We start from the raw sequence: 230,686 nt of genomic DNA, 5'->3' as shown, positions 1-230,686 counted from the left end.
TCAGCGGTTGGGCAGGTTCGCCTGCCGAGGCCGAACGACGGCTCCTCGCTGCCGGCATCGAGCCACAGACGCGTGGTGAGATGCTCGACGCAGCAGCCTTCGTTCGGCTGGCTGGAGGCGAATAGCCCCGTGCGCGGTTAAGGAGTGCAGGGACTCCCTAACCGCGCACAGGGGCTTGCCCCCTTATTTGAACCGCCGCAACCTCAGGCTGTTGCTCACCACGAACACACTGCTGAATGCCATTGCGGCACCGGCGAGCATCGGGTTGAGCAGGCCGGCCGCAGCCAGCGGGATCGCAGCCGTGTTGTAGGCGAATGCCCAGAACAGGTTGCCCTTGATGGTCTTGAGCGTCTTGCGGGACAGTCGAATTGCATCGGCTGCCGACCGCAGGTCACCTCGCACCAGAGTGATGTCGCTGGCCTCGATCGCAACGTCGGTACCCGTGCCCATCGCCAGGCCGAGATCGGCCTGAGCCAGGGCTGCCGCGTCGTTCACGCCGTCGCCGACCATGGCCACGACGCGTCCTTCCGCTTGCAGTTTCTTGACGGCGTCGACCTTGTCCGCAGGCATGACCTCGGCGAAGACGGTGCTGATCCCGACCTGATCCGCGACAGTGCGAGCAACGGTGGCGTTGTCACCGGTCAGCAGAACCGGTTCGAGGCCGAGTGCTTTCAACTGCGCGATTGCTTCGGCGCTCGTGTCCTTGACCGCGTCGGCGATCACGAGGATGCCGTGCGCCTTGCCGTCCCAGCCCACCGCGATTGCGGTGCGCCCGGCCTTCTCTGCTGCAGCCTTCGCCTCGCGGAGATTTTCCGGCAACGGCATCGACCAGTCGGCGAGCAGCGCGTCTCGGCCCGCGACGACGGCGTGACCGTCGACCATTCCCTGCACGCCGCGCCCGGCGACGTTCACGAAATCCTCGACCGTAGGCAATTCGCCCACAGCTTCGGTCGCACCCTTCGCGATCGCTGCGGCGATGGGGTGCTCGGAGCGATGTTCGAGTGCGCCGGCCAGCCGAAGGACCTCGTCGACGGTTGTTCCTTCGCCCACCACGGTGTCCAGCAATGTCATCTGACCGGTGGTGACGGTTCCCGTCTTGTCGAGCACGACGGTGTCGACTGCGCGCGTCGATTCGAGCACCTCGGGTCCCTTGATGAGGATTCCCATCTGAGCTCCGCGACCCGTGCCCACCAACAGGGCTGTGGGCGTTGCCAATCCGAGGGCACAGGGGCACGCGATGATCAGCACGGCGACCGCAGCGGTGAAGGCCATCTCGATGGGGTTACCGGTACCGAGCCAGTAGCCCAGTGTCGCAACGGCAATCGCGATGACGACCGGCACGAAGATACCGGCGATCCGATCGGCGAGGCGCTGAACTTCGGCCTTGCCGTTCTGGGCGTCTTCGACCAGTGCCGCCATCTGGGCGAGTTGGGTGTCGCTCCCGACCCGGGTTGCCTCGACGGTCAAGGTTCCACCGACATTGACGGTGGCGCCGACGACAGTGTCCCCGACACCGACTTCCTCCGGCACGGATTCGCCGGTCAACATGCTCATGTCGACGGCTGAGCGGCCCTCGGTGATGATGCCGTCGGTGGCGATCTTCTCGCCGGGCCGGACGATGAAGGAGTCGCCCGCTGCCAGTTCTTCGGCGGGGATTCGTACTTCGACGCCGTTGCGCAATACCGCGACGTCTTTCGCACCGAGTTCCATGAGTGCGCGTAGTGCGGCGCCGGACGTGCGCTTGGACTTGTGCTCGAAGTAGCGTCCGGCCAGCACGAACGTGATGACGCCCGCGGCAACTTCGAGGTAGATGTTGGCGCTGCCGTCCATCCGGTCGACCGTCAGCCGGAAGGCGTGCTTCATACCGGCTTCGCCCGCAGTGCCGAAGAACAGTGCGTAGAGCGACCAGACGAAGGCCGAGATGGTGCCCAGCGAGATGAGCGTGTCCATCGTGGCCGCGCCGTGACGCAGGTTCACCCAGGCAGCCCGGTGGAAGGGGAGGGCCGCCCACACGATGACCGGTGCGGCCAGTGTGAGGGAGAGCCATTGCCAGTTGTCGAACTGCAGCGCAGGAATCATTGCCATAGCGATGACCGGCACGGAGAGAAGAGTCGAGATGATCAGGCGGGTACGGAGCTCGCGCAGATCACGATCCTGCGGGGTTTCCGCATCCGGGTCGACGGTGTCCGGCGCGCTGGGCGGCTTGGGGAGCGCGGCGGAATAACCGGCGTTCTCGACGGCAGTGACCAGATCTTCGACGGGTACCCCGTCCGGGAAGGTGACCTTGGCCTTCTCCGTCGCGTAGTTGACGGTGGCTGTGACGCCGTCGATCTTGTTGAGCTTCTTCTCGATTCGTGACGCGCAGGAGGCGCAGGTCATCCCGGTGATCGCGAGTTCGACGCTGCTCGAGTTGGCAGCATTGTCGACCGCAGTCGGTGACGTCATCAGTGCCCTCCCTCGTGATTGTCTGGAACTGAAGCCGTGGAAGTGCCTGCATCAACAGTGAATTCGGCGGTCCGAACCACGCCTTCGTGCTGGAAGTCGAGGAACAGTCGGTATGTGCCTTCGCTCGGTGCCTGTGCGTGGAAGGAAATGTCCGGACCAGGAGCTGTGACGCCGTCGCCTGGCTCGCCTTCGGGGTGCACGTGCAGGTAGGCGAGGTCGCCGGTGCGCAGGGCAACGAGGTGACCGAAGGCACCGAGGTACGGATCGAGATCGGTGACCGGGGCTCCGTCGCGAGCAACGCTCAGCGTGATCGGGCCGCCGGCAGTGGTCAGATCACCGTCGAGAGTCACGGTGTATCCGTCGACGGTTGCGGTCGCGCTCTTCTCAGGTAGCGGCGCAGGAGTGAATTCGCCTGCCACGTCGAAGTTTCGGCCGAGTGTCAGTTGGGTGCCGTCGGTGGGATCGAAGTCCGCGAAGACTCGGTAGGTGCCGGCGGCGGGCCAGGCCCAGTCGATCGACCAGGTGCCGTCTGCAGCGAGGGACGGATGTACGTGGCGGAATTCGCTGGTGTCGTTTCGGACGACAATGAGGTGGAGTTTCTTCTCGTGCAGGAGGTCGAAATCGACGACGGGCGTGTTGGTGTCGTCGAGAATCCGGAAGGTCAAGGTTCCCGGCTCCCCAGCTCGACCGGGTGCGGTCACATCGGTGAGTGTGTATCCGCCGGAAGAGACTTCGAGACCTGCAGGTGTTGCCGAATCCATGCCTGGCATCGATTCGGTGGTTGATTCGTGGGTGCTGTGCTGGGTGGTGGACATGTCTATCGGGCTTCCGATTGCGGCCCCCACGCCGAGGGCGGCGCCGAAGACGGCGACCAGCCCTACGGCGTAGGCGGCAAGTGTTGTCGAGGTGCGCACGGCTGACTCAGCTTGGTACGACTGCGTAGCCGGCTTCGTCGACTGCTGCGACGACGTCGGCTGCGGAGACGGGAGCATCGCTGGTGACAACGACGCGTCCGCTCGCCAGTTCGACATCCACCGCGGTTACTCCCGCGATGTTGCCGATCTCTTCCTTGACGGATCCGACGCAGTGTCCGCAGGTCATTCCGGAAACGGTGTATTCGGCGGTGGTCATCGCAGATCCCTTCGGTTGTGGAAAGCTTATTTTACGGATACCCGGTGTAGGTATCGCTCTGCAATCGAAGGTACCCCCAGGGGGTATGCCTGTCAACGGGCTGGGCAGTGATGAAGGCCTCAAGGAAGACAACACGGCGGATGTGTGGTCTACTTGTGTTGGTCGTAAGTGTTTGTGTTTGTGTTTCCACGCTCGCAAATGGTTAGGTTGCGAGCGTTTGGACATCCTCCACGGATTTGTCTCAGAACGGTCGTAGTAAGTGACCCGGGCGGTCGAAGCGACTGCCTGTTGACACTGTGTTAGAGGAGATTTACATGGCAGAGGGCATCGTGAAGTGGTTCAACTCCGAGAAGGGGTTCGGCTTCATCGCTCCCGAAGACGGCAGTGCTGACGTCTTCGTTCACTACTCCGAGATCCAGAGTGGCGGCTTCCGCACTCTCGAGGAGAACCAGCGCGTGGCGTTCGAGATCGGTCAGGGCAACAAGGGCCCGCAGGCCACCGGCGTTACCATCGTCTAAGACGTCCATGCGAGTCGGGCAACCGACGCATGACGTACTGACAAGACCCCAACTCTTCGGAGTTGGGGTCTTGTTGTATTTGGGTGAAAAACGCTGTCATGCATCGAGATACCGCTGAGTGGCGACTGCCGTTTCCGCCGCGATCGTGCGGCATTCCTCGCGGAGTTCAGGTGGATTCACAACGGTGAAATCGACGTCGAAAGCTCTGAGCCAGTGTGCGATCGATCGCAGAGAAGTGCCCGAAAGCACTATGACGCAACGCCCTTCGTCGGTGGACTCCACCGATCCCCACTGTTCGTTGACCATCGGTGCTATCTGCTCGATGGGTGCATGCAGTAGAACGGTTGCGCGCGTGGAGGAATAGGCCCGAGCGACACCGCGGGAAACGAAGTCTGCTGCACCACCGGCGGGTAGTTCCCGCGGCACGAATCGTGGGCCGGTGGGGATCTTGGGTTCCATTCTGTCTACGCGAAATGATCGCCAGTCTTCGCGAGCGAGATCCCAGGCCACCAGATACCACCGGACACCCGACCGTACGAGCCGGTACGGTTCCACCTCGCGCCGGCTCTGGGTGCCGTCGTGAGTGCTGTAATCGAATCGCAGGCGTTCGTGGTTGTGGCACACCGACGCGATGGCGGACAAGACCGACGCATCGACTGCGCTCGCGGCGGGCTCGCGTGGCACGACATCGATCGACAGCGACTCCAGACGGTGTCGCAGCCTCGACGGCATGATCTGCCGCAGCTTCGCCAGCGCGCGCATCGAAGCCTCGCCGATGCCGACCACAGAGCCGGTCGCTCCGGACTGCAGTGAAAGTGCCACCGCGAGCACTTCTTCGTCATCGAGCTGTAGCGGGGGCATCTCCGCGCCGGCACCCAGGCGATATCCGCCACCGACTCCGACTGTCGCGTCGACCGGATAGCCGAGATCGCGGAGGCGGTCCACGTCACGTCGAACCGTGCGCGGGGTGATCGCGAGTTTGTCTGCGAGTTCGGCACCGGACCAGTCTCGACGCGTCTGGAGCAGTGACAGCAACCGCAGTAGGCGAGCCGATGTCTCCTTCATGGCCAGAAGTCTGCCAAACATTTAGGACCGTATGAGTCCTCAATTGAATTTAGGTTGGTCCACATCCGACCAGTCGAGAAGAAATTGGGGCCACGTCATGAGTCGCATCAACGACGGCAGACCGATGATCGAGACGAAGGCGCTCACCAAGCACTTCGCTCAGGGCAAGAAACTCGTGGAAGCAGTCAAGGGAGTCACTCTCGACGTAGCGGAGGGTGAGTTGGTTGCCTTGCTGGGGCCGAACGGCGCCGGGAAATCGACGACGTTGCGCATGTTGACCACCTTGCTCGAGCCCACGTCCGGCAGCGCGCGAATCGCAGGATTTGACATCGCTGCGGCACGAAACGAGGTGCGATCGAGCCTCGGATACGTCGGACAGGGGAACGGAGCCGGCCACAACCAGCGAGTTCGCGACGAGTTGGTGACGCAGGGGTTGTGCTACGGAATGCCCAAGGGTGACTCGCAGGTCCGGGCCGACGAGCTGCTGCGTGATCTCGAACTCACCGAGTTGGGCACTCGAAAGGTCAGTACGTTGTCCGGCGGGCAGCGACGGCGGCTCGATATCGCTCTGGGCCTGGTCCATCGCCCACCGCTCCTGTTCCTCGACGAGCCGACCACGGGCATGGACCCGCAGAGTCGGGCCAACCTCTGGGACCACATCCTCCGGCTGCGGCGCGAGATGGGCACCACGATCGTGCTGACCACGCACTACCTCGAAGAAGCGGATTCGATGGCAGAGCGGGTCATCGTCATCGACGAGGGCACTGTTATCGCGGACAACACCGCCGCTGCACTCAAAGCGGATCTTGCGGGGGATCATCTTCTGCTCACCTTCGACAGCGTCGAGGCGGCCGCCGTCGCAGCGTCGGTGGCCGAGCGACTTGTCACTGTGCGTGACGTCACCGTCCAGGCGAGTTCGGTGAGTATCCGTGCCGGCGAGGGTGATTCGACGCTACCGGTGTTGCTGCGTGAAGCCGATGCCCGTGGTGCCCGCGCACTCACTGCCGACATCACCAGGCCGACTCTCGACGACGTCTTCCTCACTCTCACCGGCCGCAGCCTGCGCGAGAGCGCCGCCGCGGTCGCTTCCTGAAACACGACAAAGAACTTCGACGAACAGGAATCCGCCATGACAATCACACTCGATACCCCACGTACCGTGCACGGCAACATCGTTCGAGACAGCGCAATCGTGATGGGCCGTGAGCTGCGACCGATGTTGCGCGACCCGGTCAGCGTCATCTTCAGCCTCATCCAGCCGCTGATCCTGTTGGCGTTGTTCGGGCCTCTGCTCAAAGGGGTTCCGGGTACCGGTGACGGCGTATGGAATTGGTTCATTCCCGGTGTGTTGGTGATGATCGCGATCTTCGGAACGACGATGACCGGGTCCAACCTCCTGATGGAGATGCAGCAGGGATCGCACGAGCGAATGTTGGTGACTCCGCTCCGACGCTCGTCCTTGTTGATCGGGCGAGCGTGCAAGGAGATGGTTCCGCTTGCCGCGCAGGCGATTCTGATCATTCTTGTCGCACTTCCGCTCGGATTGGACGTCAATGCAGCGGGAGCCGCGCTCGGGATAGTCCTGCTGGGAGTGTTCGGCGTCGGACTCGGTGCGCTCTCGTACGCTCTCGCTCTGGCTGTGCGGGAGCAGGATTGGATGTTCTGGGTCGTTCAGCAGACGCTGATGTTCCCGCTCCTGATCCTGTCGGGAACCATGCTTCCACTCGAGGACGCACCAGGTTGGATGAAGGTCCTCGTGAACATCAATCCGCTCGGCTACGTCGTAGACGCCGAGCGGGCACTCTTTGCCGGAGACTTCGCGTCGAGCAGCGTTCTGGCAGGAATCGTCGCCGCCTTGGGCGTGGCGGTGGTCGGTCTGGGCGTAGGTGTGCGCGCGGTGAAATAGCGTGGGTGTGCTGGCTGTCGGACGGGCTGCTGCGGTCGCAGGTTTTCGCCCAGGTGTTCGCAGCGCCTATTGTTGTTCCTTGTGCTCTCCGTCGTTCCACGCCCCGTAGTCGTCCGGGCCCCGTCCAAGGTGAATCTCCACCTTGCCGTCGGGGACCTGCGAGACGACGGCTATCACGAGCTGACGACGGTTTTTCAGGCATTGTCGCTGGCAGACACCCTCACGGTGGCGCCTGCGGACACCTTGACCGTGCGGGTGATCGGCGACGACGCCGCGGCCGTGCCGACCGATCGCACCAACCTCGTGTGGCGTGCCGCCGAGATGCTCGCCGTCGAGGGTGGCGTGGCCCCGAACGTCGAGATAGTCATCGAGAAAGGCATCCCCGTCGCAGGCGGAATGGCCGGCGGGAGTGCCGACGCAGCCGCCGCTTTGGTTGCGCTCAACGCTTTGTGGAAGCTCGACTTCTCGCGGCCTGATCTCGACGCTTTTGCGGCACGCCTCGGGAGTGACGTTCCGTTCTCGCTGCACGGTGGCACTGCCCTCGGAACCGGCCGCGGCGAACAACTTGTCCCCGTGTTGACCCGCCACACTTTTCACTGGGTGTTGGCGCTGGCCAAGGGTGGCTTGAGCACACCAGTCGTGTTCCGCGAGCTGGACAAGCTGCGGGCAGAAGGCTCCCCGAAACGGTTGGGGAGCGCCGATGCGTTGATCCAGGCACTGACCACGGGTGACGCTCATCTGCTTGCGTCGCTGCTCGGCAACGATCTGCAGGCTGCGGCACTCTCACTCAACCCGGATCTACGACGGACGCTTCGAGCGGGCGTCGAAGCCGGAGCTTTGGCCGGCATCGTCTCCGGCTCCGGACCGACATGCGCCTTTCTCTGCGCCGACGCACAGTCCGCGGTGGAAGTGAGCGCAGAACTTGCGGGAGCGGGGGTGTGCCGCACCGTTCGCGTGGCGAGCGGACCCGTTCCCGGAGCACGAATACTCGACAATGCGGCAAAGGGACAGCACTGATGGCGAATCTGATCAATCTGGAAAACGTGTCGAAGTCTTTCGGCGTCAAGCCGTTGCTCGACGGGGTCTCCCTGGGCGTCGAGGAGGGCGAGCGCATCGGCGTCGTCGGCCTCAACGGTGGCGGTAAGACGACCATGCTCGAAGTCCTCGCGGGTGTGGAGCAGCCGGATTCGGGACGCGTCAGCCGCGTCGGCGGATTGCGTATGGCCGTCGTGACGCAGCGCGGTGTGCTGCCTCCCGGCTCCACTGTCGGTGAAGTGGTCCTGGGGCCGCTCGGAGTGGCGCAACACGAATGGGCCGGCGACGCGCGCATCCGTTCGGTGCTCTCGGGTATCGGCATCGACAACCTGGGCGCCGGTGGCGAGCGGTCCGCATTGGACGCCAAGGTCGACGGCCTGTCCGGCGGTGAGCGTCGCCGCGTGGCTCTCGCTGCGGCCCTGGTTCAGGACCTCGACCTGCTGGTGCTCGACGAGCCCACCAACCACCTCGACGTCGAAGGTGTTCAGTGGTTGGCCGAGCACCTCGTCTCGCGTCGCAGCGCGCTTGTCGTCGTGACCCACGATCGCTGGTTCCTCGACACCGTCGCCACCCGCACCTGGGAGGTTGTCGGCGGCGGCGTCGAAAGCTACGAGGGTGGCTACAACGACTGGGTGTTCGCTCGCGCCGAGCGTTCGCGTCAGGCTGACGCTTCCGAAGAGCGTCGACGCAACCTTGCACGCAAGGAACTCGCATGGCTGCGCCGCGGTGCGCCGGCCCGTACGTCCAAGCCGAAGTACCGCATCGAGGCCGCGGAGGCCCTGATCGCCGACGTTCCGGCACCTCGTGACGCGGTGGCACTTGCGTCCTTCGCCCAGCGTCGACTCGGCAAGGTTGTCATCGAACTCGAAGACGCGCGTCTGGAGACTCCGGACGGCCGTGTACTCGTCGAGGATCTGACCTGGCGTCTCGCTCCAGGTGAGCGTGTCGGCCTGGTCGGTGTCAACGGCTCGGGCAAGACGACTCTGCTGCGGACTCTGGCCGGCGAACTCGAGCCTGCCGCCGGAAAGCGCATTCAGGGGCAGACCGTCCACATCGGTTGGCTCAAGCAGGAACTCGACGATCTACCGACCGACATGCGCGTACTCGACGCGGTCAAGGATGTAGCCGAGCGAATCACGCTGGGAGACAAGGAAGTATCGGCGGGTCAGCTGGCTGAGCGGTTGGGCTTCACACCGGCGCGTCAGCGCACCCCAGTCGGTGATCTCTCCGGTGGTGAGCGCCGACGTCTGCAGTTGACGCGTGTCCTCATGGCCGAGCCCAACGTCCTGCTTCTCGACGAGCCGACCAACGATCTCGACATCGACACGCTTCAGCAACTCGAAGATCTGCTCGACGGCTGGGCGGGCACCATGGTGGTCATCTCGCACGACCGGTACCTGATCGAGCGCATCTGTGACACCACCTGGGCTCTCTTCGGTGACCGCAAGCTCACCAACCTGCCGGGTGGTATCGAGGACTACCTGCGTCGACGCGCAGCGATGGGGGATGGCGACAACCCGTCGGTGGCCTCGACGGCGAGTGGTGCGTCGAAGAGCAAGCAGGTCCGCGACGGTGCCGCGGATCGCGCTGCACGCAAGGAACTTTCGAAGCTCGAGCGGTCAATTGCGAAGTTCGACGACCGCGAGAAGAAACTGCACGCTTCCCTCGCCGACGCGGCCACCGACCCGGACAAGCTGCAGAAACTCGGCGCAGAACTCAAGCAGGTCATCGCCGACAAGGAAGCCGCCGAAGAGCAGTGGATGGAGCTCTTCGCCGAGTTGGACGGCTAGGGGAACTTCGCCCCGAACCTCTTGAAGGTTTGCTCTGGATCCAGGGTTTCCGGCGCCTGCCTGCACAGCAGTGCGTCCAGAACGAGCCCGTCCAGTGCTGCGACCAACTCCGTTGCATCGGACGAGGTCATGCCGCGTTCGACCAGGATGTCGACAAACCGATCCCGACCACGCACCAGTTCCACTGCGAGGTCGGGATCGTGGAATGACGCGATGATCAGTTCGTAACGCGCCCGAGTGCGGCCGGATTCAGGCCCCAGCCACCGGGCCACCTGTTGCTTCGGCGTCTCGCCCGGGCGAGGAAGATCACCGTCCAGAAGGTGTCGCACCACCTCGACTATCAGTCCACGCGCGTTTTCGAAGTAGTGCCGTGCGCTGCCGTGTGGCACGCCCGCCTCGTCTTCGACGCCTCTCATCGACCAGGCTCGAAACCCAACCCGGCCCGTCTTTTTCGACATCCTGCTCGTGCTGTGCGTTGTTGCGATTGCGTGTTTTGTGGGGTATGTCTTCTATCGCGTGATATTGGACGACTAGGCGAATGTTTATGTACTTCAACAGGTCTCAAGTCTTCATGTTCCCGAAGTTGTCCGGTTTGTCTCTGGTTATCGAAAGTATGTTCTATTAAACTTTGAGCATGGACAGTCGGGAAGCGTGGCAGCTGGATGGCGAGGACCTCAAGGGTGAGGTTCTGGATCTGGTGCGCGCCCGACACGAGTTGCAGTCGCGGATGGTGTTGCTGATCGTGGAGATGTTTTCCCGGGAGGTTCTCGGTGGGAAGGGTTTTCGGGCGATCGCGCAGTGGTTGCATGGGTCGACGAATCTGGAGATCGGTGAGTGCAGTCTGCTGGTCGGGTTGGCGCGGTTGCTGATGCTCGAACCTGTTGTCGCGGATGCGTTTCACCGTGGTGACGTGGATGCGTTGAAGGCGCGGCAGGTGGCGTCGTTTTGTCAGCATCCACCCAAGAACATGACCCTGGCGGATGTGGACAAGGCTCGCGGGATCCTGCTTGGCCTGGCGTCGAAGAACATCGCCGATTGTGATGCAGTGCGGGCAGCGATCCGGCGGATCGAGAAGCAGTACGGCAAACGCGAAGACGGCGTTCCGGTGGGTGAGGATTCGGAGCGTAACGAGTTCTACGCCTCGAAAGGCTTGTACGGGCGGGTGACCGTGAAGGGCGACCTGGATGCTGTGAACGGGGCACGTCTGATCACGTTGCTGTCGAGCCTGTCGGCGCCGACGCCGGAGAAAGACGGCGTCAAGGACGCCCGCACGCCGGCATTACGACGGGCGGATGGGTTCTGCGAATTGTTGCGGCGGTACGAGCGGGCGGGGCTGGGTCCGATCGAAGGCGGAGTGAAACCGCACATCACAGTCACCGCCAGTGCAAAAGACATGACCGACCTCAAAGCATTGAAGGATCTACTGCCGTCGACTCAGGAACTGGGTTTCGCGTGGGCGGATTGGGTAGGTCCGATCAGTATCGATACTGCCCGGATGCTGGCGTGCGACTGCACGGTCACCCGGATTTTGTTGGACGAGAACGGTGTTCCGCTCGACTGCGGCAAAGAAGCAAGGACCGCGACGCTACCCCAGCGGCGGGCGTTGGCGGTTCGTGATGGTGGGTGTGCGTTTCCGGGATGCGGGACACCGTCGGGGTGGTGCGATGCCCATCATATTGTTCACTGGAACGATGGTGGCCCAACGGATCTCGACAATCTGATCTTGTTGTGCGGTCATCATCATCGGACGATGCACCACACCGAATGGCGGGTGGAGATCGGGCCGGATCGCAAATCGGTGTTCTATCCGCCGATGTCTGTTGATCCGTATCAGCAGCCGATCGGCGGGAACAGCCCACCCACCGCGGCGTGAATCGCGACAACTGAAGACGTGAGCACCGGGGCACAACCATGCCCCGGTGCTGACGGCTGTCTACTGTCAGAACGCTACTGTCAGAACGTGAGCGTGAGTCGCCCGTTCTCGTCGCTGATGTGAACAGTTCGCCCGATCGACGGAGGGTTGTCACCGCGAAGCTGGGTCAGTTCGGCGGCATTCTCGGGACCGGTGTGACCGGCGACGCGGCCGCCGTCCGGCGTTGCCGCGATCACGAACCCGATCTCAGGCTCCCCGGTGCGGCCGTATTCGACAGAGGCCGTAACTATTTCCGCCGTGCCCGTGTAATCAGTGATCAGTTCCGGAACCTCCGCAGTTAGCGCGCGTGCGTCGGGATCACCGACGTACCCGCCAGCGTGAGCGGCGGACGACAGCAGTACGCAGTGCTGGTAGGTGAGGAATCCACCGTTGCCGTGGACGAGGGCAAGGTTCGCGCCGTCGCGAATTCGCCTGGTGACTTCAGCGACGGAATGCAGGGTGTAGCTGTTGAGCGGTCCACCGAAGAACGAGTGTCCTCCGGTGACGCTTGGGATCGCGGTATCGCGAAGTCCGAGTTCGCGGATCAACAGCTTGGGCACGATCGGGAAGCAGCTGTAGGCATCGACGATGTCGAGTGCGTCGGCGCCGACTCCGGCACCGTCGAGTGTGCGATGTACGGCGTCATGCATCGCGGCCGAGCTGTCGAAGCTGTTGCGGCTGAGTATGTCCAACGGATCACTCGCACCTGCGCCGCCCCAGAGGTACACCAGCTTGTTTTCATCGATCCCGAACTCGCGGGCCGTCGACAACGAGCAGACGACAACGGCCGCAGCCTGATTGACGAAAGGCATGGCGTTGAGCATCAGCGGGTACGGCTCGGCGACCATCCGATTGCCGGGGCCGACGGTGCCGATCTCGTCTGCCGATCGGATCTCCGACGTCCAGGAGGCGGGATTCTTCGAAGCCAGTTCCGAGAACGCGGCGTACATCCGCGCGGACCAGTCGAGCGATTCACGGGCGTCATGGCCCTCGGCAGCACTGAAACAGTTCTCGAAGAGCGGGTAGACACGAGTCGGCACGATGAAACCGGCGCGCTGCATTTCGGGGCTTCCCAGGTCGGTCGGATCGAATCCGGGAGGCCCACCGGGCGCGGCTGTCCACCCGATCGAGTCGGGGGCGACTCCGGACTTTCGCAGCGCGGTGCTGCTGGCGTGCGATTCGCCGCCCACGAGCAGAGCAGCCGAGGATTCACCGCGAGCGATGGCCGCGCCGATCCGATCGAGGAGCGCCGCGGGCCAGTGGCCACCGATCGGCGAGGTAGAGGTGACCGTGGGGGTCGCGCCTAATCGTGAGGCAAGCAGCCCGGGGAGATCGTCGTACGACCAGCTGACTGTCTTGATCGCGAACACGGAATCGATCTGTGTTCCCAGTTCAGCGTGGCCACTGTCGTTCAACGCGGCGACGGTGGCGTCGTGAATCAGATCGAGGGGTTCGCGGTGCCCGTCGGCAGGATTCCAGCGCAGATCGCCGACGCCGACGATGACCGGGATTCGTGATGCGTCAACCATCATGTACCTCTCGTTGCCGACCCGTAGCCGGGAGTTGCAGTCACGATATCGGGGACCCTGGTATGTGTAACTCTGAGGTCACAGTCAACGATTTTCGGGTTCCTATTTAGGTATGCCTAACGAAAGTCCTATACTCGTCTTCATGACAGCTGTGGCAGAGAGAATTTCGGTGCCCGTGGGGCCGCGTTCCATCGATCACCCCTACTCGATGACAACGGTGACTCTGAAGCTCTCTCATCAGCGGCAGTGGGCCCCGCATCGTCATCCTGAACATGAGCTGATCTGGGGAAACTCCGGTGGAATGCTCACGGTTGTCGCTGACGGCATCACTTGGGAGGTGCCGCCTTCGGCCGGACTGTGGCTGCCTGCCGGGGCGTTGCATGCCGTGAAGGCCGGTCCGGGTACGGAGTTCTTCTGCACCTACTTCCGGCCCGAGGCTCACGAGGCGCCGTCGGGTGTTCCGGGCTTGTTCGGTGTCAGCGCTCTCCTGCGTGAGGTACTCCTGCACATGCATCGGCGGAACATGCCCGACGAGGCGCGCAGTCGCGCCGAGCGGGTGGCCTTCGACATGTTGCAGCCGCTCGAAGTTGCTGCGGTGGAGGTTCCGATGCCGACCGATCCGCGAGCGTTGTTCGTCGCCGAAGCGTTGGTCGCCAATCCGGCAGACCAGCGGTCGCTGTCCGAATGGGCGCTGACGGCTGGCGGTAGCGTCCGTACGCTGACGCGTGTGTTCGCGCAGGGCACTGGAATGACTTTTGCGCAGTGGCGAATTCAGGTACGTGTCCGCGCAGCATTGACGTATTTAGCTGCTGGAGTGCCGGTTTCGGTTGTCAGTAGGCGGGTCGGATACGAAACTCCGAGTGCCTTTGTCGCGGTGTTCCGCCGGGTCACCGGCCGCACACCCGGCAGCATGATGAACAAGCGGAGTGTGGCGCCCGAATCGGTGCCGTACCTTCTGCACGCATGAGTTGGGTTGCACCGGGCGGAAGTGCTCGGTGCAACCGTCGCGGTCAACTCCGCGGAGCGGACCACGCTTCCCACAGCTCCGCGTACCGACCCCCGAGGTTGACCAACTCGTCGTGAGAGCCGTGCTCGACGACGCGGCCGTGGTCCATCACCAGGATCTGATCGGCGTCGACGGCCTGTGAGAGTCGGTGTGCCACTGTGACAGCAGTGCGACCCCGGGTCAGAGCGAGAGCGGCATCGTCGAGGACCCTGGCTCCGGCGCTGCCCGCTTCGGCGGTCGCCTCGTCGAGAATCAGCAGCGGCGGATCCAGTAGTTCGATTCTTGCCAACGCAAGTTGTTGGGCCTGTGTTGCGGTCAGCCGGTGTCCACCGTCTCCGACCACGGTTTCGAGTCCGTCCGGGAGAGCCCGCAGCCAATCCGACGCGCCTACGGTATCGAGCGCCGCGGTGATGTCGTTGTCGGTTGCCGACGGGTCGGCCAGCCGCAGATCCTCGGCCAACGTGCCGGCGAAGACGTGGACCTCCTGAGTCACGAGGGCCACCGCGCTCCGAGATGTCGACGGTGGCAGTTCGTTCCGGGGCACCGTCCCGATCTTCACGACGCCTTCGGTCGGTTCGTAGGTTCCCGCGATCAGCTTTGCGACTGTAGATTTTCCGGCTCCGGTAGCGCCCACCAGTGCGGTGACGGTTCCTGCCGGAATGGTGATGTCGATGTCTCGCAGAACAGGAGCGTCGCCGCTTCGGTACGAGAATGTGACGCGTTCCAAAGAAGCTGAGCTGTCGACAGGTTCCTGCGGATCGGTCGGTGCGGATGGCACGGGCGCAAGCGTGACTCCGACCAGGCGAGCCAACGCGATTGTGCCTTCCTGCAATTCGTCGAACACGCTGAGAACCGCGCCCACCGGATCGAAGAGGCGGTGGAAGAACAGGGCTGCGGCGGTGGCGGCACCGATGCTGATCTGACCGTCCTTCACCAGCCAGAAGCCGGTGATCAGCACAGCGGACAGGCCGATGAACTCCGCGATGTTGAGCCGGCCGAAGAACCTGGTGCGTAGACGCGTGGTCAACAAGCTCAGCCGGACGGCCGTCATCGATCGGGATTCGATCTGTTCGAGATGCGGCTGCGCCAGGCGAAGCGATCCGACGGTGTCGGAGTTGCTCAGCGAGTCCAGGAGCTGTTGCGCACGTGCACCTTCTGCCTCCCGCTCCTCGCGGTAGACCGGTGCCGACCTCGAGAGGTACCAGCGCAGCGCCTGGATCTGGATGGGTTCCGCGATCACCGCGGCGACGGCGAATCTCCAATCGAGGCTACCCAATCCGATCAGGGTCAACACGATGGTCAGTGCCGCGGTGGCAAAAACCGGAAGTGCTTCGGATACGGCCCGGGTCACCAACCGCACGTCGCCGGTGATGCGGGAGACGAGATCTCCGCGCCCGGCCCGTTCGACGTCGCTCTGCGGAAGGTCGAGAACCCGGACGACAACTTCTTCGCGAAGGTCGGCGACAACGCGCTCGCCGACGCCGGCGAGCAGGTAGTTGCTCACTCCGACGAGAAGGGATGAGGCAACCGCGATACCGACCAACGCGAGAGTCAGTGTGCCGATGCGAGAGACAGCGTCGCCGTCTGCGTCGGTCACGGCGTCGACCATGGCGCCGAGGACCAGCGGTGTGAGCAGACCGATCGCGGTCGCGGCGGTCAGGGTGACGACTGCTGCGATCGCGGAAATCCGGTGGGGTCCCATCAACCGAAGTGCCGCGCGCCGCGCTTGTTTCGGTGTTGCGGTGGGGAGTAGTTCGTTCACAGCTCGATCACCCGATCGCAGATATCGAGCAGCACGGGGCTGCTGGTCAGAAGTATTGTGGCGTGCGCCCCGCGTACCTCGGCGATCCCGCGAGCAATGCGCGCTTCGGTGACGGAGTCGACGGCAGTGGTGGGATCGTGCAGGACCAGGACGGGAGCTTCGCTCGCCAGTGCCCTCGCCAACGCGATGCGCTGACGTTGACCGCCGGACAAAGAATTCCCTTGCTCGGTGACTCGGGTTGCGAGGCCGAGCGGCAGTGCCGAGATCACTTGATCTGCCGCAGCAGCGGCGATGGCCTCGTCGTTGCGGCTGCCGATCGGTGCGAGGGCGTCGATGTTGTCGCCGACTGTGCCGATGAACAGTGCCGCGTCGTGCGGTGCTGCCAGAACGTGAGTGCGAAGTTCGTCGATGTGCAGCTCGTGAATGGCGTTGTCGCCGAGATGAATTGTTCCGCTCGAAGGCTCGATTCGACGCGCCAGTGCGTCGACCAACGCATCCGCCCAGGCGGCATTCTCGGTGACGATGCCGATGATCTCGCCGCGTTTGACGTCGAGATCGACTGGTGACGCTCCGGCCAACACGACGTCGCGCAGCGTCAGGAACTCGGAGTGATTCAGGGACACAGGTTCACCCGCGGGAGTGACAGCCTCGCCGGTCCCGAGAAGTGCTGCGACGCGGTTGGCCGAGGCGCGTGCCCGTGCCAGGCCGGCGCCGAAGTAGATGATGTCGATCAACGGACCGCGAAGGAACTGTGCCAGACCAACCACGGCAACGAATTCACCGACCGAGATGCTCCCGGACGCTGCCATCCGTCCGCCCACGTACGCGATGACGGCGAGGAAAGCGCCGGCGATCGCAACGTTGGCGGCGGAGTACATCGCTTGGTATCTCTGTGCGCGAAGGGTTGCTTCCAACGAAGTCCGGCTGGCTGCCCGATACCGCTGCGCTGCAGCATCTCCGGCGCCGATTCCGGAGAGGATTCGGAGTCCGGAGAGTAGATCTGCGGCTAGCGCGCCGGCCTTGGCGCCCTGCCACTGATCGGTTTCGGCTCGGCGTTCGAGCGGCCGACTGACCACCTGCATGAGAGCCAGCACCGGGGGAGTGCCGAGGATGACGAGCAGGCCAAGTGGCACCGAGATCACCAGTAGCGAAATCGCGGCGGTCAGCACTCCGCAAGCGGCCGCAAGTTTGGTGCTCAGCGTGTGCGTGAATCCGGCCACCGAACCCGCGTCGGATGTTGCAATCGAGTAGACCTCGCCCGGCATACGCCGCGGCGACATGCCGTGCGGATCGAGGCCTCGGCGCGCGATGTCCATCCGCAAGCGATGTGCTCCGTGCTCGGTGACGGAATCGGAGATGCGCGCCGCGAAGCGCCAACTGAGCAACAAGCCGGTGAAGAGAATTCCGAGAACGAGGATCCACTTTCCGAGTGCGGCGGCATCGTTGGTCGCCACAGCACGGTCGATGACCGCACCGATCACCACCGGCACCAACGCTTCCGCGACCTGGTGGCCGGTGAAGCCGACGGACGCGGCCGCCAGCTTGGCTCCGCGACCTTCGGAAGCGATCGCGCGTGTGATTACCTGACGCGGCGTGATCGCCGGGCTGGTTGGGGGACCGTTTGTCTCGGCCGAAAGAAGTGGTGTCGAAGGCACTGGGTCCACGCTAGGGATCGTGGGCGGTAGTCAGAAGTCACACCGGTGCCAATACTTGTCGTGAACAGGCCATACGTATTGCGTTGGCCGAATTGCGATAGTAGTTGGCCCCGTTGCAGCGGAGAAGGCATCGACTCATCGACGACACTGCAATAAATTAAGGTCTACCTTACTTAGCACGGGTTAACTATGTCCGGAAGTCGGATGGATCCTCGTGTTCGGGTCCGGTTCATGTTCCATCGATGTTGGAGATTGTTGTGAGTCTTGTGTTCGGCGAGGTACTTCACAAGGAGTACGTGACCCCGGGAATGGTTCGTATCGTGTTCGGTGGGGAGGAGCTGACCGCCTTCGAAACCACCGGTACCGGTGACGAATACCTGCGCCTCCACTTCCCGGTCCCGGCTACAGGCAAGTTCGTTCTTCCGGCGGAAGATCCGGATGCACCGCGCGGTTGGCGATACCCGGAGGGAGAGGAACCGTCCCCGTGCCAGCCGTACACCGTGCGACGGTTCGATTCCGAAACCAGCTGCATGACGATCGACTTCGTCGTTCACGAGGGTGGTATCGCCAGCGACTGGGCGCAGAAGGCCGAGATCGGTGACAAGTTGGCGATCGGCGAGTCTCGTGGCCTCTACGAGCCCCCGGCCGACGCACGTTGGCAGGTGTTCGTCGCCGACGCGACTGGACTCCCCGCACTCGGGCGCTTGATCGAACAGTTGCCCGCCGGGATGTCGGCCAAGGCGATCGTCGAGGTGGTGGACGAGTCTCACAAGCAGCAGATCACCTCGTCGGCCGACGTCGAGTTCATCTGGCTGGTCGGCAGTGGCAACGGTGTTGCACCGTCGAAGTTGCCGGACGCGGTTCGCGCGATGAACCTGCCCACCGAACTCGGATACGTGTGGGTTGCAGGCGAGAGCACGATGCTCCGTGACATCCGCAAGTACCTTCGCCACGAACTGAAGTTGCCGGGTGAGCAGTACAAGGTCATCGGCTACTGGACGTACAAAGCCGAGGTGTGGAACGCGAAGTACGAGGCCCTCGACGAAAGTGTCCGCGCGGCACTCGATGCGGCCTGGGAATCGGACCGCGACGAGGAAGAGATCCGCGACGAGGTCGAGAAGACTCTAGAGAGCGCCGGCTTGTGACCGTTGGATTCGACAAGAGTGCTGTCGACAGCGGTGCGGCGGACAAGAGCGCAGTCGACAAACACACCGAAGAACTGATCGACGAGTCGCTGCACGAGAAGCAGAAGCAACCGGACGGGCTGGTATCGACCAACTCTCGTCGTATGGCGGGTCTTCTGGTGTGCCTGGTGGTGCTCGCCGCCGTGCTCCTGCTGAGTATCGCGGTGGGATCGAAGACCATTCCGTTCGGCACCGTGATCGACGCGCTGGTGAACTACGACGATTCCAATGATCATGTGATCATCCGTGATCTGCGGCTACCTCGTACTCTGCTCGGTCTGATAGTCGGTATGGCACTGGGTGTGGCCGGTGGCCTCATCCAGGCGATGACACGAAATCCCTTGGCTGATCCCGGAATTCTCGGTGTCAATGCCGGCGCGGGCTTCGCGATGGTCGTTGCCGTCGCGGTCTTCGACTTGACCAGCATCTGGTCGTACATCTGGTTCGCTTTGCTCGGAGCGGTGATAGCCACGGCGATCGTCTACACGCTGGGCTCGATCGGTCGAGGTGGTGCGACGCCCATTCGGCTGACGCTTGCCGGTGTTGCCATCGGCTCCGTGCTCGGCGGTATCTCGTCCGGGATCACCTTGCTCAACCCGACCGCCTTCGACCAGATGCGCCAGTGGAATGCCGGCTCACTCAGCGGGCGTTCGTTGGAAATCGTTCTCGCCGTCGCACCGTTCATTCTCATCGGGCTCTTCCTGGCGCTCGCGTTGGCGCGCCAACTCAACGCGGTGGCCCTGGGTGACGATCTGGCACGTTCGCTCGGTGCCAACATCACTCGTACTCGCATCCTCGGTGTCATCGCGGTGACATTGCTGTGCGGCGCGGCGACAGCTGCGGCCGGGCCGATCGGATTCGTCGGATTGATGGTTCCGCACGTCGCGAGATGGTTCGTCGGACCGGATCAGCGATGGATTCTCCCGTACACGTTGGTGTGCTCGCCGATTCTTCTTCTCTTCTCCGACGTCGTCGGCCGAATCGTGCTGCGCCCGGGTGAACTTCAGGTCGGCATCGTCACGGCCTTCATCGGCGCTCCGGTGCTGATCATGCTGGTGCGTCGAAGCAAGGTGAGCGGTCTGTGAGCATCGATTTCGGGCGCGCCACCACGGTGGTGCGCTCACCCAAAGAAGGCTGGTCCGCGCGGATCGACGTCCGCACGGTCACAGTCTGCCTCGTCCTCGTTGCGCTTGCATTGGCCATCGGTGTCATCGCGCTCGGTAGTGGTGACTACCAAGTGCCGATCGGGGACGTCCTCGGTGCACTGTTCGGCGAAGCCCCCGCGCGTATCCACATGGTCGTCGTGGAATGGCGTCTGCCCCGAGTTCTGTTGGCGCTGATGCTCGGTGCGGCGCTCGGTATGAGCGGTGCGATCTTCCAATCGCTGACCAGGAACCCGTTGGGTAGCCCGGACATCATCGGCTTCAACTCCGGTGCGTACACGGGCGCTCTGGTGGTCATCCTCCTCATCGGTGGTACTTACTACGAGATCGCAGTCGGTGCTCTGGTGGGCGGAATCGCCACCGCAGCAGTTGTTTATCTCCTTGCGTACAAGCGAGGTGTGCAGGGATTCCGGTTGATCATCGTCGGTATCGCCATCAGCGCGATGTTGGGCTCGGTCAACACCTGGATGATCCTCAAGGCGAAACTTGACGACGCCATGGCTGCCGCAGTGTGGGGTGCCGGTTCGTTGAACGGACTCGGCTGGACTCAGGTGTGGCCGGTGGTCGTCGTGCTGGCCATCCTCGTTCCGCTGATCCTGGTGTTGGGCAGGCGGATGCAGATGCTCGAGATGGGCGACGACGCCGCCAAGGCGCTCGGCGTCCGGGCCGAACCCACGCGGCTTTCCCTGGTTGTTCTCGGCGTCGCCCTGACGGCCATGGTGACAGCAGCGGCCGGTCCCATCGGGTTCGTCTCGCTGGCGGCTCCGCAGTTGGTGAGGCGATTGACCGGTAGTGCCGGAGTGACCCTGCTGCCGTCGGCAGCAATGGGTGGCGCGTTGCTGATGGTCAGCGACTGGGTGGCGCAGCGAGCTTTCGCGCCGACACAGTTGCCGGTCGGCGTCGTCACCGTCTCCATCGGTGGCATCTATTTCGTATGGCTTCTCGCGCGAGAGGCACGTAAGCAGTGATCGGTGAAGGAACGAGGAACAGCGTGAACGAGACAAGTACGGCCGCCGTCGTGGTCGAAAGGACGAATCGGCTTCGCGCCGAGGACGTCACGATCGGTTACGACAAGCGCGTCATCTCGGAACACCTCGACGTCGAAATCCCCGACGGTGGCTTCACCGTCATCGTCGGTCCCAATGCCTGCGGCAAGTCGACGCTTCTGCGTGCGCTGTCCCGGTTGCTCAAGCCGACCACCGGCAAGGTCCTTCTCGACGGCAAGGCGATCACGTCGTACCCGGCAAAGGAAGTTGCGAGGCGACTCGGGCTTCTGCCGCAGACGTCGATCGCGCCGGACGGAATCAAAGTCGCCGATCTGGTTGCGCGAGGGCGTTATCCGCACCAGAAGCTGATCCGCCAGTGGTCCCGAGAGGACGAGGCCGCCGTCATCAAGGCGATGGAAGCAACCAAGGTCACGGATCTGTCGGCCAGGCCGGTCGACGAACTGTCCGGTGGTCAGCGCCAACGTGTCTGGGTAGCTATGGTTCTCGCGCAGCAGACTCCGTTGGTGCTACTGGACGAGCCGACGACGTTCCTCGACATCGCGCACCAGATCGAGCTGCTGGAACTCTGCCGCGATCTGAACGAGAACGACGGACACACGCTGGTGGCGGTGCTTCACGATCTCAATCACGCGTGCCGCTACGGAACTCACATCATCGCGATGAAGGACGGCGCGGTGGTCGCCGAGGGCCCGCCCGCGGAGATCATCACCGAAGAACTGGTGCAGGAGGTGTTCGGCATGGCGTGCCGCATCATCGACGATCCGGTTTCCCACACACCGCTGGTCATTCCGCTGGGACGCGAGCGTCAGCGAAACATCGAAGGAGCAAAGGTATGACACTCGTCCTGGATGCGCAGGTTACCGACACGGAGTGGGCTCAGATCGTCGACCGCATTTCGCGACGCCGATTCTTCGGTGGCGCAGCTGGTGTGGCTGCAGCATTGGCGCTGAGCGCCTGCGGAAGCTCCGATGGCGAATCCGACTCTGCCAGTGACACTCTCCCGTACACGTGGGCCGAGTTCAGCGGCGACGTTCCGCGCGACCCGAGGCGTGTGGTGGTGCTCGACGGCCGCGTCGACCTCGAATTCGCGATGATGATGGACTACCCGATCGTCGGATCGGGCAACTTCTGGTTCCCCGACGCCAAGGCAGGATTCCAGTTTCCCGGCCGCACCATCGAGGACGCGAGCTTCGTCAACGTCGCCGGCGACTTCTCCACCAACTTCGAGGCTCTGCTCGCTCTCGAGCCCGATCTGATCGTCATCACTGCGATCGGATACACCAGTGACTGGTACGGCACCGAGCGCTTGTCTTCCATCGCGCCGCTGTTGGTCGTCGGCGACGACGTCGAACCGATTGCCGGGCACCCGGTCGACTGGCGAGGTGCTCTGATGGCGCAGGCGAGCCAGCTCGACCGGGTGACGATCGCCGAGGCTTCCATTGCGGGGTACGACGACAAGCTCGCGAGACTGCGACCGATGTTGCAGGAGAAGCTGGGCGGAAAGAAGATCGTGTTCGGCGTTCAGACGCCGACGGGCTTCCTTGTGCATCAGCGGAATCTGCGAATCAGTGTTGCACTCGATGCCGGCCTGGACGTGCTTTTCCGTGACGACGACAATGCAGAGAACTCGTTCGAGTTGTCGTTCGAGCAACTCGACACCTTGGCTCCGGCGGATGTGATCATCGCCCAAGCACGCGATCAGGAAGCGCTCGACGCGATCAAGTCGCAGCCGACGTGGCAGCGGTTGCCTGCAGTTCAAGCGGGCAACGTGTTGACCAGCGACGCGCGATACAACCAAGGATTTGCGCTCACCGCGGCCATCTTCCTCGACGTTCTCGAGGAAGCGGCCGGACGAATCACTGCTGGGCAGTAATTCAGGCGACGTTGCGGGCCTGGTCGAGTAGTTGTGCAACCTGCTCGAACCAGGCGCCGTAATTGGCGTAGGTGTTGGGACGCTTGTCGTCGAAGTCGATCACCTGGTTCGCGGTCACCGCGGGCAGCTTGACGAACACGGGTGATGCCGCGAATGCCTCTGCCGACTTCGCGAACTGGAACACGATGTCCGCCGGATAGTCCGGTACCTGTTCCCAGCTGAGATCGGCCCAGCCCTTGTCGCCTCCCGGACCGGTGAACTTCACGCCCAGTTCCTTCAGGTACCCGAACTGAGCGAGCGCCGTTGTGCCTGCGTACAACTCGGAGCTGTCACCGTTCAGGGCGAGGACTTCGATGTCGTCGACCTTGGCCGCAGCAGTTCGGATGCGCTCTGCACCGGATTCGAATGCTTCCTTGCCCTCGCGTGCTGCGGCTGTGTCGGTGTTCCCGCCGAGTGCTTCGGCGAGTGAGGCGTACTCGTTCAACACGTCCGGTGTCGAGGCTCCGGAGAACTTGACGCCGACAAACGGTGCAACATTGTTGACGGTCTTGCCCATCGGCTCGTCCCACCAAGTCCATCGTGTCGGGTCGTCGCTGTTGCCGTACCCGATGACCAGGTCTGGGTCCAGCGCCGCAAGAGCTTCCGCGCTGAGTTCACCTTCACGGCCGACGACGGTCATCGTCGACTCGTCAGCGCGATCGGTGACGTCTGGATTGCCGACGCCGTAACCGAAGATGCCGACCGGCCGAATGCCGTAGTCCCACAGAGCCGCAGCGGAGTACGCGTCGACGACGATCCGCTCCGGGGCGTGGTCGAGGGTGATCGTGTTTCCGTATCCCGTTGTGTAACTCCAGGACTGGTCGGCAGACCTGGTCTCGGTAGAGGGCGCTGCGTCGCTACTTCCGCAACCGGCGAGTAGGAGCGTGGCGACGGCGGGTAGTGCGGCGAAGCCGGCGAGCCGGCGATTGATTTTCATGAGAACCTTCCGAACATGGCGAAATAAGCTAGGTAAGCCTAACCTGACATGTCATTCGGGTGTTCTCGGGGTCAGTTGCCCTGCCACATCTGAAGCCATTCGCTCCAGGACGGGGGAGTGATCGTTGGTCGAGGTGTTCCGCCACGAAGTCCGTCGAGCATGAAGTCGAGATAGCGCGTGTGTATTTCGGTGGCTCGATCACCCTCGATCGGCAGAGTCGGCCGCAGATGCACTGTCATGAGCATGACGTCAGCAGCAGTGAAGTCGGGCGGGACTTCGCGAGCGTCGATGCAGACGTCGACCATCGATTGCAGTGCGGCCTCCAATTCTTCGGCGGCACGAGTGACTTCGGCGTGTTCAGGTAACTTGCCGCCGAGGACCGGAATGAGCGGTCCCACTGATTCGGTGAGATATCGCGAGAAGAACGTCTTCAATACGGCTTCATCGGTTTTCGCGGTGCTCATGCACTCTCGGGCGAGGGTGGCGAGGTGGTCGATCGCCCAGACGCGCAGGGATTGCGCCAGTTCCTCCTTGCCTCGGTATCGGCGATAGATGCTGCCTACTCCCACTCCGGCCCGGGTGGCAATTGCCGATACCGGTGCATTCCAACCCTGTTCGGCAAAAATCTCGCGCGCTGCTCGCAGTACGGTGACGTCGTTGTCTGCGGCTTCTCGGGCGCGTCCGGGGAGGCTCGCATTCTCTTTCGCCATTCCCACAGGCTAGCAATGCATGGTTTACTCAATCGGAACGGAGTGTTCCGTTCCGATTCGATTCATGATTGGAGGAAGGTGTCGATGACAACCTTGGCGGAGGCGCCCACGCGATCCGGGAGCCGGGTGATCGCCGCGCTTGCGGGGGCGGTACTCGTCTACTCGCTCATGCAGACCATGCTGGTACCGGCGTTGCCGGTGTTGGGTGAGCATTTCGACACGTCCGTGGCGGTGACCGGCTGGATCCTGACGGCGTACCTGTTGGCGGCCGCGGTGATGGCTCCGATAGTCGGCGCGATGGGTGACCGATTCGGCGACAAGCGAGTCCTGGTGATCGTCCTGATCATCTTCGCTCTCGCGACATTTGCCGCGGCAGCCGCCCCGAATATCGGGGTGCTGCTTGTCGTTCGAGCTGTCCAGGGAGTGAGCATGGCGAGCTTCCCGCTTGCGATGGCAGTACTGCGGAGAACGGTAGTAGGTCCCGAGTTGTCTTCAGGGATAGGTTGGCTCGCTGGGACTTTGGGAATCGGTGCCGGAAGTGCACTGGTGATCGGCGGTGTCATCCTCGAGTATCTCAGTTGGCAGTGGTTGTTCGTGATCACCGGGATCTTGATCGTGCTCGCATTGGTCGCAGTGGTGGCCGTGGTTCCGGGCTCGCATCGCCGCCCGGGTATGCCGACGGACTGGGCCGGTGCCGGCGCTCTGGCGTTCGGATTGGTGAGCCTGCTATTGGCGATCACGAAAGCCTCCGACTGGGGAGTTTTGTCGCTCGGATTCTGGGGTCTGGTGGTAGTCGCGTTCGTTTCGTTCGCGACACTGATTGCCGTCGATTCCCGCCACGACGCGCCGATCGTCGACATGCGAGTTTTTCGGGACAAGCCGATGATGATCACCAGCGCACTCACCCTGGTGTTCGGGTTCGTGCCGTACATTTTCTATCTCTGTCTGCCGCGGATCCTCCAGGCGCCGGAAACGTCCACGTATGGAAGCGGATTCACCGTTGTGCAGACCGGCTTGGCGCTCTTGCCCGCCGCTGTCCTCGTCTTTCTCGGTGGCCGCTTGACGCCGGCTCTCGCGCGGCGATTCGGGCCGCGGGTGCCCGCTGTCATAGCGCTGGCCCTCATGGCGGCGGGCGCAGTCGGACTCGCGATCTGGCCGAGTTCGGTGGTTGCGATCGTGGCGTTCTTTTCCCTCGTCGGATTGGGGAACGGCGTGGGGTTCGCGGTCTGTGCTCTGTTGGTTGCCTCGATCGTCCCGCCATCGGAAATGGCAGCAGCCAGTGGAGTCAACAGTGTGATCAGAACCGTCGGTTCGGCGGTGGGCGCCCCGGTGACCACAGCGGTCCTGGCGATCGGCATTTCCGGCGACTCGTTCGCGCTGGCGTTCGTGATGGGTGCCGTCATCAGTGTTGTCGCCTGTCTGCCGGCGATTGCACTTCCAGCGACGAGGACTGCACAAAAGGCGTGACTTATTGTAGGCTCCCCTAATCGAGACAGCGTGTAACTAAAGCGGGGAGAGAAGGATGCGGCAGCAGTGGGGCCTGCGAGCAACGGCACTCGCAGCGACAGTAACGGCGCTTGTCGGTTGCTCCGTGGGCGGCGATGACGCAGACGCATCGGAAACAGGCGAGTCGTCGGCCGTACCTGCACCTCAGAAACTGCTCGCACTGGACGAGTTCGCAGCGCTCAACGCACTCACGCTCGGGGTCAAGCCCGATACGGTCTTCGCCACGCTGCAGTCGCAGGCGGCGAAGGAGATATTGCAGAGTGAGGGGATCGAGGTCGTCGACAAACCGACGTTCTTCCAATCACCAGATGCGGAGCAGATCGCGGCCGTTCATCCTGACCGAATCCTGCTCAGTGATGTCGGCTCGTTGACGTCGATCACCGTGCGGGCCAACGAGATTGCCCCGACGACGGTGCTCGCCTATGCGGCGCCGTGGCGCGAAGTTCTGAATACCGCGGCGACTGCACTGGGTCGAGAGTCCGAAGCTCGCGAAATCGTGTCGAGGCTCGAGGCCAAATTTGCCGAAGTATCCGGAACGGTCGAGGCGCAACCGCAGACACTGTCAGTGCTGGTGGGATTCTCCGGCGGCATCTACACCGTCATCCCACAGTCGCCGATGTCCTCGATCATCGAGGAAGCCGGTTTCGGGCGCCCGCAAGCCGAACTCGACGCGAAGATCGGCCCCAACACAGGTGTTGCCACGTCTTCGGTGTCAGGCGAGGAGGTCGGACAGCACGCGGCGGACGCGATGGTCGTGACCTCGGGCAACATCTACGACGGCGCTCTAGTTCACGCAAATCCACTGTTCAACGAGATCTCCGCAGTGAAGGCCGGACGCACAGTGGACGTGAGCGGTGAACTTTGGTTCGGCAGTTATCCTTTCGCGGTCTACTGGATCCTCGAAGACCTCGAGGCTCTTGCCGATCTCACTCTCACCGGCGCGGAACTCCAAGGCCGCATCGCATCCGACGCCGACGCAGTAACCCGATGGAAGGCGTTCTCGAAATGACGACGACACAGGCTACGAAAGCAGACATTTCATCTGAAGAGGCCGACGCATCACAAGGAGCGACGGCCGAAGCCTCGCAAGCCAAAGCTGAAGCGGCGGCGCACAAGAGCGCGCTTCGCGAACTCCTTGCGCCAGTTCGTACACGGACCACCATCGCGATGGTGATGCAGGTGATCGCCGCGGTCGCGGCCATCGTGCCGTACGTGGCCATCGCCGAGTTGGGTAAGACGCTGATCGTGGGCGGCGACATCGACTCGTCTCGCGTCTGGACGATCGTGTGGGTGGTCGTCTTCGGTCTGGGTATGCGCGCGTTCTTCGGAGGCGGTGCATTGATCGTGACGCACTTCGCCGATGTCAATCTTCAGGCTGTGCTTCGGCGTCGAATCGCAGCGACACTCGGTCGACTTCCACTGGGCTGGTTCACCTCCCACTCGTCCGGAACCGTGCGAAAAGCCGCGCAGAACGACATCTCCGATCTCCACTACCTGGTTGCGCACAGCGCCGTCGAGACCACCGGCGCCATTGCGGTGCCGCTCGTCGGGCTCGGCTACGTGATCTCGATCGACTGGCGTCTGGGACTGGTCGCGATTGCCACCCTCCCGATCTACATGATCGCCTACGCGATGATGACCAAGGACATGGCCGTCAAGTTGAGCCGGATGAATGAGGGCATCGCGGCCATCAGCAACACCATCGTCGAGTTCGTCACCGGCATCGCAGTGGTCAAGACCTTCGGTCAGGACAAGCAGTCACATTCTCGATACCGCGACGCTGCCAAGGCGTTTGCCGTCTCGTACGAGGGCTGGGTTCGCCCGATGCTCCGGACCGAGGCGCTGGCCTCGATTGCGTTGAGCGCACCGGTTGTGCTGGTGGTCAACCTTGGCCTCGGCTCGTGGTTCGTTCACTCCGGATGGGTGTCACCCATCGATGTGCTGACCAGTTCTCTTGTCGCGATGGTGATTCCGGTTTCGGTGACGACCATCGGTTTCGGTATGCAGGCACGCCGTGAGGCAGCCGCCGCTGCGGCGCGACTGATCGCGCTGTTCGCAACCGACGCTCTGCCGGAAACCGATCATCCGAAAAAGCCTGTGGGGAACGAAGTTCGATTCTCCGGAGTTTCCTTTGCATACGACGACGGCGCCGACGTTCTGACCGGCATCGATCTGACGCTGCCGGAGGGCACGGTGACGGCGTTGGTCGGACCTTCGGGTTCGGGTAAGTCGACGCTGGCAACGCTGGTTCCGAGGTTCCACGACGTGCGTGCCGGATCCGTGGCCATCGGTGGTGTCGACGTCAGGGAAGTCGCTACCGACGAGCTGTACCGCCACGTCGGATTCGTTCTGCAGGACGTGCAGCTGGTCGAAGCGACCGTGCTCGACAACATTCGGCTTGCCCGACCGCAGGCGACTTCGGCCGAGGTGAAGGCCGCTGCCGCAGCCGCGCAGATCGACACCCGAATCGAAGCGCTCCCGAGGGGGTACGACTCGGTGGTCGGGGTCGACGCCAGATTCTCGGGTGGTGAAGCCCAAAGAGTCTCCATCGCGCGTGCGATTCTCGCGGACACTCCTGTTCTCGTGCTCGACGAGGCAACCGCTTTCGCCGACCCGGAGTCCGAAGCCGATATCCAAGAAGCGCTGTCGCGTTTGACGGTGGGGCGCACCGTGCTGGTGATCGCGCACCGGTTGGCTTCGATCGTGAGTGCCGATCAGATCGTGGTCCTCGACGCCGGACGGATCGTGGAGAAGGGCACGCACGATCAGCTCGTGGCGAGTGGTTCAACCTATGCCCGGATGTGGGCGAGTCACAGTCGGGCCGACTCGATTGAGCACAGTCGGGCCGACTCGATTGAACGCAACATCGCAGGTAAGTCTGACGCAGCAGGAAAGGCCAACTCATGATTCGCGACCTCTTCCGGATACTCGGCCCGCAGAATCAGGGCCGCTATCGCGAGTTCCTGGTGTGGGCAGTGTTGTACGGCGTGATGCAGGGTTTGGCAGTGGCGCTTCTGGTCCCTGCGGTGCAGGCACTGTTCGATCAGAGCTGGGGCAGTTTCGTTCGGTGGCTCGCCGCCATGGCCGTATGCGCTGTGATCAGTTCGATTGCGCACTACCTGCAGGCGATGAAGGGCTTCGAGTCGGCCCTCACTCTGCTGCGGACGATGCATCTTCGTCTGGGAGATCATCTCGTCACTCTGCCGCTCGGCTGGTTCGGCGCCGGCCGACTCGGGCAGGTATCGCAGGTTGCCAGCAAGGGCACCATCTCGGTGATGGGGGCGGCTGCACACCTGATGACACCGATCATCTCCGGAATTGCCAGCCCGGCAACCATTGTCGTGTGCATGTTGTTCTTCGACTGGCGGCTCGGGCTCGCGCTGGTAATCAGCGTTCCGATTCTCTTCGCGGCAGCACGATTTGCCTCGACGATGACTGCCAAGGCCGACGATCGGGCCCATGCAGCGGCCGTCGAATCGAACAATCGAGTGCTCGAATACGCGCGTTGCCAACCGGTCCTGCGTGCTTTCGGACGCACCCACGGGGTGTACGAACCGCTCGACGACGCGATCGAAGCGCAACACACTGCGGGTCGTTCACAACTGTGGTTCGTGGTGATCGGGTCCGTGGTCAACGGGATCGCCCTGCAATTCGTGTTCTCTGCCGTGATCATCTTGGGCGCGTTCCTCGCGCTCGGCGGCGACATCGATCCGGTCACGTTGATCGCGCTACTCGGACTGACCGCACGGTTCATCCAGCCGCTGGGTGAGATCGGCGAGTTCGGCGGTGCAATCAGAATGGCACGCAATGAAATCCGGCGAATGTCCGAGATCCTCGAAGTTGAACCAATGGTCGAACCCGATACCAGCGGGACGGCGACGGGGGAGACGGCAGTGCAGTTCGACGCCGTCGACTTCGGATACGCGGACGGTGGGCAGGTTCTGCGAAACATCTCCTTCGACGTGCCACGGAAGTCGTTGACGGCGTTGGTCGGTCCGTCAGGGTCCGGCAAAACCACCGTCACCCGGTTGATCTCGCGCTTCTACGACGTCGACTCCGGTGTGGTGCGTGTCGGCGGCGTCGACGTGCGGGACCTCACGAGTGCCGACCTGATGTCGCAGCTGTCTCTGGTCTTCCAGGACGTGTACCTCTTCGACGACACGTTGATCGCGAACATCCGCCTCGGCCGCCCCGAAGCCACGGACGAGGAAGTCTTCGACGTGGCTCGGATCGCGGGCGTCGCGGAAATCGTCGAGCGGCTTCCGCGGGGTTGGGACACCCGTGTCGGTGAGGGCGGGACGGCACTGTCCGGTGGAGAGCGGCAGCGGGTCTCCATTGCGCGCGCACTCCTCAAACGCGCACCTGTCGTTCTGCTCGACGAGGCGACGGCCGCACTCGATCCCGAGAACGAGGCACACGTGCAGCGTGCGATGCAAGAACTCGCCAGGGAAAGCACACTGCTCGTGATCGCTCACAAACTGTCGACCGTCGTGGCCGCAGATCAGATCATCGTGCTCGGTGACGACGGATCGATCGTCGAAGTGGGAACCCACGAAGTTCTGCTCGCAGCCGGTGGGAACTACGCCGCGTTCTGGAACCAGCGCCACCGTGCGTCGGGATGGCGGTTGGTGGCAAGCTGAGGAGAATGCAGACCGGAAAGAAGACGGGGCGGCCGCCGACGTTGTCGACAACGGACATCGTCGAGGCCGCCCTGGCCGGTGATCTGAGTGAACTGACCATGCCGAGCGTGGCAAAGCGGCTGGGCGTCAGTCATTCTGCACTTTATCGCTACTTCGCAGACCGCGAAGCGCTGCTGCGTGCCTGCTCGGATCATGTTGTGCGTCAGACTGTATGGCCCGATACGAATCGTCCGTGGCGCGAATTCCTGAAGGATTTCTGCGACGTTCTGTGGTCCTCGTTCGAGCGCTATCCAGGTCTGGCCCAGGTCGGTCTCGCAGTTCCGGGCACGCCGCAGGCGATAATCGAGATCGTGGAGAAACTGGTCGGTTCGTTGACTGCGCAAGGCTTCACACCCCACGATGCGATATTGGCGGTGGACTTCATCTCCGAGGTGACCATGACGCAGTTCGCAATGATGGCGGCGATGGACAAGACCGTCAGCTCCGCCGATTCACGTTCCGCGCGACAGGCGTATCAGGAAAGTTGGAATGCATCGGAGTCGTTGATCGAGGGAATCGGCGACGAATCGACGTGGCACGGGCGAGGTTGGTTGGACGAGAAGATCACGATCATGCTCGACGGCCTGGAAAAGCGTGTTATCGGCTGACATTTCTACTAGCTTTGAGAGTAATGCCCGTTTCGGCGTGTTACAGGCTAATGTGCACACATAGGACGGGTGGTTGCTGCACCGGGAGGCGGGGATCATGGATCTCGAAGCGATTGTTCTCATCCAAAGACTCAAGTACCGATACGCACGCGCCTTGGACACCAAATCGTGGGTCGAATTCGCCGACACTCTGACCGTCGACGCCACCGCGATCTACGGAGAACAACTCAGTTTCGATTCCCGAGATTCGTTCGTCTCCTTCCTCGAGAACACTCTCGGATCACACATCATCACCGAACATCAGTGCGGGCAACCCGAGATCGACGTCGACGGAGACACTGCAACCGGGATCTGGTGCCTCGCGGACACAGTGGTCATCCCCGAAGACGGCATGCTGCTTCGCGGATCGGCCTTCTATCACGACAGATACACCCGCTGCAGCGACGGTGAATGGCGAATCTCCCACACGAGCTACGAGCGGACCTGGGAATCGGTGGTGGCGCTCGCCGACATGCCGAGTTTCCGATTGACGTCCAACAAGTGGGCGCTGCTGCAGCAACCGTCGTTCGGCGACTCGGTAGTTCGCAACGTCTCCTGAGGCCACCCGCGATTAGAGTCGGCTCATGGTTGATGCAGATTTTTCGCTGCCTGACGTACGGACGTGGATTCGCGGTATCCCCGCGCTGACCGGAACTCCGCCGCCCGCGCCCGAGTGTTTTCCGGAAAAGCCGGGGGAGTTGTTCCTCGACTGGCTCCGTGCGGCCGTGGCCTTCGGCGTCGTCGAGCCACACGTGTGTGCGCTCTCGACCGTGGACGGCGACGGTATGCCTGATTCTCGTTTCCTCATCCTCAAGGACGTGACCGAGGGTGGGTTCTGGTTCTCTGGTTCAGCTGCTTCGCCGAAAGGTGTTGAGTTGAAAGAAAATCCGCGAGCATCGCTCGCCTTCTACTGGCGCGAAACAGGCCAACAGGTCCGGATTCGCGGAACGGTTCGCGAGGGCGACGACGCACTTCGACGCCGAGACTTCGTCGAACGCTCCGTCACGGCGAGAGCGGTGGCGACGGCAAGTGAGCAGAGCGAGGTGCTCGAAGACTTAGGGGCGTACGACACGTCGGTGGCCGCTGCGGAAGCAAGAATCAGCGACGACCCAGGGTTCGTGTCGAAGGACTGGCGTGCGTGGTGCCTCCAGCCGGAGTCTGTCGAGTTCTGGCAGGCAGACTCCGGGCGTCGGCATCAGCGGTGGTTGTACCGGCGCGGCTCGGACCGAGCATGGACACGAGCAGTGCTGTGGCCCTAAGGGGCAGCTGGGCCCAGATCAGCTCGCGCTGATCTCCGGCGATACGAGGTTGACGACGATCGACTGTCCGCCCAGCTTGGCGTGGATTTCGGGATGTTCGAACCCCGAGGACAACAGGTAGCTGCCGAGCATCGTGAGCAACTCGTCCAGATCCGTCGTGGGATCGGAGGAATGTGCGCTCGAGGGTGAGGCCTGATTTGCGATGAGTTCGGTGTGGGTGAGTCGACCGGCCACTCGAACGGCGGCTACGCCCATCGCGTCGCGACGTACGACGGTACGACTCCGAGTTTCGAGCGTCCTCGATGATTCGCGTGTTGAAGCTGGCACTGAAAGGTCCTCTCCGCTGCTGTGTGCGGCCGTGGTTCGGGCAGGAAGCGGAAACGTGAATGCATCGGATTGCTTGGGTGCGGTCGACAGAAAATCCGCTGTGGCGGTGGCACTGCTGGAACCGTTGCTGGTGGAAAGGTTGCTCCCAGAACCATTGCTTGCAGAACCATTGCTTGCAGAACCATTACTTGCGGAACTATTGGCTCTCGATCCGTTGCCGGAACCGTTGGGGCCCGCTATTCCGTGAGAATTCTTGTCTTCCATTGTTTCGCTCCTGATGCCCGTAAACAGACCGCCGGTTTGCTTAATCGACGCAAACATACCAGGAGTTGGTTTACGGTCACACCCCTTGTGGAGTTCGGCGTTGAATGCGCAGCCACATTGCGAAGCCCCACAGTACGAAGAATGCATAGACCAGATAGAGGATCGCCGAAGGGTAATAGCCGGCTCGGAAAAGAAGCGGAACACCAACGGCGTCGACGCCGATCCAGATGAGCCAGAATTCGGTCCAGCCGCGCGCCATGCCGTATGTCGCGAGGATGGAGCCGGTGAAGATCCAGGCCTCCGCCCACGCTCCGTACGAGCCGAGGAGGTCGAAGATCCAGGCGAAAGCGATTGTGCCGCTGGCCATGACGGCGATCATGGCGACGCGCTCGCGAGTTGTCGCCCAGTGGGGCAGGACTGCGCGACCGGAGTCGCGTGCCCCGCGTCGCCACTGAGTCCACCCGTAGACGCTGACGGTGATGAACAGCAACTGACGGCCGGCCTGGCCGTAGAGATTGAGCTCTTGCGGAGTGTGGAAAAGTGCGCCCATGAACACCGTGAACAACAAGGCATTTCCGGCTATACCGACGGGCCACGCCCATACCGAGCGTCGCGCGCCCGCGATCGCGGAGCCGATTCCGAACGCGTTTCCGATGATCTCTCGCCAGAGAATCGTGGCGCTGCCGATGTGCAGTTCGGCGTCGAACAGCGCCTCGATCAGGCTCATCAGTCCGCAGCAGCGACGAGGGGTTCGAGCGTCAGATCCGGGAGTTCCTTCTGGATGTACTGCAGGCGCCACTTGTCACTGACCAGGGCGAGCAGAACACCGTCGGATCGGGTGAAGACCTCCACACCGCGCTGACGGTTCAGTTCGACCTCGGACGCGGCGTCGGTACGGCGAGCCAATGCGTAGCCGAGCGGTTCCATCTTGGCCTCGACGTTGAACTCGGCCTTCATGCGTGCTGCGACGACCTCGAACTGCATCGGGCCGACGGCCGCCATGACGGGGGAGGCGTCGCCGCGGATGTCGTTGCGGAGAATCTGGACGACGCCCTCGGAATCGAGTTGGTCGACAGCACGGCGGAACTGCTTGTACTTGCCGGCGCTTTCGGCGCGCAGGATCGAGAAGTGTTCCGGCGCGAACGACGGGATCGGCGGGAACTCCACCTTCTTCTCGGTGTACAGCGTGTGGCCGGGTGCGAGTGCGGTGGCGTTGACGAGGCCGACGACGTCGCCGGGGAACGCGGATTCGACGGTGGAACGTTCACGTCCGAATACCGTCTGGGCGTACTTGGTCGTGAAGGGCTTGCCGGTTTGGGCGTGTGTGACAACCATGCCGCGCTCGAACACGCCGGAGACGATGCGCATGAACGCCAGACGGTCGCGGTGCGCGGTGTCCATACCGGCCTGCACCTTGAAGACGACCGCACTGAACGGATCGGTGACCTCGCGCGGCTTGCCGCTGAGGTCTTCGCGCCCACGCGGCGGCGGCGCCAATTCGACGAGGGTGTCGAGGATCTGGCGGACGCCGAAGTTGAGCATCGCGGACGCGAAGATCACCGGGGAAGTCTGACCGGCGAGGAACATCTCCTGATCGTGGTCCTGGCCGGTAGCGGAGAGCAGTTCACTCTCCTCGGCCGCGGTCTCCCACTCGGAGCCTTCCTTGGCGAGCGCCGCGTCGGCGTCCATGACCTCTTCGGGGGCGATCTTCGCGCCGCCTGCGGTACGGGTGAAGCGGACGTACTCGCGAGCCTCACCGTCTTCACCGCGCCGCAGCAGTCCGCGGAAGTCGCCGGCGATGCCGACCGGCCAGTACAGGGGGGTCGGTGTGAGGCCGATCCGTTCGCTGATCTCGTCGAGCAGTTCGAGAGGAGTCTGACCGGGACGGTCCCACTTGTTGATGACGGTGATGACCGGAATGCCGCGGTGACGACACACCTGAAACAGCTTGAGCGTCTGCGGTTCGAGGCCCTTGGCAGCGTCGATGAGCATGACCGCCGCGTCGACGGCGGTCAGGACGCGGTACGTGTCCTCGGAGAAGTCGGAGTGACCGGGGGTGTCGACGAGGTTGATGACGTTGATCTGCTCGTCCGGGGTCTCGGACGAGTGGTAGTTGAACTGCAGTGCGGTGGAACTGACGGAAATGCCGCGGGCCTTCTCCATCTCCATCCAGTCCGAGACCGTCGACTTGCGGCCTGCCTTGCCGTGGACGGCTCCTGCCTCCGAGATCTTCTTCGCGTGCAGTGCCAGCGCTTCGGTCAGCGTCGACTTTCCGGCGTCGGGATGCGAGATGACGGCGAAGGTTCGGCGACGCTCTGCCTCGGCGGACAGGCCCTTGGTCGTCGTCGTGACCGCGACCGACCCGCTCTCGGTTGAATCGGGGCCTTCGGTGTCGGACTGGACAGTCGAGTCGGAAGGGACGGTCGAGTCGGACGGGGTAGTCAACGAAGAACCTCTCGAAGTGGGCGTCGGTGCCGGCGACGTGCCGGTGCGCGGACAGGTGGAGAGTGCGGCAGCACAACAGAGAAAGGATACTCGCAGACCACGATGCGATAGCCACTGCGGCGTAACACTCGGCGAACGATCGCTGATTATCCATGTATGTGTGTGTTCGAACACACAGCCATTTGTGTCCTGCGAAGAGTTGCACTGATCGAAGAGTGACACTGACCGAGGAGTTGCGTTGAGCAAGTTCACCGAAGAGATGTATGCGACCGCCGCAGTCACCGACCGCGGCCTGGTGACGGGAGAGCCGGACAACGCTTTCCGTCAGACCTGGGGCGACATCCACCAGGAGGCTAGGCGCATGGCCGGCGGCCTGGCCGAGGTCGGTATCGATCGCGGCGTCGCGATCGGCATTCTCGCCGGACAGCCCGTCGACATCGCACCTGCCTGCCAGGCGACGTGGATGCGCGGTGCGTCGGTGACGATGCTGCATCAGCCGACCCCCCGAACGGATCTGGGCGTCTGGGCTCAGGACACCGAGACTGTGATCGACATGATCTCCGCGAAAGCCGTCATTCTGGGTGCGCCCTTCGACGCGGCCAAGCCGCTCCTCGAAGAGCGTGGCATCACCGTCGTGACGGTGGACGAGCTTCGCAGCGGAACGTCGATCGATCCCGTGGAGACGGCCGAATCGGATATCGCACTCCAGCAGTTGACGTCCGGTTCCACCGGTTCGCCCAAGGCTGTGCAGATCACGCACGAGAACTTCTACACAAATGCCTACGCCATGATCAACCGCATCAAGTTCTCCATCGAAGACGACGTGATGGTGAGCTGGCTTCCGCTCTTCCACGACATGGGCATGGTCGGTTTTCTCACGGTTCCGATGCAGGTGGGCGCAGAGGTCATCAGCATCACGCCGATGGATTTCCTGCGCACCCCGGTGCTGTGGGCCGAGCTGATGGGCAAGTACGGCGGAACCGTCACCGCCGCACCGAACTTCGCGTACTCGCTCTTGGCTCGTCGACTCGCACAGGCGGAAGACGGGGCAGTCGACCTGTCCAGCGTCCGATACATGTGGAACGGCGCCGAGCCGGTGGATCCCGACACGATGGATGCACTCGCCGAGGCAGGTGCGCGTTTCGGTTTGAACCCGACTGCGCTGGCGCCCGTGTACGGAATGGCGGAAACCACGCTCGCCGTGTCGATTCCGGATCCCGATCAAGGTCAGGTCCTCGACTACGTCGATCCAGACTTTCTCGAATCGATGTCTCGAGCGGTGCCGTCCAATCGCCCCAACGCTCGTGCCCTCGCCACACTCGGCAAGATGGTGCCTGACCTCGAGGGACGCATCGTCGACCGTGACGGTCAGGTGCTTCCGGCCCGCGGTGTCGGAATCATCGAGGTTCGCGGCAAGGCAGTCACTCCCGGGTACGTCACGGTCGACGGACACAAGCCGGCCCAGGACGACGACGGTTGGCTCGACACCGGTGACGTCGGGTACTTCACCGAGGAAGGACTGGTCGTGGTGTGCGGGCGTGTCAAGGACGTCATCATCATGGGCGGCCGGAACGTGTACCCCACAGACATCGAACGGGCGGCCGGAACCGTTGCCGGTGTGCGTCCCGGAAACGCCGTCGCGATTCGTCTCGACGCCGGCCAGAAGCGTGAGAGCTTTGCAGTCGCCGTCGAGACCAACGCTTTCGAAGATCCGGAAGAGGTCAAGCGTATCGAACGCGAAGTGGTCCACGCCGTGGTTGCCGACGTCGGTGTCCGACCTCGCGCCGTTGCGGTCCTGGGTCCCGGCAGTATCCCGAAGACGTCGTCGGGGAAGCTCCGCCGCGCGAATTCGGCTGCACTGCTGGGTAACTGACCGTCAGTGCAGGCGGTTCTGTGCGGCTTCCAACCCGAGTTCGAGCAGTAGCTCCACTGCATCCGCAGCCTCTTCGCATACGAGATCGAGTTCTTTTCGCTCCGTGGACGAGAACGGCTTGAGAACGTAGTCCGCCGGGTCCATGCGGCCCGGCGGACGACCGATCCCGACGCGCGTGCGCAGGTAGTCCTTGGTGGTCAACGAACTCGAAATGGACCGCAGGCCGTTGTGGCCGCCTTCGCCGCCGCCGAGTTTGAGTCTGATCGTCCCGAAATCGAGATCCAGTTCGTCGTGGACGACGATGATGTTCGCGGCGTCGACCGAGAAGAACCGTGCGAGACCGGCGACAGCGCCACCCGAGAGATTCATGTACGAGCGTGGTTTTCCGAGAATCACGCGCCGGCCGGCGAGGCGACCTTCGACGATTTCGGCACCACTCTTCTTGTGTACGTTGAACTTTCCGCCCATGCGCCCGGCAAGGGTGCCGGCGACCATGAAGCCGACGTTGTGCCGGGTCTTCTCGTACTGGGGGCCGGGATTACCCAGGCCGATGACGAGGGCGGTATCTGTGCTCAACGGACGCTACTTTCTGGCTTGATTTTTCCTGCTACGCACGAACGGCGCGTCACTCCGAATCGGAATGACGCGCCGCGCGCAGTGAGTTCTGTTGGAACCGAGAGGATCAGGCCTCTTCTGCAGCCTCGTCGGCGGCGGGAGCTTCTGCGCCCTCTTCGAGGTCTGCCTCGGTGGGTGCAGCAACGACGTTGACGATCAGGGTGTCGGCGTCAGCCTGCAGGGTCGAGCCCTTGGGCAGTTCGAGCTGGCTGGCCAGGATCTGGGTTCCGATCTCGAGACCCTCGACCGAAACCTCGATCTGCTCGGGGATGTGAAGCGCGTCGGCCTCGATGGAGATCGTGGATGCGTCCTGCGCGACCATCGTGCCTGCAGCAGCATCGCCGACGACGATGACGTTCACGTCGATCGTGACCTTCTCGCCCTTCTTGATGACGAGGAGGTCGGCGTGCTCGATGTAGTTGCGGATGGGGTGCACGACGACCGACTTGGTCAGTGCAACCTGCTCCGTGCCCTCGATGTCGAGGGTGAGGATGGCGTTGGTGCCGTGTGCACGGAGGATGGCGGCGAAGTCGCGAGCCGGCACATTGAGGTGGCGGGGATCTTCACCGTGGCCGTACAGAACCGTGGGGACCTGGCCGTCACGACGTGCGCGGCGAGCTGCGCCCTTGCCGAATTCGGTGCGGACGACGGCGACGAGGTTGTTTTCTTCAGACATGATGAAACGGCTCCTACAACTCACGGGGTTCGTGCTCGGTTTACTGACGTGTGGTTTTGCCTGCGGCAAGGCGGACAGGCGCGCACACGGCCAGGAGCGAAACGCTCGAGCTGAGCCGTAGCCGCGTCAATCACGGTAAACCTGCAACGTGTGGAACTGCTGCGATTCACCCTCGCCGAGACAACTTTGGATACGTTACCGGAGTTTGCTCCCGGCCGCTAATCGCAGGTGGTGGGGACCTGGCCGTGTGGACGTGGTTCGCGTCACATCGAAAGCGGTAGCCTGACGGAGTGACCATCGTGGGGAACGCTCCCGAAGGCAGTCGGCTCGGTGCCGTCGTGCCGGGTACCGACCTGTCGCAGCATGCTCGCCTACTCAGTCGGGTGCACGACGCAGTTCTCTCCGGCCAGGAACCACCGGCGCAGCCGCGGACCGTCGTGGCGCGGTCGTGGTCGAGGGTGGCCGCCGGCGGGCTCACGCCGGATCACTGCGGTGCGTCTACTGTTGCCGATTTCTCCGAGTTGGAGGCGAGGCGTTCGCGTACCGCGCTGCGAAGCGTTCTGCCCGAACTGCGAACCACGCTCACCGAGGTCGCCGAGGACGCGGGCTTCATCGTGGTCGTTGCCGACGCCGACGGTGTCCTGCTCTGGCGCGAAGGGGCGAAGACCGTCAAACGTGCGGCGGACGCTCTCGGGTTCGCGGAAGGCGCACGCTGGTCGGAGCAGTCGGTGGGGACCAACGCGATAGGTACCGCGCTGATCGAAGACTCTGCGGTGCAACTCTTCTCGGCCGAGCACTATGCGCCCACGCATCACAATTGGTCGTGTACCGGCTCGCCCGTGCACGACCCACGGACGGGCGAGATCCTGGGCGTGGTGGACATCAGTGGATCCGCAGCTTCGGTGCATCCCACCACCGTCGCGCTGGTGCGCACCGCGGTTCGCCTCGCGGAGGCGACGCTGTGGCGCGAGCACGCGGCTTCGCTCGAGCGCCTGCGCTCGCGGGCGGCACCGCTGTTCGCGGCAGGAACAGGTCCGGCATTGGTGGTCGACGAATACGGCTGGGTGGCCGGCGCCAGCGGGATTGCCGCGCCCGACCGCGTGGCAGCACCCAGTGCGGGAAAGCCCGTCATCGTGCCAGGTCTGGGGATGTGTCTGCCTGAGCCGCTCGGAGACGGTTGGCTGTTGTGCACCGGCGTCGGCGGGCCGTTGATCGAGCTGGAGCTGGCCCTCGGCGCATCGCCGCAGGTGACGGTGCGTGGTGACGCCAACTGGACGCGCGCGCTTTCGCCGCGTCACGCCCAGATCTTGCGGGCACTGGCAGCCGTCGGTTCGGCAGGTGTGGATGCCGCAGGCCTGAGCGAAGTGCTCTTCGGTGATCGCGAGCATGTCGTGGCAGTGCGCGCCGAGGTGTCCAGACTGAGGAAACACCTCGGCGCGGTCCTGCAGACTCAGCCGTACCGCTTTGCCGAGGGCGTGCGAGTTGTGGTGATCTAGCGCGCCGCGCTGATTCCGGCACGACGTCCGAAGAAGCTGCCGTCGCCGAGACTTGTCCCGCTGGCGTAACCGCCCGCACAGACACCGGACGTGCAGCGACCCGCTGCGAAAAGTCCGGGGATCGGCGCACCCGAGACGTGCAGAACCTCGGAATCGACGGTGGTCTTCAATCCTCCCAGCGTGAATCCGCCTGTGCGGCCACGGAGATCGATTGCCGCGAACGGGCCGACGATCGGCTTCACCCACTCGGACTTCTTGCCGAGCACCGGATCCGAACCTTCAGCCGCGTGCCGGTTGTAGAGGTCGACGGTGGATTGCAGCGATCCGGCGGGCAATCCCATCTCGCCTTCGAGTTCCTCGACGGTCTCCGCCACCCAGCTCGGCTGCGCCCGCAACTGTGCACTGGACGATTCGGCATTCATGCCTTCCTCGTACGCAGCTTCGTCGATCACGAGGAATGCCTGGTTGTCCTGCTGGAACAGCGTTGCCTGGCCGACGCGGCCGGGGTAGGTGTCCTCGGGGATGTATCGCTGACCGCGGCCGTTGACAAGAATGCCGCGCACCATCAACTGCGGGTCGCAGAAGAACGCGACCTCGGTGGCGTCCATGTGTGCGGTGTCGGCGCCGAGTGCCTGACCGATCTGGATTGCGCGGCCGTCGTGCGCCTCGATGGAGGCCGCCGGGTGGCCGAAGATGCGCGGTGCGTTCGAGCGCACCATCTCGTTGTTGTACGCGAAGCTGCCCATCGCCAGCACTACGCCTTTGCGGGCACGAATCGCGACATCCTTGCCGTAGCGCTTGGCGACGACGCCGACAACCCGATCGCCGTCTACCACCACAGTTTGGACGCGCAGATCGTATTCTGCTCGGACGCCGAGCTTTTCGGCCGTCTCGACGAGTGGCTTCATCAGCATGTAGCCGCCGCCCTTCTCGCCGGTGTTCTTCTCGGACATCTGCGGAACGTGTCCGCGGGGCGCGGGATCGACGAGGGTGTTGAACGGCGCGGCGTTCTCGCCTCCCGAGTACATGAGGCCGTCGTCGTACGGCGGTTCCCAGCCGGGCTGACCCCAGAACGATTCCTTGAACGGGACCCCGGCGTCGACGAGCCAGTTGTAGTGATCGACGCTGCCCTCGCAGTACGCGTCGATCTTCGTATCGTCGGTTCCGGGGCCGAGCGCTGCCTTCATGAACGTCTTCATGTTCTCGACCGAGTCCTCGAACCCGCACGCCTTCTGCAACGGCGTTCCACCGCCCAGGTAGATGAATCCACCAGCCAGTGACGCGGCTCCGCCCCAACCGCCCGTCCGCTCCAGGACGAGCACCTCGGCGCCGGCACGCGCTGCTTCGATCGCAGCGGTGACGCCGGCGATGCCGTATCCCGCGACGACGACGTCGGCCTCGTAGTCCCAGGTGGTGATGTCGGCAGCGGAGATCGGTCTGACGGTGGGGTCGGCCATGCGAATAGTCCTCTCGGAAGGCGAAACTGCTGATCACCCCACAGTTGCAGTTTCGACTTCCGCAGATCAGGCATGGTCCCGGTCAACGGGAGGTTTGTAATCCCCTGACCGCGCCCAGAAATGTGTCCAGGTCGGCTTCGTCGACGAAGTAGTGCGGCGATGCGCGAACCACGGCATCGAGCCCGCGGGCATCCATGTCGAGGAGGGTGGACCCGCGACCGCTGACGGTGACGGTGATGTTCTGTGCTGCAAGCTGATCCCGAACCAGGTGCTCGGAAATACCGTCGACGGTGAAGGAAACGATGCCGCTCAGATGGGTTCCTCGATCGCGGACTTCGACTCCGGAAATCGCTGCCAGACCTTCCCTCAGCGTGACTGCTCGGGATTCGATCTGCTCCCACGCCGTGTCGGTGCCGATCGAGAGCAGATAGTCGGCGGCGACGCCGAGACCCAGGCGCGCAGCGACACTCGTTTCCCAGAGCTCGAATCGTGTTGCGTCCGGTGCGGGTACGAAGCTGTTCTCGCCGGTCCATTCCGCTCCGTGCAGGTCCATCGCAGCGGGTTCGAGTGCGTCGACGAGTCCGGGGCGGACGTACAGGAATCCGGTTCCGCGTGGCCCGCGGAGCCACTTGCGGCCGGTTGCGCTGAGGGCGTCGACGCCGAGTTCGGTGACGTCGATGGGCAATTGGCCGACGGACTGGCATGCGTCGAGCAGAACGAGCGAGCCGTGGGCCCTCGCGAGTTCGACGACCTCGCGGACGGGGTTGATCAGGCCGCCGTTGGTGGGGACGTGGACGACGGAGACGACGCGAACACGATCGTCGAGCATGTTCTCGAGTGCGTCGAGGTCGATGCGTCCGTACTGATCGCTCGGGATGATCTCGACGTGGGCACCGGTCGAACGCGCCCGCCCCAGTGCAGCGATGGCGTTGCTCGCGTATTCGACTCCGCTGATGAGAATTCGATCACCGGGTCCGAGCGGAACGGCAGCGAGGAAGTCGTTCCACGCGCGGGTCGCGCTGTCCGTCAAAGCGATATCGGTTGCCTGAGCACCGATGACCCGGGCCAGCGAATGGGGAACAGCAGCGAGGGCGCCGCTCTGACGAGCAGCTGCGACGTATCCGCCGACGTCGGCTTCACGTCGCAGGTGCTCGATCATCGTGGCCGGCACCGGCTCGGGCGGGAGCGAGGATCCCGCGCTGTCGAGGAACACCTTGTCAAGGCATCCGGGAGTGTCGCGGCGGATCGTGTCGAGATCGAACATGGCACCTTCCGTTCATGTCGGTGTGGTTCAAACTACCTGTGAACGAAGCTGTCCCGATGGAGCGAAGACTGGGCACGGCCGATGCCGTGGTGATCGGCCTCGGCGCGATGATCGGCGCCGGAGTCTTCGTGGTGTTCGCGCCCGCTGCCGCAGTAGCCGGTACCGGGTTGCTTGTGGGCCTGGCGATTGCAGCGTTCATCGCATTCTGCAACGCGACGTCGTCGGCGCAGCTTGCGGCCAGATACCCCACTTCAGGTGGGACCTACGTCTACGGACGTGAGCAGCTCGGACCCTGGTGGGGGTTTGCCGCCGGCTGGTCGTTCGTGATCGGGAAGACCGCGAGCTGCGCGGCAATGGCTCTGACTTTCGCGACGTATGTTGCGCCTACGGCCTGGCGTGTCCCCGTCGCGGTATTGGTGGTGGCAGCGCTGGTTGCAGTCAACTACCGCGGAGTCACGCGGACGGCGCACATGGCCAGGGTGATCGTCGCCGTGTCGACGACGGCGCTGTGTGTAGCGCTGGTGGTTGCCGTCGTCGGTCCTGGTGCGGTGCGCGAGTTCCCGGATCTCGCATTCGGGTCGTGGTACGGAATTCTGCAATCGGCGGGACTGCTGTTCTTTGCCTTCGCCGGGTACGCCAGGATCGCGACGCTGGGGGAGGAAGTGCGTGATCCGCGTCGAACGATTCCGCGGGCGATCCTGATCGCACTCACCGTCGCCGTCATCCTCTATGCGCTGGTAGCGGTGGTGCTGTTGGTGACGCTGGGACCTGATCGGCTGGCGAATTCGGCGCGACCACTGGCCGATGCAGTGGGCACGGCCGGGTGGAACTGGGCGGTTCCCGTAGTGGTGATCGGTGCCGCGGCGGCGTCGGCGGGGGCGCTGCTGGCTCTGATCGCGGGGGTGAGCCGTACGGCAATGGCGATGGCCCGCGAGCGCGATCTGCCAGTGGCCCTCGCTGCAGTCCATCCACGGTTCGGGGTCCCTCACCATGCGGAACTTGTGGTCGGTGCCGTTGTGATTGTCTTGGTCTCGACGACCGATCTTCGTGGGGTGATCGGCTTTTCGTCGTTCGGAGTGCTGCTCTACTACTTCGTCGCGAACGTGAGTGCGTACAGCCAACGGGGTGTGGACCGGTTGTATCCGAAGTGGCTGCAAGCGGTCGGCGCGGCTGGTTGTGTCGTTCTGGTGGTCACACTTCCGTGGATCGCGGTTGTTTCCGGGGCAGGTGTGGTTCTGGCCGGTTGTGGGTACCGGTGGATACGACTGAAGAAATTCAACGACACGTAACACCACAAAGGGTGCATCTCGGACGTTGGCGTTCTATCGTCGGTAGCGACCGCGAAGACCGCCCGAAGGGGAAGTCGAATGGTGACAGCAGCGTTGACAGCAGCACAGACCACGCAGGTGGATTCACGTCCTGCGGCCGAGGCCTACGTCGGTGGTGTGTGCTTCAAACAGGGGCCACCCCGTTTGGTCGGAGCTGAGCTCGAGTGGCTGACCAGCCAGGTTCCCGGTGGGGAGCGGCCGTCAGCAGCGACTCTGGCAAAGGCACTCGGGCGACACGCACCCACCAGTATCGACCCGGATTCACCAGCGGTTCCGCTTCCTCGTGGCAGCCTCGTCACCGTAGAACCTGGCGGACAGATCGAACTCTCGTCAGCGCCGCGGACGTCCGCCCGAGAACTGTGTGACTGTCTCGACGAAGACCGTCGTACTCTCGAAACACTCCTCGCGTCGTACTCCATCGAAATCAGTTCTGCCGCGGCCGACGTCGCCCGACCACCTTCCCGGATTCTCCGGTTGCCACGTTATTGCGCAATGGAATCCCGCTTCGCCGGGATAGGACCGTACGGCACCTTGATGATGTGCAATACAGCAGCAGTGCAGGTCAGTGTCGATGCCGGCGGCAGCCCGGAGTCCATTGCCCAGCGTTGGCGGCTCCTCGGGGACATGGGGCCGGCGCTCATCGCTGCGTTTGCGTGTTCTCCACGCTTGCAAGGGGTTCCGAGAGGGGATTGGGCGTCCCAACGCATGCGGACGTGGCTCGAACTCGATTCCTGGCGAACGGTCGCAGTCCCGGAAGTGCAGGACTACGCCGGCTGGGCGCTCGATGTTCCGCTGATGTGTGTGCGAAACGAGGGCGACGATTGGACGGCTCCGCGGGGTGCCACTTTCGGGGACTGGATAGACGGCGCTGTGGATGCCGAGATCGGACGCCGACCCGTCTGGGCGGACTTGGACTATCACCTGTCCACGCTGTTCCCGCCGGTTCGCGCTGTCGGCCATCTGGAGGTTCGCTACATCGATGCGCAGCCGGGAGATCTGTGGCGAGTACCGGTAGCAGCGATCGACGCGTTGCTGTCCGGGCCTGCCGTGATGCGTGAGGCGAGTGATGCCGCAGCGTCGACGGCCGGGAGATGGCGGGATGCGGCAGAGTACGGTTTGGACGACGTCGAACTGCGTTCGGCGGCAACCTCTCTGATGTCGCTTGCCGCGTCGTACGCGCCGGAGCCGCAGTTTGTCCGTCTTCTCGATGCCGCAGCCGAACGGTGTTGTCGCGCAATTGTGCCCGGTGAGAGCGACACATGACGGGGGAGATCACCAAGGAAGCGGTCGAGGCCGTACTTCTGCGAGCGCGTGAACGGTCGACGCTACTCACCGACTGCGTCGACGATACCGAATTGGTCGCTCAGCATTCTCCGTTGATGAGTCCACTCGTGTGGGACCTGGCGCATATCGGCAATCAAGAGGAACTCTGGCTGGTGCGAGATGTCGGTGGCCGCGATCCGGTGCGTAGCGACATAGACGAGCTGTACGACGCGTTCAAGCATTCGAGATCGTCGAGACCCACACTTCCCCTGCTCAACCCGGCCGAGGCGCGCGAATACGTACGTACGGTTCGCGGGAAGGTCTGGGATGTGCTCGAAGCCAGCACCTTCGGACGCACAGAACTCGACATGGACGGTTTTGCCTTCGGGATGATCGCGCAGCACGAGCAGCAACACGCCGAAACCATGCTCGCAACACACCAATTGCGTTCGGGACCCACGGCACTCGTTGCCACACCCGCTCCGCAAGCGGCCCGCATGCCGGAACTCGACGAGGTCACGATCCCCGCCGGCCCCTTCGTCATGGGGACCGACGACGAACCGTGGGCACTCGACAACGAGCGCACTGCGCATCAGGTCTATCTCACCGACTTCGCGATCGACAGATTCCCGGTCACCAATGGGCAGTTCGTCGAATTCATCGAGGACGGCGGCTATTCCCGACCGGAACTGTGGTCTCGAGACGGTTGGCGGCATCGCGTCGACGCGAAGCTCCGTGCACCACTGTTCTGGGAACGCGACAGTTCGGGTTGGTGGCACGAGACTTTCGGCGTCGAGGCTCCGGTCCCACCGGACAAGCCCGTCGTGCATGTGAGCTTCTACGAAGCCGAGGCCTACGCGTGCTGGGCAGGCAAACGGCTTCCCACCGAGGCGGAATGGGAAAAGGCCGCGCGGTGGGATCCGGAATCCGGAAGATCGCGACGATTCCCGTGGGGGGACGTGTCCGCAGACGAGAAACTTGCCAATCTCGGTCAGCGCCATCTCGGTCCCGCCGGCGTCGGCTCGTACCCGGCGGGTGCATCGGCAGCAGGTGTCGAGCAGTTGATCGGTGACGTGTGGGAGTGGACGTCTTCGGGTTTCCATCCGTATCCGGGTTTCCGGGCCTTCCCCTACCGGGAGTACTCGGAGGTGTTCTTCGGCGGCGACTACAAAGTGTTGCGAGGGGGATCGTTCGGGACCGACAGCGTTGCCTGCCGGGGGACGTTCCGCAACTGGGACCACCCGATCAGGCGCCAGATCTTCTCGGGTTTTCGCTGCGCCAGAACGATTTCGGGTAGATCCTGACATGTGTCGGCACCTCGGGTATCTCGGGCCGCCGCGTTCGGTTCGTGAACTCCTCCACGACGGCGAGAACTCACTGATGCGACAGTCGTGGGCACCTCGCGAGATGCGTGGCGGCGGGACCATCAATGCCGACGGATTCGGCGCGGTGTGGTGGAACGGTGGAAGGCAGGGACGGTACCGCAGTATCTCGCCGATCTGGTCGGACCCGACAGTCGACGAGACGTTGTCCCACATCGTTTCCGGATCCGTTCTCGCCGCCGTACGTTCCGCGACGGAGGGGATGGCCGTCGAGATCGGTGCCTGCGCACCGTTCGTCGACGGAACCTACGCTTTCAGCCACAACGGAGCGGTATCCGGTTGGCCTGGCTCACTCGCCGACTTGGCAGCAGAAGTTCCGGCCGTCGAATTGCTGAAGATGCCCGCGCCGACGGATGCTGCCTTGTTGTGGACAGTGCTTCGGCATCGGTTGAAGTCGAAGCCCGCGGAAGCCGCCGTGACGAGCCTCGTTCACGATGTGGCTGCGGCGGCACCGGATTCACGATTGAACCTCCTGTTCGGCGACGGGCAGGAACTGTGGGCCACGGCGTGGGGCCACACGTTGTACACGCGGGTCGACGAGTCGCGGGCACTGATCGTTTCCGAACCGTCCGATCGTTCACCGGACTGGGAGCAGGTGCCGGACCGGCACATCGTCTGCGCGCGTCCCGGCCATTTGATCATCACCCCGATACCGATGGGAGAACAATGAAAACCCCTACGCTCGAGGTTTATCTGACACCGGCCGAATCGGTCGACGCATTGCGAGCCGAGGCCAGGGAGGGCTTGACCGCTACGCCGAAGTGGCTCTCGCCCAAATGGTTCTACGACGCGCGTGGAAGTGAACTGTTCGAGGAGATCACGGCCTTACCCGAGTATTACCCCACCCGTACCGAACGCGGCCTGCTCGCTCGGTACGCCGACGAGATCGCTGCGTTCACCGATCCTGAGATCCTGATCGAACTGGGTTCCGGTTCCTCGGAGAAGACGCGGTTGCTGCTCGATGCAATGACTGCTCGTGGAACTCTGCGAACGTATGTACCGCAGGATGTTTCGGTGACAGTACTGGAAGGCGCGGCGCAGCAAGTCGGTGCCGAATTCCCCGGCATCGATGTGGTCGGGGTGGTCAGTGACTTCACCGGTTCGCTGCATCATCTGCCAGGTGGTGGACGGCGGGCGGTCGCGTTTCTCGGTGGAACTCTCGGCAATCTCGTTCCGGCAGAACGCGCCGAGTTCCTCTCGGGCATTGCAGCGGTGCTCGATCCCGGTGAGAACCTGATCCTGGGCGTGGGATTGGTGATCGATCCCGCAGTCCTCGTGCCCGCCTACGACGACGCTGCCGGTGTGACTGCTCAGTTCAATCTCAATGTTCTCTCGGTCCTGAACAAGCAACTGGGAGCGAACTTTCCCTTGGAGGACTTCCGTCACGTCGCGCTCTGGGATGCCGAGAACGAGTGGATCGAGATGCGCCTGGAAGCACTTCGTGAAGTCTCGGTGCACATCGACGACCTGGATCTGGAGATCACCTTCGCAGCGGGCGAGCAGCTGCGCACCGAGATCTCGGCGAAGTTCACCGAGGAGGGGATTGCCGCGGAACTCGCGTCCGCGGGCTTCGGGGTGCGGAAGGTGTGGACGGATCGGGATCAGCGCTTTGCGCTGTTGTGTGCGCAGCGGGCGTGAAGTGGGCGCTTGTCAGAGGATGCTGTCTCCCCCTAGAAGTGTCTCAAAAGTTCTGTAGGCGGCAATATTTGAGAAGTGTCGAGAGTAGAGATCTGCGGTGCCGGTATGGACAGCGTCCGACACCGGCGCAAGATCCACGAGATGCGCGAGTTTTACATAGGACTGGTCATCGCTCGCGCCGAGCGGATACTCCTGCTCGCCGGCCTTGCGCTCGAATTTTGACTGCGCCTCAGCGGGGTCGCCAGCCCAGATGAGATAACAGTCCTCTCGGTGGAAGCACCCGACCCCGTCATTCTTCCCCAACTCGAATATCGCTATGCCGAAGTACGGTTGATCTCGTGTCGGATGCTGAGTCATGCGATTGAACGTAGTGACATCGGAGCGCAAAAGGTATCGGTGAATACCCCGGGATTTCGCAAAAACTTGTCGGTGGGCGCCCGTAGAATCGCTCATATGTTCGAATCGAAGACTTCCGCGGACGCGCTGTTTCGGCAGCATGCGGAAATCGCGCGCGCCCACTTCCTCGAGATCGACGCGGTCACTGCGCTGTACTTGGACCGTTGTGAGGAGGATGCCGCGGTTGGAGTCAATGAGGCTTTTCGGGGTCAATTCGCGCACGTGGAGATCGCGTCGATACTGAGCATTACGGAGTACGCCGCGCAGAAAATGATTGCACTGGGATGTGACCTGCGCTGGCGACTTCCGCGGGTGGCGGCCGCATTTGCTTGCGGTGACATCGATCTGGCCAAAGCGATGGCGCTGTCCGAAGCTCTCGCCAACGTCTCCGAGCACGCGCTCGATGACATCGAGCGACTCCTCGTGGACGGTGCCTGCCGTGTAACCGGTAACAAGTTGAAGGCGCGCGCACGAGGTCTCATTGCTCGGCACGACCCTGATGGGGTGCGTGCCAGGCGAGTTCGTGCGGAGGCGGATCGGGACGTTCGGACGTGCGCGTCGCACGACGGTATGTCGACTCTGGACGGAATGCTTCCAGCGGTCGGCGCTCAGACTTTGGCCACGAGGCTCCGTGCGATGTCGATGCAGGTCTGTGGTTCCGATCCGAGAACTTTCGGGCAACGGCGTGCCGATGCACTGATCGCATTGGCGGAAGGAAAGACGTCGTTGGATTGTCAGTGCGACGGCGATTGCACCCGTAGGGATGATACGAAGACCTCCGCGCTCCCGATTGCGACAATTCTTGTGGGTGTCAACGCCTCCACCCTGCTCGGATTCGACGACCTGCCAGGCTATTTGCAGGGGTACGGCCACATCGATGCCGACCATGCGCGCGCGATCGCCGCGGACGCCACGTGGCAGAGAGTCCTCACCCTTGCACCGTCCGAGGTGCAACATTGTTCGACTGCGGGGGCAGTCGGACCGGTGCTCGGCGTGGGTCGGTCGATGCGCTCACCGGAGATATTGCCCGCTGCGGCAAGGGATAATCGCTCGAGAAGGAACAGTGGTTCGCGGCGCGGTGAATCCACGTACCAGCCGTCCGCGGCGTTGGTGACGATTGTAAGGACGCGAGACGGTACGTGCCGCTTTCCGAATTGTGTTGTGCGTTCTGATAGTTGCGATATCGATCACACGGTGCCGTTCGATCACGGCAACCCCGCTCAGGGAGGGCCTACTGCAGAACGGAACTTGGCCTGTCTGTGTCGAAAACATCACCGACTGAAGACGTTTGGCAGGTGGACAGTGAAGCAAATCGGAGGTGGTCTTCTGGAGTGGAAAGATCCGTCAGGACGACGAACGGTTACCGCGCCCGTAGGCCCATTCTGTGACCCCGAACTGAGAGTGCCCGACGCGGCGAGACTGCATTTGACGGACGACGATGCGCTGGAACGACGTTTCGGACTTCGGGACAGGGGAGTGGAAGCGGATCTCGAATACCTCCTGGACTGGAGTGTGCCCGGCTGGCGGAAGGCACGATCTGCATCAAGACGTAACGCATCCCCGCTGGCGAACGCTTTGCCGGAGTTTGCCGACTTCTGAAGGGGTTTCGTTTCTCCTGTGGCCTGCGGGTATAGCGAGAGGGCCCGAAAAATGGTGTTTGTCTGTTTATAGTGAGGCGCAGAACGGTTTCCGACCCGAGGAGAACGCGTGCGTCATCCGAAGCTCGCCGCATTGACCGTGGCCCTGACTGCAGTACTGGTGATGCCGGTAACGCAGAGCGTGGCTCAACCATTCCCCTTCGACCCCGGCAGTTTCGGCAACGGAAGCACCGGATCGTTGGGGAGCGACGACCCGGACATACCCATCGAGGACACCCTCCCGCAGTTGTCGGTCACCACACTGGTCGACGGACTCGACCACCCCCTGGGACGTGGTGGCGGCCCCGGACGGTGCAATCCTGACCGGACAACGATCCGGCGGATTCTTCGTTCGCCGAGGCGACAACACGACAGGTCCAGTCGCTGCTGACCTTTCGGATCTCTACGCGCAGTCCGAAACCGGGCTCATGGGCATCGCGCTTGCTCGCGACTTCGCTCAGTCGCGCACCCTGTACACCTGCCAAGGATTCAGTGCTGGGGGAGTCACGGACGTTCGAGTGATCGCGTGGACCGTCGACGCCGGATGGACCGCACTCACGCGAACCGGAACCGTATTGCCAGGAATCCCGGTCTCGTCCGGGCGTCACGGGGGTTGCCGAATTCTTGCGGCGCAGGACGGAACGCTGTTCGTCGGGACGGGTGACACCGCGACGCCGAGCGTCCCCCAGGATCCGAATTCGCTGGGCGGCAAGGTCTTGCACATCAACGCCGACGGAACTCCGGCGGCGGGGAATCCGAATGCTTCCAGCCCGGTCTACACGCTCGGGCACCGCAACGTCCAAGGCTTGGCCGTGCAACCCGGAACCGGCCGGGTGTACTCGGTTGAACAGGGCACAAGCGTCGACGACGAAGTCAACCTGCTTACCCCCGGCGGAAATTACGGCTACCGCCCGGATCGGCTTCCCGGAACGTACGACGAATCCGTGCCGATGACCGATCCCGTGCGAGTGCCGGGAGCGATTGCGGCGGTGTGGCGTTCGGGTAGCTCGACGTTGGCTACCGCCAGCGCTGCCTTCACCGGTGGAGCTGCATGGGGTGCCTGGGACGGTGCGCTCGTAATGGGTGGCCTCAAGAGCAAGGAACTGATCTTCCTCCGCCTGAGTGCCGACGGACGCTCGGTCGACGCGCAGACCTTCGGGTTGGAGAACCAGTTCGGTCGCTTGCGGTCGGTGACCCCGACGCCCGACGGCTCGCTCCTGGTGACCACCGACAACGGCGCCGGCGACACGGTGCTGCGGGTGACGCCTACGCCCTGATCTTCAGTACCAGGCGATGACCCGGCACGGACCACCCGAACCACCCGCATGCGTCGGCGCTCCCACCATCACCGTGGCGCCGACGGCCGGAAGTGCGGACAGGTTTGCAAGGGCTTCGACTGCGTACTTTCCTGAGCCCAAAGCGCTTCGGTGAGCCCCGTGGGTGGTGCTTCGGCCCGCGTCGATGCTGAGGGTGTCAGAGCCCACGGCGACTATGTTGCGCTCGCGGACGAGAAAGTCGATCGCCTCGGGGTTGAATCCCGGTGTGTGTTGCACGCCGAGTGCATCTCGATTCGTGAAGGCGCCACCGGCACCGGCCCGGGTATCCCAACCCGAGTTCATCGCAACCAGGCTGCGGGGAGCGATGGTCCCGTGGAGGGACTCCCAATCGAGGATGTCCTGGCGGGTGAGCAGTGTGTCGGGGTCGACGGCGGCGCGGGCGCTGATGTCGACGACCGCAATCGGTACGACGAGGTCGGCAACCGGAATCTTCTCGACGGTGATCCCGTCCGCACTGGCGTGTGCGGGCGCGTCGATGTGAGTACCAGTGTGTTCCTCGAGGCGGAGTTCGTTGAGGTAGAACTTTCCACCTGACCCGGCGGAGCCGAGCGAGCCCAGAGACCCGCCGGCGTCGGCGATCTTCGCCAGGTTCCTCATCTCGAACGAGCGCGCGCCCGGCCACACCGGGAAATCCGGCGTCAGTACGTGTGTCAGATCGACGATGGTCCGACCCGATGGCGTTGCCGACGCAGCGGGCTGTACAGCGCCGGCCATGACGGTCGCGCCGAGGGCACCGGTGCCCAGCGCCGCGAACATCGATCGACGGCTGATCTTCCTGCCCTCGCGTCCGATTGATTCGTAGACCTCCGACAAGACCTTCGGTGAGCACATCAGAAACTCCAGATCACTGGGATCAATACCGTTGCAACTATCAGGAACCACAACAACATCGGGAGTCCGAGCTTCCAGTAGTCGCCGAACTTGTAACCACCAGGGCCCATCACCATCATGTTCGCGGGAGTGGCTACAGGTGTCAGGAAGGAGGCCGCGGCAGAGACGGTGACCGTCATCAGAAGGGGCAGCACCGAGATGTCGAGTTCGATGGCGACCGAGATCGCGATCGGCGTGATGATCAACGCGGTTGCAGTGTTGCTGATCAGCTGGCCCAGAGTCGCCGTCACGACGAAGAGTCCCGCGACGACGACATACGGGCTTGCCCCACCGACGACGTCGACAAACGCATGCGCGAGCTTTTCGGCCGCGCCGGTCTGCTGGATTGCGGTCGACAGCGGGATCATTCCGCCGACGAGAATCAACGTGGTCCACGAGATGGACCGATGCGCCTGCTCGACGCTGATGACTCGTAGCAGCACCATCGCACATGCCGCGAGGAGTCCGGCTATCGCGGACGGCACCAATCCGAACGTCAGCATCACTACCATCGCCGCGACGACGACGAGAGCGATGACCGCGCGGGTTCCCAACGGGGCTGCCTGCTTACGGATCTGGGCAGGTGCGTCGACCACGAGGACGTTCGGATCGACGGCGGTGTGGGTGTCGAGATCGTCCCAGCTTCCTTGCAGGAGAAGCGTGTCACCGGCCGCCAACTTGACGCCCTTGGGGCCGCAGTCCTCACCGGCGCGCTGGACTGCGAGTATCACCAGATCTCCACTGTCGGTCACCATGCCCGGAAAAGCCCTGTCGCCGATCATTTCCGAGCGCGGCGGGATGATCACTTCGACCACGCCGTCGTGCTTGGTGATCAAGGGCTCTGCGGACGGCGCATCCTTTCCCATGAGCTGATACTGCTTCGCGAGGGTCTTGGCATGCCGGCTCAGGTCAGGCGACATCGACGTCCCAGCACGATGGGGGAGGACGTGAGGACCGAGAAGTACGGCGATCGCAATCGTTCCCAATACGAGCGGCGCACCGACCAAGGTGAAACTGAAGAACCCGAAAGCACCGGCCCCGGATTCCTCGGCGGCTTCGGAAACGATGATGTTGACCGGTGTTCCGGTCAAGGTGAGCATCGATCCGGCATGGGCGGCAAATGCCAACGGCAGAAGCAGTTGTGACGTCGATTTACCGAGACGTACCGCCAAGACGACCACCATCGGTACCAACGCGGCTACGGCCCCGTTGACGCTGATCAATGCGGTCAACGCGGCAACCAGCAACATGATCGCACTCACGAGACGGACTCGGGATTCGCCGACTTTCGCCAGCAGTTTCTCGCCCGCCCACGTGGTGACACCGGTGGCGTCGAGGGCTTCGCTGACGACAAAAAGCGCGGCGATGAACACCACCGTGGGATCGCCGAATCCGGCGAGCGCCTGCTCCATCGTGATCACACCGGTGGCGTACAGCGCCAGGGCAGTGCCGATCGCGATGATGCCGACCGGGATTCGGCCGATCACGAACAGCGCCACGACCAGTGCAAGCACGACGAAAGTGATGGTGATGTCATTCACGATTCGTAAAGGTACCTGCTCATACAGAACGGCCCCGTCTCGCAAGTGAGACGGGGCCGTGGGACGGACGCGAGGGGAATTAGTTGGAGGCGGCGATGCGGGCCTTCTCGAGAGCGGCCAGCGTGCGAAGAACCGTGGCCTTCTGCTTGTTCAGATCGCTCAGTCGTGCGCGAGCCGGCAACCCTTGTGCGAGTTCGGCGACCTTGATCTGCTCGTCGATCGAACCGAGCTGATCGAGAAGCCCTAGGACGCGCGTCTGGAGCGTGTCGATGTCCACGGTGTCGGTCTTGACCGGAGCGGCAACACGCGTCGCTGTGCCCGTGCTGGCGGGGCGGGAAGCGCGTGCGGGTGACGTGTCGGCGACAACCGTTGCGGCGCGGGGCCGAATTGCCTTGCGAACAGCGGCCGCATCAGGAAGGACGTCCATACGGATCTCGTTCAGGACTCGGCGGGCCTCGCGTGCGTTGACGCGGTACTCGCGCTCTTCGTCGTCGTCGGACTGCAGCGTGCCGCCGAGCGGGCGCAGACCGTACATGCCGAGGAAGCGCTTGGCGTCGTCGATGATGCCTTCGTTTTCACGGCATTTTCCGCAGCGGGGTTCGTTGCGGAACATGTCCACGGAGTTGTCGTCTCCGCACCAGACACAAGATCCTGGGCGCCACCGCCGGATCGTCGGAACTGATGAATTCAGGGAATGAGATTCGGGCCGGGATTCCAGGGTTTGCGCGTCGATCACGACGAGCCACACTAGGCGAAGATTGCGGCGCGGTGAACACCACCCCAACATCGACCTGGGTTTCTCGACGGTAGCGTGATCAAGATCATGTCAATCGTCGCATTCGGCGGTATTCGTGTGTCCCACAGGTGGTTTCATGATGACCGGGTGGTCTGTTTCTGAGACCTTCACGAAGACGACGACGGGCGCGTACCGGTGACCGTGAAGTCACAGGTACGCGCCCGTAGTGCGGCGCGAGACTAGGCGCTGCCGTTGAACAACGAAGTCACAGAACCGTTCTCGAAAACTTCCTTGATGGTGCGAGCGAGCAGCGGTGCGATGGACAGCACCGTCAGCGTCGGGAACTTCTTCGACTCGTCGATCGGAAGTGTGTTGGTGACAACAACTTCCTTCGCGCCACACGTCGACAGACGCTCGGCCGCAGGGTCGGAGAGGACGCCGTGGGTTGCAGCGATGACGACGTCACCTGCACCGGCCTCCTTGAGCACCTTGACCGCGCCGGCGATGGTTCCGCCGGTGTCGATCATGTCGTCGATCAGGATGCAGGTGCGACCTTCGACCTCACCGACGACGCGGTTGGACTTGACCTGGTTGGGTACCAACGGGTCGCGCGTCTTGTGAATGAATGCCAGCGGTGCTCCGCCGAGCGAGTCGGCCCACTTCTCGGCGACACGAACGCGGCCCGAGTCGGGGGACACCACCGTGATGTTCTCGAGGTTGTAGCCCGCGCGAATGTGGTTGGCCAACTGGCTGTGTGCGTGCATGTGATCGACGGGGCCGTCGAAAAAGCCCTGGATCTGATCGGTATGCAGGTCGACCGTGATGATGCGATCGGCGCCGGCGGTCTTGAGCAGGTCGGCAATCAGGCGAGCGGAGATCGGCTCGCGTCCGCGATGCTTCTTGTCCTGGCGGGCGTACGGGTAGAACGGAAGAACGGCGGTGATGCGCTTTGCCGATCCACGCTTGAGAGCGTCGATCATGATGAGCTGCTCCATCACCCACGTGTTCAGCGGTGCCGGATGACTCTGCAGGACGAACGCATCGGAGCCGCGAACCGACTCTTCGAATCGAACGAAGATCTCACCGTTCGCGAAGTCGCGCGCGGTCTGCGGGGTGACGCGGATATCGAGTTCCTTCGCCACCTGCTCCGCCAACTCGGGATGTGCGCGACCCGAGAACAACATCAGGTTCTTCTGGTTGTCGATCCAATTCGCAGTCACTGGTTCATGCCATCCTTTTGTACTTGCCGGTCGATCTGGTGGTGATCTGTGCTGTCTGTTGTGCAGGGCTGTCAGGTTGTTGCAGGGCTGTCAGGTTGTTGCAGGGCCGTCAGGTTGTGCAGCTGCTGCAGCGGCATCGGCCGCGGGTGTGCCGGGACGATTCTTCTGGACCCAGCCCTCGATGTTGCGCTGCACCCCACCCGAGACGGCGAGCGCCCCAGGCGGTACGTCGTTCTTCAAGACCGTGCCCGCACCCGTGTATGCGCCGTCTCCCACGACGAGAGGGGCGACGAACATGGTGTCGGAGCCTGTTCGGACATGCGACCCCACCACAGTACGGCTCTTGTTCACCCCGTCGTAATTGACGAAGACGCTCGAAGCTCCGATATTGCTGTGATGGCCGATGGTGGCGTCGCCGACGTAGGTAAGATGCGGAATCTTCGAATGCTCGCCGATATCCGCGTTCTTGGTTTCCACGTAGGCGCCGATCTTGCCGTGTGCCCCGAGGCGGGTACCAGGCCGGAGATAGGCGAAGGGGCCCACAGCCGCGTCCGCGCCGACAACGGAGTCGGTCCCGTGCGAGCGGACGACGACTGCGCGCTCACCGACGGTCACGTTGTCCAAGGTGGTATCCGGGCCGATCACGGCGTCTTCGCCCACCGAGGTCGTGCCGGTCAACTGAACTCCGGGCAGGAGCGTCACGTCCTGTGCGACGTGCACGTCGCAATCTATCCATGTGCTCGCAGGATCGACGACGGTGACGCCGGCACGCATCCACTTCTCGAGGATCCGACGGTTCATCTCGCGGGCGAGCGTCGAGAGCTGCACGCGATCGTTGGCGCCCGCGACGAGAACCGAATCCGCGATGTGCTGAGCACGAACACGCTTGCCCGCGCGACGGGCGATCATGATCACATCGGTGAGATAGAACTCGTGTTGTGCGTTGTTGGAGTCGAGGGACGCCAGCGCGTCGCGCAGAGTTTCGAAGTCGAAGGCGTAGACCCCTGAATTGACTTCGGTGATCGAGCGCTGCGAATCGGTGGCTTCCTTCTCCTCGACTATGGCGTTCACCTCGCCGTCCGTCGTACGAAGGATTCGCCCGTAGCCGGTGGGGTCGACGGCCGTCGATGTCAACACCGTCACCGCGGCCGCGGGAGCAGCCGTGTGCTGGGCGAGGAGGTCTGCGATGGTCTTGCCGTCGAGCAGAGGCACGTCGGCGGCTGTGACGAGTACGGTCCCGGAGAAGTCGGCCGGCAACCCCTCGAGCCCACAACTGACAGCGTGCCCGGTGCCCTTCTGCTCGTCCTGAACGGCGACGGTGACGGAACGGTCCAGTTCCCCGGCGACTGCGTTCACGGCTTCGGTGACACGCTCACGATCGTGACCGACGACGGTCACCAGGTGCGTGGGATTCAGTGAGGTTGCCGCGTGAAGCGAATGTGCCAGCATGCTGCGTCCGGCGAGAGTGTGGAGGACCTTGGGAGTCTTCGACTTCATTCGTGTACCGGCACCCGCTGCGAGAACGATCACGGCGGTCTGCACTGGTTTGAGCTCCCTCTGTCGATCAAACTGTCGATCAAACTGTCGATCAAGACATACATTTCCGCTCGGGAAAGCATGTTGTTCACCAGCTCCGCCGCCAGGACTCGAACCTGAACTATCTGAACCAAAATCAGAGGTGCTGCCATTACACCACGGCGGATTGCCACGCATTGCCGAGCCTTGCGGCCGAACGCGCGAAAGAATAATCGCATGCCGACCCGCCGTAGGTCGAACCGCTCCTCCGATCGGGCCCCTGAAGTCCCGATAGGCTGAGCGTCCACAGCAGTGATTTGTGTGTCGGCGAGAGGAAGACAATGGCGACGGTGTCCGGTTCGGGTGGCGGGGATCCAGTTCCCGAACGAGTGACACGGATCCGGATGACCGGTACCCAACGTCGGCAACAGCTGATCGAGATCGGGCGGGCATTGTTCGCCGAACGGGGATACGAAGCGACCTCGATCGAGGAGATCGCCCAGCGCGCGAACGTGTCCAAGCCTGTCGTGTACGAGCACTTCGGCGGCAAGGAGGGGCTGTACGCCGTCGTAGTGGACCGGGAGATGTCGCGACTCCTCGAGATGATCACGTCTTCGCTCTCACAAAATCGCTCGAGAGTTCGAGTCGAGCGGGTTGCGTTGGCTTTGCTCACCTACGTGGAAGAGCACACCGACGGATTTCGGATACTCGTGCGCGATTCGTCCGTTGTCGCGCCCAGTGGGACATATTCGAGCTTGCTCAACGATGCGATCAGTCAGGTGGGCTACCTGTTGGCGGGGGACTTCTCCAGACGCGGTTTCGACCCCGGACTAGCAACGATGTACGCACAGGCGCTTGTCGGCATGGTGTCCACTACGGCTACTTGGTGGCTCGACGAACGGACTCCGTCGAAGGAAGTTGTCGCCGCTCACCTCGTGAATTTGTGTTGGAATGGGCTGACGAATCTGGAAGCCGATCCACAATTGGAGGGTTAACCAGGCGCGCCTGCCGCGCAGAGATGGATCGCGGTCTAAGCTGTGTTCGCTGTATCACGATCGTTTGATGGGCAAATGTCTCATTTGTTTGCAGGGTGGGTTGAATGCCGAACCGTGCCATCCATTTTGACGCTGTGAACGGGTAAGACCAAGAATTCGTTCGATGTGTGGTGATTGGAGGCCGGATCGATGGTGAGGCAAGAGCGGGCAGAAGCCACCCGTGATTCGGTGCTGCGCGGAGCAGCGGGTGTGTTCTTGCGCCTGGGCTATGCCAATGCCAGCTTGAGCGAGATCATCGCCGAGTCGCAGGTGACCAAAGGCGCCCTGTACTTCCATTTCGGGTCCAAGGAAGAACTCGCGCGGGCCGTGATCGACGAGGGTTCGGCACGTTTCGACGCAAAATGTGAGCTCTGGTTGGACCGTCGAACTCCCGCGCTCGAGTCACTGATCGGTATTTCGTCGGTCATCGTCGACATCGGTGCGCATGACGCCATGGTTAGAGCTACGTTCCGCTTGTTGGTCGAGATCGGGGACTATCGGGGCTCCGGGCCGGCGACTCTGGACGTGTGGCTCGACATTTACCGTGAACTTGCCAGCCGTGCGGCCGACGAAGGTGATCTGCGTTCGGACGCGGATTCTGCTGACATTGCTCGTTTCCTGTTGGAAGTTGCGTCGGGAGTTCGGCTGATGGCAGCCGCGACCGGGACCGTTCGTGAGCTTTCGGACTCTATGAAGGCATCGTGGAACCTGATACTTCCGATCGTGGTCCCGGAATCGAAAGTGGAGTACTTCAGGCAATTCGCGGCCCGTCGCCTTGCCAGTGATCACTGAAATCACTGGCTCTCCGCACTGCTCCTTTGGTCAATTTACTGCAAATGTCCTGGTAGGGACATTGTTCTCTTTGTTCTGCATTCGAAACAAACTAAGAGTATGTTTATAGTATTGATGGGAATCTGAAAGTCCGATCTTGCCGTCAATCTTCGGATTGCGGTATGTTCTATCGGTAGCTGAAGAATTGCTGAGAATGAAGGTTTGTCAGGGCAGGGTGACGGCGTCGGCGCACCGGGCAGCATAGGGGGCTGCCCGGCGTGTACGACCCCAGATGGGGAGTCAACAGATGGGTGACACTGCGCCGACGCCGATGCTCGACATCGGCCCGCGGATCGGCTGTGACGTAGTGAACGTCGTGGATGTCACTCGAAGTATCGAACTCTTCGGGCGGAGGTATCTCGATCGGACCTTCACCCCGCACGAATTGCAGACCTGCGCCGGGCCGGCGCGGGATCAACGATTGGCTGCACGTTTCGCCGCCAAAGAGGCGGTGGTGAAGGTACTGCGGCCTGGTGACGTTCCCGTTCCGTGGAGTTCCGTCGAAATCACTCGGGCCGAGTGGGGTGGCTGTGGGGTGACGCTGTCCGGTAATGCCGCGGAACTCGCGCGGGCCCAGGATCTGCACGATTTTCAAGTATCTATCTCGCACGAAGCGGACGTGGCCATCGCAATGGTGATCGCAACACGCTCGGGCGCTCGCATCGAAAAGAAGGACGACATCGCTGATGATTGATCAGGCAATTCGGAAAGTGCTCGTCGAGCACGGTCGGCTGGCAGTCGACGTGAGCACGATCGACGGAGAGGCCGATCTTTACGAGTTGGGTTTGACGTCGCACGCGAGCGTGAATGTCATGTTGGCGCTGGAGGATTCGTTCGACATCGAGTTCCCTGACGAGTTGTTGCGGAAGAGTACTTTCGCAAGCGTCAAGGCGATCGAGGGTGCGTTGACGGAGTTGGGTGCTGCATGAACGCTCCGCAATCGCAGTGCTCCACCGGAACGGCCCTCGAGCGGGCCGCACGGTTGGCCGACGAAGTTGCAGCGGTGTGGGCCGACGAAGTCGATGCAGAAGCAAGGTTTCCGCGTGAAGCTGTCGACGCCATGCGAAGCGAACGGCTGCTGTCCGTAGCTGTGCCGAGGGAACTAGGCGGCGAAGGGCTCTCGCTGCAGGAAGTGTCGCAGATCGCCCGTGTGATCGGAACACGCTGTGCAGCAAGCGGAATGATTTTCGCGATGCATCAGACGCAGATATACTCGTTGGTCAAGCACGGCAACACCGAAGCACTACGCGAGTTTGTCGAAGAAACGGTCGACAAGCAATTGCTGTTGGCATCGGCAACCACTGAGCTGGGAATCGGTGGTGACGTCAGCCGGAGTTACTGCGCGGTGGAAGACTTGGGCGGTCACCTGCTGTTGATCAAGAACGCGCCTGTCATTTCGTACGGTGAACACTCCGACGCGATAGTCGTGACGGCTCGGCGAACCCCGGAGAGTCAGCCGAACGATCAGGTTCTCGTGGTGTGTCGTACCCCAGACCTGACGCTCGAACGCACCACCGAGTGGAACACGCTGGGGCTGAGGGGAACTTGCAGTCTCGGTTACATCCTTCGGGCCACCTCGACGCCGGAGATGGTCGCCGGCGTACCGTATTCCGATATCTCCACCCACACGATGCTTCCGGTCTCGCACGTCGTCTGGAGTTCGGTGTGGTTGGGAATTGCCGACGCTGCGGTCGAGAAGGCGCGCAAGTACGTGCGTGCCGCCGCCCGCAAGCAGCCCGGGGTCACTTCCCCCGGAGCGCTGCGGCTCGCCGAAGTTGCCGCTTCGGCACAACAATTCGCCGATCTCGTCGGCGCCTCTGCACGCAGGTACGACCGCGCAGTCCACGCGGAGGAAGGCGTTGCCGATTTCGAGGCGACGGGAGCGGTGGGATTTTCGCTCGCAATGAACAACCTGAAAGTCACAGCGTCGACAGCGGTGGTGGAAATCGTGGGGCAGACAATGTTGATCTGTGGAATCTCGGGATATCGCGAGGACACCGAATTCTCGCTCGGTCGGCACCTTCGTGACGCGCACGGCGCAGCGGTGATGGTGAACAACGATCGAATCATGGCAGGTTCAGCGCACATGGCTATCGGATACCGGGGAACGCTATGACGAACGAGACTGTGACGACCGAGACTGTGACAGGCGGGACCGATCTGGATCGGGCCCGGGCTGCATTTCAACGTGAACTGCTCGTCGAAGGACTTCTCGTCGAGACGGAGGTGCCGGGACTCTACGGGCGTTCCGGAGTGTTCGAGGACATCGTCGACGGTATCGACCGAGTGGTGATTGCAGCGGGGCCAGGCGACGCCGCGACTCGGCTGCGGTTCCCGCCGGTGTTCCCGCGGAGCAGTTTCGAGCGCACCGACTACATCGCTTCGTTTCCCAACCTCACCGGCGCCATCAACACCTTCGCTGGTTCCAATCGCGATCACGCGCGACTGCTGGCCGATCGCGCCGACGGACAATCGTGGGACCGCCACCTCGAGCCGACCGAGACCATGCTCGTGTCCGCAGCGTGCCATCCTGCCTATGCGCGGTACACCGGAGTTCTGCCCGAAGGCGGCGTGCTGCTGGACATCTACGGTTTTTGCTTCCGGCACGAACCGGCGATCGATCCGGCTCGCATGCAAGCGTTTCGGATGCACGAGTTCGTGACGATCGGTGACGCCGCGGCAGCGCGAGCGCATCGCGAGCATTGGATCGAGCGGGGGCTCGAGGTGCTCGGCCGGCTCGAACTCGACGCTACCCCGGTGATCGCCAATGATCCTTTCTTCGGGCGCGCCGGAAAGATGCTTGCAGCCAACCAGCGTGAAGAGAATCTCAAGACGGAACTGACAGTTCGGCTCTACGGAGATCTCGACGAGGGCACGGCGATCGTGTCCTCGAACAACCATCTCGACCATTTCGGTATCAACTTCGACATCCGAACGGCGGAGGGGGAGGTGGCACACAGCTCGTGCGTCGGCTTCGGGATGGAGCGAATCGCGTTGTCCTTGTTGCGGACTCATGGTCTTGACGTGGCTGCATGGCCAACCTCCGTTCGTGAACGAATGGGCATCTGATGTCACGGCTGATCGACATTTCACCTGATCGCTACCGGCCCCATTCGTTGCACCAGGACGACCGCGTGTGGGCGCAGACCAACTGCTACACGGATCTGTGGATCGAAGTGTTGCATTCGCTGGGATTGGACCCCGTCCCGGCATTGGCATGTGCCTTCGCATCGCGGTTCGACGGGACTCAGTGGACGTTCCTCAAGCTCAAGGCCGAGGACATCTACGCGCTGTACGGAATCGAAGTCGCCGAGATGAACGTCTGGCGGGCACCGCTGATCCACGTCGAGGACAACCTCGCGGTTGGGATGCTGTCGACGGTTGAAGTGGACGGATACTGGCTTCCCGACACTCTTGGAACGAGTTATCACGAGGGGCACACCAAGACCACGATCGTGCCCAATCGGATCGATCGCGTTGCCGGCGAGCTCGAGTACTTTCACAACAGCGGGTACTACTTGCTGCGAGGCGACGATTTCTCCGGCGTCTTCGATCTCGATCGTTCCTCACTTCCTTCGTTCGTGCCCTACGTCGAACAGATCAGGTTGAATCCGGTTCACGCGACCAACGCCGGAAACATCGCCGAAGTGGCTCGGCGGAATGTAGCGGTTCGAGCGGTGGGTAATCCCGTGCGAGAGCTGGGACGCAAGGTGATCGACGACCTCGAATGGGTGCAGGGGGCGGGTATGGATGCCTTTCACCTCTGGTCCTTCGGGCTACTTCGTCAGTGCGGGGCCAGCGCGGAGCTGGCCGCCGACGCCAGCGAGTTCTTGGACACTGCAGGTTTCTCCGGGACAGGCGAAGCTGCGCCAGATTTCCGCAAAGTGGCATCCGGTGCCAAGAGCGTGCAGTTTCAGATGGCGCGTGCCTCCAGGGGCCGCGCGGTGGACCCGCGTGAGCAACTCGACGAGATGGCCGTGTCGTGGAAGAGGGCGATGGAAATCGTTGCCGACACAGTCGGCGTCGACTCGCATCGACACCTGAGGTTGGTCTGACAGTGCCACGTTCGTCAGCAGACCTGCTGGCCGGCGCGATATGGCGATGCGCTGCAACCGAACCCGGATCCATATCTGACCCGGATGCCCTCGAAGCCGTGACCGAGTGGGTCGCAGCGTCCGTGCCTGGAACAGTCGTCGGTGCGTTACGTGCGGCGCAAACGGACGCCGGACGCACAAAGTCCGTTTCGTCGTCTGTTTCAGAATCATCCGTTTCATCGTCGGACTGGTGGTTCGTGACTACCGTGGCCACGACTGGTGAGGGGTCGTGGCTGCTCCAGTTCGACGGTATGACGGCGTTTGCGGATGTCTGGATCGGCGGTGTCCGTGTCGCGTCCACTGAATCCATGTTCGCACCTGGGGAAGTGAGCATTCCGGCCGGAGTCGGCGCTGGTAAACGTGTCCAGGTGGCTGTTCATTTTCATTCTCTCTCCGCGATTTTGAGATCGAGGCGTCCTCGAGGACGTTGGCGCTCGTCGATGGTCCGTGAGCAGGGCCTTCGGTGGATCCGAACCACGATGCTCGGTATGGCTCCCGTGTTCAGTGGTGTGCCGGTACCGGTGGGTCCGTGGCGGGGTATCCGCTTGTTGGACAAGGGGATTGTCGCCGTAGTCTCTGCTGTCAAGCATGCGAGTGTTGACGGCACAACCGGTCGCGTTGCCGTCAGTGCTCGGCTCACCGGATTGCCGGCCTCGCTGGAGTACGTGACCGTGCGTGTCGGCGAACACTCGCGGCAATTGGCTGTATCCGCCGGACCGGATGGATTTCTCGAGGTGTCCGGCGTCGTCGAAGTGCCGGAAGCGAAGTTGTGGTGGCCGCACACTCATGGCACCCCGCGCACTTATCCGGTGACGATGGAAGCGGTCGGAGTCTCCGAGCATCTCGGTTCAGTTGGCTTCCGGACGGTGGAGGTCGACAGATCCGATGGTGGATTCCGTTTGTATGTCAACGGCATCCGGGTGTACTGCCGTGGTTCGGTGTGGGTGCCGACCGACCCGATCTCGCTTCAAGGCGACGCCGGCACCACTCGCGTCTTGGAACGCCTGGCAGAGGCCGGCCTGAACATGATTCGAATCCCGGGGACGATGGTCTACGAGAGCGACCACTTCTGGGAGGAATGCGCGCGACTGGGCATTCTCGTGTGGCAGGACATGATGTTGGCGACGCTCGATCCGCCCGACACCGACGAATTCTTCGAACTCGTTGCCTCCGAGGTCACCGAGTTCTTGCACAGAGTGCGCGGAAATCCCGCTTTGGCAGTCTTCTGCGGCGGCAGCGAGACCGAACAGCAGCCGACCATGCTGGGCTTGGTCGATCAACACATCCCGCTCATTCATTCGAGACTGCCGGAGTTGATCTCGACGGTGGCACCCGAACTCGAGTACGTGACGTCGTCCCCCTCGGCGCCTCGCGGGGGCGAGCAATTGGCAACGCATGTCGGAAGCGGGGTCGCTCACTACTTCGGGGTGGGTGCCTATCGTCGTCCACTGGCCGACGTGCTCAGCGCGCGAGTACGTTTTGCGACCGAATCATTGGCATTTTCGATTCCACCGTCGAATGCCGTGATCGAGAACGAATTCGGTTCACTCGCCGTCGCGGGGCACCACCCGGCATGGAAAGCCGCGGTGCCTAGGGACAACGGATCGTCGTGGGATTTCGAGGATGTTCGGGACCACTACGTCTACGCGCTTTTCGGCGAAGACGCTCGTGAAGTCCGGTGGTCCGACCCGGAACGCTATCTCGACCTGGGGCGAGCAGCTGTATGTGAGGCGTTCGCATCGACGCTCGGATACTGGCGTCGCCCGGACTCTCGGTGCGACGGCGCCTTGACACTCGCACTGCGAGACCTGGAGCCCGGACCGGGATGGGGGGTCCTCGATTGGAGCGGCAGCCCCAAAGCTCCGTGGTTCGTGCTCCGTAGGAGCGCCAAACCGATTGCGCTCCTCGTCACGGACGACGGTATGGACGGATTGAGGCTCGACGCGATCAACGAGACCGCCGAACCTGTCGTCGGCGAGATCAGGTTTCGAGCGCACAGTCGGTCAGGTGTCGTCCCGGTCGACGTCGCGCTACCGGTCAAGGTGGAAGCGCATTCAAGTCTGACCTGGTCCGTGGACAGCCTTGTCGGCCGTTTCACCGACCTCACTCACGTCTTTCGGTTCGGGGCGCGGACATACGACGCCGTCACCGTCACACTCGAGGACGAAGACGGCGAGATGGTGGACGAAGTGGTCCACCTCCTGGGTGGCTCGGCGCGGCCTCGCGAGCGATCGGTCGGACTTGTTGCCACAGCGCGCAACGTCGGTGACTCGGAGTGGGTAGTCGACGTCTCGACGGATGCTTCAGCCCAATACGTTGCCCTCGAACTGCAGGGCTTCGAGCCCGAAGACTCCTGGTTCCACCTCGCGCCGAACGGTCGCAGGACTGTACGCCTACGGAGAACCGGTCAGGCGACGAAAGTGATCGGTCGCGTTCGGGCGCTCAACTCGCACGTGAGTGTGGCCGTGGCGCCGCCGATCACTCCGGTCACACAATCCTCGCCGTCCAAGCGGACGTCGAAGAAGACGAGTGCTACGGGAAACTGAACGGATCGGACTGCGCTGCGAGATCGCACACCGATAGAATCGAACCGGCGCACAACTCTGCCTCGGTGGGGATATTGCGCTCGGGCTGTGCGTCCGCAACCCGTCATTACTGTTCAGGAGCGCGTTCGTTGACTTCCTTGTCCTCTGCCCAGACTGCGCTCGCTGGACTCGCCGAGGTCGCCCTCGCAGATGCCGCGTTCACTCCGGTGATCGAATCCATCGGCTCGGCCGCCTTGGACATCGTGGCTCCGAAGCCGGCTCGGCCGTTCATCGCCGCTGCACTCGCCGCTCGCACGCCGGTGCTGCTGGTGACGGCCACCGGTCGTGAAGCCGACGATCTGACTTCGGAACTCACCGAGATGCTCGGTGGAGGCGTGGCGCAGTTTCCGTCGTGGGAAACATTGCCGCACGAGCGACTGTCGCCGAGCGCGGATACCGTTGGGCGACGGGTGGAGGTACTGCGCAGACTCGCCAGACCAGACGACGCCTCGTACGGATCGCCACTTCGGGTGATCGTCACCACGGTGCGCTCTCTCGTTCAGCCGATGGCACCAGGCCTGGGCGAGATAGAACCGATCACGTTGCGCGTCGGCACCGAGATCGATTTCGATTCCGTTCTGGTTCGTCTCGTGGAGATGGCGTACAGCCGCGTCGACATGGTGGGAAAGCGTGGTGAGTTCGCGGTCCGTGGTGGCATTCTCGACCTGTTCTCGCCGACGGCGGATCATCCGGTCCGTATCGAATTCTGGGGTGACGAGGTATCGGAGCTTCGCTACTTCTCAGTTGCCGATCAGCGTTCGCTAGCGGACGTCGACGTCGATTCCGTGATCGCGCCGCCGTGTCGTGAACTGATTTTGACAGCTGATGTTCGTGATCGAGCTGCCGCACTCGCTGCTGAGAACCAGGCTGACGCGTCGTTGGTCGAGATGCTGGACAAGATCTCGGCAGGTATCCCCGTCGAGGGGATGGAAGCTCTGCTCCCGGTTCTCAAACCCGGTGAACTGCAGCTACTTTCCGATGTACTTCCTGAAGGGGCGCACATTCTTCTGTGTGATCCGGAAAAGGTGCGCACCCGCGCCACCGACCTGGTGCGCACCGGCCAGGAATTCTTGGAAGCATCGTGGACGGCGGCGTCGATCGGCGGCGCTGCACCGCTCGACACGTCGATCCTCAACGGCGGAGGAGTCGATCTCGGTGCCTCCGCGTACCGGTCGCTTCGTCATGTTCGCGAATCTGCCGAAGCTGCCGGCAGACCCTGGTGGACAGTCAGCCCGCTGGCGTCGGGAAACGGTGAAGAACTCGAACTCCCGGTGCGTGCGGCACCGCAGGTGCGCGGTTCCGACGACCTGTTGGCCGAGCTGTTCGTCAGCCTTCGGGCGCACGTGAGCACGGGCGGTCGCGCGGCGATCGTGGTGGCAGGTGCCGGAACCGCAAGCCGCGTCGTGGAGCGACTCGGTGAAGCCGAAGTGCCCGCCAAGATGCTCGATGCCGGCGCTACCCCCGCCCGTGGACAGGTCGCGGTGCTCCGCGGATCACTGCATGACGGACTGGTACTCGCCGGCGACGACTCGACGCCTGGGATGGTGATCGTCACCGAGTCCGATCTGACCGGCAACCGCGTTGCTGCGGTCGGCGACGGAAAGCGCTTGCCGGCCAAGCGCCGCAATCAGGTTGATCCCCTCGCGCTGTCGGCAGGGGACATGGTCGTGCATGATCAGCACGGTATCGGCCGGTTCGTCGAAATGGTCGAACGCACCATCGGTGGGGCGCGTCGTGAATACCTGGTCATCGAATACGCGCCGAGCAAGCGCGGTCACCCGGGCGATCGTCTGTTCGTCCCGATGGAATCGCTCGATCAACTCTCCCGATACGTCGGTGGGGAGTTGCCGGCGCTGAGCAAGCTCGGTGGATCCGACTGGGCAAACACCAAGCGTAAGGCCCGCAAGGCAGTTCGTGAGATCGCGGGCGAGCTGGTTCAGCTCTACGCAGCGCGTCAGGCTGCTCCCGGGCATGCGTTCGGCCCGGACACACCGTGGCAGAAGGAACTCGAAGACGCATTCGCGTTCACCGAGACGATCGACCAGTTGACCGTTATCAGTGAGGTCAAGGCCGACATGGAGAAGCCGGTTCCGATGGACCGGGTGGTCATCGGTGACGTCGGGTACGGCAAGACGGAGATCGCCGTCCGCGCCGCGTTCAAGGCAGTGCAGGACGGCAAGCAAGTGGCGGTGCTGGTGCCGACGACTCTGCTTGCACAGCAACATCTTCAGACCTTCACCGAACGAATGGCGTCGTTCCCGGTGAAGGTGCGAGGGCTGTCCCGGTTCACCGACGCCAAGGACTCGAAGGAAATCATCGCCGGCATGGCGGAAGGTGAGATCGACATCGTCGTCGGTACTCACAGGTTGCTGCAGACCGGTATTCGCTGGAAGGACCTCGGGCTTGTGATCGTCGACGAGGAACAGCGATTCGGAGTCGAGCACAAGGAACACATCAAGGCGTTACGCACCCACGTCGACGTCCTGACGATGTCGGCTACCCCGATTCCTCGTACTCTCGAGATGAGCATGGCCGGGATCCGCGAGATGTCCACGATCCTCACACCGCCGGAAGAACGTCATCCGATCCTCACGTACGTCGGCGCGTATGCGGACAAGCAGGTTGCCGCGGCCATCCGGCGTGAACTTCTGCGCGACGGCCAGGTCTTCTACGTACACAACCGTGTCAGCTCGATCGACAAGGCAGCCAAGAAGATCCGTGAACTCGTCCCGGAGGCTCGCGTCGTCGTCGCGCACGGTCAGATGAACGAGGACACTCTCGAAAAGACCGTGCAAGGATTCTGGGAACGCGACTTCGACGTGTTGGTCTGTACCACGATCATCGAAACCGGTCTGGACATCTCGAACGCGAACACACTGATCGTCGAACGTGCGGATTCGCTGGGCCTCTCGCAGTTGCATCAGCTTCGCGGACGCGTCGGGCGTAGTCGTGAACGTGGATACGCCTATTTCCTGTACCCGGCCGAAAAGCCTTTGACGGAAACGGCATACGACCGACTGGCAACGATTTCGCAGAATTCGGACCTCGGCGCGGGTATGGCCGTCGCGATGAAGGACCTCGAAATCCGTGGAGCCGGAAATGTTCTGGGCGCAGAGCAGTCCGGCCACGTCGCGGGGGTCGGGTTCGATCTGTACGTCAGGCTGGTCGGTGAGGCGGTCGAAGCCTTCCGGGCTGCAGCCGACGGCAAACCGATCACAATGGACGAGGGCACGAAGGAAGTCCGGATCGACCTACCGGTGGACGCGCACATCCCGCCCGACTACGTCACCAGTGACAGGCTCAGGTTGGAGGGGTACCGCAAGCTCGCTGCGGCAACTGATTCCGACGGCATCGCTGCCGTAGTCGAAGAACTGGTCGATCGCTACGGCCCACTGCCCGAAGAGGTTCGACGGCTGATCTCGGTGGCCAAGCTTCGACTGCTCTGCCGCGAGTATCAACTGGAGGAAGTCGCCGTCACCGGAACTCAGCTCAAGATCTCGCCTATGTCACTGCCCGATTCCAAACAGATCAGGCTCAAGAGGATCTATCCGAGCGCGCAGTACCGGGCAACGACCGGGCTCGTGCAACTCCCGCTGCCTCGCACCGGCGGAGTCGGCTCGGATCGCCTGCGGGACGTCGAATTGCTCCAGTACATCGCGGACTTCATCCTGGCGATTGACGGGCGCGCCGCCGGTGCCGTCCTGGTCGAGGCGTGAGCACACGGTGAACGAATCGCCCGTCGTCGTACTGCTCGATCCTTTGCGGCCGCATGTCTTTCCGCTGGAGGCGCTCCCGTTCCTGTCCGGCGCGATCGATATCGACCCGGACGTCCCCGACTCGGTACGCGGCGCACTGCCGGCCACGACACCCGGCGCCGCGGTGACTGTGATGATGGACACCGCCGAGCCGAAGATCGCGGCGTTGTCTGCCGCTGGGGTAAAGATGATTCGCGCCAAACCCATTCACGGCGATCGACTGGTGGAAGCGGCGTCGATCATGGACCGGTTGTGGAATCGCGGCGGTTGGGAGTCGACCCAGACGCACGAGAGCCTCTCCGTTTACCTCGTCGAGGAGACCTACGAGGTACTCGACGCGATTCGAAGCGACGACGAGAGCGATCTTCGGGAGGAACTCGGAGACCTGTTGCTTCAGGTGTTGTTCCACTCGCGGATCGCTCAAGCACACGGTGTTTTCGAATTGGACGACGTGGCCGGTGCATTGATCGCGAAACTCGTGCACCGCAGCCCGCACCTGGTCAGTTCCGGGGCGGTCGACATCGCTGAGCAAGAGCGGGCGTGGGACGCTTTGAAGGCTGCCGAGAAGGCTCGCGCGTCATCCATGGACGGCATCGCTCGGTCGCAGCCGCCGTTGCTCCTCGCCGAAAAAGTACTGAGCAGGGCCGCCAAAGCTGGTGTGATCGAAAGCGCCGATGAAGCTGATCTGGAAGCTCTGATCGAGCAGTGCCGACGCGCCGACACTGCACTCCTGGGCGCCCTGGACATGCTGATCGCCGACATTCGGATTCGTGAGGGAAGACGTCTCGAAGACGTGGAGGATTAGCCCACTTTGACGTAATTGCCCGGTAATCACCTGGCAATCGGAAAATAGCTTGGGCTTGGTGAGTGCAGTTGAAACAAACCTAAGGTATGTTTACGTACGAAATGAGCAACACTGGGTCGTTTTCTTGCATGTATTGGCCTTTGATCGGCGGTTATGTAGGGGGGTCCGATGACGGTTCATTTCTGCACTGCGAGCAGCGAGGTACGGCAACCGGCGGGGTGTTGCCGTACCTGGACGCTCGCGGTGGCTACCGATCAGCGATCCCCCAAGCCGTTCGATCCGCTGACGCCGTTCGTATGACAAGAAAGACTGATGGCAAATGAGCGTTCATGCTGAGGTGGAGAGCCGGTCGGCGGTATCGCAGGATTCCGCTCATGTCGGAACAGACTGGCGCCGGGCATACCGGAAGCGGATCGCAGTGAGCGATTCGATCACGGTCCTGTTCGTGATCGCACTCGCTCAGATCGGCAGTATGTGGCCGCATCCCATCGAGTGGCTGACACCACTTAAAGTGATCGCGTCTGCAGCGTTGGGCGGACTGTGGATGATCGCCCTCGCACGGGGGCGTAGCCGTCATCAGGCGATGCTGGGCGAGGGCAGTGACGAGTACGAGAAGGTACTGCTCGCTACCGGCCAGGTCTTCGGAGTAGGCGCATTGGCCGGGATCATTCTGGGCGTGGGAATTGCGCGAAGCTACCTCATGATCGCACTGCCCGTCGGACTCGCTGCGCTGCTTCTCGGACGCTACCTCTGGCGACGCGACATTCGAAAGAAGCGTGCGATCGGGGATTGCCGTAACTCGGTGCTGTTGGTTGGTGGACATGCGTCCGTCGTTGCTACTACGCGTGCCTTCGTGCGGGAATCCTCGGCAGGCTACGACGTTGTGGGAGCGTGCATTCCGCGTCGGGCGACCGCGTTGGACGATCACATCGTTGTCGACGGAGCAGCAGTCCCGGTAATGGGCAACGAGTTCGAGGTAGTCGAGGCGATGCGCGCAAGTGGCGCAGACACCGTCATCGTAACCGGGACCGAAGACCTCGGACAGGTGGGCATTCGCAAACTGATGTGGGACCTCGAAGCCGAGGGCGTCGACATGGTGGTTTCACCGGTCGTGGCCGATGTGTCGAAGGCTCGCTTGATGTTTCGCCCTGCGGCGGGACTCCCGTTGATTCACGTTGCGCGGCCGCGCTACCATGGCGCGAACCGGCTTGAGCCCGCTGTTTTCGACGCGGTGTTCTCGATGCTGATGATCCTCCTCGTGGCGCCGGTCATGCTCGCCGCTGCCGCTGCAGTCAAGTTCACGTCCAAAGGCCCGGTGTTCTACAAGGCGGAACGCATCGGCCTCAACGGGAAACCGTTCCCCATGTTCAAGTTTCGTACCATGGTGGAAGGCGCCGATCAGCAGGTTGTCGATCTGATGGGGGACAACGAAGGCGCCGGAGGTGTGTTGTTCAAGATGCGTGAGGATCCACGAATCACGTCCGTCGGCAAGATCCTTCGTCGATTGAGTATCGACGAGCTACCGCAGTTCTTCAACGTCATTCGCGGAGAGATGAGCGTTGTCGGCCCGCGGCCGCCATTGCGTCGCGAGGTCGAGATGTACGACGACGAGGTTGCCCGGCGCCTGCTGGTCAAGCCTGGCATCACCGGTCTCTGGCAGGTAAGTGGTCGCAGTGATCTCTCCTGGGAAGAATCTGTTCGTCTCGACTCTTCCTACGTGGAGAATTGGTCTGCGGCGCAGAATATCTCGATCATCACCAGGACCGTATCCGCAGTGCTCAGGAGCGACGGAGCGTACTGACCGGACAGAGGCAGTCAGCATTCCTGGAACTGGGCGCGAACATACCCGGCGGTTTGCCACACATAGTTCGCGGCCCAGACCCAGACCGGAAGTGGTCGGGGGTCCGCGACTACGTCGATGTCACCGTCCCAGCAACGGTTGATGATGTAGCGACTGCGAGAGACATGGGGAACGAAGGTCACAACGATGACACGCTTCCATCCCTGTGCCTCGGCGCGACGCCGAATCTCCTGTCCTTCACCACGCGTGGTCGACGGATCTGGCTTGAAACAGCTGACCTCGAAGTCGTAGGTGCCCTCGCATATTGCGGTGATCCTCGGATCATTGCTTCGATACGGATTCGAAAAGATGATCTGGGGCGCGTAGCCCTGCTCGGCCAAGGACAGTCCGTATTCTTCTCTGCCGTCGTGATCACCGCCGAGAACAACTATCGCGTCGGCCATTTCGGGTGTGTCGATCACCGGATCGACGTAGACCGGCCAGCCGGCGGCAGTGATTGCAGTAAGTCCGCCGACAATCCCGCTGAGAACGAGTACGCGTCGACGGACCTTGGGGCGAGTGGATTTCACAATTACTTCCTGTAGTGCAGATGTGGGAGCCGCTCAGAGCCCGTACTGGGTTTCGAGCACCGCACGAACGGCAGGCATTCCTAGTCGTTCGCGAGCAACATTTCGCGCGCGGGCGCCCATCTCTGCAGCGGCGACGGGATCCTTCAAGAGCGACGAGATCGCCGCGGTCACTGATTCGGTGGCGTCATCGGTCACGAGGCCACACCGACCATCCCGGATCAGTGGTGCGAGGCCGCACGTGTCGGTGACGACTACGGGCAGTCCAGCGGCCATCGCCTCGAGTACAGACATCGGGAACGGTTCGTTCACGGAAGGCAAGACATATACAGCGGCTTGACGAAATCGTTCGGGAGACTTGTCGAACGGTAGTGGGCCTTCGTACTGGATGCAATTGCTATGTCCGGAGCGTTCGATCAGTCGGTTGACGGCTTCTGCTTCACCCTCATCCGGTCCGACTATCGAAAAGCGCGCCGTGTGTCCGCTGTCCAACAACTCTTTTGCGGCTTCGACGAAGACCTGGGGTCGCTTTCTTGCCTGTAGTCGTGCGAGGTAGAGGACCTCGGGCGGGTCGCAACTGTTGACTGGCCGTGACTCGAGGTCTTCGGCCTCGGGGATCCCGTTGTTGAGTTCCACCAAGTTGACGCGACTGTCTCCGACAACAGACTGCAGGTCTGTGTGCTCTCGTTCGGTCAGATAGAACACTGTCCGTGCTCGTTTGAGGACCGGGATCGTGAAAGCAGCGTCCAACGGCCTTGCCAGCAATTTGTCTGTCTCGTCGATCATCCCGTGAGTTTGTGCGAAAACTGGAATACCGTATGCAAGAGCCAATTTCGCGGCAGGAAGGGTCACCAGGTCACGCGCGAGATGAATGTGCACGACGTCGAATTCTCGGACGTGCTTGCGAAGCCACACAAGCATCGACGGCGCGCCGATTCCCGCGTACCCGATTTTGGGGATCACGGTTCGCGCCGGAAACAACTGCAGAGCGATACCCTGCTCGCGTGTCGGTGGCACCGCGTATCCACGCTCACCCGCGGCGATAGTTACGTCATGCCCATTGTCCTGCAATGCTTTCGACTGATTTAGGGCGACCCTGATAGGCCCTCCGTAGGCGGCGTCCGGTGAGAAGAGAGTGACGATCTGCAGTATCTTCATCGTGCAGCGCCGGCCCGTGGCGCCAACATCGTGGCTCCGGCGGAAACATCGGACGTCACCAAAGCCGTCGCGCCGACGATTGCGTTGTCCCCGATCGTTACACCGCGGAGTATCGTCGCACGGGCGGCGATCCATGCTTGGTCACCGATGGCGATGGGAGCATTGTCGAACTCGAATGTGGGACTTCGGTGATCATGACTGCCCGTACACAGGAGGACATCCTGCGAGATAGCCGTATTCGCCCCTATCGTGACGGGTTCGAGATTGAGTATCCATGTTCCCTCGCCGATCCACGAGTCTGCTCCGACCGTCAGTTTCCACGGCCAGTGGATACGGACGCGGTGTCGAATCAGGACCCCGTCGGCGATGTCGGCACCGAACCGCCGGAGAACTGCAACGCGTACTCCATTGGGGCACCACCAATGAGAAAGCAGCACACCGGAAATCGCGAGCCAGGAGATTTGAACCAGCGGGCCGCGTCCCTTGTCGTATCCTGCACCGGTGAACCCGGACAGAGTGCGGTTTGTGCTCACAGTCGGACCGCTGCAGACGAATCCCGTACGTGCTCGCGATACCAGGCTACGGTCGACTCGATGCCCTCGCGGGTTGAGATCTGTGGTTTCCAACCGGTGGCCATCAATGTGGACACGTCGAGTAGTTTGCGCGGTGCACCATCGGGCTTGCTTGTGTCCCAGTCCATTCGGCCTTCATATCCCACTGCTTCGGCCACAATATTTGCGAGCTCTTTAATGGTTTCGTCGTGACCGGTACCGACGTTGACATGCCCGGACTCGTCGAAGGTGTCAAGTAGGTGAAGGAGTGCATCGGCCAAGTCGTCCACATGGAGGAATTCTCGACGTGGGCTCCCCGAACCCCAGTTTGTGACTGATTCAATTCCCTCGTTCTTGGCTTGGTCGAGACGGCGGATCATCGCAGGAAGTACGTGCGAAACATTCTCCGAGAAGTTGTCGCCGGGTCCGTACAGGCTTGTCGGCATCGCCGAGATCCAGGGCAACCCGAACTGCCTACGAACAGCCTGGACCTGGATGATTCCCGCAATCTTGGCGATCGCATATGCGTCGTTGGTCGGTTCGAGATGGCCGTTCAGTAATTGATCTTCTCTGATCGGCTGTGGCGCCAGGCGCGGGTAGATGCACGAGGACCCGAGGAACAGCAATCGGCGCACGCCGTGCCGCAGCGCTGCGTCGAGCACATTGGTCTGGATCTGAAGGTTGTCGGAGATGAAATCGACCGGATACGTGTTGTTCGCGACGATTCCTCCGACCTTCGCGGCAGCCAAGACGACGCACGACGGTTTGGCGGCTTCGAAGAAGGCGAATACGTCTGCTCGGTTTCGCAGATCGAGTTCGGCAGATGTGCGGCCGATCAGGTCGGTGAAGCCACTCTGTTCGAGCTTGCGCCAGAGCGCGGATCCCACCAGTCCCTTGTGTCCGGCGATGTAAGTCGGGGCGCTGCGATCAAGAGGTGCAATCGATTTCGTTGTGATCATGAGAGCGAGATCTTCCAATCAGGGAGATGCGGCGTGTCGATCCACGGTGTGCCGGCATGCGCCAATGCTGCGATGTCGGCGTCCATCATGATTCGAGCCAATTCTGGGGTCTGTACTGTCGCTTTCCAGCCCAGTTTGTCCTCGGCCTTGCCTGCATCGCCGACCAGAGCGTCCACCTCTGTGGGGCGAAGGTAGCGAGGATCGAATTTGACGTACTTCTGCCAGTCGAGACCCACATGTTCGAATGAGGCCACGACAAAATCTTGGACCGTGAAGTTTCCTCCAGTGGCCAACACGTAGTCATCTGGTTCGTCGACTTGAAGCATCCGCCACATACCCTCGACGTACTCGGGTGCGTAGCCCCAGTCCCTGACCGCGTCCAAATTGCCCAGGTACAGGGAATCTTCGATCCCGGCCTGGATTCGCGCGACTGCACGCGTGATCTTTCTCGTGACGAATGTTTCACCGCGGCGGGGTGACTCGTGATTGAAGAGGATCCCGTTCACCGCGTGAATTCCGTAGGCCTCGCGATAGTTCCTGGTGACCCAGTACGAGTACACCTTTGCAGCGCCGTACGGCGACCGCGGATAGAACGGGGTGTCCTCGTTCTGTGGAGGCGGACTGGCTCCGAACATTTCTGAACTCGAAGCTTGGTAGAAGCGGCACTGCAATCCCGTCATGCGGACTGCTTCGAGCAAACGAATAGACCCGATTCCGGTTGTGTTGCCTGTGTGTTCGGGCTCGTCGAAGCTGACCCGCACGTGCGACTGCGCAGCGAGGTTGTATACCTCGTCTGGTGCGATCTTCGACAGGAGCGTGACGAGTCGTGCGCCGTCGGACAGGTCACCGTAGTGCAAGAACAGCCGTGCGCCCAGTTCGTGAGGGTCCTGATAGAGGTGATCGATGCGTGACGTGTTGAAAGTTGATGCGCGTCTGATCAATCCGTGAACTTCGTAACCTTTGGCCAACAACAGTTCTGCCAGGTAGGAACCGTCCTGTCCGGTGATCCCTGTGATGAGTGCGCGTTTGGTCATCGAGCGTCAGCTGCCTTGTCTATGTTCGTCGTCTTCAGATCCGAGTCGAGATGTGTGAGGTTTTGTTCCGAGCAGCTCGCGTACTAACTGCGGCCGGCCACCAGCTCGCGGATCCACTTTTCGCATTTGTCGATGGACGCGGTTTTGCCAACCGAGGTGGCGCAGTAATGGACCCCGGCGGCACCAAGTCTGGCGGAAGTCTCCGCGTCGCCCGCGAGTTGTAGGGCTGCAGAGAGCAGGCCTGCGGGATCACCGTTCTGAGTGACGACCCCAGCACCGGAGGCACGGATCTCGTCGGCAGTCGTAGATGCCACATCGGTTGCGGCGACAATCGGGGTACCGCTGCTGAAATACGACGTCAGCTTGCTCGGCACTGCCATCCCGACGATCCCGGGTGCCTCGTTGACCAGTAAAACGTCGGCGGCGGCCATGGCAGTGCGGAAATCCTGGTCGTCGAGTGGGCGGACGAAGTCGATTCGATCGACTCCGACTGCCGCGGCTTCGAGGTTCGGTCGCTGATTGCCGTCACCGACCAGAACGAATCGGATTGGCAGACTCTGCTCGTCGGCGAGTCGAGCGGCCTCGACGACATTTTCCAGACCTTGTTTCACGCCCATGTTTCCGGTGTGCAGAACAATGGTTTCGTCAGGCGACCAACCGAATTTGGTGCGTGCGGCGGTGAGATCGTCCACATCGATCGGCGTCACGTGCGTCCAGTTCCGAACCACTGTGACTCGTTCGCGTGGGACGTGAAGTTCGTTGACGACATGGTCGACGAAACGGTCATGGACGACGGCGATTCCGTCGGCGGACTTCACGACAGCCGCCTCGAGCCTGGACGTTGCGCGGGCACTGCGGCCTGTCATCGCACCGGTCTCCACGACGCCTTGACCGTACAAGTCGTGTACCCAGACCCCGATGGCCGGACGTTTGGGTGTCAGCCGAGCACGTCCGAGAACCATCGCAGTGGCCAGCAATGCCGGACTGGTGCACACGATTACGTCAGGTGTGTTCCATCCGGAACTGGCGGCACGTGCGCCGAAACTCAGCTCCATCTTGATTCGTCCCAAGGCATTCGGTGGGCTGGGCACGAAGTGGCGGCGTCGGTGAACGTGAACGCCGTTCACGACCTCGTCGATCGACCGTCCATGGTAGGAAGCGTCGATTTCCCACGCCGGATAGTGCGGGTACCCGGTGACGACGTGCACCTTGTGCCCGCGCTCGCCGAGGGACTCGGCAAGGTCCGTCATGTACGGGGCTATCCCCGTGGTTTCCGGCGCGTAGTTGATGCCGAGAATCGTGATGTTCAGCGATTCGACGGGACCACGATTGGATAACTCGAAAGTCGCGGAGACGTCACCAGGTTTGTCGTGCATCTGGTCGATCTGGGTGCTGATGACGAACCTCCAGTTGGTAAACTGCGCTTCAAACAGTCAAATGGTTTGGTTTACGCTATTTAAGCCCTATTTCCACGGTTTATCAACTGGTCTCATGTCGTGCTTCGATCGCCGGGAGCGATGTTGCTGCATCAGATGGAGGCGAGCCTGTGCGCGCGTAGTGTTAACCAGCAGGTTGCAACAGGGTGATGGATGGACTGGCCTCGTTGGGCAATTTCGAATGTGGCGGAGCGCACTGGCGAAAGGCGGAGATTTCGATCCGGCCGCGGGTTCCCTCGGAGGTTCTGCAAACTCGCTGAAACCGGCGCACGGTTGTTTTGCCGCGAACGAAGGGAAATTGGTCGGTGAGGATTGAATTTCGGGCACACGTGATCGTGGAGGGATGAAGTGAAGGTCGATCCGCTGGCAAGCACGTACTGCTGTCACGCGCAGGAGTCCTTCGGCCCAGTCGATAGAGCTGGTGTCGTAGCCGTTGTCAACGAGTGGATCTCGGAGACTTTCGAAGCGGGTATCGGGGTCTTCCCCCTGATTTTCGAGATGCGTACCGCTGGTGAGGGTTCGCCTACTGCCTCGTTACACGGACTGGGTGCCGTCGAAGGAATGCGCGTGGCCGACGTGTCTTCGGCGATAGGCGTCGAGGTATTCGACCGGACATTGTTCAAGTATTTCAATGCGCGACGATTCAGTGACCCTCGCGAGATCACTGTCGTCGTTGCGCGCAACATGATCGGCCTGATCTATTCACACATGTTTGGTGACGAGACGGTCTTCATGCCGAAATCAGAACGACTCTTTCTTGCGTTGTCGGGTCTGGATCCGGCGCTTGGTCCGCGCTCTCCCGCTGTGCGCAGATTGTCGAAGCGTCGGATCGTTGCTGCCGGGCTTTTGATGGCGTCGACCAATCCCTTGATTGCCGCGACGTCCCTGAGGCGAATCCTCAGTGGTACAAGTATGTTCCAGCGTGAGGTGGTGAGTCGGCGGGCATCGGGAAACGCAATCTCGTCCTCGGCCGTATCCACGGAACCTGTTCGCGGGTGGTGGCTCTCCGTTCGTTTGGTTGCAGCACCTGGAACCCGTGTGCCTTCCGTGTATTTCTATTGCGCAGTGCTCGCGGCTCTGGAGTGCGGCCCCGACGTCACTCATCACGTGGTTGTCGACCTGCGATCGGCATCGCCCCTACTGGCGAGGACAGGGGGGAATGCGTTCAGTCACATTCCTTTCCGGGCAGATTGGACAGCTAGTAGTCCCCTCGAAGTGGCTTCGCAGGTTCGGTCGAGGATTCGCTCCGGCGAGGCGCTCGTCCGGCGTGCTGCTGGGGAGTTGGTCGGACGGCGCAATAGTCGGTCCCGGGCCGACCCTGATGGCGTGGCGTCCCCGATGGTGCTTGCAACTACAATGTCGTGTTTTCGGGTGCCCGGTGATCGAGATCATGCGTTCAGTGGTGGTGATCTGGCGTTCGCGAGGGGAATGCAGACACTCGAGCCGGCAGTTCTCGCGTCCAACATGCGCACGACGGGCCGCTACGCCGACTGTACATACAGCCATTCGGGTAATTTCGTCGATCTCGAGAAGATGCGTTCGGCCGTCAACGCTGCGGCCGCCTACCTCGGGCTTCGAATCGCGGTCAACACTGGCTCGCACTTCGACTAGAGAAGGTTCGTCTGGAGGAGGTTCTCTCTCTGGAGGAATGCACGAAGGCAACCCCGGCTACTTCGCAGTAAACAATCCTATAGACTGTTTCAGGTGGACTGAGCCGACCGACGGTTTCAATTTGATCTCAGTCTGGAGACACCACGTGTGCAAGGGAGGTGGGGTCGTGGCAGGTCTGAAGCTGCGAGTGCTGTTCAGTGCGGGTGACCAAGTGCTGTCCAGCGTAAGTAACGCGTTGATTCTGTTCGCGATGGCCGGACCGTCCTCCGTCAGTGAGTTCGGTCTGGCGATCCTTGTTTTCTCCATCCTCACGGCTGCGCTCGGATTCGTTCGAGGTGCAGTTGGCACACCCCTGCTGTTGATGAGTGCCCACAGTCGCAACAGGATTCGCGCGGAGAGCAGACACGCGATCTCGGGTGCTGCCACCTTCGGAGTCCTGGTTGGGATCGTTGCCCTCGGAGTCTCGGTTTTCCTTCACGAACCGCAGGTGGGGATTGCATACGCCGTTGCCGCGCCGGTTGTTCTCGCGCAGGATGCCTTGCGGTTCACCGCGATGTCGATGGGAGAACCGGAACACGCGTTCTTCAGCGACGCGTTGTGGGCGAGTGCGGCGTTCGGTGTGCTTGTCGTGACTTGGATTCGACCAGAGGCACTTTCGATCGCAGAGATGATTTGGTTGTGGTCCGTCGCCGGAGGACTCGCACTCGTTTACCTGATGATTCGCGTACAGACGCTACCGCGACTGACTGGTCTGTATCGCTGGTGGGCGTCGTTCTGGACTCATCGAATCCGGTTCGGATTCGAGAGTGGCATCGACCAACTGGCTGCAATCGTGATCGTCGCGGTGTCCACGGCCTTCATCGGAACGGTGGCTGCCGCGTCTTTACGCGGAGCCGTGACCGTCCTGGGGCCGTTCGCCGTGCTGATCAGTTCTCTTCCACTGATCGTCATTCCCGAATCGGTGCGGGCCGGCCATACCGCGCGCCAGGTGTGGAGCACACTGCGTTATGCAGCGTGGCTCACATCTGCGATGGCGGCAACGATCGGATTCGCCGCTCCCTTCCTTCCAGATGCACTCGGCCGAGTCGTTCTAGGTGAGTCCTGGGCCGAGGCTCGCCATGTTCTGCCGTTTCTCGGACTCGAGTACGCGGCGATCTGTTGGATAGCGGGTGTTTACAATCTCTACCGCACTCAAGGAGCCAGCGGACGACTGCTCAAGCTGCGAATTGTCCAGAGTCTCACGGCAATCGTCATCTGCAGCGCGGCCGCGGCCCTCACAGGAACCGCGGTCGGAGTCGCGATCGGGCTGGCGGTCTCGTCCGTCCTCGTTGCGGTGTGCCTGGTGGTCGCTGCCCAACGGAAGCACTCCGGCCGTGAAGACCCCGCGAGCGTGCCGTCCACTGCTGATCGTGCCGAACCAGGCGATCTGCGCCGAACACGAACAGGCGCACTGGCCGGGACGACCACGTGAAAACAATTTCCAGCGGGCGGACAAAGCCTCACGAGTTCGCGGAATTCGACGTCGGGCGGCAGGACTCGTTGATGCCACCGCTGATTGCGATCTGGACCGCGGTGATCATGGTGATCATCGTGCCTTTCGCAGTCGTCGAGTTCACTCCGACACCGCCAGGGCGTGTATGGATGGCGGTACTTGCCGTCACCACGATTTCGGGACTGCGCTATGCGTGGATTGTGGGCGAGGGCTTTCGTCGGCTCGTCGAGATGTCGTTCTGGGTTTTCACCTATGTCTTCATGGGTCTTGCCCCACTTGCCCAGCTCCGCCTGCGAGAGATTCCTCCTACGACGCCCCGAGTGGATCCGTCCCTCAACTCGACAGCGGTGGCTATCGTCCTTCTGGGAATCGGCGGCTTCCTGGTGGGATTAGCGTTCTCCGGAGCGGTGTGGCGTCGAATCAGAGACACGCGATGGGGAAACGCCACGAGCGTGCGTGTGGATCCCGTTCGGGTTTTGATTCTTGCCGGTTGCGCCCTGGTCGCCAACGCGTACTACATCAAGAAACTTGGTGTAGGGACGCTTCTGTCGAGCCGAAGTGCCGTGGTGGAGCAGGCGAGTGCGTCGCTGGGGCAATCCACGGTCGCCAGCATCATCGGCGCCGTCGCGATGATGTCTTTGCTTGTCGCATTCATCGCGGTGGTCAAATACCGTGATCAGAATCCGGGAGCCGATCGTTCGTTTCTTCTCTGCGCCATCGTGCTCGGAGCCGTGCTGTTGTTGACTTTCAATCCGATCTCGAGTGCGAGGTATCTGTTCGGTACTGCAGCACTAGCCGTGGCGGCACTTTTCGGACTCTTCGCGACCCGTGGTCGTTTCCGTGTGGTTGCCCTGCTTGCCGTGGCTGCACTTGTCCTGGTCTTTCCGCTCGCCGATGCGTTCAGGTACAGCACGTCGGCACAGTTCAAGACAAGCTCGCCTCTCGAATCGCTCACGTCTCCGGACTACGACGCATTTGCGCAGGTCAACAACACCGTCAACTTTGTGAATACGCACGGGGTTACCGATGGCAAGCAGGCACTCGGAGTTGTTCTTTTCTGGATTCCGCGGACCATCTGGCCCGGCAAAGCTACGGACACGGGCATCCTGCTCGCGGAGAGCCGCAACTACACGGTCAAGAACCTTTCTGCTCCGTTGTGGTCCGAGCTGTTCGTCAACGGTGGGTGGATCGCGCTGATTGTCGGAATGGTTGCTCTAGGCTTGATCGCAGGGATTCAGGACAGACGAATCGAACTGTCGCTGCGCCAGTCCAGGGCGCCGACGATCCTTGCCTGCATCCTGCCCTTCTACCTGATCATTCTGCTCAGAGGATCACTGCTGCAAGCGATGTCGTACTTCCTCGTCATCATCGGTTGTGCATTCTTCGTCTCACGGCGGGAGGTGACTCGATGACTCGGACGAACCGATTCCCGTCGAGAATCTCTGCCCGTCGCCCGCTGGAACTCGTGGGCCTTGCTCTGCTGGTGGTACTGGTCGTTTGTGCGACGGCGCTGGCGGTGCGTCAAAATTCGGCTGCCGGAAACGGCCGGTCCGCCCTCACAGCAGAGACAACGGTTCCTCAGTTGCCGCCGGACACAGCGCCGGCATCGATGTGGTTCGGCGACAGCTTCACTGCGGGCATCAACGGAATCGGGCTCGGGGCATACCCGAGAATCATCTGCGTCCGGATGGGGTGGGACTGCAATGTCGATGCTCAGGGAAGCACCGGTTTCACCAACGACGGCGCACCCGAGTATCAGGGAGCTACAACACGATTCGAGAATCGACTACAGGTGTCGATTGTCAAGGGACAGTAGGAACTGCCCAGGGGCGGTCGTGAGACCTGCCCGCTGACGGTCACGAGAACTGCCCGGTGGTGGCCATGGGATCTGCCCAGTGGGCTTGCGGCCACCACCGACCAGAGCACTCAGCTCAAGGGACTCACCCCTCGGCCGGCGAGTGCCTGGGTAAGTCGCACGGAGTCTCCGCTGGTCTGGCACACGTGGGCGTGGTGCAGTAGCCGGTCGACGGTGGCGGTCGCCAGCGTCTTGGGCATCAGCTCGTCGAACCCGGACGGGTGCAGGTTCGAGCTGATCGCGACCGACCGCTTCTCGTAGGCGGCGTCGACGAGCCGGTAGAGCCCCTCGGCGGCATCCTGGGCGACCGGCAACAGGCCGATGTCGTCGACGACAACGAGATCGGCGCGCAGCACACGGGCGATGGCCTTGGACACCGTGTCGTCGGCACGATGGCGGCGCAGCAGGACCCCGAGGTCTTCCAGGGTGAACCAGGCGACCTTCAACCCGGCCTCGACGGCTTGGTGACCGAGTGCCTCCAGTAGGAACGTCTTCCCGGTCCCCGACGGCCCGCACACGACGAGGTTTTCCCGACGGTGGACCCATTCCAGGGTGCGGAGTGCCTGCTGGGTCGGTGCCGGGATCGAGGATGCCTCGGGCTGCCACGCATCGAACGTCTTCCCGGTCGGGAACCCCGCAGCCGCCCTGCGGGTGGCCAGTGCGGAGCGTTCCCTTCCGGCGACCTCCTCGGCGAACAGAGCCTTGAGCACCTCGGCGGGCTCCCAGCGTTGGGCCTTCGCGGTCGCGACGACCTCCGGTGCGTGGCGACGGATGTGGGGCAGCCGAAGCCGCCGCAAGAGGTCCTCCAACTCGGCCGGCAACGGCGGCGCGGACGCCATCGATGGTGTGGTGGTCTTGGTCGTCATCGGGTCACCTCGTTCCCCTCGCGGCTGTCGTGCTGGCTGTCGTGCTGGCCGAGACGTGCCCATCCGGCGGTGCCCTGGGTCAGCGACCGTTCTTCGCCGGCACGGTGCTCGCCAACAGCGGGTTGCCGGGCGTGGTGGTCGAGGATCGAGGACAGATCGGCCTCGGCGAACCGGCCGTGGACGGCGGCGTGGCCGAGTGCCCAGTCGACCTCGACGGGGTCGAACAGCTTGGCCAGGCTGAGGGCTTCGGCCATCTTGACCCTCATCCGCGGCGTGCCCGCCGCAGCGGCCTCGACCAGCCACAGGCGGGCGCCCTCGCCCAGGTCGAGGAACTCGGCTTCCGCTGGGTTCTTCGCTCGCGGCTGCCGGTTCAACGGACCTTCCGGCTGCGGTGGGAAGTGCTCGTCGTTGATCCTCGGCGTGCCCGGCGTCGCGCGCGCGTGGCGGGCGACCTCGGCGGGTCCGTCCTCGCCGACGTGAACGATGACGACCTCCTCGCCGTCGCCGAGTCCTTGGGCACGAACCCACACCGTGGCGCCGAGCAGGGTGTGTGGCACCGAGTACTGGCCGGACTCGAACATCACCATCGGCGTGTTGCCCGGCACTACCCGGGTGGTGCCGAACGCGACTGTGTGCGGCTGTGTCGGGACCGGGTGTAGCCGTGTCCGCTCTTCGGCCAACATCTCGACCGGTGGCCGCTTCGTGGTCCGGTGAGCCCGGGTGTTGACCTTCTGACAGAACGCCTCACACGCCTCCTCGAGCTCGCTAAACGACGCGTACTCCTCACGCAGGTTGGTGTCCTTGGGCACCAGGTCGGCCTTGCTGATCTTCACCGACGACTCGGTGCCGCCCTTGGACGCCGGATCCGCCGGCACACAGGTGTGGACCACGACCGAGTAGTGCTCGGCGAAGGTGACGAGCTGTCCGTTGCGGACCGGGATCCCGGCGATGTGCTCGGTCGTGACGGTCTTCTCGTTGTCGGTCAGCACGTAGGTCGGCACCCCACCCAACCGGCGGAAGGTCTGGTCCAGCGCGGCGAACACGGACGGCATGGTCTTATCGCGCAGCGCGATCACGACCCGGAACCGCGACCACGCCAGCCACGCCACGAACAGAACCGTCTTGACGCCGTCGACGACAGGTCCGTCGCCGTAGTCGTACTGCAGCCACATCCCCGGCTCGGTGACCCAGGGCCGGTGGACCCGCACATGTCCTGACCGGTATGACTTCTTCACCGATGCGACCGCACGACGGGTGGTGCGCTCCGAACCCTTGTAGCCCATCGCGAGCAGCTTCTCGTGCGCTCTGTCGGCACGGACCTTGCCCTTGGACCGCTCGACCCACTCCTCGACCTTGGGCAGGTACTCATCGATCAACTGCGGCCGAGTCACGGCCTTGTCCAGCTCACCCCCGGCAGCACGGCGGTCCACGTAGTGCTTGACCGTGTGGTGCGAGCATCCGGCCAGCTCGCCGGCATCACGCAACGACCCTGTCAGGTCGTAGGCATCCAGGATTTCCATGATCTCCTCGGCAGACTTCAAGTTGTCCCTCCTCAGGGCGACGGGCGCTTCAGCACCGCCGATCGCACCTGAGGAGGGGCCTCAACCGTCGGAGCCGGTGAGGCAGACGACGTCGTGTCGGGCAGATCCCATGACCGCCACCGGGCAGGTTTCATGTCCGCCAGCGGGCAGTTTCGTGGCCGTCTCCGGGCAGAATTTCATGGCCGCCGACAGTCGATCGAGCGGTATCGAGCGGACATCATTTTCGTGGACGGTGGGCGAAACGATCTGCACATGAGTCCGATGGATTTGTTTCCCGTCATGACGTCGTACATCGATACCGTCCGGGATGCATGGCCGGATGCGCGTCTGGTGATCATCGTGCCGACATACGTCACACCTGTGCCGTACGACGGATACGACCAATTCGTATCAACGCTGCGAAGTTACGGGGAATCGGTTGCCGCGACCGTGATCGATCCTGTTGCCGACGGTTGGTACGCCGACGTGGACCTCACGACACTGAAATTCGAGGACGGTGTGCACCCGAATGCAGTGGGGAACGCAGTGATTGCTCAGAAACTGGTGGAATCGCTGACCGCCTCCGGTGTGATTCGCGAGGGCGCGCCGAATGGGGGGATTCTGCGATGAACTCGTCCCGCTTCTTCGGAGTCCTTCGTGACAAGTGGGTTGTCGTCGGCATCTCGACATTGCTCGGCCTGCTGGTAGGCGTTCTGCTGACATTGCTCACGCCGACCACTTTCAAGTCCTCGACCCAGCTCTTTCTCACCACGCCAGGGTGGGGTACACCGACCACTCTGGGCAATGCCGATTCGAGCCCTTTCCAAGGTGACGAATTCTCGCAGCAACGAGCGGGTACGTACACGCGTCTGGCGGAGGGTGCCGACTTCTCGGCCCGCGTCGCAAGTCGTCTGGGCGAGAGTGGTCTGCGTGACGTCGAAAGCATTTCGGTTCGCGTTGTGCCCGACACCGTGTTGCTCGAAATCTCTGGCACCACCGACAGCGTAGACCGGGCGTTGCAACTGACGAACGCGGCTTCGGATGAGATGAACGAGACGATCCGGCGACTCGAGACGCCGAGTGGGACTTTGATCCCGACGGTTCAGCCGCTGACTGTCGTCACGGCGTCAGCACCGACGAGCCCGGCTGGTCCGCAGACGATTCCGAACGTTCTTCTGGGGTTGGTCGTCGGATCGATGGTTGGAGTGACTGGTGTGATCTTGGCTGCTGCGAGGTCGAGAGCAGTTCAGGGTGTCGACGAATTAGCGGCCTGGACGGGTCTACCTGTGCTCGAGTCGATCCCGTACCTCGGTGACAGGGGATTGTCCGCCGAGGAAGGTGCTCAGTCGGCATCGAGAAGTTATTTTGAGAGACTGCAGTTCAACCGAGATCTCATCGGGTCAGGTACGCCCGCGTCACCCGTGCTCGTGACCGCTGCGGATGAGGGGAAGATCAGCAGGTTCGCAGCTGGCGGCATCGCCGATGCTGCTTGCGCTCTGGGGTATTCGGTGGTTCTCGTCGACTGCAACTTCCGATCCTCGCGTGCACATATCGAGTTCGGGGTCACCGACATCGTCATGTCGGACAGCGTCCTCGATGATGTTCTGATCTCGACACCGCTGCATCCGACTCTCCTCCGGAGCGGTTCGCCGACCGAAACTCCGGAGCGAGTCTTCGAGTCTGAGTCGTTCAGGCGCATGCTGCGAGATCTGAGTGCCAGGTTCGACGTAGTGGTTGTTTTCGACTCCGGCGGGACGCAGTACGCTGACTCGGGCCGACTGGCCAAGGTATGCCGTTCGATAATCCTTGTCGTTCAGTCTCATTCGACAAACATGCAGACGTTGATGGCGAAGATTCACGATCTGGAAATCGCAGGAGCGAAAATCGAAGGTTCGGTCCTCTTGACGACCACGCGCCGAACGCAGCGAGGGGCAGTGTTGCCCGTGAATCGGCCAGACACAACTGACTCGGTGGCAAGTTACACGCCACGGCGCGACGGAGACACACGCACACAGCGATCTCCAAGAAAGGCGAACACATGAATGCACTCAGCACTGCCGCGCGAATTCTGAGGCGGGGGTGGGCAATACCTGTCTTCGCGGTGCTCGGCTTGATCCTCGGTGCTTTCATGGCCATCTCGAGTCCGTCGTCCTACACGTCGACAACTGTGCTGTTCATCGGCTCGCCGATCAGTGCTGACTCGGCTGGCGCCTACCAGGGCGATCTGTTTTCTCAGCAACGAGCGGCGACCTATGCCCAACTGTTTTCGAGCGACGATCTGGCGGTCAAGGTGATCGACGACCTGGGTCTTCCAATGAGCGGACATGATTTGGCCTCGCAGGTTTCGGCGGCAGCAGTTGAGAAAACTGTGCTCTTGCAGGTCTCGGTCACGGATTCGACGGCCGAAGGATCGGCCGGTATCGCCAATGCGTATGCGAAGAATTTTGCACAATATGTGGGGCAGTTGGAGACCCCTAACGGTGGTGGCCGTCCGAATACCTCCGTCCAGGTGGTCACCGAGGCCAACGCTGAAGATGCCAGTGGGGGTTCGAATCTCGTGATGACGTCCTTGTTCGGCATCTTCGGTGGCCTGGTCGTCGGCATCGGCGTCCGGGTGCTCCTTGGGCGGCTCGACCGGTCCGTTCGAAGCGCTTCCATGCTCTCGGCCGTTGCAGGTGTACCGATTTTGGCGACAGTTCCGGAATCGGCCTCGCGGGGATTTCGCGCGTTGACGTTCCCCGCCGACGGCGCGACCGCCTATGCCGAGTCGATACGCAAGCTCAGGACAGGTATCGAGTTCGCCGGCCCGAGTGCCGACGCGATCCGTTCGGTCCTCATCGCCTCGCCTCGGTACTCGGAGCCTGCGGGGTGCATCGCAGCCGATCTCGCGGTTGTCCTGTCCGAAGCGGGACGTCGAGTGCTGTTGGTGGACGGTGACTTGAGGTCGCCGAGCTTGGATTCATACCTCGGTATCAAGCCGGCAGTCGGCTTTTCCGACGTGCTGGCCGGTGCGATTCCGCTCGTGGACGTGCTCGTTCAGGTACCCGGTCGCTCATTGACTCTGCTGCCCGCCGGCTCGATACGATCCGATTCCGGTGATGCCATCGCATCGGTCTCGGCACGCGAGATGCTTTCGGAAGCCTCCGAGAAATTCGAATACACGATCGTCGTGGGTCCACCGTTGTCGCTCTATTCCGATTCGGCTGTGATCGGCTCAGTCGTCGACGGCGTGGTTCTTGTTTCAACACAGAGTATTTCGTCGGTCGACGAGGTGGAAGGCGCAGCGACCACGCTGCGCGCTGCCGGCGCGAACCTGTTGGGCGCGGTGCTGTCGGGTGTCGGACGGGGTGGCTTGGTCAAGGTCCGCAGCCGTGTGAGTGTGGTGGACGAGCCTGCGGCGAACGAGCCTCCGGTGAATGATGCATCGAATGAACCAGTCGGCGCGTGGCCTCCCGTTGAACGAGGAGCCGGCGCGCAGGTAGTACACGCAGAACCAGGTGTGGGATCGACGGGGAAGAATGAAGTGGACAAGCATGATTCGGGGGATTCGGCCGAATCTCCGGCCGAAGATATGCGCATCGATTTCGACGAATGGGAGCCGGCGGAGACTGAGGGGCGCTACACGCGCAGTGATCTGGACAGTCCGACAGTGGCGATCCCTCGCTCGATGCTCCGCACAAAGGTCGCGCAGAAGGCGAACCTCTCGAGTGACGAGTTGCCGACCGATAAGCGGCAGGTAAGATCACTCGGTGGGAACGGCGATTTCGATTCCAGGTCGAATCACCCGTCGCAAGCTTCGGATTCCGTGCAGCAGAATTGAATTGGAATTCGATTTCCAGGTTCGGGATGTCAACGTCACCGGACATTGCGGCGTAAGGCTGTGTGTGAGAAGGGGTGGCTGATTCGGTGAACGCCGATGCCCGAAAACGGAAACGGGTGAGTATCGAAGGTTCGCGGGACAGGAAATTTCGTGCAGTTGCCATCGGCATTGCGCTGGTGTCGTCAGTGCTTCTCGTAGTGGCCGGCCTCAGGCTCTCTGATGGAGTGGACCCAAACGCGAGGGTTGACGCGGCGGTGTCATCACATCCCGCCGTCGAGCTTCCGGACAACGGACAGTCGACCGGCAAAATGGTCTTTGCGCACTACTTCCCGCCGTATCCCCTTTCGATCGACAACCTACCGTCGGGCGAAGACTATTACGCCACGCAGTATCTCAATCCGAACGGTGAACGAGGTTCATACGCCGCATTCGGAGGGTTTCTTCGAGACCGACCGCAACCACGGCCTGTTTCAGCTGACCCACAGTGGAGGCAGCGAGATCTCGAAGATGAAGTACGGCAGGCAATCGACGCGGGAATCAGTGGGTTCTCGGTTGACATTCTGACGAAGTCGTCGAACCCGTTGTGGTCTTCGTCCGTTCCGTCCCAACTTCTCGCCGCTTCGGCTGCGGTTGATCCTGCGTTCGAAATAATGCTGATGCCGGATATGAACGGCGAACTCGGCACATTGGACCCCGCGAATCTGGCAGGCGAGTTGTCGCGGTACGCGTCATCGCCGTCGGTTTTTCGATTGACGGACAACCGGGTGGTGATTTCGCCCTTTCTTGCCGAGAAACACGACCCGGCGTGGTGGTCGCAGTTTCTCGAAATCATGAAGGCCCGCTACGGGATCGAGGTGGCCTTCGTTCCACTCTTCCTGAACTCCACCACGAATATGGATTCATTCGCGTCGATAAGCTATGGAATGTCGACGTGGGGTGGACGTAACCCTTCCTTCAATCCAGTGACGGACACCGGGATCGGCTCGCCACTGGATCAGGTGAACCGAGCGCACGCTCTCGGCAAGATATGGATGCAGTCGGTCTCGTTCCAGGATGCGCGTCCCAGCCAATCGGTTTTCGACGAAGCGCAGAACACTGGGAATCTCCGAAACACCTGGCAGATTGCGCGCGAATCGGATAGCGAATGGGTGCAACTAATTTCGTGGAACGACTACAGCGAAGGTACGGCGTTTGCACCGAGCGAGGGGCACGGTCGTGCGCTGCTCGATTTGAACGCATATTTTGTCGACTGGTTCAAGACCGGAACGGCACCGGCGATTGCACGTGATATCGCGTACGTCACCTATCGGAACCAGCTGTCGTCCGCGCAACCCGCACTACCCTCGGTATCACCGATGATTCTGCGTGCGGGGTCGTCCCCGGTTCGCGACACGATCGAGGTTTTGACCTTCTTGGTCGAAGGTGCCGAAGTGAAAGTCACGGTCGGCGGTACGACGACCACGTGCAGTGCCGATACAGGGATGGACATCTGCACGGTTCCATCGGCGGTCGGCGCCGTCTCGGTCAGCGTGGTTCGAAACGGGGCGGAAGTGGCTTCGGCGAAGGCACATTCAGACGTCGTGTCCACTCCTGCGGTTCAGAACATGGAGTACCTGGTCGATTCGAGTTTTGGACGATAATCAGCAGTCCGACGGCGGTGACTCGCCTCTGAAGCGCGCTTGGAGCCAGACTGCGGTCTCGGACCCCGGATCCAGATTATTGTGAGTTTGGCCTGCCCTGACGATGTGCTGCACCGAATCGCCGAACGCACAGGCATTGTCGACGGCCTCTTGCACCCACTGTGGGCGGATCGTCTGATCAGCGTCGCCGTTGATGACCAAGAGTGGTCCTCCGGCCGGACGCTGCGGAAGGGCGATCGATATGAGCCAGTCGCGCAAGACTGCTCCGGCCTCGTCGGAGTTCGGCAGGGTATCGGCGGGATTCAGTCGTGATGCTTGTTCGCCGCGTTCTTTCAACACCGGACCCGCACATGCCAGCCACATCGCAGAGTTGCTCGCCAGCGCGCCGTGTAGGTAGTTGCCTGGATCGGTGCCGGGTCGAGCGATGGTCAGCCCAGATACTACGTACGACATCATGATCTGCTGTTCATGCGTCAGCCACTGCGACTGGGCCAAGTCGGCGAGCTTGGAAAGATCTGCCGCCGGAGCCAGCGCTACCGATCCGACAAAATTCAATTCGGGCGCGTAGAAACCGGACAACTCTGCCGCCGCCCATGTCGCCTGCCCGCCGATCGACACGCCGAGTCCTGCCCATTTCCCGGACGTGTCCGGGACCATTTCTCGCGCCGCGCGAACTCCGTCGATCAGGTTGAATGCGCTGGTGTTCGGATCGAGGTACGGGTTGATGCCGCCTGCCGGACCCAATCCTTGGTAGTCGGTCATGACTGCGACGAACCCAAGTTTCATCAAAGGGACGATCGTGCTCGCGTAACCCAGGAGATTCGGGTACATCGAAGGTCCGCACTCCGCAGTCACTCCCGTTGTGCCGTGACCGACGGTGACAACAGACCGCCCGCCGGGTGGTGGATCGCCTTCCGGAACGAAGACGACTCCAGACACGACCGTTGAGCTTCCGTCCATACCTGAAGTTGATCGGTACGTGATCTGGTGGGCAGTCGCGCCCACGTCGGCGATCAGTGGATCGATTTCGTCGAACGCGGACGCACTTTCCAGTTTGCCTCTGGCCGCGACGGCGTCGGCGCTGATCGAGGGAAGAGGTACGGACGTAGGAGTCGGTTTTGAGGGCCTTGTGTGGGCAGTGCAACCGGTCAGAAGCGCCACGGTTGTCGCTGCAACGACTACAAATACTTGGGACGACGTTGTAATTCCGTCCCGGGTAGACGTGCGCATCATGCTCCGAGTCGCTCCTGATCGCGCTTCGACACGGTGAGTTTTCGGTCTCCGAACGCATCGAGTGCAGAGGCAACTATCAACCGGCGGACGCGTTCTCGCGAACTGCGATGGAACAGGTTGTGATCGCCGGAGCCTGAGAACAAGACCTGTGGAGGATTCCTCGATCTCGAAAGACGCGCTATACCTCGTCGGCCTCTGTTCGCCTCGAACCACGCTTCGTCTTCCGGCGAGAGTGACACTGCAGTTTTTGTCCCGCGGCGGGTCAAGGTCCGAAGCATCGACTCGGGGGCATTGACCAATCCGAGGAAACCGAGACCGAGCCACACCGGGTAGGGGACGTACCGCTGAGCTCGTCGTCCGGAATTGCGAATTGTTCTGGCCACGAGGAAAATTCGGTTTGCAACGTCAGACTCCATTGCATCGACGTGTGCTTTCTTCACTGGTGGTCGGCGATTGTTGATCGACCAGTTCACTATGTTGAGAAGCACCACGGACCTTGCGCCGCGCTGGCTTGCTGCATAGGCGCCCATCCATGCGCCGGAACACATTCCGACGTGCATCCGGCGGGACGGCGGCACGTCGAGAGTGTCGACGAGATCCAACACATTGCGGCGCGCTTCCGGAGACACGATGGGCGTGCTCTCGTCGGTGCAGACCGTGCCGCTGTCTCCTGTGCCCATCCTGTCGAAGCGAATCGAGCGAATACCGTGCGAGGCGAGAGTTCGAGCGGACTCGACCCACAGTCTCGCCGGCCCGATCCGGTGCTCGTTCGCGGTGCTGTGAAAGATCGCTGTGGCAGCGTGGCTCGCGGTCGTGCGGGATGCGGTGGAGATTGCAAATAGTGATCCGGTGGACCGTCGTTCCAATATTTCCCAGACTTCTTCGCCGTCGTCAGCCGTCGCGACATGCGCCGCCGACGTGATCTCTGGATCGACGGAAGTCTTGTCCTCGCCGAATTGTCGCGACACCCAACTCGAAATCCGCTGTATGTCGTGCGTAGGCACCGAGAGTACGAAACTGCTGGGGGAAACGAACTGATTCTGGCGTTCGACGAATATGCGTTCAGCACCGGATCGCTCGAGCATCCGTACCACGCGGGGCGAATCAGCGAATTCAGGGCGAATCGCGGCGAGGACTTTTGTCGACGAACTCGGATCGAACGTGCTGAGGTCAAGTCCGGAAAGGTCATTCACCGCTGCGGAAGCCAGCAGGCCGCCGACGATCGATGTGCAATCGTCGTGGTGGGGGTCGTCGTCGACCGAAACGCGGTACAGCGACGTCAGTTCTCGAACATAGGCCCTACCGGATATGACCGGATCCCACAAGACCATCGCACGTAGGTCGCCAAGTGTATCTACGGTGGACGCGGCCAGTAGGGCCCCTGCACGCAAACCTGCGACGGCAACGGACTCGATACCTGTGCGCCGCACGTACGAAACGGCTGCTGTCACGCTGGCCTGCCAGTGCGCAACTGCTAGCGGGTCATCCTGCCGACCGGATGAATCTCCTTGTCCCTCATAGTCGAAACGAAGAGCGAGGAATCCGTGCTCGGCAAGTTCTTGGGCGAGTTGGCGCAGTCCCCGATAAGCGCTGATGTGTTCCTTCGCGAGGGGTGGACATATGACCACGGCACCACGCACGGCAGCATCCGACGGCAGGTGAACCGAGGCGAACAGTGCCCCATCACCAGGGCCCGGAATCCACGTGTCGATCGTGCGAATCCCGGTCGGTGTCTGGCGGTCGCGGAGGCGCCGGGTGGTGATCGCCAGCAGGGTGGGGTTGGGTGCGTGTAGTGCGGACATCACGGTTGTCATGTTGGCCATCGATTTGTTCAAGGACCTCTCCACACATTGATTCGGCCTGCCAGTTTCGCGTAGTTCTCCGGTTTCCAGAGGATCCGGTAAACTTCCCGCTACAGATAACATACCGCAAGTATGTTTTGCGGCGGATGAACAGTGCAAGAGTTGGATATGGGGGTGCGTACAGCGATGGATCCAGTGTTCGGTGCGTCGTTGGGCGCTGCCTCGGTTCGTATTGTTCGGGCCGACCCCCAGCCGGAAACCGGATCCACGAGCGGTCGATTCCTGACTCGGACTGTAGATGCATACGACGCCTCTCCGGTCCGGACAGCCGCGATTCACCTAGTTGCTGCGGTCCGCGGGGACACGTCACGGATGGTCATTTCGGTTCCCGACGAGCGGCAGAACGTAGCGCTCGAATCAGAACTGCGTGCCCGAGGTATCGAGGGCGTTGTCACGGTGCCGGAAGCGGTTGCCGTTGTCGCGTTGGTACGGACTTCGGGTGCGGCCGAAGGTTTTCGGTTACTTACAGTTCTCGATATCGGTCGAACCGGAGTGACTGTCTCGATGATCGAGATCGGGACCGCGACAACCATCGCGTCCACGCGGTCGACGGCACTCGCCGGTGACAGGCTCGACGGGGTTGTCGCGGAGTTACTTCCCGCAACCACTGTTGATGCAGCCCTCGACGCTGATTCAGCGTTCGACGCCCGCGAAGTCAAGGAGTATCTCGCCAGTGGCTCCCGTCGTGCGCAGGTGATGCCCGTTCCCGAATCCATGTGCATCCGTTTCGATTCGGTTGTCAAGCGTGAAGTCGAAGACACGCTGATGGTGATTCGAGAAGTTGCGGCACGCGCTCGGTGTGTCCCTGACGCTTTGGTTCTCGTCGGAGGAGGCGCCCGAATTTCACTGGTGGAGAAGATACTCGCGCGGGAGTTTTCGGTACCGGTGATCAGGCCGGCCGAGCCCGAGCTCGCCTCGGCCAAGGGCGCAGCATTGATAGCCGAGGTCTTACATCAGGAGCACCCCAGCTCGGAAGTCGCGGTTTCGGACGTCGCGGTTTCGGCAGTCTCCGACTCGGAAATCGCAACGGATACTGTAGAAATGTCTTCCGATCAGGCCGTGGTGCACAGCGTCGGTGAAACCGAAGAAGACACCGAATCGGATTCGCTACCTGCTGGTGGGCTTGGGAGGATGCAAATCCTTGTGGGCGTCGGGTTCTCGATGGTTGCGCTGACCAGCTTCCTCGCGTGGGCGGTGCTGCGCCCGTTTTCGGATCCTGCACAGGCGGAACCGCCGCAGGCGCAAACAACGGCAATTGTCGCGCCGGTACCTACCTCCGACTTGCTGCCGCCGACCACGACCAGAGCAATCGATCCACTGACCGAGCGGAATCGGGCACCGGTCAATTTGGTGCGTTCGTGGAGGTACTGAACACAGAGACTCGCGTCAGGTGAACAGTTGGGAACTCCAGTCCTTGCCGTCGGCGAGACCGCCGGGGCAAGCGAAGACCGCAGAACCGACGTGCTGGATGTATTCGTTCAGCGCATCGTGTCGTGAAAGGTTTTGCTGCATCGGAACAAACTGCTCGACCGGATTCCGGCAGTACGCAACGAAGAACAGTCCCGCGTCCAGGTGGCCGAAGCCATCGGAGCCGTCCGTGAAGTTGTATCCGCGGCGCAAGATCTGAATCCCACCGAGTTCCTCGGCAGAGGCCAGGCGCACGTGTGAATCCTCCGGGATGACGAAGTCGTGTCCCATTTTGGAATCGAGATCGAGCTCGTCGAACTCGTCCTTGCCGCCGAGCGGCGCTCCGCTGCGTTTGGAGCGGCCGATGACAGCTTCCTGTTCCTTGAGTACTGCGCGATCCCACTGCTCGATCAGCATGCGGATTCGTCTGGCGACGAGGAATGATCCGCCCGCCATCCAGGCCTGATCGTCAGTGGGATCAACCCAGACGTGCTGGGCGAGTGCGTTTGGATCTTCCGCCTTGATGTTGGCTGTTCCGTCCTTGAACCCGAACAGATTTCGTGGTGTCGCCTGCGTCGTCGAGGTCGAGGATGTTCGTCCGAACCCGAGTTGCGACCATTTGACCGACGCGGTCCCGAACGCGACTCGCGCGAGGTTGCGGATCGCATGGACGGCAACCTGGGGATCGTTGGCGCACGCTTGGATGGCGATGTCGCCCCCGCTCCGATTCGGGTCGAGGTTGTCCGCACGGAAGTGGGGGAGATCGAGCAGGGCAGCAGGTTTCTTGTCTGCGAGCCCGAAACGGTCGTCGAAAAGTGACGGTCCGAATCCGATGGTCAGGGTGAGTTGCGACGGCGCGAGATCGAGTGCCTCACCCGTATCGCTCGGTGGTGCATACGGACCGTCGCCGGTCGCTCCGTCTTCGGTTGCTTCCTGACCCGCCGTCATTCGTTCGGCCATCGCCGTCCACGTCTGCAGCAGCGTGATCAGTTCGTCGCGCGACTTCGTCGTCACATCGAAAGCGACGAAGTGCATACGATCCTGGGCCGGCGTCGTGATGCCTGCCTGATGCTCGCCGCGAAAGGCGACCACGTCTGCGTGATCGGCGCCGGAACTCTCGTCGGCGGTCACCCGCCCGATGACGGCACCGGCACCGGCCAGAACGGCGCCGGCCCCCACGGCGCCGAACAGTCGGCGTCGTGAGACTGCGTGCGGTGCTGCGTTTTCCGCAGCGGGTGTGCCTTCTGGTGAATCAGTCATCTACTGTCCCGCGACTACTTCCTGGACCTGGCTGACCTCGGCGGACAGTGCATCGATTTTACGCGAGAGTTCCTGACGCTGCGCCTCGGTGACGGTGTCGTAGTACACGAATCCGTCGCCGACCCGGAACTGCGCCAGCGCAGCGTCGAGGTCGGCGAATCGGTCAGCGATGCGCTGGGCGAGCTCGGGATTACGTTCCTGCAGAATCGGGTTCAGTGCCGCGATCGCCGCTTGCGAGCCGTCGACGTTGGCCTGGAAATCCCACAGGTCGGTGTGCGAGAAGATGTCTTCCTCGCCGGTGATCTTGGAAGTCGAGATCTCGTCGAGCAGTCCTTGGGCGTCGCCGGCGATCTTGGTTGGATCGATCGTGTAATCCTCGGCATTCAGCTGGTCGGCAAGATACTGAATGTCTTCGAGCAGTTGATCGGCGACCGCGTTGGTATCCGGCTGAAGCCCGGTCACCCACAAATCCTTCTCGAGGCGGTGGAATCCCGTCCAGACCTGACCGGGCTCCAGATCCGCTTCGCGCAGGTCCAGCTTGGGATCGAGTTCGCCGAAGCTCTCGGCTTCGGGTTCGATGCGCTCGTAGTAGGTACGTGCGATTGGGAAGAGTGCCTTCGCCTGGTCGACGTTGCCGGATTGGACGGCGGCGACGAACTGAGCAGCGGTGTCCTGCAGCGCGACGATCTGGCTGCGGATGTACCTCCGGTAGCCGTCGGCAGCTTCGGCGAGTTGGCCGCTCTCGTCGGTGGCCGCCTGCGAATCGCCCGTGACGACGAAGTCCTGACGGATGCCGGTTCCGACCATGCCCGGCTTGCACGCGAGTTGATAGGTCGCAGCCTCGGGGAGGGAGACGATCAGCTGCCGGGTAAGGCCGGGGCCGATGTTCTCGACTTCGCCCATCGCTCGATCGCCCTCGGCGAAGACGTAGAACTCGGTGACCTTCGAGCCGTTGTTCGTCACCTGGAACGTCGCACTGCCAGTGGTTCCAGTGGTGGCACTGACGTCACACGAATCGTCGGTGGCCGTGACGACGATGTCGCCGTCGCTCGCGGTCGTCTTCTCGGTGCATGCGGCGAGGGAGAAGGGAAGTACCGCGGCCGTGGCCAGTACGAGGGTGGATTTACGCATGTCGGCAATGCCTCTCAGGATTTTTCGGGAACGTGTGTGTCGTGCGCAGGCGGGGTTGTCGGTTCCGATGGGCTCGACGGAAGGGGACGTAGGAAGAGCGCGAGGACGACTACGAGGTAGACGACCCATGCGACGGCTTGCAGGACGGTCGGGTCCGGGCGGAAGTTGAAGATTCCGGCGAGGACGGTGCCGTACCAGGTCGACGGGTCGTAGCCGGGTGTCAGGTTGAACGCGAGATTCGAACCGCCCGGCAGGACGTTTCCGGTCTGCAGAGCGCGAACACCGTACGAGAGGATTCCGGCGGCTACGACGATGAGGAAGATCGCCGTGTACCGGAAGAAGGTCGTCAGGTTGAGACGGAGGGCGCCGAAGTACATGGCGACGGTCAAGACGGCGGCCAGGAGAATTCCGAGGAGCAGTCCGACCAACGGCCAGGAGCTGCCTGCGGTGTTCTCGGCGTAACCGACCATGAGCAACGCAGTCTCGACGCCTTCACGACCGACCGCGAAGAACGACAGCGACAAGATGGCGACGGGTCCGGCGATCAACGCCTTCTCCATCCCCGCTTTCAGATCTCCGGAAATGTTTTTGGCGGCCGTGCGCATCCACAGGACCATGATCGTGACGATGACGACGGCGATCAGGGAGGCAACGCCCGCGATGATCTCCGCGGTCAGGCCGTCGACCGTCGACGTTCCGTAGTGGATCGCGAAGAAGATGATCGCCACCATCGCGACGGCGATCGCGACGCCGAGCCACACCCATTTCAGTGCGTCCTTGCGCTGGGCCTTCACGAGGTAGGCGGCGAGAATCATCACCACGATGCCCGCTTCGAGGCCTTCGCGCAGACCGATCAGGCCACTGCCGAATAACTGGGTGGCAACTGATGGTGTGCTCGCGGCAGCGAGTACCGACACGGGCACGGGCGACTCCTGACTGAGTGAGTGCAACAGCTTCTGACGAACGCATGAGGCTAGGCCAGCCTTAACTCAGAAGAAGATACTCCATCATCGACGGCGAACCATGCTCTCACCTGTACTTTTGCTGTTCTTTACTAATGGATTCGGGAGTAGTTCACTCGCATGTGGATGATGGAGGGGTGTACCGAACTCCCGCAGCCCGCAGAAGTCCCCGGCGTCTCTCGCGAGCCGTAGCAGCAGTAGCTGCCGGAACAGCTTTGCTGGGCGCAGGCATCGTGGCGTGTGGATCGAACGAACCGAAAGTAGCCATTCCGGAGGGCATACCCCCAGGTACCGGCTCTCCGACGCCGCCGATCGACATCAATGCTCCCGGCCGCAGTGCTGATCAACTCGCCGACTGGGCAGCGGGATTGTCGGACGACATCGGGATCGGGACGACGGCACTCGAGGCCTACGGGTACGCCGCTGCGGTCATGGCCGAGACGCTTCCCGGCTGCGGAATCGGGTGGACAACTTTGGCCGGTATCGGCAGCGTCGAGAGCCGCCACGGGACCTACGACGGCTCGTCGGTCGACGCGTTCGGCCAGGTTGCTCCGATCATTCGGGGAATCCCTCTCGACGGTGGCCCGGGAGTTGCCGAGATCCCCGACACCGACGGCGGGGCGATGGACGGCGATCCAGTGCACGACCGTGCGATGGGGCCCATGCAGTTCATCCCCGAGACGTGGCTCAAATGGGGAGTCGACGCCAACGGCGACGGCCGGGTGGACCCCGACAACATCGACGACGCTGCCCTCACGGCCGCCCGCTACCTGTGTGCACGCGGGGGAGACCTCACTTCCGCTGCCGGATGGCAGCAGGCACTGATGGCGTACAACCTCTCGGGCGACTATCTCGCGCTCGTTCGTGATCGTGCGTCGGCGTATTCAGTCGGGGTACGGCCGGACTGACGGTGATCGATCCGCAGGTCGGACCCGTGACCGCGCGTCGATAAAGAAGCCTTCGGCCCGTGCGGTTAGGCTGTGTGCTGGCACTACAGAGGTGCTGGCACTGCAGAGGCCCAGCCGCGATCGTGGTCCTCTTTCGACCGGAGGGGTCGGAGCCCAAGTGTCAAGCACGCAGAGCGTGCCCCAATGCGAAGCCCATTCGAAGGAGAACCACACAGTGGCCAGTATTGAGCAGGTCGGAGCTCGCGAGATCCTTGATTCCCGTGGTAACCCCACGGTTGAGGTCGAGGTTCTGCTCGAAGACGGAAGTTTCGCCAGGGCTGCGGTGCCGTCCGGCGCTTCGACGGGTGAGCACGAAGCCGTCGAACTGCGCGACGGTGGCGCACGCTACGGCGGAAAGGGCGTCGAGAAGGCCGTGGAGGCTGTGCTCGGCGAGATCGCTCCTGCCATCATCGGCATCGACGCAACCGAGCAGCGCACGGTCGACCAGGCGCTGCTCGACGCGGACGGCACCCCGGACAAGTCGCGTCTCGGCGCAAACGCTCTGCTCGGTGCCTCGCTTGCCGTGGCTCGCGCCGCCGCCGAGTCCTCGGGCCTCGAGCTGTTCCGCTACGTCGGTGGCCCCAACGCTCACGTTCTCCCTGTCCCGATGATGAACATCCTCAACGGTGGCGCGCACGCAGACACCGGTGTCGACGTCCAGGAGTTCATGGTTGCTCCCATCGGCGCACCGAGCTTCAAGGAATCGCTGCGCTGGGGCGCCGAGGTCTACCACTCCCTGAAGTCGGTTCTCAAGGAGAAGGGCCTCTCCACCGGTCTCGGCGACGAAGGCGGATTCGCGCCCGACGTCGCAGGCACCAAGGAAGCACTCGACCTCATCACGATCGCCGTGAACAAGACCGGCCTCAAGCTGGGTACCGACGTCGCGCTCGCTCTCGACGTCGCTGCCACCGAGTTCTACACCGACGGCACCGGCTACAAGTTCGAGGGCAAGAACCGCACCGCGGCCGAGATGGCGGCGTTCTACGCCGAGCTCATCGACGCCTACCCGCTCGTTTCCATCGAGGATCCGCTCGACGAAGACGACTGGGACGGCTGGGTCGCACTCACCGATCAGATCGGCAACAAGATCCAGCTCGTCGGCGACGACCTCTTCGTCACCAACCCCGAGCGCCTCGAAGAAGGCATCGTCAAGGGTGCGGCCAACGCACTCCTGGTGAAGGTCAACCAGATCGGCACCCTGACCGAGACCCTCGACGCCGTCGATCTCGCTCACCGCAACGGCTACAAGACGATGATGAGCCACCGTTCCGGCGAGACCGAGGACACCACCATCGCCGACCTCGCGGTTGCCGTCGGCAGCGGCCAGATCAAGACCGGTGCTCCGGCACGCAGCGAGCGCGTTGCCAAGTACAACCAGCTGCTGCGCATCGAGGAAAACCTCGGCGACGCAGCACGTTACGCCGGCGAGGTTGCGTTCCCGCGCTTCGCTTTCGAGGCCTGACGGAAATCTAAGATTCAGTAGTGTCTGCACAGCGCGGTAAGCCACGATCCCCCGGCGGAAGTCCGGGGGGTCGTGGTTCCCGTCGTGGGGACACACCGTCGCGTGCGCGTCGGGACAGTGCCCGACGCCCACGCGTGTCGGAACCTTCGGTAGATCCGGAAGCAGTCGATTCCGCTGTGACAGACCCCGCGCAACCGGGGGTCTCCGCCGAGAAAGCGTCGGCGCGAGGGTCGAAGTCGGCCCTGGGGAAGAGCGGAACCAACAAGTTCTGGTCTCGGCTTCCGAAGTCGGACAACACCATTTTCGGCTTGTCCACCAGTCGGGCAGTTGTGCTCGCGATGGTTGTGCTCATGCTGGCGCTGACACTGGCAGTGCCGCTCCGTACTTACATCAGCCAGCGTTCGGATGCCGCGCAGGTGGCGGCGGAACGTCAGGTACTCGAGGAAGAGCTGCGAAAGCTGCAAGGGCAGAACGCGCGCTTCGACGACCCTGCGTACATCGAAGCTCTTGCACGAGAACGCCTTCGGTACGTCAAACCGGGCGAGACCCCGTTCCAGGTTCAGCTTCCCGGTGACTACAAGGAACCCGAGAAGAAGCAGGAAAAGGAAACACCGCTCACAGGCCCGTGGTATCGCGATCTGTGGCAAACGATTTCGGAACCGCCAGTGGTTCCCGAGACGACGACACCGGCCCCGATGCCGTTGGCGCCGATAGAGCCAGAAGAACAAGGAGTACCCACCGGGTGAGCAACACGTCCGAAAATTCCCCACAGGTTTCACAAGCGGATCTCGACGCCGTTGCCGCTCAATTGGGCCGTGAGCCACGCGGAGTGATCGAGATCGCGTACCGCAGCCCGGACGGTCAGCCGGGCGTGGTCAAGACCGCCCCCAAACTTCCGGACGGAACACCGTTCCCGACGTTGTACTACCTCACGGACCCGCGACTGACTGCCGAAGCGAGCCGTCAGGAATCCGCCGGCGTCATGCGTGAAATGACCGAACGCCTGACCCAGGATCCGGAACTTGCCGCGGCCTATCGACGGGCATACGAGTCGTACCTTGCCGAGCGGGACGCGATCGAATCTCTGGGAACCGACTTTGCCGGCGGTGGGATGCCGGATCGTGTCAAGTGCCTGCACGTGCTGATGGCACATTCGCTTGCCAAGGGACCCGGCGTCAATCCGCTCGGTGACGAGTCCGTCGCGTTGGCCGGTCACGGAAAGCTGCGCGGCACTGCAATTCCCGCGGACTGGCCTGGCATCGACGATGCCGACAACACCGACCGGTGACTCGCCGTGTCGCCGCAGTCGATTGCGGTACCAACTCCGTTCGACTGCTGATCGCGGACGTCGGCGCCGACGGTCGTCTGGTGGATGTCCGGCGCGAGATGCGCGTCGTGCGACTCGGTCAAGGTGTTGATGCGACAGGGACATTCGCGCCCGAGGCCATCGAACGCACCCGGGTCGCGCTGGTCGAGTACGCGTCGATGATCGCCGATGCCGGAGCAACCGCCGTTCGCATGGTCGCCACCTCGGCTACTCGCGACGCTGCGAATCGGGAAGAATTCTTCACGATGACGCGGGACGTGCTCGGCGCGGTGGTTCCCGGATCCGGAGCAGAGGTCATCACCGGCGACGAAGAGGCGCGCCTCTCGTTCAGCGGTGCTGTGGGAGAACTCGATCCGTCGGAGGGCCCCTTCGTGGTGGTCGATCTCGGCGGCGGATCCACCGAAGTTGTCCTCGGCGACACGTCGGGCGTCCAGGCTGCGTACTCCACCGACATCGGCTGTGTGCGCGTCACGGAGCGGTGCTTACCGTCGGATCCGCCTACAGCAGAGCAGGTTTCCGAGGCGACGGCTTTCGCGACCACGAAACTTGCCGAGGCGTTCGAGGCCGTACCCGTCGAGAAGGCGCACACGTGGGTGGGTGTCGCTGGAACCATGACGACGCTGGCCGCGATCGCGCAGGATCTTCCGGAGTACGACGCCGAGAAGGTGCACCTGTCGAGGATTTCGTTCAATCAACTGTTCGACGTGTGCGAGCGTCTCATTGCTATGCCTCGGGTTGATCGTGCTGCCTTCGGCCCGATGCATCCGGGGCGGGTGGACGTCATCGGCGGCGGAGCGATCATCACCACGGTGCTGGCTCAAGCGTTCGAAGCCAAAGCCGGGATCACCGAACTGGTTGTCAGCGAACACGACATACTCGACGGCATCGCGATGTCGGTAGCTCAGACCGACCCGATAGTCTGATCCCTGCCGCACCCGACCCGTCGGGTGCGGCAAGGCCCCCATAGCCCAATTGGCAGAGGCAACGGACTTAAAATCCGTCAAGTGTCGGTTCGAGTCCGACTGGGGGCACCACGTAGATCCTCCTGCACATTGAATCGAAAAACCCCGCTCGTCCTCTTCGGACGGGCGGGGTTTTCCGTGGAGCAGTGACTGACCACCACGTGGCTACTGAGCCCAGACGGTCGTCCCTGCAGGAGCATTCAGCGTGTTGACGAGATCGATGCCGGCTACGACAGCCGCGCCGCCGCCGCCGAGGATCGTTCCGGCGACACCGCCGATTCCGGCGCCTGTTGCGAGGCCACCCAGGCACAGTGCCGCGGCGACGGGGAGTCCGACGATGGTCAAGCCCAGCGGAGCGCCGACAGCGCAACCGATTCCGGCGCCGACGATGGTGCCGAGCAGGCTGCCGACCTGAGTGCCGAGTCCGAGTTGGCTCTGGAAGTGCGCAATCGCCCGATCATTCTCCTCGGGCGAGGCGACGGGCGTCCATTCCTTTGCCGCAGGCGCACTCTCGGGTCGAGGTGTTGCCTTCGCAGAATCGGTGATCGGTGTCAGCGTGAGGGTCTTACCGTCTTCACTGATCGTGCGATCGAAGGGGAACTGTAGATCCCCGAGGTTGTATGCGAGAGGCAGGGAAACAAGGTCGGCTCCCTTGCTGTCCTGCAAGACGACGGACTTGCCGTCGCCGGACACCTTGAACAGCCCGGCGTCGATGGTGGTGACGATCGACTTGTCGACGACCTTCGCTTCGTAATTCACGTCGGTCGACGGATCAGCTGATGCGATCCCTGTTGATGCTCCGACTGCAGCGACCGCTAGAGCAGTCACAGCCGCCTTCTTGAAGAAACCCATAGTTCAACCCCGTGTTCGCCTGCGTGTGCTCGCAGAAATTCGACAACTTCGGACATTGGTAAACCCCCGACAAAGCCTTCGTATTAAAGCAGACCGAAGTGACGGAAGGGATAGTTGCGCTCGGGCCGACCGGAAGCGGCCGGTGTAATCGAATGTGCAGCGTGCAGTATCAAGTTGTCGAACATGTGTGCGAAAATGTGGAGATGCGGTTGACCGAGCAATCCCCGGACTGCTGCCCCAATGGACACCGGCTCACGGCGAACACATGCCTTGTCGGTTGGGAGGTCTGCGGGTGTGCCTCGGCGGAGAATGGCGGACACAGGACCCATTACTGCAGGCGATGTGGTGAAACTGTCCGGACGCCGGAGTGTGTCGGCGTGAATCCGCAGAAAAGTCGGTGGAGTTGAAGTGCTGTTACGTTGTGTTTCAAAGAGATTGGCGAGAGCCTCACCCGGCGGATCGGTGCCGGGTGAGGCTTGTGGATCAGGTAGGCGGCGCGACGGGTGCGTCGCTGCTTCCTCCCGAGCTCCCGCTCGACGAGCCGGTGCCGAACAGTAGGCCGAAGAAGCCGGAGATTGCGCCGAAGAAATCGAACATGGGCGAGCCTTTCGCGAGGACGAATGCGGTCACGACAAGTGGCCGACTTGTGGTGGTGTTCAGAGAAGTTCCGTCGACATTGACGGCAAAGGCGTCGGACGAAGGCCGACTGCCGGATGAAATGTACGATTCGCCCCGGTTTGATACAAGTCTTTCCCGAGTAACAGTTACTTGAGGCTTAAATTATCGGGGGTGCCTGCCTGATCTGGGGTGCCTGCCTGATCTGGGGTGCCCTGCCTGCTTGGGTGGGGCAACCAGGCAGGGCAGTGGTTGGCCGTCCCTCTCAATACCGACCTACGGCGAACCATCGGCGTTGAAACTACCCACAGTTCGTGACGTGCGCCACTTACGTACCGGTACCTTCGTTAGCCGAGGTCGGACGTTGCGGCGAAGGCGGTCGTCGACGTCCCCGCGGGGACGTGGTTCATCGAGAAATCGCGGTCCCGATCAGGGTTGACGACGCTTGCCAACAGGAGCATGGCGGCGACAAAGAGAACTCCTGCGGCGAGGTAGGCGATTCTCACGGGCAGGCGCGGGCGTCGATCTGAATTCGTGGACATTCACGTTCTCCATCGGTGCATGTTGGACGAACGCCTAGTTTAACGATCAACTAATGAAAGGGTGCGAACAGTGACGCAAGATACGAAAAGGCCCTCGATCTCGGGGGAAATCGAGGGCCTTTCCGGTCGAACGTCGGCGCCGCCAAGCACATAGCGTCACCGACCCACTATCGGTGTCGAGCGTGACCCCTCATGTCCGACCCCACTTCTCGACACTATCCAGTAACTTGCGACATTGTGGATGATTCGGACATTGTCGTTCGGATGGGGGAGATCGCGTCCGCAGCCCCTACTTTCGTCCGGCAGCCCATTTCATTCCCCAGTTGTAGGCCCGATCGAGATCTGACTGACTGCCGTTGATGTACTGAACTTCACGGGTCACCGTCACGCCCTGACCTGAACTCTGGATGAGAGCGATTGCGCACAGTCGCTCCTGGTTGCTGGCGGAGTCGAGTCGCACTTCCACTTCCGGCCCGTTGGTGGGATACAAGGTGACGACGCCGTCCACCGCCGCCCAGTTGGGAGCGCCGTCGTAGATCATCGCGAAGATCAGGATTCGCCGGAAAGCGCTTGGGTCACCAAGATTGACGTGCATGTTCTCGCCGCCGGTGTTCGCGCCACTGCGGTCGTCGCCGTCGAGGGAGATGTAGGGCGGAGAAGTCAGTGAACCGAAACTGTTACCCAAGGCCTGAACTACTCCCTTGGACCCGTCGGCAAGTTCGTAGAGGCATCCGAGGTCCAGGTCGACCGCACCAGAGCCTGCGCCGGCGAGCTTGGCGAGAAAACCGGTCTTCTTCGGTGGAGCCCCCTGTGACCAGTTGAGGTTCACGCGCATATTGCCTTGTCGTTCACCCGCCTTCGCGAGGTTGACCGTCGGCGCCGATTTGGTGAGCGTGATCTTGCTCAGGCTGACCGGTGCTTGCGACGGAGTGGACTCGCCGGAACGTCGGGTGTAGTCGATTGCCATCGTGATAGTCCTTGTCTGAACTCGAATGAGTCCGATCGTGTTACCCGTCGAGGAATCTCCACCGACGTGATCGGCGATCTCCGGCCATTGTCCCTCATGTCTGATTTCAACCGTGGGTATCAAACTCGCCGCACCAACTTCCGGCAGACCAGCAGTTTGCTGATTACTGTGTCTGTGGGCAGACCTGACTCCGAAATAGGTCGGACGTACTGGTTGACACCGCAGTGCCCAATTACGGGAGAATTGCTGAGTCGGACGTCCGATTCGATTGCGTCGTGGGAGCGGGAGGTAAGAGATGTCAGTCCTGTCTCTTCTTCAACCCCACCAGAGAGAAAGACTGACGCCCGCCCAGCGCGATGACGTCACTCGCGAGCAGATAGCCGTCACCTTCGGCGTGCTGCCATGGGCCGCTGCCGTCCACCTCGTCGTCACACTCGGGCTGACGTTGTATGTGATTCCGCCGGACAGCGGACTGTTACCAAGCCTGTGGCCATTTCTGTCCGGCGTGATCGGGTTGGTGGGGATGTGCGTGGGTCTCGCCATTCATTTCAACCTGATCACACCCACGTACCGGATGTCCTACGCGTTTCTCATCGTCGAATTTGCTGTAGTCGGGATCCTGTATTCCTCGCTCGCCCTGGTCCTGTACCCGATCCTGGACGATTCCGGCGATCTGATCCTGATAGCGGTCACCACATCGATCACCGGTGCCGGAGCCGTGGCCACCGCGATGTTGCGAGTGGTGGGGGTCACCTGGGTCCTGTCCAATCTGATAATCCTCGGGGTGGCATTCTGGCTTCAGCCGGGACCCGAGTTCGAACGAATTCTCATTGGAATGATCGCCTATGGCGCGGCTCTGATCGGCGGCACGATAGTGGTCTCGGGCAACCTGGAATCTCGCTATCGAGCTGAATTGAGCGCCGCGTCGGAACGATCGGTCGTGCAGATGCTTCTCGAAGACTTCGAAGGCAACGCCGGGGACTTCGTGTGGGAGACGGACCAGAAAGGCAAGTTCAACCGAATCCCGACGCGGCTCGCGGTCGAAGCGGGGCTGGACTCCACCGAGTTGCAGGGAACGGCGTGGCAGGACCTGTTCATGGAGTTGGGCACCCTACGGATCCCCGGCGGGATCGATGCGCTCATGGAGTTGCAGCAGGCCCGCCACACGAAGACCGCATTCGTCGACGTGCTCGTTCCGGTCCGAGTTCACGGTGAAATTCGGTGGTGGCAGATCTCCGGACGCCCGCGCCCCGGCCGTACACCCGACGAGTTCGTCTGGCGAGGAGTCGGTTCCGACGTCACGGAAGTAAAACTGCAGAGTGACGAGATCGTGCGGATGGGTCGTGTGGACGCACTCACCGGTATGCCGAACCGGCACAGCTTCTGGACCGAGCTCGAGCGACTGCTGCGCGAGCCGTACACAAGCGAAAGTGGTCTCGCGTTGGCCATGCTCGACCTCGACAACTTCAAGTCGGTCAACGACACACTGGGACACACCGTTGGCGACGCGGTTCTGCGAGAGGTCGCGGATCGCCTGTCCGAAGCCGGCGGGGTGTCACAGTTGTTCGCACGTCTGGGGGGAGACGAGTTCGCGGTTCTTTTCACCGATGTGGGTGACAGCTCACAAGTTCGTACTCTGCTCGGCCGCTACATCGAAACTCTGCACGAGCCGATCACAGTGGCCGGTACGCGGTTGGAGATCGGATGCAGCATCGGGTACTACCTCCCCGACGAGCTGCCGTCCTCCGCCGACGAGATGATGGGCGCTGCGGACCTGGCCTTGTTCGCGGCAAAGGAATCCGGGCGCGGGGCCGTACGTGAATATCGAGACTCGATGAAGTCCGTGGCCGATCGGCGGGCCCGCCTGCTCGAAGATCTGGGAAACACTGTCGCGGAGAAGGACCTCGAACTCGAGCTGTTGCCCAGGATCGACGTGGTTTCCCGCGAGATCGTGGCCGTGGAAGTCCGCGTGATCTGGCACAACGCCCGCCTCGGTGCCGTTACGTCCGCCGAATTCATGAGCGTCGCAGACGACACCGGTTTGGCGTACTCACTGGGGACTACCGTCTTCGAGTTGGCCTGCGAGGCGGCGTCCCGCCTTCCTGATCACCTGCGGGTAGCCGTCGCGGTATCGACGCGTCAGCTCGAATCGGATTCCTTTGTCGTCGCGATAGGGGATTCGCTTCGACGATCAGGTGTCAGTGCACATCAGCTCGAGCTCCAACTCAACGAATCATCGGCGATCACCGACGAGTCCAAGTTTGCGTTGCACGCCATCGCGGACATGGGAATCGCGCTGACCGTGGACGAGTTCGGCGCCGGATTCTCCTCGCTCGCATCACTGTCCGGCCTTCCGTTCACCCGAGTCCGGATAGAGCGCTCCATTTCGGGTGCAGTGCCTGGTGGACGGTCGATCCTCGAAGCTGTCGTGGATCTGGTCGACGCGTTGGGAATGGAGGTCGTCGTCTCGGGAGTCGACGGTGAGGAGGACTTGAAGTCCGTGGCCGCTGCAAGGGTGAGGACTGTTCAGGGATACATCGCCGGCGGAGCCATGTCGGTCGACGCGGTCGCAGGGGCGGTAGCAGGCCGACGTGGGTGACCCGGCAGTACTCCGTAGGCGTCGCGTCGGGACGTCGGTGCGCAAACTCGGTCGCAGCGGCACGGAACAACACCTCTCGGATTACGATCGCCGTCGCCTACTCGATCGACGACTGCGGTTCACCGCGCGCGTACTGCCGTGGTCGTTTCTGACCGCGGCGGTTGCCTTGTCAGCGATCGTGGTGCTTCTGCCGGTGGATGCCGGATGGTTCACCTTCGCCTGGTCGAGCGTCATGCTGTTGTCGAGGGCTGGATTCAGTGTGTATTGGCTCCGGCGCTCGCGTCTCGGCGTCTCCGAGTCCCAGACCACCGAACTGGTGGTACTCACAGTCGAAATCATTGTCTGGGGAGTGCTCCTGGCGTGCTTGGCTCTCGTTCTCTTCCCGATGCTCGATCCTCGTGACGAGTTGGTACTGAGCTCGACCTTGATCGGTGGGATCGCGGTCGGCGTGTTTCCCACCATGATGTTTCGCGGAATCACTGTGGTCTGGATCAGCCTGGTGGGAGTCGGGTTGGCCGGGGCGTTCTGGACGGAACCGGGCACATCGCGTTTCGTGCTGATCGGGGTGCTGGTCGTCTTTGTAGGTTCGCTCTACAGCGGAACTTTGCTGTTGGCCAAACTTTTCGAGAGACGGCTACGCGCCGAACTGATAGCCGAGGACGAACGAGATCTCGTCGAGTTGTTGCTCAACGATCTCGAAGACGGAGCACAGGATTGGCTCTGGGAGACCGATTCGCGCGGTATCGCCAGTACCGTGTCGTATCGCTTCGCCGAGCAGGTCGGTTTGCCGGCAGCACAGATTCGGGGCCGCACAATGCACGAGATCCTGATCGGGATCGGCGCGTCCCGAACAGATGTGGGCAGGAAGTCCCTTGATCTCCTCGCCGCGAATTTTCAAGCCGGGACGGCGTTTCGGGACCTCACCATGCAGGTCGTCGTTCGGGGCGATACTCGCTGGTGGTCGATGTCAGGTCACCCGGGCAGTGGCGATGGGGCGACCTACGGGTGGCGCGGTGTCGGATCCGATATCACGCACTCGTATCACCAGCGCCAGAACATCTTGCGATTGGCAGAGATCGATTCGTTGACCGGGCTCAGAAATCGGTACAGCTTCAACGCTCAACTGTCTTCGCGGATTCGGGACGGACACAGGGTGTGGCTGGCAATTCTGGATCTGGACAACTTCAAGTCGATCAACGACCGGTTGGGACACCACATCGGAGACGACGTGCTTCGCGATGTTGCCGGCAGACTGCACAGCGTTCTGCGATCGAACGAGATCTGTGGCCGACTGGGGGGTGACGAGTTCGCCATCGCCTTCGACGACCTAGCCTTCGACGACATCGGGAGTGCAGATGAGGTGGAGAAGAGATTCCAAACGATTCTCGACTCATTCGAACGACCATTTTCACTGGTCGGCAACCAGATTCGCATTCGTGCCAGTCTGGGGTACGGCTCGATGCCCGACGACGCCGACAGCCTCGAAGACCTGGTGATTGTCGCGGACCTCGCGCTTTACCACGCAAAGGAGAGCGGTCGGAACCAGATTCGCGCCTTCGATGCGACTTTGCGGGATCGTGCGACGGGTAGGGCCAGGGCATTGTTGGATCTTCGTCGTGCGTTGATCGACGAAGAGTTCGAGTTGGTCTATCAGCCACAGGTCTCGGCCGCGACGGGAGTTGTCGTCGGGTTCGAGGCTCTGCTGCGGTGGAACCATCCGACTTCAGGTCTCGTCTCGCCGGGAGACTTCATTTCGGTCGCCGAGGAAACCGGCTTGATCGTGCCGATCGGTGCAGGTGTTCTGAGGGCTGCCTGCACGGCGGCGACAACGTGGCCGGAGGACATTCGGGTTGCCGTCAATGTTTCTCAGGTGCAACTGCGTTCGAGTCGATACGTCGACTCGGTACGCCGGACACTGATCGAGGTGAACCTCCACCCCAGCCGACTCGAGATCGAGGTGACCGAATCGTTGGTCATCGACGACGCCGACCGAGATGTGTTGGTACAGCTCTCGGCGCTCGGCATCGCCATTGCGATGGACGACTTCGGCACAGGGTTCTCCTCGGTTGCCAGCTTGGCCCGGCTGCCGCTCGATCGGTTGAAGATCGATCGGGCGTTCGTCGCACCGCTGGACGCGGATCCCTCGAATTCGAGGTTCGCTGTCTTGCGAGCCGTCATCGCGATTGCCAAGTCTCTGGGGCTGGACACCGTCGCCGAGGGCGTGGAGACGGAGAGGCAGCGCGCGATAGTGACCGAGTGCGGATGTGACGTGATCCAGGGGTACCTCGAGGGAATGCCGATACGGGCAGCCGAGATTCCGCACTATTTGAATGGGCGACTCGGCGGTTCGAGCAGGTGGGGTGTCGCGGCTACCACTGAGTGAGAACTTTGCGCCCGTTTTGCCGTTCGATGTGTGACGGTACGCCGAAGTGCTTCACATCGAACTGCAGAAGGGTGTCTTCGTGGTGGTCGGATCGGCGTACTCCCCAGGGCCGATGTTGGTGGGTAAGAAGGCAGTGGTCACAGGCGGTTCCCAGGGAATCGGCGCAGCGATTGTTCGAGCATTTGCATCGCATGGCGCGTCAGTTCTGGTTGTCGACGTGGCTCCTCTTGGCGACGTCGAATTCGACTCGGCTGCAGGTGGTTCGATCAACTATCTCGAGTACGACGTGCGGACGCGGGAAGTCCCCGTCGCGTTGACCGAGTTCGCCCCGGACGTCCTTGTGAACAACGTGGGTCATTTCCTGAACCCGCCGACAGAGTTCACCGGTACGGATCCCGGTTTCTGGTCCGAGGCCGGCAGCATCAATTTCGATCACGTCGTGCGTCTGACCCATGCCCTGCTTCCCGGCATGATCGACCGCGGTTTGGGTGGATCGATCGTGAACCTGACGACGGTGGAGGCGCATCGAGCGATCCCGGGCCACACGATGTACTCGGCATACAAGGCCGCGCTGACACAGTTCACCAGGAGCCTTGGTGTGGAGATCGGTCGAACCGGAGTGCGCGTCAACGCCATTGCCCCGGATCTGATCGAGTCGGTACAGGTGCCGTATCGCACGATCGTTCCTGCCGACGACTGGGACAAGTGGCCGGGGTGGGCACCGTTGGGCGGACCGGGCCAGCCGGTCGACATTGCCGGCCCCGCACTGTTCCTGGCTTCCGACCTGGCGAGATACATCACCGGAACCGTGATCCACGTCGACGGCGGCTCGCACGCTGCCGGAGGCTGGTTCCCCACAGAAGAGGGTGGCTGGACCAACCGGCCCCGAAAGGCTTGACACATGACAACTTTCAGTCTGAACGTTCCCAACTTCGGCACCACTCTCGCGGAGGACTCCTACGCGAAACTCGTGCAGGTCTGTCAGAGCGCGGAAGCTGCCGGCTTCGACCGGGTCCTCGTCACCGATCACGTGGTGATGGGCTCGGACAACTCGGCGTACACGTGGTCGGCGTTCCCCACCGAGCCCGACGCCAACTGGCTCGAGCCGCTGACCGTCCTGGCTTTTGTTGCCGGACAGACGAAGACAATTCGCTTGGGGACCGGAATCGTCATCGCGGCGCTGCGCGGGGGAGCGGTACTGGCCAAGACGGCCGCGACACTCGATCTGCTCTCCGGGGGCCGACTCGACCTGGGCGTCGGAACCGGTTGGCAGGAACGTGAATACGAGGCGGCAGGTATGGACTTCGGTAAAAGGGGACCACTGCTCGACGACGCTCTCGCAGTGTGCCGGGCCCTGTGGAGTTCGGCGCCGGCGAGCATCGACACCCCTCGTCTGAAGTTCGACGACGTGTACTGTGCGCCCCGTCCGGCCGCTGGAATCCCGATCTGGGTGTCCGGTTCGCTCTCCAAGGCCGTTGTACGACGCGTCGCAACCTGGGGTGACGGGTGGATTCCGATAATGGGTGCCGCGGACGACGACCTACGTGAAGGGATCGACGTCATCGGCAAAGCGATGGCGGATCTCGGACGCGATCCAGCGGAATTGCAGGTCCGTGGGCGACTGACCGTCGTACGCGGGTCCGACGGTTCGATCGACCTCCCGGCGACGATGATCGGCGCCGAGCAGCTGCTCGAATCCGGTGCCACCGATGTGCTGGTTGCGCTGGCAGCAGTAGATCCGGATCCGGATGCGGCGATGGCAGAGTTCGGCGAGCTGGTGGCGGCCTTCGCAAAGGTGACCCGCTGACTATTGCGTCGAGGCGGTAGTTCTATCGTGCGAAGTGTTGTAGTGCAGCCTGATCGAGGAGAGAACACATGACCGAGAGCATCGTCGTGGATACGAGCCTGGAAGCGTTGCTCGACGCCCGGATCAGCTGCCGCGCCTACGAGGACCGTCAGGTGCCACGTGAGGTGATCGAGGAGATCCTTCGGCTGGCGCAGAAGACGCCGTCGTGGTGCAACACGCAACCGTGGCAGGTCGCGATCACCGAAGGGGAGGGCACCGAGCGATTCCGCGCCGGCCTCGGTGAGTACGTGATGGCCAACGCCCAGGAGTCGGACTTCGAGTTCCCGCGCGCGTACCAGGGCATCTACAAGTCGCGTCGGTTCGACTGCGCGATGGCGCTGTATTCGAGCGTCGGAATCGAGCACGGTGACCGCGCCGGATCCGCGGCACAGACGATGAAGAATTTCGAGCTCTTCGGCGCTCCTCACGTCGCGATCATCACCACCGACGAGGCATTGGGCACCTACGGCGCAGTCGACTGCGGGTTGTACGTGAACAGCTTCCTGCTCGCGGCCCAGAGTCTGGGGGTCGCCACCATCCCGCAGGCGGCGCTCGCGGGCAGCTCCAAGTTCATTCACGAGCATTTCGGTATCGACGACACTCGCAAGGTTGTCTGCGCGATCTCGTTCGGATACCCCGACGCCGACCACCCGGTGAACGGATTCCGCACCGAACGCGAAACCGTCGACAACGTCGTGCAGTGGATGTCGAACTGACAGGGATGTCGAACTGACAGGGATGTCGAACTGATCACCTGCTGGTCGGGGGATTGAGTGTTGCGTAGTTCCACCTGAAAGACTGGTGGCATGTCCGACACACCCGAACTGTTCGATCGTCTGCGCCGATTCCCCGATGTCGAGGCACCCAATCTCTTTGCCGTCGATGCGGCTGATCGTCTGATCCTCGACGAGGCCGCCGACGCTCTCGCCGCGGCACCGGCGGGCACCGTCGTCGTGATCGGCGATCACTACGGTGCGCTGACTGCCGGTGTTGCGCTCGTGCACGGAATCGCCGCCGTGCGCGTTCACCAGGATCCGCTCACCGGAGAGCTGGCCCTCGCGAACAATGCGCGCGAACTCGGATTCAGTGACGCCTTCACCTCGCACGGACTGGACGAGGAGTTGCTCAGCGGCGCCCGCGTCGTGCTCATGCAATTGCCGCGTAGCCTCGCCGAACTTGCCGAGATCGCCCAGCTGATCGCGCTTCACGCCGACCCGGCGGTTCGTGTCTTCGCCGGTGGGCGTGACAAGCACATCACCCCAGCGATGAACAAGGTTCTCGGCGAATCGTTTTCCGACGTCAGCGCCTCGCGTGGGCGTCAGAAGTCCCGCGTACTCAAGGCTTCGGAACCGAAGCCCGATGTTGCTATCACGTTCCCGGTGACCGAACGCCTCGACGAATTCGACCTCGACGTCGTTGCTCACGGCGCAGTGTTTGCCGGTGCGAGCCTGGACATCGGCACCCGGTTGCTCCTGGAGAACCTCGGAAAGATTGCGGTCGATCCGCTGAGCGACGTGATCGATCTGGGTTGTGGCAGCGGCATTCTCGCGGCGGCGATCGCGCGGAAGTTCCCGGACGTGCACGTGATCGCAACGGATCAGTCCTCGGCAGCCGTCGCTTCGGCTCTGGCGACCACGTCCGCAAATGGCGTCGGCGATCGAGTGAGCGGCCTGCGCGACGACGCCGTGAGTTCGTTGCCCAGTGCGAGCGCGGATCTGGTTCTGTTGAACCCGCCGTTCCACGTCGGCGCGGCGGTCCACACCGGCGGAGCACTCAAGATGTTCGAAGCTGCCGGCCGTGTCCTGCGTCCCGGTGGCGAGTTGTGGACTGTTCACAACGCGCATCTGGGGTATCGCGAACCGTTGAAAGCCGCGGTGGGTCCGAGCGAGGCGATGGCGAAGAACGCGAAGTTCATCGTGATGAAGTCGGTCAAACCGTCCTAGTATCGAAAAGGGACGAGTGTCGAAGAGTGTTGATCTTCCGGAAATGCGCCGGGAACTACAACCGAAGCTTCGACGTTGTAAATTACGAGTGCTTTACTTTTAGTCAGGTACACGGACCGTGTCGGAAACTCGGATCCGTCCGGCGAACCCGCGACGCACCCGTCGTAGGCCACCACGATGAAGGGATGATCACGGTGCGCACCACCAGCAACCCGGTGTTCCGCAATCTGCCCAAGCAAGAGGGCAACGGATACGCCTCGTTCGGATCTGCGACGGCGGGCGCCTCGCAGGCAACCCAGCAGTTCGGTCAGCCGCAGTACGCTCCGGCCGAGCCGTACCAGACCGGTCCCACCTCGCGGGCCATGACGATCGACGACGTCGTCACCAAGACGGGCATCACGCTCGGTGTGCTGACGATCTCGGCACTGGTGTCGTACTTCCTGGTCAACAACAACGCCGACCTCGCAGCCCCGCTGGTCATCGGCGGCGGTCTCGTCGGCCTCGTTCTGGTTCTGGTCGCGACGTTCGGTCGCAAAATGGACAACCCGGCAATCGTGTTGGCGTACGCCGCGGCCGAGGGCCTGTTCCTCGGTGCGCTGTCGTTCATGTTCACCTTCCAACTCCAAGGCGCTGACGCGTCGATGCTGATTGCGCAGGCGGTCCTCGGAACCTTCGGCGTGTTCTTCGGCATGTTGGTCGTCTACAAGACCGGTGCGATTCGGGTGACACCTCGTCTGACGCGAATGATCATCGGTGCGTTGATCGGTGTTGTCGTTCTGGCGCTCGGTAACCTCGTCGCGAGCTTCTTCACCGAGGGCGGACTGGGACTGCGTGACGGTGGAACCGTCGCCATCATCTTCAGCCTCGTCTGCATCGGCATCGCAGCCTTCAGCTTCCTGCTCGACTTCGACGCCGCTGATCAGCTGATCCGCGCACAGGCGCCCGAGAAGGCAGCCTGGGGCGTCGCATTCGGGCTCACCGTCACCTTGGTCTGGCTGTACGTCGAGATCCTGCGTCTGCTGAGCTACTTCAACAACGACTAGTTCTCGAGTCGATCCGTAACACGAAGAAGGGCCCCGCGAGGGGCCCTTCTTTTGTCGTCTGTGGACGGTTACGGTGCTTGGATACCTAGCAACTGCTTGGTTTGGAACGAAGGGGAGCGAATGTCGACAAACACCTCTGAACCCATCCTGGTCGCGGATGCCGGAGCAGTGCGAACGCTGACCTTCAATAATCCGAGTCGCCTGAACGCATTTGATGCAGCCGGTTTTCGAGCGTTCACCAAGGCGCTCGACGACGCGGCGTCGGACGAAGCCGTGGCCGTGGTGATCGTCGAGGGTGCAGGCAAGGCATTTTCCAGTGGCGTCGACCTACGCGCACTCGCCGAACCAGGCGCAGACAACGCCGACTTCGGCCACGCATTCGCGCCGCTGATCGTCGCGCTGGTGGAGTTCCCGAAGCCATTGATCGCCGCGGTACACGGCGCTGCCGTCGGCATCGGCCTGACCATGCTGCTTTACTGCGACGTCGTCTACGTTGCCGAGGACGCACGTCTGCGGGCACCGTTCACTTCGCTGGGTACAGCTCCCGAAGCTGCCAGTAGTTGGTTGCTGCCCAAGGTGATCGGAACGCAGCGAGCCGCCGAGCTGATCCTGTCGGCCCGGTGGCTCAGCGGCGTCGAAGCTGCCGCCTACGGACTGGCGACAGCCGCCGTGCCGGCCGACCAGGTACAGGCACGCGCCCACGAGAGTGCCGAGCAGATTGCCGCCAACGTCGGACCGGCAGTCCTTGCCGCCAAACGACTGCTCCGTCACGGATGGGCGGACGAAGCTCGCGCTGCCGTGCAGCGTGAGGACGACGCTGCGCGAGAGTTGATTCGCGAGTTGGGGAGTTTTGCTCGGAAGTTCACGAATACCTGAAACCCGACCACACGAAAGCGGCCGCCCGGCAGAAGCCGGGCGGCCGCTTTCGACGTGCTCAGGGGATCAGCTGAGGCGCTCGATCACCATTGCCATGCCCTGTCCGCCGCCGACACACATGGTCTCGACGCCGAAGGTCTTGTCCTGCTCCTGCAGGTTGTTGATCAGGGTGTTGGTGATACGGGCACCGGTCATACCGAAGGGGTGACCCAGCGCGATCGCGCCACCGGAGATGTTGAGCTTGTCCTCTTCGATGCCCAGTTCGCGAGCGGATCCGAGGACCTGCACTGCGAATGCCTCGTTGATCTCGAACAGGTCGATGTCGGAGATCGACTTGCCGGCGATCTTCAGGGCGTTCTTGACGGCCTGGATCGGGCCGAGGCCCATGATCTCGGGGGACAGGCCCGAGACGCCGGTGGAGACGATGCGAGCGAGCGGGGTCAGGCCGAGTGCCTTTGCCTTGGTGTCGGACATGATCACCAGTGCGGCTGCGCCGTCGTTGAGCGGGCAGGCGTTGCCGGCGGTGACGGTGCCGTCGGGGCGGAAGACGGGCTTGAGGCCGCTGATGCCTTCGTAGGTGGTGCCGGCGCGGGGGCCGTCGTCCTTGGAGACGACGGTGCCGTCGGCGAGCGTGACGGGCGTGATCTCACGCTCGAAGAAGCCGCGAGCGATGGCTTCCTCGGCGCGGTTCTGGCTGCGAACTGCCCAGCGGTCCTGGTCTTCGCGGGTGATGCCGGTGGCCGAAGCGACGTTCTCCGCGGTCTGGCCCATACCCAGGTACACGTCGGGGATCAGGCCCTCTTCGCGAGGATCGGTCCAGGCGACTCCACCTTCGGCGAGCTTGGCGCTACGGGCCTGCGCTGCGTCGAAGAGCGGGTTCTTGGTGTTGGGGAGGCCGTCGGCGTTGCCGGTGATGAAGCTGGAGACGGACTCGACGCCGGCGGAGATGAAGACGTCGCCCTCGCCTGCGCGGATGGCGTGCAGCGCCATGCGGGTGGTCTGCAGCGAGGAGGAACAGTAACGGTTGACCGTGACACCGGGGAGGAAGTCGTAGCCGAGCTGGACGGCGACGACGCGGGCGATGTTGAAGCCCGACTGACCGGCGGGCTGGCCGCAACCGAGCATGAGGTCGTCGATCTCGGTGGGGTCGAGCTCGGGGATCTTTGCCAACGCGGCGGCAACCATCTGAGTTGCGAGGTCATCCGGGCGGATGTCCTTGAGCGAACCCTTCATTGCGCGGCCGATGGGCGACCGTACTGCTGAGACGATTACTGCCTCGGGCATGAAAACTCCTTTTGTGTACTGCTCGAGGGCGGCTTGAAACGCCGTCGAGCAGGGCAAGTTGAATGCAGCTTCGACTTACAATTTACGTTGCCGCTCCCAGATGGTGGTCACGCAGTCTCACTCAGTTGACGTCGGGGCGCTGACCTGCAGGTTTGGTGCGTCTCGCGAAGGCTTTCCACTGGGTTGCCGCCGCCGTCAGTCGGGCCGCGACGGTGCGGGCTTGCGCCGCCTCTGAAACGTGGGGGAGCTCGGGTAGCGGGCCACCCTGCCATTCACCCAGAGCCGACGCGAGAACCGGGACGATCTGCTTCGCCGCGAGTTCGTATCCGGCCGCGGACGGATGGAAACGGTCGGCCGAGAACATCGTGTCGGGCGAGGCCAGGAATTCCTTGGCCAGCAGGTCGGCCAGTGGAACGGGATGACCCCCGGCGTTTCTGGTCGCGGCCGCCTGGGCGAGTGCGAGGCGATGGCCCCATTCGCGCACCACGGAGCGCAGAGGTTGCGGGATCGCCGTGACCACCCCTAGATCCGGGCAGGTGCCGACAACAACGACGGCGCCGCTCTCGCGTAAGCGTCGAACCGCGTCGCCGAGGCGTTTAGCCGACGCGTGAATCGCGTTCTTGGCGGTGACGTCGTTGGCGCCGATCAGGATCACCGCAGCGTCCGGGGGAGGACCGGCGACGAACATGGCGTCGACCTGCCCACTCAACCCGCGGGAGGTGGCGCCCCCGATGGCCTTGGTGCTCAAACGGATTCGCTTCCCGGTTTCACTCGCAAGCAGCTTCGCGACCTGAACACCCGGTACTTCCGAGGCCGTCAGCGCGCCGACGCCGGCCGCAGACGAATCGCCGAAGATCATCAAGTGGAGATCGAAGGGCACGGCCCGCCACCAGAGTTCCGGGTTGTCGGCGCCGGGCGCGTACACCCCGTCCGCCTCGGGTGGCTTGGCGATATTGCGACCGATCACCCCGCGGGCCGCCCCCGCCTGCGACATCAGATAGTTGTAGCCCAACCAGGAGAGCGTGCCTGCACTCGATCCGGCCACCACCGTGGCCACCGACGCTTTCAGTCCGGTTCGACTCACACTTGCCAATCTAGCCGGATTGCACCACCTTCGCCCGACGTCCGCGCGCACCGTTTTCTTTCATCTGGGAACATGGACGAATGCGCATCGCGGAACACGTCGTCGACCTCATCGGCAACACCCCACTCGTCAAGCTCACGTCCGTCACGGGCGAAAACTTCGGCACGGTGGCAGCCAAGGTCGAATACCTCAACCCTGGCGGTAGCTCCAAGGACCGCATCGCCGTCAAGATGATCGACGCAGCCGAGGCTTCGGGTGAACTGAAGCCGGGCGGCACCATCGTCGAGCCGACCTCGGGCAACACCGGAATCGGCTTGGCGCTCGTGGCGCAAAAGCGTGGATACAAGTGCGTTTTCGTCTGCCCAGACAAGGTCAGCGAAGACAAGCGCAACGTCCTGCGCGCCTACGGCGCCGAGGTGGTCGTGTGCCCCACGGCCGTCGCGCCGGACAACCCGAACAGCTACTACAGCGTCTCCGACCGCCTCACCCGTGAGATCCCCGGCGCCTGGAAGCCCAACCAGTACTCCAACCCGGGCGGACCGGAGAGCCACTACGAGACCACCGGCCCCGAGATCTGGGCCGACACCGACGGCAAGATCACGCACTTCGTCGCGGGCGTCGGCACCGGCGGCACCATCACCGGCACCGGCCGCTACCTCAAGGAAGTTTCGGGCGGCAAGGTCAAGGTCATCGGCGCAGACCCCGAGGGCTCCGTCTACTCCGGCGGCACCGGTCGTCCGTATCTGGTCGAAGGCGTCGGCGAAGACTTCTGGCCGTCGGCATACGACCCGTCCATCCCGGACGAGATCATCGCCGTCTCGGATGCCGATTCCTTCGAGATGACGCGTCGCCTCGCCCGCGAGGAGGGACTGCTGGTCGGCGGTTCCTGCGGTATGGCCGTCGTCGCTGCCCTCGAAGTAGCCAAGCGTGAGGGCCCCGACGCCCTGATCGTCGTCCTCCTCCCGGACGGTGGCCGCGGCTACCTGTCCAAGATCTTCAACGATCAGTGGATGGCGTCGTACGGATTCCTGCGCACCCCACTCGACGGCAAGACCAACGTCCCCACCGTCGGCGACGTTCTGCGTGGCAAGTCGGGCGAGCTGCCGGACCTCGTTCACACCCACCCGTCGGAGACCCTGCGCGACGCGATCGAGATCCTGCGCGAGTACGGCGTGTCCCAGATGCCCGTCGTGGGTGCGGAACCGCCGGTCATGGCAGGCGAGGTCGCCGGAAGTGTGTCCGAGCGGGATCTGCTGAGCGCGGTCTTCGAAGGCCGTGCGCACCTTGCGGATTCCGTCGAGAAGCACATGAGCAAGCCGTTCCCGCTCATCGGTTCCGGCGAGCCGGTCTCGGCTGCCACGAAGGCGCTCGGGGACACCGACGCACTCATGGTCGTCGACGACGGCAAGCCGGTCGGTGTCATCACGCGCCACGATCTCCTGGGTTTCCTGAGTTCGGATTCCTGAGTTCGGATTCCTGCGCCGGCACCGGCGCCATTAGGCTGGGGACCATGAGTGAGCAACGCAGCAAGGCCGACAACATCAGCTGGCAGGGTTTCTCCACGAAAGCGGTGCATGCGGGTTACGAACCCGATCCGCTGACCGGTGCGGTCAACGTGCCGATCTACGCGAGTTCCACCTTCGCCCAGGACGGCGTCGGTGGAATGCGCAGTGGCTTCGAGTACGCGCGAACGGGTAACCCCACCCGTCGCCCACTCGAGGCGAACCTCGCAGCGCTCGAATCCGGAACCTACGGCCGAGCGTTCAGTTCGGGAATGGCGGCCACCGACTGCCTGCTCCGTTCGGTACTTCGACCGGGCGATCACCTGGTCATCCCCGACGACGCGTACGGCGGAACCTTCCGCCTCATCGACAAGGTCTTCACGCAGTGGGGGATCGAGTACACCCCGGCTCCGGTGTCCGACGTCGATGCGGTGCGCGCGGCGATGAAGTCCAACACCAAGCTGGTCTGGGTCGAGACGCCCACGAACCCGCTGCTCAATATCGGTGACATCGAGCTCCTTGCCGAGGTCGCCCACGAGGGCAACGCAAAGATCGTGGTGGACAACACCTTCGCCTCGCCGTACCTGCAGCAGCCGCTGCAGCTCGGTGCCGACATCGCGCTGCACTCCACGACCAAGTACATCGGCGGACACTCCGACGTGGTCGGTGGCGCTCTCGTCTGCAACGACGAAGAACTGGACACCGCGTTTGCCTTCCTGCAGAACGGATCCGGCGGCGTTCCCGGCCCGTTCGACGCGTTCCTGACGTTGCGCGGAATCAAGACACTGGCGCTGCGCATGGAGCGTCACAGTGACAACGCGGAGAAGGTCGTCGAATTGCTCGACGGCCACCCCGCGGTTGCCGGCGTCATCTACCCCGGACTGGCTTCGCATCCGTCGCACAAGGTCGCGGCCAAGCAGATGCGACGCTTCGGCGGCATGATCTCCGTCCGCCTCAAGGGCGGCAAGGCGGCAGCTCTCGACCTGTGCTCGCGCACCGAGATCTTCACGCTGGCAGAATCTCTCGGCGGAGTCGAATCCCTCATCGAATTCCCCGGTGCGATGACCCACGCCTCGACGGCCGGTTCCGCTCTCGAGGTTCCCGACGATCTGGTTCGCCTGTCGGTCGGCATCGAAGACGCCTCCGATCTGGTCGGCGACATCGAGCAAGCGCTGTCCTGATCTTCGCTCTACAGTAATTCGACTTCGAATCTGCAGTGCGCCTTCACACCTCACGAGGGTGTGGAGGCGCACTTTCTGGAGGCATGCGTGAATCTCGAACAGATAAAGGCTGCACAGCAACTGCTCGCCCCGGTCATGCGACGCACCCCGGTCGTGGCCTCGCGAGTGTTGTCCGAAACCACCGGCTTCGCCGTGAGCTTGAAATGTGAAAACCTGCAGCGCACCGGCTCTTTCAAACCGCGCGGTGCGTACAACCGCATTGCCAATCTTTCCGCAGAGGAACGGGCAGCGGGCGTGGTGGCGGCCAGTGCCGGTAACCATGCGCAGGGAGTTGCCTGGTCTGCAACAGAATTGGGAATCAAGTCGACCGTCTTCATGCCGACGGGTGCGCCGCTGCCGAAGTTGGTGGCCACCAAGGCATATGGAGCTCAGGTCCACCTGCACGGTTCGACTGTCGACGAAGCGCTCGTGGCCGCTCGCGAATTCGCGGACCGAACCGGAGCAGTTCTGGTCCACCCGTTCGACCACGAGGACGTCGTGGCGGGGCAGGGGACTGTGGGGCTCGAAATCCTCGAGCAACTGCCTGAGGTCGGCACGATCCTCGTTCCCACCGGCGGCGGCGGTTTGATCGCGGGAGTGGCTGCAGCCGTCAAAGCTGTACGCCCGCAGGTCCGCATCGTCGGAGTGCAGGCCGAGACCGCGGCTGCCTGGCCGGCGTCGTTGGCAGCCGGGAAGCCGACCGCCTTGGCGTCGATGTCCACGATGGCAGACGGTATCGCCGTTGGCTGCCCGGGCGAGGTTCCGTTCGCCGAAGTTGCCGCCCATGTCGACGCCGTGGTGACGGTCAGCGAGGAAGCGCTGTCCAAAGCGCTCCTGCTGTGCCTCGAACGCGCCAAGCTCATCGTCGAACCGGCCGGCGTCGCGGCCGTCGCGGCCTTGATGACCTGTACTCCGGAGGAGCTGGGACTGACAGGGCCGGTGTGCGCCGTGCTTTCCGGCGGCAACATCGATCCGCTACTTCTCACGCACGTCATCTCGCACGGTCTGCGAGCGGCCGGACGGTTCCTCGGAGTTCACATCACCATCGACGATCGGCCGGGCGCACTGGTCTCGTTGCTCGAAGTGGTTCGAGCGAACGGCGCCAGCGTGGTCGATGTCATCCATTCCCGTACCGGTGGCGAACTTGCACTCGACGAAGTGGAAGTCTTCCTCACCGTCGAGACGCGTGGTCCGGACAACAAGGCGGAACTTCTGACGGCCTTCGACCGCGCCGGTTACGCAGTACGACTGCAGAACTGAGGCGAGTTACTCGTCAGGCCAGCCGCCCAGAACCGTCACGCGGTACTCCTGGTCGACCAGCCTGGCGGGTACGTCGAGTTGATGTAGCCAGTCGATGGCCGAACCGCCCATGCCGACCGCAACCCGACTGAATGCGGCGGCCTGGGCGCAGGAGGATGCAATCACCGACACCGTGCGCCACATCGGCGTCGCCGTCGATTCGCGGTGCAGTGGCTTGACGGTGCTGGCCGTGGCGATCCCGCAGTCGGACGGAAGTGCTACCTGGCAGGTCGGGTCGCCGGGCAGGTCTTGCACCTGAATCTGCCAGCCGTCTTCCGGCGCCGGGCCGGCAACCGCGATGTCCCCGCCGAGGCCGACCAGCACGCCACACCCGAGAAGAGTCGCAGTGGACGCGGCACAGTGGTCCGCTGAACTGGCGCGGGCCGTCGCGGACAGATCGAGAACGACGTCGTCCGGGCTGTACACGCGGTTGTTCTCGACGCGAATCTTCCACCAGGAGTGAGGGTCTGCCGACCCGGCCGTCGGCGTGAGTTTGCCGTCGGTCAGTCGTGCGACAGCCAACGCGTCTTCGAGGAAGTGCGCGAACATCGGGGTCACGGCGACGCCGTCGACGTTGCTCGCGGCGCTGACATAGGTACGAATCTCGGAGTCGGCACGATCTCGATTGGTGGCGGCGTCGGCAGCGGTGAGGTACCCGCGAACCAGGCTGGCCGCGGAGGGAAGGACTTCAGGGTCGGTGACGACGACCCGGGCCTGAACCCCCCACGTGAGCCACTCGGAGGCCGAGCGCGGAGTACTCACGAACCGTTGGAGACGGCGTCCGGGGTTCCGAATCCGGCGACCACGACGGGCCGCTTCGCTACGGGATTCTTGGTGTGAGAAGCCGACGTGTCCGGCGCGAGTGCCGTGGCAGTGGGAGAAGAAACGAGTGAAAGTCCGCCGCTTGCGAGTGCTCCCGCCACAGCCGTGGCTGCGAGGGCGAGGCGAACGGGTCGATACACCGTAGTGCGTCCCCGGGCGGGTCGTGGCCGATCGTCGCTCATGGACTCAGCTTGCACGCCGAACCTGAGAAAAGCCTTGGCGTCTGTAGTCATTTGCGTAACGCCCGCCGAGATAAATGAGACATTGGTTACAGGAGTCGCGAGACTGAGCCGTGTCGAATGCATGTTCGAAAGAGTAGATGTTCGCACCGACAAGTTTCGGGTACGACCACGTACGTGGATTTTCAGAGGTTTATCGGAGGTTCGGATGGCAGTCGGTGTCCTGGCGATCGCTGTGTCGATCGGCACCGCACTGGGCGTGATGAGTGGAACTCTCGGAGCGCCCGCACAAGTCGAGAAGAACGGGTCTTCGAATGCTGCAGTCTCACTTGCAGCCTGGAACGGACCGGCACGAACTCAGGACACACCTGAGGGAATCGTGCCTTCCGTACCCTCCAACTTTCCGGGAGCGACATTGGCGCCCGTGGGAGCGGTGGCAGTGTTCGCGCCGTGGATCAAAAAGGCCGGTGCTCTGTGCTCGGAGATCACGCCCGCGGTGATCGCCTCGCTGTACTCGGTCGAGAACGGATTCAAGTACGGACCCGATACCGACATCTCACCGGAAGGTGGGCGCGGGCCTGGCCGCTTCACCACCGCAGCGTGGACGGCATACGGCAAGGACGGTGACGGCGACGGAAAGATGGACATCCTGGGCGTTGCCGATCCGGTGATGACAACCGGATACCGGTTGTGCGATCTCGTGAAGCAAGCGCAGTCCTGGCAGAAGTCCGGTGAGGTCGAGGGCGATACCGTCGACCTCGCGCTCGCTGCCTACGACGTCGGGCCGGACGCAGTTCGCGAAGCGGGCGGCGTTCCGGCAGACAAGTCGGGCGAGGTTCCTGCGGAGCAGGCGGTCGCCGCTCCGTTCGTCGCCCAGATCAAATCGTTGCAGGACTCGTTCGCCCTGATGCTTGCGCCCTTCGACTACAACAACCTCGCCGCAGCGGTGGGCGGCGTCGTCGAGGCCGGTCTGAAGTTTCTCGGATTGCCGTACGTGTGGGGTGGCGGAAACATCAACGGGCCGTCGATGGGCGGGTTCGACTGCTCGGGGCTGACGTCGTACGCGATTCACGCGGCCACCGGGGTGACTCTGCCCCGGACCTCGGAGACGCAGTGGGGTGTCGGCGTCGAGATCCCGCTGGATCAGGCGCAGCCCGGTGACCTGTTGTTCGGCAACTGGCAGGCAGGCGGCCCCGGCCACGTGGCGATCTACGTCGGCAACGGTCAGATGCTTCACGCACCCACGTTCGGCGACGTGGTGAAGGTCGGCCCGATCTTCGCCGGCATGAAGGCTCGCCGCGTGGTGTGAGTGGGCAGGAAACAGCGAGCGCCGACAGAGCAAGAAACGCCACCCGACCGAGTCGGGTGGCGCTTCTTTTCAGAGCTGGTACAGCCGATCAGCTGTGGTAAGGCTCCGCGCTCAGCAGCGTGACCTTCATGGTGCTGCCGTTGGGCAGGTTGTACTCACGCGTGTCGCCGACCTTGGCTTCGAGCAGCGCGCCGCCCAGCGGTGAGTTCGGCGAGTAGACCTCGAGCTTGGCGTCACGTGCGCCTTCTTCGCGGGTAGCGATCAGGAACGTCTCGGTGTCACTCTCGTCGCCGTCGTAGTAGACCTTGACTACGGATCCGGGCAGTGCGACACCGGACTGAGTGGGGGCCTCGCCGACCTTTGCGCTGTTCAGCAGCTCCTGGAGCTGGCGAATGCGGGCTTCCTGCTGACCCTGCTCTTCGCGGGCAGCGTGGTAGCCGCCATTCTCCTTCAGGTCGCCCTCTTCGCGGCGCTCGTTGATCTCGGCGGCGATGACCGGGCGATTGGCGATGAGCTGGTCGAGTTCGTTCTTGAGCCTGTCATGTGATTCCTGGGTAAGCCAGGTCACCTGGGTCTCGGTCATCTCGATCACTCCCTAGTAGTCGGAGCCGGGGGCTCCCTCGACGATCGCTGCAACAGCAGCGAACAACGACACAGAAGCACCACCAGGGATGCAACCTTGCCGTCAAACCTTGCGTCAATGCAGCAATACACGGTTCCACCCGGAACCGTGTATCGGGCTATTCTATCACGCATGACTACCCGCCCTGTCCGGCGTCAAACGTCCGGCAGGGTGGGTGCGTCCCGAGGTCAGCTCTTGGTCAGGTACTCCGGAACGTCGAAGCTGCAGCCGTAGACGTCGGCCATGCCTGGCGGCTGGGACGTCTTGACCTCGGTGTTGAACTCGAGGGTCTGATGTTCCGACGACGGGACGTAGACCTCACGTCGACCGGTTTCGGAGCCGTCCTTCGAGCGTGCGCGCACGATGCACATCGCTTCACGCGACGAGTCGTCGCGTGTGACGGTGAAACGGATCTTCACCGTGGAGTCGTTGGCGATGTCGAACGAGATGGTCTCGGTCTCGATTTCCTTGACCGCAAATTTTCCGTACGCGTAGTACGCGATTCCGCCGCCTACGACGATGACGAGAGCGGTCAGAGCCCACACCATCCACTTGCGGGGACTGCCCGTGCGAGTTGTGCTCGGGTACCGATCTTGGGGAAGCGGTTTGCTCATCACTCTGCTCTCGAAGACTCGAGTTCGCGTGTCGTGCAGCAACTGACTGTGTCCCGCCGGATTACCGAAGGGGTCACGGCTGCGCCAGGAACTCTCGGGTGGAACTATAGAGGACGTATCCCGTCGCGCCGTCGGTAGGTTTGTCGGCAGTCGGTACGTTTGACGGCAACGGCCCGGAGTAATCCGAGCGGTGCACAGCGTGTGATTCGAAGACTGCCGGTGACGGCTACAGGTGAACTGCCGGCAACGGCTACAGGTGAAGTTGAGGTGAACGAACACGTGAGCGGATTCCGGCTCATGGCCGTCCATGCCCATCCCGACGACGAGTCGAGCAAGGGTGCGGCCACCACCGCCCGTTATGCAGCCGAAGGCCACGAAGTGATGGTCCTGACGCTCACCGGGGGTGAGCGTGGCGACATTCTCAACCCGGCCATGGACGTTCCCGGTGTCCGCGATCGAATCAGCGAAGTTCGCCAGGAGGAGATGGCCGAGGCCGCTCGCATCCTGGGCGTGAAGCAGCGCTGGCTCGGTTTCGTCGATTCCGGGCTTCCCGAGGGCGACCCTCTTCCGCCGCTGCCCGAAGGGTGCTTCGCCCTCGTTCCGCTCGAAGAGTCGACGCGCGCTCTGGTCAAGGTGATTCGCGAGTTCCGTCCCCACGTCGTCACGACGTACGACGAGAACGGCGGATACCCGCACCCGGATCACATCCGGTGCCACGAGGTGACGATGGCAGCCTACGAAGCCGCCGCCGATCCCGAGTACTTCCCCGAGGACGGTCAGCCGTGGGAAATCAAGAAGGTCTACTACTCGCACGGATTCATCCGTAAGCGCCTCGAACTCTTCCAGGAGGAGTACGAGCGTCGCGGAGAGCCGTTCCCGATGGCGGACTGGCTCAAGAAGTGGAAGACCGAACGCGGCGACATGATGGTCCGGGTGACCACTCAGGTCACGTGCGGCGACTACTTTCCCCAGCGTGACGATGCTCTGCGCGCACACGCGACGCAGATCGATCCCAACGGTTCGTTCTTCGCTGTGCCGCTCGACATTCAGCAGAAGATCTGGCCCACCGAGGAATTCGAGCTCGCCAAGACGCGGGTCACCACGTCCATTCCGGAAACCGACCTGTTCGCAGGTCTCGAAGAGGACGCTCAGAAGTGAATGCTCTGTCCGCCGAGGTAGTTCTCGGCACCACACAATTTCTTGCTCAGACCCCGAGTAACCCATCCGGCCCGGAGTTCGGAAAGTCGTCTCCGGTCGGCCTGCTGGTGATTCTTGCGCTGCTCATCGGTGTGATCCTCCTGGTTCGGTCGATGAACCGCCAGCTCAAGAAGCTGCCGGAGACGTTCGAACCGGATCATCCCGAACTCGATCAGCAGGCAGACGAAGGCACCGACCGGGGAGCTATCACTGCTCCGAGCCCGGCGGAACCCAACGTCTCTACCGAGAAGAAGCCCAAGCAAGAATCCTGAGACGAACGAGGTAGCGGCGATGGACCCACGGATGCGGAACAACCTGGGTGGGTCCTCGAGCCCTTACCTGCGTCAGCACGCCGACAATCCGGTCCACTGGCAACAGTGGGGCGAAGAAGCGATGGAGTGGGCGCGCGAGCGCAACGTGCCGATCCTCCTCTCGATCGGATACTCGGCGTGCCACTGGTGCCACGTCATGGCGCACGAGTCGTTCGAGAACGACGAGATCGCGGCCGTCATGAACGCGAACTTCGTCTGTGTGAAGGTGGACCGAGAAGAACGTCCCGACATCGACGCCGTCTACATGAATGCGACGGTTGCGATGACCGGCCAGGGCGGCTGGCCCATGACCTGTTTCCTGACTCCCGACGGTTCACCGTTCTACTGCGGCACGTACTACCCGCCGACGCCTCGCGGCGGAATGCCTTCGTTCACACAGCTTCTCGAAGCGATAGCCGACACCTTCACGAATCGGCGCGACGAGGTCGACAACGCGGCACAGTCGATCGTCACGGAACTTCAGCGCGCGTCGGGCGGGATTCCGTACGGCGGAGCACCCATCGACGCCGAGCTGCTGAACGCGGCGGGTCGGTCGATCCTCGGCGACGAGGACGTCCCGCGCGGGGGATTCGGTGGGGCACCGAAGTTTCCACCGTCGGCACTACTGGAGGGGCTGCTCCGACAGTACGAGCGAACGGGTTCGGGCGAGATCCTCGGCGGCATCGAGCGCACCGCCGAAGCAATGGCACGTGGCGGGATCTACGACCAGTTGGGTGGCGGTTTCTCGCGGTACTCGGTCGATGCCGAGTGGGTGGTTCCGCACTTCGAGAAGATGCTCTACGACAATGCGCTGCTCCTGCGGTTCTACGCGCACTGGGCGCGGCGCACCGGATCGGACCTCGCCACTCGCGTCACCGAGGAGACCGCAAGGTTCCTGCTCTCCGATCTGCTGACCGAGAACGGTTGCTTCGCTTCGGCTCTCGATGCTGACACCGACGGCGTCGAAGGCCTCACGTACGTATGGACGCCGACGCAGCTGGTCGAGGTACTCGGCGCGGAGGACGGGCAGTGGGCCTCGGAGTTGTTCCGGGTCACCGATACCGGAACCTTCGAAGAGGGTGCGTCGGTACTGCAGTTGCTCCGTGACCCCGACGACTGGTCGCGCTGGCAGACGGTCTCCGACGCTCTACGCGCCGTCCGGGCTCAGCGTCCACAGCCCGGCCGCGACGACAAGGTGGTGACGGCCTGGAACGGGTTGACCGTCACGGCCTTGACGGAAGCGGGACTTGCCCTGGACCGACCCGACTGGATCGCGGCGGCGGCCGAGTGCGCTGGCGCTCTTCTCGACCTTCACCTGGTGGACGGTCACTTGCGTCGCGCTTCCCTCGGCGGGGCTGTCGGCGCCCCGACGGGCGTGCTCGAGGATTACGCAATGTTGGCCACCGGCCTCCTGGCTCTATACCAGGCAACGGGATTGGCGCGGTGGCTCGATGCGGCGCAGCAGTTGCTCGACGTCACTGTCGACCACTTCGCTGATCCGGCCGAGCCGGGAAGCTGGTTCGACACGGCCGATTTCGCGGAGTCGCTCGTGACTCGGCCCCGAGACCCGTTGGACGGCGCGACGCCGTCCGGTGCGTCGAGCGTCGCGGAGGCTCTGTTGACCGCAGCGGCGTTGACCGATGCCGAGCGCTCTTCTCGTTACGCCCAGGCCGCGGCGGACGCGCTGGCGAGGGCCACGCTGCCGCTCGAGCGTGCGCCTCGGTCGGCGGGGCACTGGCTCGCGGTGGCGGAAGCGTCGTTGCGTGGTCCGATACAGGTGGCCGTCGTCGGGGAAGGTTCGCTGTTGGCCGATGCCCGCCGGCTTGCGCCGGGTGGTGCAGTGGTTGTCGGGGGTGCCCCGGATTCTTCACCGCTGCTTGCAGATCGACCCCTCGTCGACGGTGGTGAAGCCGCGTACATCTGTCGGGGATTCGTGTGTGATCGGCCGGTGACGACGGTGGTGGAACTGGCGAGTCAGTTGAACACGACGAGCCATACCGCGATGTAGTGGCAGATCGCTGCGACGACCGTCGCGGCGTGGAAGAACTCGTGATGCCCGAACGTCGTGGGCCACGGGTTTGGCCATTTCGTCGCGTACAGAATTGCGCCGACGCTGTAGAAGATTCCGCCGACGAGCAGCAGCACCATAGGCGCCACACCGACCTGGTGCGTCAGTTCACCGACCACGGGAACGATCGCCCAACCGAGGAGCAGGTAGAGCGGGACTCCCACCCATTTCGGGGCGGTGGGCCAGAGCATCTTGAGTGCGACGCCGGCGAGCGCGCCTGCCCACACGATCGCGAGGATGATCTTGCCGGTGTGAGTCGGGAGGCCGAGCATGGCGAACGGTGTGTAGCTGCCGGCGATGAAGAGAAAGATCATCGAATGGTCCGCACGCTTCATCCACGTACGGCCCTTGACCGTCTGCCACTGGATGCGGTGATACGTCGCACTGATGCCGAAGAGGCCGCAGATCGTGACGCTGTAGATCGCGGTTGCCCAAGCCGCTTTGGCGCCGACCTGAGCGCCGGCTACGGAGACGAGAACGATGCCTGCGACGACGGAGACACCGAGCGCCCACAGATGGATCCAACCGCGCATGCGTGGTTTGACCGGAAGCTCGTCGAGCCCGAATGCCGTCATGTGCAACCCCTCTCGTTCCGTACTGTTGCGAACCGCGTAACCTACGGTACCGTAGGTTACGCATCAGTAGCATAACCTACCTGCGGGTTTTCGACGCGTACAAAAAGCGTGACGGCGCTCGCATGTGGCTGTCACTGCCGGGCGTAGTCTTTGACACCATGGTGATGTCACGGTGAATCTGCGCGGACTGCTGTACAGCATCTACGAGCGACGACTCCTCAGTCATCTCGACGGTCTCGCGCACCCACGGCACGTAGCCGTGATGTGTGACGGAAATCGGCGATGGGCTCGCGAGAACGGCTTCACCGATGTCAGTCACGGGCACCGCATGGGCGCGCTCAAAATTGCCGAATTGCTCGAGTGGTGCGACGCCGCCGGAATCGAGATGGCAACCATCTACCTGCTCTCGACCGAGAACCTGCGCCGCGAGCCGGAAGAGCTCGACACCCTCCTCGAAATCATCACCGACGTCGTCGAAGAGATCTCCGGGCCCGGCAAGAACTGGAGTGTGCAGATCGTCGGTGCTCTCGATCTTCTGCCTCCCGAGCAGTCCAGGCGCTTGCGGGAAGCGGCGGCGGGGACGAGCGGCCGAACCGGGACACATGTCAACGTCGCGATCGGATACGGCGGGCGTCAGGAGATCGCCGACGCCGTCCAATCGCTCCTGCGCGACAAGATCGGTGCGGGTCTGAGCGGCGACGAACTGATCCAGGCCGTCACGGTCGACGGCATCGACGGGCATCTGTACACGTCGGGACAGCCCGATCCGGATCTGGTGATCCGCACCTCCGGCGAGCAGCGGCTCTCCGGATTCCTGTTGTGGCAGAGCGCCTATTCGGAGATCTGGTTCACCGAGGCGTACTGGCCCGAATTCCGTCGAGTCGACTTTCTTCGAGCCTTGCGCGATTACGCGGCGCGCCACCGCCGGTTCGGCGCCTGAGCCGTCTCAGAGCTTGCGCAGTCGCAGCCGGTTGATCGTGTGATCGGCGTCCTTGCGCAGCACCAGGGTTGCGCGGGGGCGGGTGGGGAGAATGTTCTCCACCAGGTTCGGGTGGTTGATCGAGTTCCAGATCTCCTTCGCCGCGATGGTCGCGTCACGGTCGGAGAGGCCGGAGTAGTGGTGAAAGTGGGCGTTCGGATCGGCGAACGACGTGTTGCGTAGCGCGAGGAACCGCTGGATGTACCAGGCTTCGATGTCCTCGATGCGGGCGTCGACGTAGATCGAGAAGTCGAACAGATCGGAGACCATCAGACGCGGGCCGGTCTGCAGGACGTTGAGGCCCTCGATGATGAGGATGTCGGGCTGGCGGATCAGGTGGTACTGGCCCGGGATGATGTCGTACGACGTATGCGAATAGACCGGCGCCGCTACCTCTTCCGCCCCGGACTTGACTTCGGTGACGAAGCGCAACAGCTTGCGGCGATCGTAGCTTTCGGGAAAACCCTTGCGGTGCATGATGCCCCGACGCTGGAGTTCCCTGGTCGGATAGAGGAATCCGTCCGTGGTGACGAGGTCGACGCGCGGATGGTGATCCCAGCGGGCCAGGAGAGCTTGCAGCACACGAGCAGTCGTGGATTTTCCGACCGCGACCGAACCGGCGACGCCGATGACGAAGGGCACCTGACGGTCGGGATGCTTCTCGCCGAGGAAGGTCGCGGTGGCCGCGAACAGTCGTTGGCGCGCCGCTACCTGTAGGTGGATCAGACGTGCGAGGGGGAGATAAACCTCGGCAACTTCTTCGAGATCGATCTGCTCGCCGAGACCACGCAAGCCGTACAACTCGTCCTCGGTCAACACCAGTGGCGTCGACTTACGCAGTGTCCGCCACTGCTTGCGGTCGAACTCGACGTAGGGACTCGATTCGTTGGTGCGCGCCATCAGCCCAGCTCACCGGCACGTAGTGAACCCGGGGCCCGGCGGACGAAACAGCTATGCGAGCAAGCCAGGCGCGTGTGCGCACGATCCGAGTGCATAGTCGGATTGTGCTCGGTGCCACGTCCGGGACTTTCGCCGGGTGGCATTCCGGAGCGAGCGACTAGGCTCGGTGGTTATGGATCCAGACACACTTGTTCGCCAATACCTGCTGCTCGGACTGGGTTTCGACCGTCTCGAAGACGGGTTCGTCGACGCGTTCACCGGTGACCCGGCGCTGCGTAAGCAGATCGAGAGCGCCCCGAAGCCCGATCCGCGTGAACTTGCCCGCACGGCACGTGAATTGCGGGGCGAGTTGGCCGGAAGTGGTCTGAATGCCGAACGCTCCCACTTCGTCGACGTACACCTTCGCGCCCTGGAATGCTCCGGGCGCAAGTTCGCGGGTGAGGACATCGGCTTCGTGGACGAGGTCGAGGCGTACTTCGACGTACGAATCGAAAAGGGAAACGAGGACGCCTACAGCGACGCTCACCGGTTGATGGGTGAAGTTCTGCCCGGTCCGGGACCGCTGGCGCAGCGGGTGCAGGCGCATCGCAAGGCCGACGAGATCCCCGCGGCGAAACTGAACGAATGCGTCGAGGCAATGTCGAGTGCGCTGCGCGATCTGGTCCGCGGCACCTTCGGGCTTCCCGCGTCGGAAACCGTCGAATACGAAGTGGTGGGGGACAAGCCGTGGTCCGGCTTCAACTACTACCTCGGTGACTACCGCTCCAAGGTTGCGATCAATTCGGATCTGCCGCAGTTCATGGCCAACCTGCCGCGGCTGATCGCGCACGAGTCCTACCCCGGCCATCACACCGAGCATTGCCGTAAGGAAGCCGGTCTGGTCGGTTCGGGCCAGCTCGAGCAGACACTGTTCCTGGTCAACACGCCGCAGTGCATCATGGCCGAAGGCCTCGCGGATTTGGCGCTGGAAGCGATTGTCGGCCCGGACTGGGGTGTGTGGGCGCAGGACATCTACGCCGACCTCGGCTTCTCTTTCGACGGGGAAAAGGCGCAACGGCTCTCCGCCGCGTCGGGGCAACTGCTGAGTGTCCGGCAGGATGCGGCGCTGATGTTGCACGACGAGGGGCGCAGCCTCGACGACGTGGCGCTGTTCCTCGAACGGTGGTCGCTGTCGACGCCGGAACGCGCTCGCCAATCGCTCAAGTTCCTGTCTTCGCCGCTGTGGCGGGCATACACCAGCACGTATGTCGAGGGATACCGGCTGCTCGGGGGATGGCTGGACGAGGTGCCGGTGGGCGCGGAGCGCACCGAACGCTTCCGCAGGCTGCTCGACGAGCCGCTGGTCCCCAGCTCTCTGCGTGCTGCCTAGTGCCGGGTGGAGACGGCGGGAGCGAACTTCGTAGACTGGACGCATTCGTTTCCGCATCCAGCTTGGAGATTCCTCGATGACCGCTGTGCCCGGCTCCGACGTCAACTCTGCATCACTCGCCGAACTCGACCCCGAAGTCGCCGAGGCGATGGCTGGTGAATTGGCTCGTCAGCGCGACACGCTCGAGATGATCGCGTCGGAGAACTTCGTTCCCCGCTCGGTTCTGCAGGCTCAGGGCAGCGTCCTGACCAACAAGTACGCCGAGGGCTACCCGGGACGTCGTTACTACGGCGGTTGCGAGCACGTCGACGTCATCGAGGATCTGGCGCGCAACCGTGCGAAGGAACTCTTCGGTGCAGAGTTCGCGAACGTTCAGCCGCACTCGGGCGCACAGGCCAACGCTGCTGTTCTGATGGCACTGATGAACCCGGGTGAGAAGCTGCTCGGCCTCGACCTTGCACACGGCGGTCACCTCACGCACGGCATGAAGCTCAACTTCTCCGGCAAGTTGTACGACGTCGCGTCCTACGGCGTCAGCAAGGAAGATCACCGCATCGACATGGACGAGGTGCGCTCGATCGCCCTCGCCGAGAAGCCGAAGGTCATCGTTGCCGGCTGGTCCGCGTACCCGCGTCAGCAGGACTTCGCGGCGTTCCGCGCGATCGCCGACGAGGTCGGGGCGTACCTGTGGGTGGACATGGCTCACTTCGCCGGACTGGTTGCGGCAGGACTGCACCCGTCGCCCGTCCCGTACGCAGACGTCGTCTCCTCGACCGTCCACAAGACCCTCGGTGGTCCGCGTTCGGGCCTGATCCTGGCGAAGAAAGAGTGGGCCAAGAAGCTCAACTCCGCTGTCTTCCCCGGTCAGCAGGGTGGACCGCTCATGCACGCCATCGCGGCCAAGGCAGTCACCTTCAAGATCGCTGCCGGTGAAGAGTTCAAGGATCGTCAGGCACGCACCCTTTCCGGTGCGCGCATCCTTGCCGAGCGTCTGGGCAACAAGGACGTCGCAGACCAGGGCATCAGCGTCCTGACCGGCGGCACTGACGTCCACCTCGTGCTCGTGGACCTGCGTAACTCGCAGCTCGACGGCCAGCAGGGTGAGGACCTTCTGCACGAAATCGGCATCACGGTCAACCGCAACGCTGTTCCGTTCGATCCCCGCCCGCCGATGACCACCTCCGGTCTGCGTATCGGTACCGCAGCGTTGGCCACTCGCGGATTCGGCGATGCCGAGTTCACCGAGGTCGCCGACATCATCGGTACCGCTCTGGCCGGCAACGCGGATCTGCCGGCGCTGCGTGCGCGCGTCGCCAAGCTCGCCCTCGACCTTCCGCTGTACGACGGTCTCGAGAACTGGGGCCTGCTCAGCAAGAACGTCTAGGTATTCCTTCACCGACGGCCCGGTCCCTTTCGAGGGGCCGGGCCGCTGGTTTTTTGCCAGTCGCGGATTGTGGCATCGGTCACATGACCGATGGTGGCCGAGTTCGGTGCTTCCTAGCCTGAGAGCATCACCCCTCCGGCGAAGGAAACCCCATGACCGAACAGAATCTGCATTGGCTCTCCGCTACCGAGATGGCGGCGTCGGTCGCGTCGAACAGTCTCTCGCCCAACGAGATTGCCGAAGCGATGATCCAGCGCGTCGACGCCGTCAATCCGTCGATCAACGCGATAGTGCAGTTCGATCGCGAGCAGGTGACGCGCGATGCGGCCGAACTCTCACGGCAACAGGAAGCGGGCGAGAAGCTCGGCCCGCTGCACGGCGTTCCGTTCACGATCAAAGATCTGACGGCAGTCGACGGGCTGCCGACCACGTTCGGGATGAAGCCGATGGCCGACAACATCGCGACGGGAAATGCCGTCGTCGTGGACAGGCTGCGAGGCGCCGGCGGACTGTTCCTGGGAAAGACGAATACTCCCGAAAGTGGTTACTACGGAGGCACGGACAACCACCTGTACGGGCCGACGCACAACCCGTGGAAGCTCGGCAACAGCGCGGGCGGGTCCAGTGGCGGTGCGTCGGCTGCCGTGGCTGCAGGCCTCGGGCCACTCGCCGAGGGCAGTGACGGCGCGGGATCGGTGCGTATCCCGTCGGCGCTCTGCGGGGTCGTCGGGTTGAAGCCGACCACCGGCGTCATCCCGCAGACCATCCTGGCCGGGCGCTTCTACAACTGGGCGTATCACGGTCCGATCACCCGGACTGTCGCCGACAACGCGCTGATGCTCGACATCATGGCCGGGCCGGACAATGCGGACCCGCTCTCGATCGAGCGTGCCGAGACCTCGTACGTCGAAGCCTCGAAGGGCGACGTGAAGGGCCTTCGCGTGGCGTGGTCGACGAATCTCGGTCTCGGCCATGTTGATCCGGAGGTGCTGGCGGTGTGTCTCGACGCGTTGTCGGCATTCGAGGAATTGGGTGCCCGGATCACCGAGGCGACCCCGCAGTGGGGAAATCCGTCGGAGTCGATGTGGAACGGCATCTGGGTTCCCGGTTTCGCTTCCGAATACGACTTGCTCGACTGGGAGAACCAGCGCGGCGAGGTCGACGACAACCTGATCGAGATCATGCACGAGGCCGAGCGGCTCACCGGTGTCGACGTCGGGCGGGCCGACGCATTCCGCGGCGTCATGTGGGACACGTGGACCGCGTTCATGAACGACTACGACGTGTTGGTCTCGCCGACCTTGGCTTCGGCCACGTTCCCGCTCAGTCAGTTCGCGCCGTCGTGGCTCGAGGGTGCGTCGCTGCGTGAGCAGTTGCTCGATTGGCTCTTCACCTACCCGTACAACATGCTCAACAATCCGGCGATCACCGTGCCCGCTGGATTCACCGCCGACGGTCGACCGGTGGGGCTGCAGATCGCCGCACGTCACCGCCAGGACGCAGTGGTCCTGCGGGCTGCCGCGAACTTCGAAGCGGCACGTCCGTGGGCGGACAAGAAGCCGGCCGATTCACTGGTCGTGGCCTAGCTCACACGATTGGCTAGATTGGTGTGATGACGTCTGTACTGCCTGATCGCGGCGCTGGACCTGACATGTTCGCGCCGCGATCGCCGGCGGCCGGGGCGTACGGAATTCTCGGCCTGTGCGCCGAAGAACTCCGCGCACGTGGACTCGCGTACTCGGCTGCGGCGGTCACGTACCGAGACCCGTCGAGCGGAAGACATCGGGCTCTGGCGTGTTCCGGATACGACGCCAGGGTGCTCGAGTTCCTGCTCGAGGACTTCGTCGCCGATCGCAATCTCTTCGGCATCATTCGCGAGGCTTCGGGCGTGCCCGTGTTCTGGCAGGACGTGCCACGATTCGAGCAGGTCGAGATGGTCACCGATGTTCTGCGGCCGTCCGGGTACGCCGAGGGTGCCTCGGTCGCATTGGGGTTCTCCGGCCGTGAGGTGACCGGATTGCTGCACATGAGCTTCGCGGATTCCGGCGTCGTCGATCGCGTACGGGAGGTGGTGGCGGCGTCCAGCGCAGCCTGCTCGCGCGTCGTGGGGGACCAGGTGGCGCTCGATCGTGTCCATCTGAGCCCACGGGAGATTCAAGTACTGCAATTGGTGGCCAGGGGCGCGGGCAATGTCGAGATCGCCGAGGAGTTGTTCGTCAGCCGTCGCACCGTCGCCACCCATCTCGAGAACATCTTCGTCAAGACCGGAACCAATTCGCGGGTTCAGGCAGCGGTGCGCGCCGCGAAGTGGGGTCTGATCGAGTCCTGAGTGACGCCGAATCACACGAGTGGCATTTTGTTACCTGGCGTTCACCAGATGTGCGGCTCGTTCCGTGGCGCGAGTGTCCGATCCGCAGTACCGTCGGCAGTAACGAGTAACCAGAAGTTACTTGTGCGGGAGGTTCTGATCGTGACTGAAACACTCAGTACGAGAGGGCCGGCGCCCGGCCCTTGTTTCAGCTGACACAGCGTCACCTGACACCAGAGCCGTCCGGCCCAGCGAGCTGAGTTTGCGCGGGTGCCGCGCAGACCTAGGAGCCCAACGTGACTGCATCACGCTCCGTCTCTGCCCACTCGGCCCGGGCTGATCTATCAGCCGGGAATCATTCGGGAGATGCACTTCGCACGTACGTCTTGGATACCTCGGTACTACTGTCCGATCCATGGGCTGTCACTCGATTCGCCGAACACCACGTGGTACTCCCACTGGTCGTGATCAGTGAACTCGAAGGCAAACGGCACCACCACGAACTGGGATGGTTCGCCCGAGAATCGCTCCGCATGCTCGACGATCTACGGATCGAATACAGCCGCCTCGACCGTCCGGTGCCGATCGGCACCGAGAACGGGACACTGCAGGTCGAACTCAATCACACCGACCCTGCGGTCCTGCCCGTCGGATTCCGCACGGACAGTAACGATTCGAGGATTCTGGCGTGTGCGCTGAATCTTGCTGCGGAGGGCAAGGATGTAGTCCTCGTCAGCAAGGACATTCCGCTTCGTGTGAAGGCAGGCGCGGTGGGACTACCTGCCGACGAGTACCACGCTCACGACGTCGTGCCATCCGGATGGACGGGCATGACTGAGCTGGACGTCGCCTCGACGGACATCGACGAGCTGTTCAACGAGGGTTTCCTGGACCTCGACGAAGCGCGAGATCTACCGTGTCACACGGGTCTTCGCCTGCTCGGTGGTTCGTCGAGCGCCCTCGGTCGGGTGACTCCCGACAAGCGCATCCAGTTGGTGCGCGGTGAGCGCGAGGCGTTCGGGTTGCACGGCCGCTCCGCCGAGCAGCGCATTGCGCTCGATCTCCTCATGGACGAGAGCATCGGCATCATCTCTCTCGGTGGTAAGGCGGGCACCGGTAAGTCGGCCTTGGCTCTGACAGCAGGTTTGGAAGCCGTTCTCGAGCGCCGCACTCAGCGCAAGGTTGTCGTCTTCCGTCCGTTGTATGCCGTTGGCGGACAAGAACTCGGCTACCTTCCCGGTAGTGAGAGCGAGAAGATGGGCCCGTGGGCTCAGGCCGTTTTCGACACTCTCGACGGGTTGGCCTCGCCAGAGGTTCTCGAAGAGGTTCTCGCCCGCGGAATGCTGGAAGTGTTGCCGCTGACGCACATTCGCGGTCGGTCGCTGCACGATTCGTTCGTGATCGTCGACGAAGCGCAGTCCCTCGAACGAAATGTGTTGCTGACGGTGCTTTCTCGACTCGGAACCGGATCTCGAGTGGTGTTGACGCACGATGTTGCGCAGCGCGACAACCTGCGAGTGGGCCGCCACGACGGTGTTGCCGCCGTGATCGAAAAGCTCAAGGGGCATCCACTGTTCGCGCACATCACGCTCACGCGAAGCGAGCGTTCGCCGATCGCCGAATTGGTTACCGAAATGTTGGAGGAGTGCGGACCGACTCCTTGAGAATTGTTCTCCCCGTGCGGCACTCGTGCCGCGCGGGGAGAAGCTCAGTTCTCCAGCGGTCCCAATTCTGCGTTGAGGACTTCCTGGACCACGCGCATCGCGGCGAGTCCGGCCGGGGCGCCGCAGTACGCGCTGGCATGTATCACGGTTTCGACGATCTCGGTGCGCGTCAAGCCATTTCGCAACGCGCCGCGGACGTGGCCTTTCAGTTCGTTCTCCGCGCGCAGGGCGATCAGCATTCCCAGATTGATCAGGCTGCGGCTGCGTCGATCGAGACCGGGACGCGTCCATACCGAACCCCAGACGTTGGCCGTCACGAAGTTCTGCAGTTCTTCGCTGTCCGTTCCCCGGGTGCGCTCGAAGGCGGCGTCGACGAAATCGGCCCCCATGACTTCGGTGCGCACAGCCAATCCGGCGTCGAAGGAGTCAGGCGTGGTGTTTTCGGACATGGCAGGTTCGCTCGCTTTCGGCAGGTGATTTCAGGCCGGAGCAAGCCTACTTCGTGTCCCGGTCCCGACGACTGCGCGGCCGACCGCGGTTACCACGCCCCACGCGACGTCTCGCAGACTGAAGTAGTCCCGCCAGACGCAGACCTTGCCGTCGCGCAGTTCGAAAGTTCCGCATACCCAGAACTCGATGCGCAACGGTCCGACAGTGAGGATGTCGGTGCGTTCGGTGAGCACCGTGGACTCGTCGCCGACGATGTGGTGCATCTCCGCCTCGAATTTCAGTGAAGGCTTGGTGACCAGACGAAGCGCTCGCACGACGGTCTTCTTGCCTCGCAGGGTGGGGAGCGAGACGTTCTGCCAGACGATGTCGTCTGTCATCAATTCGGCTGCGGCGTCCACGTCGAAATCGGTGAGGGCCGCGAACATTGCGTTCACCGTGGCTGTCGAACTACTCATGGGGTGTCCTTGGCTGACTATTCGGCCGGTGTTGCCCGGATGAAGGTACCGAGATGATCGTGATCGAAGTACTCCAAGGTTAGCGAGTTTCCGTCGAAGGTGGCCTTCGAGACCGTCCCGGCCGGTGCGTTCTCGCCGCTGAGCGGGAACGTGAAGGTGTTTCCGTCCCAGTGGGTCAGAGGGTACGTCGCGGCCGCGGGACCCATGGTCAAGGTCAGCGCACCGTTCTGCTGCGTCACGAGCGCGGGACCCCAGTACGGATTGCCGTAGTCGCCGGTCAATTGGTCTGTCGGTGGCGCGGGAGCGGGGGAGGCCGGCGGCGTCTTCCCGGCAAGTTCGCCCTCAGGGTCGGCTTGTGAGGCAAAGGACGCTTCGTACAGCGGGCGCCACTCGCGGGTGATCTTCCCGAACTGCACCAGATCGGCGAATTCGGCGGTCAAAGTCTCTGCGACGCCGGTGGGCGTGCCGTTGGTCAGAACGACTATGCCGACGTCAGCGGAGGGAATCGTCACGAAATTGGTCCCGGCACCGAGCAGGAAGGCGCCGGAGTGGCTGGCGGTCACACGGCCTGCCGCGCTGTCGGAAACGTTGAACCCGTAGCCGTAGAAGCCGGAACGTTCCCCGATTTCCTGCGCATGGCGCGAGACGATTTCCGGGTTGACTGCGGGCACGAGCGCATCCGTCTGAACGACCTGCTGCCCCTGATACCGACCGCCAGACAGCACCATGTCCAACCACTTGGCCATGTCGTTCACCGAGGAGCTGACTCCACCGGCGGGGGATTGGGCATCGGCGTCCCGAACCGGCCCTACCTTGTACTTTCCGTCTTCGAGGATATGGCCGACTGTTCGATTTTCTCGGGCTTGGTAATCGGCGAACCGCGAAGACGTCGATGTCATACCGAGCGGACCGTAGATCGTGTTCTGCGACAGCGTTTCCCAATCGGTGCCCGCCGCGGCTGCAACGGCCTCCGCACCGGCAGTGACGCCGAAGTTCGTGTACTCGTATGTGATTCGGAATGGATTGAGCGGAAGTTGGCGAAGTTTTTCGAGCACCTGGGCCCGGTTGTAGCCCAGGTCCTCCAGCCCGTCGCCGGCGTGGTCCGGTAACCCCGACCGATGCGTGTAGAGATCGGAGATCGTGAGGTGGTCGGTCACCCACGGATCGGCAAGCGCAAACCCCGGCAGTTTCGAGATCACCGGAGTGTCCCAGTCGACGGTCCCGATTCCGACTTCGTGGGCGACCACCGTGGCCCCGACCGATTTCGACACCGATGCCAGTTGGAACACGGTGTCGGCATCGACGGTGGCGCTCTTACCCAACTCGCGAACCCCGAATCCCTTTGCGTACACAGTCTTACCTCCGTGCACCACGGCCACCGCCATGCCGGGAACACCGGAACTTGCCATGAGGTCGTTCGCGAGGCCGTCGAGCTTCCCGACCGCGTCGTCGATTTGCCCGTCCGGGATCGGCACCCCGGCGTCGAGACCCGGGCTGGCGTCGCTGACGACCGGCCCGGGCGCCGAGGTGGTGTCTGAATCGGACGAGCATCCGGCGAGCAGGGCGACCGTCAGTACTACCGGAACCGCCGCTGCCGACAGTCGCGAGCTGTTTCTACTGGTGATGGACACGAGATTCTCCCTAGCAGGGTTGTCGTCGGTACCACTCGGTCAATCCAGTATCGGGGAACGGCGGGCTGATATTGGGACAAATCGGGAAACCTTGTAGCTACTTCGGGGTGTTGGTTGTCAGACTGCCGAGAATGGAGCCTTCCGTGACCGGCTTCCAAGGGAGCAACAACGCGACCAGCAGAGCGGTGATCAATGCTGCTCCGACCGTGAAGTACGACGCGATGGCGAAGCCTTCCAGGCATGCGGTCTTCATCGTGTAGATCAGACTGTCCTTCTGCTGCTCGAAGAGCGGACTGATGTCGCGGGAGCGGATTTCGATGACGCTGAGCACGGACTCACGAGCGAAGCCTTTCTCCTGCGCCGACATCACGGCGTCGGGAATGGCGTCGACGATCGGAGCCACCTTGGACGTGTAGTACGAGGCGACGATCGAACCGATGACGGCGACACCCAGGGTCCCGCCGAGCTCACGCGTCGTGTCGTTGACTGCCGAACCTGCGCCCGCTTCGTCGAGGGGCACCGAGGACATGATGGAGTCGGTCGCCGGTCCCTGGACAATTGCGAGGCCCAGACCCATGAGGACCATCGAGATCACGACGGGTCCGAGGTAGGGCGTCTCGACGGTCGTCCGACCCGCCAGGAACATCCCGCCGCTGAGTACCAGGAGGCCGAACACCATCACTGCAGTCGTGCCGAGTTTCTGTGCCGCCAAGGTGGCGACTGGGGCGCCCACGGCGACAGCTGCAGCGAAAGGCAAAGAGTGGATGCCGAATTCGAGCGGCGAGTACTCCCGAACGCCCTGGAAGTACTGCGTGATCAGGAACAAGAATCCGAACATGCTGAAGTAGCTGACAGCAATAGCCAAGGCGGGGAAAGAAAACCGCCGGATTCGGAAGAGATTCATGTTCAGGATCGGCGCGTCGGTGCGCAGTTCCCATGCGACGAATGCGGCCAAAAACACTGTCGCAGAGAGGTATCCCGTGATGCTGAATGTCGACACCCATCCGCGATGTGGTGCGTCGATGATGGTCCACACCAGAATGACGATGCCGAGTAGCGACAAGATTGTTCCGACGAAATCGAATCGGCCGACGTGGAGCGCCTTCGATTCCGGAACAACCAGCAGCACACCCACGATGACCAACAGTGCTGCCGGAACGTTCATCCAGAACACCGAGTGCCAGGAGAAGTGCTCGAGAAGCCAGCCGCCCGCAGTCGGGCCGATGGCAATCGCGAAGCCGGCCATTGCGGTCCAGGCCGCGATGGCGATGGCTCGTTCTCTGGCGTCGGTGAAGATGTTGGTGATCATGGCCAACGTAGCCGGAAAGACAGCTGCGGCAAAGACACCCATGGCGGCTCGCGCCATGATCACCTGTTCGAGGTTGGAAGCCAAAGCGCCGACGAGCGACATCGCACCGACGCCGATCAAGCCGATGATCATCACTCGGCGGCGTCCGAAGCGGTCACCCAGGTGGCCGAAAGTGAGTAGGAACCCGGCGAAGGTCAACGTGTACGCGTCGACGATCCACTGCAGGTCGCTGACGCTGGCGAACAAGTCGACGCTCATCGTCGGCAGTGCGACGTTGACCACTGTGTTGTCCAGCACGACAAGGAGTTCGGCGAGGCAGATGAAGATCAGCGCAGTGAATCGACGGGACTTGGTCATCATGGGCGCCGAGGGCACCGGTGCAAGTGTGTGAGACATGTTTGTACGCCATCTCTGCTCCTGCGCGGACGGCAGCAGCGGTTGGAAGAAAGAGGGTTGGTCAGCTCGGGGCCGAGACCAGAGCCTTGAGGTGAGCGCCGATGCGATCGAGAGGCGCCGTGGTGTGCTGAGCTTTTGCCATCAGCGTCGCGCCTTCGATTGACGCGATCACGACGGTTGCCCATTGTGCTGCAGTCTCGGACGGCTGTCCCTGCTGCCAGAAGAACGATGTGAGTAGCGATTCCCACGAGGTGAAGGATTCGCCCGCAGCAGTTAATGCCGCCGGCGTCGACGCGCCCTCCACTGCCGCGGCTGCGACCGGACAGGAGGAGGTGAAATCGCTCTCTACCAAGCTGTTTCGAAATATCGTGACAACCGCGTCGATGATCTCCGGTGGGGAAGACTGAGCGATCATCGAACTGATGGCGGCACTGACGCCCCGGCCGAAGTAGGCAACTGCTTCGCCGGCCAGCTGTCCTTTGCCCTCGGGAAAGTAGTGGTACACCGACCCGCGGGGAGCTCCCGAGCGTTCGACGATCTCGGTGAGCGAGGTCGTCGCGATCCCGTGTTCACGGAAGGCATTGATGGCGCCGACCAGCATCAGAGTGCGGGAATCGGAGTCGGCCATCCCGCCATCGTATGCAATCGCAGTGCTGTTCGAATCATCTGGTGCCGCTGATTCTCTTGGTACTCCCCACTTGCGACGCGCTGCGGCGATCGGACAACGCGTCTGCGGGCCGGTCATGGCAACAAGGCGTCTCGAGGTGTGTTCATCACTGCCTCCCAGTATGTCGATCGGTATAGGAACGAATCTGAGACTAGATGTAACCGACAGACACAGTCAAGTGTTGTGTGCAGGTGGTGGGTATCGACGGAGATTCTTGGTGGCAAAACTGCCCGAACAGTGGTTATATCGTGCGGTATAGAGCTGTTGCTTCGAGCACTAGCTTCGGAGGAGAGGAAACGACATGCCGGTACCGACGTCAGTTGCACGAAAACGAAGAATCGAAGTCGCAGTCGGGAAGTATTTCGCCAATCCGCTGGTCACCGGATTGAATCGGATCGGTTTGATGCCGTCGTTGATGACCGAGATCGAGACGGTTGGACGCCGAACCGGTCTGACCCGCCGAGTGCCCGTTGCGATCACCTACGACGGTGACGAGGCGTGGGTCATTGCGCAGCATGGCACCGGCACGGGGTGGGGTGCCAATATCTCTGCGACGCCGAAGGTTCGGATCCGTCGCCGCGGCGAGTGGGTGGACGGACAGGCCCAGATCATGCCGGACGACGACGTGCCGGCGCGGGTGAAGACATTTGCGTCGGGGAAGATCAGATCGGCGCTGACGGCCTCTGCCTTTCGCGGATTGCAGACCGACCCGGTCAGTGTTCGCATCAAACTCGCACTCGATTCGTCAACCGATTGAATCAACGGGAGTTGAAATGGCCGGTGCGGAATGACCCGGTGCGTTCTCGTCGTTGACGAATGCAGCGGTGGCGCGATCGCCACTCCACACGACGAAGGAGCAGGATCATGCGCATCGGAATCATCGGAGCCGGTCAGATCGGTGGCACGCTCACACGTAGGCTCGCTGCGCTCGGTCACGACGTGCGCGTCTCGAACTCGCGGACACCGGACACGCTTGCAGAACTGGAAGCCGAGACGGGTGCGAAGGCAGTCCGCAGCACCGAGGCCGCCGAGGGTGCCGAGCTGGTCATCGTGAGCATTCCGCAGAAGAACGTGGTTGATCTACCGGCGGGGATTCTCAGCGGTGCGGTCGCAGGTGCCCCGGTCATCGAGACCAACAACTACTACCCGCAACAGCGTGACGGTCTGATCTCGGCCATCGAGGACGGGCAGACCGAAAGCGGATGGGTGCAGGAGCACCTGGGTGTTCCGGTATTTAAGGCGTTCAACGGAATCTGGTGGAAGCATCTCCTCGAGAAGGGGCTTCCCGAAGGTGCAGAGGGGCGCATTGCGCTACCCATCGCCGGCGACGACGACGCGAACAAGCAGGTCGTCTTCGATCTGATCAATCAGTTGGGCTTCGATCCCGTCGATGCGGGAACGATCGACGATTCCTGGCGTCAGCAGCCGGGAACTCCGGTGTACGGCAAGGACTTCGATCGAGAAGCGACGTTGAAGGCATTGGCCGAGGCGAGCCCCGATCGCACCGACGAGTGGCGGGCAACCGCTGCGGTGTGAGTGCAAGGGTGGCGGTTTCCGAAGTGGAAACCGCCACTCTGTTGTTTGTTCAGTCCTTGACCTTCGCCATCGCCAGAACGTCGAGACGCTTGTCGAGTTCTTCCTCGCTCAGCTTGTCCGGGACGAGTCCGCGCTCGATGACGACCTGACGGATCGTCTTCTTCTCCTTGAGTGCCTGCTTCGCGACGGCTGCGGCTTCCTCGTAACCGATTGCCGAGTTGAGGGGCGTCACGATCGACGGCGACGATTCGGCGAGTGTCTTGAGGTGCTCCTCGTGCGCGACCAGTCCGCTCACGCACTTGTCGGCGAACAGTCGAGAGACGTTGGCCAGTAAGGTGAACGACTCCAGCAGGTTGCGAGCCATGACCGGGATGTAGACGTTGAGTTCGAAAGCTCCGGCTGCGCCACCCCACGCGATGGCGGCGTCGTTTCCGATCACCTGAGCCGCAACCTGAGTAGTTGCCTCGGGCAGGACCGGGTTCACCTTTCCGGGCATGATCGAGCTACCCGGCTGCAGATCGGGGAGTGCGATCTCGCCGAGCCCGGTCAGCGGACCCGATCCCATCCACCGAATGTCGTTGGCAATCTTCGTCAGTGAGACGGCGATGGTCCGCAGCGCGCCCGATGCCTCGACCAGTCCGTCACGCGCGGCCTGCGCTTCGAAGCTGTTCTTCGCCGGAGTCAGCGCGTCGACGCCGGTCGACTTGACCAGTTCGGCAACAACTTTGGGGCCGAATCCATCCGGAGCATTGAGACCGGTGCCGACTGCTGTTCCGCCGATCGGCAGCTCGCCGAGGCGGGGGAGTGTTGCGTTGACGCGCTCGATGCCGGCCTCGATCTGACGTGCGTAGCCGCCGAACTCCTGACCGAGCGTGACCGGCACAGCGTCCATCAGATGGGTGCGCCCGGATTTGACGACGGTCTTCCACTCGGTCGCCTTCGTGGCAAGCGCAGCATGCAGATGTTCCAGTGCCGGAACAAGATCGGTGACCGCTGCTTCGGTAGCTGCGACATGCGTGGCGGTGGGGAAGGTGTCGTTGGAGGACTGCGACATGTTGACGTGATCATTGGGATGTACGTCCACACCGGCGGCCTTCGCGATGGATGCGATGACCTCGTTGGCGTTCATGTTCGAACTGGTTCCCGAGCCGGTCTGGAAGACGTCGATGGGGAACTGATCGTCGTGCTTGCCTTCGGCGATCTCGTTCGCGGCGGCGATGATTGCGTCGGCCTTGTCCGCGTCGAGGAGTCCGAGGTCCTTGTTGACCTGCGCACACGCTGCTTTCAGCAAGCCCATTGCGCGGATCTGGGTGCGCTCGAGCGGGCGCCCGCTGATCGGGAAGTTCTCGACTGCACGCTGGGTCTGTGCTCGCCACAGTGCGTCGATGGGCACCCGAACTTCGCCCATGGTGTCGTGTTCGATTCGGAACTGTTGATCGTTGCTCTCCGTCATGGCTCCACATTGCCACTTTTCGAGAGCGGGTAGGGGACTACGTCCCCCGTGAGCGGTTGAGGAATGCAGGGACTCCCTAACCACTCACGGGGCGGAGCCCATCAGAACGTCGGGGGAACCGCGCCCTCTTCGCCGTCGAAGTCGACGGAGCTGTACTCGCGCAGCTTCTCGAGACGGTGGTACGCGTCGATCATGCGAACGGTGCCGGACTTGCTACGCATCACGATGGACTGCGTGCTGGCGCCGCCGCCGTAGTAGCGGACGCCGCGCAGGAGGTCACCGTCGGTGACGCCGGTGGCGCAGAAGAAGACGTTCTCGCCCGAGACGAGATCTTCGGTGGACAGGATCCGATCGAGATCGTGACCGGCGTCGATGGCCTTCTGACGCTCTTCGTCGTCGGTGGGGGCCAGCTTGCCCTGCAGCGATCCACCCATGCAGCGCATGGCTGCTGCGGCGATGATGCCCTCTGGCGTTCCGCCGATGCCCACGAGCATGTCGGTGCCGGACTCCGGACGCGCTGCGGCGATCGCGCCGGCAACGTCACCATCGGAGATCAGACGGATACGAGCGCCGGTGTCGCGAACGTCCTGGATCAGCTGGTTGTGACGCGGGCGGTCCAGGATGCAGATCGTGATGTCGGAGACCGACGCCTTCTTGACCTTGGCCACGCGCTTGATGTTCTCGGCGATCGGTGCGCTGATGTCGATGACATCTGCGGCATCCGGCCCGACAGCGATCTTCTCCATGTAGAACACGGCCGACGGATCGAACATCGCGCCGCGCTCGGCAACAGCCAGAACAGAGATTGCGTTGGGCATGCCCTTGGACATCAAGGTGGTGCCGTCGACCGGGTCGACGGCGAAGTCACAGTCGGGGCCGTCGCCGTTTCCGACCTCTTCGCCGTTGAACAGCATCGGCGCTTCGTCCTTCTCGCCTTCACCGATGACGACGATGCCGCGCATCGAGACGGAGGAGACGAGCTGACGCATGGCGTCGACGGCTGCTCCGTCGCCGCCTTCCTTGTCGCCGCGGCCTACCCAGCGGCCGGCAGCCATAGCACCGGCTTCGGTGACTCGGACCAATTCGAGTGCGAGGTTACGGTCCGGGGTCTCACGATGAGTGCTGCTGGCCGTCATGTGCGGTGCCTCCTGGCGCGGTCGCGGTCGACGGGGTGTGTCGACGCAGTGGTTTCTTCAGGCGTCATTGTCCCAGATGGGAGCGGCTACGTGCGCTGTCGGGTCGCCGCTGCGACGTTTTGTCTCGCTCGAGGGGGACCGGGAATCGTATCTACTGCGCAGTACCTGGATACTGGGGGTGTGGCATCGAAGAAACCCCGCATTCTCGAAGACAACAAAGACATGGTCTGGTCTCTCGTACCGTTGGTGCTGTTCTGCATCATCATTGCGGGCATCGCCAGCCAGTGCACGTTCAGTCCTGGCGGCCCGACACAGGGGCCTATCCCGAGCGTCGACGTGGACGCAGCTCTGAACTACGACGCGAAGGAACTCGGATTTCCCATCCGTAATCCCGGTGTTCCGGACGGGTGGACTCCGAACTCCGGCAGTCGCAAGATCATCTCCGGCGACGGCGGCGGAGATTCGAGCACTGTGGGATTCATCACGACCAGTGGTCGCTACATCCAGCTGACACAGAGCAACGCCGAGGAATTCCCGTTGGTGTCACATGTTGCCGGTGGACAGCGATTCGCGACCGGAGTCGAGACCGTCGGTGCCGATACGTGGAACGTCTTCGGCGGCGAAGGTGTCGAGTCGATCTGGGTCACGGACGTCGGGGATGTTCGCCTGTTGCTCACGGGCGCGGCGACGCCGGAAGAGTTCCGGATTCTTGCCGAGAAGGTCGGCGCAGCGCAGCCGATCACGCCATAGGATTTGCGGTCGGAGCGGACGCTACTCGTCCGCTTCGGCCAGAGCCTTTTCGACGCGGGCCCTCGCGCCGGCCAAGTGCTCTTCACAGCGCTTGGCCAACGCTTCGCCTCGCTCCCACAGTGAGAGTGACGCGTCGAGGTCCAGACCGCCCTGTTCGAGAATCTTCACGACGCTCACCAGTTCGTCCCGGGCTGCTTCGTAGCCGAGTTCGTTGATGTCGGTGTCGGTGGCGTTGCTCATTTTTCTCTTCCCATCACTGCGGCGCGAACGGCGCCGTCTGCAAGTCGAACTCGAATCTGGGTACCGGGTGGCGCGTCCTCGACCGAGCGCAGAACCTCCGGATCGCCTTCGGCGACAACACGTTGCACGACTGCGTATCCGCGGGCCAGCGTCGCGGCGGGGCCCAGCGTGGTGAGCCGGGCGCGCAGATGCTCGATCGTTCGGGACTCGGAGTCGATCAACCGAGTCACATCGCGTCGTCCGGCGGCTTGGAGCCTTTCGACCTCCTCGGCGCGACGGTCCACCGCGAGCAGCGGCGATGCCATGACCGGTCGAGTGCGCAACTGTTCGATCAGATGAGACTCACGCTTGACCCAGCTGCGCAGTGCCGCAGCGCTGCGGTCACGCAGATCCGCAACCAGGGCAGCTTCCGCAACCGCGTCGGGTACGACGCGCTTGGCCGCGTCCGTGGGTGTGGCTGCGCGCAGGTCGGCGACGTGGTCACTGAGCGGGCTGTCCGGCTCGTGTCCGATGGCACTGACGATCGGCGTCGTGCAGGCCACGATGGCGCGGCACAGCGCTTCGTCGGAGAACGGCAGGAGATCCTCGACGCTACCGCCGCCGCGAGCGAGGATGATGACGTCGACTACCGGGTTGGCGTCGAGTTCCTTCAGCGCTTCGATGATCTGGGGAACAGCAGTCGGGCCCTGAACCGCGGTGTTACGCACTGCGATGGCAACTGCTGGCCAACGACGATGGGCGACTGAGACGACATCCTTCTCGGCCGCACTGGCTCGGCCCGTGATCAGGCCGATCGTGCCGGGCAGAAACGGAAGCGGCCGTTTGAGCCGCGGATCGAACAAGCCCTCGGCGGCGAGCAAGGCGCGCAGTCTCTCGATGCGGGCAAGCAGCTCACCGATACCCACGGCGCGAATCTCGGTGACACGCAACGACACCGTTCCGCGTCCGGTGTAGAACGAGAGCTTGCCGAACATCACGACACGCGAGCCCTCGGTCAACGGCACCGGGGAGTTGTGCAACAACTGCGGTGAGCACGTGATCGACAGCGACATGTCTGCCGACGGATCACGCAGGACGAGAAAGGCCGTTCGGGTGCCGGGGCGTGCATTGATCTGGGTGATCTGGCCTTCGACCCAGATGCTGCCGAGCCGATCGATCCAGCCGGCGACCTTGGCGGAAACCGTGCGGACCGGCCACGGCTGCTCAGCGCTGCTGGCGCCGGACGATCGCTGCGATGAAGCGGGGGGCGTTGCGGAAGTCACTTTGCCTTGGCTGTGGTGATGCGGTTGGTGAGCATGGTCTGGAACGGTGCCCGGGCGAGCGTCGCATTCTCGTAGTCCAGGACTGCGGTCAGCTCGTCGATGCTGAGCGTCCGGATGCGCGCACGGAGCTGTGCGAGTGTGAGGTTGGGGTAGTCGAGTTCGGTGACGATCTCGGGCTCTTCGGCAGGTCCGTCCGTCGTAGCTGCCGTGGATTCGGACTCGGCGACGGGTGCGGGTTCCTCGATGGGGGCAGTCGGCTCGAGCGAGTAGAGCGCGAAGCGACCGGCGTTGGTCGGGGTGTCAGCGGTGGTCGATCCGGTGGAAGACGTCGGGTCAGCAGGCGCGTCGACGTCTTCGTCGAAGACCGCCCACTCGGGCTGTTCGTCCTCGGAAGACCAGTTGATCAGTGCAAATGCCTGATCGCCCTTGATGGCCAACGAGGTGATCGACTGCTGCACGCGCATGCTTGTCTGCAGCATCTGGCTCACGGCGGTCATCGGCAGGGCGACGGCGGTGGTGGGCAACTTCTTTGCCTCTTCCATCGCGGTGACGGCGAGTCCCGCGGCAACGCGCGCCACGAACGGTGGTCGGATCATTCCCACAGCTTGCCGCAAAGCTCCGACAATCGGTAGCCGACTTGCCTGTGACGGCCGTACTCGTTTACTTCGGAACCTTCGATCGGAGCCCGAAACCGAGGTGTTCACGTTTGCCGGAGTGTCTCACGTTCGAGGTGCCAGTAGGCTGGTCACATGTCTTCGGCTGTTCCTCTCAATCTCGGTATCGCGCACTCGGCTGATTCGCCGTCCACCCGCAAGGGCAGCGCCAAGCGCGTGCTCCTCGCCGAGCCTCGCGGCTACTGCGCCGGCGTCGACCGCGCGGTCGAGACCGTCGAGAAGGCCCTCGAGAAGCACGGCGCACCCATCTACGTGCGTAAGGAGATCGTCCACAATCGCCACGTCGTCGAGACGCTCGAAGATCAAGGCGTGATCTTCGTCGACGAAACCGACGAGGTTCCCGAGGGATCGTTGCTCGTGTTCTCGGCGCACGGTGTGTCGCCGGCCGTCCACGACTCGGCTGCCGAGCGGAACCTGCGCACGATCGACGCAACGTGCCCCCTGGTCACGAAGGTGCACCAGGAAGCAAAGCGATTCGCCCGCGACGATTACGACATTCTGCTCATCGGCCACGAAGGCCACGAGGAGGTCGAGGGCACCGCAGGTGAGGCTCCCGATCACGTCACCATCGTCGACGGCCCGGATTCGGTCGACGCGGTCGCGGTTCGTGACGAGTCGAAGGTCATCTGGCTTTCCCAGACCACACTGAGCGTCGACGAGACGATGCAGACCGTCGCGCGCCTGCGTGAGCGCTTCCCCAATCTGCAGGACCCGCCGTCCGACGACATCTGCTACGCCACGCAGAACCGTCAGGTCGCGGTCAAGGCGATGGCTCCCGAGTGCGATCTCGTGATCGTGGTGGGTTCGCGGAACTCGTCCAACTCGGTTCGCCTGGTCGAGGTCGCGCTCGGGGCGGGCGCTGCCGCGTCGTACCTGGTCGACTACGCCCGTGAGGTCGATCTCGCGTGGCTCGAGGGTGTCCAGACAGTCGGCATCACGTCAGGCGCATCGGTACCCGAGGTGCTCGTGCGCGGCGTGATCGAACTCCTTGCCGAGCACGGATACAACGACGTTCAACCCGTCACCACTGCCAACGAGACTCTGGTGTTCGCCCTTCCCCGTGAATTGCGAGCAGCGCGCACGTCCTGAAACAAGAAAATGCGGGGCACCTTCCATCTGGAAGGTGCCCCGCATTTTTGTGCTACCGGGCGCGTCTGTTCAGGGCTCTTCGCGATCGCGGTACCGAACTCGCGGCGGCGGATACGCGGGAAGATCGACTCCGGGTGGGCGGCGGCGAGGGGGCAGCGGCGGCGATACGTCGTCACCCGAAGCGAAGAAGGGCTCCATCCGCTCCTCACGTCTGGGCGACGGAGTGGGCTCGGGCGCCCGGCGGCGACCGTACGACGGGTAGTCGTCGTCTGCCACGGGCCGACTGTCGGGCTGGGGGCGACGCGTAGGCGGTTGGTGCGTGCGATCGACCCTGGGTGGCTGAGGGCTTCTCCGAGGCGGCAGCAGACGCTCGTCCTGGATCGGCTCGCGCCTGGGGGTGCTTCGGTAGGCGGGCTGCTCGTCCACCTCGGGGGCGCGGCGACGCGGGGGCCCGGGGACGGGCGCGTCCGAGACTCTGCGTCGACGCCCGGTCTCGGGTGCGGGTTGTTCTCGCGTGGCAGCTGCAGAGGAGTCACGAGTGGTGGCCGCCGAGCGGCGGGAGCGGGTCGAGCGCGCGGGTCCGGTGGGGCGCTGATTGAGCAGGAAGTACCGGAAGCCACCGATGATCAGCACGACCACGGTTGCGGCCAACATGATCGGAAAGCGGTTGACCAACGGATACGCGATGTTGATCGCGATATCGCGCAGCGCGGTGCTGTTGTCCTTGCCGATGAGCGTGTGCCCGATCGGCACCGCAGCGAAGAGCAGCAACGGCGGTTGGGCCATCGCGGTGAAGAGGGCCTTGTTCGAAGCGGCAACCACAGCGAAGAGACAGCCCAGGAAGTAGAACGTCGAGAACACCGCGGTGAGCTCTCCGCCGCCTCCGGTGGCATCGATCAGTACGCCGACGGCGGTCACACCGGCAGCAAGCAGGATCACTCCCCACCAGGGCAGGCCGGGGACGGTCACGATGAGCGATCGCTTGTCCAGCGGTACCCCGGAGCGAGCACGTTGGGTTGCAGACACATAACGACATTAGCGGCTCTTGCGTTGTCGGCCGTGTTTGTGCGGGTCGTGGCTGGCGCATTTATCGACGCGATGGCGCGATGGTTTCGGGTTCTTCGTCAAACGAACCGGACGGATTGTGTGCAGGGTCACCGGACGTTCGTGGGTTGGGGCACACCGACGAAGCCGTCAGCGTGGGAGATCGGCGGTGTCGGTGGGCTGCTCTACCGTCGGATTCATGAAGATTCTGCACACCTCCGATTGGCATATAGGTCGCACCTTTCACGGCGTCGATCTGTTGGCCGATCAGGCGAGTGTGCTCGGTTCCATCGCAGATTCCGTCCGCGAACACGGCGTCGACGTCGTGGTCGTGCCCGGTGACATCTACGACCGCTCGATTCCCAGTTCCGACGCGGTCACCGTGTGCAATCGAGGCTTCGAGGCAATCCGGGCGGCGGGGGCGGTCATCGTCGCGACGTCCGGCAATCACGATTCCGCGGTGCGGCTCGGAGCCGGGGCATCCTTTGCCGCTGCCGGCGGCTTGCACTTGATCACTCGCGTCGGCCAGATCGGTACTCCGGTGATGCTGAGCGATCAGTTCGGTCCTGTCGCCTTTTACGGGATTCCGTACCTCGAGCCGGAGATCACGCGCGTCGAGTTGGACGTGCCCCGGGCTCGTACTCATTCCGACATCCTCGGAGCGGCCATGTCGCGTGTTCGGCGAGATCTCGCCGAACGAACGGCTGCCGACCCCGCGACTCGATCGGTATTGCTCGCCCATGCCTTCGTCGTGGGCGGTGAGGCCTCTGAATCGGAACGCTCCATCTCGGTCGGCGGAGTGGAGACCGTCGCAGTGGGCGAATTCGACGGCGTCGACTATGTCGCCCTCGGACACCTGCATTCTCCGCAGATGCTCTCGGAGAGTGTGCGGTACTCAGGTTCACCGTTGCCGTATTCGTTCGGTGAGCGCAGCCACCGCAAGGCTGCGCTTTTGATCGAACTCGACGCAGCCGGTCTGTCGTCGGTGCAGCGCCTCGATCTTCCGGTGATTCGAGGGCTGAGCCAGGTGACGGGAACTCTCGAGCAACTTCTCACCGAGTCGAAGTACGCCGATTCCGAGCAGTGCTACGTCTCCGCTTTGCTCACCGACCCGGTTCGTCCCGTCGATGCCATGAGGCACCTCCAGGCACGTTTCCCCTTTGCCGTTCACCTCGAATGGCAAAGGCCGGAAGGACAATCGGATCTCAAGTATCGCGACGCGGTACGGGGTCGAACCGACATGGAGATCGCCCGTGGCTTTGTCTCGGCCGTGCGTAGTGACCCGTCCGAGCGGGAGGTCACGTTGATGGCCGAAGCGCTCAGCGCTGCCGCGCGCGCCGAGGAGTCCACGGTAGAACTGAGTGAAACCGCGTGAGGCTGCACAAACTCGAAGTCAGCTCTTTCGGGCCCTTCGCCGACACGGTCGAGGTCGACTTCGACCGTTTGGGTGCAGACGGGCTGTTCCTTCTGCACGGTGACACCGGGGCAGGCAAGACCACGATCCTCGACGCGGTTGCGTTTGCCCTGTACGGGCGGGTGCCGGGTGCGCGCAACGAGGGCAAACGGCTACTGTCCGATCACGCGCCCGCCGGTTCGGTGCCGCGCGTGGAACTCGAAGCGACCATCAGTGGTCGCAGAATCAAACTTGTTCGTAGTCCAGAGTATTCGCGCCCGAAGAAGCGTGGCACCGGTTCGATCACAGAGAATGCAAAGGCCACACTGACGTGGTTGGACGGCCGCGGCGAGAATCTTTCGCGCATCCCTGACATCGGTGACGAGATCAACCGCCTCATGGGCATGAGCGCTGATCAGTTCTTCCAGGTGGTGCTCTTGCCACAGGGTGAGTTCGCCAAATTCCTGCGTGCCGAGAGTGACGAGCGAGGCAAACTGCTCGAGCGTCTGTTCGACACCAAGCGTTTTGTCTCCGTCGAGGCATGGTTCGACGCCAAGCGAAAGGCAAGTGCGACCGCGCTCGCGGCAAGGGAGCAATCCGTGCGGCTGCTGCTCGCGAAGGTCGAGACAGCTGCGGGACTCGAGGTAGGCGCCGAGGCACACCCACTGGAATGGTCGCGCAAACTCCTCGCCGAGGCTCAGGACACCCGCGATACAAGTCTTGCGGAGCTGGTGACCGCGAAAGATGCAGCAGCCGAGGCTAATCGGGTGCTCACCGTTGCGCAGCGAACCGCAGATCTGGTCGCTCGCCGTAATCGTGCGACCGCTGAACTCGCAGCATTCAATACGGGCGCCGCCCAAAGAGCTGTGATCGGCGCTGAACTCGAGACCGCCAAGCGCGCACTGCCGGTGGCCGCTGTCGCCGGCGATGTGGACGCTGCCGGCTTGCACCTCGCTGCCGCACTCGAATCGATGACCGCAGCGATGTCGACCTACTCCGCAACGGGCGGTCCGGAGATTTTCGTGCCGGAGGTGTGGCCACCCACCGACGACGAGCGTCAACGCGTCGTAGCTCGGATCCGGACCTGGCGTGACGAGATCGTTCGCCTGGACGCAATGGCGGAGGATGCTCGCAGAGCCGATGCGGCAGAAGCCGAGATCGAGAAACTCGGAGTTCGGCGAGACGCTCTGTCCGAGCGCATCGATGCCATCGCGGTTGAACGCACTCAACTGCCAGAAATGGTGCGCTCGGCCGGCCAACGACTGGAGGATGCGCAACGCGCGCACGCGGCTCTGCCCGGCCTCGAAGCTGCACTGGCCAAAGCATCGGATGCTGCGGCAGCGGCTCATGAATTCGTCTCTCTGCGTGCGCAAGCCGAGAAGATTCGTGTGCAGGTGTTGGATGCGCGCGACGCCCATCAGAGTGCTCGCGGGCGCTGGCTCGACCTCGTGCAGAAGCGTATCGAGGGCATGGCTGCGGAGTTGGCGAGTTCACTCGCGCCCGGTGACCCATGCCAGGTGTGTGGTTCGCGTGAACACCCTGCGCCGGCGCAGTCTGATGTCGTGACGGTCACCGAGCCCGATCTGGAAGTCGCGTCCGCAGCCGAGCGTGCGGCCGAGAAAGCCCTGAGCAAGGTAGTCGACCGCCAGGTAACCGTCGACCGTGACATCGACCGGGTGATCGCCCGCGGCGGGGACGGCGACGTCGCAGAACTCGACAGGCTCCGCGCCGCGGCTCGGAACGCCGTTGACGAGGCGACCCACTCTGCCGGTCAGGTTGGAGGGTTGGCCGACAAGCTCGGGCATCTCAACGAGCGTGACGGCGAGCTGCAACAGGAATCCGCTTCTCTGACGGCCGAATTGGCGGCACTGACCGAGCGTACGACGACTCTGTCGGCCACGGTCGAGCAGATTCGAGCGGCGATCGTCGCTGCGGTGGGAGAAGATTCGACCATCGCTGCTCAGCGCTCGCGGTTCGAAAGGCTTGCCTCCGCTGCCTCGGCGGCGTCTGAGATGCGTGACGACGCCGTTCGTGCGCAGGCGCGATCGGCGGAACTGTCGACCAAACTGGCCGCTGCGGCGGCCGCTGCTGGATTCGATTCGGTCGAGGCTGCGATCGAAGGGGTGAGATCGCCGGCCCGAATCGCAGCGATCGAAACGGAACTCGCCAAAGCACGCGACCTCGAGGTGGCCGCTCGGACGGTCCTCGACGACCCCGAGGTCGTTGCGGTGAGCGAAGTCGAGACAGTCGACGTCGACGGTCCTCGCGAGCGTGCTCTTCAGTGCGCCGAGGTGGTGAACTCGGCTGTTGCAGCTGCTTCCCTGGCCGAGAACCGTGTGTCGGATCTCGAACGGTTCAGCGGACAACTCGAGAAGGCATACGAAGCGGTTGCACCTGAGCGGGAACTGCACGACGAACTCGCGGCCCTCGCCGACGTGATCGCCGGTAAAGGGCAGAACAGTCGCAAGATGTCGCTGAGGGCTTATGTACTCGCGTCGCGGTTGGAAGAGATCGCGGTGTCGGCATCGGTTCGGCTGCAGCGGATGTCCGGGGGCAGATACGAGTTCGTGCACAGTGACGAGGCAGGTTCTCGGGGTCGCCGCGGCGGTCTGGGGCTCGACATCCGGGACGACTTCACGGGTGTCGTTCGCTCGGCGAAGACGCTCTCGGGCGGTGAATCATTCTTGGCGTCATTGTCTTTGGCCCTCGGACTTGCCGATGTGGTTGCGGCGGAGTCCGGCGGAATCGTTCTCGACACGATGTTCATCGACGAAGGATTCGGCACTCTCGACGCCGACACCCTCGACTCGGTGATGGCTGTGTTGGATGAGCTTCGCGACGGTGGACGAGTGGTGGGCATCGTCAGTCACGTGGACGAGATGAGGCAGCGAATCCCGAGTCGCCTGCACGTCATTCGCGGACGTGCAGGCTCCTCGGTGAAGGTGATCGCGGGCTGATCAGGCCTTTTTGTTCTCTACCTCTGACTCGGCGTCGTCGTCTTGATCCTCGAGGATGTCCGACGCATCGCCGGCGGGCATCGGCTCGTTGTCGCTTGCGCGTTCGTCGATCTGCTCGCCGATGTACCGGATGACAACTGCTGCCACAGCGGCGACGGGCACTGCGAGGAAGGCGCCGACGATGCCGTACAGCGAGCTACCGGCGGCCACGGCAAGCAGCACGATGACGGCGTGGAGTTTCATCGACTTGCTCTGCAGCACAGGCTGAAGGACGTTTCCTTCGATCTGCTGAACGGCCAGGATGATGATCAACACGATGATGGCGGTGGTGAGACCGTTGGCCACCAGCGCAACCAACACGGCCAGGGCGCCGGCGACAAAGGCACCGACGATCGGGATGAAGCCACCGATGAACGTGAGAATTGCCAGCACCGGTGCCAGCGGAACCCCGAGTATCAGCAATCCGGCGCCGATGAAGACCGCGTCGATCAGACTCACCAGTGCTTGTGTCCTGATGAATCCGCCGAGCGTGTCCCACATGCGGGTGAGGACCTCTTCGAGATGCCGACCGGCACGGCCGCCGCCGACAGCGTGGAGCCAGGGGATGAACCTCGGTCCGTCCTTGATGAAGAAGAAAGCGAGAATCAGGACCAAACCGAGCGTGACCAACAACGAGCTCGCTGTGCTCACGCCGCTGAAAACGCCTGAAGCGATGGCGGTTCCACTTTCCTGCACCTTGGTGATGACGGCATGGACGGCGTTGTCGATCTGGTCGTCCTTCAGGTTCAGCGGCGGACCCTGGAGCCAGTCCTGAACCTGGTTGATGCCCTCGGTGGTCTTGTTCGCGAGCTCGGGGGCCTGGCTGACCACTGACGGAACGATGCCGGCGATCACACCGGCCAGGATTCCGATCGAGAGCACCAGGGTGATGCCGGCTGCCGCGGCCGGTGGCATACCGCGCTTGATCATGCCGCGGGTCGGCGGCCACATGACTGTCGCAACAACGATAGCCAGAGCCACCGGCAGGATGATGACCCAGAGCTTTTCGATCAGCCAGCCGAAAATCCAGGCGCCCAGCGAAATCGACGCCAACACCAACGACCATTTTGCGAGCCACATACCCCCTTGCCCGATGATCTCGCCGCGGTCGCGCTTGCGCACCCCTGCGGACGTCCCCTTGTCTTGCTCGCTCACTGATCGTCCTTTCCGTCGGCGCAGGGATCTCCTCGCCGATGTGCGAATCCGGTGATCTAGCTGAGCTGATCGTAACGACTGCATGCGATAACTCGTGTGTTGCGCTGCAATACTGTGTTTTGAAGCATGCTGATCGGACTAACATTTCCGTCATGAGAATCGCAGCAGCAGTCGGGGCAGCAGCAATCGTCGTTCTCGGGCTCACCGCGTGTAGCACCGAGGATCAGGACAACGCGCAGAACAAGATCAGCGAGGCAGTCACGAGCGGGCAACAGGCGCTCGAGACGGCGAAACAGTCAGCGGGCAACGCCATCGATCAGGGCAAGACGGCGCTGTTCGTCGCCACGTTCCGTGGGGCTTACGCACCGTTGGCGGAGAACCGCGACGACGCAGACATCGAGGAGATCTTGACGACCACGTGTACCGAGGTCGCCAACGGCACGGACGAGGCGGAGGTCAAGACCAAGATCACCGACCTGGCCGAGAACAACGGCAACAAGCCCACCGACGAGCAGGCCGGCCACATTTACGAACTCGCGAAGGCCACCTGCCCCTGACCGGATTCAGCAGCAGCGGGCGCCTGGGTTGGCGTCGGCTGCTGCGTGTCGGCGGCGCCAGAACTCTCGTTCGCTGATCACCGGTGAGTCGGCGTGGTGGCGTCGGGTGTGCTCGACGTAGCGCTGATAGTCGAGATCACCCATCACCGAGCGAACCCACCACAGCGTTCCGCGGAACGCTGTGGTGAGTTTTGCCGTCATGGTCGCCGTCGTCATGGTCAGTGCCCACCTCCGTGTGCGGCGCCGGGCGCCCGGACTTTCCCGGCTTTGATCAGCTCGTCCCATTCTTTCTGGATTTCCTTCTCCGCGGGCGTCGGAATGAAGCTGGCGGGTCCGAAGATTTTCGACGGTTCTTCCGGGGACTCGGTGGTCGGCAGCCCGCCCGCTCGGATTGCCTTGGCACATACGATGATCCCGGCGATGACCACGACGATCACCAGTGACGCGAAGATGATCGACAACGTGCCCTGGATGAAGGTGTTGCGAATGACGGCATCGATGGCCTCCGGAGTCTTCGCGGAACCGTGCGCCGTCTCGCCGGCAGCCTTCGCGTCCTTGAACACGTTGTGCTGAGCCCAGTACCCGATCGCGGGGTTGTCGGAGAAGATCTTCTGGTACGACGCGGTCATGGTTACGACCAGGTCCCACACCAGCGGCACGCCGGGAATCCAGGCCCATTTGAACAGGCCCTTCTTCATGACGATCGTCATGACCACCGTCAGTGCGATCGCGGCGAGTAGCTGGTTGGCGATGCCGAAGAGCGGGAAGAGTGTGTTGATTCCGCCCAGCGGATCGGTGACACCCATGAGCAGAATCGCGCCCCAGGCAGCGACGACGATCAGCGAGCACAGCCACGCGCCGATGCGCCACGACGGGTCCTTGAACTTCTTCGCCGGACCGCCGAAGTTGCCGAGCGAGTCGGAGAGCATGAATCGAGCGACGCGGGTGCCGGCATCGATCGTGGTGAGGATGAAGAGCGCCTCGAACATGATCGCGAAGTGGTACCAGAACGATTTCAGCGAGTCGCCGCCGAAGACGTCGCTGAGCACTTCGGACATTCCGAACGCGAGCGTCGGGGCGCCGCCGGTTCGCGAGATGATCGATTCTTCGCCGACGGCCTCGGCTGCCTGAGTCAGCACGTCCGGTGTGATGGGGGCAGTGCCGAGGGGCAGATTGTTGACGTATTCGGCTGCGGTTTCCGGTGTTCCACCGGTCAGTGCCGCGGGAGCGTTGAGTGCGAAGTACAGGTGCTGATCGAGGATGCAGGCGGTGACCAGAGCCATGATCGCGACAAACGATTCGGTCAGCATGCCGCCGTACCCGATCATCTTGGTCTGGCTTTCCTTCTCGAGCAGCTTCGGCGTCGTACCGGACGCGATCAGTGCGTGGAAGCCCGAGAGCGCGCCACAGGCAATGGTGATGAACAGGAACGGGAACAGTGAACCGGCAAAGGCCGGGCCTTCGCCGTTGGAGGCGAACGGCGTCACTGCCGGCATGTTCAGCGCGGGTCGTGCGACCAGAATTCCGATGGCCAGCAGCGCGATGGTGCCGACCTTCATGAACGTCGACAAGTAGTCGCGCGGTGCCAGGAGCAGCCAGACTGGCAGCACCGATGCGGCGAATCCGTACGCGATCATCAGCCACGCGATGGTGACCTTCGAGAGTGTGAACCAGTCTGCGCCCCAACCGGTATCGGCAACCCATCCGCCGGAGACGATGGCAAGGAGAAGCAGGACGACGCCGATCAGGGAGACCTCGGAAACCTTGCCCGGCCGCAGATACCGCAGGTACACGCCCATGAACAGCGCGATGGGGATGGTCATCGCGATCGAGAACACTCCCCACGGGGACTCGGCGAGCGCATTGACGACCACAAGTCCGAGCACCGCGATGAGGATGATCATGATGACGAACACGCCGATCAGTGCGGCGACGCCGCCGACGAGGCCGAGTTCTTCGCGGGCCATCTGACCGAGGCTGCGCCCGCGGCGCTTCGACGAGATCCACAGGACCATGAAGTCCTGCACCGCCCCGGCGAACACGACGCCGACGATGATCCAGATCGTTCCCGGAAGATATCCCATCTGTGCGGCCAACACGGGTCCGACCAGGGGGCCGGCACCGGCGATTGCCGCGAAGTGGTGACCGAACAGCACCCGACGGTCGGTCGGCATGTAGTCGGCGCCGTTCTCCATGATCTCGGCGGGAGTGGCGACGTCGTCGCGGGGTTTGACGATCTTGCGTTCGATCAACCGCGCATAGAAGCGGTAGGCAATCAGATAAGTGCAAATTGCGGCCAACACGAACCAGACGGCACTGATGTGTTCACCGCGGACGATCGCAATCATGTACCAGGCGCCCGCGCCGACCAGTCCGAGAACAAGGAAGACGACGCGCGCAGTCGTGGAGATGGGTGTTTTGTCGATGACGCCGACAGGTGGCAGGTCAGGATCGGTTTTCAGGTACTCGACATTTGGTTCCGGCGCAGTCGTCAAGCTCATCGTCGAACTCCGTCCACTAGTGCACGTGTGGCCGCCGTCACAGCGGGCCATCTGTCACTGTAGGACCAGAAGGGTGAATCCGCGCGATCTGAAACGCGGGAGTCGACCGACGTCAGAATCGGTGAGCGTCGGCGTCGATCCAATCGGTGAGCCAGCTCTGCGGCGGGGAGTCGAGCAGTTCGCCCGGCATCAGCCAGTCGAACAGGTCGGCATAGGTGCGAGTGGTGAGACCGTCGACGCGGCGGTTGAGCATTCCCGGTTGCAGTTGGTCGAAGGAATCGATGCCCATCGACGCGATCATCTGTTGCGCGCTGGCGACGGTTGCCTTCTGGAATCGGTAGACGCGCTCGCTCTTGTCGGGGATGTCGAGTGCGCGGGTGCGTGCCGGATCCTGAGTGGCAACGCCGACCGGGCAGCGGTTGGTGTGACACATCTGGGCCTGAATACAGCCCACTGCGAACATCATTGCGCGGGCCGCCATCGTGAAGTCTGCGCCCTGGATGATGCGTTTGACGATGTCGGAACCGCTCGCCACCTTTCCGGAAGCGCCGACTTTCACGAGAGGGCGCAAACCAGTTCCCACCAGAGCGTTGTGCACCAGCATCAGGCCCTCGGTCAACGGCATGCCCATGTGGTCCTCGAACTCCACCGGACCTGCGCCGGTGCCGCCTTCGGAACCGTCCACGATGATGAAGTCGGGCGTGATACCGCGTTCGATCATCGCCTTGCAGATTCCGAGGAATTCACGACGCGAGCCGACACACAGTTTCATCCCGACCGGCTTGCCTCCCGACAGTTTTCGCAGGGTCGCGATGAAATCGACCAGTTCGACCGGGGTGCTGAACGCGGTGTGCGCGGGTGGCGAAATCACGGTCTGGCCGACGGGTACCCCGCGGGTTTCGGCGATTTCGGGGGAGACCTTGACTCCGGGAAGCACGCCACCCAACCCGGGTTTCGCACCTTGCGAGAGCTTGATCGAAATGGCCTTCACCTGATCGAGTCCGGCACGCTCGGCAAAACGGTCAGGATCGAATCGGCCGTCCTCGGTTCGGCATCCGAAGTATCCCGAGGCGATTTCCCAGATCAGATCGCCGCCGTGTTTGCGGTGATACGGACTGATCGCGCCTTCGCCGGTGTCGTGGGCGAAGCCGCCTTTGGCGGCGCCGGCGTTGAGGGCTTCGATTGCGTTGGCGGACAACGACCCGAAGCTCATCGCGGAGACGTTCAGGAGAGCGATGTCGTACGGCTTCGTGCAATCGCGTCCGCCGAGGCGAACTCGGGGAACGGTGTCGGGGGCGGTCCGTGCGCGAATCGAATGCGTCATGAACTCGTAGCCGATCGCATTGACGTCGCGCTCGGTCCCGAAGGGCTCTTCCGCCAGTGTTCCCTTTGCCCGCTCGTAAACCAGATCTCGCGTTTCGCGATCGAATGGCATTCCATCGGTGGATGATTCGACGAAGTACTGCTGGATCTCCGGTCGAATCTTCTCGAGGAGGAATCGCGCGTGCCCCAGGACCGGATAGTTACGGAGGATGCTGTGAGACTTCTGAGTGAGGTCGTAGGTGCCCATCGCCGCCAGCGCGAGAGTGACGACAGCGATCACCCACCATCCAGGCGAGGCGACAATTGCGAGCGCGGCGGTGCCGAGACCCACTATCCATATCAAGAGCACGATCAGCATCCGAGTCACCTCGAGAGCGTAGGCGCTCACTGTGACACGGCAGCGGTAAGTCTCCACTAGGTTCTGCGATAGAGAACCGAATCCGACTCTTTGGGGGAATGATGACCGAACCGCAATATCCGACCGACCCGCAGGATCCGAAGGAGCAGCAGTATCCGGCGGGCCAGCAGTATTCAGCCGGTCAGCAATATTCAGCAGGCCAGGAATATCCGACGGGCCAGCAGTACCCAACCGACCCGCAGTACTCAGCCGGACAGCAGTATCCGACCGGTCAGCAGTACAGCGCAGCCCAGCAGTACAGCGCTGCTCCCACGTACGCGGCGCCTCAGTACGGTCCGCCGAAGTCCAACGCGGGATGGGCCGTCGCGTCGATCATCTTCTTCTGGCCTATCGCGTTCGCCGCGTTCAACCATCTCCACGACATCTACCCGAAGTGGGCGATGGGCGATCACCAGGGCGCGCAGTACGCGTCCGAGCGGGTGAAGAAGCTCGGGCAGATTTCGCTCCTGATAGCCGTCATCTGCTGGGTGCTGTTCATCGCGTTCTACGTGATCTTCCTGGTTGCGATCGTGTCGTCCGTCGATTCGTATACCTACAACTGATCACCTGCCGCGACGTGACGGTGGGGCGAGTACCCGTCACGTCGCCGCGAGGCCGTAGAATCCACAGACCGTGAGCCTTACCCTCGGAATCGTCGGACTGCCCAACGTCGGCAAGTCCACCCTTTTCAATGCACTGACCAACAACGACGTGTTGGCAGCGAACTACCCGTTCGCGACCATCGAACCCAACGTCGGTCTGGTCGAGCTGCCCGATCCGCGGCTGCAGAAGCTCGCCGAGATCTTCGGCTCCGAGCGCATCCTCCCCGCGACCGTGTCGTTCGTCGACATTGCCGGCATCGTCAAGGGAGCGTCCGAGGGCGCAGGTCTGGGCAACAAGTTCCTGGCCAACATTCGTGAAGCGGACGCCATCTGCCAGGTAGTTCGCGTCTTCGCCGACGACGACGTCATCCACGTCGACGGCAAGGTCGACCCGGCCTCCGATATCGAGGTCATCGAGACCGAGCTCGTGATCGCCGACATGCAGACTCTCGAGAAGGCTCTCCCGCGTCTGGACAAGGAAGCTCGCAAGAACAAGGAGCTCAAGCCGGCCCACGACGAGGCACTCAAGGCTCAGGCATTCCTCAACGAGGGCACGACGCTCTTCAGCGTCAAGGACAAGCTCGATTTCTCGTTGCTGCGTGAGCTGAGCCTGCTCACCACCAAGCCCTTCCTGTACGTCTTCAACGCCGACGAGTCGGTGCTCACCGACGAGGCGAAGATCGCGGAATTGCGCGCTTCCGTCGCCCCTGCCGATGCCGTGTTCCTCGACGCGAAGGTCGAGCAGGAACTGCTCGAGCTGGACGAGGAAGATCGCCAGGAAATGCTCGACTCGATCGGTCAGACCGAGCCCGGCCTGCACGCTCTCGCGCGCACCGGCTTCCACACCCTCGGACTGCAGACTTACCTGACGGCTGGTCCGAAGGAAGCTCGCGCCTGGACCATCCACAAGGGTGACACCGCTCCCCAGGCTGCCGGCGTCATTCACACCGACTTCGAGCGTGGCTTCATCAAGGCTGAAATCGTGTCGTTCGACGACCTCGTCGAGGCCGGTTCCATGGCCGCAGCCAAGGCTGCCGGCAAGGTCCGCATGGAGGGCAAGGAATACGTCATGGCCGACGGCGATGTGGTGGAGTTCCGCTTCAACGTCTAGTTGGAAGTAGTGATCCGCTAACTCGGAGTTGCTGGAGCGACGCGGCCGCGAATGCCTGACTCTGTTCCGACTGACAAAATAGCAATGAACGCCCGGGTGGCCCGGATTGGCGTTTCGTCGCTGCGGTCGATATTCAACTGTGTGGTCACGACTCAAAAGGAACAATCGAAGGGCCAGCGAGTGCATAACATTCGATTCGTCCTCCCGTCCTCGTCGCATGGAGGTCGTCGTTTCGAGCCTCTCGCGGAGCTAGAACTACACGGACTTGCGGAGGCTGCCGCTTCTACTCTGCGTGGCGCCACGGGCGACATTCTGCTCATACCAGAGATGCCAAGTCCTCTTGGGCTCCCCGATTTCGTGGCGCTTGCCGGGGGATGGGAATGGCTACGTTCTAGGCGGGCGGTCGGAATCGAGCCAATTCTGGGAGAGTCCGAGTGCCTGGTTCTCGCCGCACTTCATTCCAAACAGTCGCTCGCGCCGGAAACGATTGCCCGCCGAATAGGTTGGGGCCTCTTTGAACTTGAACCTGTGCTGACGAGGCTTGAGAGAGCGAACGCAATCCGCTGTACTCCACGGGGTGCCGTTACGTTGAATCAGGCATTGGTGCCCAGTGGGTCTCTGACAGCGCTCGAAGCGAAGGTGAAGGATTGGCAGAAGGCAGTCCTTCAGGGCCGTACCTATAGGACTTGGGCGAACAACTACGTAGTGGTCTTAGGTGAGGTTGGCGCAGTCGCAGAATCACGTGCACGTCAAGATGTTTCGCGAGACGGGGCCGGCTTGTACTCAGCGGCTGGGTGGATCGTGCACCCGAAGGCCAGAAATCCGGCCCTTGCGAAGCGGATTCGGGGTTTCGAGTATTTGTACGCTGCGATTGCAGGCTCAGATCCAACCTTCTGATGCCCTAAATAGGTCTATTCCTTCGAGGAATGGTTTGATCCAGCGATCTGATCCTATTTTCGTACCTGTGATTCTCTTGACTTCGGGCCAGTGCGTCTTCGCATCAAGATAGCGGCTTCGCAACGAATCCACGCGAGCTAGGCCACTCAGCGTGTTCAGTTCGTCCACGATTCCAGTCAACACACCAGCGTGGTGTCGAAATGCTTGCTCTGGCTTGGGACCAATGGTGCCTGGCGTCAGTTGCCTAGCCAGTTCAGCCGACTCAGAAACTAAGATGTCGTGCTCTCCGTTGGATAGTCCACCCATGAGGCCGTTCAGTGTTGGGCGCTGGTACCAACCACCGCCGCTACCCGCATCAGCTTCTCGCTCCTCAAAGTCTTGGTACGCACAAATTCGCTGACGGAGATCCCAGCCTGTACCAATCGCTTCTGCGCCAGCGGCGACAGCGGGGAGTGCTGCAACATCACCGAAAGCGACGCGTACAGGCCTATCCTGGCTGAGAGCGAAAGTGGTGCGCATGATCCCGTGGATTTCCTCGGGGGTAGCACTTGGAGGCATTGAGTTGTCCGATCGAGTGACTACCAGGAGCCATCCTGTGGGCTCAAGCTGATCGAGAGCCCCTATGTGTGCGTCGAGTTCTGTGCCAGCGCTCCAAAATTCCTGGTCGCCCGCAATTGTGAGCCACGCCGAGGATGAGGCAGCGATAGCTTCCTGACTGAGTTCCAACGCACATTGACTTCTAGGGGTGTCAGGATACGAGACGAGAAGTGATGGTGCGAGCCTCGGGCTGGACAACTCATCTTGAATTTCGTATACGCGATCAATATGGGCCCGTAGAGCCTGGGGTGTATTTAGGTCTCCGCGCTGACCGGGCCAAAGATTCCAAGTGTCGTAGTGTCGGAAATCCCCTGCACGTGGTGTGTTCAGCGCGTAGGTCATCGGGTCGAACCAAAACTCGCCTCCTGACGCGCGGATCGAGTCCGAAGTATCTTCAGCCGAGCGCTTGTAACCATTTGCAAGCATTGGGGATGTAAACGGCGACATGTAGGCGCCGATTCCGTATCCGCCGTCCACCGCACGCGTGGTCCATCTGATGAGGGTGTTGCGAGCCATGTCGCTGATGAAGACTCCCATCACGCAGCCTCGAACGCGCGCATTAAGGATGCTCCGTTTCGGAACCTGCGAGCAGGCTGAGGGTGAAGGCCGCGCTCAACAACCGTGACGAGACTCGCGGGCAGGTCGGGGCGTGCCTCTTGCAGCGGAATATGATCCGCCGTGCGGAGGCGTCGCAGGTAGTCATGATCGTCGCCTTTGTAGAAGATCGGAGGCTGCCCGGTTGCCGCACAATATACGAGCGCACAGCACCCGAATACGTCGGAGGCCGCAGTGGGTGAACCTGAGTACGACTGAATATGTTCGGGGGTCATAAACCCTGGTGTGCCGGGCTGTCCGCCAACGGTCAAGCCGCTTCTGAATGTGTGCTTCGCGAAGCCAGGGTCTAGAACAACAAATCGGCCCGAGGTAAGACGCTGCACATTGCCCGGGCTTAGGTCTCTATGAATTACTTTCTTTTCGTGGAGGGCGCCGAGGCCGGCGGCCACGTCACGACCGAGCATCGTCAATTGTGCCGCCTGCCAATGGGAGCCCGCGTATCTCAGATCTACTCCATCAAGGAGTTCCTCGAGCCAAAACACAGCAACTGGGGCGTCGCCCAGGATGAGGAGATCAGACCTGACTGCTACGACATTCGGGTGATCAATGCTCTTCAAGAGTTCGACCTCACGCTTTGCTCGTTCGAGTGCGGCTGGGTCTGCGGCAAGCCCGAGATCAATAAGTTTTAGAACGCTGGAGTTGCCGTTTGGGTGGACCACGACGTGCACCTGCTTCTGGCCACCTTCAAGAAGAGGACGTGAGGGTGAGACATCCAGGCGAGTGCACGCCTCGTGCAGAAGATTAGTCACGCACATATCCTGGCACGTCAGAGAACCGAACATGCGGTAGTTTTTTCGGCGTGTTGGATGAATTCGTGTTGGATGAACTTTTGTTGACCCATGCTGGTCTAGGAAAGATGATCCGGGTATCTCCCATCGCAAGGGCCAGTAGCCCTTCCCGACTGACCTGAAGAGTGCTCCTCAGAGCTCCGTTATGCGCGGACTAGTTATCCAAGAACCAGATGGACCGTTTGAATCTGAAAAGGTGAACTCCCCACTTTGAGTATTCGAGTTGGTGTGTTTTGCTCCATCAAATTGGTGCCCTCAAAGCTCGCGATGATTTCAGCTTTCTACATTCGTGCGTGCGGTACACCCCCCCAGTCACCCAGCGTGGTGACTGTCAATGCCGACATGAGACAAGTCTTGAGGACGACCTACCGCTACCCGATTCTTCAGGTTTGGCAGGTCAGCCTTTTACAACCGAGCCCGCACAATAATTCCTCACGGTGTGCGGCGATCCTGCAGCGCGGGGTAAAGCGGGCATTCGAATTGACTTCGGCGCGAATATCGCGGTTGATCCAGCTCAAGAATTGGATCCACGGAGGTGACGGCAGTGAGAGGATCAATACGTCGTTGATCTGCACGAGGTGGATAGCATCGTGTGTTGCTCCGACAGGGTTCGTTGTGGCATTGATGGAGACGTCCCCGCGGGGACGTTTTGCGGATCGGGTCCGGTAGCCGTCCTTCAACATGTGTGTTCCCGAAGGACTTAGATGTAAGATTCGCGACCGCGAGTCCGCCAGAGATCCACAAGGAAGTCTTCGCCTGGATTGCCAGGCTCTCTAGGTGTCCGAGGGCACAGACGACACGCGGGCGCTCAGCAGTCGGAGGCGGGCATCTCGCTGAGCGTCCGACGGGTGACGAACCGCCGCGCTTTCCCCGACAGCGGGTCGGTGAATTCGAGTTCCCTCGCGAGCAATTGGAGTGGGAGAGAATGATCGTCCGGGGCGTCGGGAAGCAGGTCGGGGTATCGCCGGTCGCCCAGGATCCCGGCGCCGAGAGCTGCCAAATGCACCCGCAACTGGTGCATCCGTCCGGAGCGCGGACGTAGAACCGTGTGCAGCACAGCACGTCCGGAGGCACTCACGCCCATCCCTCGCGCCTCGATCATGGTCTCGGAGTTGGGTTCACGGCTGTCGTCGACGACGACTCGCAACTCGCCGCGTCGAGCTTCGATGTGGTTGCGGTAAACGAGAGGGACGTCGAGCGCTGGTGCATCCCGGCCCCGCCGGGTCGGTCGCGCCGACACCGCCTCGTAGACCTTCGTGACCTGACGCTTCTCGAACAGTGACTGGTACGCGCCGCGCGTCGCGGGGCGGGCCGAGAACATCACCACCCCTGCGGTGCCGCGGTCGAGTCGATGGATCGGGGTCAGATCTGGGTTGTCGAGACGAACCCGCAGGCGGACGAGCGCCGACTCACGCAGGTATCGCCCGCTCGGAGTGGTCGGGAGAAAATGTGGCTTGTCGATGACGACGAGATCGTCGTCGGTGTGCAGGATCTCCTCGTGGAACGGCACCGGGTCCTCCGCCGGCAACTCACGGTAGTACCAGACGAACCGGTGCGCGCTGAGTTCTGTGTTCAGGCAGATCGAGTGGCCGTCGGTATCTACGAACTCGCCGTCGTCGAACCGCCGATACAGGTTCTCGGCGTCCAGATGGTCGAACTTGGCTACGACGTACTCGGCGATCGTCGCCCACGGCCCAGAGAGCGGGATGCGTAGGCGCGTCGGGCCAACCCCGTTCTTGACGGGCAGCGGTGGGGACATGGACACGCGGGTCATCATCCCATCGACTACTGGTCAGCGGTGATTCGGTGTGGCCTCGACGGGGACGTCCCCGCGGGGGACGCGGAAACCGAACTCACAGCGGTGGTCGGTGTAGATCGTCTACTCGAAAATCAGTAGCGCGGACGAGATGCGGGCCCGTATGGTTCGGCAGAGAAAGATCGCAGTCGAAAAGCACTGCGGGCCATACCTTCTGTAGCTCAATTGGTGAGAGCACCCGACTGTGACTCGGGCGACGGCGGATCGTAACCGCCCAGAGGGACCAGCTCAGATACGGTTGAGGTCGGGCCTCTAGGCGCAGAGGCCGGCGGCCCTTTGCCTGCACAGTTGTCGAACGAGCCTGAGCCGGTATTCCCTGAATCGCCGGACCGCATTCCAGTCGCCGGCCATTTCCGCGTCGGCAAGTAGGTATTCGCAGTTGTCCAACTGATCCTTCAAAGACATCATCAGAATTCACCTCCGATCACCCGAGCAAGTACCTGTCCAGGATGCGGCCGACGGGACCCCGGGGACATCGGCCGTAGTACCTGTTCAGGTACCTGCTTCGGTGCGCGGTGGAGGCTACTTCTTGACCGCAGGTGCAGGTAGTGGCATGCCTCGCTCGGCCAGAACGGCTCGGAGACGATCGGGGTAGTCGGTGATGATCCCGTCGACACCGAGGTCGATCAGGGCGTGCATGGTGGCGGGATCATCGACGGTCCACGGGATGACCTTCATGCCGCGCGCATGTGCGCTCGCGATCATGTCGGCTGTCGGATAGAGGGTGAAACCGGGATCCCCGACCTTTCCGCCCTGCGGAGTTCCTTGGACGGGGGAGTAGGCGGAGGCACCAAAGCTTGCTACCGCCGCGATGCCGTCGCCACCGAAATCATCGATGTCCAGACCGCCGAGCCACGGTGACGCTCCGTCCTTGCCTACCTGGAGAAAGTCGCCGTTTGTGAGCGCAACGACGGGGACACTCGGCGCGAGTTGACGGGTGAGCATGAGCGAGCCCCAGTCGAAGCTCTGAATGGTGACGCTGTCCAACAATCCGGCTGCCCGGATCGTATCGAGGACTACAGAGACGAACTGCTCACGCGGGGCGGTCTCGTGAGGCGCTCCCGCTTCCACCTTGGTCTCGATATTGAGCTTGATTCCGGGTGCGTTGTACGACTTCACCAGGGCAAGCACTTCTTCGAGCGTCTGCATTTTCGCTCCCGGAACATTCTGCTGCTCAGGGTATCCGGCAAGGGGGAGAGTGCCGCAGTCCATGGTCTTGATTTGCTGCAGGCTCAGCGTGTTGACGAATTTGCCGACGTACGGGAACTCCGGGTCACCCGCAGTTGCGGGCTCGGTGTCGAGGCATTTCTTGTTCGAGATCTTGCGATCGTGCGTGACGACAGCGATCCCGTCCTCGGTGATCTGGGTATCGAGTTCCAGTGTGCTGACGCCCATTTCGAGGGCATTCGCGAACGCGGCCAGGCTGCTTTCCGTGTACAGGCCGAGCCCGCCGCGGTGGGCTTGGACGTCGAATGTCGAAACCGGCTGGGGCGCTGAACTACCGAACGAACCGGACCAGTCGAGACTGCCGGTTGGCGATGCGGCGGCCGGGGCCGCCAGGGCGGTGAGGGGGAGTGCGACGGTCACGGCGGCGCACGACAATATTCTGCTCAGTTGCATGAAAGGAACGTAGAGGCGTCGAATGGCTCGCCGGGGTTCGTTAGGTAAACTAACGGTAAAGGTCAGGCCGCGTGAATGCGCTGCCCGACGCCGCTCGCGTGGACCTTCATCCACGACGCCAGAAGCTCACACCCGGTCAGTCCGCTCTCGTCGAGAGGTTCGATCGCGTAGCTGATGTGTCTACCGCCGCGAGGGTTCTTGAGCTGAAATCGGTTCAGGTTCAACTTCGTCGGCAGGTAACCAAGTACTTCGAGGAACGCGGTGCGAATACGTCGTAGATCGGTACGCCACTGTTTCGGACTGAAACGAGTCTTCTGCGCATTCTGGAAAGCATTGCTACGAAGTAGTTCCCAAACCTTTCCTGCCCACACGCGTGCCTGCGAGAAGGACATCCAGCGCGTCAAGTCTGCGATGTCGCGAATGTAGCTGTCGTCGCTGGCATTACAGATCATGTCCTGCGGGTGCCCGATCCACTTGACCGGAATCCACGGCTGGATCTCGGGTCCGTCGCCGGCAACTCCGTGTCCCTCACAACCTTCGATCACGTCTGCCGGTTGTTGAGGATCGGAGATCAGTCCGACTCCGATGATGTTGGCGCGGTTCAGCGTCGGAAGAGCCGAGCGGATCACGGTGCATCCCTGTGAGTATCCGATCAGCATGACCGGGCCGTCTGTCTGTGCGATTTCGGCGGTGAGGGCCTTCACACCCATCGCGGTGCTGTGCCGAAAGCTCAGGCCACCGTCGGCGACCGGACCGTACGATGCGGGATAAGCGACCCAGCGAGAATCGAATCGACTGTCGAGTTCGTCGGTGACGGCACTGAGGAGTCCGCGCACACGGGCGCCGTGGTCGCCGACGTGGGATTCGCCGGTGCCGCCAACTGCAAGAACGGTTACCTCAGCCATGTCAGCGATCATCCACGTCGATTCTGAGAGGTCTGCATCCAAACCCTGAGAAGAGACTGGCAATCCGTTGTACTGCGAAATCGTTATCGAGCGAGCACCATTTACCCATGACGACGCCGAATCGTTCATCCAGACGAAAAGTGTCCGTTGTCGGTGCGGGAAGTGTCGGCACCGCAATTGCGTATGCGTGCCTGATACGCGGATCGGCCGACGCGCTCGCCCTCTACGACACCAACAGCGCAAAGGTCCGGGCCGAAGTTCTCGATCTCAACCACGGCACCCAGTTCACACCGCCGTGCACTGTCGACGGAGGCGATGACATCTCGGTCACCGCGGGATCCGACTTGGTCGTCGTCACCGCGGGTGCCAAACAGCATCCCGGTCAGTCGCGGCTCGAACTTGCCGCGGTGAACGTCAAGATCGCGCAGACACTGACCGAACAACTGTTGGCGGTGTCACCGGACGCGGTCCTTCTCTTCGTCACCAACCCGGTCGACGTGGCGACCTACGCAGCGATCCAGGCCGCGGGACTGTCGTACCGCGGCCGAATTTTCGGATCTGGGACCGTGCTGGACACGGCCCGATTGCGATTCCTGCTGGCTACCGAACTCGGAGTCGCGGTGGAGAACGTTCATGCCTTCATCGTGGGCGAGCACGGGGATTCCGAGATTCCGCTCTGGTCGAGCGCAACCATCGGCGGAGTGCCGGCAACCTCGTTCGTGGGACCGTCGGGTGGCGTCCTCGGCCCCGACCTACGCGCGAAAGTAGCGAAGTCTGTAGTCGAGAGTGCTTACGAGATCATCGAGGGTAAGGGTGCGACCAACCTCGCCATCGGATTGTCGAGCGCATTCATCGCGGAAGTCGTGTTGCGGGACGAACAACGGGTTCTGCCGGTGTCGACTTTGCAGAGCGGCGTCCACGGACTCGAGCACGTTTGCCTGTCCCTTCCCACGATGGTTGGTCGTGCTGGTGCCGGCCGAGTCCTCGAAGTACCGCTATCGGAAAGAGAGGCTTCGGGGCTCCGATCTTCTGCCCGGACATTGCGAGAGGTGCAGGAATCTCTGGGATTGTGAATATCTGTTCTCCTCGATATCCGACATATAGGATCAACAAATGATCAGCTTCCTGATTCGCGCCGCGATCTTCCTGGGTTCTGCCGCTGTCGGGCTTCTAGTTGCGTCGTTGATTCTTTCGGGCTTCTCGGCGCCCACATCCGGATTCATCGTTGCGGTCGTGATCTTTGCGATTGCGCAGTCGGTCCTGGCGCCGTTCATCGCCACGGTGGCAAAGCGCCATGCACCGGCATTTCTCGGCGGAATCGGATTGGTGTCGACATTTGTCGCGCTGTTGGTGGCGTCGCTCTTCTCCAATCTGTCGATCTCCGGTGTCTCGACGTGGATTCTGGGAACCGTCGTCGTGTGGCTGGTAACCGCCGTTGCGACGCTGGTTCTTCCGTTGTTGTTCGTGCGTAAGAAAGTTCAGGAGAAGAAGGCACAGTGACGCGCCCGAACATCGGTATGGACTACGCAGTCCTGGACTGCCCGGATCCGGCTGCATTGGCCAACTTCTACGTCCAGGTCCTCGAGTGGAAAAGTGTTCGCGACGAGGATGATTGGCACGTGATCGAAGGGCCCGGCGGGGGGCGGCTCGCATTTCAGCTCGCTCCGGATTTCGTTCCGGTGGACTGGCCGACCTCCGGTGTCGGGATCCATCTGGATCTGTTCGTGGATTCTCTTGAACCCGCCGAGGCTTGGGTGATCAGCCTGGGTGCGCAGCGGGTGACCGACATTCCGGAACATCAGACTTTCCGCGTGTACCGCGACCCGGTCGGTCACTTTTTCTGCCTGTGCCTGCGGGACTGAGTGTCGACTCGCTCCGATCTCGTCGACCGTGGATAATTCCGAACACTTGTCACGCCCGAGAATTGGAGATCGACGATGGCTTCGCAGAATTCCGACGAATTCCTGGTAGAACGTACGACGATCGTCAAGGCAGAAGCACCGGTCGTCTTCGCGTTGATCAACGATTTCCATCAGTGGACTCAGTGGTCGCCGTGGGAAGGTCTCGACCCGGCGATGCAGCGTACGTACGCGGGTCCTGACGCGGGCGTCGGGGCTTCGTACGCCTGGGCGGGAAACAAGAAGGCGGGCTCCGGTTCGATGGTGATCACCGAATCCGTCCCGAATGAACGAGTAGTTTTGGACCTGGCCTTCCTCAAGCCGTTCAAGGCGCAGAACGTCACCACGTTTCTCATCTCGCCGAATTCCGGTGAAGTTCAGGTGACGTGGAAGATGACCGGAGAGAAGAATCTGTTCTTCAAGATCTTCGGTTTCATCTTCAGCATGGACAAGCTTGTCGGAAAGGATTTCGAGAAGGGCCTGTCCCAGCTGAAAGCTGCTGCAGAAAAGAGCTGACAAGCCGGTGGTACCGTCTCCCGGTGTTACGGATGACGCCCACCGATGCCCAAACCTTCTGGATTTCGGAGAAGATCCCGAACGATCAGCTGCTGCTCTACTGTTTCGACGGGCAGAGCCAGCACATGGACGAGCTACGACGCTCGGTGGTGGAAAGAGCGTCGCTCATTCCGGATCTCAATGTTCGGATTCGTGAATCACCGTGGCACCTCGACTATCCGGTGTGGGAGCCCATGCCGGTCGACGCCTCCTTGGTGAGAGTGCATGAGCTGCCCGAAAACTCGTGGCTCTCGTGCATTCACGGAATCGAGAAGCTACTCGAGAACCACGTCGACCCGCGCGAGTCCCCGTGGACGCTGCACCTGTTTCACGGCGTCACCGGCGTGCCGCGCTGCAGTGGCCCGGCGCTGATCGCAGTTCTGCAGGTCGCTCATTCTCTGGCGGACGGCAAACGCGCGTCGGCGATTGCTCGCCAGCTGTTCTCGCCGCAACCGCCCGCGAAGCAGAAGACGGACGTGCGGCGTAGCGGATCAGCCGAGATTCTGGGCCGCGCCGCCCTGCGCCTTCCGGGCCAACTTGTTTCGCTGTTCCGCGACGGCCGGGCGGGGCACCGCGCGCAGTTACAGCTGCAGGCGGACACCGAATCGGGAGTTGTTGCGCCGCAGGCAGCGAGCCGTCCGAAGGTGCGCTCGAACATCCCTCCCGGACCGCACCGACTGGTGCGCATGGTCGTGCGGGACAGCGCAGATTTCCGTGGCGACGGCGTATCCGTCACAGTCGGAGCGATGACAGCCATCTCGGTAGCGATGGCGAACTACCTCACCGAGCGAGACGGCTCGGTACCGCCCGAATTGGGAGCTGAGGTGACCATCGCCAAGGCAGGTACACCCACGGCGCGCAATCACTTCCGCAATGCAGGTGTCGGGCTGTTCCCGGAAGTCGATGATCTTCGTGAGCGAGCCCAATTGATCAGGGAGTCGATGGACGAGCGTCGCGCACGTGCGTCCCATCCATCCAGCGCAGCGTCGGATCTCGCGCTGAACGCTGTTCCCGGCCCGCTGGTCCGTTGGGGCGTGCAGCAATACGATTTCACGGCAGTACCCGACGAGGTCACTGGAAACACCGTGGTGTCGAGTGTCGCGCGCGGTGACGCGGATCTGGTGCTCGGAGGCGGCGTCGTTCGGTTCACAGCGGGCTTCCCGAGTTTGTCGCCGGTCATGTCGTTGACCCACGGCGTACACGGGATCGGGGACACGGTGACGATCAGCATCACCAGCAGTCCGGCCTCGATTCCGGACATCGATGTGTACGAGCAGATGATGCACGACGCGATCGACGAGGTGCGCGAGGCGCTGTCGTGACGGCCTGATGTACTGGCTGCATGGGATTCACGCGCGCCGAACTGGAATCGTTCCGAGACGCCGAGATCGAGGATCTGATCGGGCCGGATTGCCGGCTGTTGTTCGTCGGTATCAACCCGGGACTGTGGACTGCCGCAACAGGCGCGCATTTCGCCAGGCCGGGCAATCGGTTCTATCCGGCACTGCTGCGGGCAGGCATCATCGAGCATGCGATCGATCCTTCCGCGGGTATGTCGGACGCTGACACACAGCATCTGATCGATCGGGGAGTGGGCATCACCAATTTGGCGGTGCGGGCAACTGCGCGCGCCGATGAATTGACGTCGGAGGAACTCGCAACTGGCGGAGTTCGGGTCCGAAACATCGTGCGCGCAACCAATCCAGTAGTCGTTGCCTTCGCCGGAATCACCGCCTATCGAACAGCTTTCGGTGACAAGAAGGCGAAGGCTGGGCGTCAGGACCGTGATTTCGAGGGGACAAAACTCTGGATCGTGCCCAATCCCAGCGGCCTCAACGCACACGAGACGGTGGACACATTGGCAGCGAAGTATCGTTCCGCCGCATCCGAAGCCGGAATTCTCTGAGAGAAGTCGCAGTTCCGTTCGGCCAGAACAAGGTACAAGTTAAAGTGCTTGTATGTCTGTTCTATACAACGTCTTTGTAGTGATTCACCTACTCGGCATGGCTGCCCTGGTCGGTAGCTACTTCACCGTCCTCAAGGCTCCTTCGATCACCGAGGTCATGGTGTGGGGTGCCAGGATGCAGTTCGTGTCCGGCCTGATCATCGTCGGGTTGGGCGAAGGCGCCCTGGACAAGAACTACATTCACGCGAAGATCGCTGTGAAGCTGGTGCTTTCGCTGGTCATCGTGGCGCTTGCCGAGATCACCCGGGCGAAGCAGAAGAAGGGCCAGCCCAATCCGAATCTGGTACACGTCGTCGGCGGTTTGTCGATCGTGACCGTATTCGTGGCCGCGCTCTGGACCTGACAAAGACACAAAAGAGCCCCGGCGATCGAAACTCGCCGGGGCTCTTTGCTGTTGACGTGTCTACAGACCCGGACGCTTGCCGATCGTCAGGGTCACTTCACCGGTGTGCGCAAAGAAGTCGTTGCCCTTGTCGTCGACGACGATGAAGGCGGGGAAGTCCTCGACGTCGATCTTCCAGACGGCTTCCATTCCCAGTTCGGCGTACTCGAGGATGTCGACCTTCTTGATGCAGTCGAGCGCCAGGCGAGCGGCCGGTCCACCGATCGACCCGAGGTAGAAACCGCCGTGCGAGTTGCAGGCGTCGGTGACCTGCTTGGAGCGGTTTCCCTTGGCCAGCATGATCATCGAGCCACCGGCGGCCTGGAACTGCTCGACGTACGAGTCCATACGGCCGGCCGTGGTCGGGCCGAACGAACCGGACGCCATGCCGTCGGGCGTCTTGGCGGGGCCGGCGTAGTACACCGGGTGATCCTTGAGATACTGCGGCATCTCTTCGCCTGCGTCGAGGCGTTCCTTGATCTTGGCGTGCGCGATGTCGCGTGCCACGACGAGCGGACCGGTCAAGGAGAGACGAGTCTTCACCGGGTGCTTGGAGAGCTCGGCCAGGATCTCCGACATCGGCTTGGTCAGATCGATCTTGACCGCAGCGCCCTTGCCGGTACCCGAAATGCCATCCGTCTCTTCGTCGAGCTGAGCGTCCGTGACCTCGGGCAGGAAACGGCCCGGGTTGAATTCGAGCTGTTCCAGGAACACGCCCTCCGGGGTGATCTTGGCCTTCGCCTGTCGATCTGCCGAGCAGGACACCGCAATGGCGACGGGCAACGAAGCGCCGTGGCGGGGGAGTCGAACGACGCGGACGTCGTGGCAGAAGTACTTACCGCCGAACTGTGCGCCGATGCCGATCTTCTGCGTGAGCTCGAAGACCTTCTTCTCGAGTTCGTGATCGCGGAAGCCGCGGCCCGTGATGGCGCCTTCGGTGGGCAATTCGTCGAGGTAGTGCGCGGACGCGTACTTGGCCGTCTTCATCGCGAACTCGGCCGAGGTACCGCCGACGACGATCGCGAGGTGGTACGGCGGGCAGGCCGCGGTGCCGAGTGAGCGGATCTTCGCCTCGAGGAACTGCATCATCGAGTCGGGGTTCAGGATCGCTTTGGTTTCCTGGTACAGGTAGGACTTGTTGGCGCTTCCGCCGCCCTTGGCCATGAAGAGGAACTTGTACGAGTTCTCATGTCCGGCAGCAGTATCGGCGTACAGCTCGATCTGCGCGGGCAAGTTGTTGCCGGTGTTCTTCTCGTCCCACATCGTGATGGGGGCGTTCTGCGAGTAGCGCAGGTTCAGACGCGTGTAGGCGTCGTAGACACCGCGGGCAATGGACTTCTCGTCGTCGCCGGGGGTGAGCACATGCTGTCCACGCTTGCCCATGACGATGGCGGTTCCGGTGTCCTGGCACATCGGCAGAACCCCGGCAGCGGCGATATTGGCGTTCTTGAGCAGATCGAGCGCGACGAACTTGTCGTTGTTCGACGCTTCGGGATCGTCGAGGATGCTCGCGAGTTGCGTCAGGTGATCCGTGCGCAGGTAATGAGAGATGTCGTGCAGCGCCGTTTCGGTCAGCAAGCGCATCGCTTCCGGCTCGACCTGCAGGAAGGTGCGGCCGTCCGGTCCCTCGACTGTCGACACCCCTTCGGTGGTGAGCAATCGGTACTCGGTGGTGTCATCACCGATCGGCAACAGGTCCTCATAGAGGAAGTCGGCCATCATCTCTCCTGAACAAGGGTGCGTGCGAAGGTCGCATTCAGGTTATCGTTGGGGGTTTCCTTCTCCGAATCGGGGCGGGTGTGAGCTGGAATTATCCGGATGCCACTGGCTCGATCAAGATACTTCGACCAGTTCGGAGAGCTCGACGCCGCGAAATTCGGCAAGTATTTCGGCCTGCTGGGCCATTGCTGCGCGGGCCGATCGTGACCACGTTCCCCACGGGGTGATCGCGACCTTCAGCTTCTTTCCGGATGCTCGTGGTCGCCACAATCCGGTGATCGTGCCACCGACCACCACCGTGCCCGGTCGCCCGAGGGGCGGCCACACCGTCTTCTGGGCGGTCGGATCGGGAACCAGGGTCTCCCGATCCTTGAGCTGTACATACGGATCGAAAGGCCCGAGCAAGCGCGTACTCGAATCGGTGGGGGAGCCGAACAAGTCTTCGCGGTCCTGTTCGAGAATCCACCGCTTCTCGCCGTTCACCTCGATCTCCTCGGCATCGATTGGCCAGTGGGCTTTGACGTCCCTGACCGGAGCATCGAGAAACGACGCGACGTGAGCAGGAGTCGCGGGGCCGTAGAACCGCAGATAACCCCGGATCACGTCGAAGCGGGAATCTGCGTCTGCGCCCGTGGCGCTGAATGGGCGTCGGCGCCAACCCGGAATGCGTTCGAGCACTGGGGGAGATGTGTCCGGCTGTAGCTCGAGGCCTGCCTGGAGTGCCGCGAGCCGGAACGGCATCTCGTACAGATGAGTGGCGTTGCACGGGCGGCAGAATCTCAGATAGGGCTCGGTCACTCGGTTGGTCAACTGCGCGGACATCTCGCCCTTGACGGTTGGTTTCGAGACGATGTCCCGCATCGCAGCAGCAACTGTTTGCAGGGCAGTCAGCGTCGGGATGCCGGCGGCCTTCAGGGGCCGATTCGCGTCGTAAATGCGTTTGGCTGCATCGGCTTCGCTGAACGGCGACGTGGCGGCGGCGACGGCAGGCAGGTCGCCCCGACGGTAATAGTGGGGGGCTCCGCGCAACGTCCAGGCAAGAGCGAGCTCAGTGGCGTCGACGCGGACGCCGCGGATCCGCAGGGCCCAGGCGGCTCCGTCAGGTCCGGTGTTCTGAATCCCGAGATCGAGAATGCTGCAATCGCTGTGATCGGCGTCACCGACAACCGCTCGGTCGAGTTGATGGCGGTGCCACCGGAAATTAGCTACCTGCGTGAGTGAGGTTGCGCTAGACATGATTTCAGTTTACTGGTGGGTAACCGCAGGATTTGGGGCGGTTGATCAATGCGGCGACAGAATTGGTCAAATTCGACCGATTGGCCGGAATTTTTTCAGTAGCAGACCTTATTAGTCGAAATAATGACCCCATTGTCGGAATCCTTTGCCAACTGGTCGTTCGTATGATTACTGTTACCCACGTCACGGATACATTACAGATGTGACGCAGCTGTCACAGCACTGTCGGGTGCTTTTGGCAGCTGACCTCTGACCTCTCAAGGAGATTCACATGGGTTCAATGGAAGGAATTCTCGGCGCTGTTGTTCAGGGCCTGGGATCACTGTTCAGCGCTGACGGTCTGCTCAAGACCTTCATGGGATCGGTAGAGACCATCTCCAAGGACCCCACCCCCTAATTCAGCGCGACATTGCCACGCCCGCTCCGGGTGTAGTTACTTCAATTTCGACAAACTGCAGGAGGAAACTCATGGGATCTCTCGGTGAAGCCATCGGAAGCGTCAACAACCTCGGTCAGCGTCTCGTCGACGCACTGACCACGCTCAGCGGCGGCACGGTTACGCCCAAGTAAGCGTCGTCTGACGAGAAAGGCTCACGCACTCGGTGCGTGAGCCTTTCCGTGTCGACCGGATCGAGTATTTCCGATCACGTCGGGTTTGCCTGTTTCAGGCGGTACCGTTCGAAAGGTTCCGCTGCGGAAGAGAGTGACCCGGATGATCGAGACTCGTGCGTTACGAACGGTTTTCCGTGTCTTCGTGGCGTTGGCCACGGCAGTGTGTGGGTTCCAGCTCCTCACCGCACCAGGTCACGCTCAGTCGGCGGACAGCAGGCTGGTCGACATCTCGGTGCACTCACCGTCGATGGGGCGCGACATTCCGTTGCAGGTCTTGCGGCCGGCTGATACTTCGACGCCTGCTCCGACGCTCTACCTACTCAACGGAGTAGACGGAGGAAAAGACGACGCGACGTGGTCGGTGCGGACCGACGCACCGAAGTTCTTCGCGGACAAGCACGTCAACGTGGTCACCCCTCTCAGTGGAGCATTCAGCTATTACACCGATTGGGAGCGGCCGGACCCCGGCCTCGCGAAATCCGGCAACAACAACGGGGTCAACATGTGGACCACGTTCCTGACGGAAGAAATACCGCCAGTCATTGATTCGACGTTCGGGACGACCGGCGAGAACGCACTGGCAGGCCTGTCGATGGCAGGCACGTCGGTACTGGATCTGGCTATGGCGGCGCCCGCGCTGTACAAGAGTGTCGGGTCCTTCAGCGGGTGCGCGATGACGAGTCCGGGCATCGGGCAGGACTTCGTGAAACTCGTGGTCGCCGTCGGTGGGGGTGACGCGGAAAACATGTGGGGTCCGTACGATGGTCCGGGTTGGCCGGCTCACGATCCGGTTGTCAACGCGGACAAGCTACCTCGAATCCCGATGTACATCACAACCGCAACCGGAATTCCGGGTCCGTACGACAGACTTGCCGATCCGCGGATCGACAACGACGTCACAGATTTGGCGTTGCAGCTTGTTCTCGGTGGCGGAATCGAGGCGGCAACTCACTACTGCACCACCCAGCTTGCGGACAGGACGAACGCATTGGGTATGAACAACATTCGCTACAACTTCAAGCCGGCAGGAACGCATTCATGGGGATACTGGGAAGACGACTTACACGACTCGTGGCCGATGATCGCCGCGTCGCTCGGCGTGTGAGGCCCCAACGAGCAAGTCTTCGAAGCGTCGTTCTCGTAGGCGCGCTCGCCTTGATTTCAGTACTGGCGCCGCCTTCGACCGCGCTCGCCGACGAGACCCCGAAGATAACGAGTGCCACCGAACTGTCTTCGCGCTTGGTTCTTCTCGACGTCGCGAGTCCCGCCATGGGGCGCACCATGGCGGTGAAAGTGCTGCTTCCTGCCGACCGCTCGGAACCGCGCGGGACGCTGTATCTCCTGGACGGCAATTCCGGGCAGATCGAAGAGAACAACTGGTTGGCCCCGGCTAACGGCGATATCGTCCCGTTCTTTGCCGACAAGAATGTGAACGTCGTACTCCCCATCGGTGGAACCGGCACCATGTACACCGATTGGCAGGAAGACCACCCGAAATTCGGTCGTCTGAAGTGGGAGACGTTCCTGACGAAAGAGCTTCCCCCACTGATCGACACGAGGTTCGCCACCAACGGGCACAACGCAATCGGCGGGATCTCGATGGGTGCAGAAGCCGCGCTGATCCTGGCCCAACGCTCGGCCGGGTTGTACGACGTGGTCGCGGGCTACAGCGGCTGCTACACAACCGTCGGAGGATTCGGCAAGGCGTTGACCGATCTTGTGGTGATCAACGGAAATGCCCGTTCGGAGCAGATGTGGGGTCCGGCCGGCAGTGAGGCTTGGCAAGAGCACGACATTTTCGCCAATGCCGACAAGCTGCGCGGCACCAAGGTGTATCTCGCCTCGGGATCGGGACTACCAGGTCCGCACGAAACTCTCGATACTCCTGCCCTGGGCCGGGTACTGGTCGTCGGCGGGGTCATGGAACTGGGATCGAACCTGTGCACCGACCAGATCACTCAGGTGTTGCGTGATCGCGGAGTCGATGTCACCCGCAGCGCTCAGCCGGTGGGGACGCACGGTTGGCCGTACTGGCGCGACGAACTCGTTCGTTCCTGGCCGATGCTCGAATCTGCGTTGTCCGCTTGAGCAGTTCCTGGCGATGAGTTTTCGTTTCGGGTCGGGTCTATAACCCTGTACACCTGTTTCGTAACCTCTCCGACAAGGACAGAACATGCCTTCCATCACTCCCTGTTTGTGGTTCGACAACCAAGCAGAAGAAGCAGCCAACTTCTACATCTCGGTGTTCGGTTCCGGGCAGATACTCGGAATCGAAAGGTACGTCGAGGGATCGCCCTCCGGAATGCCGGCAGGCTCGGTGATGACCGTCAGCTTCGAACTCGGCGGTCAGCGATTCACCGGATTGAACGGCGGGCCGATGTTCACGTTCTCGGAAGCAGTGTCTTTCGAGATTCCGTGCGTCGATCAGGCTGAGGTCGATCACTACTAGTCCAGGCTGACCGAGGGTGGGGAAGAGGGCCCGTGCGGATGGGCCAAGGACAAGTTCGGATTGTCCTGGCAGGTAGTCCCGAATCGCCTTCTCGAACTGATGAAGGATCCGGATCGGGCCAAGGCGCAACGCGCCACGGACGCGATGATGAAGATGAAGAAGATCGACATCGCGGAGCTCGAACGGGCCGCAGACGCGTCCTGAACACGATCTGGCCGATGGGCGACAGCCTTCGTTAGCTGATGCTAGCCTTCCCTAATTCTCGCTGGAGCGTTGGAGGAGTGCTGGTAACCATGCGAATCAAAGTCTCTCGAATGAAGATTGCAGTCACCGCCTTGGCGGCCTCGCTCGCCGTCGCCGGACTTGCCGGCTGCAGCAGCGACAGCGCTGACGCACCCGCGGAGGCGGGAGCAACCGTCTCGACCATGTTCGGTGACGTCGAGGTCCCGGCCAACCCGGAGCGCGTCGTCGCGCTCGGTTGGTCGGACGCCGAGACGGCACTCGCTCTGGGCACTCAACCAGTGGGCGTCGCGGACTGGATGGCGTTCGGTGGCAAGGGCGTCGGACCCTGGATTGCGGACGAGTTCACCACGGACCCGAAGATCCTCGGAACCATGGACCTGAGCATCGAGGACGTCATTGCTCTCGACCCGGACCTGATTTTGTGGACGAGAAGCGACAACACGCAGGCCACCTACGACAAGCTCAGCGCCATCGCGCCGACGGTCGGGCCGCCGCCGGGTCTGTCCACTGCGTACGGGACGACGGTCGAGCAGCAGACCGAACTCGTCGCGAAGGCTCTCGGCAAGGAAGCAGAAGGAAAGGCGCTACTGTCCGGCCTCGACGCCAAGTTCGACGCTGCAATTGCCGCCAATCCGAGTTTTGCGGGTAAGACAGCGGCCGTCGGCGCCTACAGTACCGACGGTTACGGCGCGTACGTACCCGGCGACGCACGCGCAGACTTCATGACCCGTCTCGGCTTCACGATCCCGACGGCGATCACCGAAAAAGCCACCGGAAACTTCTACATCCCGGTTGCCAACGAGAACCTGAATCTGTTCGACGCCGACCTGACCGTGCTGTTCCCGATCTTCCTCGACAGCAGTGCGTTTGCGAACGATCCGCTACTGCGCGCAATCCCGTCGGCCCAGGAGGGACATCTGTTGATCCTCGATGACCCGGCACTCGTCAATGCGTTCTCGAGTGGCTCGGTACCGGGGTTGACCTACGCAATCGACAACGCCGTTCCGAAGTTTGCGAGCACGCTCGTCGCCTGATCAGAGCTGTTTCGGGACCTGCCCGTCACTGTGAGCGTGTTCGCAAACAGTGGCGGGCAGTTCTCGTGCGTCAGTACACTGGAAAAAGTGAACTTTCAGCTAACGAGCGGCGGCCCAGTGGAGATCGAAGCGACCGCTCCTCGTTTTCCGCGGATGCATGCATACGTGGATATCGCTGTTGTGATCGTGGTGCTGGTGGGAACCAATCTGATCGCGCATTTCACCACCGCCTGGGCAAGCATCGCGACGGTACCTATCTCTGCTCTCGTCCTGTTGGCGCTCACCAAGCGCCGGGGAATGGGGTGGGCGGAATTGGGGCTGTCCCCTCGTGACCTGCGGCGAGGTTCGAAGTACGCGCTTGCTGCCGTCGGCCTGGTCCTGACGGTTGTCGCCGTCGGCGCTCTGCTTCCGCTCACACGTCCTTTCTTCATGGCGGATCGCTACGCCACTATTTCCGGCGCGATCATCGCGTCGATGATCGTGATCCCGCTGCAGACCGTCATTCCCGAAGAGTTGGCTTTCCGTGGCGTCCTGCACGGCACGTTGAACCGGGTCAGTGGATTCCGCGGCGTCGCCGCTGCCGGTTCTCTGATGTTCGGACTGTGGCACATCGCGTCGTCGATGGGTTTGACCAGCGGTAACGAAGGGCTGTCCGGCTTTCTCGGTACCGGAGTCGTCGGCCAGGTCGCCGGCATCCTCGGAGCCGTTCTCGCCACCGCTGCGGCCGGTCTCGTATTCACCTGGCTTCGTCATCGCAGCGGCAGCCTCATTGCGCCGATTGCTCTGCATTGGTCGTTGAACGGTGCCGGTGCGCTGGCTGCGGCTCTTGTTTGGCATGCAACTCTTGCTTGATCCCAATATCTGACAAAAAGGACAGCATTCGCCGCGCGACGCCGGGTAGTTTTGTGCTTTGCTAAGTAAGTGACGCACCTTCATCGAGGCCATGTCTTCCACATCTCCGGTCGTCCGACGGTAGAGGATGCGGCGCAGTCGCTCGTCTCGATCCCCGACGGCGTCTTGGCGATCGACGACGCCGGAACGATCGTCTACTGCGGAGAATTCGGATCACTCCCGAGCGGTCTCGAAGGCGCTGAAACCCACGACCACCGACCGGGTTTCCTGCTGCCCGGATTCGTCGATGCACACATTCATTTCCCGCAGACCTACGCCGGCGACGCCTACGGCGGCGGCCAACTCCTCGAGTGGCTCGACCTGTGCGTCTTTCCCTCCGAATCGAGATTCGCTGATCCGGAATTCGCCCAGCACGCTGCCGAGGCCTTCTGCGCTCGCCGAGTCGCCACGGGAACCACGGCCGCGATGGTGTTCGGATCGGCCTTCCCGCACGCGCAGGACGCCCTGTTCTCGGAAACTCTGAAACGCGGCCTTCGAGTGGTCAGCGGACGTGGGATTCAGACCACCGGCCCGGCCTCCGCTGCCGCGCTGATCACCTCGGAAGAGGACGCGATCAGACTCACCCGCGAGGAGATCGACAAGTGGCACGCGGCCGACACCGGCGACGTGAACACTGCGCTCGTTCACGTCGCAGTGGTTCCCCGCTTCTCTCTCGCGGTGACAACACGGACGCTGAAGGACTTGGGGGAGTTGTACGACTCCGTCCGTGACCGGGGCGTCTACTTCCACAGTCATCTCAACGAGAACAATCGGCCCGGAACCGGCGAGGTGGCGACCACACTCGCCGAGTACGAGGTCGAGACCTATCTCGACACGTACGACGGCAAGTTCCTCCCCGGCTCACAGGTCGGCGGAAAGAGCTTCCTGGGTCCACGCGCGATACTCGCGCACTCGGTGCACTGCCAGGACTCCGAACTCGCACGAATGGCCGAGACCGGAACCTCGATCGCACATTGCCCTACTTCCCAGCAGTTTCTCGGCTCCGGCACCATGCCGTGGAAACGAACCGTTGCGTCAGGGGTCAACATCGCGATCGGATCGGACTTCGGTGGCGGCGACGAGTGCCTGCTCACCCGAGTCCTCGGCGACGCCTTCAAGGTTCACATCTCCGAAGCCGGCGACGACGGAGTGTCGATGCACCCTGCCGAACTGCTGTTCACCGGAACACTCGCCGGTGCTCGCGCGCTGGACATGGAGAACCGGATCGGCAACTTCGACGAGGGCAAAGAGGCCGACTTCCTGGTGATCGATCCGTCCGGGTGGCCGCCGCTCGCCGGGCTCGTCAACTACGGAACGCGTTCGGATGATCCGATACTCGCCCGCGACCAGACGCTCTTCGGGCTCCTGATGGCGATGCGCGAGCCCGCGATTGCGCACGTGTACGTGCAAGGGCGCCGGATATCGGGCTGACGTGTCCGCAACTGCCATCACCGGGTACCACCGAACGAGTTCGGGATTCCGGGCGTGGGTCGAGCGTGCGGCTGAGACCGCCGGTCGATTCGACGGCTACCTGAGCTGTGGCATCAGTGATCAACCGGAACCGGTGTCGCACGGCGTGTCCGTCACTTTCGACAGTGCCGACGATCTTCATCGTTGGCTGGAGTCGACTGATCGCCGCGATCTCGAAAGATCAGCTGCTGCAACGGGAATTCTGGCGCAGACGAGTGATCTCGTTCTGATCGACGGCGTGCTGCCGCCGCCCGGTATCGGTGTGTACGACCACGCCGTCGTCGTGGGTAAGGAGAACGAGTTTCTGCGAACGCAACGACACCTCATCGATCTCAGTTCGCGATTCTCCGGCTACGAGTCGGTGATGTTGTTGCGGTCGGTCACCGACTCCACCCAGTGGAAGTCCGTCCTTCGGTTTCGGACAGAGCAGCAGTTGGCGGTGTGGATGGCGTCGCCCCAGAGGGCCGCAGCACTACCGAAACTGCGGGCCGAGTTGGCCGAGGACTTCACCGAGACCACGCGGTCGACACCGTTCGGCACCATTCTGCGCACGGAGAACGGGCAGACTCGCGCGACGCCGAATTGGAAGACGGCGATGATCATCCTGCTCGTCCTCTATCCGACGGTGATGACGCTGTCGAGGTTTCTCGGGCCGCTGCTCGACAGGATCGGAGCGCCGCCGTGGCTGTCGATGTGGTTGAGCCAGATAGTCAGCGTCGGCGCCATGACGTGGTTCCTGATGCCGACGGTCACGAGATGGTTCCGTCATTGGCTGGACCCGGTCGACGGCGCCGTTCCCCGCACCAACTGGCGCGGCGTCGCGGCGGTAATTGCGGTGTACGCAGTGACTCTGACGCTCTTTGCGTCGGTGAAGTGGCTGCAGTTCTGGGACTACTTCGACTGAATCCGGCCTCGGCGGAAGTAGGTGAGTGGCCCGAAGAAGTTGACGAAGATGATCGCCGCCCACTTCTTCTTGCTGCCGTTGACCGTATCGGCAGGGCGTCGCGCCAGGTCTGTCCACGCGGCGATCGCCAACAGGGACTGAATCGTTGCGAGCACGGCGACGACGCGGCGTTGCGCGGGTGACAGCTCACTCCAGGACTTCTTCTTTGTGAGGTTCATGAACTCCACTGTGCCCTCGAACGTCCAATCGGTGTCGAGATCCGGTTGTTATCGGTGCCGGGAGTTCCTCAAATCAGTGTGAATAGCGTCACCATGATGACCGATAGGTACGGTCCCGCGGGCCGTCGGGCCGGTCGTTTTCGGCGTAAAGATCTCGCTAACTGAAGTTATGGCTGAAAAATTGCGCACACGCTCAGGATGCAATGTGCCCTGGATGGGGAAATTTGGCATCGATTCGCAAGTAAGAGACTTTGACGGCGAATCTCTCAGGGTGGGGAAGTCGAGCCCTCTGTTCTTGCAGCACCGGTCCAGCGGTGATGCTGCACGATAACTGATCTCGGCAACCATGTTCGAATTTTGGAGATATTGTCAAGACCTGTGGATGAGGGTGTTTCAGGCGACCTCCGTTTCGCTTGATTCGTCGGGCTCAGCGGGTGAGATGTCGATGGGTCGTTCGAGCAGCTTGCCTTTGTGGAACACCGCGCCGGCACGGACCAGCGCGACCAGATGGGGGGCGTTGACCGCCCGCCAGCGGGCTTGTGCGGCGTCGATCAGCTTGTAGGCCATGGCAATCCCCGCTGCGCGTGACCCAGGGCCCTTGGTGACCTTGGTTCGCAACCGCACGGTCGCAAACGTCGATTCGATCGGATTCGTAGTGCGCAAGTGGATCCAGTGCTCGGCCGGGTACCGGTAGAACTCCAGGAGCACGTCGGCGTCGTCGACGATCTTGGCGACCGCCTTGGGGTACTTCGCGCCGTAATCTACCTCGAAGGCCTTGATCGCGACCTGGGCCTTGTCGATGTCCTCGGCGTTGTAGATTTCCCGCATCGCCGCGGTCGCACCTGGATGAGCCGACTTGGGCAGCGCAGCAAGCACATTGGCCTGCTTGTGAAACCAGCAGCGCTGTTCACGGGTATCCGGAAACACCTCCCGCAGTGCCTTCCAGAACCCCAGCGCCCCATCACCGACGGCCAGCACCGGGGCGGTCATCCCGCGGCGTCGGCATGAGCGCAGCAGATCAGCCCACGACTCTGTGGACTCCCGGAACCCATCGGTGAGCGCGACGAGCTCCTTGCGGCCGTCGGCGCGGACGCCGATCATCACGAGCAAGCACAGCTTCTCCTGCTCCAGGCGGACCTTGAGATGGATGCCGTCGACCCATAGGTACACGAAATCGGTGCCCGAGAGATCCCGGTCGGCGAAGGCCTTCGCCTCGTCCTGCCATTGCGCGGTCAGCCGGGTGATCGTCGAGGCCGACAGCCCGGCACCAGTGCCGAGGAACTGCTCCAACGCCGCACCGAAGTCGCCGCTGGACAGCCCGTGCAGGTACAGCAGCGGCAACACCTCGGTCATCTGCGGGGACTTGCGTGACCACGCCGGCAGGATCGCCGAGGAAAACCGTTGCCGTTCACCGGTCTCGGCGTCGACACGGCGGTCGTTGACCCGCGGTGCGGTCACCGTCACCGCCCCCGCCGCGGTGAGCACGTCACGCTCGTGGTGATAGCCGTTGCGGACCACCAGCCGCCGGCCGTGCTCATCGAGATGCTCGGCGAACTGCTCGATGTATGCGGCGACTTCGGCGGCCAACGCCGCCGCGAGCATCTGCCGGGCACCGTCGCGAACGATCTCGTCAAGCAACGACCGACCAACACCGCTGTCGTCGTTGGAGGATTGCTGATCCTGAACTACCGTGAGCATGGGCGTACCTTCCCGAACCAGCGCGCCAACGCCGGTCCTGATCAGAGCTGATGGAATTTCAGATCATTCCCGGGAAGGTGCGCCCACTCACGCCGCCTCGCCGAGAACCATCCACAGGTTCTGATCATTGCTCCGAATTTTGTCAGGAATGCGCAATATGGTGACAAATTGTTCACCGTGACTGGTTGTTACCTGTGGATATGAGGTCACTAGAGCGGGCCTGAAATGTAACGTCCCGGACACATTTGGTGTCGTAAAAGTAACGGAAGGGCTCTAGTGTTAGCCCCGGCAGCCAGCCAGTGGCCCGCCATCACGGACAGTTCATCACTGACAGGAGCAATATCAATGCCTACTATCGGTTTCGGCGACATCTCAGACTTCCTCGGCGCTTTCGCTGACCTCTTCGGATTCCTCGACTTCATCTCCGGAAGCGTTGAAGGCCTGTCGGCAGAGTAAGTCCCGCAGAGCAAGAAGTGCCCCCGAGCCTGTGGCGCGGGGGCACTTCTCTGTTTCATCGAGCTGCGCGGTGGAGTGGGCACCGAGCCCATTTGTCGCAAATGTGGCTCATGTTGGCCAAGTGCATGGCGGGGATGATGTGACTGTGGTGGAATGCGAGCGAAAGAAGATAGCTTGCCTGCCCGCCACTTCGAGCGGGACACGCCGATGATCGGAGCTTTGTGCACGTCTCGCGAAGAAACCTCTTCAAGTACGCAGCGGCTGGATCGGCGGCTGCCGGACTCGCTGCATTGAGCGGTACGACGTCGGTGGCCAATGCCGGTTCGCTCGGGACCCTGCTCGATTACGCCGCCGGTGTGCCGTCCGCTCAGGCAATCAAGGCCGCCGGGTATGCGGGCGCCATTCGATACGTCTCGGACAGGCGCCCGGGCGCCGATTGGATGGTCGGCAAGCCCGTACTGGCGCGGGAAACCGACGCGTTGACCGCGGCCGGACTTCAAGTCGTTTCTTGCTATCAATTCGGCAAGGGCGGAACGGCGGACTGGCGCGGGGCCCGCGAAGCGGGCAAGCGTCATGCTGCCCGTGGCCTCGAACTACATGCGGCGGCTGGTGGGCCGTCCGGTCGGCCGATCTACGCGTCGATCGACGACAACCCGACCAGTACTGAAATCACTACGCTGATCGCGCCGTACCTCGAGGGGTGGGCCTCGGTTGTCGGCAACGGAGCGCTCGGCGTCTACGGAAACACTCGCGTGATCGACGCAATGATCAGTGCCGGCGTCGGAACCTGGTTCTGGCAGCACAACTGGGGCTCGCCCGCAGGGTATGTGCACCCGCGGGCAAACCTGCATCAGTTCGAGATCGACAAGCGCAAGGTCGACGGCGTCGGCGTGGATCTGAACTCGATCCTCACTCGGGACTACGGGCAGTGGTCGTTGGCCGGTGCGGTCGGTCCGGCCCAGCCGGTCGGATCCTCGTTGCCGACAGGATCTATCGCACCATAGCGCCGAATTTGGCGAGCCAGGCCTTGGCGTCGTCGGGGAGGGTGCCCGCCGCTTCCGCGGCGAGGCACCATGATTTTGCCATCGACAGGAAGTTCATCGGGTTGTAGGCGTCTTCTTCGCGAGACCACAGTCCGTTGCCGGCGTAGTGCAGGATCGTGATGTTGGCGGCTCCGTGCTTGGATCCGTCACCCGGATCCTCCATCGGGTTGTCGATCTCGCACACGATCCATCCGCGCTGCTCGTCGACCACGAACCAGTTGGCCGGGAATTCGGTCATGCGGTGCCCCGGGAACTCCGTCATCGTGCGAGTGACCCACTTGCGTACGGCCTCTCGGCCATTGAGGGTGCCGAAAGCGTGTTCCACGTAGACGACGTCCTCGGTGAACATGTCCGCGAAGGCGTTCCAATCGCCGGAACGAGTGCACTCGACAACGGTGTTCTGGTAACCCGCGAAGGCGTCTTCGAGTTCGGTGCGTGTCCAGGTCATGAAAGGCTCCTCGGGTAGTCGTCGCCTCAAATTAGAACACGTTCCAGAATTGATTGTCGGCGATTCGATGGAGAAGAGTTCTGCGGTACCGTCGTTGTCGGGTCGGGGACCCGTTATGTGAGAGGGCACCACGTGGATATCATCATCAATTTCATCTACACACTTCTGTCGAAGTTGCAGACGGGCAGCATCGAAGGCTCTTCGGAGAAGTGAGTCCTCCGCCGGGCTGATTCCCTTACGAGACTTTCTGTTTGGGAATCAACCCGGCGAACACCATCGTCACGACGGCGGCGGCGATGGAGATCAGGAACGTGGCACGAAACGCCTCGAACGAGGGGATCACTGCGGTGCCGACGGTGATGGTCATTCCGGCCAGGACGACGCTCACGATCGCGGCAGACGTCGACGTGCCGATCGATCGCATCAGTGAGTTCAGTCCGTTCGCGGCTGCAGATTCCGTGATGGGGACTGCGCCCATGATCAAGGCCGGCATGGCCGAGTACGAGAGCCCGACGCCCGCTCCGATGAACATTCCGGCCACCGCGACCTGCCAGACGCTCGACACCGTGAAATATGCGAAGGCGTAACCCAATCCGATGACGAGGGCGCCGAGCATCAGCGTGATTCGTGGGCCACGCCACGCCGAAATTCGAGCGGAGACGGGCGAGAGCGCCATCATGACGAGTCCGCCGGGGGCCAGTGCGAGTCCCGCTGCAACCATGGACAGTCCGAGTCCGTAACCGGTGGACGTCGGTGCCATGAGCAGTTGGGGGAGCGTCAGAGAATTGCCGTACATGGCAAAACCGACGGCGATCGACGCGAAGTTGGTGAAGAGAACTTGCGGCCGGGCCGATACGCGGAGGTCCACCAGCGGTGCGTTGCGTCGAAGTTCCCACCATCCCCACATCAGGAAGCTGAGCGCGGAAACCGCAAGGAGCCCCAGGGTTTTCGCGTCGCTCCATCCCCAGGTTCCGCCCTTGGTGATGGGGAGTAACAGGGTGATCAGACCAACGGTGAGGCCGAGCGCACCGACGAAGTCGAAACGTCCCGGGCGTCGTACGGTCGATTCGGGAATGACGAACGCAACCAGTGCGATGCAGATCAGCCCGAACGCTGCCGATGTGACGAAGAGGAAGTGCCAGTTGGCATTCTGGGCGATCACCGCGGCGATCGGCAGTCCGATCGCACCGCCGACGCCGAGGGTGGCGCTCATGACCGCCATCGCGCCGGCCACTTTCTTCGGTGGAAGAACGTCACGAATGATGGCTATGCCCAATGGAATTGCCCCGACCGATGCTCCTTGAAGTGCACGGCCGACAACGAGCACGATCAGTGATGGTGCGATCGCGCAGATGGCCGAGCCCAGAACGACCATCGCGAGACTGACCAGCAGCATTCGTTTCTTGCCGAACATGTCGCCGAGGCGCCCGCTGATCGGCGTGATCACCGCGGCGGCGAGGAGTGTTGCGGTGACCGCCCACGAGGTGTCGGCGGGAGTGGAGTTCAACAGGTGCGGCAATTGCGGAATGATGGGGACTACCAGCGTCTGCATCAAGGCGACGACGATTCCGCACAGTCCTAGAACGGTGAGCACTGGACCCGAGGATGCGTAGTTCGTGTCGGGGATTTTCTCGTCGACATTGGACGACCCTGCGTGAACGGACATGCGGCTCCCGCCATGGCGTGTTCTGATTGGTGCGTTCGCCCCAGTGTGCACGCTACACATCGTGTGTAGTCTGCACAATATGAGGATGGACCGGGACCCTGATCTGGTGAATATCGAGTACGAGTTGACTCTGCTCTCGCGTTACCACGCGCTCGCACAACGGGCCGAACTTCATCTGGACCGGTCGGCGTATCTACTGCTCGGTCGACTGGAATTGCAACATCCCATGAGCCTCAAGGAGCTCTCCTGCGCTTTCTCGCTCGACATCTCCACCATCAACCGGCAGATCGGCGCGCTGAGGCGTCAGGGCTTGGTGGAGCGAGTGGAGGATCCGGACGGAGGGCTCGCGCGAAAGGTCCGGCCGACGGCGCAGGGGCTGTCGAAACTTCGTGCTGATCGCGAACATTCGACGGCCGGTGTCGAAAAGGTTCTCCGGGAGTGGACGCCGGAGCAGCGTCTCGCGCTCGGTGACCTACTGCGGCAATTCAATACCTCGGTCGAAGCGCTGGAAGGCCGCGAATGGCCGCGACCGAATCAGGTCTGAGAGTGCGAGACGGATCGTAGTGAGCGGTCCGGATCGCTCGAATCCGATTCCGGCGCAATGACAACAAGTTTCGGGTGCTCTTCGGGGGCTGCATGATTTCCACGCCAGGAGAGCAGTGACCAACGTGAGAGACCGGACAGCGCGGACCCGAGACTGGCGAACGAGCCCGAACTCAGGACCGACGCCGTAGACCCGATGCTTCCGATCGAAAGAAAAGAGCCGACGCTACCGATCGACAGGATCGAGTACGCCGATCCGATCGAGAGAATGGACCCCTCGGATCGGATGGACAGTATCGATCGCGTCGACTTGTGTGACCGTATCGACTGGTCTGGGCCGGATTTCTTCTCTGGACGACCGTGCGTGATGTCCACTCGTAGATGTCCCATCTATCGGGTCTATCACGGTGATCGGAGATGCAAAAGGGACCCACCGAAATTCGGTGGGTCCCTTTCACAAGACTTCGATCAAGCTACCGCGAACATGCCCACGGTCGGAAGGAAGCTGCAGGTGATGCGATCTGCGCCTTCCGGCTGGGTGGTCAGCGAACCGCTGATCACCGAGAGAACGCGTCCGGGGCCGGTATCGGCGATAGCCGACAGAGTGGCTGGGCCGTCCGGGTTGATGCGTGCGGCGTTGGTCAAGTTCTGGGTGGCGCTGCGCTGGTTGTCGATGTTGACCCAGGTGACGGTCATCGGCACCGGCTGGTCGTCGACGGCGGGAGCCGTACCGAGAGCGGTGAAGACGAATCCGGCCTGACCGGCAGCGGGACCGGGAGGAGGCAGGTGAGCCGGGCCGGGAACGGCAAGTGCAGTTCCGACCGAATCGGCGGTGGCCGAGATGCAGCCCTTGCCAAGCGTCGGGTAGAGGAACTGCGCGATGACGGGGGCGTTCTCGTCCGGGATCGCCGGTCCGCCGCCGCCGCTGCCGTCGAGGAAGGTGATGACCTTCTCGAGGGTGGCCTTGATCTCGGGCGGAATGCCGGGGGAGTTCAGGATCGCGCGAGCCTGGTCGAGCAACGCTTGCTGCGGTCCGCCTGCAACATCGGCCGGACCTGCGGCGGCGCCGATGATGGCGGGCGCAAACGATGCGAGGAACTCGATCGGCACACTTTCGGGTGCGGGCGGTGCTGCCGGATCGGCCATTGCCTGTGCCGGCAATGCCAGTCCTGCTACTGCGGCAATAGCGACGGCGGTGAACGCCTTTCGCATACCTCGGGTTCGAAGCACTGTTTCCCCATCCTTAGTCATACCGCGCGGGCGCCTAGGCGAGCTCCGCGTTTGACGGCTCGAGGGGTCACTCTATGTACAGAGCCCCCGGGTTGTACAGCTGTTCAGTTGCTGAGCAGCTACGCACCGGGGGGAGTCTATGGCATGACCGGCCTCGATCGTGATTTACGGCGACCATACCTGTGACTGAAGTGATCTATGTGAAAGTTGATGCAACTGTTACGTCAGATTGCGAGGTTTGTTCACTCGAAGATCAGTCGAAACGGACCGAATCGTCGACGAGTACGTCAATTCGACGGGCAAGGTCGAAGTCCAGTTCCGTGAGACCGCCCGCCGAGTGTGTCGAAAGCGTGTACGTGACCTTTCGCCAGCGAACGTCGATGTCGGGATGATGATCCGCGGCCTCGGCGACTGCCGCGATGCGTTGAAGAAGCGCGATGGCGTCCGGGAATGTCGCGGAGTCGACCGTGCGAGTGATCGACCCTGGCGACAGTTGCCAGGCGGGCAGTTCGTCGAGAGCGTTTTGGATCGCGGAGTCGGACAACAAAGTGGCCATACTCCATCATGGTGCGATGAGTGATGCACCTGCAAGGGATCGGGAAGTTGTCGCCGGTGCGATCTTCCGCGAGGGAAGGCTGCTCCTCGCGCAGCGGACGAGTCCGCCGGCTTTGGCCGGTCGTTGGGAGCTGCCGGGCGGGAAGGTCGAAGAATTCGAATCGCCACAGAACGCGTTGGCGCGGGAGCTGCTCGAGGAACTGGCGGTCGAGGTGAGATGCGGCGCAAGAATCGGCGTCGACGTGCCACTGTCGCCTGGGTTGGTCCTGCGGGCCTACCGGGCGGAGTTGGTGTCGGGAGAACCGGTCGCGCTCGACCATGCTCAATTGACATGGGTCGACGCCGAAGAACTGTTGTCGATGGATCTGGTGGACAACGATCGAGCCTGGATCCCCGAGTTACTCGCGGAATTGAGCGCGCTTACGCCGCACGAGCCTTCTTGAGACCCGCTTTCAGTTCCTTCTTGGATGCGCCCTCGTTCTCGAGCTTCTTCATCCGCATGATGACGACGGGACACTTGATGCACCGCGTCTTCTTGCGGCAGCACTTCTTCTTCGGCTTGAGCTGCGAGACCTTGCTTGCCTTGACTTTTCCCATGTGACGCTGCGGCTTTCCTGTTTCACTACGGCGGAGAGCCCGCTCTTGGAACGAGGTTAGCGTACCCTTAAATGACCTGTTTCTCCAGGTCGTAATCCTACGCGCATCGGCGTGGTGCAGATCACCATTCGCTGGTGGGGGCGGTGATAGAGGCCGCACAATGCAGGAGTATCAGCCCGGAGCGAGTAGTATTTACTAGGCCGCGGTGCCTTCTCAGGCGATTCGTGCCCTGATTCGGATCACACACTCGTGCAGCGGCCACCAGAAGAGCCGTGCGACTTGACTTTCGCGTGGCCGAATCAACTCAGCCAGGAGAGCCATCGCGTGACCATCACCAGCTTCCGTAACGTTGCCATCGTCGCACACGTCGACCACGGCAAGACCACCCTCGTCGACGCCATGCTTCGTCAGTCCGGCGCGTTCGAGGAGCGCGCCGAGCTGGTCGATCGCGTTATGGACTCCGGCGACCTCGAACGCGAGAAGGGCATCACCATTCTCGCGAAGAACACCGCAGTACATAAGGTCAACGAAGACGGTTCCATCACCGTCATCAACGTCATCGACACCCCCGGCCACGCCGACTTCGGTGGCGAGGTCGAGCGCGGCCTGTCCATGGTCGACGGCGTCGTCCTGCTCGTCGATGCTTCCGAGGGACCCCTGCCGCAGACGCGTTTCGTGCTGCGCAAGGCACTCGCCGCTTCGCTGCCCGTCATCCTGGTCGTCAACAAGACGGACCGCCCCGACGCCCGCATCGAAGAGGTTGTCACCGAGGCTCAGGACCTGCTCCTCGACCTCGCATCGGACCTTTCCGACGAGGCCGCCGAAGCCGCTGAGCTCGCACTCGAACTTCCCGTCCTCTACGCGTCCGGTCGCGAAGGCAAGGCATCGACCGTGCAGCCCGAGAACGGCAAGGCTCCCGACGCCGAGGACCTCACCGCGCTCTTCCAGGTGCTGATGGAGTACGTCCCCGCGCCGAAGGGCTCGGTCGACGCACCGCTGCAGGCTCACGTCACCAACCTCGACGCATCCGCATTCCTCGGTCGCCTCGCACTCGTTCGCATCCACAACGGCGAGCTGCGCAAGGGCCAGACCGTGTCCTGGTGCCGCGAGGTCGACGGCGAGCCCGTCGTCACGAAGACCAAGATCACCGAACTCCTCACGACCATCGGTGTCGAGCGCGTTCCCGGTGAGGTCGCCGTCGCCGGTGACATCTGCGCCGTCGCAGGATTCCCGGACATCATGATCGGCGACACCCTCGCTGATCTGGAGAACCCGGTCGCACTGCCCCGCATCACCGTCGACCAGCCGGCAATCTCGGTCACGATCGGCACCAACACGTCACCGCTCGTCGGTCGCGTCAAGGGTCACAAGCTGACTGCACGCATGGTCAAGTCCCGCCTGGACCAGGAGCTCGTCGGTAACGTCTCGCTCAAGGTCCTCGACATCGGTCGCCCCGATGCGTGGGAGGTCCAGGGTCGTGGAGAGCTCGCGCTCGCCATCCTCGTCGAGCAGATGCGTCGTGAAGGCTTCGAACTCACCGTCGGTAAGCCGCAGGTTGTCACGCAGCTCGTCGACGGCAAGGTTCACGAGCCTTTCGAAGAGCTGACCATCGACAGCCCCGAGGAGTACCTCGGCGCCATCACGCAGCTCCTGGCCAACCGCAAGGGCAAGATGGTCCAGATGTCGAACCACGGCGCAGGCTGGGTTCGCATGGAGTTCATCGTTCCTTCGCGTGGCCTCATCGGCTTCCGTACGGACTTCCTCACGGAAACCCGCGGAACCGGTATCGCCAACGCCGTGTTCGACGGATACGGCCCGTGGGCCGGCGAGATCCGTGCGCGCCACACCGGCTCGCTCGTCTCGGACCGCTCCGGCACGGTGACGCCGTTCGCCATGATCCAGTTGGCCGACCGTGGAACCTTCTTCGTCGAGCCCGGCGCAGACACCTACGAGGGACACGTCGTCGGTATCAACCCGCGTCAGGAAGACCTCGACATCAACGTCACCCGCGAGAAGAAGCTGACCAACATGCGTCAGTCGTCCGCAGACGTGATGGAGACCCTCGCAAAGCCGATCAAGCTCGAACTCGAAGCAGCGATGGAGTTCTGCTCCAGCGACGAGTGCGTCGAGGTCACCCCGGAGGACGTCCGCGTCCGCAAGGTGCACCTCAACGCAACCGAGCGCGCTCGCGAGCGTTCACGTAGCAAGGCACGCGACAAGGCTGCTCTGTAGTCTTTCGTCGGTTACAACCTGACAGGCGGATGTGCCTTTCAGCCGAGTTTTCGGCGGAAAGGTACATTCGCCTTCATGGTTTCCAGGCGAAAGATCTGCCAGGGAATCGAGTGCAAAGGGGCGACGCGGCCCCGTACGGAAGGAATTGTCTGTGGCCTCAGGACGTCGCTACCTGGCGTTGGCAGTGGCAGTGACGGCGTTGTCACTGACTGCATGTACAGCCGATCCGCCGCCTCCGGTCGAGAGCACCGAAACCGTCAAGCCCACACCGACTCCGGTCGTTCCGGCGATGAAGCAGGTCACTGTGGCAATCGACGAGGTGGGAGGCGGATTCAACCCGCACCTGCTCGCGGATCAGTCGCCGGTCAACTCCGCAGTCGGCAACCTCGTACTGCCCAGTGCGTTTCGCCCGATCAATTCGCCCACACAACCTGGCGCGACGGAGTGGGCGATCGACGATTCTTTCCTCGTTTCCGCTGAAGTGACGTCGGAGGCCCCGTTCACGATTCGCTACCAACTGCGCAACGAAGCCCAATGGTCGGACGGCGCTCCCATTGCGGCAGAAGACTTTCGCTACCTGTGGCAGCAGATGATCTCGGTTCCCGGTGTGGTCAATCCCGCGGGCTATCAGATGATCGACGACGTGAACTCGTCCGGCGGCGGCAAAACGGTCAACGTCGTGATGCGTGCGCCGTATCCGGCATGGCGAGAGTTGTTCACCGATATTCTTCCGTCCCACCTGATCAAGGACACTCCCGGCGGTTTCAGCACCGGCCTGAGTGAGGGGATTCCGGTGTCGGGAGCCCACTTTCACGTGCGCTCGGTCGACCGCGGCCGGGACGAAATCGTGCTCGAACGCAACGACCGATTCTGGGGCAAGCCTTCAGACCCGGATCAGATAGTTCTGCGACGCGGAGGAACGGCTGCACAGTTGGCGGATGCGCTGCGTACCGACGATGCCCAAGTGGCGCAGGTTCATTCGGGTAGTGCCACGGATATTCAGCTGTCTGCAATCCCGGGTGTCAGGACGGCGTTCTCCTACGTTCCGCGCACTCTCGACATCAACGTGAACGGGCGAAGCAAGAACTTCGCGGATGTTCGGGTGCGTAAAGGTGTTCTGGGACTGCTCGATCCGGACCTGCTCGCCGTGGTGGCGGCAGGGAGTGAATCGGCGTCCGCCCCGGTGAAAGCTCAGATTCTCGCTCCGTCGGATCCGGGATATGCGCCCACCGCGCCGCCGAAACCGACCAGGGAGCAGGCGCTGGGCGAGCTGACCGCAGCCGGCTACCTGACGGCACCGCCCACCGGAATCGTCACGGGCACTGGAACAGTCGGATCGATCGTCCGTGACGGCGCCCAGTTGACACTGCTGATCGGCGCTCCCGAAAACGACGACATCGCGATCGCCGTGGCAAACACCGCTGCCGACGAATTGCGTGACGTGGGAATCCTGGCGACCGTCGAATCGGTGGCGCCGGAGGAACTCTACGGCGAGGACCTGACGACAGGACGCGTCGACATGATCGTCGGTTGGAGCCGGGCAGGCGCCGACACGGCCACTTCGCTGGCCTCGCGGTTCAGTTGCCCGAGCGCACCTTCCACTCCGGCAACAAGTTCGGCAGTGCCCGCACCGACGCCGTCGCAGACACCGGAGCCCATCCGAACGACAAGCGTCGAGGCTCCGAGCAACCTGTCCGGGCTGTGTGATCCGGCGTTGCAAGGTCGGATCGACGAAGCGCTCAGTGGCATCGGGGATCTCGGGTCGTTGATCGCCGATGCGGAACCCAAGCTGTGGGATCTTGCGGCGGTTTTGCCGATCGTGCAGAGCCGAGCGCTGGTCGCGGTCGGGACCGGAGTCGAGGGCGTGGTCCTCGACGGGCCGGTGCAGGTGGGGATATTCGGAAACGCTACGGACTGGGTGAGGGTGGAAAAGTGACCGCGTCGGCGAAGCGACTTCTGTTGGTGCACGCACATCCGGACGACGAAACGATCACCACCGGTGGCACCATCGCGCGATACGCGTCCGAAGGCGTCGAGGTCACAGTCCTCACCTGCACGTTGGGGGAGGAAGGCGAAGTGATCGGTGATGCGTGGGCCGGGCTCGTGGCTTCCGAGGCCGATCAACTCGGTGGCTACCGGATCGCGGAACTGAGCGCTGCTTTGTCGGCTTTGGGCAGTGCCGCTCCTCGCTTCCTCGCCGATGCCGGTCGGTATCGCGACTCCGGAATGATCGGCACACCTTCGGCCGCCAATCCCCGTGCTTTTGTCAATGCTCGACTCGACGAAGCAGTCGGCGCGGTGGTCGCCGTCATTCGTGAGATTCGGCCGCACGTCGTGATCACGTACGACCCCAACGGCGGCTACGGGCACCCGGACCACATCCAGGCGCACGCGATCACGACAGCGGCCGTCGAAGCTGCAGGAACGACCGCGTATCCCGAGACCGGCGAGCCGTGGTCGACTCCGAAGTTCTACTGGACCGTGACCGAGCGCAGCGGACTCGAACGCGGCATCGCGGCGATTTCCGAGTTCCCGGAGAACTGGCGTCTGCCCGAGCCCGGGGAATTGCCGAGCGTCGAGGACACAGACGTGACGACGGCAATCGACGTTCGAGGCGTCATCGATGCGAAGGCGAGGGCATTGAGCGCCCACGCCACTCAGGTGACGGTAGCCCCGAGCCGAGCCGAGTTCGCATTGTCGAACAACGTGGTCCAACCGATCCTGACGGTCGAGCATTTCGTATTGGCCGCCGGCGCGCTCGGTCCGGTGGGTGAGGACGGCCGCGAGCGCGATCTGTTCGACGGGCTGCACAGCTGACCTGGGCGTCGGCTCACAGGCATTGCGATCGACGCCGTAGTGGTGTGTGATGCGTGTCACCGGATGGGTGGTCCTTTCGGTAACAGCAAAGCCTGGGGGCTGAAGAAATGTACAACTGGGACCTGCAAAACCAGATCGTCGCCTTCGTCGATTCGTTGCGTCCGATGGCTGGTTATTACCACGACTTGTATTACGGGTCGCTCTACGCATTCGCAGATCAGCAGAGTCATTTGCTGACTCTGCTCGGGTTCCCGCCGGTTCCCTGATCAGCTTCGTGCTTTTCGGGCGCGAGCCGGGGTGCTTGTCGGGAGGGACCCCGCGCTCGCGCGATGACGACCGATAGACCACTATCAAAACCATGACGACCGTCGAGAACAACACGGACGCCTCGACAGGAACGTCGCTGTCGTGGCTCGACCCTGTCATCCTCGGCGTCCTGATTTTCGACGGATTCTTGTGCGCGGTGTTGTCCGTCCTGTTCTTGCCGACTCATCTCGGTACGACGGCATTTCCCATCAGCATTCTCGTAGCCGCGACCGCGAACCTCGTATTGGTGATCGCCGCCCGCACGGTTACGACGCCGGGTAGGGCCGCATTGCCGCTCGCCGGTTGGATCGTCGGGTTCTTGGTGTGCATGGTGGGCGGCCCCGGCGGCGACGTACTCGTGCTTTCGTCCCCTCTGACCTTCCTGCTGCTGGTCGGTGCGATCGCTCCGGCCGCCGTTTTCCTCTTCAAGGTGGCGATCAACAGACTCGCCACCCTCAGCTCGCAATAGTTCTCGGCGCGCGCGTAGGAAACTGACCCGTGCATAAGGGACACTCAGCCTGTGGCTGAACATGATTTGGCGGGTGCGACTATCGCCTTGACCGCAGAACGGCGTGTCGAAGAATTTGCGACGCTCCTCGAACGTCGAGGCGCGGAGATCGTGCGGACACCGGTGATCCATGTGCTGCCGTTGGTGGACGATCGAGACCTGAGGACTCAGACGTCCGCTTTGATTGCCGATCCTCCGGAATTGGTCGTGATCAGTACCGGGATCGGCTTCAGGGGTTGGCTCGACGCCGTCGCCTCGTGGGGTTTGACCGACGAGTTCCTCGGGGCTCTCGCCCACACGCGCATCATCGCCCGCGGCCCGAAGGCGACGGGCGCCATCCGAGGCGCCGGACTGCGCGAGGAATGGTCGCCTTCGGGTGAGTCGTCCGAGGAAGTTCTGGCACATCTCGGAAGCGAGGGAGTGGCAGGCTTGCGCATCGCAGTCCAGTTGCACGGCACCATCACCGAATGGGAGCCGTTGACGGACCTGAGCGCCTCCCTCGCCGACATCGGCGCGGTTGTCACTCCGGTATCGGTCTATCGGTGGATCCGGCCGCCGGATCAGTCGCCGGTCCGCGCGTTGGTCGCTGCAGTTCGTTCCGGTGCGATCGACGCGCTGACCTTCACCAGTGCCCCCGCGGTCTCCTCGATGCTCAGCACGGCAAAAGAAATGGGCGAGTTGGAGCGGTTCGTCGCAGCGATGCGCGGACCGGTACCGACCTACTGCGTCGGACCGGTCACGGCCGCTCCGCTGGAACTCCTCGGTGTTCCGACCATCCAGCCCGAGCGATCGCGTCTCGGTTCGCTGGCGAGGCTCATCATCGACGACCTGCCCACACGTCGCCACCGCCCGGAGTGACGGCTTCGATCAATTCCCACGCGTTCTCGGCGGGGAGATCGATCACCTCGTAGCTTCCGGTGCCGGCGGGCGTCGCGGCGACGACGGTTGCCACTCCCGCGCGTCGTTGGAAGAACGTCTCGCGCACCGTCCATCCGATGACACCTTCGGATTCGAGACTGTGACGCTGGCGATCGAGCGAGCCGTTTCGGGTGATCAACCATCCGGGTAGTACTGCGTGGCCGAGGCCCTTGTATCGGTCGTAGGCGAGGGCGGTGCCACCGATGGCGAGTACGGCGACCCCGAACCACGCGTAGATCGGTACATCGAGTCCAGAAGCCGCGCACGCCACACAGACCAGGAACGCCACCGCGGCGAGGAACAGTGCTCGGGTGTACCGGCGACGCCGCGCGGCCGGGCCGTGCGGGATCAGCGGGGCGGACGCCTGGCGTGAGTCACCGATCACGGTGGCCATCACTCGCTCGGCTTCCCTGCGCGGTCCCTGCGGGAGCAGTAGCGAAGATTCCTTCTTCTCGGCGCTGACCCCGGTCATGATGGCGTCGAGCCGCGCGCCGCGGGCCAATCGCAGCAGGAGCGGTTCCTTGAGCGTCGTGCCGCGGAGGCGGGCGCGGTCGAGTGTGGTTTGCCGAGTCTTCAACAGGCCGTGACTGACATGCAGGATGCGGCCGTTGTCGGTGAGTTTCATGTTGCCGAACGCGATCAGGTACTGGACGCAGGCGAGTGCACTCGACAGCACCAGCAGCACGACGAGTGCGATGACGACCATCAGTGCGATGCCGAGGCTCTCGAGTGAGTCGAAGCTGTCGCTCACTGCCGAGGATTTCGCGACGGCAGTGCCGATGCCGTATTGGAACGAGATGCCGATGATGGCTGCGATGATGGCGATTCCGGTGAACGAAAAGGGGGCGTAGCGAACCCAACTCGGTTCCCAGTGACCGATTTCGGTGTCGACCGGTTCGGTGATGCTTTCGACCGGCGTGCCCGGGGTTTCCAGTCGCCGTGCTTGCTGGGCGCCGGCCAACAGTGCGGCGCGTAGGTCCGGAACCAGGGCGGTCGACAGGGCGTTGAGCTCGAACTTGTTCGAATCGTGGCCGCTCCCGGCGCGCTGGCCGGTACCGATGCGCACGATCGACAGTCCGAGCAACCGGTGCATGACCCCGGCCTCGACGTCGACGGATCGGATGCGGCTACGCGGGACGGAGAGCAGCTTTTTCTGGAAGACCCCGGTGCGCAGTTGAACGTGGACGGGTCCGATTCGGTACGTGGTGGTGAAATACCGCAACAAACCGAAGATGACGAGCAGAGTGACGACGCCGAGTCCCCACCAGTGGTTTCCGGATTGGCTGCCGAGAACTACGGAGACGAGTAGGACCGGGAGCAGTTTGACGACTTCGTTGACGGGGTGGACCAGAAGCATGCGTCGGTCGAGGCGGAGCCAGGGCTGTTCCTCTTCCGCGGCCTCGGCAGCTGCCGTTTCCGCCTCTACCGGGATCTCGATCGCGGTCGGGTCGCCCAACTGTTTCTCGTTCACGTCGCGTCTCCCACGTTGGTACCCGCGATCTCCGTCAGTTGAGCCACCGTGCGGTCGGCGACCTCCTGGTCGAGTGCGGAGATCTTCACGGCCCCGGCCGACGACGCTGTCGTGACCGTGACGGTTGCCAGACCCAACATGCGGTCGATCGGTCCGCGCTCGGTGTCCACGGTCTGCACGCGCGAGATCGGTGCGATGCGTCGCTCCTGGGTGAACCAGCCGGTGCGGGTGTATACCGCGGTGTCACTGATCTCCCATCGGTGGACCCGATACCGCCACGCCGGGACCATCAGAATGTAGGTGGCAGCGAAGAGTACGGTGACTGCGAATACGGTGCCGACCACCCAGGACGGGATTCCGGGTACCAAGACGGCACAGACGATTTCGGCGACGATGACGGGTACCCAGAACAGTGAGGCAGTGATTGCCCACAGCCTCGGGGCTTTGGTGCTGGGTCGCCATAACGGGTCGGCCATGGTCAGCGGTTGCGGCGCAGTCATGGGCACTACTTTGGTCGAGTGAGGGGCGATCTGTCGACATCGGCCCTATCGTGGAGTGTGGCGACCGCGAAGGGAGCACGTGATGACCGAACAAGATGCGACATTCGACCCGGAGGCTCCGGAATCAGATGCGCTCGAACAATCGACACCCGTAGATCCGAACGCCCCTGAAGAACCCGATCTGACCGACATTCCGCTCGACGCGCCAGTGGCTGACGTGGTGGATCAACGAGTCGAGGTTGCGGTCGACGACGACTACCGGCCGTCGTGATCGAGGCGGTGTCGGGGCGGTGAGGCCTCCTACTTCTGGCACCGGGTGGCACTAGTCGTCCCACATGGCGCATGATCGCTAGGTGAACCGAACTGGTGATGACTCCGGCAAACCCACCATGCTTCCGATGCCAGGTATTTCCGCGTCCGCCTCGTCCAGTCCGTCGCCCGGCCCGTCAGCGTCGGCGATGCGGCGAGTTCTCCGTCGTGCACGCGACGGAGCGACCCTGAACGTCGACGAGGCGGCAACGCTGCTGCAGGCACGGGGAACCGATCTGACCGATCTGTGTTCTTCGGCGGCCAAGGTTCGCGATGCCGGTCTGCTGGCAGCGGGTCGGCCGAACACCGTGACGTATTCGCGAAAAGTTTTCATTCCGCTGACCCGTCTGTGCCAGGACAAGTGCCACTACTGCACATTCGTCACGGTGCCGGGGAAGCTGCGTGCCGCTGGGCACGGCATGTTCCTGGAACCGGACGAGGTTTTGGACATTGCCAGGGCAGGCGCCGAATTGGGCTGCAAGGAAGCGTTGTTCACGCTGGGGGATCGCCCCGAGGCTCGCTGGCCGGAAGCCAAGCAATGGCTGGACGAACGCGGCTACGACTCCACCCTCGACTACGTGCGAGCGATGTCGATCCGGGTACTCGAGGAGACAGGCCTGCTCCCACACCTCAATCCCGGTGTGATGAGCTGGCAGGAACTCTCGCGGCTCAAGCCCGTTGCGCCGTCGATGGGCATGATGCTCGAGACGACCGCTACCCGGCTGTTCACCGACAAGGGTGAGTGCCACTACGGCAGCCCGGACAAGGACCCGGCGGTTCGGCTACGCACCCTGACCGACGCAGGCCGACTGAACATCCCCTTCACCACGGGAATTCTTGTGGGCATCGGGGAGAACTTCCTCGAACGTGCCGAGTCGATCATGGCGATACGCAAGTCGCAGAAGGCGTTCGGCCACATCCAGGAAGTGATCATTCAGAACTTCCTGGCCAAGCCTGATACCGCGATGCGCAATACGCCTGATGCGGGACTCGACGAGTTTCTCGCGGCCATCGCCGTCGCACGCCTGTTGCTCGGGCCGACGATGCGGATTCAGAGTCCGCCGAATCTCGTCTCGAACAGCGAGTGCCTCGCGCTGCTCGGCGCCGGCGTCGACGACTGGGGCGGGGTATCACCGTTGACCCCCGATCACGTCAACCCCGAGCGTCCCTGGCCGAATCTCGAGACCTTGGCCGAGATCAGCGCCGAGGGCGGCTTCACGCTGACCGAACGCACTGCGGCTCAGCCGGCATATGTCCTGGCCGGGGCTCCGTGGATCGATCCGCGTATTGCGGGTCACGTGCAGGCGCTGGCGGATCCCAAGACCGGTCTCGCCTTGCCCGACACCAAGCCGGTGGGTCGGCCGTGGCAGGAACCGGACGAGTCGTGGGAATCGAGCGGACGCGTCGATCTCAATACCGAGATCGACACGGACGGGCGCAACACCGAGACCCGCAGTGACCTGGGCAGTGCGTTCGGCGACTGGGAGACCGTGCGCGAACAGGTTCTCGAGCTCAGTGCTCCGATTCGCGTCGACACCGATCTGCTGGCTGCGCTCCGCAGTGCCGAACGCGACCCGGCCGGATGTTCCGACGACGAGTACCTGGCCCTCGCCACGGCGGAGGGCCCGGGCCTGGAAGCCGTTGTGGCACTGGCGGATGCGCTGCGCAAGGATGCCGTCGGCGAGGACGTCACCTACGTGGTGAACCGGAACATCAACTTCACCAACATCTGCTACACGGGCTGCCGATTCTGTGCGTTCGCGCAGCGCAAGGGTGACGCCGACGCGTTCACGCTGTCGGCAGAGCAGGTCGCCGACCGTGCGTGGGAAGCGCACGTCGCCGGCGCAACCGAGGTGTGCATGCAGGGCGGTATCGATCCGGAACTTCCCGTCACCGGTTACGCCGACCTGGTCCGGGCCGTCAAGAAGCGCGTGCCGTCGATGCACGTCCACGCGTTCTCTCCGATGGAGATCGTGAACGGTGCATCGCGCAGTGGTGAGAGCATCAGGGATTGGCTGACGGCCCTTCGTGAGGCGGGCCTGGACACCATTCCCGGTACGGCAGCGGAGATCCTCGACGACGAGGTGCGCTGGATCCTCACCAAGGGCAAACTGCCGACGGCGGAATGGATCGAAGTGGTCACCACGGCCCACGAGGTGGGGCTGCGGTCGAGTTCGACGATGATGTACGGGCATGTCGATCAGCCGCACCATTGGGTCGGGCACCTGAACGTTCTTCGCGGAATCCAGGACCGTACAGGCGGATTCACGGAGTTCGTGCTGCTGCCGTTCGTTCACCAGAGCGCGCCCCTGTACCTGGCGGGCGCTTCACGGCCAGGGCCGACCAATCGGGACAACCGCGCTGCGCACGCGTTGGCACGCATCATGCTGCACGGCCGCATACCCAATATCCAGACCAGCTGGGTCAAACTTGGCATCACCGGAACGCAGATGATGCTCAACGGCGGCGCCAACGACCTCGGCGGAACGCTGATGGAAGAGACGATCTCGCGGATGGCCGGCTCCGAACACGGTTCCGAGAAGACCGTCGCAGAACTGCGCGCCATCGCCGAGGGAATCGGACGTCCGGCACGCGAACGAACCACCACACATGCACGACGCGAAGGAGCGATTGCCTGATGGCTGACGTACTGGGGGACCGCAAGGTCGTCGAGGTTCTCGATCGAGCGGTGTGGGGGATCAACCCGGTTCTCGACCTCGCCTACAGCGATCCGCTCGGTATCAAACGTCGGACGTTCGAGCCGACCGATCCCGAGCGAAACGCTGCTGCGATGGTGTTGGACGCGGCCGCTTGGGTCCTCGACGTCGTCAAGTTCCCCGGGACGGCGGCGTGGTCGGTGATGACCGACGAGCAGCGCTCGAAGTGGTGGACGACCCGGTTGGGTGCACTCAACACCGTCGCCGTCGCGTTTCCCGGCATCTTCGGCGTCCTCCTCAATCGGTTGCCGATCCAGGACCTGCTGGCCTTCGCGAATCAGGCCGTTGTGCTCGTTGCGGTTGCCCGTGAACACGGAGTGACCGAACGGGATCAGCAGGTGGACCTCCTGGCGTCGGTGCTGTGCCGGCGTGAGACGAAGTCTCGAGAGCTTCTCACCGGAGAAGACTTCGCCGAGAAATCAGCCGGCGGCGCCGACGAGACCTGGCGCCCGTTCGCGCTCATCGGAACGTTGTGGCGCACGTCCAAGACTTTTCGTGCCATCACGGACGAGTTGCACAAGCGGCCGTCGCGGACAAAACCGTACGAGATCATCGGCAAGATTCCGGTGGTCGGCGTCGTGGCGGATTACCTCGGTGAGCGGGGCGCACTGGTACGCGCGGCCGCTCTGGGGGAGAAGTGGATCGCGATTCGGTCGAGGAACTTCACCGCAGTAGGCTGAAATGTGTTACCCCGCCTGCTCAGAGTCGGTCGGCAGGGGGATAATAGGCTGTTCCCGCGGTACGTGAGAGTCGTATCGGATTTTCGGCCCCTTGCAACTGCGTGTTGCGGCGGCGATGCACGACAGGAAGGCAGGGAGATCGGCAGTGACCTACACGATTGCTGAACCGTGTGTAGATGTGATGGACAAGGCGTGCATCGAAGAATGCCCTGTCGACTGCATCTACGAGGGTGGACGCATGCTTTACATCCACCCCGACGAGTGTGTCGACTGCGGCGCGTGTGAGCCTGTCTGTCCCGTCGAAGCCATCTTCTACGAAGACGACGTCCCGGACCAGTGGAACGCGTACATCAGCACCAACGTCGATTTCTTCGACGATCTCGGCTCACCGGGTGGAGCGGCCAAGCTCGGCAAGGTCGACTACGACACGCCGTTCATCAAGGCGCTGCCTCCCATGGGTGAGGAATAGAGATCTTGTCTCGTACTCCGGTGGCCGCTGGGCTTCCTGATTTTCCGTGGGATTCGCTCGCCGATGTCACGGCGAAGGCGCACTCTCATCCCGACGGCATCGTGAACCTGTCCGTGGGGACGCCGGTGGATCCGGTGGACCCGGTGATTCAGGAGGCTCTGGCCTCTGTTGCCGAGGTGCCCGGATACCCGACGACTCATGGCACGCTCGCGCTTCGCGAGGCCGTGGCGGAGTCACTGGATCGCCGCTACAACATTCCCGACGTCGATCCGGCAGCGGTGCTGCCGGCCATCGGTACCAAGGAAATGATCGCGTGGCTGCCGAAATTGCTCGGTCTCGGAGCCGGCGATCTGGTGGTCATTCCGGAGTTGGCGTACCCGACATACGAGGTCGCAGCGAAACTGGCAGGTGCTCGCGTCCTGCGCGCCGACGGCTTGAACAAGCTCGGTCCCGAGTCGGCGGCGATGATCTTCGTGAACTCGCCCTCGAATCCCACCGGCAAGGTGCTCGGCCTCGAGCACTTGCAGAAGGTCGTGGCCTGGGCGCGCGAGCGCGGCGCCATCGTCGTCTCCGACGAGTGCTACCTCGGATTGACGTGGGAAGCCGATGCGCTCTCCATTCTCGATCCTCGTGTCAACGACGGTGATCTGACCGGTTTGCTTGCGGTCCACTCACTTTCGAAGACGTCCAATCTCGCGAGCTATCGCGCCGGGTTCGTCACCGGTGATCCGGCTCTGGTGACGGAACTGCTCGAGGTGCGCAAGCATGCGGGCATGATCCTGCCGCTACCGATCCAGGCGGCGATGACCGCAGCCTTGGGCGACGACCAACACGAGAACATCCAGCGCGAGCGGTACCGCGAGCGTCGTAGTGTGTTGATCGAAGCTGTTCGAGGCGCCGGATTCACCGTCGACAATTCCGAGGCAGGTCTGTACCTCTGGGCGACGCGCGGCGAGGAATGTCGAGCGACGGTCAGTTGGTTCGCCGATCGTGGGATCCTCATTGCCCCCGGTGAGTTCTACGGACCGAGCGGGAGCAAGCACGTGCGGATCGCGCTCACTGCAACAGACGAACGAATCGCCGCGGCAGCAAAGCGCCTCTCCGCCTGAATCGTGTGCTTTCCCAGGTGTCAGGTTCCCTGATGTCGGTATCGGTCCGATGTAAGGTCGCGCTGTGACCACCTCAGGGACCGGCGGCTTGGACGCGGTACTGATTTTTGCTGTCGTTGCTGCCTCGGTTGCACTGATGCTCGTGTGGTTGAAAAGTCGTCGAGTTTTCGGAGAATTCCCACTCTCGGCAGCTCTCCTCTGGCTGATGGTTGCAGTGCCTTCCATCTTGCAGGCGGCGATGCCGGGACTGCTCGAGATGTTTCGTCGTGATCCCGCGTTGATTCGTGACGGGCAATGGTGGCGCATTCTGACCTCCGTGCTCGTTCAGGACGGAGGGGCCGCAGGAACTGTCACCAATCTCGCGACGCTGGCCGTGGTTGCACCGCTTGCGTTTCGGCTCTGGGGCGCCGCACGTGGCTGGGCTCTCTTCCTGCTCGGTCAACTGTTGTTCGGTTTGCTCACCACCGCAGTCTTCCCGTCGACCGGCGCAGGCAACTCCGGTGCCACGCTTGCTCTGGCAGCGGCGGCCGCGGGGATCGGCGTTCTGGTGCGCCCGCGAATGCCTGAGATTGTTCTGACGGTCGTGATTGTCGTCGGCGGCGCAACATTGGTGACGGTCGACGACGCACACGGATTCGCGGTGCTTTCCGGGGCGCTCTTGGGGGCTGCGCTGGTGACGCTGTTCCCTCCGCACTCGATGGACGCGCGTCGGGCAGGAGAAAGTTTGCGACCATCCGCGCTGTGAGATGCTGTCGTGGTGCTGCTGAGATCCTTGAACCCCCTTGCTGTTGCCCGCGGTGACGACCTCGACGACGCCGTGACGATCGGTGACACGGTTCTCTCGCGGAGTGCCATTCTCGGTGCCGCGACCTCGGTCGCGGAGCGAGTGGCGCAGGCCGATCGGGTTGCCGTATTGGCAACTCCCACAGCAAAAACGATTCTCGCCGTCGTCGGGGCGTTGATTGCCGGCGTCACCGTTGTGCCGGTCCCGCCGGACTCGGGGAAGGCTGAGCGAGAGCACATTCTGCGTGACTCCGGTGCCCAGGCGTGGCTCGGCGAAACGGACGACCACTGCGAAGGCCTGCCCGTGGTTCCCGTCCGATTGCACGCTCGCTCGTGGCACAGCTATCCCGAACCGGCACCGCAGTCCACAGCATTCGTCCTGTACACGTCCGGAACTACCGGCCCACCGAAGGGCGTTCTGCTCAGTCGCTCGGCTATCGCAGCCGGGCTCGACGCGCTCGCCGAGGCCTGGGACTGGACGTGGCGAGACACCCTCGTACACGGGCTTCCGCTCTTCCACGTGCACGGACTGATTCTCGGAATCCTCGGCCCCCTCCGGATCGGCAGCCGGGTGATCCACACCGTCAAGCCGACGCCGGAAAACTACGCAAGGGCCAAGGGCTCCCTCTACTTCGGTGTCCCCACCGTCTGGTCGCGTATCGCCGAAGACGAAGAAGCTGCCCGCGCGTTGTCCGGTGCCCGACTTCTGGTCTCCGGTAGTGCGCCGCTTCCCGTGCCGGTCTTCGAAAAGTTGCGGGAGCGAACAGGATTGACGCCCATCGAGCGTTACGGCATGAGTGAGACGATGCTGACCCTGAGCACGCGTTTCGACGGCGAGCGACGCCCGGGGTGGGTCGGCGTGCCGCTGCGCGGAGTCGAGACTCGTCTTCGTGACGAGAAGGGCAACGATGTGCCGCACGACGGCGAGAGTATCGGCGGCCTACAGGTACGTGGGCCGATGCTTTTCGACGGCTACTTGAACCGTCCGGACGCAACCGCCGAGTCCTGGACGGAGGACGGCTACTTCAAGACCGGTGACGTCGCCGTCATCGACGAGGGTGGGTTCCACCGAATCGTCGGCCGCGAATCCATCGACTTGATCAAATCCGGTGGATTCAGAGTCGGCGCCGGCGAGATCGAGACCGCCATCCTCGGGCACCCTTCGGTGTCCGAAGTTGCGGTGATCGGTGTCCCCGACGCCGATCTGGGGCAACGGATCATCGCCGTCGTAGTCCGTAAGCCCGGGACTCCCGAGGTCACCGAAGCCGAATTGGTCGAGTTGGTCGGGGCGGAGTTGTCGGCGCACAAGCGTCCCCGTGAGGTTCGATTTGCCGAGACTCTGCCACGTAACGCGATGGGCAAGGTTCAGAAGCGTGAGCTGCTCTAGGCAGGTCAGTTTGCTGAAAAGTCGCTGCGACGCTTGAAGGTTCGTGAATTCGGCCGGCCTGTCCCGAAATGTGGGCTCGCCGGTTCTCCGACGATTCAGCGCTAGTTGGAATTTCTGTGTTCTTGGCTACACTACCGCCCGGTAGGGACAGTTCCAGTCGCGCGCATACCGTCGGTATGCCTGAGTGCGAGTGGCCTCGGAAGGGCAGATTTCATGGCGGGCGGACGGCATTCGAGTCCTGACAGCGGGCGGTCGATCGGGTTCTACGCAGTGGGTGGGTTGGTTGCCGTCGCGGTAATCGCCACCGGGGTGGTGGTCTTCAAGGCAACACAGTCCGATTCCTGCGAGAGCGTCGACGAGTACTCGCTGGCAGCGGATCCTGCGATCGCGCCGGCAGTCACGGAGATCCTCGCAGAATCGTCGCCGGAGCAGACAGGCTGTTCGCGGATCACGGTTACCTCTGCGCTGCCCGGGGACGTTGCGGGAACTTTAGGTAAGGGCGTGGACGCTCCGGACATGTGGATACCGGATTCGACAGCGTGGGTGGGCAAAGCTGCATTGACGGCCAAGGGGCCGGTCGCTGCCGCCGGCGGTTCGATCGCCACCTCGCCTGTCGTTCTCGCCTCCGGCGGTGGCGAACAGTTTGCCAGTTGGCTCGCGGCGCTACAGGTTCCCGATCTGGCGTTGGGCAATCCGTTGTTCACAGGGGTTGCGTCGGCGCCCATTCTCGGAGCTCTCGCGGAAACCGGGGCCACCTCCGAATCCGTTCGAGCGGCACTCGTACCCCATGCGCAAGCGGAGAGTGTTCGTACCGAAGATCAGCCGGTAGGACAGAAGATGCTCACCGAATTGGTCAGCTCCGGAAAGGTCGGTGTTTCGACCGAGCAACAGGTCGTCGAGTTCACGAAGGCCGAGTCGAAGATTTCCGCGACAGTACCGGCGACGGGAACCATGATCATGGATTACCCCCTGGTGGTCAGTGCTTCGGCACCGGACCGGCACTACGCCGCAGCCAAGAAGAGTGACGCCATCGCCGAGCTGTTGCACAGTGAATCTGCTCAGGAAGTGCTGACGCGCAGCGGGTTCCGTACTTCCGGCGGTGGAGCCGTCGAAGGTGGAGTCGGTGACGTCACGGCACTGACCGTGTCCGAACAGTCGGTGGCCGATCAAACGCTGGGCGCTTGGGCTCTGATGGCCAAGCCGATCCGGACACTCGTTGCGATCGACGTGTCTGCGTCGATGGACTACCCGGCTGCAGGCGGCAAGACGCGCATGCAGTTGACCACTGCTGCTGCTCTGGCCGGCAATCAGGTCTTCCCAGACAGCGTCGCTGCCGGTCTCTGGGCGTTTTCCCAAGGTATGAACGGAACCCAGGACTTCCAGGAATTGGTGCCGATCAGGCGCTACGACACGATCGTCGACGGTGTGACTCAACGAAAGTTGATGGCAGATCAGGCGAACCGGCTCACCGAACTCAAACGTGGCGCCACAGGTTTGTACGACACGACTCTGGCCGCATTCCGTAAGGTTCAGGAATCGTACGATCCGCGAGCGGTCAACAGCGTCATCATCTTGACCGACGGCGCAAACGAAGATCCTGACAGCATCAGCCGTGAACAGTTGCTCGATGTTCTTGCACGCGAGCAGGATCCGGCGCGTCCGGTCATCATCGTCACCATCGGCATCACCGATGACGCAGATGCGGCGGCGCTCGCCGATATCTCCCGCGTGACGGGCGGTTCGACGTACATCGCTCGTGACCCCTCGGAGATTTCCGAGGTGTTCGTGAACGCATTGGCTCACCGAGGAACTTAGGCCGCATCCGGACTGGTCCAGGGTGCCGGAAGTGGCGGAGCCTCAGACGAATACCGGTGCCCGGTAGGTGTCGTCGTGGTGAAGGTGTGCCGGTTACCTGGTACAGGTTCGGCAGTCCAGTCCGAGCCCTGTTTCGCGTAATTGCATGCCGCACACAACCCGGCACCGTTGGCTGCGCTGGTGAGTCCACCCCTCGAGTGATCGCGAATGTGGTCGCGGTGGCGAACCGGCGCGTCGCACCACGGAGTACGGCAGCTTCGATCACGGAGTTCGATCAATCGCGCCAACCCCTTCGGGAAGGTTCTCGCCGTGGATTCCATTGCGGTCAGCGCGCCCGTATCGGGGCGTGCGTAGAGCTTTCGGACCGTTGCCACCGTTTCGGAGTCTTCGCTGGCCTTGGTGATCCATTCGCGTGCAATAGCGGCTGGTACAGGTCCGTACCCGTGGACGTACGCCGGGGCGGAATTGTCGCCCAACAATGACTGGTCGGAGACAACCAGATTCACGGTGACGGGTGTCGGTGTGGCGCGGCCGATTCCGGTAACCCGCTCGACCAGGAGATCAGCCATGATTTGCGCTCGGGTGCGCTTGTCCCCGCCGGCAAGTACGGAATCTGCGTCGCGCCTGAGCGTGGCGTGCACGGCGATACCTTCGGCCGCGGGAAGAAACACATTGAGCCAGCACATCGTGTCGGGCGCAGGCCGTGACGTCACTCGTCTGTCTCCCACGGCTTTGCGTGCTCGTCTGGCAACACTGTCGGAGTCTATTTCGGCAGCGCGTGCGCGGATTCTTTGTGTCAGTTGATGGTTGCCGCATCCGTCCAAGATTGCAGCGTCGCAGCAGAACTCGCGATCCAACGTAGCGCGATCCTGGGCGGTGAGACATGAAGTCTCGCGCATGAGGATAGTCGCCTGATGCTCACTGATGGAGCCGTCGACGAGTAGTCGAAGTGTGTGCGGCATCTCGTCGTTCAGTGCGCGGGCCAGGTTCAGATGCTGAGTTCCGAACCAAGCCGACTCTCGCCGTGCGAGGGCAATCTGCGCGTTGATTCCACGGCCTTGGTATGCGCGCGGCACTCCCCGTTCGCTGCGGTCGTTGCGGGTGAACGCGTCGAGATCGGCAGCCAGCAATGCCTGGGCACCAGCGCAACTGGCCTTCAACTCTTCCAAAGCGCGCAGAAGATCCACGCGTGCTGCGTTGTCGATGGATCGATCCATGCTGACGAGTGATGCTCGGAATTGTCCGATGGTCTCTTCGGATATCGCCTGTTTGGATATGGCCTGTTCAGATACTTGCGTCGTCACTTTTACCCCCCGGTAGTGTCGAACATACATTCGATACTAGCCTCGACAGCGAACGGACGCAACGCCTTTCTCCGTTGGCGTCTGAAAGTTCCGACAGTTCGGTTTTCATGGTTGACTGGTCCTCATGATCGAGCTGAGGGGATTGACCAAGGTTTACGGACCGACGAAAGCGGTGGACGATTTGTCGTTCACGGTCAAGCCGGGCATCGTGACGGGCTTTCTGGGCCCGAACGGTGCTGGTAAGTCGACGACGATGCGGATGATCCTGGGTTTGGATCAGCCGACCTCGGGTGCGGCGTTGATCGAGGGCAAGCCGTACCGGGAGCTCAAGACGCCGTTGCGGACTGTCGGCGCGTTGCTGGATGCGAAGTGGGTGCACCCCAATCGCAGTGCGCGTGCACATCTGCAGTGGATGGCTGCTTCGAACGGGATCCCGAAGTCCCGCGTCGACGAGGTGCTCGGGTTGGTCGGGTTGTCCGAGGTGGCGGGCAAGAAGGCCGGCGGGTTCTCGCTCGGTATGTCGCAGCGTCTGGGGTTGGCGGGTGCGTTGTTGGGGGATCCGAAGGTGTTGTTGTTCGACGAGCCGGTCAACGGTCTCGATCCGGAGGGCATCGTCTGGATTCGTAAGTTCATGCAGCGGTTGGCGGCCGAGGGCCGCACGGTGTTGGTGTCGAGTCACCTTCTGTCGGAGATGGCGCTCACGGCGGAGCAGTTGGTGGTGATCGGTCGGGGTCGGTTGATTTCGGATTCGACGGTCGCGGAGTTCGTGGATCGTTCGTCGGAGTCGACGGTGCGCGTGCGCAGCCCACAGCTCGATGCGTTGCGCAGTGTGTTGCTCTCGCAGGGGCTGACGGTGCGTGAAGACGGTTCCGGCGTTGCCCCGGCATTGGTGGTCGTGGATTCGACCACCGATGTGATCGGTGGGTTGGCTGGTTCGCAGGGAATCGTGTTGTACGAGTTGGCTTCTCAGCAGGGGTCGCTCGAGGATGCGTTCATGAAGTTGACCGGGGACGATGTCCAGTACCACGCATCCGGTATCGATCCGGGTGTCGGTGCACACCACGCAAATACACAGCAGGCAAACACGCAGCAGGCTATGGGAGGTGCACTGTAATGGCTGTTCTCAGTGCTGAACGTATCAAGATCACCACGACCAAGTCGCCGCTGTGGTGCACGATCATCATCATCGTGCTCGGGTTGGGACTCGCTACCGTTTTCGGACTGAGCGCCAAGTCGTCGCTCAGCAGCCCCAACGGTGCAATGATGCCGACAGTTTCGGGGGCACTCAGTGGAGTGACCGGCTTCGGTGTGTTGGTTCTGATGATCATGGCGGCTCTCGCGATCACCAGCGAATATCGTTTCGGGACCATCCGCACCACCTTCCAGGCAGTTCCGAACCGCGCCTCGGTGCTCGTCGCCAAAGCGGGCCTCATCGGTGGGTTCGGAGCGGTGCTGACTCTCGTGTTGTCGTTCGGCGCCTTCGCCCTCACGAAGGCCACGGCAGGTGACGCCGGAAGATTCTTGACTCTGTCCGGCGACGAGAACTGGCGGGTCGTCTACGGAACACCGATCTACGCGTTCTTCTGCGTAGTTCTAGCAGTCGGAGTGGGCGCGTTGCTCCGGCAGTCTGCAGGTGCGATCGCATTATTGCTGTTGTGGCCCTTGCTGATCGAGAATCTTTTCAACCTGTTCGGAAGTATCGGCGAGAAGATCATGCCGTTCCTGCCGTTCATGAACGCCAACAACTTTCTCGGTTCCAGCGGTGGCGTCGATTTCCACTGGGGACCCTGGGGCAGCCTGATCTACTTCGCCCTTTTCGTACTCGTCGTATTCGGTCTCAGCATCGTCGTCGTGAACAGGCGGGATGCATAGGCACACGGATCAGACGGGCTGATTCTGCTTACGCCAACGGGCGTTCAGGAAACCCAATGCCGCGATCACGAGGAACAACACGGTGGTCGAGATCAACTGTGCACGGGCATCGGCGTCGAAGAGCATGAGGACGACGAACACACCGAGCATCGCGAGTGTCGCGTAGCTCAGATACGGGAACAGCCACATCCGAACCGTCAGCTTGCCCGACGCTTCGAGTTGTTTACGCAGTCGCAGATGCGAGACGACGATGAAGATCCAGATGACCAGCAGCGCAGCGCCGACTGCGTTGAGCAGGATGCCGAGCAGGTCGTCGGGGAGCAGCCAGTTGAGCAGGACGCTGACGAAGCCGAAGAACACCGACAGCAGAACGGCATTGGTCGGAACTCCGGTGCTCGACAATTTCGCCATGAAGGCGGGTCCGTCGCCGCGGCGCGAAAGTGAGAACGCCATGCGAGAGGTGCCGTAGATGTTGGCGTTGAAGGCGGAAAGCAACGCCACCACTACGACGAGTTCCATGAACCCGGCAACGCCTGGAATGTTCGCCTTGTTCAGGACGGCCACAAACGGGCCGCTCTCGAGTTCGGGGTCGTTCCAGGGCAGCACCAGAACCATGATCGAGATGGCGCCGATGTAGAAGACGCTGATGCGCCACACGACGCTCCGGACAGCGACGGCGATGGAGCGTTCCGGATTCTCGGATTCGGCTGCGGCGATGGTGACGATCTCGATCCCACCGAAGGCGAATGCCACGACGAGAAGTCCTGCGGCAATGCCGGACAATCCATTGGGCATGAAGCCGCCCTGCCCGAACAGATTGCTCGTACCGACCGGATCGGTATCGGGGAGGATGCCGAACACCAGCAGGACACCGATGATCAGGAAGCCGATGATGACGGTGACTTTGATTGCGGCGAACCAGAACTCGAACTCACCGAAGTTGCTGACTTTCGCCAGGTTCACCACGGCGAAGAACACCACGAAAACCAGGGCGACAACCCATTGCGGGATCGACGGCACCCAGTCGTTCACGATCGCCGAAGCCCCGGTGATCTCGGCGCCCAGCACCATGATCAGCATGAACCAGTAGAGCCAGCCCATCACGAAGCCGGCCCACTCGCCGATCCCCAGGCGCGCGTAGTGAGAGAAGGAACCGCTGGCCGGGATCGCGGCGCCCATCTCGCCGAGCATGCGCATCACGAACACCACGACGGCGCCCGCAAGGATGTAGGAGATCAGGACGGCCGGCCCGGCCTTGGCGATACCGACGCCGGTTCCGAGGAACAGGCCGGCGCCGATGGCCGAGCCCAGGCCCATCATCGTCAGATGGCGGACCTTGAGACCGTGGCCGAGAGCAGTGGTTGTTCCGTCGGAGACGTCGGTGCTACTCATCAGTCGTTGGCGTGCAAGGCAGCGTTCAGTTCGACGCCGGTGCCCTTCCACGGCACGACCTCGACGGCACCCGAGACCGAGTTACGACGGAAGAGAAGGTTCGACTTGCCGCTCAGTTCCTTGGCCTTGACGACGGTTCCGTCCGGGCCGGTGACCTTGGTGCCGGCGGTGACGTAGAGGCCCGCTTCGAGGACGCAGTCGTCGCCGAGCGAAATGCCGAGGCCGGCGTTTGCACCGAGGAGGCAGCGCTTGCCGAGGGAGATCGTTTCCTTGCCTCCACCGGAGAGGGTGCCCATGATCGAGGCGCCGCCGCCCACATCGGATCCGTCGTCGACGACGACGCCCGCGGAGATGCGGCCTTCGACCATCGAGTTGCCGAGGGTGCCGGCGTTGAAGTTGACGAAGCCCTCGTGCATGACGGTCGTTCCGCTGGCGAGGTGTGCACCGAGTCGGACACGGTCCGCGTCACCGATGCGGACTCCGGACGGCACGACGTAGTCGACCATGCGGGGGAACTTGTCGACGCTGAACACGGTCACGACGCCGCGGATGCGCAGACGCGAGCGAACCTGCTCGAAACCTTCGACGGCGCACGGGCCGAAGTTGGTCCACACGACGTTGCTGAGCAGGCCGAACTGGCCGTCGAGGTTGACACCGTGGGGTGCGACGAGACGGTGCGAGAGGAGATGGAGGCGCAGGTAGACGTCATGTGCGTCGACCGGCGCCTTGGAGAGATCGGCGATGGTGGTGCGCACGACGACCTGCGATACCTCGCGAGCGTCATCAGTGCCTGCCAGCAGTGCAAGATCGGAAGGAATATCTGTTCCCTCGACGTTCTCGGTACCGGTCTTGTCGAATGTTCCCAGCTCCGGTGCCGGGAACCAGGTGTCGAGGACGGTTCCGTCCGCGGTCACGTTGGCGATACCTACTGCTGTTGCTCCCTGTGCGCTCACGGGACTAGAGATTACTGGGTGGTGGGTGCACCGGCCTAGGCTGGTGCGTGTGAGCATCCTCGATCTTGCTTCGGACCCCATCGACTTGACGGCCGCCCTGGTCGACATCCCCAGCGTCTCGCACGACGAATCCGTCATTGCGCAGGCTGTCGAGGATGCGCTGCGTGAGCAGACTTCGGGCTTCGAGATCATCCGCAACGGCAATGCCGTGTTGGCGCGTACGTCGCGTGGTTTGCCCAGTCGGGTCATGCTCGCCGGACATCTGGATACGGTGCCGATCGCGGACAACGTTCCTTCGCGGCGTGACGGCGACATCCTGCTCGGCTGCGGGACCGTGGACATGAAGTCGGGCGACGCGGTCTTCCTACACCTTGCGGCCACCATCGAGAACCTGGCCCACGATCTGACCCTCGTCTTCTACGACTGCGAAGAGATCGCCGCAACGTACAACGGCCTGGGACGGATCGAACGCGAGATCCCGCAATGGCTCGCGGCGGACGTCGCAATTCTCGGTGAGCCGACGGCCGGTTTCATCGAGGCCGGGTGTCAGGGCACGATGCGGGTGCGGTTGACGGCTTCGGGAACTCGCGCCCATTCGGCCAGGTCCTGGCTGGGGGACAATGCCATTCACAAGTTCGGCGGAGCGTTGGAGCGGTTGTCGAGTTACCAGCCGCGCTCGGTCGACATCGACGGTTGCGGCTACCGCGAGGGCTTGTCGGCGGTGCGGATCTCCGGTGGCGTCGCCGGAAACGTCGTCCCGGACGAAGCCGAGATGGACGTCAACTTCCGATTCGCACCCGATCGCAGCGAGGTACAAGCCGAGGCACACGTGCGCGAAGTGTTCGACGGTCTGGGCCTCGGATTCGAGGTCACCGACTCCTCGCCTGGCGCGCTGCCCGGCTTGGCGAACCCGTCCGCTGCCGCCCTGATCGAGGCGGCCGGTGGTCAGTTCCGTGCGAAGTACGGGTGGACCGACGTGTCCAGGTTCTCGGCACTCGGCATTCCTGCCGTGAACTACGGACCGGGTGATCCGAACCTCGCGCACAAGCGCGACGAGCACGTTCCGGTGCAGCAGATCACCGACGTCGCGGCCGTGCTGAGGAAGTATCTGTCGGCCTGACCGTTAGCCTTGCCGCATGGCACCAGAGAAGAATTCGGCTTCGAAGAAGCAGAGCTCGTCGATCAAGCACCGCGGGCCGGTTCAACTTCGACGCAAGCGCAAGGACGAGAAGACCACGACGGATCAGCGCTTGCTCGACAAGCGCGGACCCACGGATTGGGTACACACCGATCCGTGGCGTGTGCTGCGTATCCAGAGCGAATTCATCGAAGGTTTCGGCGCACTCGCCGAGGTCCCGCGTGCGGTGACGGTGTTCGGTTCGGCCCGCACCACGGTCGATCATCCCGAGTACCAATCCGGGCGCGAGCTGGGAACGGCGTTGGCCGAGGCCGGGTACGCCGTCATCACCGGTGGTGGGCCAGGAGTGATGGAAGCTGCCAACCGCGGTTGCAGTGAGGCCGGCGGGTACTCGATCGGCCTCGGCATCGAGTTGCCGTTCGAGCAGGGACTCAACGAGTGGGTGGATCTCGGAATCAACTTCCGGTACTTCTTCGCACGCAAGACGATGTTCGTGAAGTACTCCCAGGCATTCATCTGCCTGCCGGGTGGCTTCGGAACACTCGACGAGCTGTTCGAGGCACTCACCCTGGTGCAGACCCACAAGGTCACGCGCTTCCCGATCGTCCTGTTCGGTACCGAGTACTGGTCCGGACTCGTCGATTGGATCCGCGGCACCCTCGAGCGTGACGGCAAGATTTCCGAAGGTGACGTGAACTTGCTGCACGTCACCGACAGTGTGGAAGAAGCAGTACGAATCGTCCTCAACGCCGACAAGGGCGTCGACGAGGCCGCAGATCTGGGGAAAGAAGAAGAATGGTGACCGATTCCGACAAGAAGTACTCGATCTGCGTCTACTGCGCGTCGGGTCCGGTGGACGAATCGTTCCTGGCGTTGGCTGCCGAGGTGGGAACCGCGATCGGTCGACGCGGATGGCAGTTGGTCTCGGGTGGCGGCAACGTGTCGATGATGGGCGCTGTCGCCGAGTCCGCTCGCGCGGCGGGTGCCTGGACCGTCGGCGTCATCCCGAAGGCCTTGGTGCACAAGGAAGTTGCCGACGTCGATGCCGACGAGCTGATCGTCACGGACACCATGCGCGAACGCAAGAAGCTGATGGAAGACCACGCCGACGCGTTCATCACGCTGCCCGGCGGAATCGGGACGCTGGAAGAGTTGTTCGAGACGTGGACAGCCGGCTACCTGGGAATGCACGAGAAACCTGTCGTGATGCTCGATCCCGTCGGCCACTTCACCGGCCTGCTCGAGTGGTTGAACAAGCTCGACGGGACCGGCTTCGTCGGGCGTCAGGCGCTGGACACTCTGCTGGTGAGGACGGACGTCGAGGCCGCGCTCGACGCGTGCGTCAAATCCTGATCAGACGCGTGCGTGAAACCCTGACCTGGGGCATGGCGGGCTTTATTACCGTGCAGTAAGGTGGCCGCAGACTGGGCGGCCGAATGGGCGCCGGATACGTGTTAGGGGAGCCATGAGTTCGGAAGCCCGTTCGACCGTCGGCCTGCTCGATCTGGCGGCAAAACTGCCGTCGATGATCACCGAGGTGCCGATCCTGGCGCGGGGGGCCGCCGGGCTCACCCGTAAGCCTTCGGCCAAGGAATCGATCGGGTTGATCTTCCAGAAGGCCGCGCACGCGCACCCGTCGCGCCCGTTCATCCGGTTCGAGGGCCACGCGACCAGTTACGCGGAAGCCAACGAACTGGTGAACCGCTACGCGGACGTTCTCCGTGGTCGAGGAGTCGACCGCGGAGACGTCGTCGGAGTGCTGGCAAAGAACACTCCCGAAGCGCTGTTGATCGCCTTGGCCGCGGTAAAACTCGGCGCGGCAGCGGGCATGCTGAACTACAACCAGCGCGACGACGTTCTGGCACACAGCCTTACGCTCCTCGACGCGCGGGTCCTGGTGGTCGCCGACGAGTGCGAAGAAGCCCTCGAATCGTTGCCCGCCGGATTTAGCGGACCGAACCAACTTCTCGTCAGCGAACTCGCGGATCTGGCGAAGACGGCTGATCCGTCCAACCCCGCGGTCACCGCCGAGGTGCTGGCAAAGGAGAAGGCGTTCTACATCTTCACCTCGGGCACCACCGGAATGCCCAAGGCCAGCTTGATGACTCACTTCCGTTGGTTGAAGTCGATGTCGGGGCTCGGGTTGATGGGCGTGCGCTTGCGCGGCTCGGACACCCTGTACTGCTGCCTGCCGCTCTACCACAACAACGCGTTGACGGTCTCGCTGTCCTCGGTGCTCGCGTCCGGTGCGACAATCGCGATCGGACGTCAGTTCTCGGCCTCGCGGTTCTGGGACGACATCGCACTCAACAAGGCGACCGCGTTCACCTACATCGGCGAACTGTGCCGCTATCTGCTCAACCAGCCGGTCAAGCCGACCGACAGCGACAATGCTGTTCGGCTGATGGTGGGTAACGGTCTGCGCCCTGAGATCTGGGCCGAATTCACCCAGCGGTTCGGCATACCCCGCGTCGCCGAGTTCTACGGTGCGAGCGAATGCAACATCGCGTTCGTCAACGCACTCAACGTCGACAAGACAGCAGGCATCTGCCCGTTGCCGCACGCCGTCGTGGAGTTCGACGAGGACACCGGAAAAGCGTTGCGTGGAGCCGACGGTCGACTCCGCAAGGTTTCCACGGGTCAGGTCGGACTCCTGCTGTCGAAGGTCACCGACCGGGCGCCTTTCGACGGTTACACCGACGAAGCGGCGAGCAACAGCAAACTGGTACGCGGCGGATTCAAGGACGACGACACCTGGTTCGACACCGGAGACCTGGTGCGCAAGCAGGGATGGGGCCACGTCGCCTTCGTCGACCGCCTCGGCGACACCTTCCGTTGGAAGGGAGAGAACGTTGCCACCACGGAGGTCGAGGGCGCGCTGAGTTCGCATCCGGCCGTCGAAGAAGCAGTTGTCTACGGCGTCGAGATTCCTGGTACCGACGGGCGCGCGGGCATGGCGGCGGTGAAGTTACGTGACAGTCAGAGTTTCGAGGGCAGCGAAGTCGCGGCTCATCTCTACGGCAAGCTTCCCAACTACGCGGTCCCGCTGTTCATCCGCATCGTCGACTCACTCGAACACACCAGCACTTTCAAGTCGCGCAAGGTGGAATTGCGCAACGAGGGCTACGACGTCGGCGCCGACACTCTGCACGTTCTCGAAGGCCGTGAGGGTGGTTACGTGGACTCGTACGACGAATACGTCGGAAAGGTCGCGGCGGGCTCGGTACCCAAGGGCTAGACCGAGTTCCGTCATGCCAGTATGAGTGGCATGTCTTCACTCCCCGGTGCTACCGCGCAGCCAGGTCCGGCGCCCACCCTGTGTGGGCGTCCGGTCGCGGTCGACCGTGCACTGGTGATGGCCATCGTCAACCGCACTCCCGATTCCTTCTACGACCAAGGCGCGACGTTCTCGGATTCGGCAGCGATGGCTGCCGTCGACAGGGCCGTCGACGAGGGCGCCGATCTGGTGGACATCGGGGGAGTGAAAGCTGGGCCCGGTGACCTCGTCGACGCCGACGAAGAGGTCAGGCGGGTCGTTCCGTTCGTCGCCGCGATCAGAGCCAAGTACCCCGAGCAGATCATCAGCGTCGACACCTGGCGGAGCGGCGTCGCGCGGTTGGCACGCGCCGAAGGCGCCGACCTGATCAACGACACGTGGGCGGGTGCGGATCCCGACCTCGTCCTGGTTGCTGCCGAGACTGGTGCCGGGATCGTCTGCTCGCACACGGGTGGCGCGGTTCCGCGCACCCGCCCGCATCGTGTCCGCTACGACGACGTCGTCGCAGATGTGGTCACCGAGGTCGTGTCGGCGGCAGAGCGCGCCCTGGCACTCGGGGTTCCGCGTGACGCGATCCTGATCGATCCCACCCACGATTTCGGTAAGAACACCTTCCACGGGCTCGAGTTGTTGCGGAAAGTGGACGTTCTTGTAAACACCGGGTGGCCAGTGCTGATGGCGCTGAGTAATAAGGACTTCATCGGGGAGACTCTTGGTGTGGAGCTTTCCGAGAGGTTGGAGGGAACATTGGCAGCGACAGCAATGGCCGCGGCGGGCGGCGCCCGGGTGTTCCGTGTTCACGAGGTGGCGTCCACCCGTCGAGTAGTCGACATGGTGGCCGCGATCCAGGGACGCCGTGCCCCGGTACGTACGGTTCGAGGTCTGGCATGAGCATCACCGGTGCGGGCCCGACCCGCGTATGGGCAGAAGCCAACAGTTGGGACCATCCGAGTTGGACGGTCGCCGAACTCGAACGGGCGAAGGGGGGCCGAACCGTCTCGGTGGTGTTGCCCGCGCTCAACGAAGAGGACACCGTTGCTGCGGTGGTCGACACCATTCATCCGTTGCTCGGTGGCCTGGTCGACGAGTTGATCGTTCTCGATTCCGGTTCGACCGACCGTACCGCCGAGCGTGCTCGCGCGGCGGGGGCGACGGTGATCAGTCGTGAGAGCGCAGTCCCGTCCATCCCGCCGACCGCGGGCAAGGGTGAGGTGCTGTGGCGTTCGGTCGCCGCAACGACCGGCGATCTGATCGCATTCGTCGACTCCGATCTCATCAATCCCGATCCGGCGTTCGTGCCCAAACTGCTGGGGCCGCTGCTCACGGTTGACGGCATCCATCTGGTGAAGGGTTACTACCGCCGTCCGCTGCGCGTGAGCGGCACGGAGGATGCCAACGGCGGCGGGCGAGTCACGGAATTGGTTGCGCGGCCCATGTTGGCCGCGCTGCGGCCGGAACTCACGTCGGTACTGCAACCGCTTGGCGGTGAATACGCGGGCACCCGTGAGCTGCTGTCCGCTGTCCCGTTCGCGCCCGGCTACGGCGTCGAGATCGGTTTGCTGCTCGACACGTACGACACGTTGGGGCTGGCGGCGATCGGTCAGGTCAATCTCGGTGTGCGCAAGCATCGCAACCGGCCGCTCGCCGACCTCGGTGTGATGAGCCGGCAGATCATCGGAACGATGCTCAGGCGGTGCGGGATCGAGGATTCGGGTGCCGGGTTGACCCAATTCCTGGTCGACGGCGATTCTTTCGTGCCCGAGACCACCGAGGTTTCGCTACTCGATCGACCCCCGATGAATTCGATAGTGCGCACCGCGGGGGTCTGACCGCTCACACTCGGGTATGGGAGTATCGGTCCATGATGACGATCCTCCTGTACCTGATTGTCATGGCACTGGTCGGCGCGATGATCTTCCTCGCCGCCAGTGCTGTGTTCGGGCGCTCGGAAGAGCTGCCGCCACTGCCTCCTGGCACGACGGCGACCGTACTCCCGGCAGAGGACGTCACCGGGGCGGATGTCGACGCGCTGCGTTTTCAGCAGGTGCTGCGTGGCTACAAGGCGAGTGAAGTGGATTGGGCCCTGCATCGCCTCGGGTTGGAAATCGATTCTCTGCGTGCACAACTGGGCCGTGACGAGCGATCTGAGGTCCTGGTGAAAGCGGATGCTCCGGCCAAGGCCGAAGCATCGCAGGAGGAGCCTGAGACCGTATCCGAATCGAAGGATTCCCAGGGCTGATGGCCGACGGACTCGTTCGGTGCGGCTGGGTGGTCGAGACGCCCGGCGACACGCTCTACCGCGACTATCACGACGAGGAGTGGGGGCGTCCGCTGCACGGGCGCGACGAACTGTTCGAACGACTCGCCCTCGAAGCATTCCAATCGGGACTTTCGTGGATCACGATTCTGCGCAAACGCGAGGCGTTCCGCGAAGCCTTCGACGGGTTCGATCCGGACAAGGTCGCAGCGTACGGAGTTGCGGATGTCGAGAGATTGCTCTCCGATGCCGCGATCGTCCGCAATCGCGCGAAGATCGAGGCGACGATTTCCAACGCCCGAGTGCTCGTGAATTCGCCCGATCTGGACCTCGATTCGTTACTCTGGTCGTTCTCACCGCCTCGACGCACCAGAAGACTGACATCAATTGCAGAGGTTCCCGCGGTCACTCCCGAGTCGACTGCCATGGCTAAGGAACTCAAGCGGCGCGGGTTCAAGTTTGTGGGTCCTACCACGGCTTATGCGCTCATGCAGGCTACCGGAATGGTCGATGATCACGTGGCTGATTGCTGGGTTCCGGTGCAGGTGTGACGGTCGACTGAACACCCCTAAATGTGACTCAGATTCCCGGTTCCCGCATCCATAGGGAACAATGGAGGGTACGAGCCTCGCTGATTGTTGGCGGGGCGCACCGTTAGTCGAGGCGCAGAGCAATGCAGCGCAGATCTGGAGGGAGCAGAGGATGGCGGCCATGAAGCCCCGGACCGGGGACGGTCCCCTCGAAGCAACCAAAGAGGGACGAGGAATCGTCATGCGGGTTCCACTCGAGGGTGGCGGACGCCTCGTCGTCGAGCTGACCCCGGATGAAGCTGCAGCGCTCGGTGTGGAACTCACGAACGTCACCAGCTAGTCGGGTCCAGGTTGTAGCAGTACAAACAACAGCACGTGATTGCACGCAGGCTCCGTATCCGTTTCGGTACGGGGCCTGAAGTGTGTGCGCACCGCCGGTAGCCGAAAGGACGGATCAATGCTTGCCGCCGTGATCGATCTTCTGTCCTGCCCGCAGTGTGCTGCTGATCTGGAATTGGTGGACGGCGCCGCCGAGTGCGACCGCGGACATCGATTCGATATCGCTCGCCAGGGTTACGTGAGCCTGATCAGTGGCGGTGCCACGAAGTTCACCGGCGACAGTGCCGAGATGATTGCCGCGCGTGCACGATTGCTCGGCGCCGGCCACTTCGGCCCGCTGATGGATGCCGTCACCCGAGCCTGCGCGACGACGGCGAAGTCGGATCCCGCGCGGATCGTCGAAATCGGCGCAGGCACAGGACAATACCTCGCACACGTCGTGGATTCGCTGCCTGATTCTCGGGCGATAGCCTTGGACGTGTCCAAGTTCGCGGCCCGGCGTGCCGCGAAGGTCCACGAAAGAATCGGTTCGATCGTCGCAGACGTCTGGCAACCACTGCCCATTCGCGACGGAGCGCTCTCTCACGTGCTCTGTGTGTTCGCTCCTCGTAACGGTCCGCAGTCCCATCGAGTTCTCGCCGAAGACGGCGTTCTGGTGGTCCTGACGCCCACCGACAGGCATCTGCGCGAGCTGATCGACATTCTCGCGATGGTCCGGGTCGACGACCGCAAAGTGGAACGTCTCGAATCGTCGATGGCCGGATACTTCGAGCGTGTGAGTAGCGACGAGGTCGAGTTCACGATGTCACTCTCACACCAGGACGTCCTCGACTTGGTGGGGATGGGACCGTCGGCGAGACACCTGACGCCCGCCGATCTGGCTGCCGCCGTGGCGAAGCTGCCGCAGCCGAGCACCGTCACCGCGTCGGCGACGGTCTCGACCTATCGCAAGATCTGACGCGGATCAGCGTCTCGTGACGGCGTCCGCGTAGACCTCGAGCGTCTGCTTGGCGATTTCGGCCCAGGAGAACTCGTCGATCGCACGGATCCTGCCCGCACGACCCATCGCGTCGGCGCCTTCTCGGTCGGCGACAACGGCATTGACGGTGGCCGCGAGCGATTCCTCGAATGCGGTCGGCTCGTAGGCGTTGTAGTGCACGAGTCGACCGGTGACGCCGTCGGCGACCACCTCGGGGATGCCGCCGACGTCGGAAGCGACCACGGCGGTCTCACACGCCATGGCTTCGAGATTGACGATCCCGAGGGGTTCGTACACCGAAGGGCAGACGAATACCGTTGCTGCCGAAAGTATTTCCCTGATCTGCTCGGTCGGGAGCATCTCGCGCACCCAGTAGACATTGCCCCGGTGCCGGGCGAGTTCGGCCACCGCCTTCTCCGTCTCGGCGGCGATCTCCGGCGTATCGGGAGCGCCGGCGCACAGCACGAGCTGAATCTCCGGGTCGAAGTGGTGGGCTGCCGCGACGAGGTGCCCGACGCCCTTCTGCCTCGTGATGCGTCCGACAAAGGCCACGATGGGTTTTGCCGGGTCGACGCCGATCGACGCGAGTGCGGACTGTGCTCCCGGCGCAGATCCCCCGGGATGCCATACCTCGGTGTCGATTCCGTTGCGGACTACGTGAACGCGACTCGGATCGACAGCGGGGTACGCGTCGAGGACGTCGAGTCGCATACCGGAACTGACGGCGATGATCGCGTCTGCGTGCTCGACGGCGTTGCGTTCGGACCACGACGAGATCCGATAGCCGCCGCCTAGCTGTTCGGCCTTCCACGGGCGTCTGGGCTCGAGTGAGTGCGCGGTGAGGATGTGCGGCACGTCGTAGAGAGCCGACGCGAGATGCCCGGCCAGTCCGGTGTACCAGGTGTGGGAGTGGACGATGTCGACACCGGCCGCGGCGTCCGCCATGCGCAGTTCGGTGGAGAGCGTCGTCAGGGCCGGGTTGGATCCGGCGAGAGCGGGGTCGGGAGAGTGGACGATCGCGCCTTCGCGCGGGGCGCCCATGCAGTGCACGTCGACCTCGCACAGCCGTTTCATCTGAGCGACGAG

Annotated in this window: 210 protein-coding genes, 3 tRNA genes and 2 pseudogenes (2 of these 215 only partly in view); 131 read left to right on the top strand and 84 right to left on the bottom strand. The window is 62.7% G+C overall.

Annotated elements, in window-relative coordinates; all coding sequences use genetic code 11:
* A protein-coding gene (gene rsmA / locus M0639_RS21230) for a 16S rRNA (adenine(1518)-N(6)/adenine(1519)-N(6))-dimethyltransferase RsmA (protein WP_003946263.1) crosses the window boundary here: on the top strand, positions 1-125 show its end. It extends 775 nt beyond the left edge of the window; the window shows 125 of its 900 coding nt (coding positions 776-900); the start codon falls outside the window, past its left edge; it ends in the stop codon at positions 123-125.
* A 58-nt stretch (positions 126-183) separates the two neighbouring features.
* Here the strand turns inward: rsmA and M0639_RS21225 are convergent, their stop codons facing one another.
* From M0639_RS21225 to M0639_RS21215, 3 genes are read right to left on the bottom strand one after another with little or no spacing between them, the layout of a single operon-like run.
* A complete protein-coding gene (locus tag M0639_RS21225) occupies positions 184-2,445 on the bottom strand; it encodes a heavy metal translocating P-type ATPase (RefSeq protein ID WP_003946240.1) in 2,262 nt (753 codons plus the stop codon).
* Entirely contained in the window at positions 2,445-3,359 is a 915-nt protein-coding gene (locus M0639_RS21220) for a hypothetical protein (RefSeq protein ID WP_064074038.1), read from the bottom strand. The genes M0639_RS21225 and M0639_RS21220 overlap by 1 nt, the downstream gene beginning before the upstream one ends.
* A 7-nt stretch (positions 3,360-3,366) precedes the next feature.
* Positions 3,367-3,576, bottom strand: coding sequence for a heavy-metal-associated domain-containing protein (locus M0639_RS21215; RefSeq protein WP_003946267.1), 210 nt, complete (start codon positions 3,574-3,576; stop codon positions 3,367-3,369).
* 314 nt (positions 3,577-3,890) lie between these two features.
* Between M0639_RS21215 and M0639_RS21210 the strand changes: the two genes are divergently transcribed.
* Positions 3,891-4,094, top strand: coding sequence for a cold-shock protein (locus tag M0639_RS21210; protein ID WP_003946232.1), 204 nt, complete (start codon positions 3,891-3,893; stop codon positions 4,092-4,094).
* Between the two features lie 96 nt (positions 4,095-4,190).
* Here M0639_RS21210 and M0639_RS21205 read toward each other — a convergent pair whose 3' ends face one another.
* Positions 4,191-5,159, bottom strand: a complete 969-nt coding sequence (locus M0639_RS21205) for a helix-turn-helix transcriptional regulator (RefSeq protein WP_042449230.1) — start codon at positions 5,157-5,159, stop codon at positions 4,191-4,193.
* Positions 5,160-5,256: 97 nt separating this feature from the next.
* Between M0639_RS21205 and M0639_RS21200 the strand changes: the two genes are divergently transcribed.
* From M0639_RS21200 to M0639_RS21185, 4 genes are all read left to right on the top strand, one after another.
* Positions 5,257-6,252, top strand: a complete 996-nt coding sequence (locus tag M0639_RS21200; protein ID WP_080726601.1) for an ABC transporter ATP-binding protein — start codon at positions 5,257-5,259, stop codon at positions 6,250-6,252.
* Positions 6,253-6,288: 36 nt separating this feature from the next.
* Positions 6,289-7,065 carry an ABC transporter permease gene (locus M0639_RS21195; RefSeq protein WP_042448972.1) on the top strand — a complete coding sequence of 259 codons (777 nt, stop codon included), beginning with the start codon at positions 6,289-6,291 and terminating at the stop codon, positions 7,063-7,065.
* Positions 7,066-7,146: 81 nt separating this feature from the next.
* The gene (locus tag M0639_RS21190; RefSeq protein WP_030536307.1) at positions 7,147-8,082 is read left to right on the top strand and encodes a 4-(cytidine 5'-diphospho)-2-C-methyl-D-erythritol kinase; all 936 of its coding nucleotides are present in this window, start codon (positions 7,147-7,149) and stop codon (positions 8,080-8,082) included.
* Complete coding sequence (locus tag M0639_RS21185) at positions 8,082-9,890, top strand: ABC-F family ATP-binding cassette domain-containing protein (protein WP_003946255.1); 1,809 nt, start codon at positions 8,082-8,084, stop codon at positions 9,888-9,890. Before M0639_RS21190 ends, M0639_RS21185 begins: the two co-directional genes overlap by 1 nt.
* Here M0639_RS21185 and M0639_RS21180 read toward each other — a convergent pair.
* Positions 9,887-10,306 (bottom strand): TetR/AcrR family transcriptional regulator, encoded by a 420-nt coding sequence (locus M0639_RS21180; protein WP_082893147.1) that lies wholly within the window; start codon positions 10,304-10,306, stop codon positions 9,887-9,889. The two genes, M0639_RS21185 and M0639_RS21180, sit on opposite strands and share 4 nt — an antisense overlap.
* Positions 10,307-10,524: 218 nt before the next feature.
* On the opposite strand from M0639_RS21180, the gene M0639_RS21175 reads away from it, so the two are divergent.
* Positions 10,525-11,763: an HNH endonuclease signature motif containing protein gene (locus M0639_RS21175; RefSeq protein ID WP_064074040.1), complete on the top strand. Its 1,239-nt coding sequence runs from the start codon at positions 10,525-10,527 to the stop codon at positions 11,761-11,763.
* Positions 11,764-11,843: 80 nt separating this feature from the next.
* Here the strand turns inward: M0639_RS21175 and M0639_RS21170 are convergent, their stop codons facing one another.
* The gene (locus M0639_RS21170; RefSeq protein WP_064074041.1) at positions 11,844-13,334 is read right to left on the bottom strand and encodes an acetyl-CoA acetyltransferase; all 1,491 of its coding nucleotides are present in this window, start codon (positions 13,332-13,334) and stop codon (positions 11,844-11,846) included.
* Between the two features lie 139 nt (positions 13,335-13,473).
* Here M0639_RS21170 and M0639_RS21165 point away from each other — a divergent pair, with 139 nt between their 5' ends.
* A complete protein-coding gene (locus tag M0639_RS21165) occupies positions 13,474-14,298 on the top strand; it encodes a helix-turn-helix domain-containing protein (protein ID WP_063316779.1) in 825 nt (274 codons plus the stop codon).
* A gap of 43 nt (positions 14,299-14,341) precedes the next feature.
* Here the strand turns inward: M0639_RS21165 and M0639_RS21160 are convergent, their stop codons facing one another.
* Together M0639_RS21160 and M0639_RS21155 are read right to left on the bottom strand one after the other, a co-directional pair.
* Positions 14,342-16,099, bottom strand: a complete 1,758-nt coding sequence (locus tag M0639_RS21160) for an ABC transporter ATP-binding protein (RefSeq protein WP_064074043.1) — start codon at positions 16,097-16,099, stop codon at positions 14,342-14,344.
* Positions 16,096-17,754, bottom strand: coding sequence for an ABC transporter ATP-binding protein (locus tag M0639_RS21155; RefSeq protein ID WP_225320113.1), 1,659 nt, complete (start codon positions 17,752-17,754; stop codon positions 16,096-16,098). The genes M0639_RS21160 and M0639_RS21155 overlap by 4 nt, the downstream gene beginning before the upstream one ends.
* 257 nt (positions 17,755-18,011) lie before the next feature.
* Between M0639_RS21155 and M0639_RS21150 the strand changes: the two genes are divergently transcribed.
* The 5 genes from M0639_RS21150 to M0639_RS21130 are packed head-to-tail and all read left to right on the top strand — an operon-like array spanning position 18,012 to position 22,981.
* Positions 18,012-18,899 carry a siderophore-interacting protein gene (locus M0639_RS21150; protein ID WP_225320112.1) on the top strand — a complete coding sequence of 296 codons (888 nt, stop codon included), beginning with the start codon at positions 18,012-18,014 and terminating at the stop codon, positions 18,897-18,899.
* The gene (locus tag M0639_RS21145; RefSeq protein ID WP_064074045.1) at positions 18,896-20,023 is read left to right on the top strand and encodes a Fe(3+)-siderophore ABC transporter permease; all 1,128 of its coding nucleotides are present in this window, start codon (positions 18,896-18,898) and stop codon (positions 20,021-20,023) included. Before M0639_RS21150 ends, M0639_RS21145 begins: the two co-directional genes overlap by 4 nt.
* Positions 20,020-21,069 carry an iron-enterobactin ABC transporter permease gene (gene fepG / locus M0639_RS21140; RefSeq protein WP_003946259.1) on the top strand — a complete coding sequence of 350 codons (1,050 nt, stop codon included), beginning with the start codon at positions 20,020-20,022 and terminating at the stop codon, positions 21,067-21,069. Before M0639_RS21145 ends, fepG begins: the two co-directional genes overlap by 4 nt.
* Positions 21,070-21,092: 23 nt before the next feature.
* Positions 21,093-21,944: an ABC transporter ATP-binding protein gene (locus M0639_RS21135; protein ID WP_050794099.1), complete on the top strand. Its 852-nt coding sequence runs from the start codon at positions 21,093-21,095 to the stop codon at positions 21,942-21,944.
* Positions 21,941-22,981, top strand: coding sequence for an ABC transporter substrate-binding protein (locus M0639_RS21130; protein WP_064074046.1), 1,041 nt, complete (start codon positions 21,941-21,943; stop codon positions 22,979-22,981). Before M0639_RS21135 ends, M0639_RS21130 begins: the two co-directional genes overlap by 4 nt.
* A 1-nt stretch (position 22,982) precedes the next feature.
* On the opposite strand, the gene M0639_RS21125 is transcribed toward M0639_RS21130, so the two are convergent.
* Positions 22,983-23,957: an ABC transporter substrate-binding protein gene (locus M0639_RS21125; RefSeq protein WP_042448946.1), complete on the bottom strand. Its 975-nt coding sequence runs from the start codon at positions 23,955-23,957 to the stop codon at positions 22,983-22,985.
* 71 nt (positions 23,958-24,028) lie between these two features.
* Positions 24,029-24,667: a TetR/AcrR family transcriptional regulator gene (locus tag M0639_RS21120; protein WP_030536301.1), complete on the bottom strand. Its 639-nt coding sequence runs from the start codon at positions 24,665-24,667 to the stop codon at positions 24,029-24,031.
* Positions 24,668-24,751: 84 nt separating this feature from the next.
* Between M0639_RS21120 and M0639_RS21115 the strand changes: the two genes are divergently transcribed.
* The 7 genes from M0639_RS21115 (at position 24,752) to M0639_RS21085 (ending at position 32,758) form a co-directional block, all read left to right on the top strand.
* Positions 24,752-26,134 carry an MFS transporter gene (locus M0639_RS21115; RefSeq protein ID WP_047270341.1) on the top strand — a complete coding sequence of 461 codons (1,383 nt, stop codon included), beginning with the start codon at positions 24,752-24,754 and terminating at the stop codon, positions 26,132-26,134.
* A gap of 55 nt (positions 26,135-26,189) precedes the next feature.
* Positions 26,190-27,182, top strand: a complete 993-nt coding sequence (locus tag M0639_RS21110; protein ID WP_064074047.1) for an ABC transporter substrate-binding protein — start codon at positions 26,190-26,192, stop codon at positions 27,180-27,182.
* Positions 27,179-29,080 carry an ABC transporter ATP-binding protein gene (locus M0639_RS21105; RefSeq protein WP_231915160.1) on the top strand — a complete coding sequence of 634 codons (1,902 nt, stop codon included), beginning with the start codon at positions 27,179-27,181 and terminating at the stop codon, positions 29,078-29,080. Before M0639_RS21110 ends, M0639_RS21105 begins: the two co-directional genes overlap by 4 nt.
* Positions 29,077-30,813 (top strand): ABC transporter ATP-binding protein, encoded by a 1,737-nt coding sequence (locus tag M0639_RS21100; RefSeq protein WP_030536297.1) that lies wholly within the window; start codon positions 29,077-29,079, stop codon positions 30,811-30,813. Before M0639_RS21105 ends, M0639_RS21100 begins: the two co-directional genes overlap by 4 nt.
* Before the next feature lie 5 nt (positions 30,814-30,818).
* Positions 30,819-31,460, top strand: a complete 642-nt coding sequence (locus M0639_RS21095) for a TetR/AcrR family transcriptional regulator (protein WP_231915159.1) — start codon at positions 30,819-30,821, stop codon at positions 31,458-31,460.
* A 97-nt stretch (positions 31,461-31,557) separates the two neighbouring features.
* Positions 31,558-32,058 carry a nuclear transport factor 2 family protein gene (locus M0639_RS21090; protein ID WP_003946235.1) on the top strand — a complete coding sequence of 167 codons (501 nt, stop codon included), beginning with the start codon at positions 31,558-31,560 and terminating at the stop codon, positions 32,056-32,058.
* A gap of 25 nt (positions 32,059-32,083) precedes the next feature.
* Positions 32,084-32,758, top strand: coding sequence for a pyridoxine/pyridoxamine 5'-phosphate oxidase (locus tag M0639_RS21085; protein ID WP_064074050.1), 675 nt, complete (start codon positions 32,084-32,086; stop codon positions 32,756-32,758).
* 18 nt (positions 32,759-32,776) lie between these two features.
* Here M0639_RS21085 and M0639_RS35090 read toward each other — a convergent pair whose 3' ends face one another.
* Positions 32,777-33,085 (bottom strand): hypothetical protein, encoded by a 309-nt coding sequence (locus tag M0639_RS35090; RefSeq protein ID WP_306669658.1) that lies wholly within the window; start codon positions 33,083-33,085, stop codon positions 32,777-32,779.
* Positions 33,086-33,140: 55 nt separating this feature from the next.
* Here M0639_RS35090 and M0639_RS35085 point away from each other — a divergent pair, with 55 nt between their 5' ends.
* Complete coding sequence (locus M0639_RS35085; RefSeq protein WP_331712739.1) at positions 33,141-33,332, top strand: hypothetical protein; 192 nt, start codon at positions 33,141-33,143, stop codon at positions 33,330-33,332.
* 93 nt (positions 33,333-33,425) lie between these two features.
* Here M0639_RS35085 and pnuC read toward each other — a convergent pair whose 3' ends face one another.
* On the bottom strand, positions 33,426-34,076 hold the full coding sequence (gene pnuC / locus M0639_RS21075) for a nicotinamide riboside transporter PnuC (RefSeq protein WP_019744670.1): 651 nt from the start codon (positions 34,074-34,076) through the stop codon (positions 33,426-33,428).
* The gene (locus tag M0639_RS21070; RefSeq protein WP_135000451.1) at positions 34,076-35,680 is read right to left on the bottom strand and encodes a peptide chain release factor 3; all 1,605 of its coding nucleotides are present in this window, start codon (positions 35,678-35,680) and stop codon (positions 34,076-34,078) included. The genes pnuC and M0639_RS21070 overlap by 1 nt, the downstream gene beginning before the upstream one ends.
* A 352-nt stretch (positions 35,681-36,032) precedes the next feature.
* Here M0639_RS21070 and M0639_RS21065 point away from each other — a divergent pair, with 352 nt between their 5' ends.
* Positions 36,033-37,667 carry a fatty acyl-AMP ligase gene (locus tag M0639_RS21065; protein ID WP_003946224.1) on the top strand — a complete coding sequence of 545 codons (1,635 nt, stop codon included), beginning with the start codon at positions 36,033-36,035 and terminating at the stop codon, positions 37,665-37,667.
* A gap of 3 nt (positions 37,668-37,670) precedes the next feature.
* Here M0639_RS21065 and pth read toward each other — a convergent pair whose 3' ends face one another.
* Positions 37,671-38,243 (bottom strand): aminoacyl-tRNA hydrolase, encoded by a 573-nt coding sequence (gene pth, locus M0639_RS21060; protein WP_003946229.1) that lies wholly within the window; start codon positions 38,241-38,243, stop codon positions 37,671-37,673.
* A gap of 106 nt (positions 38,244-38,349) precedes the next feature.
* Entirely contained in the window at positions 38,350-38,958 is a 609-nt protein-coding gene (locus tag M0639_RS21055) for a 50S ribosomal protein L25/general stress protein Ctc (RefSeq protein WP_003946242.1), read from the bottom strand.
* Positions 38,959-39,248: 290 nt separating this feature from the next.
* Between M0639_RS21055 and M0639_RS21050 the strand changes: the two genes are divergently transcribed.
* Positions 39,249-40,454: a GAF domain-containing protein gene (locus M0639_RS21050; RefSeq protein ID WP_231915158.1), complete on the top strand. Its 1,206-nt coding sequence runs from the start codon at positions 39,249-39,251 to the stop codon at positions 40,452-40,454.
* Here the strand turns inward: M0639_RS21050 and M0639_RS21045 are convergent.
* Together M0639_RS21045 and M0639_RS21040 are read right to left on the bottom strand one after the other, a co-directional pair.
* Positions 40,451-41,911, bottom strand: coding sequence for an FAD-dependent oxidoreductase (locus M0639_RS21045; protein WP_007728916.1), 1,461 nt, complete (start codon positions 41,909-41,911; stop codon positions 40,451-40,453). The two genes, M0639_RS21050 and M0639_RS21045, sit on opposite strands and share 4 nt — an antisense overlap.
* Positions 41,912-41,993: 82 nt before the next feature.
* A complete protein-coding gene (locus M0639_RS21040) occupies positions 41,994-43,175 on the bottom strand; it encodes an aminotransferase class V-fold PLP-dependent enzyme (protein ID WP_047270291.1) in 1,182 nt (393 codons plus the stop codon).
* A 14-nt stretch (positions 43,176-43,189) separates the two neighbouring features.
* Here M0639_RS21040 and M0639_RS21035 point away from each other — a divergent pair, with 14 nt between their 5' ends.
* The 5 genes from M0639_RS21035 to egtD all read left to right on the top strand — a co-directional run bounded on the left by M0639_RS21035 (position 43,190) and on the right by egtD (position 48,786).
* Entirely contained in the window at positions 43,190-44,464 is a 1,275-nt protein-coding gene (locus M0639_RS21035) for an APC family permease (RefSeq protein WP_064074052.1), read from the top strand.
* Positions 44,465-44,542: 78 nt separating this feature from the next.
* Positions 44,543-45,766, top strand: a complete 1,224-nt coding sequence (gene egtA / locus M0639_RS21030) for an ergothioneine biosynthesis glutamate--cysteine ligase EgtA (protein WP_054826087.1) — start codon at positions 44,543-44,545, stop codon at positions 45,764-45,766.
* Positions 45,763-47,070, top strand: coding sequence for an ergothioneine biosynthesis protein EgtB (gene egtB, locus M0639_RS21025; RefSeq protein WP_042920949.1), 1,308 nt, complete (start codon positions 45,763-45,765; stop codon positions 47,068-47,070). Before egtA ends, egtB begins: the two co-directional genes overlap by 4 nt.
* A 1-nt stretch (position 47,071) precedes the next feature.
* Positions 47,072-47,818, top strand: coding sequence for an ergothioneine biosynthesis protein EgtC (egtC, locus tag M0639_RS21020; RefSeq protein WP_007728904.1), 747 nt, complete (start codon positions 47,072-47,074; stop codon positions 47,816-47,818).
* Positions 47,815-48,786 (top strand): L-histidine N(alpha)-methyltransferase, encoded by a 972-nt coding sequence (egtD, locus tag M0639_RS21015; protein ID WP_064074053.1) that lies wholly within the window; start codon positions 47,815-47,817, stop codon positions 48,784-48,786. The genes egtC and egtD overlap by 4 nt, the downstream gene beginning before the upstream one ends.
* Positions 48,787-48,798: 12 nt before the next feature.
* Here the strand turns inward: egtD and M0639_RS21010 are convergent, their stop codons facing one another.
* Positions 48,799-49,143 (bottom strand): hypothetical protein, encoded by a 345-nt coding sequence (locus tag M0639_RS21010; protein ID WP_042921056.1) that lies wholly within the window; start codon positions 49,141-49,143, stop codon positions 48,799-48,801.
* Between the two features lie 96 nt (positions 49,144-49,239).
* Between M0639_RS21010 and M0639_RS21005 the strand changes: the two genes are divergently transcribed.
* Together M0639_RS21005 and M0639_RS21000 are read left to right on the top strand one after the other, a co-directional pair.
* Positions 49,240-50,781: an HNH endonuclease signature motif containing protein gene (locus M0639_RS21005; protein WP_054188781.1), complete on the top strand. Its 1,542-nt coding sequence runs from the start codon at positions 49,240-49,242 to the stop codon at positions 50,779-50,781.
* A gap of 108 nt (positions 50,782-50,889) precedes the next feature.
* Positions 50,890-52,096: pseudogene (locus M0639_RS21000) on the top strand (PQQ-dependent sugar dehydrogenase).
* A 3-nt stretch (positions 52,097-52,099) separates the two neighbouring features.
* Here the strand turns inward: M0639_RS21000 and M0639_RS20995 are convergent.
* The 6 genes from M0639_RS20995 to M0639_RS20970 form a co-directional block, all read right to left on the bottom strand.
* Positions 52,100-52,987 carry a cyclase family protein gene (locus M0639_RS20995; protein ID WP_064074054.1) on the bottom strand — a complete coding sequence of 296 codons (888 nt, stop codon included), beginning with the start codon at positions 52,985-52,987 and terminating at the stop codon, positions 52,100-52,102.
* A complete protein-coding gene (locus tag M0639_RS20990) occupies positions 52,987-54,567 on the bottom strand; it encodes an SLC13 family permease (protein ID WP_064074055.1) in 1,581 nt (526 codons plus the stop codon). The genes M0639_RS20995 and M0639_RS20990 overlap by 1 nt, the downstream gene beginning before the upstream one ends.
* 79 nt (positions 54,568-54,646) lie before the next feature.
* On the bottom strand, positions 54,647-55,303 hold the full coding sequence (locus M0639_RS20985; protein ID WP_030536285.1) for a hypothetical protein: 657 nt from the start codon (positions 55,301-55,303) through the stop codon (positions 54,647-54,649).
* Positions 55,304-55,542: 239 nt separating this feature from the next.
* Entirely contained in the window at positions 55,543-56,523 is a 981-nt protein-coding gene (locus M0639_RS20980; protein WP_003946284.1) for a ribose-phosphate diphosphokinase, read from the bottom strand.
* 90 nt (positions 56,524-56,613) lie between these two features.
* Positions 56,614-58,065, bottom strand: coding sequence for a bifunctional UDP-N-acetylglucosamine diphosphorylase/glucosamine-1-phosphate N-acetyltransferase GlmU (gene glmU / locus M0639_RS20975; RefSeq protein WP_076948394.1), 1,452 nt, complete (start codon positions 58,063-58,065; stop codon positions 56,614-56,616).
* 89 nt (positions 58,066-58,154) lie between these two features.
* Positions 58,155-58,225, bottom strand: a tRNA-Gln gene (locus M0639_RS20970).
* A 154-nt stretch (positions 58,226-58,379) separates the two neighbouring features.
* On the opposite strand from M0639_RS20970, the gene M0639_RS20965 reads away from it, so the two are divergent.
* From M0639_RS20965 to M0639_RS20915, 11 genes are all read left to right on the top strand, one after another.
* Positions 58,380-59,033: a TetR/AcrR family transcriptional regulator gene (locus M0639_RS20965; protein WP_003946303.1), complete on the top strand. Its 654-nt coding sequence runs from the start codon at positions 58,380-58,382 to the stop codon at positions 59,031-59,033.
* Between the two features lie 189 nt (positions 59,034-59,222).
* On the top strand, positions 59,223-59,864 hold the full coding sequence (locus M0639_RS20960) for a ScbR family autoregulator-binding transcription factor (RefSeq protein WP_003946317.1): 642 nt from the start codon (positions 59,223-59,225) through the stop codon (positions 59,862-59,864).
* A 286-nt stretch (positions 59,865-60,150) separates the two neighbouring features.
* Positions 60,151-60,597, top strand: a complete 447-nt coding sequence (locus M0639_RS20955; protein ID WP_064074056.1) for a holo-ACP synthase — start codon at positions 60,151-60,153, stop codon at positions 60,595-60,597.
* Positions 60,590-60,832 carry an acyl carrier protein gene (locus M0639_RS20950; protein ID WP_003946296.1) on the top strand — a complete coding sequence of 81 codons (243 nt, stop codon included), beginning with the start codon at positions 60,590-60,592 and terminating at the stop codon, positions 60,830-60,832. Before M0639_RS20955 ends, M0639_RS20950 begins: the two co-directional genes overlap by 8 nt.
* On the top strand, positions 60,829-62,019 hold the full coding sequence (locus tag M0639_RS20945; protein ID WP_003946288.1) for an acyl-CoA dehydrogenase family protein: 1,191 nt from the start codon (positions 60,829-60,831) through the stop codon (positions 62,017-62,019). The genes M0639_RS20950 and M0639_RS20945 overlap by 4 nt, the downstream gene beginning before the upstream one ends.
* Entirely contained in the window at positions 62,016-62,972 is a 957-nt protein-coding gene (locus M0639_RS20940) for an amino acid--[acyl-carrier-protein] ligase (RefSeq protein WP_064074057.1), read from the top strand. Before M0639_RS20945 ends, M0639_RS20940 begins: the two co-directional genes overlap by 4 nt.
* The gene (locus tag M0639_RS20935) at positions 62,972-63,958 is read left to right on the top strand and encodes a DUF1839 family protein (RefSeq protein ID WP_064074058.1); all 987 of its coding nucleotides are present in this window, start codon (positions 62,972-62,974) and stop codon (positions 63,956-63,958) included. The genes M0639_RS20940 and M0639_RS20935 overlap by 1 nt, the downstream gene beginning before the upstream one ends.
* A 2-nt stretch (positions 63,959-63,960) precedes the next feature.
* Positions 63,961-66,543, top strand: coding sequence for a glycosyl hydrolase 2 galactose-binding domain-containing protein (locus M0639_RS20930; RefSeq protein ID WP_064074059.1), 2,583 nt, complete (start codon positions 63,961-63,963; stop codon positions 66,541-66,543).
* 128 nt (positions 66,544-66,671) lie between these two features.
* Complete coding sequence (mfd, locus tag M0639_RS20925; RefSeq protein ID WP_064074060.1) at positions 66,672-70,298, top strand: transcription-repair coupling factor; 3,627 nt, start codon at positions 66,672-66,674, stop codon at positions 70,296-70,298.
* Positions 70,299-70,305: 7 nt separating this feature from the next.
* Entirely contained in the window at positions 70,306-71,142 is an 837-nt protein-coding gene (locus M0639_RS20920) for a nucleoside triphosphate pyrophosphohydrolase (RefSeq protein WP_007728872.1), read from the top strand.
* A gap of 319 nt (positions 71,143-71,461) precedes the next feature.
* On the top strand, positions 71,462-72,943 hold the full coding sequence (locus tag M0639_RS20915; protein ID WP_064074061.1) for a sugar transferase: 1,482 nt from the start codon (positions 71,462-71,464) through the stop codon (positions 72,941-72,943).
* Between the two features lie 14 nt (positions 72,944-72,957).
* Here M0639_RS20915 and M0639_RS20910 read toward each other — a convergent pair whose 3' ends face one another.
* The 6 genes from M0639_RS20910 to M0639_RS20885 form a co-directional block, all read right to left on the bottom strand.
* Positions 72,958-73,512 carry a YdcF family protein gene (locus tag M0639_RS20910; RefSeq protein ID WP_007728868.1) on the bottom strand — a complete coding sequence of 185 codons (555 nt, stop codon included), beginning with the start codon at positions 73,510-73,512 and terminating at the stop codon, positions 72,958-72,960.
* A 33-nt stretch (positions 73,513-73,545) separates the two neighbouring features.
* Positions 73,546-74,667: a glycosyltransferase gene (locus M0639_RS20905; protein ID WP_030536278.1), complete on the bottom strand. Its 1,122-nt coding sequence runs from the start codon at positions 74,665-74,667 to the stop codon at positions 73,546-73,548.
* A complete protein-coding gene (locus tag M0639_RS20900) occupies positions 74,664-75,200 on the bottom strand; it encodes a DapH/DapD/GlmU-related protein (protein ID WP_030536277.1) in 537 nt (178 codons plus the stop codon). The genes M0639_RS20905 and M0639_RS20900 overlap by 4 nt, the downstream gene beginning before the upstream one ends.
* The gene (locus M0639_RS20895) at positions 75,197-76,177 is read right to left on the bottom strand and encodes a GDP-L-fucose synthase family protein (protein ID WP_007728859.1); all 981 of its coding nucleotides are present in this window, start codon (positions 76,175-76,177) and stop codon (positions 75,197-75,199) included. Before M0639_RS20895 ends, M0639_RS20900 begins: the two co-directional genes overlap by 4 nt.
* Positions 76,174-77,211, bottom strand: coding sequence for a GDP-mannose 4,6-dehydratase (gene gmd, locus M0639_RS20890; protein ID WP_007728857.1), 1,038 nt, complete (start codon positions 77,209-77,211; stop codon positions 76,174-76,176). Before gmd ends, M0639_RS20895 begins: the two co-directional genes overlap by 4 nt.
* An 83-nt stretch (positions 77,212-77,294) precedes the next feature.
* Positions 77,295-78,587 (bottom strand): glycosyltransferase family 4 protein, encoded by a 1,293-nt coding sequence (locus M0639_RS20885; RefSeq protein ID WP_080712731.1) that lies wholly within the window; start codon positions 78,585-78,587, stop codon positions 77,295-77,297.
* A gap of 408 nt (positions 78,588-78,995) precedes the next feature.
* On the opposite strand from M0639_RS20885, the gene M0639_RS20880 reads away from it, so the two are divergent.
* The 4 genes from M0639_RS20880 (at position 78,996) to M0639_RS20865 (ending at position 83,566) form a co-directional block, all read left to right on the top strand.
* Entirely contained in the window at positions 78,996-80,258 is a 1,263-nt protein-coding gene (locus tag M0639_RS20880; RefSeq protein WP_007728853.1) for a hypothetical protein, read from the top strand.
* Positions 80,259-80,424: 166 nt separating this feature from the next.
* A complete protein-coding gene (locus M0639_RS20875; protein ID WP_058226034.1) occupies positions 80,425-81,729 on the top strand; it encodes an MATE family efflux transporter in 1,305 nt (434 codons plus the stop codon).
* Positions 81,726-83,162, top strand: coding sequence for a hypothetical protein (locus tag M0639_RS20870; RefSeq protein ID WP_064074062.1), 1,437 nt, complete (start codon positions 81,726-81,728; stop codon positions 83,160-83,162). The genes M0639_RS20875 and M0639_RS20870 overlap by 4 nt, the downstream gene beginning before the upstream one ends.
* On the top strand, positions 83,159-83,566 hold the full coding sequence (locus M0639_RS20865) for a hypothetical protein (RefSeq protein WP_064074063.1): 408 nt from the start codon (positions 83,159-83,161) through the stop codon (positions 83,564-83,566). Before M0639_RS20870 ends, M0639_RS20865 begins: the two co-directional genes overlap by 4 nt.
* A 110-nt stretch (positions 83,567-83,676) precedes the next feature.
* Here the strand turns inward: M0639_RS20865 and istB are convergent, their stop codons facing one another.
* The gene (gene istB / locus M0639_RS20860) at positions 83,677-84,471 is read right to left on the bottom strand and encodes an IS21-like element helper ATPase IstB (RefSeq protein ID WP_183591811.1); all 795 of its coding nucleotides are present in this window, start codon (positions 84,469-84,471) and stop codon (positions 83,677-83,679) included.
* Positions 84,468-86,012 (bottom strand): IS21 family transposase, encoded by a 1,545-nt coding sequence (gene istA, locus M0639_RS20855; protein WP_064075337.1) that lies wholly within the window; start codon positions 86,010-86,012, stop codon positions 84,468-84,470. The genes istB and istA overlap by 4 nt, the downstream gene beginning before the upstream one ends.
* Before the next feature lie 132 nt (positions 86,013-86,144).
* Between istA and M0639_RS20850 the strand changes: the two genes are divergently transcribed.
* From M0639_RS20850 to M0639_RS20835, 4 genes are all read left to right on the top strand, one after another.
* Positions 86,145-86,621, top strand: a complete 477-nt coding sequence (locus M0639_RS20850; protein WP_248671211.1) for an SGNH/GDSL hydrolase family protein — start codon at positions 86,145-86,147, stop codon at positions 86,619-86,621.
* Positions 86,618-88,033, top strand: a complete 1,416-nt coding sequence (locus M0639_RS20845; RefSeq protein WP_064075735.1) for a hypothetical protein — start codon at positions 86,618-86,620, stop codon at positions 88,031-88,033. Before M0639_RS20850 ends, M0639_RS20845 begins: the two co-directional genes overlap by 4 nt.
* A complete protein-coding gene (locus tag M0639_RS20840) occupies positions 88,030-89,811 on the top strand; it encodes a tyrosine-protein kinase domain-containing protein (protein WP_064233762.1) in 1,782 nt (593 codons plus the stop codon). Before M0639_RS20845 ends, M0639_RS20840 begins: the two co-directional genes overlap by 4 nt.
* A 254-nt stretch (positions 89,812-90,065) precedes the next feature.
* The gene (locus M0639_RS20835) at positions 90,066-91,451 is read left to right on the top strand and encodes a glycoside hydrolase family 71 protein (protein WP_231915085.1); all 1,386 of its coding nucleotides are present in this window, start codon (positions 90,066-90,068) and stop codon (positions 91,449-91,451) included.
* Here the strand turns inward: M0639_RS20835 and M0639_RS20830 are convergent, their stop codons facing one another.
* Positions 91,452-92,684, bottom strand: a complete 1,233-nt coding sequence (locus tag M0639_RS20830; RefSeq protein WP_082238945.1) for a lipase family protein — start codon at positions 92,682-92,684, stop codon at positions 91,452-91,454.
* On the bottom strand, positions 92,681-94,519 hold the full coding sequence (locus tag M0639_RS20825) for a serine aminopeptidase domain-containing protein (protein WP_197486231.1): 1,839 nt from the start codon (positions 94,517-94,519) through the stop codon (positions 92,681-92,683). Before M0639_RS20825 ends, M0639_RS20830 begins: the two co-directional genes overlap by 4 nt.
* Before the next feature lie 153 nt (positions 94,520-94,672).
* Between M0639_RS20825 and M0639_RS20820 the strand changes: the two genes are divergently transcribed.
* Positions 94,673-95,917, top strand: coding sequence for a DUF7159 family protein (locus tag M0639_RS20820; protein ID WP_058037258.1), 1,245 nt, complete (start codon positions 94,673-94,675; stop codon positions 95,915-95,917).
* 15 nt (positions 95,918-95,932) lie between these two features.
* Here M0639_RS20820 and efeB read toward each other — a convergent pair whose 3' ends face one another.
* The 3 genes from efeB to efeU are packed head-to-tail and all read right to left on the bottom strand — an operon-like array spanning position 95,933 to position 99,261.
* On the bottom strand, positions 95,933-97,213 hold the full coding sequence (efeB, locus tag M0639_RS20815; protein ID WP_064075739.1) for an iron uptake transporter deferrochelatase/peroxidase subunit: 1,281 nt from the start codon (positions 97,211-97,213) through the stop codon (positions 95,933-95,935).
* Positions 97,214-98,344, bottom strand: coding sequence for an iron uptake system protein EfeO (gene efeO, locus M0639_RS20810; RefSeq protein ID WP_054827655.1), 1,131 nt, complete (start codon positions 98,342-98,344; stop codon positions 97,214-97,216).
* Between the two features lie 14 nt (positions 98,345-98,358).
* Positions 98,359-99,261, bottom strand: a complete 903-nt coding sequence (efeU, locus tag M0639_RS20805; RefSeq protein ID WP_003946279.1) for an iron uptake transporter permease EfeU — start codon at positions 99,259-99,261, stop codon at positions 98,359-98,361.
* Positions 99,262-99,401: 140 nt separating this feature from the next.
* Here efeU and M0639_RS20800 point away from each other — a divergent pair, with 140 nt between their 5' ends.
* The 6 genes from M0639_RS20800 (at position 99,402) to M0639_RS20775 (ending at position 104,076) form a co-directional block, all read left to right on the top strand.
* Positions 99,402-100,214 (top strand): lytic transglycosylase domain-containing protein, encoded by an 813-nt coding sequence (locus tag M0639_RS20800; protein ID WP_134929873.1) that lies wholly within the window; start codon positions 99,402-99,404, stop codon positions 100,212-100,214.
* Between the two features lie 214 nt (positions 100,215-100,428).
* A complete protein-coding gene (gene eno / locus M0639_RS20795) occupies positions 100,429-101,715 on the top strand; it encodes a phosphopyruvate hydratase (protein ID WP_003946309.1) in 1,287 nt (428 codons plus the stop codon).
* Positions 101,716-101,891: 176 nt separating this feature from the next.
* Entirely contained in the window at positions 101,892-102,461 is a 570-nt protein-coding gene (locus M0639_RS20790; RefSeq protein WP_231915084.1) for an FtsB family cell division protein, read from the top strand.
* On the top strand, positions 102,458-103,003 hold the full coding sequence (locus M0639_RS20785) for a DUF501 domain-containing protein (RefSeq protein WP_003946286.1): 546 nt from the start codon (positions 102,458-102,460) through the stop codon (positions 103,001-103,003). The genes M0639_RS20790 and M0639_RS20785 overlap by 4 nt, the downstream gene beginning before the upstream one ends.
* Positions 103,000-103,965 carry a Ppx/GppA phosphatase family protein gene (locus M0639_RS20780; RefSeq protein ID WP_064075741.1) on the top strand — a complete coding sequence of 322 codons (966 nt, stop codon included), beginning with the start codon at positions 103,000-103,002 and terminating at the stop codon, positions 103,963-103,965. The genes M0639_RS20785 and M0639_RS20780 overlap by 4 nt, the downstream gene beginning before the upstream one ends.
* A 34-nt stretch (positions 103,966-103,999) precedes the next feature.
* A tRNA-Leu gene (locus M0639_RS20775) sits at positions 104,000-104,076 on the top strand.
* A gap of 93 nt (positions 104,077-104,169) precedes the next feature.
* Here M0639_RS20775 and M0639_RS20770 read toward each other — a convergent pair.
* The 3 genes from M0639_RS20770 to M0639_RS20760 form a co-directional block, all read right to left on the bottom strand.
* On the bottom strand, positions 104,170-104,856 hold the full coding sequence (locus M0639_RS20770) for a DUF8020 domain-containing protein (RefSeq protein WP_007728826.1): 687 nt from the start codon (positions 104,854-104,856) through the stop codon (positions 104,170-104,172).
* A gap of 962 nt (positions 104,857-105,818) precedes the next feature.
* A complete protein-coding gene (locus M0639_RS20765) occupies positions 105,819-106,013 on the bottom strand; it encodes a hypothetical protein (protein WP_007728824.1) in 195 nt (64 codons plus the stop codon).
* Between the two features lie 289 nt (positions 106,014-106,302).
* Positions 106,303-106,980, bottom strand: a complete 678-nt coding sequence (locus M0639_RS20760) for a TerD family protein (protein WP_007728823.1) — start codon at positions 106,978-106,980, stop codon at positions 106,303-106,305.
* 295 nt (positions 106,981-107,275) lie between these two features.
* Here M0639_RS20760 and M0639_RS20755 point away from each other — a divergent pair, with 295 nt between their 5' ends.
* From M0639_RS20755 to M0639_RS20720, 8 genes are all read left to right on the top strand, one after another.
* Positions 107,276-109,579 (top strand): putative bifunctional diguanylate cyclase/phosphodiesterase, encoded by a 2,304-nt coding sequence (locus M0639_RS20755; protein WP_231915083.1) that lies wholly within the window; start codon positions 107,276-107,278, stop codon positions 109,577-109,579.
* Positions 109,572-111,962, top strand: a complete 2,391-nt coding sequence (locus M0639_RS20750; RefSeq protein ID WP_082893351.1) for a putative bifunctional diguanylate cyclase/phosphodiesterase — start codon at positions 109,572-109,574, stop codon at positions 111,960-111,962. Before M0639_RS20755 ends, M0639_RS20750 begins: the two co-directional genes overlap by 8 nt.
* A gap of 46 nt (positions 111,963-112,008) precedes the next feature.
* Positions 112,009-112,860, top strand: coding sequence for an SDR family NAD(P)-dependent oxidoreductase (locus M0639_RS20745; RefSeq protein ID WP_030536264.1), 852 nt, complete (start codon positions 112,009-112,011; stop codon positions 112,858-112,860).
* A 3-nt stretch (positions 112,861-112,863) separates the two neighbouring features.
* The gene (locus M0639_RS20740; RefSeq protein WP_042448880.1) at positions 112,864-113,769 is read left to right on the top strand and encodes a TIGR03619 family F420-dependent LLM class oxidoreductase; all 906 of its coding nucleotides are present in this window, start codon (positions 112,864-112,866) and stop codon (positions 113,767-113,769) included.
* A gap of 68 nt (positions 113,770-113,837) precedes the next feature.
* Positions 113,838-114,524 (top strand): nitroreductase, encoded by a 687-nt coding sequence (locus M0639_RS20735; RefSeq protein ID WP_003943290.1) that lies wholly within the window; start codon positions 113,838-113,840, stop codon positions 114,522-114,524.
* Positions 114,525-114,614: 90 nt separating this feature from the next.
* Entirely contained in the window at positions 114,615-115,751 is a 1,137-nt protein-coding gene (locus M0639_RS20730; protein WP_063316808.1) for a class I SAM-dependent methyltransferase, read from the top strand.
* Positions 115,752-115,945: 194 nt separating this feature from the next.
* On the top strand, positions 115,946-116,794 hold the full coding sequence (locus M0639_RS20725) for a Bax inhibitor-1/YccA family protein (protein ID WP_020970268.1): 849 nt from the start codon (positions 115,946-115,948) through the stop codon (positions 116,792-116,794).
* Positions 116,795-116,914: 120 nt separating this feature from the next.
* A complete protein-coding gene (locus M0639_RS20720) occupies positions 116,915-117,670 on the top strand; it encodes an enoyl-CoA hydratase/isomerase family protein (protein WP_063316809.1) in 756 nt (251 codons plus the stop codon).
* Between the two features lie 66 nt (positions 117,671-117,736).
* Here M0639_RS20720 and M0639_RS20715 read toward each other — a convergent pair whose 3' ends face one another.
* Together M0639_RS20715 and M0639_RS20710 are read right to left on the bottom strand one after the other, a co-directional pair.
* Positions 117,737-118,954 (bottom strand): acetyl-CoA C-acetyltransferase, encoded by a 1,218-nt coding sequence (locus M0639_RS20715; protein ID WP_019744600.1) that lies wholly within the window; start codon positions 118,952-118,954, stop codon positions 117,737-117,739.
* 121 nt (positions 118,955-119,075) lie between these two features.
* Positions 119,076-120,047 carry an SGNH/GDSL hydrolase family protein gene (locus M0639_RS20710; RefSeq protein WP_042448870.1) on the bottom strand — a complete coding sequence of 324 codons (972 nt, stop codon included), beginning with the start codon at positions 120,045-120,047 and terminating at the stop codon, positions 119,076-119,078.
* A 71-nt stretch (positions 120,048-120,118) separates the two neighbouring features.
* Here M0639_RS20710 and M0639_RS20705 point away from each other — a divergent pair, with 71 nt between their 5' ends.
* From M0639_RS20705 to ilvA, 3 genes are all read left to right on the top strand, one after another.
* Complete coding sequence (locus M0639_RS20705) at positions 120,119-121,504, top strand: cystathionine beta-synthase (RefSeq protein WP_003943292.1); 1,386 nt, start codon at positions 120,119-120,121, stop codon at positions 121,502-121,504.
* Between the two features lie 44 nt (positions 121,505-121,548).
* Positions 121,549-122,721, top strand: coding sequence for a cystathionine gamma-synthase (locus M0639_RS20700; RefSeq protein WP_003943272.1), 1,173 nt, complete (start codon positions 121,549-121,551; stop codon positions 122,719-122,721).
* A 135-nt stretch (positions 122,722-122,856) separates the two neighbouring features.
* A complete protein-coding gene (ilvA, locus tag M0639_RS20695; RefSeq protein WP_223304414.1) occupies positions 122,857-124,020 on the top strand; it encodes a threonine ammonia-lyase in 1,164 nt (387 codons plus the stop codon).
* Between the two features lie 6 nt (positions 124,021-124,026).
* Here the strand turns inward: ilvA and M0639_RS20690 are convergent, their stop codons facing one another.
* Together M0639_RS20690 and M0639_RS20685 are read right to left on the bottom strand one after the other, a co-directional pair.
* Entirely contained in the window at positions 124,027-124,821 is a 795-nt protein-coding gene (locus M0639_RS20690) for an FAD:protein FMN transferase (RefSeq protein WP_003943281.1), read from the bottom strand.
* Positions 124,818-125,063, bottom strand: coding sequence for a hypothetical protein (locus M0639_RS20685; RefSeq protein ID WP_153211881.1), 246 nt, complete (start codon positions 125,061-125,063; stop codon positions 124,818-124,820). Before M0639_RS20685 ends, M0639_RS20690 begins: the two co-directional genes overlap by 4 nt.
* Positions 125,064-125,268: 205 nt before the next feature.
* On the opposite strand from M0639_RS20685, the gene M0639_RS20680 reads away from it, so the two are divergent.
* A complete protein-coding gene (locus M0639_RS20680) occupies positions 125,269-126,369 on the top strand; it encodes a C40 family peptidase (RefSeq protein ID WP_054782079.1) in 1,101 nt (366 codons plus the stop codon).
* An 88-nt stretch (positions 126,370-126,457) separates the two neighbouring features.
* On the opposite strand, the gene greA is transcribed toward M0639_RS20680, so the two are convergent.
* Entirely contained in the window at positions 126,458-126,952 is a 495-nt protein-coding gene (gene greA, locus M0639_RS20675; protein ID WP_007726385.1) for a transcription elongation factor GreA, read from the bottom strand.
* Between the two features lie 227 nt (positions 126,953-127,179).
* The gene (locus M0639_RS20670; protein ID WP_007726384.1) at positions 127,180-127,605 is read right to left on the bottom strand and encodes a DUF4307 domain-containing protein; all 426 of its coding nucleotides are present in this window, start codon (positions 127,603-127,605) and stop codon (positions 127,180-127,182) included.
* Positions 127,606-127,884: 279 nt separating this feature from the next.
* On the opposite strand from M0639_RS20670, the gene mca reads away from it, so the two are divergent.
* The 3 genes from mca to M0639_RS20655 are packed head-to-tail and all read left to right on the top strand — an operon-like array spanning position 127,885 to position 131,121.
* Positions 127,885-128,763, top strand: coding sequence for a mycothiol conjugate amidase Mca (mca, locus tag M0639_RS20665; RefSeq protein WP_007726383.1), 879 nt, complete (start codon positions 127,885-127,887; stop codon positions 128,761-128,763).
* Positions 128,760-129,074, top strand: a complete 315-nt coding sequence (locus tag M0639_RS20660) for a hypothetical protein (RefSeq protein WP_007726381.1) — start codon at positions 128,760-128,762, stop codon at positions 129,072-129,074. The genes mca and M0639_RS20660 overlap by 4 nt, the downstream gene beginning before the upstream one ends.
* A 19-nt stretch (positions 129,075-129,093) precedes the next feature.
* The gene (locus tag M0639_RS20655; RefSeq protein WP_058037249.1) at positions 129,094-131,121 is read left to right on the top strand and encodes a thioredoxin domain-containing protein; all 2,028 of its coding nucleotides are present in this window, start codon (positions 129,094-129,096) and stop codon (positions 131,119-131,121) included.
* Here the strand turns inward: M0639_RS20655 and trhA are convergent.
* On the bottom strand, positions 131,088-131,756 hold the full coding sequence (gene trhA, locus M0639_RS20650; RefSeq protein WP_003945269.1) for a PAQR family membrane homeostasis protein TrhA: 669 nt from the start codon (positions 131,754-131,756) through the stop codon (positions 131,088-131,090). The genes M0639_RS20655 and trhA overlap by 34 nt on opposite strands.
* Before the next feature lie 172 nt (positions 131,757-131,928).
* Between trhA and M0639_RS20645 the strand changes: the two genes are divergently transcribed.
* A complete protein-coding gene (locus M0639_RS20645) occupies positions 131,929-132,696 on the top strand; it encodes an isoprenyl transferase (protein ID WP_003945211.1) in 768 nt (255 codons plus the stop codon).
* 6 nt (positions 132,697-132,702) lie between these two features.
* On the opposite strand, the gene coaA is transcribed toward M0639_RS20645, so the two are convergent.
* Positions 132,703-133,635 (bottom strand): type I pantothenate kinase, encoded by a 933-nt coding sequence (gene coaA / locus M0639_RS20640; protein ID WP_003945270.1) that lies wholly within the window; start codon positions 133,633-133,635, stop codon positions 132,703-132,705.
* Between the two features lie 172 nt (positions 133,636-133,807).
* Here coaA and M0639_RS20635 point away from each other — a divergent pair, with 172 nt between their 5' ends.
* The 5 genes from M0639_RS20635 to phoH2 all read left to right on the top strand — a co-directional run bounded on the left by M0639_RS20635 (position 133,808) and on the right by phoH2 (position 140,360).
* Complete coding sequence (locus tag M0639_RS20635; protein ID WP_064075743.1) at positions 133,808-135,004, top strand: hypothetical protein; 1,197 nt, start codon at positions 133,808-133,810, stop codon at positions 135,002-135,004.
* A 76-nt stretch (positions 135,005-135,080) separates the two neighbouring features.
* A complete protein-coding gene (gene glyA / locus M0639_RS20630; RefSeq protein ID WP_003945195.1) occupies positions 135,081-136,388 on the top strand; it encodes a serine hydroxymethyltransferase in 1,308 nt (435 codons plus the stop codon).
* Positions 136,389-136,540: 152 nt separating this feature from the next.
* Positions 136,541-137,974, top strand: a complete 1,434-nt coding sequence (locus tag M0639_RS20625) for an amidase (RefSeq protein WP_064075744.1) — start codon at positions 136,541-136,543, stop codon at positions 137,972-137,974.
* Positions 137,975-138,000: 26 nt separating this feature from the next.
* The gene (locus tag M0639_RS20620) at positions 138,001-138,717 is read left to right on the top strand and encodes a helix-turn-helix transcriptional regulator (RefSeq protein ID WP_063316812.1); all 717 of its coding nucleotides are present in this window, start codon (positions 138,001-138,003) and stop codon (positions 138,715-138,717) included.
* Between the two features lie 275 nt (positions 138,718-138,992).
* The gene (gene phoH2 / locus M0639_RS20615) at positions 138,993-140,360 is read left to right on the top strand and encodes an RNA 5'-3' helicase PhoH2 (protein ID WP_064075745.1); all 1,368 of its coding nucleotides are present in this window, start codon (positions 138,993-138,995) and stop codon (positions 140,358-140,360) included.
* 44 nt (positions 140,361-140,404) lie between these two features.
* Here phoH2 and M0639_RS20610 read toward each other — a convergent pair whose 3' ends face one another.
* From M0639_RS20610 to M0639_RS20590, 5 genes are all read right to left on the bottom strand, one after another.
* Positions 140,405-140,809, bottom strand: a complete 405-nt coding sequence (locus tag M0639_RS20610; protein WP_064075746.1) for a carboxymuconolactone decarboxylase family protein — start codon at positions 140,807-140,809, stop codon at positions 140,405-140,407.
* Positions 140,810-140,839: 30 nt separating this feature from the next.
* Positions 140,840-141,265 carry a limonene-1,2-epoxide hydrolase family protein gene (locus M0639_RS20605; protein WP_007726363.1) on the bottom strand — a complete coding sequence of 142 codons (426 nt, stop codon included), beginning with the start codon at positions 141,263-141,265 and terminating at the stop codon, positions 140,840-140,842.
* A gap of 17 nt (positions 141,266-141,282) precedes the next feature.
* Entirely contained in the window at positions 141,283-142,896 is a 1,614-nt protein-coding gene (locus tag M0639_RS20600) for a serine hydrolase (protein ID WP_047270320.1), read from the bottom strand.
* Between the two features lie 97 nt (positions 142,897-142,993).
* Positions 142,994-144,565 (bottom strand): MFS transporter, encoded by a 1,572-nt coding sequence (locus M0639_RS20595; RefSeq protein ID WP_064075747.1) that lies wholly within the window; start codon positions 144,563-144,565, stop codon positions 142,994-142,996.
* A 97-nt stretch (positions 144,566-144,662) separates the two neighbouring features.
* The gene (locus M0639_RS20590) at positions 144,663-145,229 is read right to left on the bottom strand and encodes a TetR/AcrR family transcriptional regulator (RefSeq protein WP_003945239.1); all 567 of its coding nucleotides are present in this window, start codon (positions 145,227-145,229) and stop codon (positions 144,663-144,665) included.
* Between the two features lie 340 nt (positions 145,230-145,569).
* On the opposite strand from M0639_RS20590, the gene M0639_RS20585 reads away from it, so the two are divergent.
* Both M0639_RS20585 and M0639_RS20580 read left to right on the top strand, forming a co-directional pair.
* Positions 145,570-146,025: a nitroreductase family deazaflavin-dependent oxidoreductase gene (locus M0639_RS20585; RefSeq protein ID WP_042920867.1), complete on the top strand. Its 456-nt coding sequence runs from the start codon at positions 145,570-145,572 to the stop codon at positions 146,023-146,025.
* A gap of 59 nt (positions 146,026-146,084) precedes the next feature.
* Complete coding sequence (locus M0639_RS20580; RefSeq protein ID WP_074447084.1) at positions 146,085-146,804, top strand: NADPH-dependent F420 reductase; 720 nt, start codon at positions 146,085-146,087, stop codon at positions 146,802-146,804.
* Between the two features lie 49 nt (positions 146,805-146,853).
* Here M0639_RS20580 and M0639_RS20575 read toward each other — a convergent pair whose 3' ends face one another.
* Together M0639_RS20575 and glpX are read right to left on the bottom strand one after the other, a co-directional pair.
* Positions 146,854-148,257 (bottom strand): class II fumarate hydratase, encoded by a 1,404-nt coding sequence (locus M0639_RS20575; protein ID WP_003945220.1) that lies wholly within the window; start codon positions 148,255-148,257, stop codon positions 146,854-146,856.
* Positions 148,258-148,358: 101 nt separating this feature from the next.
* The gene (gene glpX / locus M0639_RS20570) at positions 148,359-149,393 is read right to left on the bottom strand and encodes a class II fructose-bisphosphatase (protein ID WP_003945202.1); all 1,035 of its coding nucleotides are present in this window, start codon (positions 149,391-149,393) and stop codon (positions 148,359-148,361) included.
* Positions 149,394-149,573: 180 nt separating this feature from the next.
* Between glpX and M0639_RS20565 the strand changes: the two genes are divergently transcribed.
* The gene (locus M0639_RS20565) at positions 149,574-150,143 is read left to right on the top strand and encodes a DUF4245 domain-containing protein (protein ID WP_003945206.1); all 570 of its coding nucleotides are present in this window, start codon (positions 149,574-149,576) and stop codon (positions 150,141-150,143) included.
* Positions 150,144-150,164: 21 nt separating this feature from the next.
* On the opposite strand, the gene M0639_RS20560 is transcribed toward M0639_RS20565, so the two are convergent.
* The 3 genes from M0639_RS20560 to M0639_RS20550 are packed head-to-tail and all read right to left on the bottom strand — an operon-like array spanning position 150,165 to position 152,241.
* Positions 150,165-150,383: an exodeoxyribonuclease VII small subunit gene (locus M0639_RS20560; RefSeq protein WP_003945276.1), complete on the bottom strand. Its 219-nt coding sequence runs from the start codon at positions 150,381-150,383 to the stop codon at positions 150,165-150,167.
* Positions 150,380-151,645, bottom strand: coding sequence for an exodeoxyribonuclease VII large subunit (xseA, locus tag M0639_RS20555; protein ID WP_042920858.1), 1,266 nt, complete (start codon positions 151,643-151,645; stop codon positions 150,380-150,382). Before xseA ends, M0639_RS20560 begins: the two co-directional genes overlap by 4 nt.
* Complete coding sequence (locus M0639_RS20550; protein WP_134932325.1) at positions 151,642-152,241, bottom strand: lipid droplet-associated protein; 600 nt, start codon at positions 152,239-152,241, stop codon at positions 151,642-151,644. The genes xseA and M0639_RS20550 overlap by 4 nt, the downstream gene beginning before the upstream one ends.
* Before the next feature lie 153 nt (positions 152,242-152,394).
* Here M0639_RS20550 and M0639_RS20545 point away from each other — a divergent pair, with 153 nt between their 5' ends.
* Positions 152,395-153,408 (top strand): 4-hydroxy-3-methylbut-2-enyl diphosphate reductase, encoded by a 1,014-nt coding sequence (locus M0639_RS20545; RefSeq protein ID WP_064075748.1) that lies wholly within the window; start codon positions 152,395-152,397, stop codon positions 153,406-153,408.
* Positions 153,409-153,477: 69 nt separating this feature from the next.
* On the opposite strand, the gene M0639_RS20540 is transcribed toward M0639_RS20545, so the two are convergent.
* Complete coding sequence (locus tag M0639_RS20540; protein ID WP_064075749.1) at positions 153,478-154,434, bottom strand: DUF6542 domain-containing protein; 957 nt, start codon at positions 154,432-154,434, stop codon at positions 153,478-153,480.
* Between the two features lie 217 nt (positions 154,435-154,651).
* Here M0639_RS20540 and M0639_RS20535 point away from each other — a divergent pair, with 217 nt between their 5' ends.
* Positions 154,652-155,827, top strand: coding sequence for an exonuclease SbcCD subunit D (locus M0639_RS20535; RefSeq protein WP_064075750.1), 1,176 nt, complete (start codon positions 154,652-154,654; stop codon positions 155,825-155,827).
* Positions 155,824-158,802 (top strand): AAA family ATPase, encoded by a 2,979-nt coding sequence (locus tag M0639_RS20530; RefSeq protein ID WP_064075751.1) that lies wholly within the window; start codon positions 155,824-155,826, stop codon positions 158,800-158,802. Before M0639_RS20535 ends, M0639_RS20530 begins: the two co-directional genes overlap by 4 nt.
* On the opposite strand, the gene M0639_RS20525 is transcribed toward M0639_RS20530, so the two are convergent.
* Positions 158,803-159,996, bottom strand: coding sequence for an AI-2E family transporter (locus M0639_RS20525; protein ID WP_003945249.1), 1,194 nt, complete (start codon positions 159,994-159,996; stop codon positions 158,803-158,805).
* A 152-nt stretch (positions 159,997-160,148) separates the two neighbouring features.
* Between M0639_RS20525 and M0639_RS20520 the strand changes: the two genes are divergently transcribed.
* Entirely contained in the window at positions 160,149-160,553 is a 405-nt protein-coding gene (locus M0639_RS20520; protein WP_003945253.1) for a hypothetical protein, read from the top strand.
* A gap of 6 nt (positions 160,554-160,559) precedes the next feature.
* On the opposite strand, the gene M0639_RS20515 is transcribed toward M0639_RS20520, so the two are convergent.
* The 3 genes from M0639_RS20515 to M0639_RS20505 form a co-directional block, all read right to left on the bottom strand.
* The gene (locus M0639_RS20515; RefSeq protein WP_003945213.1) at positions 160,560-160,769 is read right to left on the bottom strand and encodes a YbdD/YjiX family protein; all 210 of its coding nucleotides are present in this window, start codon (positions 160,767-160,769) and stop codon (positions 160,560-160,562) included.
* A 2-nt stretch (positions 160,770-160,771) separates the two neighbouring features.
* Positions 160,772-163,054: a carbon starvation CstA family protein gene (locus M0639_RS20510; RefSeq protein WP_007726338.1), complete on the bottom strand. Its 2,283-nt coding sequence runs from the start codon at positions 163,052-163,054 to the stop codon at positions 160,772-160,774.
* A 112-nt stretch (positions 163,055-163,166) separates the two neighbouring features.
* Complete coding sequence (locus tag M0639_RS20505; protein ID WP_042449196.1) at positions 163,167-164,744, bottom strand: FMN-binding glutamate synthase family protein; 1,578 nt, start codon at positions 164,742-164,744, stop codon at positions 163,167-163,169.
* Between the two features lie 89 nt (positions 164,745-164,833).
* On the opposite strand from M0639_RS20505, the gene M0639_RS20500 reads away from it, so the two are divergent.
* Together M0639_RS20500 and ychF are read left to right on the top strand one after the other, a co-directional pair.
* The gene (locus M0639_RS20500; protein WP_030536246.1) at positions 164,834-165,337 is read left to right on the top strand and encodes a CD225/dispanin family protein; all 504 of its coding nucleotides are present in this window, start codon (positions 164,834-164,836) and stop codon (positions 165,335-165,337) included.
* A 70-nt stretch (positions 165,338-165,407) separates the two neighbouring features.
* Entirely contained in the window at positions 165,408-166,487 is a 1,080-nt protein-coding gene (gene ychF / locus M0639_RS20495; protein ID WP_054188760.1) for a redox-regulated ATPase YchF, read from the top strand.
* Positions 166,488-167,366: 879 nt separating this feature from the next.
* Here the strand turns inward: ychF and M0639_RS20490 are convergent.
* From M0639_RS20490 to M0639_RS20480, 3 genes are all read right to left on the bottom strand, one after another.
* Positions 167,367-168,518 (bottom strand): hypothetical protein, encoded by a 1,152-nt coding sequence (locus tag M0639_RS20490; protein WP_158170843.1) that lies wholly within the window; start codon positions 168,516-168,518, stop codon positions 167,367-167,369.
* Positions 168,518-169,351 (bottom strand): serine/threonine-protein kinase, encoded by an 834-nt coding sequence (locus tag M0639_RS35215; RefSeq protein WP_371714665.1) that lies wholly within the window; start codon positions 169,349-169,351, stop codon positions 168,518-168,520. Before M0639_RS35215 ends, M0639_RS20490 begins: the two co-directional genes overlap by 1 nt.
* Positions 169,352-170,192: 841 nt before the next feature.
* The gene (locus M0639_RS20480) at positions 170,193-171,161 is read right to left on the bottom strand and encodes a pseudouridine synthase (RefSeq protein ID WP_064075342.1); all 969 of its coding nucleotides are present in this window, start codon (positions 171,159-171,161) and stop codon (positions 170,193-170,195) included.
* A gap of 189 nt (positions 171,162-171,350) precedes the next feature.
* Between M0639_RS20480 and M0639_RS20475 the strand changes: the two genes are divergently transcribed.
* Positions 171,351-171,426: transfer RNA gene (locus M0639_RS20475), tRNA-His, on the top strand.
* Positions 171,427-171,722: 296 nt separating this feature from the next.
* Here M0639_RS20475 and M0639_RS20470 read toward each other — a convergent pair.
* Together M0639_RS20470 and M0639_RS20465 are read right to left on the bottom strand one after the other, a co-directional pair.
* On the bottom strand, positions 171,723-172,820 hold the full coding sequence (locus M0639_RS20470) for a glycerophosphodiester phosphodiesterase family protein (RefSeq protein WP_197486213.1): 1,098 nt from the start codon (positions 172,818-172,820) through the stop codon (positions 171,723-171,725).
* Between the two features lie 62 nt (positions 172,821-172,882).
* Positions 172,883-173,725 (bottom strand): PE-PPE domain-containing protein, encoded by an 843-nt coding sequence (locus tag M0639_RS20465; protein ID WP_054801328.1) that lies wholly within the window; start codon positions 173,723-173,725, stop codon positions 172,883-172,885.
* A 107-nt stretch (positions 173,726-173,832) separates the two neighbouring features.
* Here M0639_RS20465 and M0639_RS20460 point away from each other — a divergent pair, with 107 nt between their 5' ends.
* From M0639_RS20460 to M0639_RS20430, 7 genes are all read left to right on the top strand, one after another.
* The gene (locus tag M0639_RS20460) at positions 173,833-174,798 is read left to right on the top strand and encodes an L-lactate dehydrogenase (RefSeq protein WP_064075343.1); all 966 of its coding nucleotides are present in this window, start codon (positions 173,833-173,835) and stop codon (positions 174,796-174,798) included.
* A 40-nt stretch (positions 174,799-174,838) separates the two neighbouring features.
* On the top strand, positions 174,839-175,225 hold the full coding sequence (locus M0639_RS20455) for a phage holin family protein (RefSeq protein WP_003945275.1): 387 nt from the start codon (positions 174,839-174,841) through the stop codon (positions 175,223-175,225).
* Entirely contained in the window at positions 175,222-175,587 is a 366-nt protein-coding gene (locus M0639_RS20450) for a VOC family protein (protein WP_064075344.1), read from the top strand. Before M0639_RS20455 ends, M0639_RS20450 begins: the two co-directional genes overlap by 4 nt.
* A 75-nt stretch (positions 175,588-175,662) precedes the next feature.
* A complete protein-coding gene (locus M0639_RS20445; protein WP_064075345.1) occupies positions 175,663-176,139 on the top strand; it encodes an SRPBCC family protein in 477 nt (158 codons plus the stop codon).
* Between the two features lie 32 nt (positions 176,140-176,171).
* Positions 176,172-177,500 carry a WS/DGAT domain-containing protein gene (locus M0639_RS20440; protein ID WP_030536239.1) on the top strand — a complete coding sequence of 443 codons (1,329 nt, stop codon included), beginning with the start codon at positions 176,172-176,174 and terminating at the stop codon, positions 177,498-177,500.
* Positions 177,501-177,520: 20 nt separating this feature from the next.
* On the top strand, positions 177,521-178,084 hold the full coding sequence (locus tag M0639_RS20435) for a mismatch-specific DNA-glycosylase (protein ID WP_064075346.1): 564 nt from the start codon (positions 177,521-177,523) through the stop codon (positions 178,082-178,084).
* Positions 178,085-178,136: 52 nt separating this feature from the next.
* Positions 178,137-178,487 (top strand): hypothetical protein, encoded by a 351-nt coding sequence (locus tag M0639_RS20430; RefSeq protein ID WP_003945214.1) that lies wholly within the window; start codon positions 178,137-178,139, stop codon positions 178,485-178,487.
* Positions 178,488-178,547: 60 nt separating this feature from the next.
* Here M0639_RS20430 and M0639_RS20425 read toward each other — a convergent pair whose 3' ends face one another.
* The gene (locus M0639_RS20425) at positions 178,548-180,245 is read right to left on the bottom strand and encodes a fumarate hydratase (RefSeq protein ID WP_007726313.1); all 1,698 of its coding nucleotides are present in this window, start codon (positions 180,243-180,245) and stop codon (positions 178,548-178,550) included.
* 114 nt (positions 180,246-180,359) lie between these two features.
* Entirely contained in the window at positions 180,360-181,481 is a 1,122-nt protein-coding gene (locus M0639_RS20420; RefSeq protein WP_063316828.1) for a winged helix DNA-binding domain-containing protein, read from the bottom strand.
* 271 nt (positions 181,482-181,752) lie between these two features.
* Between M0639_RS20420 and M0639_RS34970 the strand changes: the two genes are divergently transcribed.
* From M0639_RS34970 to M0639_RS20385, 8 genes and pseudogenes are all read left to right on the top strand, one after another.
* On the top strand, positions 181,753-181,878 hold the full coding sequence (locus M0639_RS34970; protein WP_019744544.1) for a hypothetical protein: 126 nt from the start codon (positions 181,753-181,755) through the stop codon (positions 181,876-181,878).
* Between the two features lie 315 nt (positions 181,879-182,193).
* Entirely contained in the window at positions 182,194-183,198 is a 1,005-nt protein-coding gene (locus M0639_RS20415) for an alpha/beta hydrolase (RefSeq protein WP_064075347.1), read from the top strand.
* Positions 183,199-183,248: 50 nt separating this feature from the next.
* Positions 183,249-184,181 (top strand): alpha/beta hydrolase, encoded by a 933-nt coding sequence (locus M0639_RS20410; protein WP_231915196.1) that lies wholly within the window; start codon positions 183,249-183,251, stop codon positions 184,179-184,181.
* 85 nt (positions 184,182-184,266) lie between these two features.
* Positions 184,267-184,746, top strand: a pseudogene (locus tag M0639_RS20405) (VOC family protein).
* Positions 184,747-184,856: 110 nt separating this feature from the next.
* Entirely contained in the window at positions 184,857-185,819 is a 963-nt protein-coding gene (locus tag M0639_RS20400; RefSeq protein ID WP_231915195.1) for an ABC transporter substrate-binding protein, read from the top strand.
* Between the two features lie 153 nt (positions 185,820-185,972).
* A complete protein-coding gene (locus M0639_RS20395; protein ID WP_020908494.1) occupies positions 185,973-186,671 on the top strand; it encodes a CPBP family intramembrane glutamic endopeptidase in 699 nt (232 codons plus the stop codon).
* Between the two features lie 69 nt (positions 186,672-186,740).
* Entirely contained in the window at positions 186,741-188,141 is a 1,401-nt protein-coding gene (locus M0639_RS20390) for an amidohydrolase family protein (RefSeq protein ID WP_064075348.1), read from the top strand.
* A 1-nt stretch (position 188,142) separates the two neighbouring features.
* On the top strand, positions 188,143-189,084 hold the full coding sequence (locus M0639_RS20385; RefSeq protein ID WP_064075349.1) for an antibiotic biosynthesis monooxygenase: 942 nt from the start codon (positions 188,143-188,145) through the stop codon (positions 189,082-189,084).
* On the opposite strand, the gene M0639_RS20380 is transcribed toward M0639_RS20385, so the two are convergent.
* Both M0639_RS20380 and M0639_RS20375 read right to left on the bottom strand, forming a co-directional pair.
* The gene (locus M0639_RS20380) at positions 189,072-189,302 is read right to left on the bottom strand and encodes a hypothetical protein (protein ID WP_054801329.1); all 231 of its coding nucleotides are present in this window, start codon (positions 189,300-189,302) and stop codon (positions 189,072-189,074) included. The two genes, M0639_RS20385 and M0639_RS20380, sit on opposite strands and share 13 nt — an antisense overlap.
* A gap of 393 nt (positions 189,303-189,695) precedes the next feature.
* A complete protein-coding gene (locus tag M0639_RS20375) occupies positions 189,696-191,000 on the bottom strand; it encodes an IS256-like element ISRer3 family transposase (RefSeq protein WP_042927240.1) in 1,305 nt (434 codons plus the stop codon).
* A gap of 677 nt (positions 191,001-191,677) precedes the next feature.
* Here M0639_RS20375 and M0639_RS20370 point away from each other — a divergent pair.
* Entirely contained in the window at positions 191,678-192,460 is a 783-nt protein-coding gene (locus M0639_RS20370; protein ID WP_042920828.1) for a DUF1906 domain-containing protein, read from the top strand.
* Here M0639_RS20370 and M0639_RS20365 read toward each other — a convergent pair.
* Together M0639_RS20365 and M0639_RS20360 are read right to left on the bottom strand one after the other, a co-directional pair.
* The gene (locus M0639_RS20365; RefSeq protein ID WP_064075823.1) at positions 192,447-192,947 is read right to left on the bottom strand and encodes a nuclear transport factor 2 family protein; all 501 of its coding nucleotides are present in this window, start codon (positions 192,945-192,947) and stop codon (positions 192,447-192,449) included. The genes M0639_RS20370 and M0639_RS20365 overlap by 14 nt on opposite strands.
* Before the next feature lie 235 nt (positions 192,948-193,182).
* Positions 193,183-194,613, bottom strand: coding sequence for an MFS transporter (locus M0639_RS20360; protein WP_064075824.1), 1,431 nt, complete (start codon positions 194,611-194,613; stop codon positions 193,183-193,185).
* 85 nt (positions 194,614-194,698) lie between these two features.
* On the opposite strand from M0639_RS20360, the gene M0639_RS20355 reads away from it, so the two are divergent.
* The gene (locus tag M0639_RS20355) at positions 194,699-195,157 is read left to right on the top strand and encodes a MarR family winged helix-turn-helix transcriptional regulator (RefSeq protein WP_003945257.1); all 459 of its coding nucleotides are present in this window, start codon (positions 194,699-194,701) and stop codon (positions 195,155-195,157) included.
* On the opposite strand, the gene M0639_RS20350 is transcribed toward M0639_RS20355, so the two are convergent.
* The 3 genes from M0639_RS20350 to M0639_RS20340 form a co-directional block, all read right to left on the bottom strand.
* Positions 195,148-195,546: a hypothetical protein gene (locus M0639_RS20350; RefSeq protein ID WP_042448789.1), complete on the bottom strand. Its 399-nt coding sequence runs from the start codon at positions 195,544-195,546 to the stop codon at positions 195,148-195,150. The genes M0639_RS20355 and M0639_RS20350 overlap by 10 nt on opposite strands.
* A 78-nt stretch (positions 195,547-195,624) precedes the next feature.
* Positions 195,625-196,368 carry an Rv1157c family protein gene (locus tag M0639_RS20345; RefSeq protein WP_003945233.1) on the bottom strand — a complete coding sequence of 248 codons (744 nt, stop codon included), beginning with the start codon at positions 196,366-196,368 and terminating at the stop codon, positions 195,625-195,627.
* 271 nt (positions 196,369-196,639) lie between these two features.
* The gene (locus M0639_RS20340) at positions 196,640-196,942 is read right to left on the bottom strand and encodes a 4a-hydroxytetrahydrobiopterin dehydratase (RefSeq protein ID WP_003945236.1); all 303 of its coding nucleotides are present in this window, start codon (positions 196,940-196,942) and stop codon (positions 196,640-196,642) included.
* 16 nt (positions 196,943-196,958) lie between these two features.
* Here M0639_RS20340 and M0639_RS20335 point away from each other — a divergent pair, with 16 nt between their 5' ends.
* Positions 196,959-197,384 carry a (deoxy)nucleoside triphosphate pyrophosphohydrolase gene (locus M0639_RS20335; RefSeq protein ID WP_007726279.1) on the top strand — a complete coding sequence of 142 codons (426 nt, stop codon included), beginning with the start codon at positions 196,959-196,961 and terminating at the stop codon, positions 197,382-197,384.
* Here M0639_RS20335 and M0639_RS20330 read toward each other — a convergent pair.
* Positions 197,362-197,538, bottom strand: coding sequence for a hypothetical protein (locus M0639_RS20330; protein ID WP_003945207.1), 177 nt, complete (start codon positions 197,536-197,538; stop codon positions 197,362-197,364). The two genes, M0639_RS20335 and M0639_RS20330, sit on opposite strands and share 23 nt — an antisense overlap.
* A gap of 324 nt (positions 197,539-197,862) precedes the next feature.
* Here M0639_RS20330 and typA point away from each other — a divergent pair, with 324 nt between their 5' ends.
* The 6 genes from typA to M0639_RS20300 all read left to right on the top strand — a co-directional run bounded on the left by typA (position 197,863) and on the right by M0639_RS20300 (position 204,259).
* Complete coding sequence (gene typA, locus M0639_RS20325) at positions 197,863-199,770, top strand: translational GTPase TypA (RefSeq protein ID WP_007726276.1); 1,908 nt, start codon at positions 197,863-197,865, stop codon at positions 199,768-199,770.
* Between the two features lie 151 nt (positions 199,771-199,921).
* Positions 199,922-201,706, top strand: coding sequence for an ABC transporter family substrate-binding protein (locus tag M0639_RS20320; RefSeq protein ID WP_030536226.1), 1,785 nt, complete (start codon positions 199,922-199,924; stop codon positions 201,704-201,706).
* Positions 201,703-202,587 (top strand): N-acetyl-1-D-myo-inositol-2-amino-2-deoxy-alpha-D-glucopyranoside deacetylase, encoded by an 885-nt coding sequence (gene mshB, locus M0639_RS20315; protein ID WP_064075825.1) that lies wholly within the window; start codon positions 201,703-201,705, stop codon positions 202,585-202,587. The genes M0639_RS20320 and mshB overlap by 4 nt, the downstream gene beginning before the upstream one ends.
* A gap of 107 nt (positions 202,588-202,694) precedes the next feature.
* Positions 202,695-202,853 carry a hypothetical protein gene (locus M0639_RS20310; protein WP_003945210.1) on the top strand — a complete coding sequence of 53 codons (159 nt, stop codon included), beginning with the start codon at positions 202,695-202,697 and terminating at the stop codon, positions 202,851-202,853.
* 92 nt (positions 202,854-202,945) lie between these two features.
* Positions 202,946-203,362, top strand: a complete 417-nt coding sequence (locus M0639_RS20305) for a hypothetical protein (protein ID WP_030536224.1) — start codon at positions 202,946-202,948, stop codon at positions 203,360-203,362.
* Between the two features lie 51 nt (positions 203,363-203,413).
* Entirely contained in the window at positions 203,414-204,259 is an 846-nt protein-coding gene (locus tag M0639_RS20300; protein WP_030536223.1) for a uroporphyrinogen-III synthase, read from the top strand.
* Here the strand turns inward: M0639_RS20300 and M0639_RS20295 are convergent.
* Both M0639_RS20295 and M0639_RS20290 read right to left on the bottom strand, forming a co-directional pair.
* Positions 204,219-205,790, bottom strand: a complete 1,572-nt coding sequence (locus tag M0639_RS20295; RefSeq protein WP_081377527.1) for a PH domain-containing protein — start codon at positions 205,788-205,790, stop codon at positions 204,219-204,221. The genes M0639_RS20300 and M0639_RS20295 overlap by 41 nt on opposite strands.
* Positions 205,787-206,290 (bottom strand): PH domain-containing protein, encoded by a 504-nt coding sequence (locus tag M0639_RS20290; protein ID WP_042926352.1) that lies wholly within the window; start codon positions 206,288-206,290, stop codon positions 205,787-205,789. The genes M0639_RS20295 and M0639_RS20290 overlap by 4 nt, the downstream gene beginning before the upstream one ends.
* Before the next feature lie 82 nt (positions 206,291-206,372).
* Here M0639_RS20290 and M0639_RS20285 point away from each other — a divergent pair, with 82 nt between their 5' ends.
* From M0639_RS20285 to M0639_RS20250, 8 genes are all read left to right on the top strand, one after another.
* A complete protein-coding gene (locus M0639_RS20285; RefSeq protein ID WP_003945217.1) occupies positions 206,373-206,561 on the top strand; it encodes a hypothetical protein in 189 nt (62 codons plus the stop codon).
* A 118-nt stretch (positions 206,562-206,679) separates the two neighbouring features.
* Positions 206,680-209,238 (top strand): bifunctional FO biosynthesis protein CofGH, encoded by a 2,559-nt coding sequence (locus M0639_RS20280; RefSeq protein WP_003945208.1) that lies wholly within the window; start codon positions 206,680-206,682, stop codon positions 209,236-209,238.
* The gene (locus M0639_RS20275) at positions 209,238-209,996 is read left to right on the top strand and encodes a hypothetical protein (RefSeq protein ID WP_030536220.1); all 759 of its coding nucleotides are present in this window, start codon (positions 209,238-209,240) and stop codon (positions 209,994-209,996) included. The genes M0639_RS20280 and M0639_RS20275 overlap by 1 nt, the downstream gene beginning before the upstream one ends.
* A gap of 145 nt (positions 209,997-210,141) precedes the next feature.
* Positions 210,142-210,465: a ferredoxin gene (gene fdxA, locus M0639_RS20270; RefSeq protein WP_003945248.1), complete on the top strand. Its 324-nt coding sequence runs from the start codon at positions 210,142-210,144 to the stop codon at positions 210,463-210,465.
* Between the two features lie 5 nt (positions 210,466-210,470).
* A complete protein-coding gene (gene dapC / locus M0639_RS20265; protein ID WP_064075826.1) occupies positions 210,471-211,574 on the top strand; it encodes a succinyldiaminopimelate transaminase in 1,104 nt (367 codons plus the stop codon).
* Positions 211,575-211,638: 64 nt separating this feature from the next.
* The gene (locus tag M0639_RS20260) at positions 211,639-212,319 is read left to right on the top strand and encodes a hypothetical protein (RefSeq protein ID WP_007726255.1); all 681 of its coding nucleotides are present in this window, start codon (positions 211,639-211,641) and stop codon (positions 212,317-212,319) included.
* A 12-nt stretch (positions 212,320-212,331) separates the two neighbouring features.
* On the top strand, positions 212,332-213,744 hold the full coding sequence (locus M0639_RS20255) for an acyl-CoA synthetase (protein ID WP_007726254.1): 1,413 nt from the start codon (positions 212,332-212,334) through the stop codon (positions 213,742-213,744).
* Positions 213,745-213,957: 213 nt separating this feature from the next.
* On the top strand, positions 213,958-215,559 hold the full coding sequence (locus tag M0639_RS20250; protein ID WP_042926345.1) for a substrate-binding and VWA domain-containing protein: 1,602 nt from the start codon (positions 213,958-213,960) through the stop codon (positions 215,557-215,559).
* Here the strand turns inward: M0639_RS20250 and M0639_RS20245 are convergent.
* Complete coding sequence (locus M0639_RS20245; RefSeq protein ID WP_231915225.1) at positions 215,556-216,776, bottom strand: HNH endonuclease; 1,221 nt, start codon at positions 216,774-216,776, stop codon at positions 215,556-215,558. The two genes, M0639_RS20250 and M0639_RS20245, sit on opposite strands and share 4 nt — an antisense overlap.
* Positions 216,777-216,987: 211 nt before the next feature.
* On the opposite strand from M0639_RS20245, the gene M0639_RS20240 reads away from it, so the two are divergent.
* Both M0639_RS20240 and M0639_RS20235 read left to right on the top strand, forming a co-directional pair.
* Positions 216,988-217,977, top strand: a complete 990-nt coding sequence (locus tag M0639_RS20240; protein WP_058038516.1) for an ABC transporter ATP-binding protein — start codon at positions 216,988-216,990, stop codon at positions 217,975-217,977.
* Positions 217,977-218,735 (top strand): ABC transporter permease, encoded by a 759-nt coding sequence (locus M0639_RS20235; protein ID WP_065455456.1) that lies wholly within the window; start codon positions 217,977-217,979, stop codon positions 218,733-218,735. The genes M0639_RS20240 and M0639_RS20235 overlap by 1 nt, the downstream gene beginning before the upstream one ends.
* A gap of 9 nt (positions 218,736-218,744) precedes the next feature.
* Here the strand turns inward: M0639_RS20235 and M0639_RS20230 are convergent, their stop codons facing one another.
* Positions 218,745-220,127, bottom strand: a complete 1,383-nt coding sequence (locus M0639_RS20230) for an amino acid permease (RefSeq protein ID WP_003945184.1) — start codon at positions 220,125-220,127, stop codon at positions 218,745-218,747.
* Entirely contained in the window at positions 220,127-221,080 is a 954-nt protein-coding gene (gene dapD / locus M0639_RS20225) for a 2,3,4,5-tetrahydropyridine-2,6-dicarboxylate N-succinyltransferase (protein WP_019749368.1), read from the bottom strand. Before dapD ends, M0639_RS20230 begins: the two co-directional genes overlap by 1 nt.
* A gap of 49 nt (positions 221,081-221,129) precedes the next feature.
* Here dapD and dapE point away from each other — a divergent pair, with 49 nt between their 5' ends.
* From dapE to M0639_RS20175, 10 genes are all read left to right on the top strand, one after another.
* On the top strand, positions 221,130-222,200 hold the full coding sequence (dapE, locus tag M0639_RS20220; protein WP_197486221.1) for a succinyl-diaminopimelate desuccinylase: 1,071 nt from the start codon (positions 221,130-221,132) through the stop codon (positions 222,198-222,200).
* Between the two features lie 16 nt (positions 222,201-222,216).
* Positions 222,217-223,020 (top strand): LOG family protein, encoded by an 804-nt coding sequence (locus M0639_RS20215; protein ID WP_003945176.1) that lies wholly within the window; start codon positions 222,217-222,219, stop codon positions 223,018-223,020.
* Complete coding sequence (locus tag M0639_RS20210; RefSeq protein WP_003945191.1) at positions 223,014-223,571, top strand: LOG family protein; 558 nt, start codon at positions 223,014-223,016, stop codon at positions 223,569-223,571. The genes M0639_RS20215 and M0639_RS20210 overlap by 7 nt, the downstream gene beginning before the upstream one ends.
* Positions 223,572-223,683: 112 nt before the next feature.
* A complete protein-coding gene (locus tag M0639_RS20205) occupies positions 223,684-225,456 on the top strand; it encodes a long-chain-acyl-CoA synthetase (RefSeq protein ID WP_058037423.1) in 1,773 nt (590 codons plus the stop codon).
* 30 nt (positions 225,457-225,486) lie between these two features.
* Complete coding sequence (folP, locus tag M0639_RS20200) at positions 225,487-226,386, top strand: dihydropteroate synthase (RefSeq protein WP_064075551.1); 900 nt, start codon at positions 225,487-225,489, stop codon at positions 226,384-226,386.
* Complete coding sequence (locus M0639_RS20195) at positions 226,383-227,324, top strand: glucosyl-3-phosphoglycerate synthase (protein ID WP_019749363.1); 942 nt, start codon at positions 226,383-226,385, stop codon at positions 227,322-227,324. The genes folP and M0639_RS20195 overlap by 4 nt, the downstream gene beginning before the upstream one ends.
* Positions 227,325-227,356: 32 nt before the next feature.
* Positions 227,357-227,734 carry a DivIVA domain-containing protein gene (locus M0639_RS20190; RefSeq protein WP_003945181.1) on the top strand — a complete coding sequence of 126 codons (378 nt, stop codon included), beginning with the start codon at positions 227,357-227,359 and terminating at the stop codon, positions 227,732-227,734.
* Complete coding sequence (locus M0639_RS20185; protein WP_030536943.1) at positions 227,734-228,303, top strand: DNA-3-methyladenine glycosylase I; 570 nt, start codon at positions 227,734-227,736, stop codon at positions 228,301-228,303. Before M0639_RS20190 ends, M0639_RS20185 begins: the two co-directional genes overlap by 1 nt.
* Before the next feature lie 151 nt (positions 228,304-228,454).
* The gene (locus M0639_RS20180; RefSeq protein ID WP_003945169.1) at positions 228,455-228,622 is read left to right on the top strand and encodes a DUF3117 domain-containing protein; all 168 of its coding nucleotides are present in this window, start codon (positions 228,455-228,457) and stop codon (positions 228,620-228,622) included.
* Positions 228,623-228,739: 117 nt separating this feature from the next.
* Positions 228,740-229,579: a putative RNA methyltransferase gene (locus M0639_RS20175; RefSeq protein WP_054801993.1), complete on the top strand. Its 840-nt coding sequence runs from the start codon at positions 228,740-228,742 to the stop codon at positions 229,577-229,579.
* A 6-nt stretch (positions 229,580-229,585) separates the two neighbouring features.
* Here the strand turns inward: M0639_RS20175 and glgA are convergent, their stop codons facing one another.
* Positions 229,586-230,686, bottom strand: the 3' portion of a protein-coding gene (glgA, locus tag M0639_RS20170; protein WP_064075552.1) for a glycogen synthase. Its footprint extends 72 nt past the window's final position; 1,101 of the gene's 1,173 nt are visible here — the last part of the coding sequence; its start codon lies beyond the right edge, outside the window — the gene reads right to left on this strand; its stop codon occupies positions 229,586-229,588.

This window comes from Rhodococcus qingshengii JCM 15477, from assembly GCF_023221595.1.
Classification (GTDB): domain Bacteria; phylum Actinomycetota; class Actinomycetes; order Mycobacteriales; family Mycobacteriaceae; genus Rhodococcus_F; species Rhodococcus_F qingshengii.
This window is presented reverse-complemented; position numbering and strand designations above follow the sequence as displayed.

Bases quoted from the DNA above. Each gene is read 5' to 3' on its own strand.
- M0639_RS21225 (WP_003946240.1), bottom strand. From the start codon at position 2,445: ATGACGTCACCGACTGCGGTCGACAATGCTGCCAACTCGAGCAGCGTC.
- M0639_RS21215 (WP_003946267.1), bottom strand. From the start codon at position 3,576: ATGACCACCGCCGAATACACCGTTTCCGGAATGACCTGCGGACACTGC.
- M0639_RS21210 (WP_003946232.1), top strand. From the start codon at position 3,891: ATGGCAGAGGGCATCGTGAAGTGGTTCAACTCCGAGAAGGGGTTCGGC.
- M0639_RS21205 (WP_042449230.1), bottom strand. From the start codon at position 5,159: ATGAAGGAGACATCGGCTCGCCTACTGCGGTTGCTGTCACTGCTCCAG.
- M0639_RS21200 (WP_080726601.1), top strand. From the start codon at position 5,257: ATGAGTCGCATCAACGACGGCAGACCGATGATCGAGACGAAGGCGCTC.
- M0639_RS21195 (WP_042448972.1), top strand. From the start codon at position 6,289: ATGACAATCACACTCGATACCCCACGTACCGTGCACGGCAACATCGTT.
- M0639_RS21185 (WP_003946255.1), top strand. From the start codon at position 8,082: ATGGCGAATCTGATCAATCTGGAAAACGTGTCGAAGTCTTTCGGCGTC.
- M0639_RS21180 (WP_082893147.1), bottom strand. From the start codon at position 10,306: ATGAGAGGCGTCGAAGACGAGGCGGGCGTGCCACACGGCAGCGCACGG.
- M0639_RS21175 (WP_064074040.1), top strand. From the start codon at position 10,525: ATGGACAGTCGGGAAGCGTGGCAGCTGGATGGCGAGGACCTCAAGGGT.
- M0639_RS21170 (WP_064074041.1), bottom strand. From the start codon at position 13,334: ATGATGGTTGACGCATCACGAATCCCGGTCATCGTCGGCGTCGGCGAT.
- M0639_RS21165 (WP_063316779.1), top strand. From the start codon at position 13,474: ATGACAGCTGTGGCAGAGAGAATTTCGGTGCCCGTGGGGCCGCGTTCC.
- M0639_RS21130 (WP_064074046.1), top strand. From the start codon at position 21,941: ATGACACTCGTCCTGGATGCGCAGGTTACCGACACGGAGTGGGCTCAG.
- M0639_RS21125 (WP_042448946.1), bottom strand. From the start codon at position 23,957: ATGAAAATCAATCGCCGGCTCGCCGGCTTCGCCGCACTACCCGCCGTC.
- M0639_RS21120 (WP_030536301.1), bottom strand. From the start codon at position 24,667: ATGGCGAAAGAGAATGCGAGCCTCCCCGGACGCGCCCGAGAAGCCGCA.
- M0639_RS21115 (WP_047270341.1), top strand. From the start codon at position 24,752: ATGACAACCTTGGCGGAGGCGCCCACGCGATCCGGGAGCCGGGTGATC.
- M0639_RS21110 (WP_064074047.1), top strand. From the start codon at position 26,190: ATGCGGCAGCAGTGGGGCCTGCGAGCAACGGCACTCGCAGCGACAGTA.
- M0639_RS21105 (WP_231915160.1), top strand. From the start codon at position 27,179: ATGACGACGACACAGGCTACGAAAGCAGACATTTCATCTGAAGAGGCC.
- M0639_RS21100 (WP_030536297.1), top strand. From the start codon at position 29,077: ATGATTCGCGACCTCTTCCGGATACTCGGCCCGCAGAATCAGGGCCGC.
- M0639_RS21095 (WP_231915159.1), top strand. From the start codon at position 30,819: ATGCAGACCGGAAAGAAGACGGGGCGGCCGCCGACGTTGTCGACAACG.
- M0639_RS21090 (WP_003946235.1), top strand. From the start codon at position 31,558: ATGGATCTCGAAGCGATTGTTCTCATCCAAAGACTCAAGTACCGATAC.
- M0639_RS21085 (WP_064074050.1), top strand. From the start codon at position 32,084: ATGGTTGATGCAGATTTTTCGCTGCCTGACGTACGGACGTGGATTCGC.
- pnuC (WP_019744670.1), bottom strand. From the start codon at position 34,076: ATGAGCCTGATCGAGGCGCTGTTCGACGCCGAACTGCACATCGGCAGC.
- M0639_RS21055 (WP_003946242.1), bottom strand. From the start codon at position 38,958: ATGTCTGAAGAAAACAACCTCGTCGCCGTCGTCCGCACCGAATTCGGC.
- M0639_RS21045 (WP_007728916.1), bottom strand. From the start codon at position 41,911: ATGGCCGACCCCACCGTCAGACCGATCTCCGCTGCCGACATCACCACC.
- M0639_RS21040 (WP_047270291.1), bottom strand. From the start codon at position 43,175: ATGTTCGATCTCGACACGATCCGCCGCGACACTCCCGGATGCCTTGAC.
- M0639_RS21035 (WP_064074052.1), top strand. From the start codon at position 43,190: ATGTCGGTGTGGTTCAAACTACCTGTGAACGAAGCTGTCCCGATGGAG.
- egtA (WP_054826087.1), top strand. From the start codon at position 44,543: ATGGTGACAGCAGCGTTGACAGCAGCACAGACCACGCAGGTGGATTCA.
- egtB (WP_042920949.1), top strand. From the start codon at position 45,763: ATGACGGGGGAGATCACCAAGGAAGCGGTCGAGGCCGTACTTCTGCGA.
- egtC (WP_007728904.1), top strand. From the start codon at position 47,072: ATGTGTCGGCACCTCGGGTATCTCGGGCCGCCGCGTTCGGTTCGTGAA.
- egtD (WP_064074053.1), top strand. From the start codon at position 47,815: ATGAAAACCCCTACGCTCGAGGTTTATCTGACACCGGCCGAATCGGTC.
- M0639_RS21010 (WP_042921056.1), bottom strand. From the start codon at position 49,143: ATGACTCAGCATCCGACACGAGATCAACCGTACTTCGGCATAGCGATA.
- M0639_RS21005 (WP_054188781.1), top strand. From the start codon at position 49,240: ATGTTCGAATCGAAGACTTCCGCGGACGCGCTGTTTCGGCAGCATGCG.
- M0639_RS20995 (WP_064074054.1), bottom strand. From the start codon at position 52,987: ATGTGCTCACCGAAGGTCTTGTCGGAGGTCTACGAATCAATCGGACGC.
- M0639_RS20965 (WP_003946303.1), top strand. From the start codon at position 58,380: ATGGCGACGGTGTCCGGTTCGGGTGGCGGGGATCCAGTTCCCGAACGA.
- M0639_RS20960 (WP_003946317.1), top strand. From the start codon at position 59,223: ATGGTGAGGCAAGAGCGGGCAGAAGCCACCCGTGATTCGGTGCTGCGC.
- M0639_RS20955 (WP_064074056.1), top strand. From the start codon at position 60,151: ATGGGTGACACTGCGCCGACGCCGATGCTCGACATCGGCCCGCGGATC.
- M0639_RS20950 (WP_003946296.1), top strand. From the start codon at position 60,590: ATGATTGATCAGGCAATTCGGAAAGTGCTCGTCGAGCACGGTCGGCTG.
- M0639_RS20945 (WP_003946288.1), top strand. From the start codon at position 60,829: ATGAACGCTCCGCAATCGCAGTGCTCCACCGGAACGGCCCTCGAGCGG.
- M0639_RS20940 (WP_064074057.1), top strand. From the start codon at position 62,016: ATGACGAACGAGACTGTGACGACCGAGACTGTGACAGGCGGGACCGAT.
- M0639_RS20935 (WP_064074058.1), top strand. From the start codon at position 62,972: ATGTCACGGCTGATCGACATTTCACCTGATCGCTACCGGCCCCATTCG.
- M0639_RS20915 (WP_064074061.1), top strand. From the start codon at position 71,462: ATGAGCGTTCATGCTGAGGTGGAGAGCCGGTCGGCGGTATCGCAGGAT.
- M0639_RS20905 (WP_030536278.1), bottom strand. From the start codon at position 74,667: ATGAAGATACTGCAGATCGTCACTCTCTTCTCACCGGACGCCGCCTAC.
- M0639_RS20895 (WP_007728859.1), bottom strand. From the start codon at position 76,177: ATGATCACAACGAAATCGATTGCACCTCTTGATCGCAGCGCCCCGACT.
- gmd (WP_007728857.1), bottom strand. From the start codon at position 77,211: ATGACCAAACGCGCACTCATCACAGGGATCACCGGACAGGACGGTTCC.
- M0639_RS20885 (WP_080712731.1), bottom strand. From the start codon at position 78,587: ATGCACGACAAACCTGGTGACGTCTCCGCGACTTTCGAGTTATCCAAT.
- M0639_RS20865 (WP_064074063.1), top strand. From the start codon at position 83,159: ATGACTCGGACGAACCGATTCCCGTCGAGAATCTCTGCCCGTCGCCCG.
- istB (WP_183591811.1), bottom strand. From the start codon at position 84,471: ATGACGACCAAGACCACCACACCATCGATGGCGTCCGCGCCGCCGTTG.
- M0639_RS20850 (WP_248671211.1), top strand. From the start codon at position 86,145: ATGTCCGCCAGCGGGCAGTTTCGTGGCCGTCTCCGGGCAGAATTTCAT.
- M0639_RS20845 (WP_064075735.1), top strand. From the start codon at position 86,618: ATGAACTCGTCCCGCTTCTTCGGAGTCCTTCGTGACAAGTGGGTTGTC.
- M0639_RS20840 (WP_064233762.1), top strand. From the start codon at position 88,030: ATGAATGCACTCAGCACTGCCGCGCGAATTCTGAGGCGGGGGTGGGCA.
- M0639_RS20830 (WP_082238945.1), bottom strand. From the start codon at position 92,684: ATGATGCGCACGTCTACCCGGGACGGAATTACAACGTCGTCCCAAGTA.
- M0639_RS20820 (WP_058037258.1), top strand. From the start codon at position 94,673: ATGGATCCAGTGTTCGGTGCGTCGTTGGGCGCTGCCTCGGTTCGTATT.
- efeB (WP_064075739.1), bottom strand. From the start codon at position 97,213: ATGACTGATTCACCAGAAGGCACACCCGCTGCGGAAAACGCAGCACCG.
- efeO (WP_054827655.1), bottom strand. From the start codon at position 98,344: ATGCGTAAATCCACCCTCGTACTGGCCACGGCCGCGGTACTTCCCTTC.
- M0639_RS20800 (WP_134929873.1), top strand. From the start codon at position 99,402: ATGGATTCGGGAGTAGTTCACTCGCATGTGGATGATGGAGGGGTGTAC.
- M0639_RS20770 (WP_007728826.1), bottom strand. From the start codon at position 104,856: ATGGGTTTCTTCAAGAAGGCGGCTGTGACTGCTCTAGCGGTCGCTGCA.
- M0639_RS20765 (WP_007728824.1), bottom strand. From the start codon at position 106,013: ATGTCCACGAATTCAGATCGACGCCCGCGCCTGCCCGTGAGAATCGCC.
- M0639_RS20760 (WP_007728823.1), bottom strand. From the start codon at position 106,980: ATGGCAATCGACTACACCCGACGTTCCGGCGAGTCCACTCCGTCGCAA.
- M0639_RS20755 (WP_231915083.1), top strand. From the start codon at position 107,276: ATGTCAGTCCTGTCTCTTCTTCAACCCCACCAGAGAGAAAGACTGACG.
- M0639_RS20740 (WP_042448880.1), top strand. From the start codon at position 112,864: ATGACAACTTTCAGTCTGAACGTTCCCAACTTCGGCACCACTCTCGCG.
- M0639_RS20735 (WP_003943290.1), top strand. From the start codon at position 113,838: ATGACCGAGAGCATCGTCGTGGATACGAGCCTGGAAGCGTTGCTCGAC.
- M0639_RS20730 (WP_063316808.1), top strand. From the start codon at position 114,615: ATGTCCGACACACCCGAACTGTTCGATCGTCTGCGCCGATTCCCCGAT.
- M0639_RS20720 (WP_063316809.1), top strand. From the start codon at position 116,915: ATGTCGACAAACACCTCTGAACCCATCCTGGTCGCGGATGCCGGAGCA.
- M0639_RS20715 (WP_019744600.1), bottom strand. From the start codon at position 118,954: ATGCCCGAGGCAGTAATCGTCTCAGCAGTACGGTCGCCCATCGGCCGC.
- M0639_RS20705 (WP_003943292.1), top strand. From the start codon at position 120,119: ATGCGCATCGCGGAACACGTCGTCGACCTCATCGGCAACACCCCACTC.
- M0639_RS20700 (WP_003943272.1), top strand. From the start codon at position 121,549: ATGAGTGAGCAACGCAGCAAGGCCGACAACATCAGCTGGCAGGGTTTC.
- ilvA (WP_223304414.1), top strand. From the start codon at position 122,857: ATGCGACGCACCCCGGTCGTGGCCTCGCGAGTGTTGTCCGAAACCACC.
- M0639_RS20685 (WP_153211881.1), bottom strand. From the start codon at position 125,063: ATGAGCGACGATCGGCCACGACCCGCCCGGGGACGCACTACGGTGTAT.
- M0639_RS20680 (WP_054782079.1), top strand. From the start codon at position 125,269: ATGGCAGTCGGTGTCCTGGCGATCGCTGTGTCGATCGGCACCGCACTG.
- greA (WP_007726385.1), bottom strand. From the start codon at position 126,952: ATGACCGAGACCCAGGTGACCTGGCTTACCCAGGAATCACATGACAGG.
- M0639_RS20670 (WP_007726384.1), bottom strand. From the start codon at position 127,605: ATGAGCAAACCGCTTCCCCAAGATCGGTACCCGAGCACAACTCGCACG.
- M0639_RS20655 (WP_058037249.1), top strand. From the start codon at position 129,094: ATGGACCCACGGATGCGGAACAACCTGGGTGGGTCCTCGAGCCCTTAC.
- trhA (WP_003945269.1), bottom strand. From the start codon at position 131,756: ATGACGGCATTCGGGCTCGACGAGCTTCCGGTCAAACCACGCATGCGC.
- coaA (WP_003945270.1), bottom strand. From the start codon at position 133,635: ATGGCGCGCACCAACGAATCGAGTCCCTACGTCGAGTTCGACCGCAAG.
- M0639_RS20635 (WP_064075743.1), top strand. From the start codon at position 133,808: ATGGATCCAGACACACTTGTTCGCCAATACCTGCTGCTCGGACTGGGT.
- glyA (WP_003945195.1), top strand. From the start codon at position 135,081: ATGACCGCTGTGCCCGGCTCCGACGTCAACTCTGCATCACTCGCCGAA.
- M0639_RS20625 (WP_064075744.1), top strand. From the start codon at position 136,541: ATGACCGAACAGAATCTGCATTGGCTCTCCGCTACCGAGATGGCGGCG.
- M0639_RS20620 (WP_063316812.1), top strand. From the start codon at position 138,001: ATGACGTCTGTACTGCCTGATCGCGGCGCTGGACCTGACATGTTCGCG.
- M0639_RS20610 (WP_064075746.1), bottom strand. From the start codon at position 140,809: ATGTCCGAAAACACCACGCCTGACTCCTTCGACGCCGGATTGGCTGTG.
- M0639_RS20605 (WP_007726363.1), bottom strand. From the start codon at position 141,265: ATGAGTAGTTCGACAGCCACGGTGAACGCAATGTTCGCGGCCCTCACC.
- M0639_RS20595 (WP_064075747.1), bottom strand. From the start codon at position 144,565: ATGATGACCAAGTCCCGTCGATTCACTGCGCTGATCTTCATCTGCCTC.
- M0639_RS20590 (WP_003945239.1), bottom strand. From the start codon at position 145,229: ATGGCCGACTCCGATTCCCGCACTCTGATGCTGGTCGGCGCCATCAAT.
- M0639_RS20585 (WP_042920867.1), top strand. From the start codon at position 145,570: ATGCCGGTACCGACGTCAGTTGCACGAAAACGAAGAATCGAAGTCGCA.
- M0639_RS20580 (WP_074447084.1), top strand. From the start codon at position 146,085: ATGCAGCGGTGGCGCGATCGCCACTCCACACGACGAAGGAGCAGGATC.
- M0639_RS20575 (WP_003945220.1), bottom strand. From the start codon at position 148,257: ATGACGGAGAGCAACGATCAACAGTTCCGAATCGAACACGACACCATG.
- glpX (WP_003945202.1), bottom strand. From the start codon at position 149,393: ATGACGGCCAGCAGCACTCATCGTGAGACCCCGGACCGTAACCTCGCA.
- M0639_RS20560 (WP_003945276.1), bottom strand. From the start codon at position 150,383: ATGAGCAACGCCACCGACACCGACATCAACGAACTCGGCTACGAAGCA.
- M0639_RS20550 (WP_134932325.1), bottom strand. From the start codon at position 152,241: ATGATCCGACCACCGTTCGTGGCGCGCGTTGCCGCGGGACTCGCCGTC.
- M0639_RS20545 (WP_064075748.1), top strand. From the start codon at position 152,395: ATGTCTTCGGCTGTTCCTCTCAATCTCGGTATCGCGCACTCGGCTGAT.
- M0639_RS20535 (WP_064075750.1), top strand. From the start codon at position 154,652: ATGAAGATTCTGCACACCTCCGATTGGCATATAGGTCGCACCTTTCAC.
- M0639_RS20520 (WP_003945253.1), top strand. From the start codon at position 160,149: ATGAGAATCGCAGCAGCAGTCGGGGCAGCAGCAATCGTCGTTCTCGGG.
- M0639_RS20515 (WP_003945213.1), bottom strand. From the start codon at position 160,769: ATGACGACGGCGACCATGACGGCAAAACTCACCACAGCGTTCCGCGGA.
- M0639_RS20510 (WP_007726338.1), bottom strand. From the start codon at position 163,054: ATGAGCTTGACGACTGCGCCGGAACCAAATGTCGAGTACCTGAAAACC.
- M0639_RS20500 (WP_030536246.1), top strand. From the start codon at position 164,834: ATGATGACCGAACCGCAATATCCGACCGACCCGCAGGATCCGAAGGAG.
- M0639_RS20490 (WP_158170843.1), bottom strand. From the start codon at position 168,518: ATGGGAGTCTTCATCAGCGACATGGCTCGCAACACCCTCATCAGATGG.
- M0639_RS35215 (WP_371714665.1), bottom strand. From the start codon at position 169,351: ATGTGCGTGACTAATCTTCTGCACGAGGCGTGCACTCGCCTGGATGTC.
- M0639_RS20480 (WP_064075342.1), bottom strand. From the start codon at position 171,161: ATGATGACCCGCGTGTCCATGTCCCCACCGCTGCCCGTCAAGAACGGG.
- M0639_RS20470 (WP_197486213.1), bottom strand. From the start codon at position 172,820: ATGCAACTGAGCAGAATATTGTCGTGCGCCGCCGTGACCGTCGCACTC.
- M0639_RS20465 (WP_054801328.1), bottom strand. From the start codon at position 173,725: ATGGCTGAGGTAACCGTTCTTGCAGTTGGCGGCACCGGCGAATCCCAC.
- M0639_RS20460 (WP_064075343.1), top strand. From the start codon at position 173,833: ATGACGACGCCGAATCGTTCATCCAGACGAAAAGTGTCCGTTGTCGGT.
- M0639_RS20455 (WP_003945275.1), top strand. From the start codon at position 174,839: ATGATCAGCTTCCTGATTCGCGCCGCGATCTTCCTGGGTTCTGCCGCT.
- M0639_RS20445 (WP_064075345.1), top strand. From the start codon at position 175,663: ATGGCTTCGCAGAATTCCGACGAATTCCTGGTAGAACGTACGACGATC.
- M0639_RS20440 (WP_030536239.1), top strand. From the start codon at position 176,172: ATGACGCCCACCGATGCCCAAACCTTCTGGATTTCGGAGAAGATCCCG.
- M0639_RS20435 (WP_064075346.1), top strand. From the start codon at position 177,521: ATGGGATTCACGCGCGCCGAACTGGAATCGTTCCGAGACGCCGAGATC.
- M0639_RS20430 (WP_003945214.1), top strand. From the start codon at position 178,137: ATGTCTGTTCTATACAACGTCTTTGTAGTGATTCACCTACTCGGCATG.
- M0639_RS20425 (WP_007726313.1), bottom strand. From the start codon at position 180,245: ATGGCCGACTTCCTCTATGAGGACCTGTTGCCGATCGGTGATGACACC.
- M0639_RS20420 (WP_063316828.1), bottom strand. From the start codon at position 181,481: ATGTCTAGCGCAACCTCACTCACGCAGGTAGCTAATTTCCGGTGGCAC.
- M0639_RS34970 (WP_019744544.1), top strand. From the start codon at position 181,753: ATGGGTTCAATGGAAGGAATTCTCGGCGCTGTTGTTCAGGGCCTGGGA.
- M0639_RS20415 (WP_064075347.1), top strand. From the start codon at position 182,194: ATGATCGAGACTCGTGCGTTACGAACGGTTTTCCGTGTCTTCGTGGCG.
- M0639_RS20400 (WP_231915195.1), top strand. From the start codon at position 184,857: ATGAAGATTGCAGTCACCGCCTTGGCGGCCTCGCTCGCCGTCGCCGGA.
- M0639_RS20395 (WP_020908494.1), top strand. From the start codon at position 185,973: ATGCATGCATACGTGGATATCGCTGTTGTGATCGTGGTGCTGGTGGGA.
- M0639_RS20380 (WP_054801329.1), bottom strand. From the start codon at position 189,302: ATGAACCTCACAAAGAAGAAGTCCTGGAGTGAGCTGTCACCCGCGCAA.
- M0639_RS20375 (WP_042927240.1), bottom strand. From the start codon at position 191,000: ATGCTCACGGTAGTTCAGGATCAGCAATCCTCCAACGACGACAGCGGT.
- M0639_RS20365 (WP_064075823.1), bottom strand. From the start codon at position 192,947: ATGACCTGGACACGCACCGAACTCGAAGACGCCTTCGCGGGTTACCAG.
- M0639_RS20360 (WP_064075824.1), bottom strand. From the start codon at position 194,613: ATGTCCGTTCACGCAGGGTCGTCCAATGTCGACGAGAAAATCCCCGAC.
- M0639_RS20355 (WP_003945257.1), top strand. From the start codon at position 194,699: ATGGACCGGGACCCTGATCTGGTGAATATCGAGTACGAGTTGACTCTG.
- M0639_RS20350 (WP_042448789.1), bottom strand. From the start codon at position 195,546: ATGGGACATCTACGAGTGGACATCACGCACGGTCGTCCAGAGAAGAAA.
- M0639_RS20345 (WP_003945233.1), bottom strand. From the start codon at position 196,368: ATGCGAAAGGCGTTCACCGCCGTCGCTATTGCCGCAGTAGCAGGACTG.
- M0639_RS20340 (WP_003945236.1), bottom strand. From the start codon at position 196,942: ATGGCCACTTTGTTGTCCGACTCCGCGATCCAAAACGCTCTCGACGAA.
- M0639_RS20335 (WP_007726279.1), top strand. From the start codon at position 196,959: ATGAGTGATGCACCTGCAAGGGATCGGGAAGTTGTCGCCGGTGCGATC.
- M0639_RS20330 (WP_003945207.1), bottom strand. From the start codon at position 197,538: ATGGGAAAAGTCAAGGCAAGCAAGGTCTCGCAGCTCAAGCCGAAGAAG.
- M0639_RS20310 (WP_003945210.1), top strand. From the start codon at position 202,695: ATGTACAACTGGGACCTGCAAAACCAGATCGTCGCCTTCGTCGATTCG.
- M0639_RS20305 (WP_030536224.1), top strand. From the start codon at position 202,946: ATGACGACCGTCGAGAACAACACGGACGCCTCGACAGGAACGTCGCTG.
- M0639_RS20290 (WP_042926352.1), bottom strand. From the start codon at position 206,290: ATGACTGCGCCGCAACCGCTGACCATGGCCGACCCGTTATGGCGACCC.
- M0639_RS20285 (WP_003945217.1), top strand. From the start codon at position 206,373: ATGACCGAACAAGATGCGACATTCGACCCGGAGGCTCCGGAATCAGAT.
- M0639_RS20280 (WP_003945208.1), top strand. From the start codon at position 206,680: ATGCTTCCGATGCCAGGTATTTCCGCGTCCGCCTCGTCCAGTCCGTCG.
- M0639_RS20275 (WP_030536220.1), top strand. From the start codon at position 209,238: ATGGCTGACGTACTGGGGGACCGCAAGGTCGTCGAGGTTCTCGATCGA.
- M0639_RS20250 (WP_042926345.1), top strand. From the start codon at position 213,958: ATGGCGGGCGGACGGCATTCGAGTCCTGACAGCGGGCGGTCGATCGGG.
- M0639_RS20245 (WP_231915225.1), bottom strand. From the start codon at position 216,776: ATGGATCGATCCATCGACAACGCAGCACGCGTGGATCTTCTGCGCGCT.
- M0639_RS20240 (WP_058038516.1), top strand. From the start codon at position 216,988: ATGATCGAGCTGAGGGGATTGACCAAGGTTTACGGACCGACGAAAGCG.
- M0639_RS20235 (WP_065455456.1), top strand. From the start codon at position 217,977: ATGGCTGTTCTCAGTGCTGAACGTATCAAGATCACCACGACCAAGTCG.
- M0639_RS20230 (WP_003945184.1), bottom strand. From the start codon at position 220,127: ATGAGTAGCACCGACGTCTCCGACGGAACAACCACTGCTCTCGGCCAC.
- M0639_RS20215 (WP_003945176.1), top strand. From the start codon at position 222,217: ATGGCACCAGAGAAGAATTCGGCTTCGAAGAAGCAGAGCTCGTCGATC.
- M0639_RS20210 (WP_003945191.1), top strand. From the start codon at position 223,014: ATGGTGACCGATTCCGACAAGAAGTACTCGATCTGCGTCTACTGCGCG.
- M0639_RS20205 (WP_058037423.1), top strand. From the start codon at position 223,684: ATGAGTTCGGAAGCCCGTTCGACCGTCGGCCTGCTCGATCTGGCGGCA.
- folP (WP_064075551.1), top strand. From the start codon at position 225,487: ATGTCTTCACTCCCCGGTGCTACCGCGCAGCCAGGTCCGGCGCCCACC.
- M0639_RS20195 (WP_019749363.1), top strand. From the start codon at position 226,383: ATGAGCATCACCGGTGCGGGCCCGACCCGCGTATGGGCAGAAGCCAAC.
- M0639_RS20190 (WP_003945181.1), top strand. From the start codon at position 227,357: ATGATGACGATCCTCCTGTACCTGATTGTCATGGCACTGGTCGGCGCG.
- M0639_RS20185 (WP_030536943.1), top strand. From the start codon at position 227,734: ATGGCCGACGGACTCGTTCGGTGCGGCTGGGTGGTCGAGACGCCCGGC.
- M0639_RS20180 (WP_003945169.1), top strand. From the start codon at position 228,455: ATGGCGGCCATGAAGCCCCGGACCGGGGACGGTCCCCTCGAAGCAACC.
- M0639_RS20175 (WP_054801993.1), top strand. From the start codon at position 228,740: ATGCTTGCCGCCGTGATCGATCTTCTGTCCTGCCCGCAGTGTGCTGCT.